Below are 230,686 nucleotides of genomic sequence, written 5' to 3' on the forward strand. Positions count from 1 at the left end.
TCTCGATGATCTCAACGTCCTTTTCCTCGATCATGCGACCGGCTTCGACGATGACTTCGCCGGTTGTCGGGTGCAGGATCGGATCGAGAGCCGTACGGCCCAGAACGCGCTGACCAATCGAAGCCACGATCTGGCCGGCATCGACGATCGGCTGCATGGTGAGACCGATTTCGGCGCCGCAATCGACTTCCGAAATGATCGCATCCTGTGCAACGTCAACGAGACGACGGGTCAGGTAGCCCGAGTTAGCCGTCTTCAAGGCGGTGTCTGCCAGACCCTTACGGGCACCGTGGGTCGAGTTGAAGTACTCGTTAACGGTCAGGCCTTCCTTGAAGTTCGAGATGATCGGGGTTTCGATGATTTCACCCGACGGCTTGGCCATCAGGCCGCGCATACCGCCAAGCTGGCGCATCTGGTTGACCGAACCACGGGCACCCGAATGCGACATCATGTAGACCGAGTTCATCTGCTTCTGGCGACCGGTCACCGGATCGAATTCGACGGCCTTCAGGCGCGCCATCATCTCTTCGGTGATCTTGTCGGTTGCCTTGCCCCAGGCGTCGACGACCTTGTTGTACTTTTCGCCCTGAGTGATCAGGCCATCATTGTACTGCTGTTCGTATTCGGTCGTGAGCGCTTCGGTGTCCGCAACGATCTTCGCCTTGGTGTCCGGAATGACCATGTCATCCTTACCGAACGAGATACCCGCGCGGCAGGCATGGGCAAAGCCGAGCTGCATGATGCGATCGCAGAAGATAACCGTCTCTTTCTGACCGCAATGGCGATAGACGTGGTCGATCATCTTGGAGATGTTCTTCTTGGTCATCTCCTGATTGCAGATGTCGAACGGCACCATGGCGTTCTTCGGCAGCAGTTCACCCGTGATCATGCGGCCAGGCGTCGTGTCGTAAATCTTCGACACAGGATTGCCTTCGGCATCGACCGTCTTGAAACGGCCCTTGATCTTGGTGTGCAGCGTGACGGTCTTGGTTTCCAGCGCGTGCTGAAGTTCACCCATATCGGCAAACATCATGCCCTCGCCCGGCTCCTTTTCTGCCACGATGGACAGATAATAGAGGCCAAGAACCATGTCCTGCGAAGGAACAATGATCGGTGCGCCGTTGGCCGGGTGCAGGATGTTGTTGGTCGACATCATCAGCACGCGTGCTTCAAGCTGGGCTTCAAGCGACAGCGGGACGTGGACAGCCATCTGGTCACCGTCGAAGTCGGCGTTGAACGCCGTACAAACGAGCGGATGCAGCTGGATTGCCTTGCCTTCGATCAGAGTGGGTTCGAAGGCCTGGATGCCAAGACGGTGCAGCGTCGGAGCGCGGTTCAGAAGAACCGGATGCTCGCGGATCACTTCGTCAAGGATATCCCAGACTTCCGGACGTTCCTTTTCAACCAGCTTCTTCGCCTGCTTGACGGTGGACGAATAGCCCTTCGCGTCAAGGCGAGCGTAGATGAACGGCTTGAACAGTTCGAGCGCCATCTTCTTCGGCAGACCGCACTGGTGCAGCTTCAGTTCCGGACCGGTCACGATAACCGAACGACCGGAATAGTCAACGCGCTTGCCGAGCAGGTTCTGACGGAAGCGGCCCTGCTTGCCCTTGAGCATGTCGGACAGCGACTTCAGCGGACGCTTGTTGGCGCCCGTGATCACGCGGCCACGGCGGCCGTTGTCGAACAGCGCGTCCACAGCTTCCTGCAGCATGCGCTTTTCGTTACGGATGATGATGCCCGGTGCGCGCAATTCGATCAGGCGCTTCAGACGGTTGTTACGGTTGATGACGCGGCGGTACAGATCGTTCAGATCCGACGTCGCGAAACGACCGCCATCCAGCGGCACGAGCGGACGCAGATCCGGCGGAATGACCGGCACGATCTTCATGATCATCCATTCCGGGCGGTTTCCCGACTCCAGGAAGTTTTCGACGATCTTCAGACGCTTCATCAGCTTCTTCTGCTTCAGGTCCGAGGTGGTCTCGGCCAGATCGACGCGAAGATCGGCGGCAATCTTTTCGAGTTCCATCGAAGCCAGAAGCTCGTAGATAGCTTCTGCACCAATAAGAGCCGTGAACTGATCTTCGCCGAATTCATCGACGGCGATCATGTATTCCTCTTCCGAAAGAAGCTGATGCTCCTTCAGCGAGGTCAGGCCCGGTTCGGTCACGATGTAGTTTTCGAAATACAGGACGCGCTCGATATCCTTGAGCGTCATATCCAGCAGCGTGCCGATACGGCTCGGCAGCGACTTCAAAAACCAGATGTGAGCAACCGGAGCTGCGAGCTCGATATGGCCCATACGCTCGCGACGAACGCGCGAGAGCGTGACTTCCACACCGCACTTTTCGCAGATGATGCCTTTGTATTTCATACGCTTGTACTTGCCGCACAAGCATTCATAGTCCTTGATCGGGCCGAAGATGCGCGCGCAGAAGAGACCATCGCGTTCTGGCTTGAACGTGCGGTAGTTGATCGTCTCCGGCTTCTTGATCTCGCCGTATGACCAGGACAGAATCTTCTCAGGGCTGGCAATCGAGATTCTGATGGAATCGAACGTCTGTGCCGGAGCCTGAGGATTGAAAAGATTCATGACCTCTTGGTTCATGCCGTTCTCCTTGAGGGCGATCCGTCGCCCTGTGTCGTCGATGACAAGCTGAAAATCCTTGCCATCCTGAAAAGAAATCGCGGTACTACGCAGTTATGAACTGGCTTGCCGTATTCTCGTTTCCGGTACGGGACCGTGTCCCGCTTTTCCTGAAAACGATTATAGAGGCGCGCCGCGGCAATACCGTGGCGCGCCCTTGAGCTTTATTCCGCTGCGTCAGGCAAAGCCTGCTGCTGTTCGTCGCGTGTATCATCCAGCTCGACATTGAGGCCGAGCGAACGCATTTCCTTGACGAGAACGTTGAAGCTCTCAGGAATACCCGCTTCGAACGTATCGTCGCCACGCACGATCGCTTCGTAGACCTTGGTACGGCCTGCCACGTCGTCCGACTTGACTGTCAGCATTTCCTGCAGCGTGTAAGCCGCACCATATGCTTCCAGAGCCCAGACCTCCATTTCGCCGAAGCGCTGGCCACCGAACTGGGCCTTACCGCCCAGAGGCTGCTGCGTAACGAGCGAGTAAGGTCCGATCGAACGGGCGTGGATCTTGTCGTCGACCAGGTGGTGGAGCTTCAACATGTAGATGTAGCCCATGGTCACCTGACGGTCGAACGGCTCACCCGTACGTCCATCATACAGCGTCGACTGACCCGAGGTCGCAAGACCGGCATCCGTCAGCATCGCATTGATGTCGGCTTCGACGGCACCGTCAAAGACCGGCGTTGCGATCGACACGCCGCGCTTCACCTGGTTGGCCAGCATGAGGACGGAATCGTCATCATAAGACCGGACCGGTTCATTGCGGTCGTTATCCGGATAGATGTGCTCCAGCGTTTCGCGCAGCGGCTCGATATTGGCCGTTTTGCGATAAACGTCGATGAGCTCACCGATCTTCTTACCCATGCCAGCACATGCCCAGCCGAGATGGGTTTCCAGAATCTGGCCCACATTCATACGGCTTGGAACGCCAAGCGGGTTCAACACGATGTCGGCATGCGTACCGTCTTCGAGGAACGGCATGTCCTCGACCGGCAGAATGCGGGAAACCACACCCTTGTTGCCGTGACGGCCAGCCATCTTGTCGCCTGGCTGGATCTTGCGCTTCACAGCGACAAAGACCTTGACCATCTTCATGACGCCTGGAGGCATCTCGTCGCCGCGCTGTACCTTTTCGACCTTGTCCATGAAGCGTGCTTCGAGCAGCTTCTTGGATTCGTCGTACTGGCCACGCAGAGCTTCCAGCTCACCCTGAAGCTTTTCGTCTTCACTGGCAAACTGCCACCATTGCGAACGCGGATACTCGGTCATGAGCTCGCGGCTGATCGTCGTGCCCTTCTTGAAGCCCTTCGGGCCGGCAGCGGCAATCTTGCCATCGATCATGTCGGCGAGACGACCATAGACGTTGCGGTCCAGGATAGCCTGTTCGTCGTCACGGTCCTTGGCCAGACGCTCGATTTCCTCGCGCTCGATAGCCATGGCACGTTCGTCCTTTTCAACGCCGTGGCGATTGAAAACGCGAACTTCCACAACCGTACCGTAGGTTCCGGGCGGCATGCGCATGGAGGTGTCACGAACGTCCGATGCCTTTTCACCGAAGATGGCGCGCAGAAGCTTTTCTTCCGGCGTCATCGGGCTTTCACCCTTCGGCGTGATCTTGCCGACAAGAATGTCACCAGGATGCACTTCAGCACCGATATAGACGATACCGGCTTCGTCGAGGTTCTTCAGCGCTTCTTCCGAAACGTTCGGAATGTCGCGGGTGATTTCCTCAGGTCCAAGCTTGGTGTCACGGGCGGCAACTTCGAATTCCTCGATATGGATCGAGGTGAACACGTCGTCCGAAACGATCTTCTCGGAAAGAAGGATCGAATCTTCGTAGTTGTAGCCGTTCCACGGCATGAACGCGACGAGCACGTTACGGCCGAGAGCCAGATCGCCCAGATCCGTCGACGGACCGTCAGCAATGATGTCACCCTTCTGGATGGGATCGCCAACGCGCACGAGCGGACGCTGATTGATGCAGGTGTTCTGGTTCGAACGCTGGAACTTCATCAGGCGATAGATATCGACGCCCGACTTGGACGGATCGAGATCCTCGGTCGCACGGATAACGATACGCGTTGCGTCGACCTGATCGACCACACCGCCACGGCGCGCTGCGATAGCGGCACCGGAGTCACGCGCAACGACTGCTTCCATACCCGTACCGACGAACGGCGCTTCAGCGCGAACGAGCGGCACAGCCTGACGCTGCATGTTCGAGCCCATGAGAGCACGGTTAGCATCGTCGTTTTCGAGGAACGGAATAAGAGCTGCAGCAACCGAAACGAGCTGCTTCGGCGAAACGTCCATCAGGTCCACGTTTTCACGTGGCGCCATCATCACTTCGCCTGCATGACGGCAGATGACGAACTCGTCAACGAAACCGCCCTGCTCGTCCAGCTCTACGTTTGCCTGTGCAACCGAGTGCTTAGCTTCTTCCATGGCCGACAGATAGACAACGTCGTTCGTTACCTTGCCGTCGACAACCTTGCGGTACGGGCTTTCGATGAAACCGTACTTGTTGACGCGGGCAAAGGTTGCAAGCGAGTTAATCAGACCGATATTCGGGCCTTCCGGCGTTTCAATCGGGCAGATACGGCCGTAGTGGGTCGGATGCACGTCGCGGACTTCGAAGCCAGCGCGCTCACGGGTAAGACCACCAGGTCCAAGAGCCGAAAGACGGCGCTTGTGGGTGATTTCCGAAAGCGGGTTCGTCTGATCCATGAACTGCGACAGCTGCGACGAACCGAAGAACTCACGAACGGCAGCCGCGGCGGGCTTCGCGTTGATCAGATCCTGCGGCATCACCGTGTCGATTTCGATCGAGGACATACGTTCCTTGATCGCGCGCTCCATGCGCAGCAGACCGACGCGGTACTGATTTTCCATCAGCTCGCCGACCGAACGGACACGACGGTTACCGAGATTGTCGATATCGTCGATTTCGCCACGGCCATCGCGCAGTTCCACCAGCATCTTGACCACAGCCAGGATGTCTTCCTTGCGCAGGACGCGCACGGTGTCTTCCGCATCAAGGTCCAGACGCATGTTCATCTTGACGCGACCGACGGCCGAAAGGTCGTAGCGCTCAGCATCGAAGAACAGCGAATTGAACATCGCTTCGGCGGAATCCATCGTAGGCGGCTCGCCCGGACGCATGACGCGATAGATGTCGAACAGAGCTTCCTGACGGCTTTCGTTCTTATCCGCAGCCAGCGTGTTACGAATGTAACCGCCGATGTTGATATGATCGATGTCGAGGACGTTGATCTCGGTTTCACCGGTGTCGATGAGCGTCTTGAGGACCTTCTCGTCGATTTCGTCACCGGCTTCGAGATAGATCTCGCCGGTTGCGTAATTGACGACGTCTTCCGCAAGATAAGAACCGAACAGGTCGTCTTCAGTCGCCTTGATGGCCTTGAGGCCCTTTTCAGCGAGCTGCTTGGCCGAACGGGCGGTCAGCTTCTTGCCAGCTTCGAGAACAACTTCGCCGGTATCAGCATCGACCAGCTCGGAGATGATCTTCATGCCCTTGAAGCGGTCAGCCGAATACGGAATGCGCCAGTTGTCGCCGTCGCGCGTATAGGTGACGGTCTTGTAGAAGGTCGACAGAATGTCTTCGCCGTCCATTCCAAGCGCCATCAGCAACGTCGTCGCCGGCAGTTTACGACGGCGGTCGATACGCGCAAAGACGATGTCCTTGGAATCGAACTCGATATCGAGCCACGAACCGCGATAAGGAATGACGCGAGCCGCGAACAGGAGCTTGCCCGAAGAATGGGTCTTGCCCTTGTCGTGATCGAAGAAGACGCCCGGCGAACGATGCATCTGCGAAACGATCACGCGCTCGGTGCCGTTGACGATGAAGGTGCCGTTGTCGGTCATGAGCGGCATATCGCCCATGTAGACATCCTGCTCCTTGATGTCCTTGATCGACTTCGCGCCGGTATCTTCGTCAATATCGAACACGATAAGACGTAGCGTCACCTTGAGTGGCGCCGAATACGTCAAGTCGCGCTGACGGCATTCGTCAACGTCGAATTTTGGTGCATCGAATTCGTAGCGAACGAATTCAAGCATAGAAGAGCCGGAGAAATCCTGAATTGGGAAAACAGACTTGAAAACCGCCTGCAAACCCTCGTCAGAACGCCCACCGGATGGTTCTTCAACCATAAGGAACTGGTCGTAAGATGCCTTTTGAACCTCGATAAGGTTCGGCATCTCGGCGACCTCTGGGATCTTGCCGAAAAATTTGCGTACGCGCTTGCGACCATTGAATGAATGGGTCTGAGCCATCGTCGCTCCTCGTTCTATAGCCTTACGGCTTGCTCACGCCTTGCGGCCTTTATCATGCGCCGCCTTTCGGCGGTCCTTCTAACGGGCTAAAACCCGTTTTCTGAAAGCCAATCCGGCGTTCAGAAAAAGGGTTCCAGTTATCCGATCCGCCGGAAACAGCGGCGGAAACTGGCGGATGGAAACCATCCGCCAGAAAAGTCCGAACTTACTTGAGTTCGACCTTGGCGCCAGCAGCTTCGAGCTGTGCCTTGATCTTCTCAGCTTCGTCCTTCGAAGCGGCTTCCTTGACAGCCTTCGGAGCGCCTTCGACGAGGTCCTTGGCTTCCTTGAGGCCGAGACCGGTGATTGCGCGCACTTCCTTGATCACGTTGATCTTGTTAGCGCCGCCATCGACGAGAACGACGTCGAATTCGGTCTTTTCTTCAACAGCAGCAGCCGGAGCAGCACCTGCAGCAGCAACTGCAACAGGAGCAGCAGCCGAAACGCCCCACTTCTCTTCGAGAAGCTTCGAAAGCTCTGCAGCTTCGAGAACGGTCAGAGCCGACAGGTCGTCAACGATCTTTGCGAGATCAGCCATTTTGGTATTTCCTTAGTTTCAAGGTTTGAACAATTGACAGCGAAAAACGGCCTTACGCCGCCTCGTTCTTCCGGGCGTGCGCGCCAATAACGCGAGCGATCTGGCCCGCTGGTGCGCTGGTAAGTACTGCAAGACGCTGAGCCGGGGTCTGGATCATTCCAACCAGCTTTGCGCGCAGTTCGTCGAGCGATGGGAGCGAAGCAAGCGACTTGACGCCATCGGCGTTAAGCGTCGTTGCACCCATTGCACCACCGAGGATAACGAGCTTGTCGTTAACCTTGGCGAATTCGACGGCTACTTTCGGAGCAGCAATCGGGTCGTTTGCATAAGCAACAACCGTCTGACCTGTAAACAGATCAGAAATGCCTTCCGATTCCGTGCCCTGAAGAGCGATTTTGGCAAGGCGGTTTTTCGCGACTTTAACGGACCCACCTGCATCACGCATCTTCGAGCGAAGATCGCTCATCTGCGCAACGGTGAGACCGGTATAGTGGGCCACGACGACCGAACCGGACTCTTTAAAAGCGCCGTTCAGCCACGAGACAAATTCGCGTTTTTCCGCTCTATCCACTGTCTCTCTCCAGTAGGCAGGACCACATGGCCCTGCCGGTTGCCTTTGCCGAACGAACTTCACAGTTGGTCCGGCGCTCGAGGATCCTGTCCCCTTCAGCTATCCTGGAAGCCAGGCATCACTCAAAGGCAACTACGGTTCAAACCTTGCATGCGTATTCACGCGAAACAGGGTTATTCCACGTCTCATGCAGGCTGAGTTTTAAGGCAAATCACCCGAAGATGATCGACCGCCTGCAATCTCGGACAGGATAACCGGACTTTCGTCCGGCTATCCGGATCTTGCGATCCGGAATTCTTGCACTTCGGTCTGCTTTCGCATCCCCGGCGTGCCGCCGATGCGCCCTCCCCTCAAAGGAAAGGCATAGGCTCCGGCGAACCGGAGCCCAGACAGATTAAGCGACGACCTTGACGGTAGCCGGATCGACCTTGACGCCAACGCCCATGGTCGAGGAAAGCGAAACGCGCTTGACGTATTCGCCCTTGGCAGCCGATGGCTTTGCCTTGATGACGGCGTCAGCGAAAGCCTTGATGTTTTCTTCGAGCTTCTGCGAGTCGAACGAAACCTTGCCGATACCGGCATGGATGATACCAGCCTTCTCGACGCGGAATTCAACTGCACCGCCCTTGGAAGCAGCAACAGCAGCCGCAACGTCGGTGGTGACGGTGCCAACCTTCGGGTTCGGCATCATGCCGCGCGGACCGAGAACCTTACCGAGACGACCGACGAGCGGCATCATGTCCGGGGTCGCAATGCAGCGATCGAACTCGATCTTGCCGCCATTGACGATTTCGAACAGTTCTTCCGCACCGACGATGTCGGCGCCAGCCTTCTTGGCTTCTTCGGCCTTGTCGCCGCGAGCGAAAACAGCAACGCGAACCGTACGGCCGGTGCCGTTCGGCAGATTGACAACGCCGCGAACCATCTGGTCAGCGTGACGCGGATCAACGCCGAGGTTCATCGCGATTTCGATGGTTTCATCGAACTTGGCGATTGCACGTTCCTTGACGAGACCGATAGCAGCCGACAGATCGTACAGCTTGTTACGATCGACGCCTTCACGGATCTTGTTAATGCGCTTGGAAATCTTCGCCATCGTCTCAGCCCACCACTTCCAGGCCCATCGAACGGGCAGAACCTTCGATCATGCGCATCGCTGCTTCAATGTCAGCGGCGTTCAGATCCTTCATCTTCGCTTCAGCGATCGTGCGAACCTTGTCGCGGGAGATCGTGCCGGCGCTTGCCTTGCCCGGGGTCTTCGAACCGGACTTCAGGTTAGCGGCCTTCTTGAGGAAGTAGGTCACCGGAGGCGTCTTCATCACAAAAGTGAAAGACTTATCCTGGTAATAGGTGATCACGACTGGAATCGGCGAACCCTTTTCCATTTCCTGCGAGGCAGCGTTGAACGCCTTGCAGAATTCCATGATGTTGATGCCGCGCTGACCCAGAGCCGGGCCGATCGGAGGCGACGGATTAGCCGCACCGGCTGCTACCTGCAGCTTGAGCTGGCCTGCAATTTTCTTAGCCATTACTTTCTGCCTTTTTTACAATGCCGGAAAACCGGCTTCTCGATTGACGCCGGGAAACCCGGCTTTCGACTGACGCCAGTTCGACTGGCGGGCAGTTCGGTGGTTCGGAGATTGACGACCGGCTAAGCCGCCTTCCCTTCCACCATTTTCACCCCACCCGAAATCCGGCTGGAGTGAATGCCCTCGCGGGCAAAACGATCAGAGCTTGTCGACCTGACCGTATTCCAGATCCACAGGCGTTGCGCGCCCGAAGATGGAAACCTCAACCTTGAGACGCGCGCGCTCTTCGTCGACTTCCTGAACGATACCGTTGAACGAAGCAAACGGACCGTCGGAAACACGAACATTTTCACCGATCTCAAAGGATACCGAAGTCTTCGGACGTTCGACACCATCCTGAACTTGACTCAGAATCTGGTCGACTTCCTTCTGGGAAACCGGAACCGGCTTGGAATCGCCAAGGAAACCAGTGACTTTCGGGGTATTCTTAATAAGCGAAAAGACAGCATCCGTGAGGGTTGCACGAACCAGCACGTAACCAGGGAAGAACTTGCGCTCTGCGTCGACCTTGCGGCCGCGGCGCACTTCAACGATCTTCTCGGTCGGCACAACGATCTGTTCGATCAGCTCGGACAGACCCTTCTGCTTCGCCTTGATCTCGATATCCTCGGCGACCTTCTTTTCGAAATTGGAATAGGCGTGAACGATGTACCAGCGCGCCGTCATCTAAAAACTCCCCAATCCTAACTTATCGACCAAGGCCGAGAATAAATTCTACGCCATAGGCCATAAGCTGGTCGGCAAGAAAAAAGAACGCGGCAGCCAGAAACGCCATGATCACCACCATGATGGTGGAGATGACCGTTTCACGCCGTGTAGGCCAGGTCACCTTCGCCGTTTCGGCGCGAACCTGCTGAAAAAAGGTGATCGGATTCGTTTTGGATGCCATCTGCCGCTCTGTCATTGATCCGGCGCTACCCCCAAACCCTACCTCGCCGAAACGAATCAGAAGCCTGAAGTCACGCGTATACGGCACGCAAAGCTGAAAATTCAGCCCCACGCGCCGCGTGTCTGTTGACGCTACATAGAATCGATTCCCGAAAAAAACAAGCCCAAAGGTTAAAAGAATACCATACAGGCTTATCGGAACTCCGATCCTTGCGAATATCACTCGACGCACCATCCAATCGTGCGGCGGCGATCCTTCCCTACCCGGCCAACAAATCCCGCAGGGAATTATCATTTCCAACCACGTCGCCATATCGAAACCAGCGCCGCCATCGAAAAAGCTAAGGCGACATAGATTGCCGCCTAACTTATCATATAGAAAACGGGCACCCATAGTCAAGCCATGAGCACCCGTTATGAAATGGCAGGGGCAGCAGGGCTCGAACCCGCGACCTACGGTTTTGGAGACCGTCGCTCTACCAACTGAGCTATACCCCTATCGGCGCCGAAGCGCCTTGAAAGACTCTCTAATCCCCTGCGGGATCAGCTTCAAGTCTTAATTGAAGCCTGAGAAATGACCGGCAGCGTAACTGCCGGTCGAAATCATTACTCGATGATCGAAGCGACGATGCCTGCACCGACGGTGCGGCCACCTTCACGGATAGCGAAGCGGAGCTTCTCTTCCATGGCGATCGGAACGATCAGGGTGACGTCAACGGTGACGTTGTCGCCAGGCATAACCATTTCCGTACCTTCAGGCAGCGTGACAACACCGGTCACGTCCGTCGTGCGGAAGTAGAACTGCGGACGGTAGTTCGTGAAGAACGGCGTATGACGGCCACCTTCGTCCTTGGTCAGAATATAGGCTTCTGCCTTGAACTTGGTGTGCGGCTTAACCGAACCCGGCTTGCAGAGAACCTGGCCGCGCTCAACGTCTTCACGGCCAACGCCGCGGATCAGCGCGCCAATGTTGTCGCCAGCCTGGCCCTGATCGAGCAGCTTGCGGAACATTTCAACGCCGGTCACCGTCGTCTTCGTCGTCGCCTTGATGCCGACGATTTCAACTTCTTCACCAACCTTGACGATACCGCGCTCAACGCGACCCGTCACAACCGTACCACGGCCCGAGATCGAGAAAACGTCTTCGATTGGCATCAGGAACGGCTGGTCGATCGGACGTTCCGGGGTCGGAATGTAATCGTCAACAGCGGCCATCAGCGAACGAACGGCGTCTTCGCCCAGTTCCTTCGAGGAATCTTCCAGTGCAGCAAGAGCCGAGCCCTTGATGATCGGAACTTCGTCGCCCGGGAAGTCGTACTTCGACAGAAGTTCGCGAACTTCCAGTTCAACCAGTTCGAGCAGTTCTGCATCGTCAACCTGGTCGCACTTGTTCAGGAACACCACGATTGCCGGAACGCCAACCTGACGAGCAAGCAGGATGTGCTCGCGGGTCTGTGGCATCGGGCCGTCAGCAGCCGAAACGACCAGGATCGCGCCGTCCATCTGCGCAGCACCGGTGATCATGTTCTTCACATAGTCAGCGTGACCTGGGCAGTCGACGTGTGCATAGTGACGGTTTGCGGTTTCGTACTCGACGTGTGCCGTCGAGATCGTGATGCCGCGAGCGCGTTCTTCTGGTGCAGCATCGATCTGGTCGTATGCCTTGAATTCACCGAAAAACTTCGTGATCGCTGCCGTCAGCGACGTCTTGCCATGGTCAACGTGACCAATCGTGCCGATGTTAACGTGGGGCTTATTACGTTCGAATTTGCTCTTTGCCATCGCCGTTGTTCTCTTCGTTCTAGAACCGCTCAAGCGCCAGCACAAAAGCCATTTGGCTTCCGGGCCAACATTTATGCCAAAACGGAACGGCGAACCGCCCGTCGATGATTCCTTACACGCCAAACCGCTCTGAAAAATTTGGAGCGGGTAGCGGGAATCGAACCCGCGTATTCAGCTTGGAAGGCTGCTGCTCTACCATTGAGCTATACCCGCGCACTCTTAACTCTGATCCGACAGTGGTGGAGGGAGTTGGATTTGAACCAACGTAGGCATAGCCAACGGATTTACAGTCCGTCCCCTTTAACCACTCGGGCATCCCTCCAGATATCACTATCAGCAGAGTCGAGCGACTAGGCATTTCCGCGGGGCTTCTGGCTGACTGTTGGGCCAGCCGTCGATCCGCGAGGGGCCTTATGACGATAAGCTTATCCCCTGTCAACAGGGTAAAAGCGAAAAGAATGCATGTCCGTCCACAACGTCGTGGAAACATCCTCTCACATAGCCCTCTTATATAGGTCCAAACGCCCGCATTTCTCATGATTTTTGCGCCTGCGCCGGTTATTTGGCAATCAGAACAGCCTGATAGCAATCACATAGCAATCACTGGCGAAGTCGCTTTCTTCCACTCACCTAAAGAGCTATAAGCACGCCATGACCGATGAAAACTCGCCCCGCACCCCAAAAGATTCTCATTATGCGCGCCTGCGCCGCCAGCATCGCGATCTGAAGACCGCGACTGAAAGCAAATCACAGCGCAAACCCCAGCGCCCCTCCATTTCGGCAAGCGCCGTGACTGAGGGAACCGTACGCCTTTATGGACTCCATACGGTCCGCGCTGCCGTGGAAAACCCCGAACGCAAGATATTGCGCATGCGCGCGACGCGAAACGGTTTCGCTCGCCTTGAGATCGGAGAAGCCGAATCTCTTTCCTTCCCCGTCGAAATCGTCGATCCGCGCGACATCGATAAGGAAACCGGTTCTGAAGCCGTCCACCAGGGCGTCATGATCGAAGCAGAACCGCTGCGTGCCAAAAAACTGTCAGAGTTGAAGGACAGCCCCCTGCTTCTCGTTCTCGATCAGGTGACAGATCCACACAATGTCGGTGCCATCATGCGTTCAGCCGTCGCCTTCGGTGCTGGCGCGCTGATTACGACAAGCCGTCATAGTCCACAGGAAACCGGCGTTCTGGCAAAGGCAGCTTCCGGCGCGCTTGAAATGATCTCGCATATCGAAGTGCGCAATCTGGCTGAAGCGATTGAAGAGCTCCATAGCCTTGGATTCCAGACCATCGGTCTTGATTCGGAAGGACCACAGGAAATGGAGGCCACCTTGTCTGGTGGACGAATCGCTCTTGTACTGGGCGCGGAAGGCAAAGGCCTCCGTCAAAAGACACGTGAAACCGTCACGACACTTGCGCGTCTCGATATGCCGGGCGAAATTAAGTCGCTCAATGTATCGAATGCAGCCGCAATCTCGCTCTACGCTGCAGAGCGATATCTGCGCGCGTTGATTCACACGTGATTCTCCGATGAAAATGTCTCCCGGCTGGTTTTTCTTCCGGGAGACAAGACGGAAAAACCGCCCCCCGGTTTACGCAGTAGCGATATAGGTGCGGATGTCCTCCGCTTCGCGCTCGACGTCTTCGATGCGCCGCTTCACAACGTCACCGATCGAGATGATTCCCACCAGCTTGCCGTGTTCTTCCACCGGCATATGGCGGAAACGGCTTCGCGTCATGATCTCCATCACCTGATTAATCGTGTGATGTTCGCGGCAGACCTGAACTTTTGCCGTCATGACTTCGGCAACCGGCATGCTCATCGCCTTGGTTTCTTGCGCAGCGACAGCGCGCACAACATCGCGTTCAGACAGAATACCCTTGATTCGACCGGTCTCGTCGCACACCACCAGCGCACCGATCTTGTGTTTGTTCAACATGGCGACAGCGTGGGATAGCGTATCAGCAGGCGCGATAACCACCACATCCCTGCCCTTGGTCTCGAGAATCGATCTGACTGTCATGCCAAAGTCCCTCCAAGAATTAGCACTTGCCGCTCCTTCTGGCGTTTAAACGCCCTATGAAGCAGAACGCAGCTCCTCCCACCACGTTCCATGATGGTGCGCTTTGATCGTCAGATTAGCAAGTGGCATCAAATGGGGGGCAGGCTTTGTCAAAGCCAAATAAGCATGGAACTCTATCGCCTTAGTACGGCATCATAGCTGCGTGGGCGATCCATCAGCGATATGCCGAAGAAGCCAGCAATGAAACCGCCTATATGCGCTTCCCATGCAATGCTGGAAAGATCTGCACCTCCGGTCGAGTAAAGACCGGTAATGATGTTGATCAGGAACCAAACCCCGACAAAGGTCAGAACAGGTTTGAGCGTCAGGGTAACCCCTACCGGAAGGACAGGTCCTGCGAATTCCGACTTCCGTCCATGGCCTATGCGGCGGAAACCGTAGCGCGCCGCAGCACCCATCATTCCAGAAATCGCTCCCGACGCGCCCACCAGCGGCGAAACGCTATCCGGATAGATCGCATAATGGGTCAATCCCGCAACTACCGACGTGAAAATCCAGAAAGCGATCATTCGTCCCGTACCGATGCGGCCCGCAAGCGGAGAACCGAAGGCTGCAAGCCAGATCATGTTGACGGCTATATGGGCAATGCCGCCATGCATGAAGGAATAGCTGATGAGCGTGAAAAGGGCGGCAGGATCGGTAAAGCCGTCGGCCAGCGAAAAACGTGCCGGAATGAGCGCAAAGTTCAGCATGAACTCATAGTTCTGCTGCTCGCTGATGAGGTAGTTTTGATAAACATACACCGCGACGCACAGACCTATCAGAGCAATCACGACGCCGGGAATATTGAACATCGGCTCGCTACTACCCGACCGGCGATTATTGCCATTCATTTCCGGCTGGGGAACGCTCATGAACTGCTGCTTTCTAATCTCAGACGCGCCAGCAACCGGACCGAAAGAACCGTTTGCATCGGGTCGATGCATGTTGATAGGGCACAATCTGTTAAAAATAAAGGCCGACGGACGTTCCCGGTCGGCCTTCACGCGAATAGAGTTCTTTCGCGAAATCAAATCTGGAGCTCAGAAAAAAGCCAACCAAGTCAAAGGCTTCGTCCGATGGCTTATCAAAGCGTGTCTTTCAAAGCCGCGCAACCATTACTTATTATTAACCTTAACGGACAAGCCCGGTGGATGAAGAAAGGGTTAAACTGGTATCCGCGTCGTTAATACTATTTTAATGCGTTCACCAGCGGAGCCAGCCTCCGCGTGCAATGGACAAACCAACGGCGCATGATGATACACCGCAGTACGATCGCGATTTTCAGCGAATGGCAGCGCTTGGCCCGCACAGAAAGCGGCTACTTTCGTGCGCCAACACGCGAACAGATCGAGCCGCGCAAGCTCGGACGCCATCTATCCGATCTCTTCTTCCTCGAAGCCGAAGAACGCGGCGATTTGTCGTTTCGACTGGCTGGAACGCGCATTTGCACCCTTTTCGGACGCGAATTGAAAAACACCCGGTTCCTCTCGCTCTGGTCCGAGCGGGATCGCGCAGCCCTTCGGGAACTGTCGCAAAATGTCAGCGCGCTTGAGGTCCCTGCCCTTGTTTCGCATGTCGGGATCAGTATGTCTGGACGAAGCCTTGGCCTGGAAATGTTCCTGGCCCCGCTTGAAGCGCCCAACGGACAGATCAATCTTCTCGGCAGCGTCGCTGTGCTTGATTCCGTCAACTGGGTTGGAGCCGATCCAATTGTCCTCGGCCATTTGAATTCCATCGAACCGGTCGCACCCGATCTGGTTCTGGCCGATGAGGTTCGAAAATCAGCAGCCATTACAGTGAACGCAGCCGGCATAGGCAGACAATGGACCAATGTTCGTCTGACAAAGCCACAGGAACATGCAGCTCCAAAACTGCGCGTTATTAAGGGCGGTAAAGCCTGATAGGCGCTCTAAATCGCGATTTCTCTTTATAGATACGTGCTGTAATGTGGCCCGCAGTGAGAGTGGGCAAAATTTTGAGATGGATCGGCTTCGATGAACAGATTTGCTGCGGCATCTACTGCGAGTAATGTGCGGCAGGAAAATTTCAACGCCGTGAATGTCGATCTTAATGGCCGTTACATGCTGGAGAATCGCAGTGAGTTTCCCTGCGTAATCAAACGTATGTCGCCCGGAACGGCCCTGATGAGCGGTATAGCCACACCGCGAAATGGCGAGCGTATCATCGCTTATGTCGATCATGTCGGGCGCATCGAGGGCGTAACAAACGAAGTCACATCCGAAGGCTTCCACATTCTCCTGTCGACATCCGAGCAGAAGAAAGACAAGCTTTCCGCACAGCTGACCTGGCTCGCCAACAAGCACGAGCTTGCCCTGCCCGAAGATCGCCGTCATGAACGCGTCGTGCCACGCAAGACCCAGCACAACATCACTTTTGCTGACGGCACCCAAAGACTATGCCGTATCGCCGACCTTTCCCTTTCTGGTGCAGCAATTGAAAGCGAGTTCAAGCCCGCAATCAAGAGCGGCATCATGCTGGGACCGATCCGGGGAACCGTCGTTCGTCATTTTCAGGATGGTTTCGCAGTGGAATTCGCCACCATCCAGACCAGCACAACACTGGACAATCTTTTCGGCTGAATGCGTCCGCCCAAAAGATAAACGCGCGTCAAGGTTACGGAATGGCAAACCTCAAAACACGCGCAATCACAAAAAAGCCGCAAAAACAGCCCGATTTGCCCTGAATTTGTCCGTTCGTTGACAAAAAGTTTCAGCGTTATTTGCAGTTTTAATCGAATTTGACTCGCATTTTCGCACGCAAATTTGCGCGCCTTCAAATTGTCCAAGTCATCTTAGTCCCCAACAGGGAGACAAAAGAATGACAAAACAAACCATCATTGCAGCCATCCTGATGCTGCTCGGAATCGGACTGGCAGAGGCCGCGAGCCCCGCCTCCAATTCACCGTGGATGACGACCGGCGAACGTACGTCCCAGCCGATCGGCCATTATGAATTCTGCGCGCGCTACCAGTCCGAATGCAACAATACCAGCCGCAACAGCAACATGTTGAAGCTGACGCCTGAAACCTGGAAGCAGATCATTGCAACCAATGCGAGCGTCAACGAAAAGATCGCGCCGATGACCGATATGGAAGCCTGGGGGCGCGAAGAGTATTGGGAATATCCGACAACAGTCGGTGACTGCGATGACTACATGCTTTTGAAGCGTCGCGAGCTGATGGCGCTCGGCATCCCGGCAAACACGCTGCTTTTCACGGTAGTTCGTCAGCCGAACGGTGAAGGCCATGCGGTTCTGACCGTTCGCACCGACCGCGGCGACTTCATCCTCGACAACCTCGATACCCGCGTCCTTGCGTGGAACAAGACCGACTATAGCTATCTGAAGCGCCAGTCGACCACGAACACCGGTAGCTGGGTCTCAATCAAGACCGACCGCGAACTTCTCGTCGGCAGCATCAAGAACTGATCCCGACAAACTAACAAACAAGGACGGGCCGTCAGTCTCCCTCTGGCCCCGTCCTTTTGTTTTCAGGCAGGCTCTAATCCACGCATGAAGGACCGGGCCTTCTCGACATAATGCTCTGCAGATAGTTTGAGTTTCTCGACCGCAGCATCGTCCAGTTCCCGGAGAATTCGTGCAGGCGAACCGACGACCAGCGAATTATCCGGTATTTCCTTGCCCTCGGTCACAAGCGCGCCTGCTCCGATCAGACAGTTCTTTCCGATCTTCGCACCATTGAGAACGATGGCGCCCATGCCAATCAACGTGTTGTCACCGACGGTACAACCATGAAGAATAGCCCGATGCCCGATCGTGCAACCTGCGCCAACCGTCAGCGGAAAGCCGATATCGGTATGCATGATGGTGTGTTCCTGAACATTGGTATCGTCGCCGATGGTGATCGGCTCGTTGTCGCCGCGCAAAACAGTACCAAACCAGAAACCGGCATTCTCACCGACAACGATCTTGCCGATCAGGGTCGCATCGGGCGCGATCCAATTGCTGCTGCGGTCCGCAAATAGCGGCTTGTGCCCGTTATAAGCATAGATCGGCATGTGCTTCCTCCATCAACAAACTCGATATTGAATCGCTAAGCCGTTTCAAGCTGTCATACAAGCACGACTTCACGCTCTGTTAACCATAAAAGACCGATATTCTTTTGCAATATCATCACCATGACGCCCAGATGGAAACCACACCAGATTACACCGCCTCGAAAATCGGAAGCCGCCTCTTCGGCTGGCTGCTATTGGCGGTTGTCGTTCTGATTCTGCTTTCAGTCGTCGTGAATGTTGGCGGGCGTCTACTCGGTCCTCTGATTGCGCGAGGCGGACACTCCGACAGCACGGACGCTTACGAGATCATCATCGGCAACAATGTCCTGTCGATTCCTGCCAATATGATCCGCTTTCCGAATCAGCGGCGCGACGGTGTGACGGGGCGCCTCGATCTCTATGCGCGCTGGCCGGGCATGACTGGCTATACGGAACGTGACCGCGCCATCTTCAACCTTCTCACTGCGAAGCGGCATCTCATTTTCATGTCCATCGAGCAGCGAACAATGTCGCGCGATATGAGCGGGCGTTACCTGCCAATATATGCCGAGCTGATAGACCCGGTCGGGGAAGTTGCCCCCGGAAACCTGACGGTACACCGCTTTCTCGAAAACAGCGGTTACAAGGGCGAGGAACTGGTCTTGTCCGACCCGAGCAGTGGCAAGCCGGAATTTGTTGCGCGATGCCTTGCGGATGGCGCAGCGGAAAGCTTCAATTCATGCGAGCGTGATGTCCAGTTTGGGCGCGACTTGCAGATTCTCTACAGATTCCCCCGCTCCATGCTGGGCGACTGGAAGTCACTGGACAAGGCGGTTGTCGAATTTGCCAATGCTCATCTCCTTGACGGCAAACCTGCCGACTGACGCCGCACGAAAATGAGCGGTGGAGCAGCCACGAGATAGATTGCCGGGCCAACCAGCCACACCCATCCGTTCCAACTTGCAGCAGTCCTCATATAAAGGGCCGTAAAAATAATCGGCCCGGCAACGGCACTGATATTCGTAAGACTTGCGAGCGTTCCCTGAAGTGCACCTTGCTTGTCTTGACTGGTCTTATTCGACAGGACGGACTGCAGAGCAGGCATCGCTATACCGCCAAACGCCAGCAAGACGAGAATTGGTGCTACCATCCAGCCTTCTTTAGCAATCGCGAGGGATGCCATGCCCAGCCCATCAGCTGCTATTCCGATGAATATCGTATATCCAGCTCCAATTGTTGCAACGAGACGACCCGTACCCATCCATTGAAACATGGCATGCAGCAGACCGAAGATCGCAAGCGACAAGCCCACATATGTCGTGTCCCAATGGAAACGATCTTCCGTGAATATCACCCACAAGGCAGCTGGTATCTGTCCTACCAGTTGCAGAAGAAAGAAAATCCATAGCAAGAGTTTCAGTCCCTTCTGCACACCTGATGGTACAATGGCGCCAAGAGATCCTTTTGCCTGTGGCGTTGGTTTGGCTGTCCGGCGAACCTCCGGCATCAACAGGAAAACCGACAGGGCCATGGAACCGCTGACCACGGCAGCGGCGGCGAATGGAGCCGTCGGCGACACATTGCCTAATGCGCCGCCTATAACTGGTCCAAGAATCATGCCGCCGCCATAACAGGCACCCAACCAGCCGAAGGCTTGGGCACGTGCGCCCTCCTCCACCGTATCTGCTATGCAGGCCCCTGCGACGGCCATCGTCGCTCCCATCATACCCGATAGGATGCGCCCCACATAGAGAACCCACAGATGGGGCGCAGCAGACATAATGGCATAATCGACCGTCGAGCCGATAAGCGAGCCAAGCAAGACCGGCTTCCGGCCAAACCGGTCGGACATTCGCCCTAGAATGGGAGCGAAGATAACCTGCATCAGCGCATAAAGAGACAGCAGAACTCCATAGTGACCTGCCACATCGTCGGAATGGACCACATCGCGCAGTAAGCTGGGCAGAACGGGCATCACCAGCCCGATGCCCATGGCATCCAAAGCTGTAACAGCCAGGACAATCATCAACGTGCGGTTCATGCCAGTTCCCATAATTTATCAATGATAAGGATCTGGATTTAAAATTTATCAATGATAAATTGTCAAGGCATAACTGATTTGGTGAGCGCATTGGCAAAACTACACCGTGATACCCTGATACGAACGGCACTCGAACTATTGAATGAGGTCGGAGAAGAAGGCCTGACGACGCGTCGCCTGGCGGAACGGCTGGGCGTGCAGCAGCCCGCGCTTTACTGGCATTTCAAAAACAAACGCGTGTTGCTGGATGCCCTGGCGGAAACGATTTTGGCGAAGCATCACGACCACGCCTTACCGCGCGCCGGGGAGCACTGGCGTCATTTCCTGATTGAAAATGCGCGTAGTTTCCGGCGGGCATTGCTAACTTATCGTGACGGTGCACGCATCCATGCCGGAACGCGCCCGAATAACAATCAGATAGGACAGGCGCAAGCCCAGATCGATTTTTTGACCCAGGCAGGCTTTACACCCGCAGATGCAGCGCGCGCGCTGATCACCATAAGCCATTATGTTGTCGGTTCTGCGCTGGAACAACAGGCTTACATCCACGAGAACAAACCGTCCGATATGACGAATATCGCAGCCGCATCGAATACCGCAGAAGCCATTGCAATTTTGGATGCAGAAGGCCCAGAAAGCCTGTTCGATTTTGGTTTGATGCTTCTGATCGAGGGGCTGGAGAGACATCAGTAGTCCTGAGCCGAGCCCTCTACTTCCCGCTCAATTCCTGAAAAGCGCTTTGCCCATCTTCCCTGAACTTGATCTTGCCCAGCGGAACCCCGCTCATGAGGCGTTCTTCAGTGGCAGTCAGCACGATTTCCAGCCGGAGCATTTCCGTCGAACCTAGAAGCTTCCAGCATCCTTTTCCCGCAAGAAGGGAAACGTTGTGATCCATAACATAAGCGGCGGCGGCATAGGCGCCGTCGCATTTCCCAACGCTTTGCGGTTCATCGAGGATCTCGATCACCGAAAGGGACCCATCGTCCTGCTCTGTTTCAATGGTACCCAGAATTTCAGCGCGCGCCGCAAAGGACAAGGCGACCAACAACATAGCCAAAGAAAAACCGAACTTCATAAAGACACCCAAGGGTCAGAAATTATTTGGCAGTCTTAGAGACTGAATCAAAAAGCGGCATGTGTGTGGGAAAATGGCGATTCTCGAGTACCGGAGCTGAGCGTGCTCAAGGAACGTGAGCAACCGACGGCAGCATGACGGACGGAGCCAGCGTGGCAGCGACGGTCTTCACGAATCCTCATTGTCCGGATAACAAGACGCCCTCTCCGTTATGGAAAGGGCGTCAAAGAACATTCCTACCGTGCATCAGCGTCGTTCGGGACGCGATTGCCGTGACAGATCAAAGATCGACGTCGAGAATAGCCATCGAGAAATTGTAGGAGAGTTCGCCCTCGTCCTCGTCCTTATAGACCAGGCCCAAGAATTCGTCGTTGAGATAAAGCTCGGCGGAGTCGTTTTTGCGCGGGCGCGCCTTCACCTGCAGGCCGGGATTGTTGAAGGTCCGTTTGAAATAGGCGTCAAGTTTTTTGAGTTCTTCGGGTTTCAACCGGCTTCTCCTGATATTGAATTGAGCCGGTTTTATTGCACCCGGCAATTTCCTATGTAAACCCCCGGCAAAGCCCTGCTCATGGGTTGTCGGCAGTTAATAGCTTCTTTTGACAGAATATAGGCCGCATACCGGAAAAAACCAGCATGCGGCCGTGTTCAGCCTACAGCGGTACAACGTATCGCTTAAATCCCTTCACCCAGCATCTGGTCCATGACGCGGGAAGGTTCGGCGCAGCCCGTATCTCCCATGATCCGGGCCGGCACACCGGCAACCGTGACATTGTTCGGAACGGGCTTCAGAACAACCGAACCGGCAGCGATTTTCGAGCAATGACCGACTTCGATATTGCCGAGAATTTTCGCGCCAGCACCGATCAGCACGCCATGGCGGATTTTCGGGTGACGGTCGCCGCTCGATTTCCCTGTTCCGCCAAGCGTGACACCGTGGAGGATCGAAACATTGTCTTCGATCAAGGCAGTCTCGCCGACGACAAGGCCGGTCGCATGATCGAGAAACAGCCCACTGCCAAGCCGGGCTGCCGGATGAATATCGGTCTGGAAGATCGAGGATGAACGGCTCTGCAGGTAATAAGCGAAATCCCTGCGGCCTTCATTGTAAAGCCAATGTGCCAGACGATGGGTCTGGATCGCATGGAAACCCTTCAGATAAAGGATCGGGTCCATGAAGCGGTTATAGGCCGGATCGCGATCATAAACCGCCTGAATATCAACCCGCACGGTCTGAGACCATTCAGGATTGGCATCCAGCATCGCATCGAAGGTCTGTCGAAGAATATCGGCACTCAGATCGGCATGACCGAGACGTTCGGCAATGCGGTGCATGACCGCATCTTCCAGGCTCGACTGATTAAGGATCGTGGCATAAAGGAACGTCCCCAGCACGGGATCGTTCTTGGCTGCTTCCTCCGCTTCGGCACGGATGGAATGCCAGATGGGATCGACTTGACCCAAACCGGGGGTCGCTTTCGCTGATGTGCGAACGGACATATGCATACTCCAGTTTTGCACCGTGCAAGGCGAGACGACAGCCGAACTTTTCGCTCGATCCCTGCACCGCAATACGAGTTCGGCGCGCAGCATAACTTAAAATGCTTTGCCTTGACACGGCTGAATTTGACGCGGCCCATCGGGGCGTTCTTTGTCTCAAATCAAATTCACTTCAGAGCGGATTTTCTTTCAGGAACTGCAATACCGCCTGCTTGTAAACCTTGTCACCGACAGCCAGCATATGGTCACGGCCCGGTATATCGACAGCCTGCCCATTTGGCAGAAGATCGGCTAGTTCCTGCGCGCTGCCTGCAATGTCGTCGGTCGTGCCGACAGCCACGAGAACGGGCTGCATGATGCGTGCAATCGCGACCGCTGGAACTAGCTCCTTGGAGGTGATCACGCAGGCTGCGAGGGCGATACGGTCGCTCTTGGTCTGATCGGCGAATTTACGGAACATCTGTCCGCGCGGATGCGTGATCGTCGCCGGATCTTCGGCAAGCAGCGCCTCGCCGATGGGCTCCCAGTCGCCCGCACCCGTCACCATACCAATGCCGAGACCGCCAAAAACAGCACTACGGACACGTTCTGCGTGCTCAATGGCCAGAAACGCCGTGATGCGCGCGCCCATGGAATACCCCATGACATGCGCCTTTTCGATCCCTAGGTGATCGAGCAGGGCCGCAGCATCAGCCGCCATCTTGGTCGGCGTATAATCGTCGGCGTCATGGCTTTTGGCCGAGAATCCGTGTCCACGATCATCAATGGCGATAACATGATATCCGGCTTCGGTCAGCGTCCGGAACCAGCCGGGCGAAACCCAGTTGACGAGGCTCGAAGAAGCAAAGCCGTGAATGAGCAGGATCGGATCGCCTTCTCCGTCCTGACGATATGCCAGACGCAAGCCGTCATGTTCGAAATATTCGATATCGAAGGCACTCACCTGATTATTCCTCTTGATTGCATTGTCTTGACGTCACGGCTTGCACGCACCGCAAATCACGCGATGAACGGCCTTGTCACCAAGCTTTATGCCGGTTCGTTTAACCGTACCGGCCAGAAGTTCCACGACATACGCTGCCGGAACCTCGGATGAAATGATATTTTCGGAGAATGGCACCGCATTTTCGTGAATGGCCGATACACGCCCCTTGTCGTCTAGGAAGACCATATCGAGCGGCGATGGCGTGTTCTGCATCCACATCATGACGCGTCGCATCTCGCCAAACACGAAGATCATCGCCCGATCTTTGGGAAAATCCGTTCGCCACATCAGGCCGCGCACACGCGCGTCGTCGCTATCTGCCACTTCCAGCGCAAAGTTCACCTTGTTGCCATTGGAGGTGATGAATGTCAGCGGCTCCTTGTCGACCGGCAACCGCATCGGCTGTGTTTCATCGGCCTGAGCAGCGAACGCAAAGAAAACAAATGCAAAAACAAGAAAAATGCGACCCATACCCTGCCCATTCTGACAAATAATTAGGGCCGTGAACCTATCAACGGGACAGGATGGCGACAAGACCGCGCAAGGTAGTAACAAGCGTCTTTCACCCGCTTGTTACTACAATAGGGAGTTTCGGCACGCTCTGAACCATGCGCTTGATTGGCGCACAATCCAACTGGAGTACATCGACGGCCTATAAGCTTATGCTTTAAATAGAAAAGGTAGAGCTCAGGTCTGAATGATTCAGATCGAAACGTACTCTAATGAGAAACCGGGATCGCCGTGCCGATATCCGGATGGATTTCAGCGGCCATCAAGCCCTTGTCGCCTTCGCCGAAGCGAATGAGTACGACCTGACCGGGACGCAATTCCATCATGCCGAAACGACGCAGCGTCTCCATATGGATGAAAATATCTTCCGTCCCCTCACCGCGCGTCAGAAAGCCGAAGCCCTTGGTACGGTTGAACCACTTGACGATCACACGCTCAAGACCGCTCGATGGCGTGACAATTACATGGGTGCGCTGCGGCGGCATCTGCGCCGGATGAACAGCGGTCGACGTATCCATCGACAGAACACGGAAACATTGCAGGCCGCGATCGCCATGGCGCACTTCACAAACGATGCGTGCACCTTCCAAAGCGGTCTGGAAGCCGTCGCGGCGCAATGAAGTCACATGAAGAAGAATGTCATTAAGGCCCGGCTGGTCTGGAACAATGAAGCCGTAGCCCTTGGCTACGTCGAACCATTTGATATGGCCCGAAATTTCGATGATATCGCCCAGCTCTTCCGAGGCGTGCTGGCTGTGAAACTGGTCATTTGACACAGACTTGTCCGCCATGCGTTCGCCCCTCCTCTGTTCTTCCGTTGCGATTCCGACCTGATTCTTGTCCAAAGAATAACACTTCCTTAACCGGAGGCGGCAAGCCCAAACTTGCGTCCGTCCCCATGAAGACCACAGACTTCACAGTTTCATGGTTACTTTTTCCAGCGCAGCAGCATTTTGAAACTGACCCACCACCTGAAATATGGCCGGTCGTCAATTTGGCAATGATGTTTCCGAGACAATTCCGGTCACATCTGCCGCTCAAAATTTTTGAACGTCATTTTCTCCGTGATAACTTGACGTTCGGCCTCCGGCATTGGATTCGATGTCCTTGGCGAACCGATCGGTCTTCCATACGTTTCCCGAACTTCAACAACCAAGCAGCCGAGGAAAAGACTATGCGCTATCTGCACACGATGGTCCGAATTCGCGACATCGACGAATCTCTTGATTTTTACGTCAACAAACTCGGTCTTGAAGAAATCCGCCGCACTGAAAATGAAAAAGGTCGCTTCACGCTGATCTTTCTCGCAGCGCCTGCGGATACGGATCGGGCCAGGGCGGAGCGGGCACCGGAGCTGGAATTGACCTACAACTGGGATCCGGAAACCTATACGGGCGGTCGCAATTTCGGCCATCTCGCCTATCTGGTCGACGACATCTATGCCAGCTGCCAGAAGCTGCAGGATAAGGGCGTCACCATCAATCGTCCGCCGCGTGACGGGCACATGGCCTTCATCAAGTCGCCCGATGGCATTTCCATCGAGCTGATCCAGAAAGGCGACCGTCTGGCGCCGAAGGAACCTTGGGCTTCAGCCGAAAACATCGGCAGCTGGTAACAAAAAAGCCCCGGATAATGAACTGACCCCCGAAAGTTGGACACCCAACTTCGGGGGTTTTGCATGTCGAAATACAGCAGCACGTTCAAGCAGGAGATCGTCGCGTACTACGGCGACGGCGGGCACAGCTACCGAGAGGTAGGTCTTCGTTTCGGGCTCGACTATTCCATGGTCCGCCGGTGGGTCGCCAGTCACGCGGCACATGGCGTGGCTGGCTTATCTCGCAAGCACAGCCATTATGATGCACAGTTCAGGCTGTCGGTCCTTGAGCGGATGTGGAAGGATGGATTGTCCCGTCGGCAGGTGGCTGCGCTTTTTAATATTCGCAGCGCAGCTTGCGTGTCAGTCTGGGAGGATCGATATGAGCGCGGCGGCCTTGAGGCCTTGGCTCCGCGCCGAAAAGGGAGGCCGCGATCTATGCCGAAGCCACCTGTCGCCGCACCGCCGAGCCTGGTTGCCGACGGGGATGGATTGCCAAGTGATGAAGCCAGGACCCGCGAGGAATTGCTGGCAGAACTGGCCTATCTGCGCATGGAGAACGACTATCTAAAAAAACTGGAGGCCTTAACGCAGGCGCGTCAAACGCCGAACGGGCGCAAGCCGTCCAGGCGTTAAGGCCGCTCCATCCGCTTGAAGGGCTGCTTGCGCTTTCGGGTCTGGCGCGCAGCACGTTCTATTATCAGCTCAAGGTGCTGTCGTCAGGCGACCGGCATGAGGCCTTGAAATCGACGATCCGCTCCATCTTCGATGAGCACAAGGGCCGCTACGGCTATCGCCGGGTGACGGCGGCGATCCGTGGGCGTGGGGACGCAGTCAATCACAAGACCGTCCAGCGGCTGATGGTCGAGATGGGGCTGAAGTCTCTGGTTCGACCCAAGAAGTACCGTTCCTACAAGGGTGGGGCTGGCCGTGTGGCACCCGATCTACTGCAACGTCAGTTCTCGGCCAGACGGATGCATCAGAAGTGGGTCACAGATGTCACCGAGTTCAATGTCGCCGGGGAGAAGCTGTTCCTGTCACCCATCATGGACCTTCACAACGGCGAGATCATCGCCTTCGAGACAGCCAGACGACCCGTCTTCAAGCTGGTCAAGGACATGCTCGGCAGGGCATTGAGCCTGCTCGATGACGAGAACAGGCCAATCCTGCATTCCGATCAGGGTTGGCAGTATCAGACGCCAGAATGGCGCCGGATGCTCGAAAGCAGCAATATCGCAGCAAGCATGTCACGCAAGGGAAACTGCCTCGACAATGCCGCCATGGAAAGCTTCTTCGCGACGCTCAAGTCCGAGTTCTTCTATCCCAACCGCTTCGACAGCATTGACAGTCTGCGCGATGGCGTTGAGGACTACATTCACTACTACAACAACGATCGCATTCGCATGAAACTAAAAGGGCTGAGCCCTGTGCAATACAGGACCCAGCCCTTAAATAATCCCAGCCTATGAACCGTCCAACTTTATGGGGTCAGTCCATCGCGACCGGGCTTTTTTAATCCTGAACGGCTATTCCGTTCCTTGAATGGCTGCAAGAAGCCACTCACCGCCATCGGCGCGGGTAAAGGTCCAGACTTCGGTGCTTTCGACCGGCTCGTTCGGGTTGCCTTCAACGACAGCGCCGGTGTTGCGATCCAGCATGACGTCGATTGCGGAGTAGCGGATCGCCACAGTGGCATAGTCGACGTTGCCTTCACGCCAGGCTTCGGAAACGTCGCCCTGAAGCAGCTTCACGTCCTTCACTTCATTGCGCATGCCGCTGGAAGCGATTTCGCCCAGTTCTTCGGCGAGATATGACATGGCTTCCGGGGTGGTCAGCTTGCGCAGTGCAGCGTAATCCTCGCGGCCATAGGCGCTCTGGATTTCCGACAGCATCTGCTCGAAACGGTCAAGCTCTTCCTGTCCGACATCCATCGGCTCGTCTTCGACCGCCTGGGTTATCGGCTCTTCAGCCTGCTTGGCACCGGCACCGAACGGATTGACCGAAGGCGTACGACCGCCAAAGCTGCCAGCCTGTTGCGGTGCAGCACTCTTGGCCGCTCCGAAAGGCTGTGCGGAGCCAAAAGGCTGCGCATTTGCATTGCCAGCACCCGCCGTTGCCGTCGCGCCCTGACGGCGATTGGCAAACATGCGCATGACGAACATCGCAATCAGCGCGATCACAGCCACCTGCAACAGAAGACCGAACATACCGGCAAGACCGCCGAGGCCGTTGCCAAGCAACATGCCGATCAGGCCGCCCACAAGAAGACCGCCCAGCATGGAGCGACCGAAATTACCGAACATGCCGCCAGCACGGGCCGGCGCCGCGTTCTGCGCACCAGCCGCGGCAGGACGGGTCGTCTGCGTTGTGCCGGTATTCGGCGTCATCGAACGTTCGATCGGTGCAGCATTATTCGGTGCGGTACGCGTCGGCGCAGGCGCCTGATAGGTACGCGCGCCACGGCTGCCGAAACCGCCACCGCCTGCGCGGCGAGCCTCGGCGAAATCGACCGCAGCAAAAGAGGCAATCAGCCCCAATACCATTGCAGCGGTCAGTTTGGTCAGGCGGCTTCCGGAACCCGGCATCGTTTACTCCCATTTAGAGACATGAGTGAATGTTTAAATCATTTCTCATATGGGAATTCGCCCCCGCCCCTCACAAGGGTGTGAAGACAAAAAAGTCCAGAAATTTCAAATGGACCCAGAAACATTAAACAGGCAAAGCCGCATCCAGAATCTGGATCTGAGGTGTGACCGAGCCGTTCCAGTGATTGAGCGACAGATTGCCTGCCACATGCACGCTCTGGCCGATATTGTTGAACAGAAAGCGCCCCAGATCGCCCTCAGCCGCCCGGAAGGCTATCGCATTGACGCGCTTTCCGTCGGCACCGCGCAAACTCACACGCACATGATCGCGCCCGACGCCGCGCGCATCGGCCAGTATATGATGTGGCAGTGCCAGAATGGGTTGTGGGTGCGCTGAACCGTAGGGTCCAGCTTTCTGCAAGGCTTCGTAAAGCGATACCGTTGCGCCCGATGCTGCCAGTGCACCGTCGATGGACAGGCTCTGGTTTTCGCGCAGGCGCGAGACGATATGGGCCGATTCCTCTTCAAGATAAGCGCGCAATGCCCCAAGATTGCTGCGCTCTATCGTGATGCCAGCCGCCATAGCATGGCCGCCGCCCTTGACGAGCAGGCCCCGTTCCATTGCGCCGCGCACCAGCTTGCCAAGATCAAGTCCCATGATTGAGCGACCGGACCCCGAACCCACACCATTGGCGTTGAAAGCAATGGCAAAGGCCGGTCGCCGGGCCTTTTCCTTGAGCCGCGAGGCAAGCAACCCGACAATACCCGGATGCCAGCGATCACTCGCCGTCACGATCACCGAAGCGCCCGCACCGCCGGAAATTTCAAGCGACGCCTCCGCTTCCGCTTCCAGAAGCATTTCCGCTTCCATCGCCTGACGTTCCTGATTGAGCCGGTCGAGTTCGACGGCAATACGGTCCGCCGTTGCTGGGTCGTCCAGCGTCAGCAGCCGAGCGCCAAGCCCCGCATCGCCAATGCGCCCACCAGCATTGATGCGCGGCCCGATCAGATAGCCAAGATGGAAGACATTGATCGGTTCGCCGATGCGCGCCACACGCGCCAAAGCCGCAAGGCCGACATTGCTCTGCGACCGCGCAACAACCAATCCTTTGACGACGAAAGCCCGATTGACACCAGTCAACGGCACCACATCGCAAACCGTTGCCAGTGCCACCAGATCGAGCAGGGAGAGAAGATCGGGACCTGCCCCTTTTCTACGTTCTCTCAAAATCTTGGCGACCTGCACCAAAGTCAGAAAGACCACGCCCGCCGCGCAAAGATGCCCTTGCTGGGAAATATCGTCTTCACGGTTCGGATTGACAATAGCTACGGCATCTTCCGGCAAGTCGCCGCCAACCTGATGGTGATCGAGCACGACGACATCCGCGCCCGCCTGCTTGGCAGCAGTGATGGAAGGCGCACTGTTGGTGCCGCAATCGACGGTAACGATCAAGCTCGCGCCCTTGGCGACCAGATCGCGCATGGCATCGGGGTTGGGACCGTAACCTTCGAAAATCCGGTCCGGAATGTAGATGGAATGCTGAATGCCGTAATGTTTGAGAAAACGCGCCATCAAAGCGGAGGAACACGCTCCATCGACATCGTAATCACCAAAAATAGCCACGGTTTCGCGGCGTTGAATGGCATCGGCAATACGGCTCGCTGCATTCTCCATATCGGTGAGCGTTGCCGGGTCGGGCATGAGATTGCGCAGGGTCGGATCGACAAATTCCGGCGCGCCTTCCACGGACACACCCCGCCCGGCAAGCACACGGGCAACCAGATCGGAAATGCCGTGATGCTGCGCAATGGCAAGCGCCGTATTGGCCTCGCGCAGGCCAAGCCGGTCTACCCATTTCTGCCCGGTTGCGGATTGTCTTATTCCGAGAAAAAAGCGCTCTGTCGTCATAAGTTTCTAAAGACACAAAAGGCGGCATTTTTGCAATGCCGCCTTTGACTATTCTACGCTCAATCCTGCCAAGGTTTAGGCTAAACCGTTCTAGCGCAATCCCCTAAAACTTGGACAGATCCTGGTGGCGAGCCTTGATCTCGCGTACGGTCTGCGAGCTGGAGCGCATCACGATGGTATGCGTCTGGATATAGTCGCGGGCGAACTTAACGCCGGAGAGCATGTTGCCGTCCGTCACGCCGGTAGCGGCAAAAAGCACGTCGCCCTTGGCCATTTCTTCCAGCGAATAGACCTTCTTCGGGTCTGCAATGCCCATCTTCGCAGCGCGAGCAATCTTTTCATCAGTATTGAGCTGAAGGCGACCCTGCATCTGGCCTCCGATGCAGCGCAGAGCTGCCGCAGCCAGAACGCCTTCAGGCGCTCCACCAATGCCGATATAGATGTCGATGCCCGTTTCATCCGGGCTTGTCGTGTGCATGACGCCGGCCACATCGCCATCTCCGATAAGGCGGATAGCAGCACCGGTTGCCCGCACTTCCTCGATCAGGCGCGCGTGGCGCGGGCGATCCATGATGCAGGCGGTGATTTCATTCGGCTTTACACCCTTTGCCTTGGCGACAGACATGATGTTGTCTGTCGGGCTGGCATCGAGGTCCACAACGCCCTTCGAATAGCCCGGACCAACGGCGATCTTTTCCATGTAGACGTCAGGCGCGTAAAGCAGATTGCCCTTCTCGGCGATCGCGATGACGGCGAGCGAGTTCGGCAGGTTCTTGGCGCAGATCGTCGTGCCTTCCAGTGGGTCGAGCGCGATATCGACGTCCGGTCCCTGCTTGGTGCCGACTTCTTCGCCGATATAGAGCATTGGCGCTTCGTCGCGTTCGCCTTCACCGATAACAACAGTTCCGGCAATGGGAAGACGGTTCAGTTCCTGACGCATGGCATCGACGGCGGCCTGATCGGCAGCCATTTCGTCGCCACGGCCACGCAGCCTCGCCGCCGCCACCGCTGCACGCTCGGCCACGCGGACCAGTTCGAGTGTGAGAATGCGATCCAGTCCGTGGGGGTGCTGCTCTGCGGTCTTGGCCATTTGAACAAAGTCCTGAATTCGAATTGCGTGGACGCGGCGCACGAAGCCCGCGATTGCCGCCTCTTATAGCGACACTGTGCAAACCTTTTGTCAAAGTCCCCCGCCCCCTGCAAGGGTGAGAGACCTAAAAACATTGCGCGCTCAAACTCTTAATCGATTTAAGCTATACACGCTTCGTTTCATGTCCGGGCCGGATGTGAACGCTCGCACCCGGCCAGAAGTTACAGAAATTGTTAAACAACCAGAAGATGTTGCAGGCAATCAGCTTCCGATTCCGTCAAAGAAAAACTCCGGACTTTCCACCTCGACCAGCTTTTTCCTTTCGATCATCCAGAAACGGTTGCCGACATTGCGAACAAAACTGCGGTCATGCGAGACGATCAGGCTCGCCGCCTCATTGCACAGCAGTTCCACTTCCAGCGCTTCCTGACCTTCGATATCGAGATGGTTGGTTGGTTCATCGAGAATATAGAAATTCGGATTGGTCAGCCGCAAAACCAGCATGGCAAGACGCGCCTTCTGCCCTCCCGACAAGCGTTCAAGCGGTTTGGCCTGCATTTCAAGTGTCATGCCTGCGCCCGCCAGCAACGATCGCGTCCGCTGGTCGCCAATATCGAAACGCCTTGCAATCGTCTCGAACGGTGTGTGGTCAGGGCGAAGCTCCGACAAGGCCTGATCGCTATAACCGAGCACAAGCGATGGCGTCGCCTTGATCCCCGCCTGCGCTTGATCGGGTGCAAGAATGGCCTCACGCACCAGCGTAAGCAACCGGGTCTTGCCCAGGCCGTTGGCGCCCAAGAGGACAATACGGTCACCGGGATTGATCCAGAGCTGTCCTGTCTTGAAAAGAAGTCGTTCATCAGGTGTGGCAATATCGGCCTGATCGAGGATAACCAGAGCCTTGGCGTGGCTGCCCCGGCTATTCAGCATGATCTTGCCGGCTGAGCGCTCCACATGCGCCGCCTTGGCGCTTTCCTCGATCTTGTCGGCCCGCGCTTTCAACTGCTTGGTCTTGATCACCAGCAGATCGCTGCCTGAGTTGATACCGATATTGTTGAGCTTCGCCGCCTGCCTGCGCAACTGCTGGACCGTTTTCATATCCTTTTCGAACTGCCGGGCATCGGCTGCATCGATTTCATCAAGTGCAACGCGCGCCTGACTATATGGCAGAGCGAAAACCGGCGATTTTTCCGCACGCAGAAACAATGTTCGCTTCGTCACTGCGTCCAGAAAGGCGCGATCATGACTGCTGACCACGACCGCGACCGAGCGTGGCAACGCGTTCAGCCAGTCTTCCAGCAGCCGTACTTTTTCGAGGTCCAGATGATTGGTCGGCTCATCGAGCAGCAGGACATCGGGTTCCGTAACCCATGCCCGAGCCAAAAGTGCGAGCCGCTGCCAGCCGCCGCTAAGCTGCCCTATGGAGCGCTGCCGCAATTCTTCGGCAACATTCAGATCGTCCAACACGATATCCGCACGCCAGCTTTCATAATCGCGCGCTTCGTCATCCAGCCCATCTAGCACCACCTCGTAAAAAGTGCGCTCGAACAGGTTTTCTGGAACATATTGGCTGACATGGCCGATCTTCAAGCCGCGCGACCGCGTAATCGTACCAAGCGTTGGATCGCCCTCCCCAACGAGGAGACGCAGAAGACTGGTCTTGCCGCGCCCGTTGGCAGCGACGATGCCCAGCCGCTCGCCCTCGCCGATGACAAGATCGAGATTGGCAAACAGAGGTTCATGAAGGGTCAGAGAAAGATTCTGGATAGAAACAAGAGACATGGCAATCAGCCCAATTCTGCCACGCACGAATGTCCGGTTTCCAAACCGTGACACAGATAGATGTGCTGGCGAATGTCCGGCAGCGGTTCTATGACCGCGCCTTCAGGAAAAGGCAGAATAAGACAGTGATTTCAGTCTTTTTCCGCCCTGCACAAATTACTTATGCAGGGCAAAATCGGGGCCGTGCTGACGGTGATAATCATGACGCGTCACATACATCCTACAGCCCTCCTTTTCCTGTTTTGTCTCTTGAAACGAATAAAGCCGGGTCAATTCCGACCCGGCTTTCATAACAAAGGTGGCTTCAACCTGCAAGGGACGCCAGTTCCCGGTTTTCACCCAGCGCGCTCGATGCGGATCATCTGTGGCTTATCGACCAGATGATCATCCTTGAGAATCGCCTCCAGCGCCTTTTTGACGGCAGATTCGGTCGTCTCATGCGTGACGAGAATAACCGTCTTGATGCCTTCTTTGGCCGCGCCGTTCATTGGCGGACGTTGGACAATCGATTCCAGCGAGATATCGTTTTCAGCCATGCGCTTGGCAATGGCTGCAAAGGCACCGATGCGATCAAGAACTGTCAGGCGAATGAAGTAACCGCCCGCATGTTTGCGCATCTTGGCGCGTTTGTAAGGCTGCAACGCCTTGGCAGGTGTGCCGAACACCGGACCATGCTGGAAGCCCGGACGGCTCTTGGCAATATCAGCGACATCGCCGATCACGGCGGATGCTGTCGCATTACCGCCCGCGCCGGGGCCAGAAAGCAGGAGCTCGCCCAGAAGATCGGTTTCGATTGCCACGGCGTTGGTCACGCCATGAACCTGCGCGATGACCGACGAGGTGGGCACCATGGTCGGATGCACGCGCTGTTCAATGCCGGTGTCCGTTTTCTGCGCAACACCCAGAAGCTTGATGCGATAACCGAGCTCATCGGCCGCGCGAATATCGGCCAGCGAAATATTGCTGATGCCTTCCAGATAGATGTCATCGGCTGCAATCTGCGTGCCGAAGGCAAGGCTGGTCAGGAGCGCCAGCTTATGCGCCGTATCGTTTCCTTCGATATCGAAAGTCGGATCAGCTTCGGCATAACCGAGACGCTGGGCATCCTTGAGACAATCCTCGAACGAAATGCCTTCTTCCCACATCCGGGTCAGGATGTAGTTGCAGGTGCCGTTCATGATGCCATAGACGCGCGAAACCGTATTGCCGGTCAGCGACTCACGCATCGCCTTGATGACCGGAATGCCACCGGCGACCGCCGCTTCGAAATTGAGAAGAACGCCCTTGTCCTCGGCGATCTTGGCGAGCGCAACACCGTGGCGCGCAAGCAAGGCCTTGTTGGCTGTGACCACATGGCGACCAGCACGCAGGGCCGCTTCCACGGAAGCTCTGGCCGGGCCGTCCTCACCGCCGATCAACTCCACAAAGACATCGATTTGCGCGGTTTTCGCCAGTTCGACCGGATCGTCGAACCAGTCGATACCGGAAAGATCGATGCCACGGTCCCTTGTGCGGTCCCGGGCGCTGACCGCCGTAACCATCACAGGCTTGCCGCACTGGCGCGTGAGCATTTCGGACTTGTCACGCAGGATACGCAACACCGAAGCACCAACGGTGCCGAGGCCGGCAACGCCGATCCGTAATGCATCACTCATTATATCGACCTTCTGTATGGAGTGGCTTATCGGGTGGGAAGTTGCGGGCCGAACCAGCCGGCCCGCAAGCATGAAGAACGCTCTTAACGGCGGCCTTCGAGCGGGATCACATTCTGCAGGTTCTCGTCTCTGGTAGACAGAAACCGCTTGATGTTACGTGCGGCCTGACGGATGCGATGCTCGTTTTCGACCAAAGCGATACGCACATATTCGTCGCCGTGTTCGCCAAAACCGATACCCGGCGCGACGGCCACATCAGCTTGTTCGACCAACAGCTTGGAAAATTCGAGCGAACCCAGCGAACGGAAACGTTCCGGGATCGGAACCCATGCGAACATGGTTGCGGCTGGCGGCGGAACGTCCCAGCCCGCACGACCGAAGCTTTCAACCAGCACATCGCGACGCTGCTTATAGACATTGCGCACGTAGGCAATGTCCGAGCCGTCCCCATTCAACGCTGCCGTCGCGGCAACCTGAATAGGCGTAAACGCGCCATAATCGAGATAGGATTTGACGCGGGTGAGAGCTGCGATCAGGCGTTCATTGCCAACCGCAAAGCCCATGCGCCATCCCGGCATGGAGAATGTCTTCGACATCGAGGTAAACTCGACCGCCACGTCCATGGCGCCGGGCACTTCCAGCACCGATGGCGGAGGATTGCCATCAAAATAGATTTCCGAATAGGCAAGGTCAGACAGGATGACGATGTCATGCTTGCGTGCAAACGCAACGACGTCCTTATAGAAATCGAGCGTCGCCACATAGGCAGTCGGATTGGATGGGAAATTCAGGATCAGCGCAATCGGCTTCGGAATCGAATGCTTTACGCCACGTTCCAAGGCCGGGATGAAGCTGTCATCCGGCTTGGCCTGAATCGAACGGACCACGCCGCCCGACATGATGAAGCCGAACGAATGGATCGGATAGGTCGGGTCCGGGCAAAGCACCACATCGCCCGGCGCGGTGATGGCCTGCGCCATATTGGCGAAACCTTCCTTGGAACCAAGTGTGGCGACGACCTGCGTATCGGGATTGAGCTTCACACCAAAGCGGCGCGCATAATATTGCGCCTGCGCACGACGCAGTCCCGGTATTCCCTTCGATGAGGAATAACGATGCGCACGCGGGTCCTGCACGGCCTCGCACAGCTTGTCGACAATATTCTGCGGGGTCGGCAGATCCGGATTACCCATGCCAAGATCGATAATGTCGGCACCCGCCGCTCGCGCCGATGCCTTCAGACGGTTGACCTGTTCAAAGACATAAGGGGGCAGACGACGGATTTTATGGAATTCTTCCGACATGATCCTGTGTTCCAGTGGAGGGTTGAACGTAATGGCGCGTATGCGCCGCAATGGAGCTATACACCTGTTCTCGAATCGGGTCGAGACGTGTTGCCGCGTCAAACGACGCAGTTTTCGTCTTTATGGAAGAGGATTTACTCTTCCCCGCTTTCGATCTGTTTCAGGGTAGCGTCCGTTTCCTGCTGCGCCTGCTGACGCAGAGTTGCAGCCTCGGCTGGCGTGAAGCCTGCACCGCCGGTTCTAGACGCCGCCAGACGCGTGCGGTCGGCATCGAGCTTAGTTGTAAGCTGCTGCTTTTCTTCGGCGGTAATCTGCGTGGTCGCAGCCTTTGGCATATGGCCGAATGTCGGGAATACGCCGGTACGGGAAGCGCCTTCCTGCGGTGTGCCCTGAAACTCTTTTCCGCCCGCGCATGCCGTGAGCATCGCCGCCGCTGTTGCTGCCAGCAAAAGATTGGCGATCTGCCGCGTGCGCTTGGTCATGTTTCTGTTCCCGGTTAATGCCGCATAAGATGCTGTTGGCCACAACACCAGACAAAGATAAAGCAATTGCCAAGGGATAGCACCAAGTCGAGGCGTCCTGTCAACAAGTGAGTGATGCAAATCGGAAATTCGCCTCGTACCGAAGGCCGACGGCTCCTCGCAGACTATCGCGACTGCTGAAGCGGAACAGAAAATGTAACCAATGGTTACATAAAGTAATATTTCGTTATTACCCAGTATCCGCACTGAACCCGAAGTCTTTTAACACTAAATGCGCATCAATAGTTGCACTCGGCGATTAAAAAACTTAAAAATTGGTAACCAATTGCCCGATGGGTGATTTGTCTAATACAGCAGAATGATAGTCATAGTTCTGAAGTGACCATCATAAGATGCTGATATTTCTGAATTTATTTCCCGGCATAAACAGTCGGGAGTTGTGGGAACGATCGCCATCAGCATGGCGTCAAACTCGCACGGGAGAGCCGATCTCCCGAAACCAGGTCAGTTCGAATGCGTTCGAGCCGCCAATCTGGTCAGGGAAATCGAGCTGGAGCAGACTGTTGAAATTTGCACATTCTACACACCGGACCACCGGCAGGTTTCTTTCAGGTAGCGTGGCTTTGCTTGCGCTTCTTGTCACGTCCTGTACGTCGACCGGCACAGGTCTTGACGGAAAGCCGCTTCAGATGACCTCCACAACGGGCGGCTCCATGATTGCGGACACATTGCAAAGTGCCGCCGATCAGACTGCCACCGCCGAGGCGACGGCAACTGCTACTCCTTCGACAGAAGAAAAAAAGACCGAGGCCAAGCCGGGCCAAACAAAACCGGTGACCGTAGCCGAAGCCACGAACACCAATACAAAAGAACAGACAAAACCGGTCGAGACTGCAACAGCCGCTGAACAACAGCCGACAGAAGTAGCCGCCGTCGCGTCCCCGCAGCCAAAGAGCTCGTCGCTTTTCGGTATGTTCGGCGGCAACAAGTCCGCTGAACCTGAACCCGCAAAAGCAGCAGAACAGCCAGCGGCAGTCGCTCCAACCGAAACCGCGAAAAAGCAGCAGGAACCGGCAAAGGAAGAAAAAACTGCCGAATCCGCAGAGCCGCAACAAACCGCGGCAGCAAAGCCTGCCGAAGCAGAAAAGCCGGTTCAGGTTGCTTCACTGTTCGGCTCAACAAAAAGCGCATATGCCTCACCGCAGCGCCCGACGGCCACGCAAGGCAGCATTGCCCGGCTTTTCTCCGACGAATCGGCAGGAACGCGCTCAGACAGAACCGAAAACAAGAAGCTTGCAGTTGCCAAGCCCGTTTCACCATCCGCGAAACATGATTACAATTATTCGCTGCCCGGTGTGCGCCCCAATGGCGGCGTGGAAATCAAGCATCGCAACAGCCTTTACGACGATAGCGATATCGACGCGAATGAAGATGATGAGTTTGCAAATGTCACGCTTGCATCGGCTCCGGGCCTTGCCCGGCTCGCACCCAATGGCCTGAAAGTCCAAAGACAAACCGTAGACGTTGCCTGCCTCAAGCCACAGCTCGTTTCCATGCTGAAAAGCATGGAGCGGCATTTCCGCCGCCCGGTAATGGTGACTTCGGGCTATCGCAGTCCCTCATATAACCGCAAGGTCAACGGCGCACGCAAATCGCTGCATATGATCTGCGCGGCCGCAGATATTCAGATCGATGGCGTTTCCAAGTGGGAAGTCGCCCGCTTTGCCCGCTCCATGTCCGGGCGTGGCGGTGTCGGCACCTACTGCCACACGACCTCGGTTCACGTCGATGTCGGCCCGGAACGCGACTGGAACTGGCGCTGCAAGGGCTAGAGCATATCTCCCGAAAGCCGGATCGCGTGATCCGGCTTTTTCTTTTGCTTTTATTTTCAACGGAATAACACGGCCATCCGCACGAGTTTCCCCCACTCCTGCAGCACATTCGTTTTTTTTCAGAAAAGTGTTTTTTGGGGCTTGCGAGTCAGAACCTTCCTGAATATAAGCCCACTCACACCAGCAGGCGCCCATCGTCTAGCGGTTAGGACAGCGCCCTTTCACGGCGCAGACAGGGGTTCGATTCCCCTTGGGCGTACCACTTTCTGGATTTTCATTTTCCCCTACAATTCAGTTAATTAGCGCTTTTTGCGAGCTGTTTAGTGCTGTCTAAACTTATTCACAGATAGGTGAAAAAGGGGCTTGCATGTCGGAAATTTCCTGACTATAAGCGCCCCACACCAGCAGGCGCCCATCGTCTAGCGGTTAGGACAGCGCCCTTTCACGGCGCAGACAGGGGTTCGATTCCCCTTGGGCGTACCATTGCTGGGTTTTCTTTTCCCTTGGATTTGACGGAATTATTACTGGCCGAATTGCCAGGATGCTGTTACGCGCCGACCTGCAACCTTTTCGGAAGGACAGCAAGATGTCGAAAGCAACAGCAATCGTTCCCACCGCCCATGCCAGCCGCTACCTGCAGCAGCTTTGCAAACACTGGGCCCACAAATTCGCGGTCGAATTCACGCCGGAACATGGCACCATCGATTTGGGCGAGAACCGTCTTGTGATTCTCGATGCCGATGCGGAAAAACTGACCACAACGGTTGAAACCTCGGAAGAAAATCTCGCCCGCCTAGAAGAAGTGGTGGCAAGTCACGTCGTCCGCTTCGCTTTCCGCGAGGAACTCGTTTTCAACTGGGCGCAGCAGTAACAGAAGCGGGCGCGTTTACCCTATCTGTAAAAAGCCCGCAAATTGCCCGGAATAGCCATTATCGCATCACATTCCGGGCAAATTTTCCCGTGAAATTCTTCCCAACTTCGAACACGTGATTTGATGGGGAAGAATAATGACAAGCGAAACGAGAACCACCCTTACCTTTCTCGGCGCCGGTCTCGTTGCAGCAGCAATGGTCCTCGGTGCGGATATGAGCTGGGCTGACGTCATCAAGGCCTTGTTCTAAGCGCCCCCGCCGGTTTCACTATTTTCGTGGAACCGTCAGAAAAACCTTTCACGGGCTCGCCGAACTGCTCTAAATCGGCGCATGATTTTTCAAACACCTCTGGTTACCGGCAAGCTGGAACGCCGCTACAAAAGATTTCTTGCCGACGTCACGCTCGATGACGGGCGCTTTATTACTGCTTCCGTGCCCAATACCGGCTCGATGCTCGGATTGACCGCTACAGGTTCTCGCGTCTGGCTTAGTGTTTCGGATGCCCCTCACCGCAAATACGCCCATACGCTGCAGATTGTCGAAGCGGATAACACGCTGGTCGGCGTAAACACCGGCTTGCCGAACCGGATCGCTGAGGAAACAATCCTTAAGGGCCTCATTCCGGACCTCGCGGGATATGCCAGCCTCAAGCGCGAGCAGAAATATGGCAGGAACTCACGCATCGACCTGTTGCTGGACGATGGCCCTCGCCAGCGAGCTTATGTCGAGGTCAAGAATGTGCATTTCATTCGTACGCTCGGATTGGCGGAATTCCCCGATACGGTGACGACGCGCGGTGCAAAACATCTCGATGAACTCGTCGACGTTGTTGCCGCTGGTCATCGGGGCGTGATGCTGTTTATTATCCAGCGAAGTGATTGCAGCAGATTCAGCATCTCCGGTGATCTCGACCCCACCTACGCACGTGCTTTTGAGCGCGCACGCGCAAACGGGGTTGAGGCTTGGGCCGTTCGGTGCCACATAACGGATGAACGCATTGACGCCACTACGCTGGTGCCGATTGAATAGACTAAGACGGATCGAGTGATGGTAACCTATATCGAAGCAACAAACGCACCCATGAAATATACGGGCCAGATCAGGCTTTATGGTCCGGACGCTTTCGAAGGTATGCGCACCGTCTGCAACCTGACGGCACGCTGTCTTGATGCCCTCAACGATGTTGTCAAGCCGGGCGTAACAACCAATGAAATCGATCGTTTCGTGTTCGAGTTCGGCATGGATCACGGCGCATTTCCCGCCACGCTGAACTATCGCGGCTATACGAAGTCGACCTGCACATCGATCAATCATGTCGTCTGCCATGGCATCCCGAACGAAAAGCCGTTGCGCGAAGGCGATATCGTCAACATCGACGTGACCTATCTCCTTGACGGCTGGCACGGCGATTCAAGCCGCATGTATGCAGTGGGTGAAATTAAGCGCGCCGCCGAACGGCTGCTTGAAGTCACCTATGAAAGCCTGTTGCTTGGAATCGCGGCCGTAGCGCCAGGTACAAAAACGGGTGCAATCGGTGCGGCCATCCAGACCTATGCCGAAGCAGAGCGCTGCTCCGTCGTGCGAGACTTCTGCGGTCACGGTGTCGGACAGCTATTCCACGATGCGCCGAACATCCTCCATTACGGCACGCCGAATGAAGGGGTTGAAATCAAGGAAGGCATGATCTTCACGATCGAGCCCATGATCAATCTCGGCAAACCGCACGTGAAAGTCCTTGCCGATGGCTGGACGGCGGTTACCAGAGATCGTTCGCTGACAGCGCAATATGAGCATACGGTAGGTGTCACGAAGGACGGCTGCGAGATATTCACGCTCTCCCCAGCCAATGTCTTCGGACCACCTTCCATGAGATAAAAACAAAGAGATATAGTCTCGGTAATTGTCTGGTCTGTTTTTGCGGGGGTTTAAACAGGATGGCAAAGAACAAGAATGAGCCGGACAACACGCAGTTTCCCGGCTTCAACGATACACTGCAACTAACACCGAAGATCGACCAGCCGCATTATGCCGGGCATCGTGACCGTCTCAAACAGCGTTTCAGGGATACTCCCGATGCGCTGGCGGATTATGAATTGCTCGAAATGCTGCTGTTTCGCGCTATTCGCCGTTCAGACACCAAACCGCTCGCCAAAGCTTTGTTGGCCCGGTTCGGCTCTATCGCAGAAGTGCTGGCTGCTCCCGAAAAGCTGATTGCTGAAGTTCCCGGTGCCGGCCCCACCGTCGCGCACGAACTCAAGCTTGTGGAAGCTGTCGCCAAACGAAGCGCCCGCAGTGCGGTCATGGAACGCGAAGTGCTTGGTTCATGGAACAAGGTGATCGAATATTGCACCACTGCCATGGCCTACGAGACCCGCGAACAGTTCCGAATTTTGTTCCTCGACAAGAAGAACAAAATGATTGCAGACGAAGTTCAGCAGACGGGCACAGTGGACCACACGCCTGTTTACCCGCGCGAGGTCGTCAAGCGGGCATTGGAACTATCCGCAACTGCCATCATTCTGGTCCACAATCATCCATCTGGTGATCCGACCCCTTCTCGGGCAGACATCGACATGACCAAGCAACTCGTCAGTGCAGCCAAGGCACTCAACATTACGGTGCATGACCATGTCATCGTCGGAAAGAACGGCCATGCCAGCTTCCGCGGACTGGGATTGATCTAGCAAGACTTTCGGAAACAAGCAGTTACCAATTATTAAGCATAGCGCGAAGAATGGTCGCGCAATGCATGGAAATCGCTCGAATTTTCTTAAATTTGGTCACAATCAGGGGCGAGACGGAAGCCAGTTCGAAGGCGCTGCCTTCCAATGGTTATAATAAGTTCAGGCATGTTTCCCGCCAGCGTTTCCAGACGGGAAAATCGGAGTAAAAAATGTTGAAGCGTTCTATCACCGCAGCGGCGCTCGGCGCCACAATCGTTGCTTTCACAGGTTCGGCTTTCGCTGCCGACGTGATGGGAGCAACGGATTATTCCTATAACGATCCGGTTGCCAGCGGCCCGCATGACTGGTCCGGAAACTATATCGGCGCACAGATCGGCGCTTCTTCATCCAAGTTTCCAAGCCCCTTCACCAACCGCACCGGCGCTCTTGGCGGTGTTGTCGTCGGCAAGAACATGCAAAACGGCAATGTAGTGTTCGGTGCAGAGCTCGAAGGCAACTTCGCCGAAGCCGAACATCGCATCGGCCATGGCGGCAGCCTTCAGCAATCATGGAACGGTAATGCCAAGGGCAAGGTCGGCTATGCTTTCGACAAGACGCTCGTTTACGGTACTGCCGGTTACGGTGTGACCCGCTTCAAGGCCAAGGACAACACCACTGCGGCTCCAGGCTGGGAAGGCGGCGCGCTGGTTGGCGCTGGTGTCGAACAGGCCCTAAGTGGCCCGCTTTCCGTCAAGGCTGAATATGACTTCCAGCGCTTCAGCGACGTGAAGTCACGCGTCAACGGCGTGGAACAACGCAACAATTTGAAGAACCATTCGATCAAAGCCGGTCTGAACTACAAGTTCTAGACCTCTTGATCCGACGCGAAACTTCATTCTGTTTTCGCATCAAGCAATTCTGCTTTTGCACAAAGGGCTGCGTTTCATAGCGCAGCCCTTTCGCTTTGCATAAATTTATCTTCATTTCGCAGTCTGACTACGTCATTCGATGGCTTGACTCCGACAGGCACTAACCGATTATAAATTGGGAGTGGAAGCGCGGGGAACAATAAGAGCGAAAAGCTCAACCACCATATCGGGAGGTTATCTTACCTTGCCGTGTTGTCTCCTTGCGCCTGAACACTTGGATATGTGGCTCTGCTCTCGCAGGCCATGCAGTCAGGAATGAAAGAATGCAGCGCGTTTTTGACGGACATAACGATGTCCTTCTGCGGCTTTGGGAAAATGCCCGCAAGGGCGAAGACCCGATCAAGGAATTTATCGGCGGGACGGATATCGGCCATATCGATCTACCCCGTTCGCGCAAAGGCGGTCTCGCCGGCGGAGTATGCGCCATCTACATACCTTCGGGCGAGCATATCGAGCTTGGGAAGCCCGATGCCAACGGGCATTACGAAACGCCGCTTTCTCTCCCGCTGGAACGCAGCCCCTCCCTCGACGTCGCTCTCGAAATTGCCGCTATAGCACTGAGACTGGAAGCCGCCGGAGGCTGGAAGCTCTGCCGCAATGGCCGAGAACTTGATGAAACACTGAACAGCGACACATTCGCCGCCGTGCTGCACATGGAAGGCTGCGAAGCCATTGATGAAGATCTGGCAGCACTTGAAGTCTTCTATGCCATTGGCTTGCGTTCGCTTGGCCCTGTCTGGAGCCGAAACAATATTTTTGCCCACGGTGTTCCATTCGCCTACCCGATGAGCCCCGATACCGGCCCCGGCCTGACCGATGCGGGCAAGCGTCTGGTCAAGGCATGCAACACCAAGGGCATTCTGATCGACCTGGCTCACATCACCGAAAAAGGGTTCTGGGATGTGGCCGAACTGAGCGATCAGCCGCTGGTCGCCAGCCATTCGAACGCGCACGCCCTCACCCCGGTCGCCCGCAATCTGACGGACAAGCAGATGGATGCCATCCGCGAGAGCAAGGGCCTTGCGGGACTGAACTTCGCCACCACCATGCTACGCGCCGATGGCAAGGAGGATGCCAATACGCCGATGTCCGATATGGTCCGCCATATCGATTACATGGTTGAGCGCATGGGGATCGACTGCGTGGCGCTCGGCTCCGATTATGACGGCGCGACCATCCCAGCCGAAATTTCCGATGCCGCCGGAACCCAGAACCTAGTCGGGGCCTTGCAGAAGGCCGGATATAGCGATGAGGAACTTGCAAAGCTTTGCCGGGGCAACTGGATCAGGGTCCTGAAACAGGCATGGCACGAAGCCTGACATACCGATACAATCCAACAAAATCCCAACAAAAATACAGGAAGGGAACTCAAACATGATGCATTTCGGACGTTTTCGTATTCTGGCCGCAGGTGCGGCACTCGCCGCCGTGCTGGCTGCAAATCCGGCCTTGTCGGCCACGCCAGCCGACACGCTCGTCCAGGCATGGGCCATTGATGACACCATCACACTGGACCCTGCAGAGTCCTTCGAACTCAGCCCGGCTGAATTCATCGGTAACGCCTATGACATGCTCGTTCGCCTCGACATCAACGACACGTCGAAAGTCGTGCCGGCCGTTGCGGAAAGCTGGACCGTTTCCGACGACGGCCTCACCTATACGTTCAAGCTGAAGAAGGACATCAAGTTCGCTTCGGGCAATCCGATTACCTCGGCCGACGTGGCTTATTCTTTCGAACGCGCTGTGCGTCTCGACAAGAGCCCGGCCTTCATCCTGACCCAGTTCGGTCTGACCAAGGATAACGTCAACGAAAAGGCGAAAACCGTAGATGACAACACCTTCGTCTTCACCGTGGACAAGCCATATGCACCAAGCTTCGTGCTAAACTGCCTGACCGCGACGGTTGCTGCAATCGTTGACAAGAAGCTTCTCGAAGAACATGCCGTAAAGGTCACGCCGACCGACGATTACAAATACGACACCGACTATGCCAATGCATGGCTGAAGACCAAGTCGGCAGGCTCTGGTCCATTCACGATCCGCGAATGGCGCGCAAATGAAGTCGTCATTCTGGAGCGCAACGACAATTTCTACGGCGAAAAGGCCAAGCTTAAGCGCGTCTTCTATCGCCACGTCAAGGAAAGTGCGACGCAGCGCCTGATGCTTGAATCCGGCGACGTCGATGTGGCACGCAATCTGGAGCCGGGCGACTATGAAGCCGTTCTGAAGAACGACAAACTGACCACCGCCAGCGCTGCCAAGGGCACGGTCTATTACATCAGCCTCAACCAGAAGAACGAGAACCTGGCCAAGCCCGAAGTTCGCGAAGCGTTCAAATATCTGGTCGATTATGATGCAATCGGTTCGACCCTCATCAAGGGCATTGGTGAAATCCGCCAGACCTATCAGGCCAAGGGTGTTCTCGGTTCTCTCGATGCTGCGCCGTACAAGCTCGACGTGGCAAAGGCGAAGGAACTTCTCGCCAAGGCGGGTCTGAAGGACGGTCTCTCGGTCACCTTCGACGTCCGTAACGGCCAGCCGGTCACCGGCATTGCCGAATCCTTCCAGCAGACCGCTGCTCAGGCTGGTGTGAAGATCGAGATCATCCCCGGCGACGGCAAGCAGACGCTGACCAAGTATCGTGCCCGTAACCACGATATGTATATCGGCCAGTGGGGCATGGACTATTGGGATCCGAATTCCAATGCCGAAGCTTTCACCAGCAATCCTGACAACAGCGATGACGCATCGACCAAGACGCTTGCATGGCGCAACGCCTGGGACATTCCGGAGCTGACGAAGCAGACACAGGCTGCGCTTCTGGAACGCGACTCCGAAAAACGTGCGGACATCTACAAGAAGCTTCAGCAGGAAGCTCTCGACCAGAGCCCGTTCGTCATGCTGTTCCAGCAGGTTGAAGTTGCCGGTATTGGCGGCAACGTGAAGGGTTACAAGCTCGGCCCGACATTCGACTCGAACTTCCTTGCGGTCGTCAGCAAGGAATAGCCGGCCATGCCTTGGCGCATGAGAGGCTTTCATGCGCCAAACCGGCTTTAAAACAAGGAGATGGAACGGTTCTGCATCGGAACAGCTCTAGAGCTATACAAGCAAAAGACAACTGAGCCCCTCGGATCGGAACCCGTTCTGAAACGCTCTCATTGTCGAAAGCGGTCAAAACATTGAGTAATATTGAAACCACCAAAAAGGTAAGGCGAGCGCCGCGACGCTCATCAGCCATTGCCGCGTCGATAGCCAGTTTTCTGGTTATCGTCATCACGACCTATCTGGGCCTTCTGGCCGTCACATTCTTTATCGGCCGTGTGGTGCCGATCGACCCCGTGCTGGCTATTGTCGGCGACCGCGCGCCTGCGCATGTCGTCGCGCGTGTGCGGGAAGAAATGGGCTTCAACCTGCCCTATTACCAGCAGTTCTATCTTTACGTGAAAGGCGTATTGCAAGGCGATTTCGGCACTTCGGTGCTCACGACCAATCCGGTCATGACCGACATACGCCGCGTTTTCCCCGCTACGATGGAACTTGCCACCGTCGGCACGATCATCGGCGCATTGTTCGGTATTCCGCTCGGCGTGCTCGCCGCCGTGAAGCGCGGCAGCCTTGTCGACCAGATTGTGCGCGTGATCGGCCTTGTCGGCTATTCGGTGCCGATCTTCTGGCTCGGCATGCTTGCACTGTTGATTTTCTATGCGCGGCTGGGCTGGACATCGGGGCCCGGACGTATCGACATCACATTCGAATACACCTTCACGCCGATCACCGGCTTCTATCTGATCGACGCTATCCTCCAGCGCGACTGGCCGGCCCTCAAGGATATTGTCTCCCACCTTATCCTGCCATCGGCTCTGCTCGGCTATTTCTCGCTTGCCTATATAAGCCGCATGACCCGTTCCTTCATGCTCAACGAGCTGGAACAGGAATATATTGTCGCGGCGCGCGCCAAAGGCATTTCGGAAACCCGCATCATCTGGGGCCACGCGTTGCGCAACGCCGCCGTCCCGCTCGTGACCGTGATTGCGCTTTCCTATGCGGGACTTCTGGAAGGTTCGGTTCTGACCGAAACCATCTTCTCCTGGCCTGGCCTCGGACTCTACATCACTAATTCACTGCAAAACGCTGATATGAATGCCGTTCTCGGTGGCACCATCGTTATCGGATCGGTCTTTATCGCGCTCAACCTCGTGTCCGATCTTCTCTATCGGCTTCTCGATCCAAGGACGCGCGCACGATGAGCCAAATGACAGATACTACCAACCTCTCATGGCGTGAATGGCTGCTTACCGAACGGCCGCAGTCACGCACCCAAGCCCGTCTCGGTCGCGCCTATATGGTCTGGCGGCGCTTCACCGCCAATAAGCTGGCCGTTCTCGGCCTTCTGATTATCATCGGGCTGCTCGTCGTTGCGGCTCTGGCCGATGTGCTGGCTCCGCATTCTCCTGTTATCGGCGATCTGGCCAATGCACGTCTTCTGCCGCCCGGAACGCCCGGTTATCTGCTTGGCACCGACGATCAGGGACGCGATATTCTTTCACGTCTGATCTACGGCTCCCGCCTCACCCTTTACGTGGTGCTGCTGGTTGCCATCATCGCGGCACCCGTCGGCCTTCTTGTCGGTACGGTTGCGGGCTATGCCGGTGGCTGGGTCGATGCGGTATTGATGCGCATCACCGACATCTTCCTCGCCTTCCCGAAGCTCATTCTGGCACTCGCCTTTGTTGCAGCTCTCGGGCCAGGTATCGAGAACGCCATTATAGCCATCGCAATCACCTCATGGCCGCCTTATGCGCGTATTGCGCGTGCGGAAACGCTCACAGTGCGCAACTCGGATTATATCTCCGCCGTCCGCCTGATGGGCGCTTCGCCGATCCGCATCGTCGTGCGTCACATCATGCCGCTCTGCACATCTTCGCTGATCGTACGTGTGACACTTGACATGGCAGGTATCATCCTCACCGCCGCGGGTCTCGGTTTCCTCGGCCTCGGCGCTCAGCCGCCATTGCCTGAATGGGGCGCGATGATCGCATCCGGTCGCCGCTTCATTCTCGACCAGTGGTGGGTTGCCGCTATGCCGGGTATCGCGATCCTCATCGTCAGCCTGGGCTTCAATCTTCTGGGCGATGGTCTGCGCGATGCGCTCGATCCGCGGGGTAACAACCAATGAAGCCTCTTCTGACTGTTGAAGACCTGCGCGTCACCTTCCCGACGCGCACGGGAGCCATCGAAGCCGTCCGCGGCGTCAGCTTTGAATTGGGCCGTGAACGTCTTGGTATTGTTGGCGAATCCGGTTCTGGAAAATCCCAGACCGGGCGCGCCATCATGGGGCTCACACCACTGCATGCACAGATCACCGCCAAGAAACTAGAGTTCGACGGCATCGATCTTCTCAAGATATCGGCTCGCGAACGCCGCGCCTTGCGTGGTGGCCGCATAGCCATGGTGTTGCAGGATCCGAAATATTCGCTCAACCCAGTCATGACGATCGGCAAGCAGATTGCCGAAACGCTGAAGGCCCATGGCAAGTTCAGCGGTGCGGAAATCCGCAGACGCTCCATCGCCATGCTTGAAGCTGTGCAGATCCGTGACGCCGAACGCGTCATGAGCCTCTATCCGCACGAAGTTTCGGGCGGCATGGGACAACGCGTCATGATCGCCATGATGCTGGTCGCCGAGCCGAAAATGCTGATCGCCGACGAACCGACTTCGGCCCTCGACGTGACCGTTCAGCTCGAAGTGCTGGGCATTCTCGACAAGCTGGTGGCCGAACGTGGCATGGGGCTGATCTTCGTCAGCCATGACCTGCGCCTTGTTTCGTCCTTCTGCGACCGTGTCATCGTGATGTATGCAGGCAAGATCGTGGAGGAAATCGCGGCGAAGGATCTCGCCAATGCGAAACATCCCTATACGCAAGGATTGCTGAACTGCATGCCTAAAATCGGAGCCGATCGCCATCCCCTGCCAACCTTGCAGCGTGAGGAGGCATGGAAGCTATGAGCACGGCATCTGCACTGAGCGTCGACAATATTGACGTCTATTTCGATCATTTCCATGCGCTGAAATCGGTGAGCATCGACGTAGCACGCGGTGAATCATACGGCCTCGTGGGTGAATCCGGTTCTGGCAAATCGACCTTGCTGCGGGCGGTTGCCGGACTGGCACCCGTCGAAGACGGCGAAATCCGTATCGATGGGCAATTGCTGAAGACGCCGCGTGACAAAGCGTTCTATCGCAATGTCCAGATGGTGTTTCAGGACCCTTATGGCTCGCTGCATCCCCGGCAAACGGTGGATCGGCTGTTACTTGAACCGCTTGCCATCCACGGCGTCGGCGACACGGAACAGCGCATCGTAAGAGCGCTGGATGAAGTCGGTCTCGGCTCAGGCTTCCGCTTTCGCTATCCACACCAGCTTTCAGGTGGCCAGCGCCAGCGTATTGCCATTGCCCGTGCCCTGATCGTTGAGCCCAGCATATTGCTGCTTGATGAGCCAACCTCGGCGCTAGACGCATCGGTTCAGGCGGAAGTGCTGAACCTGTTGGAACAGGTTCGACGTGATCGCAACCTGACCTTCATCATGGTCAGCCATGATCTTGGCGTTGTCACCCATATGTGCAACCGGCTCGCGGTCATGCGCAATGGGGAGGTCGTGGAACAGCTGCAGGCAAACGATCTTGTCAGCGGCAATATCCATGCCGACTATACGAAGAACCTGATGCAGGCGAGTGAAGGCTTTAGCAGGTAAACAAAAGGGGACCTACCGGTCCCCTTTTTCATTGCATCACTCGTCGGATGCCTTGCGCGGCGTGTCGCCGTCCTGCCCGCGCCGCCAGTAGGCGACAATAAGCTGGCGATCCTTCGGAATATTACGTTCCTTGCGCATATAGGTGCGGATTGACCGGAACGCGTTGAACTCGCAACCGGCCCAGACGTAAATGTCGTCTTCGCCTTCCGGCAATTCGACCGCGCGTACGGCATCCTGCAACATTGTCGTCGTTCCAGCTTCCGCGCCATTGCGGTTCAGCCACTGTAAGTCGATGTTCGCGCGAGAAACGAGCGCCTGTTCTTCCGATGCGTTACCAATCTCGATACGCACGACCGCTTTGGTACCTTCCGGCAATCGCTCCAGAATGCGTCCGATGGCGGGCAGCGCGGTTTCATCGCCCGCGAGCAGATACCACTTCGCATCACCCGCATCCCCGCCGCCAGGACCGGTCATACCGACAATATCGCCCGGCTTGGCGCTGATAGCCCAGCCGGAACCCGGAGCGTCGCAATCATCGCCATGAACGACCATATCGATATCTACCCAGCCGGCTGAGGTATCGATATTCCGGATCGTGTAAACACGTGTCGCAAGCTTGGCTTCACCATCCGGCCAGACGGGACGGCCATCTTCGCCAGTTGTTGGCCATTGCGGCTTCGCAAGACCTTCTGGAGGAAACAGCAGACGAATATGAAGGCCCAACTGGGAGAAGCGAAACAGGTTATCGCCCTTCAGACGAACACGACGCATGTGCGGCGTTACATTCGACACCGCAACGACCTGCATCTCGCGGAAATAGGGCAGCGGTAGCCCAGCGGCCCCGTCACCTTCCCAGATAATCTTTGGTTTGGCGCTGCCCTTGTCGAGAAATTCCAGCACATGTTCGGCAATGGAGTATTTCATATAGGCAAGACCGGTTTCGTCCCCGCTCGTGACGTCGACGCTGACCGTTTCCTCATCCCATTCCACATCTGCCTGACCGAAGCTCAATACCAGCTTGGCCGTACTGCCCTGACGGTGCACATCGGCATGCTCGACAAAATGATCAAGAAGCTGATTGACCACATGACCAGCGTTCGTGAGCGCAAAGCGGGTATTAGCGTTGAGTTCGGACATGCCCCGTCCTCCTTTGGGAAACAATTTCCCCAGCCTTACCTGAATATAACATGACTATTCAAGTCATCATTTCGGTTTGAACCCGCAATAAATCGTGACGGGCAGCGCCTGTCGCCAGACATCGAACGAGCCAAGTGTCCCGGCTTGAGCAACACCAATGCGCGTCAATTCTCCGCCTGATTTTTCACGCCAGTTGAAAAGCAGCATCTCGCTTTGCAAGGTCACGGCATTGGCGACAAGTCTGCCGCCCGGTTTCAGAGCATCCCAGCAGATTTCAATCACCTTGTTGTCGGTAACACCACCGCCGATAAAGATTGCATCCGGCGCTTCCAGTCCTTCCAGCGCAAACGGTGCCTCGCCCCTGACCAACTGCAATCCGGGAACGCCCAATGCCGCGCGATTTCGCTCGATCATCGCCTGCCGCTGTGCATTCCCTTCGATGGCAATCGCGCGACATGAAGGATGAATACGCATCCATTCAATACCAATGGATCCGCAACCGGCACCAACATCCCAAAGCAGTTGGCGCGGCAATGGCTGCAATCGCGACAGCGTGACCGCACGAATATCGCGCTTGGTCAGTTGTCCATCATTTTCGAAAGCCTCATCGGGCAGCCCCGTGACAGGAGAAGATACCTTTGCCTCCGACGCAGTGACACATTCAATTGCCAGAATATTCAGATCGGCGCATCGCTCGTGCGACCAGTTATCCGCAATATCCTGAACCCGACGTTCTTTCGTCCCGCCAATATGCTCAAGCACGGTTAAGGAGCTTTGGCCAAATCCCTTCTCCTTGAGCATTGCCGCCGCCTTTGCTGGCGTCGAACCGTCATTACTCAACACAAGAAGCTTCTCGCCCGGCAGAATATACGGGAGCAACAATTCGAACGGACGACCATGCACACTCACTGTCCGCACGTCCTGAAGCGGCCAGCCCATGCGCGCCGCAGCCAATGAGAAAGAGGACGGATACGACAGAACAAGCATTTCGTCCGACGAGAAATGGCGAGCCAAAGTTGCACCCACGCCAAAAAACATCGGATCGCCGCTCGCCAGTACAACGACCGGCTGGCCGCGATATGCCTCAATCATCGCAAAAGCTTCGTCGAATGGAGACGGCCAGGCCACGCGCTCGGCTGTGATATCGCCGCTCAGAAAATCCAGATGGCGCTTGCCACCGAAAATGACCGCAGCGGAGTTGAGCGCCACGAGTGACGTTTTCCCAAGCCCGTCAAGCCCATCTTCACCGATCCCGATCACCGTTAGCCAGCGTGCCATGCGCGATGCTCCTTTTCCCTGTTCGTATGGCGGGCCAGTAGCAAGTGCAAGCGGCAAGGCGTATAAGGCCAATATGTTGAGCCGGAAAGACAGCCAGACCGAAGCAGTAAGACCCGACAGGCGTAACGCCTGTCCCGGACTTTCGCGTATGGTCATGGCTAAGGATGGGGCTATTGCCCGCATCAAACTGAGGCTCGGTCGCCTGTCAGCCGATCAGGCACGTTCGATTGCCACAATTGCCCAACGTTTCGAAGCAGGCGCGATAGAGTTGTCGATTCGCTCCAATATCCAGTTGCGCGGTATTGCGCCCAAGCATTGGGAAAATGTCGTCGCAGCGCTGCACGAAGCTGACCTCGGCGCTGATAGTCCCGGTGCAGACGATATACGCAATGTGATGGTTAGTCCCACGGCAGCCATTGATCGCGGCCAGATATGCGACATCACGGAATTGGCCGCATCCCTGCTCGACATGCTGCAGGCGAATGAGGTTTTCTATGCCCTGTCGCCGAAGTTTTCTTTACAGATAGACGGTGGCGAAGACTGCGCGATGATTTCTCATCCGGGCGACATCTGGCTTTCGGCGATAGACGGCAAAACCTTTGCTTTTGGCCTTGCTTCGTCTCCAGACAAGCCAGCGCTCGGGGCTATCGAAGCCCAATACGCCCTGCCCTTTATCGAAGCATTGCTGCATCGCTTTTTAGGCCATGGTGGCTTTGCGCGGATGAAGCATCTGTTCGAAATCATTTCGCAATCGGAGTTTCTGGCGGACCTGAACCGGGAGTTGTCATTCCCGTTTCACCCAGCCACCGATTGGAAGCGCAAAGCACCGACTCCATTTTCACATCTCGGCAGCAACCAGCAATCTGACGGTTCATTTTATGTCGGCGCCATGCCGCTCATGGGACGATTGACGCCGCAGCAGCTCGCGGGTCTGGCAGATCTCTCCGAGAGCGGAAAGTGTGAACTGCGCCTGACACCATGGCAGGGCGCTATCCTGCCCCATATGAGCGAGGCACAGACAACCGAAACTACCGAAAAACTTCGTTCGCTTGACCTCGAAACCACAGCCGAAGCCCCATATGCGCGACTTCGTACCTGTTCCGGTTCGAACGGCTGCGCTTCCGCGCTCGCAGACACCCAGACGGATGGCAAGGAACTTGCTTCCCATTTGACATATGGAACGACATCCATCCACATCACAGGATGCACCAAATCATGCGCGGCGCTCGCACCTCTGCCCCACACGCTTCTGGCGCGCGCGGCGGGTCGTTACGATCTATATGCTCAAGACACGTTTCCAAAAGACGGGGCTGGACCATCGCGCTTCGGACGGCTATTGGCGACAGATATCACCATTGATGAAGCGGCGCGCCTTCTGAACGCCCGACACTGATTAGAGTGGCCACCATGACAGACTATATTCGCGACGGACAGGCGATCTACGACCGGTCTTTCGCCATCATCCGTGCCGAGGCCGATCTAAGCCGCATACCTGCCGATCTGGAAAAGCTTGCGGTCCGTGTCATTCACGCCTGCGGCATGGTGGATGTGGTCAACGACCTCGCTTTCTCGGGAGGTGCGGGCCAAGCCGGGCGCGATGCCTTGCATGCGGGCGCTCCCATTCTCTGCGATGCACGCATGGTAGCCGAAGGCATTACCCGCTCTCGTCTGCCTGCCAATAATGAAGTTATCTGCACGCTTGGCGACCCATCGGTTCCTGAGCTCGCAACAAAAATCGGCAATACACGCTCGGCCGCAGCACTCGACCTCTGGCTCCCGCATCTTGGCAACAGTATTGTTGCAATCGGCAATGCACCGACGGCCCTCTTCCGCCTGTTCGAATTGCTGGACGCTGGCGCGCCAAAACCCGCACTCATTATCGGTATGCCGGTCGGCTTTGTCGGTGCTGCGGAATCCAAAGAGGAGCTTGCCGCCAACAGCCGTGGTGTCCCCTATGTGATCGTACGCGGTCGACGTGGTGGCAGTGCCATGACGGCAGCAGCGGTCAACGCGCTCGCGTCGGAGCGCGAATAATGGCAGCAAAAGGCAGACTATTGGGGCTGGGCGTCGGTCCCGGCGATCCTGAGCTGATAACGCTGAAAGCCCTTCGCCTTCTCAAAAGTGCACCGGTCGTGGCCTACCACGCCGCCAAGGGAAAGAAGGGAAATGCCCTCACCATAGTCGAGGAATATCTTTCGCCAGAACAGGTTCTGGTGCCGCTCATCTATCCGGTAACGACCGAAAAGCTCCCGGCGCATTTGGATTACGAGCAGATCGTCAGTGATTTTTATGGCGAGATAACGAGCACAATCGCGAGCCACCTCGATCGCGGTCAGGATGTAGCTGTAATCGCGGAAGGCGACCCATTTTTCTACGGTTCGTTCATGTATATTCATGACCGACTTGCTGACCGGTATGAAACGGAAGTCGTGCCCGGCGTCTGCTCTGTCCTCGGCGCTTCGGCTGTGCTGGGGGCACCGCTCGTCTATCGCAATCAGACATTGTCGGTTCTTTCCGGCGTCATGAGCGCCGAAGAACTAAAGCGACGGCTCACGGATACCGGAGCGGCGGCAATTATGAAGCTTGGCAAGAACCTCGAAAAGGTTCGCACCGTTCTCGGTGATCTTGGCCTGATGGACCGAGCGCTCTATGTCGAGCGCGCCACCATGTCCAATCAGCGCATTGTGCCGCTTGCCGAAGTCGATGGCGGCGATTGCCCTTATTTTTCGATCATTCTGGTGCCGGGGCAAAAATGGAACAGCGCTTGATCCCTGCGATTCTGGTTCTTGGAGAAGCAGCCGTTCCGACCGCGCAACGGATCGCAACCACACTGGAACGCGCTGAGATATTCGGGCTACAGAACCGGGTTGCATCGCTGGACAACACTTTCGTGCATTTCGGCAATGCGGTCAGGTCGCTGTATGAAGAAGGCCGCCCCGTCATTGCGCTTTGCGCAGCCGGTATCGTCATCCGGGCACTCGCACCACTTTTGCAGAACAAGCGCGTCGAACCGCCGGTTCTGGCCATAGCCGAAGACGGAAGCGCAGTCGTGCCGCTTCTGGGCGGTCTCTCCGGTGTCAATGATCTGGCCCGGCAGATTGCAGCAGCACTTGAGGTCGTACCAGCCATAACCACGTCCGGCGAACTGCGGTTCGGGATCAACCTTCTGCACCCGCCTGCCGAACTGACCCTTGCCAATCCCGACGACGCGAAAAACTTCATGTCGAACCTGCTCGCGGGGCAGAAGCTACGGCTCAATGGAAAATCGCGTTGGCTTACGGAATCAAAATTACCTTTTGCCGACGATGGCGCGCTGACCATCACTATAAGCCCGCACATCCGTCCATCTCGGTCGAACGAGCTGACTTATTATCCGCAGGCTGTCGCAATTGCTGTCGATGCGATCAGCGATAGCGTTCAGAACGATATTGAAGATGCGCTTGCCAAAGCGGGGATAGCCCGGCCATCTCTCGCATTGCTTCTCGCCCACGAGAAGGACTGCACCTCTTCGCTGCTTCAGACAGCAGCGACAAAGCTCCACGTTCCACTACGTTACGTGGAGAATGCGGCCGATGCTCGTGCGCTGGTTCTTCGTTCAGTGGAACAGCCCGTCGAGCTGACAGAGAGCAACGGGCTCGCCATCGCCGTAGCCGCCACACCGGAAGATGTGCTGTTTGTCGGTCGAAAACGCGGGAAACTGGTCGTTATCGGCCTTGGACCCGGATCACGCGAATTGATGACACCCGCCGTTCAGCTTGAACTGGAACAGGCCGAAGACATTCTCGGCTATGAGACCTATGTGCGGATGGCTGAAGAGAACCTTCGCCCTTTCCGAGCCGACCAAACCGTTCACATGACCGATAATCGCGAAGAAATGCAGCGCGCGCGTCATGCATTCAAACTTGCGGCTTCCGGACGACATGTCGCCATGGTTTCTTCGGGCGACCCCGGTGTCTTTGCCATGGCTGCTGCCGTTGTCGAGGCGCTTCACGAAACAGATAATGCGGCATGGCAAGGCGTGGAGCTCGTCATCCAGCCCGGCATTTCAGCCGCGATGGCCGCCGCATCGCGTATCGGGGCGCCGCTGGGGCACGACTTCTGCACCATTTCACTATCGGACAATCTGAAACCATGGGAAATCATCGAGAAGCGCCTCGCGCTTGCCGCAGAAGCCGATCTCGCCATGGCATTCTACAATCCCATCTCCAAGGCGCGTCCGCATCAGCTTGGTCGCGCCCTTGAAATCCTACGCCAGTATCGGTCACCCGAAACACCAGTCGTCCTTGGGCGTGACATAGGCAGACCGGCGGAGACAACACGGACAACCATGCTCGGTACGCTGACACCGGATGATGTCGACATGCGAACCGTTGTGATCGTCGGTTCGTCCCACACACAACGTTTTACAAAGCCTAACGGCAGGGAATGGGTTTATACGCCACGCTGGTACGGCGAAAAGCCGGATAAATGACAAACAAAAAGGCAGGGAAAACCCTGCCTTTTTCGCGTGTTAGCTCTGTTTGTTGAATCAGTTCTTCTTTGCCTTGGCCTTCTTCGGCTGGGTAGCAGCGGCTGCATCGGCCTTGGCAGCCGCGGCTTCGGCAGCAACCTGATCGGCGCTCTTCGGCGAAGTGTCGATAACCGCACGCACACCGCCCTTGGCGCTCACCTGGCAGACAGCCGTACGCAGATCGACCTTGAGATCGACATCAGTGCCGCCTGCTGCGCCCGGACGGGAGTTAACGGCGGAAATAGCATGTTCCGGCAGGAAATACTTGTTGGCAGCGGCGGTGATGCACGGCTGCGCGAGCGCCGGATCGACATAAGCGGTCGGCGTAAAGCGTGGCATCGAAATCGTCGGCGCGCTGATCGGGGCGTCGGTTTTACCCGGCGTCGCCGTTGTCGTCGGTACAGTCGTCGTGCAGGCAGCGGCAAGCGGGGCCAACATGGCAATAGCTAGAAAACGGGCTCCGGTGCGGGCGCGTCCGTACATGATCTACCTCATAGGGTCTGCTGAGTAGGTAAAATTTTAAGTTCGATAACTATTCGGTTTTGCTCGATTGTCGAGTGGCAGGAAGGTCACATTGCCAGAATTTCGATTCGCATCCACAGTCTGACGTCACTGTTTCGCGAGAATCCAGTTCAACATTTCACGCCAGTCGGACATGCGGATGGGAGTACCGTGATTGCCGCTCTCGAAACGCCTGAACTGAACCGGGTAGCCAGGCGTCCGCTTGCGTATCTCGCGATAGAAGGCTTCCTGCTTGTCGACGGCAAAAACAGGGTCGCGACTACCATGACCGAAAAAGACCGGTACGCGCTTTTTGAATGCGGGTGACTTGAAGAAACCGTCATCCCAAAGCGAGCCGAGCAGAATGAGTCCGGCAAGCTGGTTACCCGCCTTCTCATTGGCCGCTATGCGCCAGCACAGCGTTCCGCCTTGCGAGCCGCAGGACAGGATCAAGGGAGCGTTTGGCGACGATGCCTTTGCAGCTTCAATCAGCCCGGCAATCTGCGCCTCACCTGTATCGGCGAAATCCTTGAAATCCGGTGTAATATAGAGGCCGCCATTGAGTGCCGCGAGATTTTTCACACGGTTGAAATTGCCGCCAAAGGTAAAATCATTCATGCCCTGCAGGCGATTACCGCCCCTGCCATGCAGGTAGATGACGATAAAGGATGCGCCTTCGCGTTTGCCCGCCGTCACGGCTTTCACTGGCCCGGCCGCAGTCTGAAAGGTGACATCCTTCTGATAAGCACGCGCTTTCAACGAAACATAGGCATCTTTCACGCGTTTCTCAGGCACCGCATCGCGCCCATTGATATCGCGCATTTCGTTATAGTCGATGACCTTGTAATCGCCGTTGTCAGCACTGCTGATAATGCCGGGATAGGCGAAGTAATCGTCCTTATAGGACGGCAGCGACGCCGCTCCGGAAGCAGTTACTGTCGAAAACAGAAACAACGCCCCCAGCAAGCCGCCTGTTCCATGTTTCGACATTATCCGGCTCATCGAATTACAGCTCCAGCGTATGGTAGCGCCGATTCAGATAGACCAGCGCTTCATCTTCGGCTCTGGACCGCAGACCCACAACTTCCCCGAAAAGAACGTGATGCGTCGAATGATCCTGCACGCTGACCACCCGGCAGTCGAAAGCGGCAAGCGCACCTTGCAAAACGGGTGCCCCGGTCACCTGCACGTCCCAGCGCGCCAGTTCGAACCGTTCATCCTGGGTCAGACCAATACGGCCGGAAAATGCATCGGCAAGCTGCTGATGCGAACCTGCGAGCGTGTTGACGGCGAAAACACCGTTTTCGATGAACAGCCGGTTTTCTTCGTGAATTTTCTGCAGGCAGATCAGGATCGTCGGCGGATTGTCCGACACGGAACAGGCTGCAGTGAGCGTAAGACCGCGTCTTCCCGCACTACCTGCAGTCGTGACAATCTGCACTGCACCGGCATAATGGCTCATAGCATCGCGGTAGGACTTGGATTCCACCGAAGCTGCACTTGAAATGATGTTCTTAATCGTTTGCACGTCAAACAGAATCCGTCTTGCCCAAAGGCGTGTTACCTGAAGCCAGCTACCTTGCTGACAAGCCCGCAACAACGGCCCATATACCGGGCCCACTAAACGGGCATTGCACAAAGGCGAGGAAACAGCTACCCACTTTTCGTTGAAAATGCCACGAATTGTTTAATGAAGACGGATCACGTGATCGAGCTAGGGAAACGTTCGGCTGCAGCGCTGACAAGCATCATCCTTACACTGCTGGCCAGTTCAGTACTGGCCCAGGCAGCGGATACGCGCGTTGGACTTGCGGCACCTCTGTCCGGAACCTTCGCTCCATTAGGCAATCAGTTGGCTGAAGGTGCCCGCGTCGCAGCGGCGGCGAAGGGTGCGGAACTCATCATTTCCGATGATCGCTGCGATGCCGAAGGCGGCAAAGAAGCTGCAGAACGGTTCGTGAAGGAAAATGTTCGAGTCGCAACCGGCTTTCTATGCCCGGAAGCGCTGGAGGCAGCACTTCCCATTCTCGCTGCGGGAAACATTCCCATTGTAGCATCAGGGGTCAGTGAGCCCACACTGACCGAACGGCGCGCATCCGCGCCAATGGCGGTATTTCGTCTTGCAACCGGGCTCGATAAGGAAACGCAAGCGACGGGAAGCTTTCTGGGTAGCCTCTGGCGCGCGCAAGCTTTCGCAATTATTGATGACGGCACGATTGAAGGGCGCGAACGCGCAGCGCGCGTTCTGGCCAGTCTCAAGGAACAACAGCTACAGCCGGTATTCACCGACACCTATCGGCCAGGGCTTGATAATCAGAACGCGCTGGTCGCCCGTTTGCGGCGCGCAGGCGCTACCCACGTTTACGTCGGCGGTGAGCGTGACGATATTGCCGCTATAGGCACAAGCGCCGCCGCGCTCAACTATCCACTGACGATTGCAGGTGGCAGCCTTCTGGAGGCCACCTCCGGCGCTCAGCCCTTAAGTCAGGGTACGTTGATGATCGCACCGCTCCGGCCACAGGATCTGTCGACGGCGAAGCCCGCAGTCGATGCATTGCGTCAGGCCGGGAAACTTGCAGATGCCTATGCAGTCATCGGCTATGCCAGCATCGAAATCGCAGCGGATGTGATCGGATCCACCGACGAGCAGAAGCAGCCAGTTATCGACACGCTTCGCAACGGCTCCTTTGAAACCGTTCTTGGCACGATCAAGTTCGATGGCAACGGCATCCGAACGGATAACCCCAATCGACTGCAGCGTTTTGACGGCAAACGGTTCGTGCTAGCCGACAAGTAAGCCGATCAAGCTTGCAGCGATCACCAGTCCGGTCATCAGGCTCATTGTCGACCAGAAAAGATGAAGCGCAGCATCGATATCATCGGCGTCGGCATCGCGTTTGCCGGACGCATTCAGCATAGGCCCCTCGACTTTTTCCTCCCCATATTGGCGCGGGCCAGCCAGCGCCAGCCCCAACCCACCCGCAAAGGCCGATTCCGGCCATCCTGCATTGGGTGAGCGATGCAGGCGTGCATCGCGCCACATGACGGAGAAAGCCTCCCTTCCCGAAACCCTGTCTTTCGAGATTGCGGTGGCAAGAGAAGCAAGCGCCCCTGTCAGCCGGGCGGGGATATAATTGGCCACATCGTCCAGCTTTGCCGCAAAGCGGCCGAAATGACGATAGCGGTCATTCAGATGACCGATCATCGAGTCAGCCGTATTGATCAGCTTATAGGCGAACAAACCCGGCAATCCGCCGACCAGAAACCAGAAAGCGGGCGCGATAATGCCATCCGAAGCGTTCTCGGCGAGACTTTCAATCGCCGCACGGCTGACGCCGCCTTCATCAAGATGTTCCGGATTACGCCCGACGATCATCGACACAGCCCGGCGGCCACCCTCGATCCCCTCCTCACGCAGCGCCAGCGCGACCGCCTGCACATGATCGGCAAGGCTCTTTTGGGCAAGCAATACCGTGACGATCAGGATTTCAGCAATCGCGCCTGCGGTTCCGGCAAAAGGCAACAAGCTTTCGATGACAAGCCCCACAGCCGCGCAAGCCGCCACAAGCCCCATCGTCAGCCACATGCCGTTTCGACGAAGATTCGCAGCAGAGAAATTGCGATTGTTCCAGCGCTTTTCACCCCATGAAATTGCTTTCCCAAACAGGACAACAGGATGCGGCATCCTTTGCCACAGCCATGGCGGATCCCCGACAAAGCGATCGAGAAGCAGCGCCAGAGAAAGAATAATGAGCTTTATTTCCATGAGCTTGACCAGGAAAACTGAATCAATTTTTCAACGCCTCTTCGAACCGTGCAAGCGCCAAATCATCCAAAGGCAGACCAATACGCAACCAGCGCGGGGCGTAATCGAATTTGCGGACCAGAATGTGTTTCTCACACAGTTTGAGATGAAGCTCGCGAGCTTTAGCCTGCTCGACAAGTGAAAACAGCGCCGTGCCGCCAATTTCCTTCAGTCCGGATTTTTCAAGAACAGCCGACAGTTCCAGTCGCCGTAGATCGATACGCGCGCGGTATTTGGCAAGAGCTTCGGTATCACCGAAGGCGTGGCTGGCGATTGCAAGCGCTGGCCCGGAAACCGCCCATGGGCCAAGCCGCCGCTCCAGGGCCTCAACGAAACGGCCACCCGCAATTGCAAAGCCCAGACGCACGCCAGCCAACCCGAAGAACTTGCCGAAGGATTTCAGCACGATCATCGGTGCATCTTCCACATTTACCGCGACGCTGACGGCCTCATGCGCATCGGCGAATGCCTCGTCAACAACCAGAAATCCGCCGCGAGCACCGAGCTTTTGCGAAAGATGCAGGAGAGCGTCTTTCGAAATCACACGGCCGTCGGGATTGTTCGGGTTAACGATGACTGCCGCCGTCGCGTCGTCAGGAATTTCATCAAGCGTCGCGCATTGCACGACCTTCCAGCCAGAAGCTGCAAATGACGCAGCGTGCTCCTGATAGGTTGGTCCGATGACCGCAACTGTTGACGGCGCAACCAGCGTTGGAACGAGCTGGATCAGAGCCTGCGTGCCTGGAGCTGCGACGATTGGTGTTTTCTCGTTTAGCCGATAATAGCGGCGCGCCAGCCGTAGAGTCTCTTGAAACAGCCCCTCATCCGGCAAACGGTTCCAGATTTCCGGTTTCAATTCGGGAAGGGGAAAATGTTCGGGATTGATGCCCGTCGAAAGGTCGAGCCAATCTTGCGGCCTGCCGCCAAAACGCGCGATGGCTTTGTCGAGCGCACCGCCATGCTCGATTTCTGCAATCAAACTTTCTCTCCGCAAAAATCGATGACATGCATGAACGAGCCGGAAACGGAGCCAACTCTCAGGCCCGCCTCGCCCAGATCGTCACCGACAGCATCACGCACACGGAAAAGACGATCAGCCTTTCCTTCGCGCACGATGCTTGCATAGTGAAACTCATGCGCCTTCAAAGGTTCCGCCCAGGGCGAACCTTCAAGTGGTTCCAGCACACGGTAGCCAAGATGCAGCTTTCTTTTCGCAAAACTCGTCTCAAGCGGCAGAAGACCCAGCATCAAGTGAGCGACACCTTCCGCATCCTGCAAGCTTTCTCCAAGAACCATATAGCCGCCGCATTCGCCATAGATCGTCGCGCCGCGCGTGGCTACCTCACGGATACCGCTCTGAAAATGCACAGCCTGCGACAAACGTCCGGCATGAAGCTCCGGGTAACCGCCTGGCAGATAGATTGCGTCAGCGTCCTTTCGTGGAGACTCATCTGCAAGTGGTGAGAAGAACGAAATCTCTACCCCTCGCCTGCGCCAGCCTTCAAACAAATGCGCATAGGAAAAGGCGAATGCATCGTCGCGAGCAACAGCAATATGATTGCCAAGCGGCTTTAGCCGCGGAACATTGGCCATCGCATCGTACCGCTTCGGTCGCGACCAGATGCTTTGAAGCGCACCCAGGTCGATATGCGCTTCCATGACATCGGCGGCGTGCTCAAGAAAGCTTTCAAGATCGGAATGCTCGCGAGCCTGCACCAGCCCCAGATGCCTTTCGGGCAGCGAAAGAGCCGCATCCCGAGGCAAGGCGCCGAGAACCGGAATACCGAGCGGTTCCAATGCGCCGCGCAACATCGCCTCATGCCGTGGGCTGCCAACGCGATTGAGGATAATTCCCGCGATCAGCACATCCTTGCGAAACTGGCTGAAACCCCAGACCAGTGCGGCAATGGAATGTGACTGCCGGGCGCAATCCACCACCAGCACCACCGGCAGATCGAGAAGCCGGGCCAGATCAGCAGAAGAACCCTTCCCGTCCATCGCTCCGTCAAAAAGGCCCATCATTCCCTCGGCAACCAATAGTTTGGCGCCGCTTTCGGTCATACGGGAGGAAAGCGCGCTGATGAGTTCGGGGCGCATCGCCCAAGGGTCAAGATTGAAGCAATCCGCACCGCTTGCAGCCTTGTGATAAGCAGGGTCGATATAATCTGGACCGACCTTAACCGGCGCAAGCACTTCTCCCCGCCGTTTCAAGGCACGCAACAGACCCAACGTTACCGTCGTTTTGCCAGACCCAGAAGCTGGCGCTGCTATCATGAAACCCTTCATGCGCTTTGCGCTCCCTCATTTTGCTTTTGTCTGGCAAGCGGATCGCTAGTCAGAACTTTTCCAGACAAAGCACCCATCCAGTCCAGTCCGGCACGCAGACGAACCACATCGCCCACAACTACGATTGCAGGCGGGTTCAGACCGGCCGCTTCAACATCTTTCGCAGCCCGTGCCAATGTCGTTTCAAGCACGGTCTGGTTAGGCAGGCTGGCATTGCATACAAACGCAACTGGCTCATCCGGCGAACGTCCCGCCTCGATCAGTCGCCCGGCGATAAGGTCTATATGCTTCATTGCCATATACATGACGATAACCGGCGCAGACGTGGCGATGCCGGTCCAGTTGATCCCATCAGGCATTGATCCGCTGGCATCGTGGCCAGTCAGAAAGGTCACCGATTGATTGATATCGCGATGGGTGGCAGCAATGCCTGCATAGGCAAGACCACCAATTCCGGCAGTCACTCCAGGAACGATGCGAAACGGAACGCCGTGCTCCACAAGCGTCAGCGCCTCTTCTGCTCCACGGCCGAAGACAAACGGATCGCCCCCCTTCAGGCGCAATACCTTCTTGCCCTGTTTTGCAAGTTCGACAAGCCGTAGGGAAATATCGCGCTGTTTCGGCGACGACTTGCCGCCACGTTTCCCTGCATATTCCAGAACAGCATCCGCATTCTTGAGAGAAAGGCAGGCATCATCGACCAGCGCGTCATAGACGATAACATCCGCCTGCTGCAGAGCGTTGACAGCATGAAGGGTTAATAGACCGGGATCCCCCGGTCCGGCTCCCACGAGCCAGACATGGCCGGGTTCCATCACAGGCAGGGTCACTTTGCTCTTTGCAATGACACATGCTGCCAATTCTTCAGCCTTGTTCATTTTCATCAACCACTATTCTATCTGGCGGCACAGCTATCAGATACATTATAAGGCGTCCATGAATGACGAAACCGCTCCAACGAATAAAAGTCAGGAAAAAGCCGAGCTTCGCCGCGGCTGGACGACTGGCGCCTGCGCGACCGCAGCCACAAAGGCTGCATTGACGGCACTTATTACCGGGGAATTTCCCGATCCTGTCGGTATAATTTTGCCCAAAGGGGAAGTGCCCTATTTCCTGCTTGCCTATGAAGGGCTGGGCGACGGCTATGCAATGGCAGGCATCGTCAAAGATGCGGGCGACGATCCCGACGTAACCCATGGCGCCACGATCATCTCGACAGTGTTTCCAGCTCCCCCCGGAAGCGGCATCCTTTTTCGCGCTGGTGAAGGTGTTGGCACGGTTACGCGACCCGGCCTGCAAATCCCTCCAGGCGAAGCGGCAATCAATCCGGTTCCGCGCCGCATGATGACGGAAATCTGCGAACAGATTTGCGCTGAATATGGTCTGCCCGCCGATCTCGTGATTACGATATCGGTGCCGAACGGCGAAGAAATTGCCAAAAAGACATGGAACCCACGCCTCGGAATCGTTGGCGGCATTTCCATTCTCGGCACCACCGGTGTGGTTCACCCGTTTTCCTGCTCGGCATGGATTCATTCGATTCATCGCGGCATCGACGTTGCACGTGCCGCCCGGCAGAAACATGTACTCGGCGCAACCGGCTCGACGTCCGAGGATGCCGCGCAAGCACTCTATGATCTGCCGGATTTTGCCATTCTCGATATGGGCGATTTCGCAGGCGGTGTGCTCAAATATCTGCGTGACCACCCCATCGAAAAGCTCACAATCGCAGGCGGTTTCGCCAAGCTGACAAAGCTGGCGCAAGGCGCGCTCGATCTCCATTCTTCACGCTCGCAAGTGGACAAGAATTTCCTCTGGAGCGTTGCCGAAAGGGCTGGCGCACCCGCAAGCATGAAGGATCAGATTCTCTTTGCGAACACTGCCCTCGAAGTGCTTGAACTGACTCAATCAATTGGCATCGACATGGCCACACCAATTGCGCTCAAGGCGAAGGAAACAGCGCTCGAAACCCTTCGCGGCGCGCCCGTCGAAGTCGAGATCATCGTGACTGATCGCAGTGGAAATATTCTTGCGCGCGTCTGACCACACGATACTCATTCTGGGCGGAACTGCCGAGGCTGCGGCGCTTGCAACGGCCTTTGCGAAGTTGCCCGTCACTGCCATTAGCTCGCTCGCCGGGCGCACCAGCAATCCAGCCAAACTGACCGGAACCGTTCGCAGCGGCGGCTTCGGAGGCGCTGAAGGTCTTGCCGCCTATCTCGATAGCGAGGCAATAGACCTCGTGGTCGATGCAACCCATCCTTACGCTACACGCATCTCGCAAAATGCAGTCCAGGCAGCAAGCAAACACGGCATACCGTTGGTGAGACTGGAGCGCCCTGCCTGGGAGGAAAAGCCCGGAGACGCCTGGATCGATATTTCCGATGAAGCCGAAGCTGCGAATGCTATCCCATCCGGTGAGCGTGTGTTTCTGGCGCTCGGTCGTCAGCACATCGCGCCTTTCGCGAAGCGTGCCGACGTTCATTTCATCATACGCATGATCGATCCGCCGGAAATGCCGCTTCCACAACATTGCGAGATCGTTCTGGCAAGACCCGGCGATTACACTGCGGAAAAGCATTTTCTGGAGGATCGCAGGATCGGGCTGATCGTCAGCCGTAATTCAGGCGGCGCCATTTCTTATGCAAAGATCGAAGCTGCGCGAGCGCTTGGACTTCCCGTCATGATGATCGCCCGCCCGTCGGTTGCGGCCCGAGACATCGTCGCCTCGCCAGAAGATGCGATCGCATTCGCCCGTGCGGCGCTAGGTTTTTGAACGCGCCGCGTGGCTATGCGCTTCATGATAGAGCGCTGAATCGCGAAAGCTTGTAGGGTCCAGCCCGCGTCCGACAAAAATCATCGCCGTGCGTTTCAGCTCGGATGCAACCACCTTCTCCGCTATATCCGACAATGTACCACGCAAAATCTGTTCGTCCGGCCATCCAATGCGATAGGCAATGACGACCGGGCAATCAGCACCATAAAGAGGTGTCAGCTCGGCCTCGATTTTGGCGAGGTTCCGGATGGAAAGATGAATGACCAGCGTCGCACCGGACCGCCCGAGCGTGGCGAGCTCTTCGCCTTTGGGCATCGCCGATGATTTCATGGACGTTCGGGTCAGGATGATTGTCTGGTTGACCTCAGGAATGGTCAATTCCTGCTTCATGGCAGCGGCGGCGGCGGCAAAGGCCGGCACTCCCGGCGTCACGTCATAAGGAATGCCGAGACTGTCCAGCCGGCGCATCTGTTCAGCCATAGCGCCATAAATCGACGGATCACCTGAATGCACCCGCGCAATGTCGAGGCCTTGGGCGTGTGCAGCTTGCATCTCGGCGACGATCTCATCCAGCGTCAGCGATGAACTGTCGATCAGACGCGCATCTTTCGGCGCACCGGCAACAACTTCCTTCGGCACCAGCGATCCCGCATAGATGCAGACAGGACATTGCTCGATCAGGCGCAGACCGCGCACGGTGATAAGATCCGCTGCACCGGGACCGGCGCCAATGAAATGAACTGTCACGATCTTCCCTTCCTGAACCGCGGACATGACTTTCCACGGCGCCGAAAGTCAATCCGTTTCCGGCAGCAACTCTTCAATATCGTTGAAGATCGATTGCCACTCTTCGTCCGTCAGTTCGAAAAAATTGAAGCTGCGCAACAGGAATGCGCCTTCATTGGCTATGAAAGCGAGGCGGGTCCTGCGTCCCTCCGGAGTGGAGACATCAAGCCCATCCCATTGCTTGCGATACCAGAGGCGGGTTTCGTCCAGATATTCGGTATTTGGAATGAGACTGGTCATCATGGCCGCAAAGCGCGAATCGTCTTCGGCATCGCTTTCGCGCGTCACCCGAATATGAGCGGCGATGTGAGACAGCGCGTCCATGCGACCACGCTTTTTCTTGTCGACCTGCACATCGAAACGGTCGCCCCAGCGCCCGATCATCGCTTTCAAAAGCCCATCCTTATTGCCGAAGCAATATTGAACGCCCCCTTTGGTCACGCCTGAAGCCTGCGCGACGGCGTCCATGGTCAGGGCGGCCAGCCCGCCTTCAGCGACAAGCTTTTCCGCCATATCGAGCACATGGTCGCGGTCGATAGAACGCGGCCTGCCCGTTTTGTGCAAATTTTTACTTTCCATACAGACGGATTTATATTAAGTGAGCCCTCCCCGCAAGTTTGAATACAAGCGTATTGAAAAGGTACTACCCAATGTTGCCGAAAAATCGCTGGCTGGTTCTGACTATTGTTTCCAGCGCGTTATTCCTGATCGTCGTCGACATGACGGTGCTTTACACGGCACTGCCCCGCCTTACTCACGATCTGGCGGCCAGCGCTTCGGAAAAGCTCTGGATCATGAACATTTATCCGCTGGTCGTTGCAGGCCTCTTGCCGGGCCTCGGCACGCTCGGCGACAAGGTCGGCCACAAGCGTATGTTCATGTCGGGATTAGCGATCTTCGGGCTTGCCTCCCTTTGCGCGGCCTACTCACCAACGCCGGAGTTTCTCATTGCCGCCCGCGCATTTCTGGCTTGCGGTGCCGCCATGATGATGCCTGCGACGCTTTCCATCATTCGGCTGACATTCACCGATGACAAAGAGCGTTCGCTTGCGATCGGCATCTGGGCGGCCATTGCGTCAGGCGGCGCAGCTATCGGCCCTGTGGCGGGCGGCGTTCTGCTTGAATATTTCTGGTGGGGATCGGTCTTCCTTATCAATGTGCCCGTTGTGCTGGTCGCACTGGCATTCTCCGTCTTCACACTTGAAAACCGTCCGCTCGGATCGAAGCGCAAATGGGATTTGATCGGTTCTATCCAGATCATGGTCGGACTGATTGCACTCACCTATGCCGTGAAGGAACTTGCAAAACGCGATGCGTCGATGATGGTGTTCGGCGCTGCGCTGGCAATAGGGCTGGTCGCATCGACCATTTTTGTTCGCAGACAATTCGCAAGCGACGAACCACTGATCGACTTCTCCCTGTTTAACAACAGGCTGTTTTCGATGGGCGTTTTCGCGGCCCTTGTAGCCTCCGGATCGATGACGGGAATGGAACTCGTCTTCAGCCAGCGCATGCAACTGATTGAAGGCATGACACCCTTGCACGCCGGATTGTCGATCTTGCCGATTCCTCTGGCCGCCTTCGTTGCAGGTCCGCTTGCCGGTATAATGCTGCCGCGCCTCGGCACAGGCAGGCTCTTATGGTCGTCACTGGGGATCACTGCGCTTGGCGTTATTGTCTATATTCTGACCTACAAAACTTCGGCGTCGTTTTATCTGGTCGGGCTTGCAATTCTCGGCTTCGGGGTCGGTGCGACCATGACGGGTGCATCGTCGGCAATCATGACGAATGCACCGGTCGAAAAGGCAGGCATGGCAGCTTCCGTTGAAGAAGTTTCCTTTGAACTCGGCAATGCGCTCGGTGTCACGGTTTTCGGAAGCATTTTGTCGGTATTCTACACGGCCAGCCTTGTGATTCCCGAAGGTGCAGGCATCCCAGCAATTGTGCGCGACAGTCTGGACGAAGCGCTTCTGGCGGCTCAATCCCTACCGCCAGCAAATGCACAAACTCTGATAGCACTGGCATCGACTGCCTTTGAAAATGCTTACGTCGCCGTCATCACAGCGACCGCAGCTCTGCTGTCGGTTGCGACGCTCGTGGCTTACATTATTCAGCGGCGTAAAACGGTTACCGCATGATGCAGGCTCAGGACCGGGTAACCGCCAAGGCGGCAGTTGCTCGGTCGAGTGCAATTTTCTCGACAGCAAGAAAACCAGCCGGACCGATAGCGGCGAGCGCAGCGGCTTCCGCAACACCATGACATCCAACAGAGCGAAAAACCGCTTCCGATGGATTTTTAAGACGTGGTGTTTCCTGCTCCAGCTCCTTAGCATCGAAGAAAAGAAGCGCGCACTCATAATGTGCTGCAAGGCGGGGCCATACTGGGTCGTCGCGCTTGGTGCTCAAGGTAGCTATGGCATCCGTTCGCGAACACGCACCTTGTGACAACACGTGATCGGCTAAGGCCAAAAGCTCGTCGAATGTCACATCCGACGAGCCACCCATACCAAGGACCGTGTTGTAGTTCCTAGAACCCACAGGGCGACGACTGGCGTGCTTTGTGCAGCTCTTCCGGCTTGACGCCGAGCGTATCGGCAATGCGCTGGATCATCGTTGCCTCGGAACGATCAAGCCGATGATCGGAACAGGCAATCTTCACGAGGTCACTGAGCAATGCCAGACGGCGCTCCGGTGCCATCTCGGCCAGCATGTTCGCTGCCTGCTTGGTTGTCGTCTCATAGGCAAAATCCTTGAGATATTCCGCCACCTCTGGAAGCTCTTCCGGCGGGATGCCGAAATTCTTTTCGGCAATTTCCTTGAAGGCAGCTATTTCAGCGGGATGCTGATCACCGTCGGCAAACACCACGTGCAACAGCAAAAGCAGTTCAGACGCGAGCGCCGGATCGTCGGCCACGCGCTGCACAGCGCTCTTCTTGCTGAGAAAAGCAGTAATTCGCTCAAAGATGCTCTCGCTCATGGAACCTCTCAAAACTATCAGTCAACGCACAATGAATAACGCTGGATGCATTGGAAAACAATCTCGCTCAACGCACTGGCTTTCTTCAGAGATTATCCTTGTTCGACTGGCGTTCGCGGAACACCTGCTCTATGTTGCGCCAACCTCTCTCTTGGGCTCCCCCGATGCTTGAATTCTTCGACACGCTTACCCTGCTCCTGACGGCGGCGGCATTCATTGCCGGGATCATCGATTCCATTGCCGGCGGCGGCGGAATGATCACGATCCCCGCTTTGCTGCTGGCCGGAATTCCACCCGTTGAAGCGCTGGGCACGAACAAGCTGCAAGGCCTGTTTGGTTCATCATCAGCAACCATCGCCTATGCGCGCAAAGGGCACGTCAATATCAAGGAACAGTGGCCCGAAGCGCTTGCATCGCTCGTCGGCTCAGTGTTCGGTGCATTACTCGCAACGGTTCTTCCGGTCGACATCATGCGCGCAGCGTTGCCGATCCTCCTCATCGCGATTGCGGTCTATTTTGCCATCAAACCGAGCCTCGGCGATGTCGACCGCGCACGACGCATTGGCCCGTTTCTTTTCGGCGTAACGCTTGTTCCGCTGATCGGTTTTTACGACGGCCTCTTCGGTCCCGGAACCGGATCATTCTTCATGCTCGCTTTCGTGGCACTTGCAGGCTTCGGTGTGCTGAAAGCCACAGCGCACACAAAGCTGCTCAACTGCGCATCCAATGTCGGCGGCTTCGCAACCTTTGCCGCGGTCGGTGTCATCAACTGGAAGATCGGCATCTGCATGGGCGTCGCCCAGTTCATCGGTGCACAGATAGGCGCAAGCCTCGCCATGAAGGTCGGCTCACGCATCATCAAACCGCTTTTGATCGTTGTCAGCCTGGCACTGGCAGTTCGTCTCCTGATGGACGGAACCAATCCGCTGCGCCAGTGGGTGGGAATCTAGAGCGGTTCCGATTAAAAAAGAGCCGCTGGAACCGCTCTATCCATTTGTTTTTACGCATGTCTTTATCCCGAAACCGGTTCCCACTTTCGGGAGACATGCTCTAGACCCGAAGCGCTACCAGCACCACCCCACAGCCGATCAACACAATACCGAACCAGTTGATGGTCGACATGCGCTCGCCAAGAAATACCGCACCGAACAGTGCCACCAACACGACCGACAATTTGTCGACCGGCGCGACGCGCGATGCGTCACCGATCTGCAAGGCCCGGAAATAGGCAAGCCAGGACGCACCGGTCGCCAAACCTGAAAGCACCAGAAACAGCCACGACTTTCCGGAAATCTCGCCCGGTTTCTGCCATTGACCAGTGACGGTCAGGAACAGGCACAGCGCACCAATGATGACCAGCGTGCGCACCAGTGTGGCAAAATCCGAGTTGATACCTTGAATACCGATCTTGGCGAAGATTGCGGTCAACGCGGCAAATACTGCCGACATCAGCGCCCAGAACTGCCAGCTTGCCATCATGATCAGAATTCTATCCCCTTCTGGGCTTTCACGCCCGACCGGAATGGATGCTTGATCATCTCCATCTCGGTCACAAGGTCCGCCGCTTCGATCAGCTCGTCCTTGGCATTGCGACCGGTAATAATAACATGCTTCATCTCCGGCTTGGCTTTGAGAACTTCAATCACTTCCTCGACCGGCAGATAATCATAGCGAAGCACGATATTCAGCTCGTCACAAAGCACCATATCGTAGCTCTCATCCAATATCATGGCCTTGGCTTGTTCCCACGCTCCACGTGCCATCGCGATATCTCGCGTGCGATCCTGTGTCTCCCAGGTAAAGCCTTCGCCCAGCGCCGAAATCGTTACCTGCTCAGGAAATTTTTCGAGTACCCAGCGCTCACCTGTGTCCCACGAACCCTTGACGAACTGTACGACACCGATCTTCATTCCGTGACCCAGTGCACGGAAAACCATCCCGAAACCGGCAGTCGACTTACCCTTGCCCTTACCAGTATGGACGATTACCAGCCCCTTTTCCTCGGTCTTGGTCGCCTGAATCTTGTCGCGGGCGACTTTCTTCTTGCGCATCTTGTCCGCATGGCGTGCATTCAGCTCCTCTTCCGTCATCGAAAGAAGTTTTTCCGATTTCTCAGCCATTTACCGCCCTTTCCGGATTCAATTTTTGAAGATGTGAACTCAATGTTTCCAGCTCGAACCGCGCGGAGTTAGAGCGAGGTATCCAGAAACCACGCACGATGGCATCGTTGAGTTTAGCTGCCGTTTCGGCAAGTGCCGCCGGGTTTTTCTCGGCCATGAAGTCATGAACCATCTTGTCGGCGATATAAGCCTGATAGACCGCCTCAAAGTGATGATTTCCAACCTTGCCTGTGGTCGCCGCAAACGCAAACAGATAGTCGACTGTTGCCGCGATCTCCGCCGCACCTTTGTAGCCGTGTCGCATGACGCCTGCGATCCATTTCGGGTTGGCTGCGCGTCCGCGAACGACGCGCGAAAGCTCTTCCTCCAATGCCCGGATTACCGGCTTTTCCGGTCGGGAATGATCGTTGTGATAGACTGCAGGCATTGCGCCACTCAGTTTTTCAACGGTGGCAGCCATCCCACCTTCGAACTGGTAGTAATCATCGCTATCGAGAAGGTCATGTTCGCGATTGTCCTGATTTTGCACGACAGCCTGAACCGAACGAAGCCTTTCCTCAAGAAGACCGCGCTCGGCCTGCCCTTCTTCGCCTGCTCCGTAGGCGTAGCCGCCCCAGACAAGCCACGCTTCCGCCAGATCATTGCGTCCAGCCCAGCCGTTCTCGTCGATCAAGGCCTGCAGGCCCGCTCCATAAGCACCGGGTTTGGATCCGAATACGCGATAGCCTGCGCGGCGCTCCGCAGTCTTTTCATCTATCCCGTCTGCAACGAGGCGCGTCTTCTCTGCCGCCATTCGCGCCGCAATCGGATTGTCCTCGGTATCCTCATCCAGAGCCCCTACCGCCCGCGCAGCCTTATCGAATAGTGCAATCTGTTCCGGAAACGCGTCGCGGAAGAAGCCGGAAATGCGCAATGTCACATCGACGCGTGGACGGCCAAGCTTTGCAAGCGGAGTGATTTCGTACCCGGTTACCCGGCGTGAGGCCATATCCCATACCGGCTTGACGCCGATCAACGCTAAGGCCTGCGCAATGTCATCGCCGCCCGTGCGCATATTCGACGTGCCCCACGCGGTCAGGCCAAACGACGTCGGCCACTCGCCATGATCCTGCGTATAACGGGTAATCAGGAGTTCCGCCGATTTGCGTCCAAGTTCCCATGCTGCCGGAGTGGGAACGGCGCGACTATCGGTAGAGAAGAAATTGCGACCGGTCGGCAATACATCGGGTCGGCCCCGCGTCGGTGCACCAGATGGTCCTGGCGGCACAAAACGCCCGCCAAGGGCGGCAAGAAATCCATCTATCTCCGAAGGTCCGCAGGCAATCACACCGGGGCGCAGATGCTCCTCTATGGATCGCAGAACCGCCCGCGTCTGTGGCCAGTCTGCGGGGCACTCCGTTTCGCCTGCAACGAAACTGGCTGCCAACAGCTCTATACGCTCCACCGTATCGCCCGAGATACGCCACGTTGCAGGGCTCGCAACGCGCAAGAGTTCCGGTTTGGCACCTGTCCACACCTCGGCCATATTACAGTCGAGCGGGTCGAATGCCTCGCCAAGTCCCGAATCCACAGCGATTGCACGCTGAAGACTTTGATCTCCGGGCGCTCCGCCAAGCGATACAGGAATACCACGCGGCACACGGGCCAGAGCAACCAGAAGATCGGTGAGCAACCTGCCCTCCGGCGCGAGCCCGAAAATATGCAACCCGTCTCGTATCTGCATTTCCTTGAGGTCACAGAGATAGGCGTCAAGCTTTTGCAGCGCCATGTCTTCATCGTCATGGTCGTGAATGCCTGCATCACGATCAAGCCCGATGTCACGCACAAGATCGAGTATCTGCCCTTTCAATCTGAACAGGCGGCGCGGATCGACACCGGAAGCCTCGTAATACTCGTCCACCAGCGCTTCCAGATCTTTCAGCGGCCCATAACTTTCGGCCCGCGTCAGTGGTGGCGTCAGATGATCGATGATGACAGCACTGGCGCGACGCTTGGCCTGCGTGCCTTCACCCGGATCATTCACGATGAATGGGTAGATGTGCGGTGTCGGACCGAACACAGCTTCTGGATAGCAGTTTTCGGACAGTGCCAGCGCCTTGCCCGGAAGCCATTCCAGATTTCCATGTTTGCCCATATGCACAATGGCATCAATGCCTGCGACCTCACGCAGAAAAGCGTAGAAAGCAATATAGCCGTGCGGCGGCACCAGATCGGGCGAGTGATAGGTCTCTTTCGGATCGATATTGTAGCCGCGTGCAGGCTGTATGCCGACAAAGGTTTCGCCCAACCGCATCAATGGCAATGCAAAAGCCAAGAGTTCGGACGCAAAATAAGGGTCATTTTCAGGCACACCCCATCGCTCTTCAATTTCCTTCTGAATCACAACGGGAAGTCTTTTGAAGAACGCCTTGTATTGATTCAGTGAAATCATCTCACGGATTTCACGCCCGTCACGCGCAGCATTGGTCGGGCCCGCCGTCAAAGCACGCATCAATGCATCGCCATCCATTGGCAAGTCCGCGACGGGATATCCATCCATCGCCATGGCGTGCAGCACTTCGACCGTTCCGGCTGGCGTATCGAGCCCCACCCCATTTCCAAGCCGCCCATCGCGGTTTGGATAATTGGCGAGGATAAGCGCGACACGCCTTTCCTCGGGTGATTTCCGCTTCAACCGCACCCAGTTTGCAGCGAGTTTCACCACAAAGTCCACACGGTTTTCATGCGGTTCGTGGGTCACGATATTCGCTTCCACTGCCGGGTCGAACTGTTTTGCCGACTTGAAGGACACCGCACGCGACAGCACACGCCCGTCCACCTCCGGCAAGGCGACATTCATTGCAAGATCGCGCGCCAGCAACCCCTGCTGTGAGGTTTCCCAGACAGTTTTCGGTGTCCCGGAAAAAATGACCTGCAGCACCATATTTCCGCGCTTGTCGAGGATAGTCGGCTTGCGCTCGGCGCCCGGTGAAGAAATTGCAAACCCAGTGGCATTCAACACAATATCCGGCGGACAATCCTCGAACAGACCGTCGACAACCGCAGCGGACAATCGATCCTTGAGGCTCGAAACGAATATCGGAAGCGGATTGAGGCCTTTTGCCTGCAGAGAAGCGATCAAGGCATCGACGGGCTGCGTCTGTCCGCTTTGCACCAACGCCCGATAAAAGATGATGCCAGCCACAGGTGCAGCGGCGTCGCCCCAATGAGCACGAATACTGTCCGGCGAGGAAACATGCTCTCCCGGCCACCACAGGCCAGCCTTGAGCAGAGGCGCTGCACTCTCCGGCTTTTCGGAGCCTGCAATCAGTGCAGCGCAATATTGAAGGAATGCGCCGGTATTCGCCGCGCCACCTTCGATCAGATACTGCCAGAGATCATTCCGCTCACGAGCGGAGACCGTCGAAAACCGCTCCAGTCCAAGATCCGGCTTGTCGTCTCCCGGCAACACAACAATCTTGATGTCGTGATTGGCGGCACATGCATGCAGCGCTTCCAGCCCGTAAGGCCAGTATGTCTCACCGCCAATGATACGCACCACGATAAGCCTGGCATATCTGGCAGTGCGCTCAACATAGGCGTCCACCGACATGGGATGGGTAAGGCTCAGGAAATTGGCCAACCGTAGACCCGGCAGGTCTGGCGCAAGCTTATGCGCCTGCGCCACACTGGCCAGTTCGGTATCAGCGGCGGAAAGGAACAATATCTCTCCCGGCGTCTGGCCGAGATCGACGGCCTCGTTGCCGTCACTGATTGTTCCTTTCTGGGCGAGTAGAAGATGCATTACACAACTGCGTCTTTCACGGCCTTGGTGATCGCGTCTTCATCGATCTCATGCAGACCGATAACAACAAGACGCGTCGAGCGCGTTTCATCCTTGTTCCACGGGCGGTCGAAATAATGCTCGATACGTGGGCCGACAGCCTGCACCACCAGACGCATCGGCTTACCCGGCACATCGACAAAGCCCTTAAGACGCAGAACATCATGGTCAGCGATAACGGTCTTCAGCTTTTCGGCAAAGGCTTTCGGGTCCGAAACGGAGCCGGCTTCGACGACAAAGCTCTCGAACTCATCGTGATCATGCTCGTGCCCATCGGCATGATGGATTTCATGGTGAGACTTGCGATTGGCAATGTCATCTTCGGTACCGACACCGAGACCAAGCAGAACATCGGCTCCGAGCTTGCCAAAGCTTGCAGGCACCATATTGACGCGGCGCGAGGAGCGCTCCGCAACATCGGCCTTCACGCCGTCAAGGCTCGTAGCGTCGATCAGATCGGCCTTGTTGAGAACAATAAGGTCGGCTGCGTGAATCTGATCCTCAAAAAGTTCTTCCAAGGGGCTTTCATGATCAAGAGATTCGTCCGCTGCCCGCTGCGCATCAACCTTGTCGTGATCATCGGCAAAACGCCCCTCAGCAACGGCGGCGGCATCGATAACCGTGACCACCCCGTCGACGGTTACCTGCGTCTTGATTTCCGGCCAATTGAATGCCGCGACCAGCGGCTGTGGCAGGGCAAGACCGGAGGTTTCGATCACGATATGATCGGGACGATCAGCCCGATCCAGAAGCTTGGTCATGGTCGGGATGAAATCATCGGCAACGGTGCAGCAGATGCAGCCGTTGTTGAGTTCAATCACATCTTCCTCGCGGCAAGCCTCAATGCCACAACCTTTCAGAATACCGCCATCAACACCGAGATCACCGAACTCATTGATGATCAACGCAATGCGTTTTCCATTGGCGTTTTCCAGCAGGTTGCGGATCAACGTCGTTTTGCCCGATCCTAGAAAACCCGTGATGACGGTTGCGGGAATTTTCTGTCCCTGCATCGATTTATCCCTTCATCTTGAGCGGCAATCCCGCCGCCATGAAATAAACTTCATCCGCAACCGCAGCCACTGCCTGATGCAGAAAGCCCGCGTGATCGCGAAATTCCCGTGCCATGCGATTCTCTGGCACGATCCCAAGCCCAACTTCGTTCGAAACAAAAACCACAGGTCCGGCAAGTTCCGGCAATATGGCGACAAGATTTGCGGTCTCGGTCGTTACATCTCGTTCGGCCATCATCAGATTGGTCAGCCACAAGGTCAGGCAATCGACCAGAACGAACCGATCCTCGGCAGTGTGCAATCTGAGTACACTGACCAGATCAAGCGGCTCCTCCACCGTCCGCCATTCGGAACCACGTCGGTCGCGGTGAATGGCAATACGGCTTTCCATTTCCTTGTCGAAGGCGCGTCCGGTTGCCAGATAAAGCGGCTGAAGCCTCGAGGACTCAACTATTTTCTCTGCATAGGACGACTTGCCCGAGCGGGCTCCGCCAAGAACCAGAACCGATTTTCCCGGCAAAGCCATTTTCATCAGCCCTTGATCTCGGATGATGCGTAGTGCTGGATGAACCAGCCAAGTGCGAGACCGATCACCGCCCACATGAACAGGTTCGTCGCCAGCGAAGCAACTGCATATTGCGAGGCAAGAAGTGATGGAATCGGCGACGAAATATCTTCCGGATGCGGAGCACCATAGAGATGCGGCGCCATAATCAACACCAGCCCGAGGATCTTTGCCCAAATCTCTTGCCGCAACACGATGAGATAGAGGCCCAAACCGCTCAGCACCACGGTAGCAATCCACCATAGCTGACGTTCGGCCAGATCAGCCGCAGGCATTGCCGGCAGTTCCGGCGACAGGCCGAGCGCTGGCAGAAACGCGACCGCAAAGAAGCCCGCAACACCCCAATAAGCACCATTCTGCACCGTGATACGGCGACCGAGAAGCAAGGCCACACCACCCAGCAAGAGGGCAAAACCGGCTCCTGCAACAAGATTGGCAAGAATGGTATTGCCCAACCGCCCAAATGGCAGTTCGGCCCCTTCTTCTTCCGCATCTGCGGCAGCGGCACCATGATCGTGTGGTGCGGCTTCCGCCTCACCATGGCTGTGGCCACCGCCAGCCTCTTCGTAGGTTTCGGCCTGCAAGATCAAAGGCACAGTCTTCAAATACATGGCGGGAGTGACCAGCAACCCGGCCAGAAGACCGGCGGCAAGTGTCGCCAACAAATAACGGATCAACATTTCTGTCCCTCAATAGCAATTTCGCGCCGATGGCGTCCACCATCGAGCCTTGCTCAACTTCAATTCCGAAAGACGGCCGTCTGCTCAGTGGCAGGGAAAACCATAGGAATGACGCGTATCATGTGCCGAATCGTGCAGCGCATCGGAATGGGCAAGCCCCACGCCATAAATCAGGAACGCGCCAAGAAGCAGTGAAACGACGGCCGTGCCCAGACGGGCAGCAAGCGGCATTGCGAGTATGCTGGAAACAGAATTCTGAGTACGTGCAGCCATGACAACCTCCGTGCAGGCAGCAGGGAAAAACCTCCCATGGGGCTCGGGCTCAATGCCCTCACGCAACAGGCAGGTCTCCTGGCTCACGGGTCGTAAGGATTGAAGCTACCTTCCCAGAAGTTTCAAACTTCCAGTGGCCACCGGTTGCCCGGTTTGCCTCATCCCTCTCCGCTCTACAGTCGCGGGGTCGGCTGCGATAAAGACGCCCGGCATGGGTCCGTCCGTCGCATTCCCTTTTGGTATTACCGGGATTCGTCCCGGCAAAACCTGTTGCATGGGTCCAACACTAGGCTTTCGCCCCATCGGCGTCAATCGCAGCCGACACGTATCGAGCGTGGAACTGATTTTCACCTCAAGTTAAACAACGCATCAGTATCGAGACAAGCTTCCAGCTCCCCGGCGAGTTCATCCAGTGCGACCTCGACACCAGCGCGGTAGTTCACCGAGCTGGTGCGTACGCCAAGGCTCTCCAGAAATCTCCGGCGGAATTCGTCTGTGTTGAAAACACCATGAAGATAGGTTCCCATGATGCGCCCATCCGTAGATATCGCTCCGTCGTCGTGTTCAGCGATGCGTGCAAAGGGGCGTACCAGGTCCGGGCCAGTCGTACGCCCGATATGAATCTCATAGCCTTCCAACGGTGTATTATGGATAAGCGAGGTTGCCCGCACATTGCGGACCACTTTTTCAGGCTCCATCAGTGTTTTTATATCCAGAAGTCCAAGCCCATCGATATCACGCACGTTTCCCTCGATACCGGCAGGGTCGCTGATATGACGACCTAGCATCTGGAACCCGCCACAGATGCCCAGCACATGGCCACCCCTTCTTACGTGAGCAGCCAGTTCTCGATCCCAGCCATTGTCGCGAAATGCCAGCAAGTCAGCGATCGTTGATTTGGTTCCGGGCAGAACGACAAGACCTGCATCATCAGGAATGCTGGAACCCGGCGGCACCATCACCACCTCGACATCAGGTTCGGCCTTCAACGGATCCAGATCATCGAAATTGGCGATACGTGGCAACATCGGCACCGCAACCACGAGCGACTTCTTGTCCCCGCGCGCGGCCCGCTCAAGAACGACCGAATCCTCGGCAGGCAGTCGCGATACCGCTTTCAGCCACGGAACAACACCAAACGAGCGCCAGCCGGTAAATTGGGTAATGGCAGCTAGCCCTTCATCAAAAAGAGAAATATCACCCCGGAACTTATTAATGAGAAAACCACGAACCATGGCGCGGTCTTGCTTGGACAGAATGGTGTGGGTGCCGACAAGGGAAGCGATCACTCCACCCCTGTCTATGTCACCGACCAGAACGACCGGAACATTGGCCTGCGTGGCAAATCCCATATTGGCGATATCGCCAGCACGCAGATTGATTTCCGCCGGCGACCCCGCACCTTCCACCAGCACAAGGTCCACACCTTCGCTAACTTTGGCGAAAGATTCCATGACTGCCGCCATGAGCTGCGGTTTCAGTTCCTGATAATAACGCCCGCGCGCTTCGCCCCGTACTTGCCCCTGCACGACGACCTGGCTGCCCATGTCCGTCTGCGGCTTCAAGAGCACCGGGTTCATGTGGACGGAAGACGACACTCCGCAAGCCAGCGCCTGCAGCCACTGAGCCCGACCTATTTCCCCGCCATCGTCGCTAACCGCGGCATTGTTGGACATGTTCTGCGGCTTGAAAGGGCGAACATTGAGACCGCGATTACGTGCAGCACGGCATAATCCGGCAACAAGAACACTTTTGCCGACGTCCGAACCCGTTCCCTGAAACATGATTGCGCGTGTCATGGACTGCTGCGTAGCTTAAACTGAACTCGCTGGCAACGGCACCTCACCCAGCCACCGTCTATGCAAAATTGCGCATCAGTTTATTACAAATGTGAGCAACATTATTCCAATGGAGCGTTGGCAGTCTCACAGGGTTATGATCTAGTCCGGTGACGAAGTGCAGTACTACGGGGAGGAAACCATGGATGCTGCCGGCCAGAACCAGTTCGAACTGAACGAAGATCAGCTTGCTATTCAGGATATGGCGCGAGCCTTCGCCAGCGACCGTGTCGCCCCGCAGGCTTTGCAATGGGATCGTGACAAGCACTTCCCGATTGACGTCCTGCGCGAGACCGGACCACTCGGCATGGGTGGCATCTATGTGCGTGAAGATGTCGGCGGATCGGCGTTGAACCGGCTGGATGCGGTACTCATTTTTGAAGCTCTGGCAACTGCATGCCCTTCATTTTCGGCTTTCGTTTCCATTCACAACATGGCCGCATGGATGATCGATACATACGGCAATGAGGAGCAACGTCAGCGCCTTCTGCCAAAACTCGCATCTATGGAATCGCTTGCCAGCTATTGTCTGACCGAACCTGGATCCGGCTCGGATGCAGCGGCACTCAGGACGCGCGCCACACGCGATGGCGACCACTATGTCCTCAACGGTTCCAAACAGTTCATTTCCGGTGCAGGCGCTACAGATATCTATGTGACCATGGTGCGTACCGGTGAGGACGGCCCCAATGGGATTTCCACCATCGTTGTGCCAAAAGATGCACCCGGCCTTTCCTTTGGCGCCAATGAATTCAAGATGGGCTGGAACGCGCAACCGACGAGAACCGTCAATTTCGACAATTGCCGCGTTCCGGTTGAAAACCTTCTCGGCGAGGAAGGAACAGGCTTTCGTATAGCGATGGCAGGTCTTGATGGCGGCCGCCTCAATATTGCCGCCTGCTCGCTTGGCGGCGCGCAATCGGCACTCGACAAGTCGCTGGAATATTGCAGCCAGCGCAAGGCCTTCGGCCAGACAATTGATCGTTTTCAGGTATTGCAGTTCCGCCTCGCCGACATGGAAACGGAACTCTCGGCATCGCGTCTTCTGCTTTATACCGCTGCCAGCAAGCTGGATCGTAAGACCCACGATGCTGGTAAATGGTCGGCCATGGCCAAACGCTTCGTCACCGATACAGGTTTCGACGTGGCGAATGAAGCACTGCAGCTCTTTGGCGGCTATGGCTATCTGCATGAGTATGGAATCGAAAAAATCGTCCGCGATCTGCGAGTTCACCAGATCCTCGAAGGTACGAACGAGATCATGCGTGTGATCATTGCGCGCCAGATGATCGGGCGTTGATTCTAAATTAACAACCGCCAAGGGAGGAATTCACTATGGCCACAATAGCATTTATCGGCCTTGGCAATATGGGCGGCCCGATGGCTGCAAATCTCGTGAAAGCCGGTCATACCGTCCGCGGCTTCGACCTTTTGCCACAGCACCTCGAAGAGGCAAAAGCAAACGGTCTCTCGATCGCTTCGACCGCACAGGATGCGGTCGCGGATGTCGACGTGGTAATCACCATGCTACCGGCGGGGAAGCACGTCATCTCCGTCTACGAAGACATTGCGCCAAAAGCCCGAAAAGATTCACTTTTCATCGACTGCTCGACAATCGACGTGGACTCAGCGCGCAAAGCTCATGAATTAGCCGCAGATCATGGACACCTTTCCATAGATGCACCTGTTTCAGGCGGCACTGGAGGTGCTTCTGCGGGCACACTGACCTTCATGGCCGGTGGCAGCGACGATGCTTTCAAACGCGGAGAACCGGTCCTGCAGCCCATGGCCGGAAAAATCGTTCATTGCGGCGGCGACGGCGCAGGGCAGGCTGCAAAGATATGCAACAATATGATTCTCGGCATATCGATGATCGGCGTCAGCGAGGCTTTCGTTCTGGCGGAGAAGCTTGGCCTGTCACATCAGGCGCTCTTTGATGTGGCTTCGACATCGTCGGGGCAATGCTGGTCGTTGACGACCTACTGCCCAGTTCCAGGCCCCGTTCCAACATCACCAGCGAATCGGGACTATAAACCCGGCTTTGCTGCTGCTTTGATGCTAAAAGATCTCAAACTCTCACAAGAGGCGGCCCAAAGCGCCGGTGCTGAAACACCACTCGGAGCGCACGCACAGGAACTTTACAGTCTTTTTGATAGCGAGGGGCATGGCGGCGAAGACTTCTCCGGCATCATCAACTACCTGCGCTCCAAATCCGGGACCTAGCAAACAATTACCCATGCAAAAAACTTGCATTGTTTAGATTTGCTTAAGTCTCTGATAACCGTACGGTAACGATGTTGAGCTAGAAAGGAGCACGAGACGGGTTTACCCGGCTCGACGCTCCGGATCTGGTACTGCGTACCGGAGCTCAGTATATCCCGCCAGTGTATTGTTCGGCGGAGATGCCATGCGTAATTGGCAAAACCGTGCACCTCATGGCAGCGCGGTTTTTGCCATTGCAGCCTGCAAATAGTTGCCTGAATTTGGCCCGATGCCCTTGATCTCAAGGGAATACACAATTACACGCCTTTGTTACAAAGCTTTTAGAGTAGTCCGATTGAAATCCGGACATAATCCTGTGAAATGCAGAGTGCTTCTAATGAAGCCTGCTGCACAGATGATTTTTTATTCAGGGCCATCAGTTTGACCGCACAACGATCAGCCACCGCTGCTTCCACTGCCGACAGGAAGCTTTTCGGCCTGCCTTTGGCTGTAATTTTCGTGCTGTGCTATTTCGCGTTTCAGACCATTCTTGTCACCGTGGTTTCCAACGGCGCCGGTCTCGATGACGCCGAACAATTGGCCAATATCGGTTATCTGGACTGGGGCTATGGCGGATCACAACCCCCTCTTTATACATGGGTTACCAATCTGGCGGCATCGGTGCTGGGCACGTCGATGCTTACACTCCAGATCGTAAAGTTCAGCATCCTCGCAAGCCTGTTCCTGAGCGTTTATGGCGCGATGAGGCTGCTTGGCTTCTCGCGCATCGTCGCATCGGCCAGCATGCTCGGGCTGTTTCTCATTCCGCAAATCGGGTGGGAATCGCAGCGAGCCCTGACGCATTCCGTTGCTGGCACCGCAGGCTGCGGCTGGGCGTTTCTCGCTTTCGCCTGGCATATGCGTTCGCGCAACATCGCTTCGGCCGCCGCGCTGGGCGTTGCTATGGCTGCAGCCATTCTCGGCAAATTCAATGCCTCATTCTTCCTGATTATGCTGATCGTAACGGGACTTCTCATTCCCGAATATCGCCGGATCCTGCTCACCAAACTGAGCTTCGTCACGGTCCTGGCATTTGCGGTCTGCTTCGGACCGACCGCGCTTTGGATGTTTGCGCACAAGTCAAGCGTTATGGCGCGCGCGAACAAATTTGAGATTGGCGCTTCCGGCAATGTTCTCTTCGATCGGCTGATGGGTGTCGAAAGCCTGATAGAAGCAGCGTTTCTATTCTCGATCCTCGCTCTCGCGATCGCGGGTATTATCGCAATCATTCACTGGAAGAAGAAAACTGCACCGTCAGCGCCCCTTACCACCGGCGAGAAGTTTCTACGCCTTCTGATCCTCGTCGGGCTGGTTATTGTTCTGGTTGGCGTTGTCGCGACTGGCGCGAATAACGTGAAGGACCGCTGGTTGCAGCCTGTCCTGTTCCTCACTCCGGCACTGATGGCCAGCCTTATGGCTCGTTATCGGATCGGAAACAGGACATTGATCGACTATGCCGTCGTCAGCGCAGTCGTTGCACTCATCGTCCCGCCAGTATTGAGCTATTATCTGACCTACGGCTCCAGTTCGCCGCCCTACGGCCAGCTCGACTATCGGCATCTTTACGAAGAAGTGCAGGCGAAAGGTCCGTTCAAGACGATCCTGACAGACAATGCCCAGATACCGGGCAATTTCAGACTGTTTGATGCGTCCTTACATGTAGTGCATCCCGAAACGCCGGATGTCAGAGCGCATTTGACGCCACCAATACTCGTCTTGTGGTTTGGCGGAGCTACACCTAATGAGCGCATTACAAGGCTGTTGCAAAATGCGAACATAGCAATACCTCATGACGGCATCACAACCACCGATATCGGATACAAAACGCGACCAGACAAGCACATCACCGTCAGCTATTTTCTGATACCGTAATGGGAAAGGCCCGGGAAAACCCGGGCCGCCTGTTCTCTTATTCGACGGTTTCCTGTACCGCATGGGCAGTACCCTTTACGTCGCGGCCAACGCCACGAACAGTATTCGCGCAGGACGCAAGCGTAAATGCGCAGAGAACAATAGCAACTGGGACAAGTCGGGTCAGCTTCATGACAGTCTCTCCAATGGGATTCGCGGCTCTGCTCCTATAAAAGAGCAGACGCATAGAGTTCCAAGTCTATTCAAACCAGTTATGCCTCCCGCCACATACGAAGCCCCTGCCCGGCATCTGGCGGTGAAGCCGATTCACTCGGCTGTCACAAAGGAAATCTAGCGCAGCGTTTTTCACTGGCAAGAGAATGCTCAGTTACCACCCCAATAAACTGTGATCTGCCATTAGCAGGAGCGAAACGTCTCGAAGCGACCGGAACGGCGGTAGCCTTCGAAAACACTCCGCAGATGATCGGCAACGACCTGAATGTGCGGTCTGGCTTCCGGCTTCACAACCATGCCAAGCTGATAACGGCCCAAAGGAGGCAAACCATGTTCCGGCCCCAGAGCCACAATCCCGTCGCTCAAAAGCGTTTTACCGAACGGTGCTATCGCAAGATCGGCCATGATCGCAGCTCTCTGTCCTGTGGAATGTGAACTCATATAGGCAATACGGTAAGGGCGACCGCTGTTTTCAAGCGCTTCAAGTGCACTACCGCGCCAGGCGCACCCTTCTTCCCAAATGGAAAGCGGCAGAGGTTCGCGACGATAAGCTGTGCCGCACTTGGCGCCAGCCCAGACGAGCTCCTCATCCAGAAGAACTTCCACGTCGCCTTTGTTCAGTATCGTATGAGACATGTTGATCAGCGTAACGTCAAGGCGTCGCTCATCGAGCCGCTTGCGCAAATTACTACTCTGGTCGATCACCACATCAACCGTGACGCCGGGATGGCTTTCCGCAAAACGCTTCAACACGAGCGGCAGCACACATTCGCCGATATCGTCTGGCGACCCCAGGCGAACAACGCCTGTCACCGTGGGCGCAACGAATTTCGATACGGCCTCCCGGTTGAGAGCCAGAAGACGTCGTGCATATCCGAGCAGGACCTCACCGTCACTTGTAAGTGTAACCGAGCGTGCGTCGCGATCGAAAACCGTAACACCAAGCTGTTCTTCCAGTTTCTTGATCTGCATCGACACGGCCGACGGCGTACGGAACACAGCATTCGCCGCAGAAGAAAAACTTCCCGTATCGGCAATCGCCACAAATGTGCGGAGCACATCAATATCGAGCATTGGAAGGGGATGTTGAACGGGCGCTGTCATGACGGACTCCGTTTCTCTGCTCTTTGTTCAAATTTTCTGATCTTAAACCTTTCTATATTTCGTTTGATTGATCGTCAAGTGGGATGCACATTAAAACACGAACAAGCAAAGCTGCAGCGAGCGCATCAACTGAACTTTCCAAATGAGGAGAAAGAAAATGACCGTTCAATGCCAATCCGCCCCCAATGGCCGGGCAACAGTCATTCACTTTACGTCAACTTCATCCGTTCCGAATGCACCGTCATGGCTGCAGGAAATTTACTCCAAAGTGCAAAAACAGGTTGAAGCCTGGTCTTACCAACGCCGCGTGAGACGCAGCCGTCGTGTTCTGGAATCGCTACCCGAGCACATACTACATGATATCGGTTGGCCGAACGTGGATGATCGTCTGCCGGGCATTTCCAGAAATACATCAGGGCTTAAGCATGGGAACTAAAATCGGTTGAGGGCGATCATGCGGTCCGCCCTCAATTTCCCGACATTAAAATACCTTTTCGCGGCAGGCATTTAGCCGCACTTTGCAACCTACCCGTTCTGTGTCTCAATAGAACACTATCTTGTTTGCGCCATTGCCCTCCCCCTGTGAAACCGGGCCAACGCGACGAGACTGCCGGTCTGAAAGCGACCGGGCAAAACCGGGCCCAGAATGCCCCGGTGTCGTGACGGAGACACAAGGCTTTAGCTGCGTCGGGAACCGCAGCCGAGGCTTTCGAAAATGGGAACGGTCGGGCTATGATCCAGGCTTCATCGGTTAAGCGGTCTATTGTCTTTTTTCTGGTTCCAAACTTTTCGATGATTGCATTTGCAACGGCCATCGAGCCATTGCGCATAGCAAATCGGATGCTGGGTTATGACGCCTATCGATGGCGATTGACATCGGTAGATGGAAAACCGGTCACCGCATCCAATGGCGTGGAGTGCGCAGTCAACGCATCACTGGAAGACGAGCGACGCTATCTGCAGCGCGAACAGCGGCCGTCGATGGTATTCGTCTGTTCAGGCGTTTACGTGGAAGAATTCAGAAACAAGTCGGTCTTTGCATGGCTGCGCGAAGAATATAACCGCGGCGTGGCAGTCGGTGGCCTATGCACCGGCGCGCATATTCTTGCGGCAGCCGGTCTTCTTTCCGGCAAGCGTTGCGCCATTCATTGGGAAAATCTGCCGGGCTTTGCCGAGGCGTTTCCAAAGGCGGAAGTCTATGCCGACCTGTTCGAGTTCGACAGCAATATCTACACCTGTGCAGGCGGAACGGCCTCGCTCGACATGATGCTGAAGCTGATCGGCGATGATTTCGACGCCAATCTGGTCAATAAGATCTGCGAGCAGGCATTGACCGACCGGGTCCGCAGCCCGCAAGACCGGCAGCGTTTGCCGCTGCGCGCCCGCCTTGGCATCCAGAACTCGAAAGTTCTGACCATCATCGAGATGATGGAGGCCAACTTGTCCGAGCCGCAGGCGCTGATCAATGTCGCCCATACGATCGGCCTGTCACGCCGTCAGGTCGAACGCCTGTTCCGGCAGGAAATGGGACGTTCTCCCGCCCGCTATTATCTGGAAATCCGCCTCGACCGGGCACGGCACCTCCTTTTGCAATCATCGATGCCGGTGGTGGAAGTGGCGGTGGCCTGTGGCTTCGTTTCTGCGTCGCATTTTTCCAAATGCTATCGCGAACTCTATGGACGCTCGCCGCAGCAGGAACGCGCAGATCGCAAAATGCTCATCGCGGCTTAGGCTGGATCATTGCGACGGATCGAATGCCCGTCGGATGAAGCAGCCCGGCCTTCCTGTAAAAAACCAAGAAAATCAGCACCGTAAAGCGTCTTTCGGAATCAGTTTCGCAAGATCGGGTGACGCTCATTCCGGCATGTCGCTCGCAGAACAGGCTTGTTGCGAAAAACCCCGGCTTTGCCCGGTGATAGACGCAGTCGTGTCAGGCGGCGAATATGTCGTATAAAGGCAAATATCCTGCCCCATCAGCGATTATGGTTCTGTCAAATACCAACCAGGGTCACATAAAATGGCAGAGTTTCCTAAGAAGGCGAAGGTCGTAATCGTCGGGCTCGGCGGCATCGTCGGCGCATCCGTCGTGCACCACCTGATCGAACGGGGCTGGGACGACATCGTCGGCATCGACAAGTCAGGCATCCCGACCGATATCGGTTCGACCGCGCATGCGTCGGATTTCTGCTATGCGACCAGCCACGATTTTCTCTCCTGCTGGACCACGCTTTATTCCATCGATTTCTACGAGAAGATGGGGCACTACGCCCGCGTCGGCGGCATTGAAGTTGCGCGAGTGGGCGACGATGGCCGCATGGATGAAATCAAGCGCAAGGTCGCATCGGGCAAGGCGTTCGGCACCCGCGCCCGCCTGATGGAACCGGCAGAGATCAAGGAAAAATTCCCGCTGATCGAGGAAAGCATGGTTCAGGGCGGCCTTTGGGACCCGGATGCCGGTCTAGTCATCCCGCGTTCGCAGACGGTTGCTGGCAAACTGATCGATCAGGCGGAAGCGGCAGGCAAGTTGCAGAGCTTTGCCAATACGCCCGCCCAGTCGCTGCTGGTTGAGAACGGTCGCATCAAGGGCGTCGTCACCCATCGCGGCACGATTGAAGCCGATTATGTGGTGATCTGCGCTGGTCTTTGGGGACGTTTGATTGCCGAAATGGTGGGTGAAGACCTCCCCGTCATGCCGATTGACCATCCGCTGACTTTCTTCGGCCCCTATAATGAGTTCGAAGGCACCGGCAAGGAAATCGGCTGGCCGCTCATGCGCGATCAGGGCAATTCGGCCTATATGCGCGACACCGGCGATCCGAAGACCGCCGAAGGTGGCCAGATCGAATGGGGCTATTACGAAGAGACCAATCCGCGCCTCTGCCATCCGCGTGATCTTTTGGAAAAGCACGAAGCGCGCCTGTCGCCATCGCAGCGCGACCTCGATATGGAACAGGTTCTGGAACCCCTCGAGCGCGCCATCGAACTGACCCCGATCCTCGGCGAGCTTGGCTATAATGAAAGCCATTCCTTCAACGGCTTCCTGCAAGTCACCACCGATGGCGGCCCGTCCATGGGCGAAAGCCAGAAGGTGCGCGGCCTCTGGTATGCAGTCGCCATCTGGGTCAAGGACGGTCCCGGCATGGGCAAGCTCATTGCCGACTGGATGACCGATGGGCGCACATCGATCGACCATCACGCCATCGACTATTCCCGTTTCTATCCGCACCAGATGACCGAACAGTTCATCTGGGATCGCTGCACTGAAACGGCAATGAAGGTCTATAATCCGGCAGTGCATCCCCGTGAGCCTTTCTCCAAGGGGCGCAATATCCGGCGTTCACCGTTTTATGAGCGCGAAGTGGAGCTTGGCGGCCATTTCATGGAGCTCGGCGGTTGGGAGCGTGCGCATGGCTATGCCGCCAATGAGCATCTGCTGGAAAAATACGGCAACCGTGTTCCGGTGCGCGAAAACGAATGGGACAATCGCCATTTCTGGCGCGTTTCCAATGCCGAGCATCTCGAACTGACCGAAAATTGCGGCATCATCAATCTCTCGCATTTCGCGATGGTTGACATTGAAGGCCCGGACCATGTCGAGCTGATGGAATGGCTTTGCGCGGCCAAGATTGGCGGCGATGCCAATATCGGCAAGGGCATCTATACCCACTTCCTCGATGATGAAGGCATGGTGCGCGCCGACTTCACGGCGATCCGCATGGCCGACCGCATCCGCATGATCAACGGTGCCGATGCTGGCCCCCGCGATTTCCATTACATGCGCCGCGTGGCCGAAGATAAGGGCTTTGACGTCACCATTACCGATGTGACGGAGAAATATGTCACCATCGGCATCTGGGGCCCGAATGCCCGCGAAAACCTCAAAAAGGTGGTCGATAATCCGGAAGGTCTGGACCCGGAAAACTTTTCATTTGCGGCGATCAAGCCGATCAGGATTGCGGGCAAGGACGTGACCGCATTCCGCATTTCCTATGTCGGTGAACAGGGCTGGGAATTGCATATGCGCTATGAAGACGGCCTCGCCGTCTGGGATGCGCTGCGCTCGACCGGCACGATTGCCGTGGGCGTCGAAACCTATGCCAATACCCGCCGCATGGAAAAAAGCCTGCGCCTTCAGAATGCCGATCTGCTGACAGAGTATAATCTCCTTGAAGCCGATCTTGCACGCCCGAAGGTCAAGGAAGCCGATTTCTGCGGCAAGGCCAGGCATGTCGAGTATCGCGCCCGCGAGCATCAGCCCGCCATGCTCTGCACTCTGGTCATGACCGATAATATCGATTCGAAAGGCGTGGCTCGTTATCCCGTCGGCATCATGCCGGTCATGGAGCCCGAAACCGGCGAAACACTGGTCGACGAACTGGGCCGCCGCTCATTCACCTCATCGGTGGCTTTCGGTCCGACCATCGGAAAGAACATCGCGCTTGCCTATCTGCCATGGAGCCATTGTCAGGAAGGGCGCAAACTCGCTGTCGAGTATTTCGGCGAAACCTATCCGGTGGAAGTGGCGTCCGTTGGCTACAAGCCGCTTTACGACCCGGAAAACCTCAAGCCTCGCAGCTGATCCAACGGTGAGACCAATAAAAAGCCGGGCATAGCGCCCGGCTTTTTCAATTCTACAGTTTTGGCGAGCTTATTTCAGCGTCGCTTTGCCGCCACTAAGCGTAATCGTCTCGTCGCCGGTTAACGCTTCGCGGTCGCCGTTTGGAAAAGTCACGAAACAGCCAGACGCGCAGAATTCAACATTCTCGCCCGGCGCGACGATCATTTCCCGCTTGGAAGCGCCTTCGGTCACCACGATCGTCTGGGGAGCGCTTTCTTTGTTGGAAATTTGAGCGGCATAAGCGCTGCCGACCGTGGTTGCAAAACCGATTGCCGCACCAAGAAAAAGCTTACCCAGACTATTGACCTGATTTCTGTTCATACCGTCCCGACCTTTCCATCGCTCCCGCCGCGATATGTCCGATGTCGCATGAGCTCTATTGCCCTCTGTCATCCCATTTATAAGCAGACAAAACTGAACTGCAACTGAACGAAATGTTCATCAAGCCCGGTCGTCGGCATCCTCCTTGGCTTCCGGCGTTTCCGTAGCTGCCTTGTTCTTCCTGGCAGTAGACGAATGCTCTTTTTCCCTCTGCATCACGCTAGAGAGCTTTTCGATTTCCGGAACGCTGAGTACCAAATCGGTCGTAGACGACGACAAATGCAACCCTTCCTCATGGAAACGTTCGACGATCTGGAACCTCAACTCGTTCTTGATACCGCCGGTCGATGTGATGTCGGCCACATAGGCGTAAATATCAAACACCATCAGTGAATCGTTCATGCTTTGAAATGCGACGAACGGCTCCGGGTTCTTCAATATTGACGGGTGTCCGCGAACGATCTCAAGGAGCAGCCCGTGTACTCTGCGCGGTTCCTCGGTATACGACGCCTGCACATTGATATCGATGCGTCCAAGCTTGTTACGATGGGTCCAGTTGCCGACATTACCGTTGATGAGCGTCGAATTCGGCACGATGATCGACTGCTTCTGGAAGGTTTCTACTTCTGTCGCGCGCACGCTGATCTTCTTGACGATACCGCTGACCGTACCGGCTTCCACCCAGTCGCCAACTTTGAACGGGCGTTCGGCGAGAAGAATAAGACCGGAAACAAAATTCTGGACGATGTTCTGGAGACCAAAACCGATACCGAGAGACAGACCACCGGCGATCAGTGCCAGATTGGACATGTTGAACCCGGCTGCCGATACGCCCATCAGCGCCGCAAGACAGAGCCCCACATAACCTATGACCGTACGGATCGAATTACGAACGCCGGAATCGACACGGCCGCGTGCCATGACACTGTTGTCGAGCCAGTTCTGGAACCAGCGCGTCAGCAGATAGCCGATAACGAACAGCAATACGCCGGTCAGCAGCCCCATGAGAGAGATCGAAATATTGCCGATCTGGAAGCCGGTCATCAACTGATAGAAAGTGCTTTTCAGCTCAGCCCACTGAAAGCCGAGCTGCATGAGAACCAGCGGAATACCAATCAGCGCCACAACGAGATTGATCAAAATGCCGGCCACAAGACCAAGCTGATCGAGAGTTGCGTCGTCGAAATGAAAACGCTCCCGCATTGCTTTGCCAATCGGACTGGATGCGAATGCTTGTTCTTCGGAAATCGCTCGCCCCGTCAGGAAACCCATGTACATGGTAACGAGAAATGCGCCTGTGACCACGATCTGCTGCGATATGAAACGCGCCATGCCGATATAGCCGAAAACCGCGGCCAGAATGGGCAAAAGACCTAATATGATCAGGAACGTTCTGAATGCGCGCGGCCATGATCGGACAACGCCATCCTTTTCACGCTCAACGGGCTTCAGAAACGCAATCGCCAGAATGAGGACACCGACCATTACGGTAGCCAGCAAGCTTTTCGCCATAGTCAGCGACAAAGGCGACGACAAAATCTGATTGACTTTCCCGAAGAAGGAATCGAGACCGCTAGTCAGTGCGGTTCCCGTTATCAGCCAGTTCAACACACGTCCCGGACGCGGTGCAACCGGAACCAACCGCCACTGCGGCATATCCGAACTGATACACGCAGACGCCAGTCTGTGAATGAAGAAAACAAGCCCGAGCACAAGAAACAACGACTGGAACAAAGCCGCAATATCTGTTCTCAACACATTGAAATAATTCATAAAGAAGTAGGTTGTCGCCAGAAAAACACCAACCGCTGCCGACGGTATCACCGTAGACCAGAACGCGACCGAAAGACGGCTTAGATAGGATGGCGACTCGACCAAAGGATCGCGCTGATAGAGCGTTCCGAGAAACCGCCGTGCGCCCAGTTGGATAACCAATGCGGCAACGAACGCAAAGAAGGCGGCGGCAAGAAATGAATTGAGCTTGAACGTGCTTACAAAGCGCCACCAAGACTGGACAATGCGCCAGAGCGAAACCATTTGGGAACTCGCCGCCGACGCAACTTCCGTGCCAAGCGTCGTGTCAATGTTCACGCGCTGGGACAGCGTCCTTGTAAAGAGGTCCCGGCGCATGTCGCCGATTTTTGCGGACATCTGATTGACGGAAAGCGACGTGTCTTCGGTCTCGCCTACAACGGCATTTATTTCTGCCTTTTCAGCGGTAAGACGGGTGCGTTCTTCACTGACGATTGCAGGTTCCGGTGGCTGGTCGCCGGAGGGCGCGGACCCCAGTTGCTCCAGCCGCGTGTTGATTTCACTGAGGCGCGGACGAAATGCTACACCTGTCTCCAGAAGCTTCTTCGAAAGAGAATCTAGCTGAAGCTTGAGATTGGCCAGCGTTTCATCATTCGAAGCTGCCTTCGGGAGCTGATCGCTGATCCGCTTCGTCTGCTGCTTCAGATCATTGATGATCGGCTTTTGCTGTTGAACGATACTGGAAACGGGCGCAGATGCCTGTTGCTGATCAGCAGCCTGCGTCTGCTGCGATGAGTCGCTCCGCGGTGCCGCGGCTGGTGCCGATTGTGACGCTGACGGCGTCGATGGTTTGTCGTTCTGCGCGAAGACAGGCGCAATGCTGCCCAGCGACAGGGCGCTTATCAGAAGAGAAAATGCAAGAACACGAAACGTCGATGAATATGCCAATTCAATTCTGCCGTTAAACAAGACATGGTTTCAACATAAAGCGCCCTAAAACGGATGCAAGGCGTGGCTCTTACAAGATTTCATAATGCGCGGGAAGCGGATCCATAACGTATAAGACAGGCCTTGATGCCAGTATTTCCTTGTTCGCGTGAACACAAATGATTAATGAGGATTCGCAATGAGTGTGAAAAGCTGGCTCAACTCCACGGATAGACTCTAAAGAAAGTCTCAGCGATTTGATGAAGGGCATGAAAAACACGGAACAGCACAAACAGCATGGATTCATGCTGTTTGTTACGTGCGTTCTGTCGTTTACGGCCTTTCTGTTTGCCGTGGACTTTTCGACGCTTGGCGGCGACGTGGCTCGCGGTCAGTCCGGCGGCATCGTGGCAAGACAGATTGAGGGCAGCCCAGCGACACCCGTTCGCCAGCAGTCCTCCCCCTCGCCGCAGCCCATGCGGGCAATTCTGATCGAAGCCATGGCTGCCAAGATCAAGGCCGCATATCTCAATGGCACCGGAGCAGCACTGCCTGTTGCAGTGGTCGCTATTGTTTTTCCAAATGCAAATTTACCTGAATCGGCGCAGATTCCCCAGCGCCTTGCAGTTTTGCAGAGACATTTTGGCTCTGCCCGTGCGCCTCCGAAAAGCGCATAATACGCCATTCTTGAAGATTGGCCCTTACCGATCCCGAACACCAATACAAACAATGCCCGTACCGCCACTGATCGAGTGGCAATTGGGGCGTATCAACCGGAACCTTAATCCATGCGTACTTCGAAATGGGTGGTTGTGCTTTATAGCCTGATCGTCGCGATCGGCATAATCATCGCCTTGCCCAATTTTTTTACCCAGAAGCAACTTGAGGCGATGCCATCCTGGTTCCCGAAGCGTCAGGTTACGCTCGGGCTTGACCTGCGCGGTGGCTCCTATCTCGTGCTTGAAGTCGATGCAGCGAGCCTGAAAAAGGACCGTTTGCGAACTTTGCTTGACGATGCCCGCAGCAAGCTGCGCGCCGAGCGTATCCAGCCGCAGTCGATCCGGGCTGTCGGCGATGCCGTTGTCGTGACCATTCCTGACGCCGACCAGCGCTCCAAAGCGGAAACTGCACTGCGTACTTTGATCTCGCAGGTCAATACCAGCGGCTTCGGCACAGCAATTAACGACATTGACGTCGCATCGAATGACAATCAGGTGCGTCTGACCCTGACTGAGGCTGGCTTCAATTATCGTCTTGATGCCGCTCTCCAGCAGAGCCTTGAAATTATCCGTCAGCGCGTCGACCAGGTCGGTGTCGCAGAGCCTTCCATCCAGCGTGTTGGCTCGGATCGTATCGTCGTTCAGCTTCCAGGTCTTCAGGACCCGGCACAGCTTCGCCAGCTTCTCGGAAGCACGGCGAAAATGAGCTTCCATATGGTCGCCGATGCCAATCCGAACGATGCTCCGCCTCCCGGCGTAAGCATTATGCCAGATTCCAAGGATCCGAATATCAAGTACCCGATTGAGGATCAGATCGCTCTTTCCGGCGAGCGTCTCACCGATGCGCGCGCTGGCTTTGACCAGCGCACCAATGAGCCGATCGTGTCCTTCCGTTTCGATAGCCTCGGTGCACGCCAGTTCGCGGACATTACGACGAAGAATGTCAATCGTCCGTTCGCCATCGTGCTTGACGGCAAGGTGCTAAGTGCACCAGTCATCCGTGAACCGATCACTGGCGGTTCTGGGCAAATTTCCGGCAGCTTCACCGTTCAGGATACAGTCGTTCTTTCGGCATTGCTGCGCGCTGGCGCCCTGCCTGCTCCACTGACCGTTATCGAAGAACGCACCGTTGGTCCGGATCTTGGCGGCGATGCCATCAAGATGGGCCTGATCACCGGTATCGTCGGTTTCGTGCTTGTCGCAGTTTTCATCCAGCTCCTTTATGGCGTCTGGGGTACGATTGCCAATGTGGCGCTGCTGCTCCACACCCTGCTCACTTTCTCCGCCTTGAGCCTTATCGGCGCAACGCTGACATTGCCCGGTATCGCCGGTATTATTCTCGGTATCGGTATTGCGGTTGACGCCAATATTCTCATCAACGAACGTATTCGCGAAGAAACGCGGCGAGGCCTCGGCGCCATGGCCGCGCTGGACAAGGGCTTCCACAGCGCCTTCTCCACTATTGTGGATGCGAACGTTACATCCCTTATCTCCACCTTGCTGCTGTTCACCTTCGGCACGGGCCCGGTTCGCGGCTTTGCAATCACCATGATGCTCGGTATCGCGATCTCCATGTTCACCGATGTGACACTGGTTCGCATGGTGATGGCCTGGTACGTTCGCAAGCGTAAGCTGAAAGTGCTCGTCATCGAGCCATTCCTGAAATTCGTCCCGGAAAAGACGAATATCAGCTTCATGAACGCCCGCTTTGTTGGCATTGGCGTCTCAATCGTGCTGTCTATTCTGTCGATCGGCCTATTCTTCAAGCCAGGGCTAAATTACGGCATCGACTTCAAGGGCGGCATTCAGGCGGAAATCGTCACGTCACAACCAGCCGACCTGGCGCAACTGCGCGCACAGCTGGGGTCGCTGGGACTTGGTGAGGTTGCACTTCAGTCCGCCGGTGGTCCGAATGATGTTCTGATACGCGTCCAGCGTCAGGACGGTGGCGAAGAAGCACAAACGGTCGCCGTCAACAAGATGCGCGAAGCCGTAACCGAGCTGGATCCCGGTGTGAAAATCGAGCGGACGGAAGTCGTCGGTCCGAAAGTGTCCGGTGAACTGGCCCGCTCAGGCTTCATCGCCGTCATCCTGTCGGCACTCGGCATGCTCATCTATCTCTGGTGGCGTTTTGAATGGTTCTTCGCGATGGGCGCGATCATCACGCTTATCCTGGACACCACAAAGATGGTCGGCTTCTTCGCGCTGTTCCAGCTCGACTTCAACCTGACCGCCATCGCAGCACTTCTGACCGCTATCGGCTACTCGGTAAACGATAAGGTCGTGGTTTATGACCGCATGCGTGAGAACATGCGCCTTTATAAATCAAAGCCGCTCCGTGAAATCATCGATATGAGTATCAATCAGGTGCTCGTCCGCTGTATTTACACATCGATGACGACGTTCCTGTGTATGCTCCCGATGGCTATCTGGGGCGGCAGCGCGGTTCATAATTTTGCCGTGCCGATGCTGTTCGGTATCTTTATCGCAACATCGTCGTCGATCTTCATCGCAGCTCCGATCCTGCTTCTGCTGGGCAACTGGTGGCAGCACCGCAAGGAAGCGCATCAGGCTATTGAAGATAGCGCCGCAGCGCAGAAATAACCCGTTCGCCGGGCAAGGTTCAGTCCTTGCCCGGCTCCCACCTTACAGAACTGAGAATCCATAGGGGGAAGGCACCTGATGCCCCATGACACGCCTTTGATAGCGACAATCGTCATCGGGTTATGCCTGGCCTTCATCTTCGGTGCGATAGCCACCCGTCTGAAAATCTCTCCCCTCGTCGGTTATCTTCTGGCTGGCGTCATCGCCGGTCCCCATACGCCCGGTTTTGTTGCTGATCAGGACCTTATTCTCCAGCTTGCCGAGATTGGCGTCATCCTGCTGATGTTCGGGGTTGGCCTGCATTTTTCACTCAAAGATCTTCTTTCCGTCAAAGCCATCGCGGTTCCGGGTGCACTTGCACAGATTGCCGCCGCCGCTGCACTCGGCACCGGCCTTGGCCTCGCTCTTGGCTGGGACGTACAGGCAGGTCTGGTTTTCGGCTTGGCTCTTTCGACAGCCAGTACTGTCGTTCTGCTGCGCGCCATGCAGGAGCGCCGCCTGATCGATACCGAACGCGGGCGTATTGCCATCGGCTGGCTGATCGTTGAAGACCTTGCCATGGTCATGGCGCTGGTGCTGCTTCCAGCCGTCGCCAGCGTAACCGGCCGTGCAGAAGGTTCGGCAGCGAGCGATCCTATCATTTCATGGCTTGGCCTTGGCATTGGCGGCATCATTCTTCTCACCATTGCCAAGGTTGTTCTATTCATCGCCCTGATGCTCATCGTGGGGCGCAAGGTCATACCGTGGCTTCTGAACGTTGTAGCCCAGACCGGTTCCCGAGAATTGTTTCGCCTTGGTGTCCTAGCCATAGCGCTGGGCGTCGCTTTCGGCGCGGCACATCTGTTTGGAGTTTCCTTCGCGCTGGGGGCTTTCTTTGCCGGCATGGTGATGAGCGAATCCGAACTCAGCCATCGGGCAGCGGAAGAGTCTCTCCCCTTGCGCGACGCCTTCGCGGTACTGTTCTTCATCTCGGTCGGCATGTTGTTCGACCCGATGAGTCTTGTTCGTGATCCTCTCCCCCTCCTCGGAACGCTCGCGATCATTCTTATCGGCAAATCGGTCGCAGCATTCTTCATCGTGCGCGCTTTCCGTCGCCCCGTCAGCACGGCGCTCACCATTTCGGCAAGCCTTGCGCAAATCGGCGAGTTTTCCTTCATTCTTGCGGGGTTGGGCGTCAGTCTTAATCTACTCCCGCCAGCGGGTCGCGATCTCATTCTCGCAGGTGCAATCCTCTCGATCTTCCTCAATCCGCTCGTGTTCATCGTAGCGGAACGGATGCGACCGTGGATCGAAAAGCGAAACAAAAGCGAGACGTCAACCGGTGAAGACGCAGGTGTCGAACTCAGCATTTCCGAACCTGAGCCCCTGCCCCAAACTCTGCTGACCGGACACACCATTCTCGTTGGCTATGGCCAGATCGGCGAAAGGATCGCAGCAGGATTGCTGGCAGAGACCACGCCTTTTCTCGTCATCGAAGATTCATCGAAAATTAGCGCATCGCTGAAGGATAAAGGCATTGAAGTCATTGCCGGCAACGCCTCAGATTCAGAAATACTGAAAGCGGCCAATCCGGCGGCAGCTCGACATCTGGTCATCGCAATACCCAATGCTTTCGAAGCTGGACGGGTGACCGCATTGGCCAAAGCGGCAAACCCTGAAATCAGCATCATCGTGCGCGCCTGTTCGAAAGCCGAAGCGCAATATTTGCAGGACCTTGGCGCAGACTTTGTTATTCTGGGAGAAGAAGAAATCGCAGCCGCCATGGCTAAGGCGATTGGGACTGAGATTACAAAGAAAAACACGGAAAACGAATCTCGGACCAACATATCAGGGATAATATCGGAAGACAGATCGACCGATATCGTGGGCAAAAAAGGGGACGACATGAAGCATGAAGGCATGGTGACCGGTTGATGAAAGCAAAGGATTACATCTGGCCGGTCGTGGGTATTTGCGCAGTCGGTATTTCGGCATGGCTCCTCTATCGTGAACTTCGCAGCATTTCACTCGATGATGTTCTGGACAGCCTTTATGCTATTCGCGCCCATCACTGGGCACTGGCGGCAGCGTCGGCGCTTCTGGCCTACAGTTCACTTGCGGGTTATGATCGTATTGCGCTCCTGCACCTCAAGCGCAAAATTTCCTGGCTCTTTATCGCGCTTTGTTCCTTCACCACCTACGCTTTGTCACACAATATCGGCGCCTCGGTCGTCTCTGGTGCGGTCGTGCGCTACAGGGCCTATTCCTCACAAGGTATGCCCGGCAGTGAAATCGCTGTGCTCATCGCCTTCTGTTCTTTCACATTCATTCTCGGCGTCATCATGACATCCAGCGTCGTTCTCTTGCTGGAGCCGCATATTCTCATGCGCTTCAACGAAGAACTGACACCGACCGTCTCTATCGTCATCGCACTTTTGATGCTGGCATTCGTGCTGCTTTATGTCTTTGGCAGCTGGCTGCGCCTGCGCCCGCTTCAGATCGGCAGTTTTCGTCTGGAATATCCGCGCATGTCGGTTGTTGTGCAGCAGCTCGTCGTTGCGCCGCTGGAACTGATCGGTGCCGCCGGTATCATTTATTTCGCCTTGCCAGAGGCCGGCAATCCCGGTTTCCTCATTATTCTCGGCATCTTTCTTGTCTCGTTCTCGGCCGCCCTGATCTCACACGCTCCGGGCGGTCTTGGTGTTCTGGAACTCGTTTTCCTCACCGGTTTGCCGGATATGAATCAGGCTGATGTGCTGGCAGCGCTGATCGTCTTTCGCCTCCTCTATCTTCTCATCCCATTCGCGATGTCGCTCGTGGTGGTACTGGTCTTCGAGAAGTCGCAGTTTCTCCTGCGGTGGAACGAAAAACAGCGAAAATAGAAGCGGGTCGATGGCGGAGCATAACTTTCACAAAAGCCGCCATAAATTGAATTTATTTTCCTTAAAACGGCGGCTTAAGCCGCCTATCTTGGAACCAGTTTCGCAAAGACTGCAAACTGCGAAATTGAACGCCCTCCCAAGGCTTTATTCAAGAGGAACAACGCATGCCTGCGACATTGATCATCCCTGGTTACAAGGGATCGGAAGCAGGCCACTGGCAGCGCCAATGGTTGCATGACGATCCGTCAGCATTACTCGTCGAACAGGACGACTGGCACTATCCGGTGCTATCCGACTGGATGTACGCGCTTGAAGCCAAACTCGCCGAAAATCCAGGCGCAGTTCTGGTCGCCCATAGCCTCGGCTGCGTGCTCGTCGCACATCTGGCAAGCCGCCCATCGGCAGCTCACGTGGCAGGCGCCCTTCTCGTTGCACCGGCCGATGCTGAAACCATGGCCCGCAAGGACAGCCGTTTCGAGAGCTTTGCTCCACTCCCACGCCACGAGCTGGGTTTCCCGTCCGTCGTCGTTGCGAGCCGCAATGATGAGTATATGAGCTTTGCCAAGGCTGAAGCGCTTTCGGATGTGTGGGGATCGGGTTTCGTCGATCTCGGCCATGCCGGTCACATCAACGTAGCAAGCGGCTTCAGTCGCTGGCCGGAGGGAGTTATTCTCGCATCTTCTCTTCACAGAGAACCGATAAATAACACGTTTTCCCAAGCAGCGTGACCGCAAGCCGTCCATTCTTCGAATGGGCGGCTTTCCTGTTTAGAGCATAATCCGACCCGAGTGAAACGAGGATCGATAAGATTATGCTTCAAATAAAAGAGGTTAGAGCGCCGATCTGATCCAATCAGATCGAAACGCGCTCTAAGCGCCTTGCCTGCGTTCGAGCAGAACCTTCAAAACAAGAGTTAGAAGAGCGATCAACGCAAGTGTCGAAGCCGCAGCGAAAGCACCAGCGACATTATAGTCATTGAACAGCAATTCCACCTGAAGCGGCAGCGTGTTGGTCTTGCCGCGGATTGCACCCGAGACGACCGAAGTTGCTCCAAACTCTCCCATGACACGCGCATTGCAAAGCACAGCGCCGTAGAGCAACGCCCATTTGATATTAGGCAAAGTGACATAGAAGAAGGTCTGCCAGCCATTAGCGCCAAGTGTCAGCGCCGCTTCTTCTTCATCGCTCCCCTGCACTTCCATAAGCGGGATCAGTTCACGCGCCACGAAGGGTGAAGTTACGAAAAGGCTGACAAGAAAAATCGCCGGAACCGTGAACATGATCTTGATGTCGTAGGCTTCCAGCAACGGCCCCAGCAGACCTTGTGATCCATAGAGGAAAAGATAGGTCACACCGGCCACGATAGGCGATACGGAGAACGGTATCTCTACGAAGGTAATCAGCAGCCGCCGACCCGGAAAACGGAACTTGGTTACAAGCCAGGCAACACAGACACCGAAGGCCATATTGATCGGCACCACGACGATAGCCGTGAGAATGCTCAACCAGACCGCATGCAATGTGTCGGGTTTCAATATTTCGCTCAAGAAAACACCGACACCTTTGCTGAACGCGTAGGAGAAGATGATTGCAAGCGGTGCTCCGATGCAAATCACCGACAAACCAGCCGCCAACCAGATCAACAGATTGCGCGCCGGTCCGGAGTTTCGCGCCTGTAGGCTTGCGCTAGCGTTCTGCATAACGAAGCTGCCTCGCTTGAATGAGGTTTGTCACGAGAAGCATGACGAAAGCCGTAACAAGCATCACAAATGCAAGTGCAGCAGCGGCGGGGTAGTCATATTCATCAAGCCGAATGAAAACGAGCAGCGATGTCACTTCGGTCTCGAAGGGAAGATTGCCCGAGATAAAGACAATCGAACCAAACTCGCCGAGGCTGCGCGCGAAGGAAAGCGACGAGCCTGCAAGAAAAGCCGGAAAAATGGTCGGCCAGATAATATGGGAGAATATCTGCCAGGAACTGGCCCCAAGGCTACGCGCGGCCTCTTCCACATCGGCGCTCATATCTTCCAGCACCGGTTGAACCGTACGGACCACAAATGGGATACTGGTAAAGAACATCGCAATCATGATGCCAAGCGGTGCGTAGGCAACCTTTATTCCGATTGGTTCAAGAAACCGTCCGAACCAGCCATTCTGGGCAAACAAGGTTACGAGTGCCAAACCAGCTATGGCGGTAGGCAGAGCGAAGGGAAGATCGACAGCAGCATCAATCAGACGTTTGCCCGGAAATTCATATCGCGTCAGCACCCAAGCCAGCAGAAGGCCGAACAAGCCATTGAACACGGTTGCCACCGCAGCGGCGCTCAAGGTGATCTTATAGGTTGCCAGCGCCCGGTCCGAAGTCACAATGCTCCAGAAGTCACTCCAGCCCAGACTTGCGGTCTTCAGGATCATGGCCAGAAGCGGCAGGGCTACGATCACCGCCAGATAAAGCAAAGTGCAGCCGAGGGTCAGTCCGAACCCCGGCAGCACAGAATTACGTTTCATGCTTAGAAGCGCCACTGGATTTTTCCGAAAAGCAGGCGATCCCGTCGGGGATCGCCAATTGGCTCTGTTTATTTGCCGGTGAAGAGCTGATCGAGCACTCCGCCCTCGGCGAAATGTTCTTTCTGCACCTTCTCCCAGCCACCGAAAGCATCTTCAACCGTCACGAGACGCACATCAGGATAGATATCCTTGTGCTTTGCGATGACGTCCTTGTCATGCACGCGATTGAAATTTTGAGCCAGAATCTCCTGGCCTTCCGGGGAATAGAGATAATTCAGATAAGCTTCAGCAATCTTACGCGATCCACGCTTGTCTACGACCTTGTCGACGACCGTAACTGGAAACTCCGCCAAAAGACTGACTTCGGGGACAACGACATCATACTTGTCCGGGCCTAGAACCTTCTCGGTTCCGCGTGTTTCAGCCTCGAAGGTCACCAATACGTCGCCAATGCCACGTTCGGCAAAAGTGGTCGTTGCGCCACGGCCGCCTGTATCGAACACAGGGACGTTCTTGAAAATCTTCCCGATGAATTCGTGTACCTTCGCCTGATCGCCCTTGAACGCTTCGTTCGCATAGGCAGTAGCAGCGAGATAGGTATAACGCGCATTGCCCGAGGTCTTCGGGTTCGGGAAGATCACCTTCACATCGTCACGCGCCAGATCGTCCCAATTCTTGATGTTCTTCGGATTGCCCTCACGGACAAGGAATGCAGGAAGCGAATAATAAGGCGACGAGTTGTTTGGCAGCCGCTGCTGCCAGTCCGCAGGAATCAGGTTACCCTTGTCGTGCAGGACCTGCACGTCGGTCACCTGATTGAACGTAACGACGTCCGCCTCAAGCCCTTCCAGAATCGAACGCGCCTGTTTCGAGGAACCGGCATGGGATTGATTAACGGTCAAATCTTCGCCGGTTTTCGTCTTCCAATCGGCGATGAACGCTTTGTTGACCTGCTCGTAAAGTTCCCGCGCAATATCATAGGAAACATTCAAAATTTCCGTCGGCTCCTGCGCGTGAACCGGGGCAGAGCCAAGACCAAGGGCCACCGCCGCGTATAGAATAATTTTTCTCATTAGACCCATCCCCACCGCGCTGTTTGCGAAAAGCGCTCTAATATGGATTGTTTTCAGAAAACAAATCTAACGAGAGAAGAAACAAAATCAATCTAAATCATTGATTTAAATATATAAACTACATTTCAGACCGATCGTGGAACCTGCATCCAAACCATATACCGGCATGAGAAAATAATTCTCATCCGGAGCAAAACCTTAAAAAGCATACAAAAAGGCAGGAGATTTCCACCTCCTGCCTTCGATAATTTTTCGCCTGTCTGGGCTTACCAGAAACCGCGATGCTGCCAGCACCAAAGAAAGTTATGCTCGCCACGATCCAACCGGCTGCGGCGGCGGGCTGCAATCTCTTCTGCATTCAACTTCATCTCGCGCCAAGGCTGTTCCAGAAAGGCAGGGACACGCAAAAACGCATTCTTCATTCTCGTTGCGAGCAGTTGAACAGTTCGCCTCATGCCAAGCCTCCTCATTGCATCACGCTCAAATTTGTCGCGCTTTCGCCGCAACAATGAACGATGCGTTAATTTTGAAGGCTTCCGGACTTTTGTCAATAACCTACTTATTTTATCGGAGTTAACGGTGTGAAATAATTTGCGAGCCAGCCCGGCCAGCTCGCAAATTTATTCCTGCTAAACCTCGTAGTCGTTTGAAGGCGTGATACGGACCTTGCCGATGTGGCGTCCGTTCATCGACTCGATCTTGAACTCCAAGCCGTCAGCCGCGAAGTTTTCGCCCCCCAGCGGCAAATGTCCCAGGTGCCAGAGAACGTAGCCTGCAAGGGTTGTATAACGGTCACCATCATCCACAAGGTCGCGCTCCAATAGACCGCTCAACCTGCGGATATCGGTAAACCCGTCCACAAGATAACCACCCTGCCCGTCCGACTGAGCGACAGCCGCCACTTCATCTTCGTCCGGGAATTCGCCAGCGATAGCTTCGAGAACGTCAGTCGGCGTCACGACCCCCTCGAAAGAGCCATGCTCGTCAACAACCACTGCAATCTGTACAGGAGAGTTGCGTAGCTGCTCCATGACGCGCAACACGTTCGCATTCTCGTGCACGACAAGCGGCTGTTTTACCGTTTTATCCCAGTCGATAGGCTTCCTATCGCCGATATCGAGTAGCAGATCTCTGACCAGCGCCACACCAACGAACTCATCGACCTGACGGCGCGCAACAATGACGCGCGAATGCGACAGCTTGCGAATGGCCGCATCAAGCTCCGCCTCGTCTTCATCGAGGTCAAGCCATTCGATCTCATTGCGCGGAGACATGATGGAACGCACCGGCCGATCAGCCAGATCGAGAACGCCACGGATCATCTCTTTTTCTTCTGGGAGAAAAATATCGCTGGCCGCCGTCTGCTGGGCAATAACGTCAACCGTGTCGGAGAGCGGATTCTCCCCGCGACTGCCACCGAGCAGACGCAGGACCGCACCGGCCGTGCGCTCCCGCAGATCGTTGGTAGTTACAAGCTTCTCACGGTTGCGTCGCGACATCTGGTTGGCCGCTTCGATCAACACCGAGAAGCCGATAGCCGCATACAGATAGCCCTTTGGAATATGGAAGCCGAAACCTTCCACCACCAGGCTGAAGCCGATCATCATCAGGAAGCCGAGACAAAGGATGACGACGGTGGGGTGCTTGTTGACAAAATCCATCAGCGGCTTGGAAGCAAGCATCATCACGCCAATGGCAATAACGACAGCGATCATCATGACCGGCAGATGCTGAACCATGCCTACAGCAGTGATTACGCTATCCAGCGAGAACACAGCGTCAAGGACAACAATCTGAACGATCACCTGCCAGAACACGGCATGCACGACCTTGGAACTTTTAGGCCCATGATCACCCTCTAGCCGCTCGTGGAGCTCCATGGTGCCCTTGGCAAGCAGAAACAGACCACCGATCAGCATGATGATGTCTCGGCCCGAGAACGACATCCCCATCAACGAGACCAATGGCTCGCGCAGGGTAACAATCCAGGAAATCGAAGCGAGCAGCACCAAGCGCATCAAAAGAGCCAGAGTAAGACCGATCAGCCGCGCGCGATTGCGTTGGTGCGGGGGCAGCTTGTCAGCCAGAATGGCAATGAAGACGAGATTGTCGATACCGAGAACGATCTCGAGTACCACCAATGTCACCAAACCTATCCAGGCATTGGGGTCGGCAATCCAGTCCATGGACCAGTCCATGATATGTCGGCTCCTTTAAAGATCAGCAGAAACAGAAATTGGAAAATTCAGCGCAAGCAGTTTGTGGCCGGGCCGCTATTGTGCGGGCCAGCCTGATGCAGACGAAGATTATCGGGAATTGTTCAATACGCGCGAAGTCCGAACACCCCTCCGGGGAACTCGGACTTCGAGAAGACGAATCGTCAGAACTGTCGTCGGGCATTAAGCGCGATGAACCTTACATGGGGCGCTTGCGAGGCATGAAGCCTCAGCGACACCGGTTGCCATATGGAACATATGGTTCTGCTATTAAGCAGACCGAAGCCTGCGGCACAAGAGGCCGATCATTCAGCCGGTGAGACGTGAACGCGGCGCTTGCGCTCCCGGCGCGGGCGAGCTTTGAAAAAACGTACACCGATGACCGTCGCGATAATGGTGAGAATAGTGATTCCGATCACAAACCAGAACATGTGATCGCCGTCCATCCTGGCAAAAATGCCAGCGCCACGTCCTGCCAGCCAGCCGGGAAGGAACATCAGCGGAGCCCATACCAACGCAGAGAGAACGTTGGCTGTCTGGAAGCGCGTCTGATCCATGGACATCATACCTGCCACCATCGGCACCGTGCAACGTACGGGACCGAAGAAACGCCCCAGAAACACCGCCGAAAAGCCATAGCGACGGAAAAGAAGGCGTGCGCGCGCCACGCCGCTACGATGCTTGTTGAGCGGCCACTTGTGAATGATATTGCGGCCAAGCCACCAGCCAAGAAAATAGGAAATGATGTCGCCAATCACAGCGCCGATGATTGCGCCAATGATGACGGGAATGGGTTCGATGATTCCGGCACCCACGAGGCCGCCGATGGCGATCATTATCGGCGTAGCTGGAATGAACATTCCTATAATGGCGAGAGATTCGCCGAAGGCGATAATCCCCACGATAGGCCCAGCCCATGCCCGATGATCGGAAATAAACTGTCCGAGATCGCCTATTATACTTTCCATTCCGTCCTCAAATGTCGCGAACCGGATTTTGAAACGATGTGAGCCGTTCCTATTTTCTTCGGCAAGGGCAACCCGGTGCATAAAGCGCCTTGCTCTGATAAGTTTTTGGGGCGGTGTCGGTATCCATGGATTCAGGACAACTACCAACCGATCAAGTCTTTTATATGCCGTAGCTTCTCAGACAAGCATCAAAAATTGATGACATGGCTGCGACATTTGCAGCGTAGTCCTACTCCCTGAACAAAACCTCCCCGCCGGACGGTATAAGTCCAGCATTGCCGAATATGGAGTCCTCTGGTTCCGCTTACAACGCTGCAAACGTGAAAAAGTGAATCAAATCAAGAATCTCTTATTCTTGATTCTCTAAAACGCCTCCAAACAGATGCAACCAGAATAAGTAACCTTAAAAAAGACACGCCTTGCGGGCAAAGATGGAAATCGAAAACGTCCGCATTTCTGGGCTTTCTGCGCAAGCTGTCATTTTTTTCAGAAAATTTGCGACTGGAGGCTAGACAGGTTGAAAAGAGGCCGTTATAGAACCGCTCACTTCACCGGGGCCGCTGCCTCGGCAAAGCGAGTGGGTGATTAGCTCAGTTGGTAGAGCAGCTGACTCTTAATCAGCGGGTCGTAGGTTCGATCCCTACATCACCCACCATTTTCTCTTTTGAAAACAAACGCTTCCGCTGATAACAGACCCTGATGGGTCGGACGTACTTTGTCGTAATCCGATCAAGTACACGCCGTATCGGCTGCAGGTCTGCTTTCATTTTCAAGCACATCGGCTTTGGTTTTCTAACTCCCCTCCCAATACATTACCGATAATTAATTGGCATATTCATATGCGGTTCATCTAAAAAGACAGACATTACTCGTACGCCATTTAGCGGCGCGCCTGTAAAAGAGTAACGGAGTCAAATAGCCATGAAATCGAAGACCGCATTTATCGCTGTAATTGCAACATCTTTGCTTGCTGTTCCCGCACTTGCACAAGAAAATAGCAGTGCAAATACTGATAAACCGGCAGCAGAGACGGCCGTTTCCCCGAAAAAAGATATGAAGGGCCAGCGCGGCCCCATCGATCTTGAGAAATTCTCGCGTATGGATGACCTTAAGGCCGCCGACACCAACGGCGATGGCGTACTTTCTCGAGACGAGATCGAAGCATTGGCGCTTAAGCGCGTCGTGAGCCGTGCGGCCGATCGCATGGAACGTCGTCTTGACGTCAATGGCGATGGCAAGGTCACGCTTGCGGAAGTTGAAAACCAACGCAAGAAGGAATTCGCTGCATTGGATCGGAACGAGGATGGCAAAATTGATCGCAGCGAAATGCGCACTGCGAAGATGAACCATCACGCAAAGGGCTCACACCATAAGGGTCCACACCAGATGGGCAATCACAAAGGCCCAATGAAGGGTCAGGCAGAGAAGCCACAGGAATAAATCTGAAATAAAAACCCGGGCTCAACTCCCGGGTTTTTTTATGCGTCAATATCTACGGCGCCAATCAGGAACGGATAACGCCCTTCTTGAAGATGATATTGCCATAAAGCCGCTTCTCACCAGTGCGAATAATCGCGAAGGCGTCACGAGCGCGGTGATAAAAAGCGAATCTTTCAACCGGATCGACGGAAATCTTCCGGCCCTCCGCCTTTTCTATGACCGTTTCGAATTCCTTGAAGATCGCCGGCGTTTCATTAGGCGCTTGCATGACAGCCGCTGGCTTGTCGACAAAATCGTCCAAAGGCAGCAGCGACAGCACGGCTTCGGCCATATCGGTTGCAGTGATCCCCGGAAAATCTAGCACGTGTACACCGGAGGACTGCGCCGGGTAATTAGCATCGACAATCACGAGATCGTCCCCGTGCCCCATATCTGCAAGGACCTCGAGCAGCGAACCGGTCAGCAGTGGATTGATATTCTTCAACATAAGAAGTCAGTTCCCATAAAATTCCGTCGCCTCACACTAGAGCATTTCCAGCAAAAGTGCGAAGCGGTTTTGCGTGGGATAATGCGTAAAAACAAAACGATAGAGCGCTTCCAAGATTCAGTTTCAACCGGAACCGCTCTGAGCAACTCACTTTCACAATCGCAAGGTTCAAGTGCCGCTTCGCGATAATGAGGGCATACGATCTTATTTGGTTGTCGGGTCCAGCTTGTCACGCAGCCAGTCACCGACAAAGCTGATCGACAGCGTCGTGAACATGATTACGAATGACGGCGCAAGCATGATCCACGGCGCACGGGTAAGATACTCACGGCCATAACCGACCATATTGCCAAGGCTGGTCATTGGCGGCTGCACGCCCAATCCCAGAAACGAAAGGCTGCTTTCGAGGAGAATAATTTCCGGAAATGTCAGCGTCATGGAAACAATCAGCGTCGAAGCAATATTCGGCAGGATATGCTTGAGATAAACACGTGACGGTGTTGCGCCGAGTTGGGTGACTGCTGCTGCATAGCCTTGCGCGTTCGCCGAAACAGCCAGTCCGCGTGCGATACGGGCATACCGTTCCCAGCCATAGAAGCCCATAAGGCAGGTCAAAAGCAGAAGTGAGCTACCGAAGAATGCAAGTACGGCAAGCGACAGGATCAGGAATGGCAGTGCTGCCTGAAAATCTGCCAGCATGACGACAACCTGCTCTACGGCACCTCGAAAATAGGCTGCCAGAAAGCCAAGCGTCGTGCCGAATACCGCCGAGATAATCGTTGCGCCGAAAGCAATGAGCAACGAAATGCGAATGGACTCGATCAGGCGTGAAAGCACATCACGTCCCAGCTCGTCGGTACCCAGCCAGTGCTGCGGATTTCCCGGCAGTGCGAGGCGGTTTTTCAAATCGAAAGCTGTGATGTTGTAGGGCTTTATCCAATCCCCAGTCATAGCAATCAGGATCATTGCCGCGATCCAGATAAAGCCGATGATGACCATAAGCGGAATGCGCGAACGACCCTTTTTCGGTTGCACTGAAACAGCGGCTGCATTGGCGGTTACATCCGTCATCGGTCCAACCTCACGCTTTGCCCTGCGTCTGACGCAGACGCGGATCGAGATAACCATAGAGAAGATCGACGATGAAATTGGAGATTACCATCGTCACTGCCACGAGCAGCAATATGCATTGCACGATAGCGAGATCGCGATTGGCGACGGAAACCACGAGCAATCTGCCCACCCCCGGCCAGGAAAAGAGTGATTCAACGACCACTGCACCTGCAATCAGCGACCCCACCATGAAACCCACGATGGTGACGATTGGAATAGCCGCGTTGGGTAGTGCGTGCCGCCAAACGACATTCCGCCAGGACACACCTTTTGCACTAGCTGTGCGAATATAAGGCTGCCCCAGAATCTCGATCATTGCGCTGCGGGAAAAACGCGCCAGTATCGCGGCGCCACCGAGCCCCATGGTGATTATGGGCAGAATGGCGTGCATCCAGCTATCCTGTCCGCCAGAGGGCAACCATCCCAGCGAAACCGAGAAGACCAGCACGAGAAGCAGCCCTAAAACGAAGCTTGGCAAAGTGAAGCCTATGACGGCGGTCGCCATGACTGCCCGGTCAATAGCGCTGTTGCGGTGCAGAGCAGCATAAATACCGGCGGGAATGCCCAGTCCAAGTTTGATCAGAAGTGCGGGTATCGTCAGTTGGAGGGTGGCCGGAATGCGTTCAACCACAAGTGCGATTGCCGATTGGCCGTCACGCATCGATATTCCAAGATCACCGCGTGCAATGGCTCCGAAATAACGCAGATATTGCTGCCAGAGTGGATCGTCGAGCCCCCAGTTCTTCCGGAAAGCGGCTATGGCTTCAGGTGGAGCGTCAGGTCCCATGATGATCTGGGCAGGGTCACCGGACATGCGCAAGACAACAAACGCGAATGTCACCACAAGAAGAATGGTCACAAACGCGCGAAACCCGCGAACCATCAAAAATCTAAGCATGAATGTCGTCCGTCTGCAGAGTTCCGGCAAAGTGGCAAGCCACTTTGCGTCCCGCTGGCATGTCGAGGAGTTCAGGTGTCTCGTTGCTGCAGCGCGGAGCGGCAAAACGACAGCGTGGATGAAAGGCACAGCCGTTGGGCCGTGCGGCAGGATTAGGCGGCTCCCCCTGCAGGATGATGCGGTCACTGAGAGGTATCCCCGCGACGGGGACACTGGACACGAGTGCCTGCGTATAGGGGTGAAACGGTCGGGCAAAAATTTCGTCCGAAGATGCCTCTTCTACGATACGGCCCAGATACATGACCGCGACACGATCCGCGATGTTACGCACCACCTTCAGATCATGGCTGATGAAAACCATGGCGATGCCTTCGCGCTCCTGCAAGTCCCGCAAGAGATTCACAACTTGCGCCTGAATGGAAACATCCAACGCCGACACAGGTTCGTCGCAGACAATGAGTTGCGGTTTACACGCGATGGCTCGAGCGATGACAACACGTTGACGCTGTCCGCCCGAAAGCTCGTGAGGGTAGCGCGAAGCCTGATCTGGACGAAGCCCGACCGCTCGCATCAGTTCCGCAACGCGCGCTTTCTGCTCAACTGGAGTTCCAATTCCATGAATCTCCAGCGGTTCGGCAATCTGGCGGCCAATCGGGAGTCGCCGGTCCAGAGCAGCCAGAGGATCCTGATAAACGAGCTGCATACGTGCTCGCAATGCGCGCCAGCTTGCAGTCTTTTGAGGCGGCAACGCCGAGCCTTCGAAAGTAACCTCTCCTTCGCTGGGATCTTCCAGACCGAGAAGCAAACGCCCCGTTGTGGACTTACCGGAACCGGATTCTCCAACAATTCCCAGAGTCGTCGCCGGAGCGACCGATATCGAGAGTCTGTCGACAGCGCGCACAGCAACCGGTTGTGCAAAAAAGCCCTTGCGCGACGTATAGGTTTTGACGAGGTCGCGAGCTTCGATGAGAGCGGCGGTCATTGTGCTATTGCCCTTGTGCCCGCCGGGATTGAAATATGACCGCCCATCGATGACGGCGAATGCGACGAGGCCGGATAGGGATGAAAACAGGCGACTGCACGTCCCTCACCGGCATCATCCTGCGGAACACCGAGCCTTGGGAGGCTACGCGCGCAGAGATCCGTTGCACTCAAACAGCGTGGAGAAAACGCACAGCCTGACGGAAGCTTGCCGGGCTCTGGCACCGTGCCATCGATAGGGATCAGACGACTGCGCCCACCGTTGAGACTGGGAATGGAGTCAAACAGGCCGTGCGTATAGGGATGGCGCGGAGCGGCAAAGAGCGCATCGGTCCGTGCCTGTTCGACAATGCAGCCGGCATACATGACGGAAACTCGTTCGCAAATTTGCGAAACAGCACCTAGATCATGGCTGATAAAGACCACGGCCATGCCGGTTTCGGCACGCAAGGCGGCCAGCAAATCGAGAATCTGAGCCTGAATCGTTGCATCAAGCGCCGTCGTGGGCTCGTCAGCGATAAGGATGTCGGGATTGCCTGCAAGCGCCATGGCGATCATCAAACGCTGGTTTTGACCACCGGAAAACTCGTGCGGATAATTATCAATACGGCGACGTGCATCGGGAATTCCAACCAGTTCCATCAACCGTAGGGCTTCTGCTCGGGCGGCCGCCCCCTTGATATGACGATGAAGCAGCACAGCCTCCTCGATCTGACGCCCAACCCGGATAACAGGGTTCAAGGAACTCGACGGATCCTGAAAGATCATCGCAATACGCCCACCGCGAATGTTTTCGAGCGTACCGCGCGACGCAGTCAGTAATTCTGTTCCCTCAAGGAGAGCGCTACCGGAGATCGACGCCTTCTTCGGCAGGAGGCCGAGCGCCGCAAGCCAGGTCACCGACTTGCCGCAGCCGGATTCACCGACAAGTCCCACGGCTTCGCCTCGTTCAATCGAGAGATCGATACCATGCAGAACCGGTACGCCATCAAAGGCTACCTTGAGATTGGAAATTTCGACCAGCGGCATCATGCAATCCTTCTGGTTCATTCACAGTCGCGGGGCTTGAAACCCCAAAGGAAAAGCGAGCCCGACTGAACCGGGCTCGCCTCTACGAATGGATCAGGCCCAGTTGTCTTTGCGGAAGTCCATTGCGAAAGCGGGCGCTGCCTTCCACTTCAGAGACTTCGGCTTGGCAGTGAAAGTCGCATTCTGATGCAGGACCGTGTAGGCAGGGTCTTCCCGTTCGCAGATTTCCAGCATCCGCTTGAATGCTTCCTTGCGCTTAGCATGATCGGTGCTGGTCTCCAGAATGACTGAGAGCTTGTTCGCTTCCTCATTCGTCCATTCGCCGACCTGCTGCTGCTGACCGTTCGGACCATGCTGGCTGACGATGGAAGAAACCGGATCATTGAACGGCGCGGAGTTGGACCAGTCACGCACGGCGCGGCCCGGGCTTTTTTCCAGAACCTGTTGCCAGTTTTCCTGCATCTGGATTTCGACGTTCAGGCCCACCTGGTTCCACATCTCCACGAGGACCTGCGCAGTCGGGGTCTGGTTGGTATAGTAATTGTTGAGCAGGCGGTAAGGGATTGCATCACCCTTGTAACCGGCTTCCTTCAGAAGCTGTTTGGCGAGATCCGGGTTATACTCCGGAACATTCCAGCCCTGAACGAACATATCGCCGTAGTAATCCCACTGAAGACCAGCCGGAACGACAGTACGACCGGCCCACAGCGAATCCACGATGGCCTGACGATCAATCGCATGGGTGAATGCGCGACGCACCAATGGATTTTCCAGCTGAGGATGGAACTTGTCGAACACGGTCAGACGATGGTTGAGGATCGTGCCGCCCTGAACTTCGAAAGCGTCATTCTTTTCGATGCCTTCGATCTGGTCTGGTGGAATATCGCAAGCAAACTGGTATTCGCCAGAGAGCAGACCATTGATGCGGGACGCAACTTCCGGCACTTCGATGAAGCGGATCTGCTTTAGCGGCGGACGCCCGCCCCAATATTCGTCGTGCGCTTCAAGCACCAGCATATTGTCCGGCTTGAACTCGACAACCTTGTAAGGTCCGGTGGTAACCGGCTTGCGCGCCCAGTCGAGATAGCTGGGGGATTCTTCCCAGCCGCGACGGCTCATGATCTGGCTGCCGTAACGCGAGATACGGCCTTCCATGGTTACGTCGGGTGTACCATTTTTGAAGCGCACCGTGTATTTGTCGACCACTTCGACACCCAGTAAGGCTGGCCACGAGCGGCGTGCAGTCGCGGGCACTTCAAGCGGCAACTCCTTGCTTTCACGACCGAGCGGGTTTTTCTCCGAGACGTAAATCGTCTTGCCTTCGGCTGGCTGCGTATCACCGAACATGCGTTCCTTGCCAAAAGTGAAGGCAACGTCTTCGGCGGTAATCTCGTCACCGTTGTGGAACTTCACACCCTGCCGGAGTTTCAGTTCAACGGTCTTGTCGTCGATGCGGGTCCATTCGGTCGCAAGACCTGGTACCGCTGAAAGACCACCCAGCCAGTCGCGGTCGATCAGTGCTTCCCAAAGGCTGGAGAAGAAAACACGTTCACCGACATTCGACTGTTCGCGAAGAACGTCGAGCGTATTGCTGTTCGCCACTTTCTGCACGGCAATGGTGATCGATGGGCGATTGTCAGCCTGTGCTATTGCAAAGCGCGGCAGGATGAGCGAGCCAGCGGCACCGGCTGAAAGGCCGAGCATCCCGCGTCGGGTCAGATTGATCATTTGGTTGCTCCTGAGATCAATGGTTGCGCGTTGTCAGCCCTTGCGGGCCAGATCTGTAATGGGTGAGTGTCCGGTCGGCATGAGACAGCCGCCACGACAGAGCCTTCTGGGCGTAGTCGCGAACGAGAGCCGCATAAGCGGGGTCTTCAGCCAGATTTTTGAATTCGTGCGGGTCTGTCTTCAGGTCGAAGAACAGCGGCGGCAGGGCCGCAAAATGCACATACTTGTAGTTTTCATCTTCGATCACACAGAGGCTGCAATCGTCCTGGGAAAGCTGGACCGAGTTCTGCGGCTGATCGTAGAATACGTCGCGAAAATCGAACTCGTAATGCAGTTCGGTACGCCAGTCGGTGGGTTTCCCCTCGCCCAGAAACGGCAGTAGCGAACGTCCGTCGCAGGCGCGTGGCGTTTCCCCGCCCAGCCATTCGAGGATGGTCGGCATAACATCGATGCTTTCGGAAAAGCTATCTTCGATCTGGCCAGCGTATCGGTTCTGTCCTGCATCCTTTATGACCAAAGGAATGCGGAAGCTCTCGTTATTATAACCGATCTTGCCGAGTAGATGATGATCGCCGAGCTGCTCGCCGTGGTCGCTGGTGAAGATGATTAGTGTGTCGTCCCACTGATCAGTTTCATCGAGATAAGCGAAGACCCGCCCCAGACAATCGTCGATTTCCGTGATCAGGCCACAATACGTGGCCCGCATCTGGCGAATCTCGCCCTCGTCCAGCGTTGCACCCGAACCTTCCGCTCCATGAAAGAACGAACCGCGCCTGATATGATCGATATAATGCTTCATAAGCGGATGCTGCGCCGCCTCGGCATCCGGATTGTCGGCGCGAACGGGCGCAGGCATATCTTCGGCCTTGTACATTGCATGATAAGGCGCGGAGGCGACAAACGGCGGATGCGGGCGATAATAGCCAAGATGCAGGAAGAAAGGCTTGCCGTCCCTTCCCTTCAAATATGTCAACGCGCGTTCCGTGAAGAATGTAGAATCCGAAAACTCCTTCGGGATCCTCGATGGCTTTTCGGTAGCACCGGGAACGGAATGCTCACCCTCCGGCAGCCAGATATCCTCGCGGTTCTCTGGCAGTTCAAAGCCGTTCTGTGCCACCCAGCCAAAATACCCATCCATATTGGGTTCAAATGCGCCAACCGAGCGAAACCCGTCCATGATATCACCAAGGACCGTAAAACGCGGATCTCTGGGAGAGGTCGCGCGTGGATCAGGCGTCGTCGTCGTGTAACCGATGAGTGCAGGATCATAGCCGATGGCGCGCAAGGCTTTGCCGAGGTTCAAATGGCGCTGATCGAGCGGAACCGTGTTCTGCACTGCCCGATGGTTCATCAGATAGAGGCCCGTAAGCAGGCTTGCCCTTGCAGGTCCACACGGCACACAGGTCGTGACGTGATTGCGGAAGGTCAGTCCTTCCCCGCAAATGCGATCAAGATTGGGAGTTTTGAGGAAGGGTTCGCGACCCTCCGCCCGCATCAGGTGGGGGATAAAATCTGCTCGCCATTGATCAACGACGATAAGCAGGACATTTTTTCTGGTCATGTTGGCCTCGTTATTTCCGAGGCTTACTAGGACCCTTATATATCAAGGGCATGACCCTTGTGTAATGTTTTGGTGAAGCTCTGATTACAGAAACGCCGGCCAGAGGCCGGCGTTTCACATAGATCAAAGGAATAGCCAATTATTCCGTCTTGGCTTCGATATCGACCTTGTCGAGCAGAGAGATCGGATCTTGCGATGCCGCTAACATCTCGAGAGCCCCAATGCCCTTTTCAGCTTTCGCCTTGACGGTGAGCTCGAAAATATTCGGCTTTGCGAAGAACGTAGAAAGCGTCGTCACAACATTCTGCAATTGTGGTTGATCCACTACCAGTTCCTGCAGAGCTGCCGCAGCAATCAGGGACATCGTGCTGCGCACTTCGTCTTCAGACATATTATTTTCTTCGGCATAAAGCTTAATGCCCTTGGCGATGAGACCTTTTTCCTCAACCTTCAGATTGACCTGCTGAGCCTTGAGCCCAAGCAGCGCTACCTGCATCATCACCTTGTCACCAGAGAAGAACTCCTTGGTGAAGCCACCCATCAAACCGGACATGGATACGGCACCCATATCTTTTCCGCTGATAGAAATGTCCTTGATAATCAGATTCTGGTTGGCTTCATCCCAGCTTGCCTCGAAGTTTGAGGACATGGTGAGACGATCATAGCCGAGCTTCCGAAGCTGCTGGTAGAATTCATCATCAGCTTGTGTCGGCACTTTGAGCGACATGTCCTCATAAGCGACGCGCACATCGGTCGGAATGCCGTTGTAAGGCTTGTTGAGAGCGACTTCATAGCTCTTCATGGCGAACTGAATGCGTTCAGGCAGCGAAGGAACCGACGATTCTTCGGCTGCGGCCTGATCTGTGTCGTCCGAGGTCTCCTCGTCTGCATCCACATCTTCAGACTTTTCATATGGCAGATCAGCGTCGATCCCCACGACCCGAAGCGTGCCGAATTCCGGAAGCATGGTCGTGAAAGGAAAGTTTTCAATTTCGTCGTCATTCAGCGACGCAAACTTTTTCAAAGCTTCAACGGAAGTCGCCCAGGAGAAGCCCTTCAAGGAAGCTTCCTCCATCTTCATGTAGTCCTGGCCTTCGGAGAACGCAAAACCTTTGATGGTGGCATCCATCTTCTGATTGTCGAAGGCAACTGCAATGCGTTCGATTCCGCCTTTGCCCTTCGATGCATCAGTCGGTTCTATCTTCATGCCAAGCATTTCGACATCGCCCTTGCCGATCGTGTCAAAGAGTGAACTCAACTGAAGAATAAGCTCACGCGTTTCTTCCGGTGAAAGTTCATTCGCTTTTTCGAGAGACTGGAGCTTTTCCAAGGTTTCGGTAAACGGTACGGCAGGCATACGAGCCGTGAAACCGTTGCTGCGAATTTCATCGTAGCTGAAGCTCGCATCCTTCGTCTTCATGACGATATTTTTCGCCGAAAACGGACCGTAGACCGGCTTTGCTTCCTTGTCGTCCGGGCCTGCCTTTTCGGTATAGAGACGGGCCAGGAAGACACCATCGATGTCTTTGCCTTCTGCGGCACCCATGGTGCCTGTCATCTTGTCCGTGACTTTTTCACCGTCTTCACCCGGCACTTCAATCGTGAAGTCGAATGCCGTGCCGCCGGCTGTATAACGAGTGACCTTACCGAGGTTGATATCTTCCAGTGCAACGTCCTTGTAGACGATGTTCTGTTCGTTATTCGCAACGGTCTGTACAACCTTGATTTCCTGAGCGGTCAGGCGCTTTGCCGAGAAACGACCAACGCGTTCCGGCAGCGTGAGGCCGCTATTGCCAAATGTGTCCTTCAGCATGGCGCCATCGAAATTAGCTTCTTCGATCGCTACGCTTGGAATGGAAATCTTGTAGTTTCCGATCTCCGTATCGATGCCAGACGCATTCAGCATACCTGTAAGGAACAGAAACTTGGGACGACCGTCAACCGAAGCAATACGGACGTTGGAACCATCCTTCAACGGCAACGTCACGTCGCGCAGATGAATACGTCCGAGAAAATCTGCCTCCACCGAAGAGGCCTTGCCGCCACGCTTTTCAAGCTGCGACGTAATGGTCTTCTCAAGTGTGATCTTGTATCCGGTCAAACCGGCGGCAGCGATAGCGATTACCGCAACAGCCGCCCACAGCGCCTTGCGTCCACCCTTGCGGGTTCCGTTCTTTGCCTGCTCCACGATGCTGGTCCTTTCAGCGCAAATTAAAACGGTGTCTGTGCAAGCCATTGCCTAGAACGAATTCGCAGACGAAAGGGAGGCTTCGACATTGCGTTAATACGACTAAAACAACTGCTTAAAACACACAGCCTGAATCGGTCAGGCAGACAAATGCTCTAACTACCTGAAATTGCAAGCGCAAGCAGGGCCGCAAAATTTTCTCACAATATTTTACAGTTTGCTCAAGCAATACTCGAACAAAGTAACGCGCAAAGCATTCATGATCTCGATGAAATATCTACGCAGCCATTTCACTACCGAACCGGTTACTGGTCAGCTCATTCAAACACACGGATACTACCAGCCGCTCAAAGTGGCTGATCGGGATGCGGAGATGAACCATAGGCTCCCAAAATGGATTGATCGAAGTTCACGATGGCGCCGGTCATCAAACCGGACTCTTCCGAGGCCAGAAATGCTATTGCGCGCGCGACTTCGGCTGGATCAATCAGCCTGCCGAAAGGCTGGCTCCGGGCCGCTTCATCGAGCCAGTTCTCCGGCGCATTGTGAAATTCGCGTTGGATGCGGTCTTCGCCGTCCGATGCCATCCAGCCGATATTCAGGCTATTGATGCGGATTCGATTACGCAGGACTGAATAGGCTACATTACGGGTCAGCGTGTCCAAGGCCCCTTTGGAAGCGCAATACGCTGCAATGAAGGGCTGACCGCCCATGGACGACATCGAAGAAATGTTGACGATCGTTCCCTCGACCTTCTCGCGACGAAACAGCTTTATCGCTTCTTGAATGAGGAAGAACGGCGCGCGCGTGTTCACCGCAAACAAACGGTCGAACAGTTCCGGACTTGTGTCCAGAATGGTGCCACGATCTGTCAAGCCAGCGGCGTTTACAAGAACATCAAGCTTTCCAAATGCACGGTCGGCTTCGATCATGATCTTGCGGCAGTCTTCCACCTTCTCAAGATCGGCCTGCACGAAAACGGCTTTGGTTCCAAAACTTGCCAACTGATCGACTTGCACCCGTCCTTTTTCAACGGAACGCCCGCATATCACGAGGCCTTCCACGCCCCTTTCTGCAAACAGTTTCGCGGTTGCTGCCCCAAGTCCCTGCGTGCTTCCGGTAATGACAGCAACTTTTCCGTTGAATTGTCCGTCCATTCTGCGCTCCGAAAATCCGGTCAAACCCTGCCGCCCAGTTCAGCGGTCAGGTCGGCAAGTTCCTGCCCACCCGCCATGAGGCTTTGTAATTCGTCCATGTCCACATCGTTTTTCGTACGCGTTCCAAGCGTCACACCGCGATTGAGAACCGTGAACTTGTCCCCGACCGCATGGGCGTGGCGAACATTGTGCGTGATGAAGATCACCCCCAACCCGCGCGAACGCACCAGATTGATGTATTTGAGAACCATCGCCGTTTGCCGCACACCCAGCGCAGAGGTCGGTTCATCGAGGATCAGTACTTTTGCGCCGAAATAAACGGCGCGGGCAATCGCCACACATTGGCGTTCACCACCGGAAAGCGTTCCGACAGCCTGCTGCGGATCACGGACATCGATCCCGATCTTGCGCATCTCTTCGCGCGTCACTTCTTCGGCCTGCTGTGTGTCGAACCAGCGGAACGGCCCGACACCTTTTGTCGGCTCGCGTCCGAGAAAGAAATTGCGCATGACCGACATCAGCGGGATCATCGCAAGATCCTGATAGACCGTAGCAATGCCATGATCGAGAGCATCGCGTGGGCTTTTGAAGGTGACCGGCTTTCCGTCGACCAGAAAGTCCCCGCTCGTCGGCCTGTGAACCCCGGAAAGCGTCTTGATCAGGGTCGATTTACCAGCGCCATTGTCGCCAAGCAGACAATGAACCTGTCCTGGTTCGACGCTCAATGAAACACCGTTCAGAGCAATGACCGGACCGAAATGTTTAACGAGATTGCGGACTTCGATGATGGGTGTCGTCATGGCAAACCTCCCTCTCAGCGCTCGCCCGTAGCGCGCTTGCGAATGAAATTGTTGAAGAGCACCGCGATGAGAAGCATCCCGCCAAGGAAGACCAGATACCAATCCTGGTCGATCTGGGTATAGGTCAGCCCAATCAGCACCATGCCAAAGATGATCGCGCCGAAGAATGCGCCAATTGCAGAACCATAGCCGCCGGTCAGCAGACAGCCGCCAATGACCGCAGCGATAATCGCCTCGAATTCCTTCTGGAAACCGCGACGCGCATCGGTTGAGCCGGCATCAAGAACGGTAAGGATAGCTACTAATGCCGCAGCCATGGCTGTGCACATGAACAACGTCGTCTTGACGCGACGCACGGGGACACCGGAATTGCGTGCAGCCAGAGCATCGCCGCCCGCTGCGAAAATCCAGTTGCCGAAGCGCGTGCGCACCAGCACATAGGTTGCAATAAGCGCGATGGCGATGAACCACAGAACTTCGACCGGCACGCCTTTTACCGAAGGCTCACCATTGGGGAATTTGTCAATCAGGTCATTTTCAGCCATCCAGGCGAAAAATCCCTGAAACGCATCGCCGGAAAAAAGCCCGGCAAGATAACTGCCTGCAACAGCTTCCTTGACACCGCGCAACTGTGTAGCGCCACCTGTCGCCCATTTCAGCCCGACCAGTGACAAGCCACGTAGAATGAACAGGAAAGCGAGCGTTACGATGAAGGATGGCAGCCCCGTCCGGATAACAATCTGGGCATTCACCACACCCACGAATGCAGCAAACAGCAAAGTGACGAGGATGGCGACACCGAGCGGCACCTGCCACACGACCAGAGCCGCAGCGAAGATTAGACCTGCAAAAGCCACCATCGACCCAATGGACAGATCGAACTCACCGCCGATCATGAGAAGCGCCGCAGCGACGGCCAGAATTCCAAGCTGCGAAGCGGGAGCCATGAAATTCATGATGCCGGCTGCGGTAAACATCGCGGGATTGGCAACTGAGACGAAAAAAATCGTAATAAGGATCAGGCCGGAAACCGCTCCCAATTCGGGCCTGCTCAGGAGCCGCTGCAATGGGCTTGCCGACTGCAATCGCTCATCCTTCGATAGCGCCGTCTTTTCGGTCTTTTGGTGGGGAAGTGGCTCACTCATGATCTTCTCCTGCTGCATTCTGGCAGCCTGCCCAAGGTTCAGGGCTGCTGGAGCGCATCTCGAAAAGTGTAAGCGGTCTTTCGGATCGGATGCGCATCAAAATCAATTCACTAGAGCATAAATACAGAGACCCGTTCCCGCCCATTTTCATGGGCGGGCTCAATGTCGTATGGTCGAAATTATGCTTAGCGGATACCCTTGGCCGAAAGTTCCACGACCTGCTTAGCCTTATCCTTGGTGATAAGGTTCGGGCCAGATGGAACATTGCCACCCGGCATCAGACCGTACTTCGCATTAAGCGCAAGGAACGATACCGGCAGATAGCCTTGCAGGAACTGCTGCTGGTCGATGGCGAAGTCTGCCTGTCCCTTTTCAACGGCCTCCAGGAAGCCAGCCGACATATCGAACGTCGCAACGTGGATTCCGCTGCGACCGCTCTCAGCAGCAGCTTTTACAGCAGGTTCACCTGCAAGTGTTGCATTGAGCGTCAGGATTGTGTCGACGCTAGCGTCAGATGCCAAGGCAGCACGAACCTTGGCTTCATTTTCGGCAGGATCGGTCGATGTCGGCAAAACCGTTACGTCACCGAAGCCTTCCTTGAAGCCTGCACAGCGTTGATCAAGCGAGACATTGCCGACTTCCTGATTGACGCAAATACCTTTCTTGCCGCCAGCATTCTTCAGCGCCTCACCAGCAACCTTACCAGCATCGAACTCGTCCTGACCGACATGCAGCAGAGCGCCGAGCTTCTTCGAGGCATCAGACCCGGAGTTCATGGAAATCACCGGAATACCGGCTGCTACAGCCCGCTGGATCGACGGTCCAAGCGCATCAGCATCTGGAATGGAAACCACAATGCCCTGCGGCTTCTGGTTGATCGCAGCGTCGATAAGCTGGGCCATCTGCACCATATCGAAGGTTTCCGGCGCGCGATAATCGACCTTCGCACCCGTATCCTTTGCCGCTTCGGCAACGCCATTCTTCACCACCGACCAGAACGGATCCGATGCCTGACCGTGGCTGACGACGACAATGTTAATATCGGCTGCATGGGCTGCGAAAGATGCAGCCAGCAACGCCACCCCGGCTACTGCCGACTTCAATAGAGATTGCATGTTCACTCCTCCCTGTCCGGCACTCCCCGCCGGTTTGCGTTAACGCTCTTACCTTCCGCCTGCAGCATCCCGGCGCTCCTCCAAGCGTATATTCCGTCACCGCATGCAGATCGTGATGCATTCAATAGAATGAAACATTCATAACAAAATATCGTGGAATTATAATTCCATTTCTGGTAGCTCATGTCAATCGCATAAGCTTTCGACGATATGCTTAATTCCCAAAGGAGTCGCGCGGCGCCAAACGCTTCGACCATCGTTTCTGGAGGAATAAACAATGGCTGATAACGCTGGGGTTGTGGTGGCAGGCTTGATCGGGTCCGGCTTCATGGGCAAGACGCACGCCCTTGCTCTTGCAAACGTCAACCGCGTCTTCGATTTACCGATCAACATCCAGCTTCACACATTGGCGGATGTGAATGCGGAAATAGCGACAAAAGCCGCAAAACAACTGGGATTTGCAAATGCCACCGGCGACTGGCGGGAATTGGCCACCAACCCAAACATCAATCTCGTAGACATCACCACGCCAAACCGTTTTCACAAGGAAATGGCACTCGCCGCCATTGAAGCAGGCAAACACGTGTATTGCGAAAAGCCACTTGCGCCGACCGCTGCCGAGTGCCTCGAAATGACGCTCGCGGCAGAAAAGAGGGGTATCCAAACAGCCGTCGGTTTCAACTATCTGAAGAACCCGATGATAAAACTGGCGAAGGAAATCATCGACAGCGGCGAGTTGGGCGAAATTCGCAATTTTCGCGGCATTCACGCCGAAGATTTCATGGCCGATGCCCGCATCCCTTGGACCTGGCGCCTCGACCCGGCAGGCGGTGGTGGAGCGCTAGCCGATATCGGCAGTCATATCATCGCCGCCGCGCGCTATCTCATTGGACCGATAGCAGCAGTTATGGGCGACTCCCTCACCATCATCAGCGAGCGCCCGGATAGTTTGAACCTTTCGCAGATGAAATACGTCGAAGTGGATGATGTCTGCCGTGCTTTCATACGTTTCGAAAATGGAGCGACCGGCACACTCGAGGCAAGCTGGATCGCCAGCGGCCGCAAAATGCAGCACGACTTTGAGATTTCAGGATCGAAAGGCTCTCTGTTCTTCTCGCAGGAGCGCTTCAATGAACTCGATCTGTTTCTCTTTTCCGACAAGAAGGGACAACAGGGCTTCCGCAAGATCTTCGCAGGTCCGGAACACGAACCCTATGGCGCATTCTGTGTGGCGGGTGGCCACCAGATTGGCTTCAACGATCTGAAGACGATTGAAGTCCGCGACTTCCTGCTTGCCATCGCCGGACAGAAAAACAAGCACGCCGATTTTCGCGAAGGTTACGAAGTTCAGAACACCGTGGAAACGATCTACGCCTCTTCCCGCGAGCGCCAGTGGAAAAATATCTAGCCTATACGTGAGGTCGGATGGACGATGAACTCGCCATCCACCATCATGATTTTCGCTCTTATGCCATAGACGTCGTGCAACAGTTGCGGCGTGAGCACTTCCGTCGGCTCACCATCCGCAACGATATGTCCCTTGTCGAGCAAAATAAGGCGTGTGCAATGCTGTGCCGCAAGACTTAACTCATGCAATGAGGCAACGACGGTCCTTCCCTCCTTTGCGAGTTCGGAGAAAATTTCCATCAATCCAAGCTGATGAGAAGGGTCAAGTCCGGCAACCGGCTCATCAGCGAGTATTACGGGCGTATCCTGCGCCAAGACGCGTGCAATCAGCACGCGCGCGCGTTCACCACCGGAAAGTTCTATCGCCGCCCTGTCCCGAAATCGCGCGACGTCCATACGCTGCATCGCAGTCTCGATAAGCGCTTCATCTTGCGCACTCAAGGTCGCAAAAACCGGCTTCAGAGCGGAGCGGCCCAACGAAACAAGTATTTCGACCGATACCGGCCAAGCAACATCGCGATCCTGCGGTAGATATGCGAGGTTCTGCGCTTTCGTCGAAGCGCTCATCTGGCGCAAATCATCCCCATCGAGGACAATTTCCCCTCTGGATGCTACAAGTCCCAGAATGGCGCGCAACAATGTCGTCTTCCCGGCGCCGTTAGGCCCGATCAGCCCGATGAATTCACCACCACTAATTTTGAAACTCGCACCGCCAAGCGCTGCCTTCCCGCCGAGCGTAACCGAAAGATCATGTGCCGAAAGCAATGTCATACGAGCTGCCTCCGATATTTGAACACCAGCCAAAGGAAGAATGGCGCGCCTATAATTGCCGTCAGGACCCCCAGTTTCAGCTCACGTCCCGGCATGACGATACGTACCAATACGTCAGCGGCCAGCAACAGGGCAGCTCCACCGAAACCACTAGCAACCAGCAATCGTGATGGACGCGCACCGACTAGCGGACGCAGAAGGTGAGGAACCACCAACCCTACGAAACCGATTGCACCCGCAACGGCGGTGGAGGCTCCCACACATGCCGCTGTACCAAGCACAGCAAAAAGCTGCACGCGAACCAGATTAACGCCCATAGTGGCCGCGGCATCCGCGCCGAGTGTCAAACTGTCGAGAGACCGTCCGAGTGCCAGAAGCATCGCCCAGCCAATCAGGATGAATGGTGCAGAGAGAGCCACATGCGTCATCGATCTGTCTGCCAATGATCCCAGCATCCAGAAGACGATCTCCATTGCGGCAAACGGGTTGGGCGACAGGTTGAGCGCCAGTGCCGTAAATGCGCCAGCGAGACTTGTCACCGCAACACCTGCCAGTATGACGGCGAGCGTGCCGGCATTGCGCCCTGCGAGAAGCTTGACGAGAAAAACCGACACGAAGGCTCCTGCCAGTGCGAGCAGCGGCAAAGCCAGAGGAAACAGAAGCGACAGACCGCTATAGATAGCAATGACAGCGCCGAATGACGCGGATGCGCTTACACCCAGCAGACCAGGTTCGGCGAGCGGGTTGCGCAGGTACCCCTGCAGAGCAGCACCAGACAATCCAAGTGAACCTCCGATGAGAAGCGCAAGCAATGCCCGAGGCAAACGGATTTCGCGCATGACCAGTACAATCATTTCGCTTTCATCGCCGAAAAGCGCCTTGAGGCTGTCGGCCATACTGATCGCAGCCGGTCCAGTCAGCAACGAAACAATGAAAAGCAAAGCCACAAGCATAGCCAGTCCGGCAAGCAGGAGATAGAAGCGCTTCCGTTCAGTCACGCGCGGCCTCCGCAAGTTCGGCCACAGCTTCGACGCTGAATGGACCGCCGCAAACCGTCAGATTATCCGCTATCGTCACTGGCCTCGCCTGTTTTTCAAGCGCCCGCAACGCCGGATGTTGAAAATTCTCGAAAGCCAGCGCGGGGGCACGATCTCTTGAACTGCGCACCAGAATATCCGGCTTTTCGAGCAGCAGCTTTTCCAAGGGTAACGGAGCGGAACCACTGACGCCCACCCTATCGGCCAGATTATCAAGTCCGGCAAGGCGTACAGCCTGATCGACCAGCGTTCCCCGGCCAGATGTGTAACTGTTGGCAAAATAAAGCGCGACCGTCTTGCGGCGGGACGGAGGCCGAATTGCCGCCAAAGCAGCTTTCATTTGATCGACTTCCCAGTTCGCTTCCGCCTGTCTTCCAAGCAACTCACCCATGCGCCGCAGATGGGCTTCTATATCGTTGAACGAACGGGCGGGTGCGAACTCTTCCACACGGACACCCAGTCTGCGCAACAGCCCCACCGTTGCCCTCGACGAGAATGTTCCCGCCAGCACAAGATCAGGTTTCATCAGAAAAACTTCCTCTGCCTGCACATGGTTGACCGGAACCTTACGGGCTTTAGCAGCCATGACGGACAGTTCCGGGTCCAGCGACAGATAGGAAACCGACTGCAACTGCCCCTTGTCTGCCAGTAGCAATGCGAGCTGATCGGTACATACATTGATGGAAACGACCCGTTGGGGGATTTCCGCTGCGTCTGCTGAATTTCGAACAAAAAGGGCCAGCCCAACCGCAAGGCAGAAGCTGGTGATCCATTGTACGGATGCCCTTTTCATTCTCTGTTCAGCCTCAGAAATTCCGGGTCAACCCGATATTGATGGTGCGTCCCGGTGCAATATAGCCAGAGCTGGTCTGATAATCCTTGTCAAAGATGTTCTCGACAGAGAACTTCAATTGCGATTGCTTGTCGATGGAATAGAGCGCGACGAAATCAGCCGTCACATAGTCGCCAAGTTTCTTTTTGTTAGCAGCATCAGCATAGCGCGAACCGCCATAGATCAATCTTGCGGTAAGATCGAGCTTCTCAATTGGTGTGAAATTGACCTCAGCTGCGGCCTTGAAACGTTCGCGATAGGGAAGATCGTTTCCTGTGGCTTCATCAATAGGCCGTTTAAGGTCCACTAAACCTTTGACACCCCACTGTTCGTTGAAGCGGTGATCAAGCGTCGCTTCAAACCCAGTTATGTGAGCTCGATCAACGTTTACTGGCAACCACAGATGTGTTTGCTCGTCCTCTCTCCAGCTAATACCCTGCCTTAACCGGGTGTCGTAGAATGCCATATCCAGACTGGTGCCGGAACTTATCCGCCAATTCAATCCCAGTTCATAAGAGCCCGATTTCTCGGGTTTCAGATCCGGATTTCCCGACAAGGGATAGTAGAGATCATTGAACGTAGGCGCGCGGAAACCGGTAGCGTAAGAAGACCGCAGCACCAGATCGGGCAGGATTTCATAGCTCACACCAAGATTATAGGTGGCGACATCGCCAAATTGGCTATTGTGGTCATAACGCAGCCCGCCATCGAAACGCAGCGCCTCGTATTCGAGCGAATACTGTCCGAATATGGCCGCCAGATCGCGGCTGTTTTCACCATACGAAACGGTGGTGTTGATCTCCTCGCGATAGGCTTCCACGCCAGCGGTCACGGTGTGACTGACCTTGCCCGTATCGAAACTCTTTTCGGTCGAGGCAAAGACACCATAACGCTTGGTTTCAAACCGATCGGATCTACTCACGCCCTTGCGGAAGTTACGGCTGCTGTCGATGCCGGCGCTGAACTCCAGCGTGGACGACCTATCCGCCGTATGATCGACGCGCGTTCCGATCTTGCCCGTAAATGCTGTGCTGTCAGCCTGATCCGGTGACGGCGCTTTGGCGTCATACTGGTTGCGCCCCCGGCTGAAGAGACCGTCCGCATAGATTTTACCCCAGTCGAAATCCTTCGACAGGGCAAAGTTGAAAGAGCCCTGCAAAAACCCGTCGCGATCCGGTTCATGCCCATAGGCTTCAGGCGTAGTGAAATCATACCCTTGCGTACCGGTTATAGCTGCGCCAAAAGCATAGTCGACACCGGCGTTGCTGCGTCCCTGAATGGACCCCGAAGCATATCCTCCCCAAGGATGGCTGACGCCAGTAGAGAGACTGCCGCACCAGGAACGCTCACCACAGGCTCCGCCCTGTTTCGTAATGATGTTGACCACCCCGCCCATGGCATCAGCCCCATATTGTGCAGAATGAGCCCCCTTGGCGATTTCAATGCGCTCGATAGAGGTTAGAGGAATATTGGAAAGCGCGGTCGAGCCATTCGTTGCCGACGCCGTACGCACGCCATTGACCAGAACGACTGTTTGATCAGAAGACATTCCACGAATAAAAATTCCGGCGGAAGAACCCTGCCCACCATTCGCCTTTATGGAAATACCGCTATAGGACTTCAGCAGCGACTGCAGATCGGAAGCAGCCGACCGCTCGATGTCCGCTGAATCGATGACAGTCACCGACGAGGTCGAGCGCTGCAGCGAAGATGCGCGACGCAATGGCGTGACCACGATTGTATCAAGGACCACGCTGCCATCGCCATCTGGCAGACTTTGAGCAACCGTCGTGGACGGCAGCGCAAGAACGCTGGCCGATACGAGCAGAACCGATGATTTTAAAAGGTGCATTTTCCCTCAACCCGCCGAACCGGAGACCGATAAACGGCATTTCCTCTCACCGCAGGTTGAAGCAATGGCGGCGTTAAACGCCCTTCTTCCCGACGGCAACATTGCAACAATGTCACCGCCACGGGCAGCCGCGCCTGAACACACCCCGTGTCCATGCATAGGTGACCGGATACGGCAGGTCTCCTGACTTCCGGGTCATCGCTTTCCCTCCGCCTTCCCGAGTGCATCGAATGCTCTCAGTGGCTTTCACCGCTCGCACGGTTATGGAAGATCGCTCTCCGGTTACAGTTGCGGGGGCAGTCGCGGCATCAGCCGGAATGGCTTCACCGTGTTCCCTTTTCATCCGCCTGAACAGCGGAACCGTTTCCTGATGAATGCGATAGCAACATGGTTAAGGATTCGCAACTCTACTAAAGCGCTATCCCGCAGAGAAAACTGAATCACATTCGCAAGGAATGGATTCAGCCTCATGATTTCAAAGGTTTTTCCTATCGCAGAAATGCACGGAAACGCTGCAGCGCGAAATAGAACAGCACAGAACCAATGACGATCAGTGCCATAAATTGCGGCCAGACGACGCCCAGCCCTGCTCCGCGAAACAGGATAGATTGCGCCAATATGACGAAATGCGTATTCGGTGCGGCCAGCATGATTGTCTGGATGATCTCGGGCATGCTTTCACGGGGCGTTGTTCCACCTGAAAGCACCTGCAACGGCAGAAGCACCAGCATCAGCAGCATTCCGAACTGCGGCATGGAACCAGCCGCCGTTGCCAGAAAGATACCAAGGCTAGTCGTTGCAAAAAGCTGGAGTGCTGCACCAACCAGAAACAGCGATACCGACCCATAGATCGGTACGGCAAGTAGCCCTTGCACCACGAAGACCAGCGCAAAAGCCGAAGCAACCAGCACGACGAGCCCCATGGACCATATCTTGCTGACCATGATTTCAACCGGCGTTACCGGCATCACCAGCAGATGTTCTATGGTTCCATGTTCGCGTTCTCGAATGAGGGCTGCACCTGTCAGGATGATCGACAGCATCGTAACCGATGAAATCACGTTATTGATTGCACCGAACCAGCCCTTGTTCAGATCCTGATTGAATCTCGCTCTGAGATTGAGTTCGACAGGCGCTTGTGCGCTACCGCGATAGCGATTGAGAAATTCGCTCACCTCACTCGACACAATCGACTGCACATAACCGCCCCCGGTAAAGGCCTGGCTCATCCGGGTTGCATCAACATTGAGCTGGATTGTCGGCGAACGGCCTGCCAGAAGATCACGCTGGAAATTCGGCGGTATGTTCAACGCAAACGTATCGAGCCCTTCATCCATCCGGGCATCCATTTCGTAGGACGAAATCAGCTTCGGAGGCACGAAATATGGCGGATAGAATGCCGTCGTTATCCGGCTGGAAACCGGCGATTGATCTTCGTCGACAATCGCTATTGCCGCATTGTTGAGAGTTTCAGGCATTGCCTTTGATGCCGTATAGATCGCAAGCGTAAAGGCATAAACGATCAGGATCAGCAGCATCGGATCACGCGCGAGACCGCGCAATTCCTTCACGCCAAGCTGGAATATGTTGGATATCCGCATCTTAGCTCGCCTGTTTCTTGAGAAGAGCAATCGCAAGCGCCATGAGCACCGGCACCGCGATCAGCAAGGGTAAAAACGAACTTGCAAGATCGGCAAACCCCAGCGCCTTGGAAAAAACTCCACGCGAGATCGTCACAAAATAGGTGGCGGGATAGATTTTGCCTATAAAGGCGCCCGCCCCTTGCAGCGACGACACAGGGTCAATGATACCGGAGTACTGTACAGCCGGAATGAGCGTTAGAAGTGCCGTTCCGAAGATTGCTGCGATCTGGCTGTTCATGAAAGTGGACAGAACCAGTCCCATGCCGGTCGCGATCGTCACATAGAGCAGCGCCGCCAGCGCATAAGTAGGAAAGCTTCCCGTAAACGGCACCCGGAAAATAAACACCGCAAAGGCTGTCAGCATCAGGAAATTAAGAAATGCCAGCCCGATATAGGGCAATTGCTTGCCGAACAGAAACTCGAATTTCGTCACCGGCGTCACGTAAAAATTGATGATCGATCCCAGCTCCTTTTCGCGAACCACGCTCAGCACCGCCAGCATTGCGGGAATCATGAGCAGCAGCAACGGAATGACAGCCGGCACCATAGCCACAAGGCTTTGCACGTCGGGGTTATAGCGGTAGCGTATCTCCAGATTGAAACTGCCGACATTCGCCGCACTGCCATAAAGCTCGCGGGCTTTCTGCGTCAGCCAGTTGGCATGCATGCCCTGAACATAGCCTTTGATCGTCTCTGCACGGGTGGGCATCGCGCCGTCAATCCAGGCAGCTACTTCTACCGGACGTCCACGCATAAGATCTGCGCCGAAATTCGGCGGTATCTCAATAGCCAGACTGATCTCGCCATCACGCATCCGTCTGTCAAGATCGTTGTAGTCGGTTATCGGAGCCTGTTCGGAAAAATAGCGCGAACCCGCAATCTGCTGCGTATAGTCACGGCTGATCGTCGTATCGTCACGATCGAGCACAGCAAATTTCAGATCCTCGACATCCATATTGATGCCATAGCCAATGACGAACATCAGGATGACACTACCGAGAATAGCGAGCGTTGCCCGGATCGGGTCACGCTTCAGTTCCAGAGCCTCGCGCCGGGTATAGGCCAGCATCCGCCGCAAGTCCGGCAACCAGCCTGGCGTTTTCTTTGTGTGTGTTTCGCTTGCCTCTGCCGTTTGTTCTGGGAGAACCGCAGGCGATGGCGCCGACCGTTCGGCCTCGCCGATTGCATCCTGAAGATAGGCGACGAAAGCCTCCTCGAGGGTTTCGGCGTGGCGACTTTCGGTAATCGCCTTCGGCGTATCGCTTATCAGCACCTTGCCGGCATGCATCAGCGAAATCCGGTCGCAAAGTTCCGCTTCATTCATGAAATGGGTAGAAACGAAGATCGTAACGTTATCTTTGCGGGACAGATCGGCGAGAATTTGCCAGAACGCATCCCGAGCGACCGGGTCGACACCCGATGTCGGCTCATCAAGAATGAGAATATCAGGCGAGTGAATCAGAGCCACGGCCAGCGACAGGCGCTGGCGAATACCAAGCGGCAAGGCGTCGGGCAAGGAGTCCACAACCTCTGTGAGATCAAAGCGTTCGGTCAGCTCCTTGATGCGGCGTTCGGTCAGATCCTGCGCCATATCGAACAGTTTGGCGTGAAGTTCCAGATTTTGGCGGACGGTCAATTCCGAATAGAGCGAAAATGCCTGTGACATGTATCCGACATGACGGCGTATATCGATATCCTTGGGATCCACCTCGCGCCCGAACAGCCGCGCCGTTCCCTCGCTGGCAGGCAACAACCCTGTCAGAACCTTCATGGTCGTGGTCTTGCCGCAACCGTTTGAACCAAGAAAACCGAAGATTTCGCCACGCGGGATACGAAAACTCACATCATTCACCGCAGTGAAATTGCCAAAACGGACGGTGACGTGTTCTGCCTCAATCGCGATTTCATAATTGGCGCCGAAATCGCGGTGCGGAATTTCGATCTCCTGATGACCCTTTCGTAATTCCTCTGGCAGGAGCGCGATAAAGGCAGCATCCAGATTTGGCGTGTCGGTTCGCTGCAGCAATTCCTGCGGTGTACCTGTCGCCAGAATCTGCCCGTCATTCATGGCGACCAGCCAGTCGAACCGCTCAGCTTCTTCCATATAGGCCGTGGCGACGATGACGCTCATTCCGGGACGGTCTTTGCGGATGTCGTCGATCAGCTCCCAGAACTGACGTCGAGACAGCGGATCGACGCCAGTTGTCGGCTCGTCGAGAATAAGCAGATCGGGATCATGGATCAGCGAGCAGCAGAGACTTGTCTTCTGTTTCATACCGCCGGAAAGTTTACCGGCCGGACGGTCCGCGAAGGACGACATGCCCGTGCGGGCCAGAAGATCGGCAATACGGCGCTCACGCTCTTTCCGGTTATGTCCGAACAACCGTCCGAAAAAATCAATATTTTCGAACACCGAAAGCGTCGGATAGAGATTCTTTCCGAGCCCCTGTGGCATATAGGCGATACGGGGATAAGCGGACTGAAGATGACGCTTATCAGAAATGTCGCCACCAAGGACCTCGATGCGGCCCTGCTGCATCGTCCGTGCCCCGGCCACCAACGACAAGAAACTTGATTTCCCGACCCCATCTGGCCCGATCAGACCCACCATGCAACCGGCGGGAATATCAAGGTTGACCTCCCGAAGAGCACGTGTTTTCCCGTAGGACAGCCCTACGCCTTGCGCCCGGACGACAAAGCTGTCGTCATTGGCGCCAGCTTTGACAGGAACATCATTCATTTCACGGTTTCCGCAAGATTCTTCGGCCATTCGGCATTGGGATCAAGCTTGACGTAGGCCATGCCCGGCAATCCCGTTTTCACTTGCTGGATATATTTTTGAAGCAGTTCCTGCGGAATCTTCGCCTTGACCCGGAACATCAGCTTCTGGCGTTCTTCCTCCGTTTCAACAGTCTTCGGCGTAAACTGGGCCACATCAGCCACAAAGCTGATCTTCGCAGGAATGACATATTGCGGCGCAGCATCAAGTACGATCCGGGCGTCCGCACCCATGGCCACCCGCCCGGCCTGTGCCGTCGGCAGGAAGAAGGCCATGTAAACGTCGCTGACATCTACGAGATTGAGCACCCGCCCACCTGCGGAAAGCACTTCGCCCGGTTGGGCAACACGATACTGAACGCGTCCCGGCTTGGGCGCCCTCAAGGTGGCGTCATTGATATCTGCTTCTATGCTTGCGATTGCCGCCTTGGCGGCTTCGACTGATGCTTCGGCATCCACGACCTGCGCCTTGGCGGCGCCTATGGCTGCCTCCGTGGCTGCAAGCTGTGCCTTGGCTGCACTGACAGCCGCTTCCGCCCCCTGCGCCGTTGCGCGGTCATCGTCCAGAACCTGTTGCGAAACGGTGCGCGATTGCGTCAACTGCTGGGATCGGGCCAGGCGACGCTGAGCAGCATCCAGTTGCGCTTCGCGCTGTGCCACAGTCGCGTCTGCAGCCGTGTGCTCGGCTTCCCGCTGCGTGACAAGGCTACGTGCGGTCTCGATACCGATCTCCGCCCGGCGCAATTGCGCTTCTGCCTGTTTACGCTGGCTTTCCAGCTGATCCGTATCCATACGCGCAAGGATGTCATTTTCCTGCACGAAATCGCCCTCATCCGCGAGAATTTCGCGAATGCGCCCCGGACTCTTCGTCGAAATGTCGATTTCAACCGCCTCTATACGCCCATTGCCTTTGGCAATACCGTCCGGCAATCCATCGCCGTTCAGCGTATTCCAGGCATAATATCCGCCTGCGGCAAGGACGATAATCGCTCCAGCCAGTATCCATTGTTTACGGTTGAAAGCCATAATGAAACACCCTCATTGCCATCATCGTCACAACGCCGTCTTCAAACGAAGCACCGGCAAGCGGTCGCTGCCTGCAAGGGTTTTGATTGTCCCCACCGCCCGCCTCCAGCGTCTGCCAGAACCTTCTCGGGAATGATATGGAACTACCTTTTCATTTAGCAACCGGTGAATTGGGGGAAGCGATCCAGAATCGCAAACTCCAGGTTAGATCTGCTCTAATCGCGGTCAACGTTGCCCGCCTTGATTAGAATCAAGAACTGCTAAATTGTTCCCATTCTTATGGAAATTGGACGCGGGTGCTGATTTGATGAAACAGAGGGGAGCAACGCCGACAGCACCCGCTGGCTGTCGACAGACGACGTTACGGAAAGATCGCGCTCATGCGCTCGACAGATTGATTTAGCCGGGGTGCCATTCGAGTAGGGCCTCGGCACCCCGGGTCACCGGCTCTGGTGGAAACCGGCAACGATGGTTGGTTAGCACCCGCTCAAACGAAGCTCTTTGATTTCAATCAAACAAGTAGCAATTCAGCAGTCCATCATCAATTTTTGCCGTCGGCTTTCTGCGGCCTGCATTTGCCCCATGTCTTCTTCAGATAATTCGACACACCTTTGACCTTCGGGTCGGAAAGGAAGCCCTGGCGAAAGAGAATGCTCCCTTTCACCTCTGGCAAAGATTCGTTGAGTTCAAGCTGGCGTTTAATTTCGGTCATGCCCTCACCCGCCTGCCAGCCGGGTTCAAGTGTGGTTCCAGAACCGGCTCGATACAGTGCCAAGCCGATATAGAGATCGGTCTTCGTCCCGCGAACCGTCTCGGCCCACCATTTGGCGATCGTTCCGTAAGCCACATCCTTGCGGCCAAAGGACCAGTAAATCTGCGGCGCAATATAATCTATCATGCCTTCTTTCACCCAGCGCCGGGTGTCGGCAAAATCTCCGTCATAGTTAGTTTTTCCGGCGCGGGTTTCAGAACCGCGCGGATCGTCTGCTGCGTTGCGCCATACACCGCTCGGACTGATACCGAAGCGAACAGTTGGCTTGATGGATTTTATCCTGTCCGAAATCTCCCGCACCAGCGTGTGAGTATTGTAGCGACGCCATTCATACTTGCTCGAAAAGCGCGTGCCAAACCGTGCATATGATTTGTCGTCATCAAGTTTCGACGATGCTGTTTCGTAGTAGAAATAGTCATCGAACTGGATGCCATCGACATCGTATTTCTGCACGACCTCTGCCGTCACATTCGTTATCCATTCGCGGACAGTCGGAATGCCGGGATCAAGGACATAACGATCTGCCGAGACACCGACCCAATCTGGATGAGACTTATAAACACTGACTGGAGATTCCTTCGACGAGTTCCGCAATTCCTTGCGGGTCGATGGCTTTGTGTCCATCGAGACACGATAAGGATTAAGCCATGCATGCAGTTCTATGCCGCGCTTATGTGCTTCCTGAATCGCGAATTTCAACGGATCAAAGCCTGGATCTTTGCCGAGGGTTCCAGTCAAATAGGATGACCATGGCAAATAGGAGGATTGGTAAAATGCATCACCGGTTGGCGAAACCTGAAAGATGACGGCATTGATACCATGCTCGGACGCCTCATCGAAAAGCCTGACCAATTCCTGTTTCTGGCGCTTGATACGTTCGGCATCGTCCTCAATACGGGACGAACTGCGCGACGGCCAGTCGAGATTAAGAACTGTCGCTATCCAGCTGGCATGAAATGCGTCGCAGTCGAGGGGCATGAAATCGTTCCATCTAAACAACTTGGAAGACAAGGGGTTTGATATGGCTCTTTAACGCATTAGCTTAAAGATGGAAAAGCAACAGCGAGGGCAGCATGTATAAGAATATTCTCGTAACGACCGATGGGTCAGAGTTTGCAGAGCGCGGGCTCATACACGCATTTGAGCTGGCGCATACAGTCGGCGCGAAGGTAACGGTCGTAACTGTCACCGCTCCATATTCCGTTTCCGGGCTTCCGGGTGGCTGGACCGACAGTCCTGCTTTCATTGAACGCTTTGAGCAGGAATGGAATGAATATGCCGACAAATCCCTCGCCCGCGCTCGTGAACTGGCGGCTGAAACGGAAGTCGAAGTTCATACGCTGCATGAGGTTGCCCAGCATCCGGCGACTTCCATCATCGAAACGGCCAAGGAACTGCGCAACGATCTTATCGTCATGGCTTCCCATGGTCGTCGCGGCCTGAAAGGCATGCTTCTCGGCAGCCAGACCTATGAAGTCCTGACCCGCAGCAACACACCGGTTCTGGTGGTAAAGTAAAACAGCAACGAAGAAGGTCGGAAATATCGGGCCTTCTTCGCTTTCAACCAGTCTGGTGACCCGTCGCGCTTTCAATATCAATACGGAAAAAGACCGGCTCAAGTTTGCGTTCGTGCCCGTCCTTCGCAATCGTCTTTATGTAAGCTGGTTCCCACCAAGTCGGCTCCGAGGCCATCAGCCCGACAATCGCACTTTTCTCGTCCTCACGTTCGATTTCCCGATAATGGCCGTTCAATACAACTGTGCGCCAGCTCGTTCGGGATTCGATGTGATCGAAAAGGATACAAACTGCATCGTTTTTGCGTAGCGCCTCGGTCTTCTGACCATCCGTTGTAAAAGAATAGAGCGAACCACCACTGAACCGGAAACTAAGCGGCACGATAAACGGACGGTTGTCGAGCACATAAGCCAACCGTCCCAGATGGGTGTGCTGTATCATGTCCCGGATATCGTACTCCGACATTTCCTTAATCATCATGGCCGCCTCCGCAGTTGCTTGTTTATCGACAAACTAACATAGGGCAGCGTTGCAGCTTTGACCGTAATCAAATCGCAGGATGAGATGTTCTTCTCAGACGAACAGGCGCCCTTCCGCGATCTTGACCGCAGTGCCTCCGATCCGCGCTCCTGTGAGCTGCTGCCTGGCAATATCCAGTTCAAGACGAATCCGCGAAGGTCGCCCCATCTCCATACCCTGCTCGATCCACCACTGCGAACTGCCGTCAACAGGCTTGTCGTTCTTCTGAATCATGCCTGCAAAGGCTGCAGCGGCCGAGCCCGTAGCCGGATCTTCATAGACATTGGCACCCGTTACAAACATGCGTGCATGGAAATTGCTGTCGAACAGAATTGTTTCGCGGCAATAGACATAGATTGGCAAAGGTCGGCCATCGACGTGCGGCAGGCTTTCGTTCACATAGACCGGATCAATGGACACTTTTGCCGCGGCAATCAGATTGTGAACCGGCACAAGAAGATAAGGCGTGCCCGCACTCCAGACGGCCGGCACGTGATTCTCAAATCCGATCTCATGCGTACCGAGGCCGATCGCGGCAGCGGCCTCCTCCTTCTCGACCTTGACATCAACTCGCTCCGGCAAGCGAGGCAGATCGAACTCGGCAAAAGCGCTGTTCTCGCCAAGTATGACACCGCAGCGAACAATGCCCACCTTCTCTTCCAAGGCCACCAGCCTGTCTGTCTCATTGCCCGTTTTGCGACGGCGGGCCAGCGACACAGCGGCCCCTACTGTTGGATGCCCGGCAAAGGGAAGTTCGTAATCAGGCGTGAAGATACGCACCGCTGCTTCATGCGCGGGATTGCTCGCCGGAAAAATGAAGACCGTTTCAGAAAGATTGAACTCGCGTGCGATGGCCTGCATACGCGTATCGTTCAAACCTTCGCTATCATGGACGACAGCCAGCGGATTTCCAGCCAGAGCCTTGTCGGCGAAAACGTCGAAAACCTCGTAGAATCTGCCGGAAACAGCGGCGTCATTCATCCCTTATCTCCCCACACATGCTTATAAAACCGACTGCAGAACGGATTTCACTCCAACGCTTCGTGCTTCGCATTATTTGCGAGCATAGCCAATTTCACGTCGCTGTCATCTGCAAGTCTGACTAAGCTTTAGAGATTGTTGAAATGCCAGTCGGCAAATGCTCGCACATATGACGGCGTGGCGTTTCCCATAGCGCCGGCGGCGTTCACTGGTATGATCTCTGACAATTCAGGCTCCGCCTCCGCAGACAGGTGTTGTTCAATCTGCGATACCAGCTCCGTCGATGGCACATCAAAATAATAGCGGCGGAAAAGCGCGACGCTGCGGTTGCCAGTCACCAGGTTGATCTGCCGTTCCGCACGCGCGTCGTGAAGATCCAGACCCGTTTCCTCCTGGACCTCGCGGCGCCGATTGGCGTCGTAATCGACATATCCGTGGACGATGTCATTATCATCGACTGAGCCTGCCGGAAAATAGACCCTTCCCGCTCCTGCATTTTGTACGCTCATACGCCCTGCAATCAAATGTCCTTCACTCGAGACAATCACACCAACACCGAAAATATGCCACGGACGTTCTTGTGATTCATCGTGTCGCCAGTGCATCAGCGTCGCAAAACTGGTGCGCTTAAAGCCGGCCCGAAATACGCCGCCCGTCAATGCAGCTTGTGGCGCCAGATAGAACTCACCATCAAACAGCGTTGGATTCGCGGCGCGCTCGCGCGCCCAATTCAAAGCAATCGCTTCGCTGTTTTGCTCAGTATATGGCAGAGGACCGGGCAGTACCCGCACATCAGCACTATCAATAACGTGGACGGTATTTTCCCTGACGTGTTGCATCATTCAAACCATATTCAGTGTCACGGCAACCGGACAATGATCGCTTGCTTTTGGGCGATCCCATCCGGTTCGAGGATAACGGTCGAGCTGCTGATCGGGCGGAAAGATCGTGCGCCAGGGCTGACCACGCCGGATGATGTTCGGAACCGCCTTCTCATTTTTCTTCGCGAATGAGGGTGAGGCCATAATGTAGTCGAGCTGGCACAGATGGCGCTCCTGTGGCCCACGTGTGTGATAAAGCGTCCAACGGTCCATGACGGGACGGCGCTCAACCAGATTGACCGCAAACCCATCACCGAGAAGCACGTCGAGTGCGCTTTCGTCTTCAACCATGGGCGTAAACTGATAACCATTCCATTCGTCACCGCCGATGATGATCCGCTCACGGTAGTCATTGAAATCACCACAGATCAGCCAGCGGCGATTCGGAGCGTTGGCTGCTCCGAACTTTTCCTCGATGATGCGGCGTATGGCGCGTGCCTCGGCCCGGCGCACCGGCAAAGATGCAGTTCGTCCATCAAAACCGTTACGAGCGCCTGTCATCGATTTCAGATGTGTCACGAAGAGCGATACGGGCTTTCCAGCAATCCGAATATCCAAATTCAGGCAATCCCGCTTGAAAATGCGGTCATGAGGTTCAAGCCCGAGTTCCCCTAGGACGGGCTCATAAAGGCCAAAATCATTATAGGTTACATAGGCGTAGCTTGTGACTTCGTCGACCTCGATGGGCTGTCCGTCCCGTGTCGTGTCACGCATCATAACGGCGACATCAATGCCACGGCTATCATTACCGTCTATGAGATATTTATGCCGGAAGCCATGGCCTATCATCTTGAAAAGATAGCCGTACTCAAAGGCGTTCAGGGCAGCCAGATTATCCACTTCCTGCAGGCACAGAATATCCGCCCTCGTTTCGGCGATCGCGAGCGCTGTCATCTGCCGCGTATCATCCGCATGCGCAACTGCACGAGCCTGTTCGAGAAGGCGATACTGCGCCTCATCGCTGATTTCGAACAATTGCAAAGCGCGATCCTGATGCAATTCATTGCGAAAGCCGGAAAAATCGAACCGGCGCATCAGATTTTCGACATTGAAGGTAGCTATAGTAAACATGTCTTCGCAATCTCTCTGCTTGCCGGGCGATTGGCAAGAGGATGAATTTCGAAACTAATAAATTTCTGCTGAAGCCGTGACTTGGGCATGGGATATACCCATATATCGGGAGAATAGAGATTGAAGCGAGCCGAGACGATGGGAACCATCCTGCGCCTGACGATACTGACCGGACTGTTCGTTGCGGGCATTGCAAGCGCTGGTTCAGCCGTCGAATTACGCAACAGCCAATATTTGCCCTCGCTGAAGCCGAGTGGTCCGTTGATTATTGGCGGTCAGGCAGGCGCCAATCGCACAGACCCGAGCGCCCGCAATTGCTACGGTTCAACGCAATGCCGGGAAAGTGGAACTTATGTCACCGAGCATGGCGTATTGAACTACAAGAACGGTGACGCTTTGCAATATCGGCGCACGATGCAGCCACCAACCGCGGGCGCGCGACCGACCAGCAACCATATTCAGTGGTGCTCGAACCGCTATCGCAGCTACCGGACATCCGACAACACGTACCAGCCATTGGCTGGACCGAGATCAGGTTGCAATTCGCCATTCCAGTAAGAAAAAGCCCGGAGCAATGCCCCGGGCTTTTCGTTTGTGCTGATCACGCTGCAGCGGATTTCGTATGAGCCCGTATCAAACGACCAAGTCGTTTGATACCTTCATCGATCATCTCGTCATTGGCACATGAATAGCTGAGGCGCAAAGTATTGGCACCGCTACCATCGGCAAAGAATGCCCGGCCCGGAACGAACGCGACTTTCTCACTGTCGATGGACGCTGCGAGGAGTGCCGCGCCGTCCATACCTTCCGGTAGTGTAACCCAGATGAACATACCGCCTTCAGGCTTCGTCCATCTGGTGGTTTCCGGCATATAATTCGCCAGTGCCTCAAGCATCTTGTCGCGACGGTGTCTATAAACACTGTGCAGCTTCGCCACCTGAACATCAAACCCACCGCTCGCAACGCGTTGAATAACGATTTGATTGATGGTGGATGAATGAAGGTCAGCAGCCTGCTTCATCAAAACAAGCTTGCGAATAACCGGCTTCGACGCAACCACATAGCCAACGCGCAAACCCGGAGCCAGTGTCTTGGAGAAAGAACCGCAATAGATGGTACGGGTTTTCTCAATGTCACCGCCGTTGCGGGCAATGTCGAGCGCCAGGATCGGCGACACCGCGTCACCATTGTAGCGAAGATACTGATAGGCCGCATCTTCGATCACAGGAATGTCGAGTTCATCCGCCTGCGCGAGCAGTTTTTCACGACCGGCAAGATCAACAGTTTCACCTGTCGGATTGCTGAAATCAGCGGAAAGATAAGCAAACTTGACCTGACCGCCAGTTTTCTTGGCGGCCTCGGCGTAGGATTCCGGCGTACGATTGCCGTTGATCGCCAGCATATCGTAATTGGGTTCGTAAGCGTTGAAAGCCTGCAGCGCACCGAGATAGGTCGGAGCGGTCACGAGTGCCGTATCGGCAGGCGACAGAAACAACTTGCCCAGATAATCGAGTGCCTGTTGCGAACCCGATGTAATGAACACATTGTCTTCCGTGCAGGGAATACCGATCTTGGCAAGTTCTCCGACCAGCCAAGTACGCAACGGCTTGTAGCCTTCCGAAACGGAATATTGCAGCGCTGCATTGGCTTCAGGGCCGGTAAGAATATCCTTATAGGCCGCCTGGAATTCATCGTGCGGAAAAAGCGCCGGGTCAGGAATTCCGCCCGCAAACGAAATGATATCGGGACGTTCCAGAAGCTTCAACAGTTCGCGGATTTCTGATGCGCGCATACGTTTCGAGCGCGTTGCAAATACATTTTCCCAGTCCAACACGGGAAATCTCCTCAATTAGACTATCCGTATATGTTACGGAACTTGTAATAGCTAAGTCTCCTCAAAACTTGGCTATTGGGTTTGAAGCTCTAGCGCACTTTTCGGCAGACGAGAACAGCTTTTCCCATGCTTCTATGGAATAAAGATATTCGGAATTGTTTTGGGCCTTAAAGTGCATGAAACGAAAAACCAGCGCTGAATTTGAGTTCTTTTCGTTCGCAATACGGTCACGAATGATCTCAACATAGAGCGTCAACTGTTAAGGGGGCGCACGAAACGCCCCCTCTTTTCAAACTTCTCAGAGCTTCGAAAATCAGATGATACTCTGGTTCTGGCGTTAATGTCATTTGCAGACGACCAGAACCTGAACCCACTGATTTTAGTTGCGCGCCTTGTCGACGAGCTTGTTCGCTGCAATCCATGGCATCATGCCGCGGAGCTTTTCGCCAACTTCTTCGATCTGGTGGCTGTCGTTGTTGCGACGGATACCCTTGAAGCGCGCTGCACCTGCACGATACTCCTGCATCCAATCGGAAGTGAACTTGCCGGTCTGAATGTCCTTCAGAACACGCTTCATTTCTTCCTTGGTTTCAGCAGTGATGATGCGCGGACCGGTGACGTATTCGCCCCACTCAGCGGTATTCGAGATCGAGTAGTTCATGTTGGCGATGCCGCCTTCGTAGATCAGATCCACGATCAGCTTCATTTCATGCAGGCACTCGAAGTAAGCCATTTCAGGCGCATAGCCAGCTTCAACCAGAACTTCGAAACCGGTGCGGATCAGTTCGACCACGCCGCCGCAAAGAACAGCCTGCTCGCCGAACAGATCGGTTTCGCACTCTTCCTTGAAGGTGGTTTCGATGACGCCCGAACGACCACCGCCAACGCCAGAAGCATAGGAGAGAGCCAGATCATGGGCATTGCCCGAGGCATCCTGATGAATGGCGATGAGGCAAGGGACGCCGCCACCCTTCTGGTATTCACCACGAACCGTGTGGCCTGGGCCCTTTGGCGCGATCATCACGACGTCAACGGACTTCTTTGGCTCAATCAGGCCGAAGTGAACATTGAGGCCGTGAGCGAAAGCAATCGCTGCGCCGTCACGGATGTTATCCTGAATGTGTTCTTTGTAGATGTCGGCCTGAAGTTCATCAGGGGTTGCCATCATGAGGAGATCGCCCCACTTGGCAGCATCAGCAACGTTCATCACTTCGAAGCCATCAGCTTCGGCCTTCTTGACCGTTGCCGAACCTTCACGAAGAGCGATGCGCACATTGGCAGCGCCGGAGTCCTTGAGGTTCAGCGCATGGGCGCGGCCCTGGCTGCCATAACCGACGATAACCACCTTCTTCGACTTGATCAGGTTAACGTCTGCATCCCGATCGTAGTAAACGCGCATTTCCTTATTCCCTTCGTTCGGATTGTTCTTCGGCTTTCTTGCGTCCGCCGATGTGATTAGGCCCCATAGAGGGCAAAAAACTGCTTAGTGGCGCGCCGGGCGTCCCGGATGACCACGTCGTCAGTCAGTTCCAATTGGTCACCAAGCAGCAACCGTATTTGCATGTCCCGGACGACAAGTCCGAAAAATGTGCGAAATGCCTCATCGATATCGTCGAAGGCGAGCAGGCCAACTTCCTTCCCCATATGGAGAATGGGCTTGAGACGCTTGGCCATGGCCACAGGTCCATTTGCCAAAACGATATCACCGAGCATCGATTTACCGGATGCAGCATGGCTCACCGCCAGCCGGTTCAGGGCAATCGAGGTTTTCCCCGAAAGCACAAGCAGCCAGTCGCGCGCGAAATGTTCCAGACTTGAGAAAAGAGATTCCGCATCCAGCTTTTCACGGGTCAGCGGTACGACACGAACTTTCGATGCCTGCCAGCGAACCATCGCCGTCAGCAGGCCGTCGCGGTCACCAAACCATTTGTAGAGGCTTTCCTTCGAGCAGTTGGCGGCACGGGCAATACTCGCCGTCGTCAAAGCGCGATCCCCGCCCTCCACCAAGAGGCGCAATGCCTGCTCCAGAACGTCGTTCTGACGCGGCGAAAGAGCTTGCTGCTTTTGAGCCTGCAATTCGTCGCTGATATCAGTCACGGGTCTTTTCCTCCACCTTGTACCGTACGGTACGGTTCCCAATTTATAATTATTGTTTCAACAGCGGTCAAGCATGTTTTCAAAAATTACGGCCATGTAATTCAGGATTGTTTATCATCGATATTAAATGCAAAAAGCGCCTTCCCAAGGCCGGAAAAGCGCTCTTTAAAACTATCAATTCAGGTGGGTTTACAGATTCACCTGCGTTCCAATTTCCACCACACGACCGGTCGGAATCTGGAAATATTCGGTCGCGTCCGATGCGGTTCGGGCAAGCAAGATAAACAACTTGTCCTGCCAAAGCGGCAAGCCGGAATGGGCCGATGCCTTGAGCGACCGGCGCGAAAGGAAAAACGATGTCGTCATGATGTCGAATTTCCAGCCAAGCTTGCGACAGATGCCGAGCGCTCGTGGAATATTTGGCTGCTGCATATAGCCGAAGGTAAGCGTCACCTGCATGAAGCGCTCGTTATATTGGGAAACACGCGCTCGATCGGCACTCGAAACCCATGGTTTCGAGGCGGTCACGACTGTCAGTATGACATTGTTTTCATGCAGGACTTTGTAATGTTTCAAGCTGTGCATGAGCGCCGTCGGAGCACTTTTGGGGTCGCCGGTCAGAAATACGGCCGTGCCCGGCACGATGGTCGGCGGACGCTTGGCCATCTGCTCCACGATGAGATCGAGTGGAACTTCAGCCTTGCGGGTCTTGTGAAACAGATGCCTCGTTCCCCGCACCCAGGTCCACATGATAAGGATGAGTACCACTGCGATACCAATCGAGGCCCAGCCCCCTTCATGAACCTTGATGATGTTCGCGCTGAAGAACATTATATCGATGATAAGGAAGCCCAGAATAATCGGCAGGGCACGGCTTACGCGCCAGTTCCAGATGCGGGTCATCACTATATAAAGCAGAACTGTCGTGACCAGCATGTTGCCGGTGACGGCAATGCCATACGCTGCAGCCAGATTGCTGGACTTTTCGAAACCAAGCACCAGAATGACCACTGCCAATCCCAGTAGCAAGTTGACGCGCGGAATATAGATCTGGCCGTGCAGTTTTTCAGAGGTGTGCTGGATTTCAAGGCGCGGCAAAATGTTGAGCTGAACGGCCTGACGCGCCACCGAATAAGCGCCTGTAATCACCGCCTGACTGGCGATAACGGTCGCCGCCGTTGCCAGCAGAACCATTGGCCAAAGCGCAAAGCTCGGCATCATCTGGAAGAACGGCAATGCTGCGGCTTCACCATGCGAAAGAATGAATGCAGCCTGTCCGAAATAGTTAAGCAGCAGGCATGGGAACACGACCCATAACCATGCACGCACGATTGGCTTGCGCCCAAAATGACCAAGGTCGGCGTAAAGCGCTTCGGCACCAGTCATTGCGAGGAACACGGCACCGACCGTGATAAACGCTATGCCGGGACTAACCACCAGAAAGCGCACCGCATAATAGGGATTGAGCGCCACCATCACCGTAGGATCGTCGAAAATATGCCAGAGGCCCGACGCGCCAATCGCCAGAAACCACAACGCCATGATAGGTCCGAAAACGATAGCAACCTTGCCGGTGCCCAATTTCTGTACCGAAAACAGCGTCACCAGAATAACGACAGTAATTGGAACGACGAACGGCGTGAGATCAGGAGCGACGATCTCAAGACCTTCCATTGCCGAAAGAACCGAAATTGCAGGCGTAATGACCGCGTCGCCGAAGAACAACGCCGCCCCGCAGATACCTACACCTAGGATCAGGTCAGGTCTGCCTTTCAACGCGCCCCTGACTAGAGCCATCAACGAAAGAATGCCGCCTTCGCCATTGTTGTCGGCGCGCAGCACAAACAACACGTATTTGATGGTAACAACCAGCGTCAGCGCCCAAAAAATCAGTGAAACAACGCCCAGAATATCGCTGCGGGCTAGAATGCCATCGCTCGCCGCCGCATGGAGAGCTTCGCGAAAAGCATAGATAGGGCTGGTGCCGATGTCCCCGTAAACGACACCCAGTGCTCCAAGCACAAGCGTCTTCATGCTTTCATTGTGCTGCTCGGCATCTTCAGCAAAAGCGACGCTTTCAGGAACACCCACGGCAGGCATAGCGGCCTGGACCGGCGTGTCATTGCCATTTAGCTCGCCGCTCATATGCAGGCACCTCGCAACTTCCTGAAACGATTCTGGCTGGAGTTACTGGGGATCGAATTGAGATAATGTGCACATTCGCGAAAAGTTGCGAATTTCAGCATTGTTGCCGCATCCTTGCCCAAATCAACTTCAATCATAGCTGCAGCGTCGATTGAACGAAGCGATCCGTCCGAATGCAAAAACAATAGAATTGCCTCGGCGCGGAAAGCAGACGACGGAAATTTGCTTCAATGCTTCCCTCATACAACCTCGCGCGCCCCCAACGCGTATGAATAGTGGCGGACGCCTAAAGCTTGTCTGACCCGAATGCAAATGCACTTTTTGCACAGCTCCAATCCGAGCCATGCATCAAATGCATCAACTGAGACGTTACGCCAAGGCCGCGATGTAGCGGCTGACCGTTACCGGTATCCCATACATCAGTGCATCGGCTGTCAATCCATGTCCAATGGAAACTTCGCTCAACTGCGGAACACGTTTCACCAGCGCAGGTAGATTTTCTACTGTCAGATCATGCCCAGCGTTGACATCGAGGCCTAACGCAGTCGCTGCATGTGCCGCCTTTTCCAGACGATCCAGTTCACGCCTGGCGGCAGCGGGGTCGTCATAAGTTGCGCCATAGGGGCCAGTATAGAGCTCGACACGATCGACACCGATAGCCTTGGCGCGTTCGTACCCCAACGGATCGGGATCGGCAAACAGTGATACCCGCATCCCGGCAACTTTAAGTCGAGCCACGATCGGACCCAGAAAATCGGCCTTCGACACGAAGTCCCAGCCATGGTCCGACGTTGCTTGTGTTGGGTCATCGGGCACAAGCGTTACCTGTTCCGGCTGATGCTTTTCCACCAGATCAAGAAATGCCTCGCTCGGAAAGCCTTCAATATTGAACTCTGCCTGCGGAAACTCGTCATCAATCAGCGCGCGGATATCACCGAGGTCGGAAAACCGGATGTGGCGCTGATCGGGACGCGGATGCACCGTCAATCCGGCAGCACCAGCGACGAGGGCCGCTCGCCCCAAGCCTGTAACACTTGGCCACGGCAAATCACGCCGGTTTCGAAGCATCGCAATGGCGTTGAGATTGACCGATAATTTCGCAGGCATTGAAGACTCCCGGATGAATATTCCGCTTTATAACGCCTGCAGCGAAAAAATGTGAGTGTTTTGCCGTCGCACTGTAACCGCAATCCCCAATCGCGAAATTCTGCTTGTAACAAACTGGGTTTGCAGTGCCTTTCCAATTCGCATCTATTTGTAGGTGACCGCAACCTTTGTCCCTACTTGGGCGTTTAACCCGATCAATAAATGGAGGTCTATGATGCGAAATGAGGACATACCCGTCATTCGCCGCATTCCAACAAACCGGGAAGACGTGTTCGCTTTTGCAATCGAAGGACATCTCGACGATGCGTCAATGGAGAACCTCTATGGCCTCCTCGACGCCGCCTATGAAACACATGAAGAAATCGATCTTCTGATCCGCCTTACCGGATATGAAGGGTTCGACTGGACGGCTGCGTTTTCAGAAAGCATGCTGTCCATGCGCGCCAAATCTCTGAAAAAGCTTCGCCATTATGCAATAGTCGGCGGCCCCTTGTGGATTCAGGCAAGCATCACTTTGATGCAGCCTTTTCTGTCCATTGAGCTTCGTGCATTCGAAGCTGACGAGGAAAACGAAGCCTGGGAATGGCTCAGTGCCCGGCCGGCAGATGAGTAGTTATTTTACAATAGTGAGACGTTCAGCCGCGCGCGTGATCGCCGTGTAAAGCCACCGTTCGCGCGTGTCGCGAAAGGCGAAACTCTCATCGAAAAGCACAACTTCATCCCACTGCGAACCCTGTGCTTTATGAACCGTCAAGGCATATCCATAATCGAAATCGTCGTAGCGCTTCTTGGTCTGCCACGGAATTTCACTGTCAGGGTCTTCAAACTGCGCCTTCAAAAGCTTGATCTTTGCAACGCCGCGATCATCATCCTCAGGTGTAACCAGCAGATTGATACCGGGTTTCACGGTTTCCTTGGACGATGTCATCACCTTCCATAGCGACCCGTTGAGGAGTCCCTTGGCAGGATCATTGCGCAGGCAAACCAGCTTGTCACCGGCCTGCGGGTAATCCGCGGTAAAGCCCTTTAACTCCCGCAGGCGCTGGTTATAGCGACGCCGGGTCCGGTTGGTCCCAACAAGCACCTGATCGGCAGCCAGCACCATCTCCTGATTGACATCGCCCTTTCCGATAACTCTTGCAGCGCCGTGGTCGCCATAGGGAAGTTCACGCCCCTCCCGCACGTCGAGCGCCATACGGATGATCGGATTGTCTTGCGCCTGACGATGAATCTCGGTCAGGAGATAATCCGGCTCGTGTTCTGTGAAAAAGCCACCGCCAGAAATCGGAGGCAACTGTCCGGGATCGCCAAGAACAAGGATAGGCGTGCCAAAGCTCATCAGATCCCGCCCCAGCGCTTCATCGACCATGGAACATTCATCCACGACAATCATCGCCGCTTTTGCAACAGGGCTCTGCCGGTTGAGTGAGAAGGTCGGCGCGATCGAAGTCTTGCCGGTCGTTTCGTCCTCAATCGCTTCTTCGCCACGTGGACGATAGATCAGCGAATGGAGCGTGCGGGCATTGCTGGCACCTTTCGACCGCAGCACCTGTGCTGCTTTTCCGGTAAAGGCAGCAAACTGCACATCGCCGTCCACGTGTTCAGCGAAATAGCGAGCGAGCGTCGTCTTGCCCGTGCCCGCATAGCCGAACAATCTGAAAATGGGGCTACGGCCGCCTTTGAGCCATTGCCCGACGGCCTTCAGCGCCTGATCCTGTTCCGGTGAAAACTGCATCGTCCCTTCAGACAGGATTCGCCGCCCGAAAACAAGATCAAACCGTGATCAAACGTTTTTAGTCACCAAGGCCGCGAATCTGTCGAGATCGACATTGCCACCGCTGACGATCACACCTACCCGCTTGCCTTGCAGCTTAGATGCGACCTGCCGCGCACCGGCAAAAGCGAGACATCCCGTCGGCTCTACCACCATCTTCATCCGGCTGGCAAAGAACTTCATGCCTTGCACCAACTCATCGTCGCTGACGGCCAGAACATCGCGCACAGTTTCGCGGATAATGGCAAAAGTCATGTCACCAAGGGCCTGTGTCTGGGCACCGTCCGCCAAGGTCTTCGGCACTTCGATTTGAACTATCTTGCCAGCACGGAACGATTGCTGACCATCATTTCCCGCTTCCGGTTCCACACCGTAGACATCGCACCCAGGCGACAAAGCGTTCGCGGCAAGCGCCGAACCGGCAAGCAGGCCACCACCGCCAAGACAAACGAACAGCGCATCAAGCGGTCCGGTTTCCTCAATCAATTCCTTGGCCGCAGTGCCCTGTCCGGCGATAATATCAGGATGATTGAACGGCGGAATGAGGGTTAGCCCCCCCTCCTCCGCCAGGCGTCTGGAGATCACATCGCGGTCTTCTTCATAACGGTTATAGGTAACAACCTTCGCGCCGTAGCCTCGCGTCGCCTCAAGCTTCGCGCGTGGCGCATCCTCGGGCATGATGATTGTCGCGCCGATGCCAAGCATTTTTGCTGCAAGCGCAATTGCCTGAGCGTGATTGCCGGATGAGAAAGCAAGTACGCCGCGAGCCTTTTGTTCATCCGTAAACCACGAAAGAGCATTGAACGCGCCGCGAAACTTGAAGGCACCGATCCGTTGAAAGTTCTCGCATTTGAAAAAGAACCGGGCACCGGTTTCACGGTCGATGGTAGACGATGTGAATACCGGCGTATGGTGGGCATAGCCTTCGATCTGCTTTGCAGCCGAGACCACATCATCATAAGTTGGAAGCTTGTTCATCATTTGCCCTTCACCTTTATTTCAGCATCGGCCACAGGCTCAAGATGAGCAGTAAGGCCATGATAAAATTGAAACATTTCAACCGAAAGGGATCAGAAAGCCAGTTGCGCAACAATGTGCCAAATCCGGCCCAGACGGACACGCTCGGCAAATTCACAATCGCGAAGGCGACGCTGACCAGAAGCACCGCGACATAATAGTTATCGTGGTTGGCATAGGTGGCAATTCCTGTAATCCCCATCACCCATGCTTTCGGATTGACCCATTGGAACGCCGCCGCCTGCAAGAAAGTCATTGGCTCGCTTTTATCCCCATGCTTTGCCTCTCCAATGGAACGCGACATCGCAATTTTCCAGGCGAGATAAAGCATATAGGCGCCACCGGCGAACTTCAGCGCCACATAGAATGACGGCACCGTCTCGATCAAAGCGCCGAGACCGAAACCAACCGCCAGCAGCAATACGAAGAAGCCTACGCCGATCCCCAACATATGCGGAACGGTACGGCGGAAACCGAAATTCACGCCCGAAGCCAGAAGCATCAGATTGTTTGGTCCCGGTGTAACGGACGAGACAAAAGCGAAGACGAGAAGTGCCAGAAAAATTTCAACAGACATGGGACAGCCTCAATTTATGGGGACAAATTAGCTCAATAAAAAACCGGCACAATCGAAACATTGTGCCGGTTTTCAACGATATTGTATCGGTCCTGATTGAAAGCTTCTACATACCTTCCGGCCCGCGATTCATGGCCGCAACACCCGTACGGCAGGTCTCAACCAGCCCGAGTGGTTTCATGATGGAGATAAACTGATCGATCTTGGCCGTCTTACCGGTGATTTCCAGAATGAAATGATCAGTCGTCGCGTCGACAACCTTGGCTTTGAACGCATCGGCCAGACGAAGTGTCTCTGCCCTCGCTTCACCTTTACCTGCGACCTTCACCAGTGCGAGTTCACGCTCGACAGGACGGTCGTGACCGAGCTCAGAAGCGCGATGGCTCAGATCCACAACACGATGAACCGGAACAATGCGAGCCAATTGGTGCCGGATCTGGTCGAGCACGTGTGGCGTGCCGCGCGTCACGATTGTAATGCGCGACAGATGCCTTTCATGCTCGGTTTCCGAAACCGTCAGGCTTTCGATATTGTAGCCGCGACCGGAGAAAAGACCGATCACGCGGGCAAGCACGCCTGGCTCATTGTCGACGAGTACTGCAAGCGTATGTGTTTCCGGTGTTTGTGTTTCGGCTGCGATGAAATAGGCCGATCCGGAAGCTAGATTCTGTGCATTCATGATTTGATTCCTCCGGATCAGACGAGCGCGCGGCCCTTTGCATCGATGGCGTTAGCGACGGCTTCGTCCGTAGCTTCATCGGGCAACAGCATTTCGTTATGTGCCTTGCCCGAGGGGATCATCGGGAAGCAGTTGGCGAGATTTGCCACGCGGCAATCGAAGATCACCGGCTTGTCGATGTCGATCATCTCCTGAATGGCGTCATCGAGTTTACCAGGCTTGTCGCAGCGGATCCCGTGCGCGCCATAGGCTTCCGCCAGCTTCACGAAATCCGGCATTGCCTCGGTATAGGAGTGCGACAGGCGGTTGCCATGCAAAAGCTGCTGCCACTGGCGCACCATGCCCATGTACTGGTTGTTCAGGATGAAGATCTTGATCGGTGCATTATGTTGAATTGCAGCAGACATTTCCTGAATACACATCTGGATCGAGGCATCCCCTGCAATATCGATAACCAGTGCGTCAGGATGCGCGATCTGCACACCGAGTGCTGCTGGGAGGCCGTATCCCATGGTGCCCAGACCACCCGAGGTCAACCAGCGATTTGGTTCCTCGAAGCCGTAGAACTGCGCAGCCCACATCTGGTGCTGACCAACTTCCGTGGTGATGTAGGTCTTCCGATCCTTGGTCAGTTCATAGAGCCGCTGAATTGCATATTGCGGCATGATGACGTCTTTATTCGGCGCATAGGCAAGTGAGTTGCGAGAGCGCCAGCGATCGATCTGCTGCCACCAGGCACCGATTGCCTGCTTTTCCGGCTTCTTATCAGAGGCACGGACCTGCCGAACAATGTCTTCCAAAACATGGGCTACATCACCAATGATCGGAACATCGACGCGAACGCTCTTATTGATCGAAGATGGATCGATATCGATATGGATTTTCTTCGAGTTCGGAGAAAATGCGTTGAGGCGTCCGGTGATACGGTCATCGAAACGCGCGCCGACGCACAACATGACATCGCAATCATGCATGGTCATGTTGGCTTCGTAGGTGCCATGCATACCGAGCATGCCAAGCCAGTTCTTGCCGGACGCCGGATAAGCGCCCAACCCCATCAGCGTGGACGTGATCGGGAAATTGCTGATCTCGACCAGCTCGCGCAGCAGACGGGAAGCTGCAGGGCCGGAATTGATCACGCCGCCGCCAGAATAGATGACGGGCTTCTTTGCATTGACGAGCAGACGTACAGCTTCGGAAATTGCCTGTGCATTGCCGTCGAGAACCGGACGGTAGCTGGTGCGCGGCGCAGTCTCCGGTGGCGTATAAATGCCCTTGGCGAACTGAATATCCTTCGGAATATCGACCACGACGGGACCGGGGCGACCGGTGGAGGCGACATGAAAGGCTTCGTGCAATATGCGCGCCAGATCGTTGACGTCCTTTACCAACCAGTTGTGCTTGGTGCAGGGGCGCGTGATACCGATAGTATCGCATTCCTGAAATGCATCAGAGCCGATCAGCGTCGTCGGAACCTGACCGGAAATGCAAACCAGTGGAATGGAATCCATCAGGGCATCCTGAAGCGGGGTAACCGCATTGGTAGCACCCGGACCGGACGTAACAAGCATCACGCCGACCTTGCCGGTCGACCGCGCATAGCCTTCCGCCGCATGTCCAGCGCCCTGCTCATGACGGACCAGGACATGCTGAACCTTATCCTGCTGGAAAAGCTCGTCGTAGATCGGAAGCACAGCACCGCCGGGATAGCCGAAAATGCTTTCCACGCCCTGATCGATCAAAGCCTGAATGACCATCTCGGCACCGGTCATTTCACGTGGATTGCTTGCTTCCTGCGTTTCTGCGGCATTTGCATCCGCCTCGTGTTTACCTGCAGTCATTGTTCTCTTCCCGTCGTCTGCACTTCATTTCTGATTTGGATAATAAAAAAGGCCCCCGAGGGAGCCTGTCTTTCGCGCATGGGAGCTTTCGCCGGATGGTTACACCATCCTGCCCATGCGCGCCCGTACCACAAGAATAATAATCGTGTTCATGGGGCGGACACTAATAGCCGGATTTGGCATCGTCAACGCATAAATACGTCGCCTGCGATATTTTCTTAGGCTCATCCGCCTCAAACGATAACTTTATTTCAACGGAAGCTTCTTATTCTGGTGCGAAACCTCTTGTTGAAAGTCGGGGCAGAGTTGGCGACATGAGCGAAATCGGGGACAGTTCTGACGCGCGAGGACAAGGCGAATATGTTCACCGCAACCGCACGGAAGGCTATGTCATCCAGTGCGATGGCGAAGGTGCCATCGTCTCGGCACTGTCAGGTCCTTCTTCGGCGGCATCCGATGATTATTGGGCCGTAGGCCAGCTCATATCCATTCAGGCAGGCGACAATCGCGTCGTCGGCCTCATCCGCAACGTGCTTGTTCCTGGGGATGTCTGGATACGTGGAGGTGACAACACCCTCCATGTCCATATCGAGTTTCTGGGCGAAGTTCGGGTACAGCCGAACGGACAGACCACATTCAATGGTGGCATTTCGCAGTTCCCCCATCCCGGCGCTATTGCTCACCGTATCCGGGCTACCGATCTCGCGACCATTTATGCACAGGCCGACCATAGCAGCGTTTCAATCGGGACGCTGACACAGGATGCAACGGTTCCTGCTTATATTTCGGTCGATGACCTTATCTCCCGACATTTCGCCATCGTCGGCACAACGGGTGTCGGCAAATCGAGCGCCGTCATGCTGCTCCTACGCCGCATCGTCGCCGAAAAAACCAATCTGCGTGTGCTCATTCTCGATCCACACAATGAGTTTGCAAGCGCATTTCCCGATTTGGCAGTAGCTGTCGATCAGACAAATATCGAGCTGCCATTCTGGATGCTGCGGCTTGATGAATTTGCAGATGTGATCTTTCGCGGTCGTACGCCGGACCCGATGGAGCTCGATATACTGCGCGATCTGGTCCAGCTTGCCCGCGAGAAAATGCACGACATCGAAACGGCGGCCACGAAGACATTGCGGCGGCAATTGGCCGATCGTCAGAGCGTCAGCGCGGACACGCCCGTCTCCTATCGCTTGGCTGACCTGATAGCCCTCATCGACGAGCGCATGGGGCTTCTCGACAGCAAAGCGGAGCGTCCCTATCTGCGCAGCCTCAAGGCTCGACTGGAATCGATCTCGTCCGATCCCCGCTTTCGCTTCATGTTCGCCGTCACTGGTGGCTCTGAAACAATGCGGCAAGCTATTGGCCGCATTTTCCGCATTCCGCAAAACGGAAAACCGATCTGCACATTCCAGCTTGCAGGATTGCCATCCGAGGTTGTCAACGCGGTTGCCTCGGTCTTGTGTCGCCTAGCATTCGATATAGCTCTTTCGAGCGAGGGCAATCTGCAGACACTCGTAATCTGCGAGGAAGCTCATCGCTATATTCCGACCGACCGCGATGCCGGTTTCTGGCCGACAAGACAAGCCATCGCGCGAATTGCCAAAGAAGGCCGAAAATACGGCTCCTATCTTGGGGTCATCAGCCAGCGTCCCGGCGAGCTTGACCCGACAATTCTGTCCCAGTGCAATTCGATTTTTGCAATGCGGCTCGGCAACGAACGTGATCAGGAAATTATCAGGGGCGCCATTCGCGGGGGTGCGCAAAGCATGGCAGGTTTCCTGTCATCAATCGCTAATCGCGAGGCCATAGCGTTTGGCGAAGCCTTCTCGACACCGATGCGCCTTACATTCGAAACCATCCCGCCTCATCAGCTTCCAGGGCGCAGCAAGAGCGAAAGCGCTCTTTCCAGCTGGCGCAGTGACGACAAAATATCGCTCGACCGTATCGTCGAAAAACTGCGTGCTTTTGAAAGCAGTTCCCAGCCAGAACCAATGGATCAGCTCGTAGATGAGAATAATCTGTGGGGCAGCCCGGTCTCTACCAACCACCGTGACCATGCGCCGGCGGATGATACTTTGCCTCGCTCGTCTGCTTCGCTGAAACCACAAACATCACTTAGCCTCGACACGAAACAAAGCATCGAGAAGATGGGCGAACTCGTACGTAGTTTTCGCAAGGACCGCGAGCGCTAGAGCGCATTTTATCCAGAAACTGTTTCACACTTTTCCAGATGCGCTCTAGCCGGTGCAGCTCATTCAAAAATAAGCAGCTTCAGGCACAGACGCGATTTCGCCCCATGTTCTTCGCAGCATAGAGCATCTTATCGGCGCGACGATAGAGGTCTTTCGATGTCTCCCGCCGGTCCCATATCGCAAGACCTATACTGACGGTGACGCCAAGCTTTTCATCACCAAGGTCGATTTCGAGCGTCGATATGGCTTTGCGGACACGATTGGCGAGCTTAATCATTAATTCTGCGTCCATGTTCGGCGCAAGAACTGCAAACTCCTCACCGCCAAGCCGGGCTACAACATCATGATAGCGCGTGTAGTCCTTGAGACACCGCGCCACCTCTTGCAGCACGATGTCGCCAATGTCGTGCCCATAGGTATCGTTGACGGCCTTGAAGTGATCGAGATCGATAATCATCAACCCGACAGGCCGCTGGATACGGTCAAACTGGACCAGATACTCCTTCAGCGCCTCATCGAAATAGCGCCTGTTCTGCATGCCGGTCAGGCTGTCAGTCAGTGCGGCATGTTCGAGGGTCTGCGATCGTTCGGAAAGATCCTGCGTGATGACCTGCAGCTTGCCGCGGTCCAGCGCATCGGTTCGTATCTGAGGGTAGATCAAAAACAGCCCGCACGCGATGGTCGCAATCAACACCCAGATCGTGACATAGCTCCACTGATCAAGCTTCGAAACCAGTTCAGAAGCGCTCACGTCAAGTGGCAAGGTCTGCAATTGTCCGATGTCGACACGAGCTTGGTAAAGTAACAGCCCAATACCGAACATCAGAACAATCAGAATAAAAAATGCCCGCTCCGATTTATGAAACCGCATAGTCCGTGCCCGCCTCTCCTGTTTGAGAGAGTGCCAGCGAGTTATTTCAGTGTCGTTAATTGAGCGAATGCATCATCAGAATTTGCGTGTACCATCCAGCGATCATCAAGCTGGTTTCGAAACCAGGTCGACTGACGCTTTGCATATTGTCGCGTGGCGATGACTGAACGTTCAATCGCTTCTTCCCGTGACATCGAACCTTGCAGAAAAGCTGTGATTTCACGCACGCCGATGGCTTTCATCGCAGGCAAGGCCGGATCGAGATCAAGCGCCAGCAACGCCTTGACCTCATCGATCGCGCCATTGTCCCACATCAGCGCAAATCGCCTTGCAATTCGTTCGGCAAGCCATGTCCGGTCCGGCAACAGCACGATTTTGCGTGCGCTATCGTCATCCACCAGCGCCCGCCCTTTCGTCCGCTGCCACGCAAGTAGCGACTTTCCAGTGGCTTCAAACACTTCCAGCGCCCGAACGATACGTTGACGGTCGAAGGGTTTGAGGGTTGCGGCCATATCCGGATCACGTTCACGAAGTATCCGGTGAAGAAGCTCCGGACCATCTGCCTCCATTCGGCCTCGCCAATAGGCGCGAGTATCGACCGGCACCCCCGGCATTTGTGACAGTCCGCCCAGCAGCGCCCTGAAATAGAGCCCAGTGCCACCAACAAAAATTGGCGTTCGGTTCTTCGTTGCAGGTTGCGACAACAGGTCGGTGACATCATCCAGCCATCGTCCGGTTGAATAGGATATCGACGGCGCGACATGTCCGTAGAGATGATGCTCTGCCGAAGCGAGATCGGCTTTGCCGGGCCGGGCAGTCAGAAGATCAAGAACATCATAAACCTGCATGGAATCGGTGTTTACAATGAAGCCGCCGGTCTCTTGAGCCATACGAATGGCAAGTGCCGACTTGCCGCTGGCCGTTGGGCCAGCTATCAGGATTGCATTCGTGACCGCATCCTCACTCATCGCCGGAATTGCTCTCCATGTCCCACCAGGTTTCTCTCGTCGCTACTTTGATCGCCAATCCGGCCAAGGCCTCGCTTGTATCAACGCTCGGGATTAAAGCCTCAGCGGCAGTGAATGCAACTGGACTTTATTGGCTGGCCGACGACATTGCCTGCGACATTGCGCTACCGTCGGGGATTGGCAGTGAAGAAGCCGAAACCCTGCTGCGTCGTTCAATCGACGGCGCTCCAATTGATGTGGTGGTGCAGGAACAGGAGCGTCGACGCAAGAAAATTCTGATTGCCGACATGGATTCCACGATGATCCAGCAGGAGTGCATCGACGAACTGGCAGAAGAAGCAGGTCTGCGCGAGCATGTGGCTGCAATCACCGCACGCGCCATGAACGGCGAGATCGAGTTCGAACCGGCTTTGCGTGAACGGGTGGCCCTGTTGAAAGGTCTGCCACTCAACGTAATTGACAAGGTCATTTCTACCCGCATCACATTAATGCCAGGCGGACCGGAGCTCGTTCGCACCATGCGTAAACATGGCGCTTACACCGCACTGGTATCCGGCGGCTTTACATCGTTTACTCGGCGCATCGCCGAGATGATCGGTTTCAACGAAGAGCGCGCAAACAAGTTGATCGATGATGGTCTGCATCTGACCGGTCTGGTCACGGAACCAATTCTTGGTCGGGAAGCCAAGGTCGAGAAGCTCTTGGAAATCGCCGAACGCCTTGGCCTTACGTCGGACGATGCAATTGCAGTAGGCGACGGGGCAAACGATCTCGGCATGATTCAACTCGCGGGAACCGGCGTTGCACTTCATGCAAAGCCAGCCGTGGCCGCACAGGCGCGAATGCGTGTTGACCATGGCGACTTGACCGCTCTCCTGTATATTCAGGGCTACCGAAAGACGGACTTCGTTCAATGATCATTCTGGAAACGCCGCGCCTCGTCATCCGCAACTGGGAGGATCGTGACCGCGATCTGTTCCACGTCATCAATTCCGATGAAGAGGTGATGCGTTTCTTTCCCTTTCGCAGAGACCGCTCGCAGTCAGACGAATTGTTCGACGTCGTTCAGAAGATGATTTCTGAAACGGGCCTCGGTTTCTATGCGCTTGAAGAAAAAGAAAGCGGTCAGTGCATCGGCTTTGCAGGCCTCGCCCGAACCGACCTCGAGCCTCATTTACCGGACGGCACCGTAGAAATCGGCTGGCGACTGGCAACACCTTTCTGGGGCAAGGGCTATGTAACCGAAGCAGGCAAAGCGCTGCTGGAATATGCTTTCGATACGCTGGGCCTCACCGAGATCGTTTCCTTCGCTGTTCATAATAACGACCGGTCTACAGCCGTCATGCAGCGTATCGGCATGACCCGGGATAGAGCGAGCGATTTCGATCATCCGCGCGTACCGGATGACGCTCCACATCTGAAACACCACACGGTCTATCGCATTCAGGCGGCCTGACCGGCCACCCAGCCGGAAGACCAGGCCCACTGGAAATTATAGCCGCCCAGCCAACCGGTTACATCAACCACCTCGCCGATGAAAAACAGGCCCGGAACAGATTTGGTTTCCATGGTTTTGGAATCGAGATCGCGCGTGTCGACGCCTCCGAGTGTAACCTCGGCCGTGCGATAACCTTCCGAACCGGCGGGCTTTATGCGCCAGTCATTTATCGCAACCTCGACACGACGAAACATCTTGTCGGGCATATCCGCCAGATGGCCTGTCGCGCCCATATCCTCGGCTATGGTCTGCGCAAGCTTCCGCGGGAGATAAATAGCCAATGCTGTTTGCAATGCCTGCTTGCCGTTTTGTTTGCGCTGCTCCCGCAGCGCCTCGAAAATATCCATATCCGGCAGCATCGCAATACGGATTTCTTCACCTTCCCGCCAGTAGGAAGATATCTGCAGGATCGAAGGTCCGCTGATGCCACGATGCGTAAAAAGCATTGCCTCAGAAAATTTCGTTTTGCCGCAGGCGACAACAGCATCGACGGCAACACCGGCCAACGGCTTCAGCCGTTCCAGTGTATTAGGTTCAAACGTCAGCGGCACGAGCGCCGGTCGTGTTTCGACAATCCGCAATCCGAACTGTGTCGCGATATCATAACCGAAGCCCGTTGCCCCCATTTTGGGGATCGACTTCCCTCCGCACGCCATCACCAGTGAACGACAGCGCACAGGACCATCCGACAACTGGAGAGAAAAACCGTGTGCGGATTTCTCGACTGAACTAACGCTGCAGCCAAGCTTCAGCCGCGCACCATAGCGTTTCATTTCCCCCAGCAGCATTTCGATTATCTGCAATGCCGAACCATCACAGAAGAGCTGGCCGAGTGTCTTTTCGTGATAGGCAATGCGGTGGCGCTCAACGAGCGCGATGAAATCGCGTTGCGTATAGCGGCTCAGAGCGGAAATGCAGAAATGCGGGTTCTGCGAGAGATAGTTCTTCGGGCTTGCATGAAAATTAGTGAAGTTGCAGCGACCACCACCCGATATGCGGATCTTCTCACCGGCTGATTTTGCATGGTCCAGGACCAGCACAGAACGCCCGCGTTTGGCGGCCTCGATGGCGCACATCATGCCCGCTGCACCGGCGCCTATGACCACGATATCGACTGTTTCCAAATCACCTTACTCCGAATGGCGCCGGTCAATAGCACACCGGAGGCGAATGAAACAGAAGGCTCTGCCATTTCGTACGGCATATGAAGGGTCACTCGAATCTCTTTGCACGGTTCCAGCGCCAAGTGATTAAAACCGCAAAACAAAACGGCATTGCAGATTTCTCCGCAATGCCGCTTCGACAGCAGGTTAATGAAGGATCAATTGATCCGGACAGTTACAAAACGCAGTTCTCCCGACCGGGAAGCCAGCATCAGAAGAGCATTCTTGCGCCCTTCGCGACGCAGCGCATCGATGCGCTTTTTCACATCGTCCGGTGACTTAACAGTTACCTGACCGATATCGACTATAACATCACCGGTTTCGATACGCTTCTCGCCGGCAGCGGAGCCAGGGGAGACGTAAAGAACCGCAACGCCCTCCACATCCTCGGCGATGCCAAACTCGCCACGAATATCGTCATTCAGTTCGCTGAGTTTCATTCCAAGCACGCTTGGGGCGGCGTCGCTCTTCTGTTCCTTTTTCGGTGTATCCGGTGTTTGCGTGCCTTCATCACCGCCCTCACCTTCGGGAACCGGCGCCTGATCCTCCGTCGCGGCCTCGGTACTCTTGTCGTCCTCGACCAGACGTCCGAGTTTCACTTTAATGGTCTTTTCCTCGCCCTGACGAACCACAACGATCTCGACGTCCTTGCCGACCGGGGTTTCCGCAACCAGTCGCGGCAGATCGCGAGCCTTGTCGACGGGCTTGCCTTCATAGCGGATCACGATGTCACCAGCTTCAATGGCCTTGTTGTCAACGCCGGAGTTTTCGATCAGCCCGGCAATCAGTGCGCCCTTGGCTTCCTTCAGTCCAAGGCTCTGGGCGATATCCTCGGTTACCGGCTGGATGCGTACGCCGAGCCAGCCACGGCGAACCTCGCCGAACTCCTTGAGCTGATCGATAACACCCACTGCCATTTCAGCAGGGATGGCAAAGCCGATACCGATAGAACCGCCCGATGGCGAAATGATCGCCGTGTTGATGCCGATCACCTTGCCGTCCATGTCAAACAGCGGGCCACCGGAATTACCCCGATTGATGGCCGCATCAGTCTGGATGAAGTCGTCATAGGGACCGGAATTGATGTCACGCTTGCGGGCCGAGATGATGCCAGCAGTTACGGTTCCACCGAGCCCGAAGGGATTGCCGATTGCAAGCACCCAATCGCCGATACGCGCTTTTTCCGAATTGCCGAACTGTACGGCCTTCAGCTTGTGCTTGGACGGGTCTACCTTGAGGATTGCCAGATCGGTCTTGATGTCTTTTCCAACCAGTTCGGCTTTCAGCTTGGAACCATCGTTGAAATTGACCTCGATCTCATCCGCATCCGCAATAACGTGATTGTTGGTGACGATGAAGCCCTTTTCGGCATCGATGACGAAGCCGGACCCCAACGACTGGACCTTGCGCGATTCGTCGCCCTGCGCACCTTCCTTGTCACCGAAGAAGTCTTTGAAGTATTCCTGGAATGGAGAGCCCTCAGGCACCTGCGGCATCGGAACCGCGCCTTCACCTTCTCCATCTTCCTTGACGGTTTGCGAGGTCGATATGTTCACGACCGCATCAAGCAGCCCTTCAGCCAGATCGGCAACTGAAGCCGGTCCCTGAGCTGCGATTGCCGGAGGCGTTCCTACCGAAAGAGTGCCAGCGACGGTCATCGCCCCCAATGCCACCGTTGCGAAAAGGGTGCGAACTAATCCCGCCTTTGGTGCAATTGCCATGAAGCCCTGCTCCGTTCCTGTCTGCTTGCAGTCGTTTGATTAGCGATAAGTCGCTGCAAAATACGGCCTGTTTACGGCCCCGCATAGACTACAAACAATAAATAACAGAAGGAAAGCGGCTTATCCCCTGACAAGCCAGACAATGCCAACGCCGATTGCAAGCGCCGCAATCCCGGCAATGCGTAACATGTTTTCGGGCGTCTCGCTTGCCTCGCGGGCAAGCTTCTTCGCCAAAAAAGGAAAGCCGCCGTAGAGCAGCCCTTCGAGAACGAAGAGAAGACCTACGGCGGCTAGAAAATCGCTCATGAGCGTTTGACCCGGTTTTACTGGGCAGGCGTTGCCAGCTTGCCGCCAGCATCACGGAAGAACTTGAAGAACTCCGAGTCCGGCGAAAGAACCAGCGTTGTATCCGGTGTTTCAAGCGCTTCACGGTAAGCGGACATCGAACGATAGAAGGCAAAGAAACCAGGGTCCTTGCCTGCAGACCCGGCGAAGATTTCACTGCGCTGGGCGTCGCCTTCACCGCGAAGGATTTCCGATTCCTTGCGCGCTTCAGCGATCGTTTCCACGACCTGACGATCGGCGACAGCACGAATACGCTGGGCGGCTTCACGGCCACGGGCGCGCAGGCGCTCCGCTTCGGCGAGGCGCTCTGCCTTCATGCGGTCATAGGTCTGCTGCGAAACTTCAGCCGTCAGATCAGTCCGACGGATACGCACATCGGCAATCGTAAGGCCGAGTGACGTCGCATCCGGGCGAAGCTGGTCCCGGACTTCGCGCATCATGTCGCCACGTTCTTCCGAAAGTGCCGCTTCAAAACCGCGCTGACCGTAAACGCTACGCAACGCAGCATCGAGACGGGTGCGCAGACGCTGTTCGGCAAGCAGTGTGCTGCCCGAAACGGTTTCACGGAACTTGCGGGCATCGGTGATACGATAGACGAGAAATGCATCGACGTCATAGAACTTGCCGCCCGAAACCTGAACGCGGATATCGTCCAGATCGAAGCGCAGCAGGCGATCATCGATCAACTGCACCGTGTCAGCATCAAGGAACCCGAAAGGCAGCTTGAAATAGATGCCCGGTTCCGTCTTCACATCAACGATCTGACCGAAGCGAAGCACGATGGCCTGCTGACGTTCGGAAACGATGAATGTCGCGGAATAGATCAGGAAAGCGATGACGGCGATGATACCGCCAATGATTGGAAGTCTGTTCTGAGCCATTACTGGGCACCTCCGCTCGGGGTCGTCGTGGTCGCATTCACACCGGGGCGTGGCTGCTGGCGCATGAGTTCGTTCAGCGGCAGGTAAGGCACGACATCCTTTCCAGGTTCGACAATAACTTTCTTGGTACCCTTCAGCACCTGTTCCATCGTTTCGAGGAACAGACGATTGCGCGTCACTTCCGGCGCCTTCTGGTATTCACCCAGAACGGAGCTGAAACGCTGCGCCTCACCTTCCGCGTCCTGAACGACACGGTTCTTGTAAGCGGCTGCTTCTTCACGAAGCTGGGCTGCTTCACCGCGGGCCTGACCGAGCTTCTGGTTCGAATACTGGTTCGATTCTTCTACGAAACGATCTTCGTCCTGTTCGGCACGCTGAACTTCGTCGAAGGCATCGGCCACTTCACGCGGCGGCGCTGCATCTTCGATGGATACGGCGTTGACCTGGATACCCGTCTTGTAGGTGTCAAGCGTCTGCTGAACGATATCGCGTACGCTCGCTGCAATGGCCGAACGGTTGTCGCGGAAAACGTCCTGAGCCGGGCGACGACCGACGATTTCGCGGATCGCGCTTTCGGAAACCTGCTGCACCATCGCATCGGGATTATCGACGTTAAACAGATACGCCTGCGGATCCGATACGCGGTAAAGAACCGAAAACTGAACGTTGACGATGTTCTGGTCGCCGGTCAGCATGAGGCCCTGCGTCGCGCTCCGGTTGCCCTGCCCGCCAATATTGATCTGCTTCTCGACAATCTGCGCCTTTTCATAGGTTTCGATCGGCCACCAATGGAAATGTAGGCCAGGACCGGACACTTCTGCCTTCGGCTTGCCAAAACGCAGTTCGACGGCGAGTTCATCAGGCTGCACGGTGTAGATGGACTGATAAAGCCAAAAACCCAAAACGGCCGCGCCGATGAGGAAAAGAACGCCGCGATTGCTGCCGCCCTTGCCACCACCACCGGGGAAGACCTGCTTCAGACGATCTTGTCCTTTACGCAGAATATCTTCGAGATCAGGTGGTGTGTTCTGGCCGCCGCCACGTGGGCCCTTGGGTCCTTGTCCCCAGGGGCCACCGTTATTGTTGTTATTGTTGTTATCGCCGCCGCCGCCCCATGGGCCGCCGCCACCATTCTGATTACTCCAGGGCATCCTCACCTCTCGTCCAGGTGACGGGAAAGCGAGCTGCCACTCCCGTCATCAACTAATGTTTCCGTTTTATAGGCATCGCGAGGTCCGCTTTCAACGCGAAGACGCCAAAATTCGTGAACTATGCTTTACACAGCACGTTTTTCGTACACGAAATAGCACGTTGGATGGCTATCCTTCTCTCCGGCGGGCACATCCTCCTGCGAAACGACGTGCCACAGTTTCGGATCGATTTCTGGAAAGTGTGTGTCTCCGTCGATCTTGGCTAGAACACGGGTCAGGTGAATTTGGTCCGCGAGAGGCAAAGCCTGCGCATAAATCTTCCCGCCGCCTATAATGCAAACTTCCCCTGCACCCATGTCAACAGCCAGCCTTCGCCCGAGCGCGATTGCATCCTCGAGAGAACCGGCAATGCTCGCACCTTCAATCTGAAATCCGCTGTCCCTTGTCACCACGATGTTGGGCCGTTCCGGCAGGGGCCGCCCGATGGATTCCCAGGTCCGTCGCCCCATGATAACCGGCTTGCCGAGCGTCAGCGCCTTGAAGCGCTTGAGATCGGTTGAAAGCCGCCACGGCATGTCATTATCACGCCCGATAACACCGTTTTCGGCGGCAGCAACAATGATCGAAACTATCGGTTCTTGTATGGACATTGGATGCCTCAGACAGCAATCGGCGCTTTGATCGTCGGATCGGCCTCATAGCCCTCAAGCTGGAAATCCTCAAAGCGGAAGCCAAAAAGATCCTTCACTTCAGGATTGATCCACATTTTCGGCAATTTCTTCGGTGTCCGGGTAAGTTGCAGACGCGCCTGGTCGAAATGATTGGCGTAAATATGCGCGTCACCAAGCGTGTGCACGAACTCTCCCGGCTTCAAACCGGCAACTTGTGCGATCATCATCGTCAGTAGAGCATAGGAGGCGATATTGAACGGCACGCCCAGAAATATATCCGCCGAGCGCTGATAGAGCTGGCAGGAGAGTTTACCGTTGGCAACATAGAACTGGAAAAGACAGTGGCATGGCGGCAACGCCATTTCATCGACCAATGCCGGATTCCACGCCGATACAATCAGACGCCGCGAATTGGGATTTCCATGCAACATCTTCAGGAGATTCGCGATCTGATCGATGTGACGGCCATCCGGCGCAGGCCATGAGCGCCACTGATAGCCATAGACCGGCCCGAGATCGCCATTGTCATCCGCCCATTCGTCCCAGATCGAGACGCCATTCTCCTTCAGATAGGCGATATTCGTATCGCCCTTCAGAAACCAGAGCAGCTCATGGATGATCGAGCGCAGGTGAAGCTTCTTGGTCGTCAGAACCGGGAAGCCCTCTTCGAGATTGAAGCGCATCTGATACCCGAAAACCGACCGCGTACCTGTGCCCGTACGGTCGCCACGGTCGACGCCGTTATCGAGCACATGTTGAAGAAGATTGAGATAGGTGCGCATGGGGGGATGATCCAGAACCGATTCGTTTCGAGTCCACTATAAAGAAAAACCCCGGTGTGAGGCACCGGGGCTTCGGATTCAGAAAATCGCTGTGGATCAGAGGCTGCCGAGTTTTCCGAGCTGCTTGGCGACCAGATAATAGAAGGTGACGCGATTCTTGTTGCGATCGCCCTTCATGACGTCAGCAACATGCGCAACCACTTCATCGCCCTTGGCTTCGTCGTCGATGCCGAGTTTCTTGGCAACCCAGTTGGTGCGAACGCGCTTCAATTCTTCCGGGTCCGTTGCCGAAACGAGCGAGGAATCGCGATTGCGCAGCGCAATGCCCAGATGCTTGACGATCTTATCGACTACAGCTTCATCGGCACCGGCATCGTAGCGACGGACATCCGCGAGATATTCACTCATATATCCACTCTCCTTCGAATGGGGCATCAGCACCCCGTTTCAGCCCACGGAACCCGGCTATATAAAAATTTGCTTGCCGACCCCGATATGTTGCGAGGATTGACCAGCAAAAGCGGGCTGTCAATGAAAAATGAACGCAGTGGTCGATCGTTAGGGTCCGTAAGCAAAACCCGTTAAAAACTGCGCCCCCTCTTCCAATCACATTCATCCGCGCCTATATACGGCGTGTCGGCGCAAGCTGACTATGGTGATAAACGGACGGTGTAATAAACCTATTGGACCCGGGGGCGGTACCCGGCGCCTCCACCAGAATACAGATCAATCAAACGGTTTGTGTTGTGGCGGGGGCGAAACAGGATCGACAAGGGTGTAAAGATCGCTCTTTTACTCGGCATGATACCACCGTTATCGGGTCAATTGAGTAGTTGCAAATGACAACAAAGCTCAGGGTTATGCTCTCGCTGCCTAATGGCGGTGCGGGAAACCCACTCTAAAGTCCTTAGGGTTAGCACCTTAAGGCGGGGTTCGGAGGCACCTGGCAACAGAAGCCTCCACTTTCCCTTTCAGATAATCTATGCAGCCGCAGCTTCCGTATCGAGCTCGCTTGCCTTGCGCGAAAGAACGATCTGCGTCAGCACAAAGGCCGTGAGCGCACAACCGGCAATCCCACCGGTCATCGGCAGAGCCGTTCCATCAAAGAACGAACCGGTCACGCCAATCGCCACCCCGCCAATCACGAAATGCAACGTACCCATCAGAGCAGATGCAGTTCCTGCAATCTCACCGTGATCTTCAAGAGCAAGCACCGCCGTTGTCGGGATGACGAGGCCTAAGAAGCCATAACCCACGAACAGGAAGCCAGCGATCAGCCATAGCGACTGATGCCCCATGAGTGCGGCTGCGAACATGGCGAGCATTGCCGCTGCAAATCCCGAAACCGCGAATCGCATGACACGACGAAGCCCAAAGCGCGATCCAAGCCATCCATTTAGCTGTGAAACACCGAAAAACGACACCGCATTGGCCGAAAAGGCCATCGCATACTGCGTCGGCGTCAGCCCGTAATGATCGATCAGCACGAACGAAGAATTGGCAAGATAGACAAAGAAGGAAGCAATGCCAAAGCCGCCGACGGAAACCAGCCCGAGGAAATAGCGATCCTTCAGCAGGCGACCATAACCGCGCAAAGCGGTACCGAGATTGCTTTCAAGGCGTGCTTCGGCCGTCCGCGTCTCCTTCTGCGCTGTTGCCACCAGAACGATTCCGATAGCAGCAGCGACCAGAACAGCCCAGAAAACACCCCGCCAGCCAAAGAAGCTGATGATGATCGAGCCGGTCAGCGGTGCCAGGATCGGTGAAATGGAGAAGACGAGCATCAAAAGCGACATAAGACGCGCTGCCTCGACACCTGTGTGAAGGTCGCGCACAACAGCGCGCGGAATAACCATGCCTGCAGCAGCCCCTAGCCCCTGCACGAAACGGAAAAGCACCAGCACATCTATATCCGTCGCCAGAGCAGAACCGATGCTGCCGATACCGAACAGCACCAGACCACCATAAAGCGGGAGTTTACGCCCGACCATGTCGGACAGCGGCCCGCAGAAAAGCTGCGCAACCGCGAGAGCAATGAAAAAGGCCAGAAGGCTCATCTGCACGGCACCTGTTTCCGCATGCAAATCGGCGGCAATGGTGGGCAGAGCTGGCAGATACATATCGATCGCAAATGGGCCAATGGCGGAAAGAAGGCCAAGAACAATGGCATTGCGCACAAGACTGGAAGCCATGGGGGACGCGCTTTCATCAATGTTTCGTGAGATTCCCGCACCGATTATCGGATCTCCGGTTTTGCTTGGGAGAATGGCACCATCGGGCTCGCAAAATCGGCACAGGACAGATAAATACTTGTATTCACTACAAGTTTTCTTTTCAGTTTGATGATATCGACCCGTTTTTCAATGTGGCCGACACTTGAAAAGTCAGTAGCGAAAGGCATTCTATACGCAACGTCAAAACAGTTTTGACACTGATGTCAAATTAGACACCATTGTCCAAAACGTCAAGCTATCTTATGTTGGAGTTATGAAGCCTACTGACATATTTGACATGGCCGTTCTGCCCGAGAAGCGCGCTGTATCCGACAAGGGCCTGAACTCCGCGGCAATCAAGCCCGGGCAATGCATGAAGCGCGACTTCATTTTGTGCTCTGCAGCGCGTGTTTTCAATCGCGACGGGTTTCAGGGTGCCAGCATCGACCTTATCGCCAATGAAGCAGGTGTTTCGCGCCAGACGATCTACAACCATTATCGCGACAAGGAAGCGTTGCTTTCCGCTGTCGTCGAAGATGCGCTTGCGCGGATGAATGCGAGCCTTTTCGCAGTCCTGGCCTCTTTTCCACAGACGGGAGAGAATCTGGAGCAGGATCTCGTGGCTTTTTCCATCCGCATGAGCCGGAACTGCATTTACGATTCGTCCGGCGCGTTCCTACGCAAGATCATGCAGGCCAACGAGACCAACCTGCCGCTTGCAGCGAGTATCTGCAATACGAAAGGCCCCGCACAGGCTATTCCCGCTATAGCAGCACGTCTGGCACGTCTGGCGATGGATGGACATCTGCGCGTTGACGATCCGGACCTCGCCGCCCGCCATTTCATGGCGCTGATCAATGCTGATACGCATTACCATATGCTGACCGGTCAAAGCATAGATGACGCAATCATCGAGAAGAGTGCCGTTAATGGGGTGCGCACGTTCCTGATGGCTTTCGGACGCGGATAGGATAACACCCTTTTATTGCGCTCAAAAGTTGCGTATTTTTCTGTCATAGATACCGCCTGTCGCTATTTCAGGTCATATATCATCAGTTCCTGCGAGAACGAACTTGACATCGACCTCCGAATCCGTGGGATAAGCAAACCATGGTACAGGACCTAATCCGTTACGATATTCTCGCTCAGGAAGCCCTACGCGGCGTCATTCGCAAGGTTCTTGCGGAAGTGGCTAAGGCTGGCTTGCCAGGTAACCATCATTTTTTCATCACGTTCCTGACCGGAGCGCCCGGGGTGCGAATTTCCTCGCGCCTGAAGGAAAAATATCCCGAGCAGATGACTATCGTTTTACAGCATCAGTTCTGGGACATGCTTGTCACAGACCAATTGTTCGAAGTTGGCCTGTCCTTCGGAGACATCCCAGAAAAGCTGACTGTTCCTTTTTCGGCAGTCCGCGGCTTTTATGATCCTTCGGTAAATTTCGAACTCGAGTTCGACGTCGCGGTTGCGCAACCGGAAAGCGACAATGACGAAGGCGGCAATGTTGCTCCTATTGAGATTGCCCCGACAGATGTGCCGGTCGAAAAGGCAGAAAAGCCCAAATCGAAGTCACGCAAGTCTGCTGCAGAAAAAGAAGCCGCAGCATCCAAGGACAGCAATGCAGATGACGATGCCGATAAGGACGCCAAGCCTACGGCTGATGTTGTTTCGCTGGATGCCTTCCGCAAGAAGTAATCCTGCACCTCCATCTCCGTCCGACGAACCTGCCAAATTTCCCGCTGGTTATGCTGTCCTGTTTGACTAGACAGTTATCTCGCTGTTGATCGCAATCAATGGTGAAAAATAAGCAGACGTTTTATACTCTGTCTTGACGGTAACCAGATCAGGATTGACTTTGATGATTCGTGCAATCGCTCAGGCAGTATTGTGGATCAGCGGCATTGTAGCTGCTTTCTTTGTGGCAAAAGACGAACCCAATTTTCCGCTTCTGCAGATGACGGTGGGACTTATACTTCTTATTCTGGTGTCCTTGGCTATATGGTGGTTCACCAATCCGAAAGACCCCCAGAAATAGGAGCAGCCTATTCCGAGCTTGCTAGACGTAACCGAAACGCGGTAATTTTTTCAAAAGCCGTCAACATTTCCATGTGGTGTCATGAGCGATATCGTCAATCTCAGGCAGTTCAAAAAACAGAAGGCCCGCACCGAAAAGGAAAAGCAGGCTGACCAGAATCGCTTACTTTTCGGTCGAACGAAGATTGAAAAAGCTTTTGTCCGCACGGAGATAGCAAAAGCGGAGGGCTTTCTGGATCAGCATCGTCTGGAGAAGCGTGACGGGCCGGACCAGGAAAAGTGAACACGCCAGGACGGCTACGCAAACATTCCGTCAGTATCCGCGGGCACGCGACCAGCTATACGCTTGAAGACCCATTCTTTGAATTAATCGAAGAAATCGCGACGACACGAGAGCTTTCCGTCGCGGCGCTGATTGCAGAAATCGACAGCAAGCGTGACAGATCGATCAACCTGTCTTCCGCGCTCAGACTTCATGCCTTGGACTGGCTTAAATCCAGAATTGCTCAAGGCTGAGGTGCAGGAACAGCAGGTGTTTGTTCCAGGCTTTTCAGGAACTCGTTCAGAGACTGCCCACCCTCCGGCGATGCCAGAGGAGAATTAGACCCACCAGCCGGTGCACTTTGCGGCTTTTCCGCTTCAAGCCGTTTGGCCTCCTCGGCCGTTTTCCGAGCCACTTCGCGCGCACTGGCTTCAGCACGGCGCCTCGCCTCTTCCTCACGTTGCGAACGGTCCCGTTCCGCTTCATCCGCCTCGAAAAGCCCAAGCTGGCGACGAAGACGCTGTTTCTCCATGAGATTCGCCTGCATGGATTCAACGCGTTCCTGTTCGCGTTCAAGCGCACGCTGGGTCAGGAACTGAACCAAAGGCTGCCGGTCGAATTTCACTTCGGGTGCGCTGTAGCTGCCACCGAGCGAAATGGCCACCTGCGGAGAGATGCCGGTGTCAGCACTGTCGATATTCTGGAACGTCAAAGTCCCGCTTCCGCCAATACCAAGCGTCGACAGATCGAATTGCAAATCACTGAGAAGCGCAGCATTTCCGTCGTTCAGATTGGCTGCCGCCATGCGTGCGACACCGCCACTAATTGCAAAGTCGAGCCGTGCGTTACCTGGCGCGAATACGCCTTGCCCCGTAGCCTTGTCGGCAATACCGACAAATTTCGTGGAAGCCAGCTTATCGGAACCGGAGGACTGATCCCCCATCGCATCGGCAGCTCCGATCATTGCAGGCAATGCCGTTCCATCCAGACCGTTGACGGTAAAATTCTCCACGTCAAAACTCGCCGTTCCCGCAAGCGAACCGATCAACGCTGCAACGCTCTCGCCACTGCCGTTCAAATTCACAGCAGCCTTCACTACGCCACCGAACGGAGCGGCACCGTTCTCCAGACGGTAAAAATCCTTGAGGTTCGCGCCGCTCCACTTGAGCTCTGTCGAGAGGAGAGCGTTTTTGTCGCTGTTGCTCAGAGAAACATTGCCGATAAGATATCCACCCGCCCAATTGCCGGTCAATTCGTTCAACTGGAGGCCGTCCATAGTCTTCTGGAGCTGTGTGGAAAACTCCGTGGCGGTCCCGAAGCCATCCATATGTGCCTGTGCCACGTTGAGTTTCATATCCAGCAGCAGTGGTAATGACGGTCGAACCGCGAATGCACCGCGTGGCCAGATTGTTTTTGCAGTGTGCTTCGCCGGCTCGAATGCATCCTGCCCCAGCATGATTGCTGCAAGGCTATCCACCTCAAGCGTGGCGAGCTTTGCTTCGCCCTTCAGCTGCGGCAGGCCGCTATCGGCGAAATTCGCTTCCAGTCGCGCCAAAACATCTTCTCCATCCAGCTTTCCGGCCAGATTGGGAAATCGCAAAATACCCTTCGCGAACTGAAAATCACTGGCAAGGTCTGCCGAAAGCCCTTCGCCGAAACCAGGCAGCGCGAAACCGGCTGTCGCGATGAACGGTTGCAGATCGGCAGACTTCAACTGCGCCTTGCCGCTGGCAGCGACATCGCCGCCGACCAGCGAAATCACGCCATCGGCGGCGGCCGAGCCATCAGGTGCCGTAAGCGTGAGTTGCGTCCGCATACCTGCACTCGGCGCGCCCTGCATGTTCAGATCGGCAGTAAGCTCGCCAGCAAGCCCCAGGGGCAATGTAGGCAAGCCTATCAGCGCAAGCACAGCTTCGCCTTGATCCGAGGTTGCGGTGCCATTCAATTGCATCTGCAACGGCTCGCTCTCGCCTTCGCCGCCGCTCGCCGTCCCGGACAGATCCAGCTTCATACCGCCTGCTTTTCCGGTAACACTGAACGAAAATTCACCAACTCCAGGAGCGTTCTTGGTATTGGCCTCGGCAGGTCGAGCGCTCTTGCCTTTAGCTGCAACACTTTTCGCAGGTGTCTTGTCGACCTTTGGCACAGACGGCGCTACTGCATTGGCAATGACATTGATTTCGCTGTCTTCGAACAGCCCAGGAAAATTCGCCGCGCGTATCGAAAGCGCATGAAACAGCGGTAGCTGGGGATAGCGATTAGCCATCAAGGATAGGAACCGCGAAAGATCACCGGACAGGATCGTCGCATCCAACGAACCGGAAGGCGTATTGGCGAAAGGTTCATAGGTGCCTGTTGCTGTCAACGTGGTGCCCGCAACGTCGCCGACCAGAAGCCGGTCGAAATCGAAGCGACCATCATGCAGCCTGAGCGCCATATCGACATTACCGGCCTCCATATCCTGGTATCGGACCGGACCGGCCTTGAACGCCAGATTCAACGACTGGCCATCGAGAAACCCTAGCCCCTCTCCGCTTGAGAAAAAGGTTATAAGGGCTTGCAGGGCCTCGCTTTCCACCGTGCCGCCATTGAGGGCGAGCGTGAGTGCAGGCTGGGCCAACCCCTTTGCCTCGCGAACAAACGATCCTTTGAGTGAGGTCTGTCCCAAGCCGATTTCGAGATTATCAATCCGCTGCATCCCGTCGCGAAGATCGACATGTCCGGAGAAACCCGCACCCTCGAGTTTGCGTACAGAATCATCGACCGTCTCGTTGAGCCAGCTTGCCAGACCGGATGGTTGGCGCGAGGCAACAAGCATATCACCTTTGAAGCCGAAGTCCTTTCCAACCGAAAGCGTGCCTTTGGCCTCGACCTTCGTCCGCCCCGGAAGATCGGCAGCGAACTGCCGGATTTTCCAATCGCTTCCGTCCGGTTCCGCGCTCACCGTGACCGAGCGTATCGTCGTGCCACCCGCGATCACTGCAGGCAGGCGCAAATCCACGTTACCGGGTATAGTTGGAATAGGCATCTGTTCGAGAACGCGACGCGCTATCGCGATACGATCCCCAACCGGCATGGCAGAACCGGATTGTTCTTCGCTTGCCGCTTCATTCGGTCCCCAGAACAACTGCTGTCCATCAGCGCTCACCTCGAACCGCGGCTTGTCGCCATAATCGATAAATGCCTTGCCATTCACCACATAAGGATTGTCGACCGGCCCCTGTTCCATGCGGAATTCACCGGCATCGAAGCGACTATGATCCGCCTTGAACTTTCCACTTACACGCACGCCACTGAAAAAGGGCGTTTCCGTCGGCGTCTTCTGATCTTTGCCCGTCTTGGCAACCATGTCGGAAGACCGAAGTGAAAAATTACCGGCATAGTCGAGCCGACCGTCGGTTACGGTCACATCGCCATCCGTCTCGAAAGTAGCCGGAATTGCATCCGGCGAAATGCGTGCACGCACGCGCAACGACCCATCCGGTTTCGCCTCACCACTTGCGAGGTCGATCGCCAGCTTTTCACCCTGCAGAACAAGACTTCCGTTTGCCTGCCATGGGCCTGCAAGACTATTTGCGGAGATCACAGCATTGAGTTCGGTTGCCGTATGACTGCGGCCGCTTGCCTCTTCACGAAGGGTAATTGTTCCGTCATTGACGGAAAGCTTCTCGAGTTTGATTTTCGTCGGATCAAGCGGCGTCGACGGACGGATCGCCCAATCGACCTTGCCGCTTTTATCCAGAGAAATTGTAGCCCGGGGACGATCCACGCGCATATCAAAAATCAGAAGCTGGCCGCGCAGAAACGGCATCAGTTCGGCATCCATCGAAAACGTATCGACGGTCATCGCCGGATGAGCCGCATCGGACCCAACGCGCACATCGGAGAATGCAACAGAAGGAAACGGCAAAAGCCGGGCGCTAACGTCACCGGCGACCTTCACAGGACGCCCCAGAACACGGCTAGCCTCACGCTCGAAATCGGCGCGATAGCCGCTCCAGTCAACAAAAGGCGGCACGACAAGTGCTGCCGTCAACAGCAGCACCAAAAGCCCGCCGACGATGACGAATATGCGGCCCAAGAAGCAGCTCCGATTAAACAGATTGCAAGTTAGCGCGAAACAAAGAGTGAATCACGCTGTCTTTATTTGCGCAACATAACGGCATCGATCCGGCGACAACAAGGCAAATTGCATCATGGCCGCACCGATATGCACGGCCGCCTGAATCAAACTCTCGGCAAACCTGTTCAAACGGCTGATTTGAATCACGAAATCAGTATTTTACCTGGGTTCATGATATTGTCTGGATCGAGCGCTTGCTTGATGGCACGCATGTAATCCGTGGCTTTACCCAGCTCCATGGCAAGATACTTCATTTTGCCCTGACCAATGCCATGTTCGCCGGTGCAGGTTCCCTCCATGGCAATGGCGCGTTTGGCCAGCCGATCCATGAAAGCTTCCGCACGCACCATCTCGCTGGCATCATCCGTATCGAGAAGCAGAAGAAGATGGAAATTTCCATCCCCCACATGTCCAACGATCGGTGCGATCAGGCCGGTTTCGGCCAGATCCTTTTCCGTTTCGCCAATGCAATCGGCCAGGCGCGAAATCGGTACGCAAACATCCGTGGAGACACCCTTGCAGCCGGGCCTTAGCAGGAAAGAGGCAAGATAGGCGTCGTGACGCGCCCGCCAGAGCCGGTCACGCTCCTCGGCATCGTGCGTCCACAGGAAATCGTCGCCGCCAGTGCCTGCTGCAATTTCTCCAAACAGTTCCGCCTGTTCGGCAACGCCACTTTCCGTGCCGTGGAACTCGACGAACAGATAAGGCTGCGCTTCGTAAGGCAGTTTGGAATGAAGGATCAGGGCCTGCATCTGAAGCGTGTTCACAAGCTCGATACGCGCAACAGGGATACCCATCTGGATGGTTTCGATCACCGCACGGCAAGCCGAATTCACATCCGGAAAAGGACAGATGCCGCCGGAAATCGCCTGCGGAATCCCCTGCAGTTTCAATGTCAGTTCGGTAATGATGCCAAGCGTTCCCTCGGCTCCGACAAGCAGCCTCGTGAGATCGTAACCCGCGGCCGTCTTCTTCACGCGCTTGGAAGTCTCGATCAGCCGTCCATCGGGCATCACGGCTTTCAGCGCCAGTACATTCTCGCGCATGGTACCATAGCGCACAGCGTTCGTGCCGGACGCACGCGTGGAAGCCATCCCGCCGAGCGTCGCATTGGCACCCGGATCAATCGGAAAGAACAGTCCGGTATCGCGCAGATACTCGTTCAATTCCCGGCGCGTAATGCCAGGCTCCACCACACAATCCAGATCTTCCGCATGCACGGCAATCACCCTGTTCATGCGGGTGAGGTCAAGAGACACACCACCAGCGGGAGCGTTAACCTGCCCTTCGAGTGATGAACCAGCGCCAAAAGCGATAACCGGCACCCGATATTCGGCACAGATGCAGACAACCTCCTGTACCTCTTGCGCGGTCTCGGCAAAGATGACGATATCTGGCGCCTGCGTCGGCACATAAGTTGTCGTGTGACCGTGCTGGTCCCGGATAGCCTGACCAGTCTGTGCACGCTCGCCGAAACGCTGTTTGAGAATAGCCACCGTTGCAGCAATACCCTGCTCATTGCGTGTGAGCGCAACAACATTTTCAAGCGACATCGTTCATTCTCCGAAATTCGATCTTCAAACGGCAGGCAACGCCAGCGCGACAGGATCCTGTCCAAGATGCTCTGCAACGGCCCGGATCACCAGATTATGGTCCTCGCGCTGCGGCAGACCTGATACGATTACGGCACCGATCACACCTGCCCCGGAAACGCGGATCGGAAATCCGCCGCCCGCCAGTGCGTAGTCCTCAACATTCAACGCTTTATGGGGAGCGAACATACGGTCGTCGCGATTCTGTTCCAGAACGAGACGATAAGTCGAAGCGTGAAAGCGGCGCACGACATTGAACTTGCGACGCAGCCATTCCTGATTATCCACCGTACTTCCAGCAGTCGTCGCGTAAAACAATTGCCGGTCCCATAGGGAAATTTCGATGGCGACACCGAGCTTTTCCTTCACGGCGATATCGCGAATGCGATGACCGAGCGCAAATGCTTCGTTCTCGTCAAACGACGGAAAAATAAGTGCCTGTTCCTGCCGAATAATTTGCCCGATCGCCTGCTTGTTGTCGTCGCCCTGTGCCATTTTCTGCGTTTCCCCGATGACTTGCACGAAATCTGTGTGTTCCTTGTGCGCTTTCGATCACGCGATTGCAATGAGGGTTATCCGCCATCAAACTTGATTGATCCGACGCAAGCGGCTAGTGGGAACCTTATGGTTCAGAACCCCAATATAGATGTGCCTCTGAAAGGCGATCAAATACCGGAATTTGTCGAGACCGCCGTGTTCAAGCGCGACGTGTTTTCAGAAACGCATGCTGGCTATTTCACGGGCGACCCCGATACCCGCATTATCCGTCGCGTCGTAAGCGCTGCTCCCTGGTGGTCGAGGCCACTCGCCTGGATACTGGCCCGGCGTGAAATCCGCGGCCTCAAGACGGTGCGTGGCATTGAAGGCGTTCCGCAATTGCTCGCCACCGACAAGGATGGACTGTACCGATCCTGGACAGAGGGAACGCCGCTGCATCTCGCACGGCCTTCCGATCCGAAATGGTATCGCACCGCGCACCGTATCCTGCGCGACATGCGCCGCCTTGGCGTTACTCACAACGATCTCGCCAAACCGCAGAACTGGCTGATGACGCCCGAGGGCGAAGCGGCAGTCATCGATTTCCAGCTTGCAAGCGTTCATCGCCGTCGCGGGGCCCTTTATCGACTGATGGCCTATGAGGATTTTCGCCACCTCATCAAGCAGAAGCGTGCTTTCGCAAAAGACCTGATGACGCCAACTGAAAAGCGCATTCTGGCGCGCCGCTCCCTGCCGTCGCGCATCTGGCTGGCCACAGGCAAGAAAGTCTACAACTTCGTCACTCGCGGCATTTTCAGCTGGTCGGATGGTGAAGGCACGGGTGACCGGATCGACAATGAAGGGCCCGCAATTCAGGCCGCGCTCAAATCCGATCCGCGTGTCACGGATATAGCGCTCGCGCTCTATTCCCTGCCGGCCAAGGGCGTCGGCATCTACGCTTTTGTGGAAACGCTCAACGCCGACGAAAAAAGCCTTCGCGCAAGACTCAAAGGGCAGAGAGTTGAACTAATCCAGCCGGTTGCGCATCTGCCACGGCGAGCCGACGGGACTATTCGCGACGACATTCTGCGACTGATTGCGATGAACCAGATGACGGAACTCGACGATCTCCTGCAGCGCGAACCGGAACTGCGCGGCCTTGTGGAAGCACTGGCTTCTCACCGCCTGAACTTCACAGATCGTCGCGTTACTCAATTAGAGTAGTTGAATATTTTAACCCTTTCGCTGGTCTTTCAGCCACGAATCATTACATTCGGGTCAAATGTCTGACTTTCCCGACGATATGCCGTTTTTCGGCGATGACGACGCTCCGGCAGGCCGCACACCTGCTCCCGGGGGCATTGCCGCACGTGCCATGGCGGCACGCAACCAGCAACGCGGCGAGCCCGATTATCTGAAAGGGCTGAATCCCGAACAGCGTCAGGCCGTCCTGACGACCGAAGGTCCCGTTCTTGTGCTCGCCGGTGCGGGAACCGGCAAGACGCGCGTTCTGACGACGCGTATCGCCCATATTCTGACGACCGGTCTTGCCTATCCAAGCCAGATTCTCGCCGTGACTTTTACGAACAAGGCCGCGCGCGAAATGAAAGAGCGTATCGGCCATCTGGTCGGCGGTGCCGTGGAAGGGATGCCGTGGCTTGGCACGTTCCATTCGATCGGCGTCAAGCTTTTGCGTCGACATGCGGAACTCGTAAATCTGACATCGGATTTCACAATCCTCGACACCGATGACGTGATCCGCCTTATCAAGCAACTTATCCAGGCTGAAGGCCTTGATGATAAGCGCTGGCCGGCGCGCACCTTCGCCAATATGATCGACGGGTGGAAGAATAAGGGCTTTGGTCCTTCCGATATTCCTGAAGGCGATGCGCGCTCGTTCGGCAACGGCAAAGGTCGCGAGCTTTATCAGGCCTATCAGGAGCGCCTGCGCACGCTGAACGCCTGCGATTTCGGCGATCTTCTGTTGCATCCGATCCGCATCTTCCGCAACCATCCGGATATCCTGCGCGAGTATCACGCGAAGTTCCGTTACATTCTCGTGGACGAGTATCAGGATACCAACACCGCGCAATATCTCTGGCTGCGCCTGCTCGCACAAAGACCGCAGGCAAAAGGTACGGCTCCCGCACCATTTTCGGCAGACGGCCAGCAGGCCCGAACCGGCGCGACCGAGAACAGACTGGCACAGGTTAATCTCTGCTGCGTTGGCGATGACGATCAGTCGATCTACGGCTGGCGTGGCGCCGAGGTGGACAACATCCTGCGCTTCGACAAGGACTTTCCGGGCGCCGTTGTCATCAAGCTTGAGCGCAACTACCGCTCGACCGCGCATATTCTGGGGACTGCGGCACATCTGATTGCACACAATGAAGGTCGCCTCGGCAAGACGCTTTTCACAGAAGCGCCAAACCCCGACGATCCGAAAGTCAAAATCCACGCCGCGTGGGATTCGGAAGAGGAGGCCCGTGCTGTCGGCGAGGCCATCGAGCAAGCCCAGCGTCAGGGGCACCTCCTCAACAACATGGCGATCCTCGTCCGCGCCTCCTTCCAGATGCGCGAGTTCGAAGATCGGTTTGTCACTCTCGGCCTCAATTATCGCGTCATCGGCGGCCCACGCTTCTACGAGCGTCTCGAAATCCGCGACGCGATGGCATATCTGCGCGTCGTCGCACAACCGGCCGACGATCTGGCACTGGAGCGCATCATCAACACGCCGAAGCGTGGTCTGGGTGAAGCGGCGATCCGGCAGATCCATGATTATGCGCGCGCGAGAGAGATTTCCATGTTCGCCGCTGCATGCGATCTCGTCGAAACGGAAGAACTGAAGCCGAAGCCACGCTCCGCCCTGCGCGAAGTGGTCGAGAATTTCCTGCGCTGGCAGTCTTTGATCGACAACACGCCGCATACGGAACTGGCTGAAACCATTCTGGATGAATCCGGCTATACGGCCATGTGGCAGAACGACAAATCGGCGGAAGCACCGGGCCGACTTGAAAACCTCAAGGAACTGATCCGGTCCATGGAGGAATATGAAAGCCTGCGTGGATTCCTCGAGCACGTCGCGCTCGTCATGGATGCCGAGAAGAACGAAGATATGGATGCCGTCAACATCATGACGCTGCATTCGGCCAAAGGTCTGGAATTTGAAACCGTCTTCCTTCCCGGATGGGAAGAAGGCTTGTTTCCGCACCAGCGCGCGCTCGATGAAGGCGGACGTTCCGGCCTTGAGGAAGAACGCCGCCTTGCTTATGTCGGCGTAACGCGCGCCAAGAAAAACCTGCATATCTGGTTCGTGTCCAACCGGCGCATTCACGGCATGTGGCAATCGACCATTCCCTCCCGTTTTCTGGAAGAACTGCCGGAAGCCCACGTGGAAGTGGCTGAACTGGAAGGCAATTACGGTGGTTATGGCGGCGGCTATGGACAGTCCCGCTTCGACAAGGCCGACCCGTTCCAGAATTCTTATTCAACGCCCGGCTGGCAGCGTGCGCAGCAGAACCGTTCCGACGCCACGCGCAACAATTGGGGCTCGCGCTCCGGTAGCCGTGTTGAGCGTATCGGTTATGGCGAGACCGATTCCGGTTTCGGCGCCGGACGAGGTTCTGTGAAGGGACGCACAATAGACGGTGAACTGGTAGCGAAATCGGTGGCCGACAAGCCATCAGCCTTCAAGATCGGCGACCGTGTGTTCCATCTGAAGTTCGGCAACGGCAAAATCTCCGCCATCGACGGTAACAAGCTGACAATAGATTTCGACAAGGCCGGACAGAAGCGCGTTCTCGATAGCTTCGTCCAACCAATCTAGATTATCGTCCCAATGAAGGATCGGGGCAGCCGGATTATTCCGGCTTGCCCTTCGCCCACGTAACATCACCCTTATAAAGCGGCACGGTTGAAAGCGACGTCTTCGCTGAACCGTCCTGGACCTGTGTTGCATGTGCGAGATAAAGCAGCGTGTTGTTTGTCTTGTCGTATATGCGCGTGATGACAAGCTTCTTCCAGATCAGACTGGTACGTTCGGAGAAAACCCGCTCTCCACCCTTGCCGAGATTGATATCACTAATTGTGACCGGCCCCGTCTGTTCGCATGAAATGGAAGCATTGGACGGGTCCTCGAACCAGTTGCCCTTTTGCAGCCGGTCGATCATGCCGCGCGAGAACGACGCCAGATGACAGGTTACGCCCTGCACTTTAGGGTCTTGGACCGCATCAATGACAATATCATTTCCAAGCCAATCGACGCCAACCTTGCCAACTTCTTCTGCAGGGGCCGCCGAAGCAGCAACGACCAGCATGGGAGCAAGCAAACAACCGGCAAAGCGCTTCATTCCGACCATATCTTCCAGCCTCCAGAACTACTGTGATGCGAAGGTGGGCAACCAATTGCGACTTTGCAAGAGCCGGATTTAGCACGCATCTTGTCCGAGAACCGTTTCACATTTTTCGGGATGCGCTTTTAGCCGCCCCACTTTTCAAGAAACGTTTCAATTTCCAGCGTCTGGATATCGGGAACGGCTTCATAGAGCTTTTCCACCGACCAATTCCACCAAGCCAGCTCCAATAGCCGATCTATGATGGCGTTATCGAAACGCTTGCGAATGAAACGGGCGGGAACGCCGCCGACCACATGATAGGGTGGCACGTCCTTCGTTACGACCGCATTCGCGCCAATCACAGCACCATGACCAATCTGAACGCCCGGTGTGATGACCGCGCCGTGGCCGATCCATACATCGTTGCCGATGACCACACGCTGTTCCTGACGCCTTGCCCGGAACTCTCCATCAACGCCCAGATAACGAAAATACTCATTCGGCCGATAGCTGACCTTATGCGTCGTCAGTCGCTCCATCGGATGTTCGAGCGCGTTGATGCGGGCATTCGCGGCGATGGAACAAAACTTGCCGATTTCGGCATAGATTCCCTCACCGTTACGCTCGAAATAAGTGAAATCACCGACTATGACCTCACGAAGAATCACCCGCTCGCCGATGTCGGCATACCGCCCCAGTTTGACGGATTTCAGCTGCGCCGTAGAATGAATGCGCGGTTCGCTGTTCTGGAAACGAAGATCATCGGACGACGCCATTGAAAACTCACCTCAAGCATTCCCTGCTACACGACGAAGCCCGGAACGCCCGAGCTACGCCGCCGCCTGCGAACCATTTTCCCCATGGGAAAGGTATGCCTTGATAACATCCGGCAGAACATCGTCAAACTTCGCAATCAGAGTCTGGTGAACCTGTGCACGGAACACAGGATCGAAACGCTCAAAACCTTGCACGCAACCGAAAGGGGCTGCACCAGTTTTAATCGCCTCCAGTTCTTCTACCCAATGCCTGGACTGAACAAAATCCAGATAAGCCAATTCCCGCGCAGGTCGCACAGAGGCCTTGTGCCGCAAAATCTCGAGATGATTGGCAAGAGCGACGGTATTGAACTGTTCAATATCCCGATACCGGAAACTGACCTGTCGATTCAGGACATCGGGTCTTTCAGCAAAGAAAGCTGCCAGCGTGCTGCGCCGCAATGGATGCGGATGATGATGGATCGACATGAAGCGGTCTTTCATGCCGGCGGTTGAGGCGCCTTTCCATTGAGCCAAGCGGAATTTCGGGAACGTATATTCGTACCGCGATATCTTCCCGAGCAGACGACGCAGCTTGTATTTCCAACGAGTATTCTCAGGCCGCACCCAATCGCCGTGCAGGACAGGACACTCATTCTCATAAAGATCGGATATTGTCAGCGGTGCATTCACGAAGAAATCGTCGTTGGAATAGATAAAATGCTCCGACAATCCGGGTATCCGCCACATGGCGCCTTCGATTGCCCGCGCATTGAACGACGGGCGGGCAGCCGGCAAACCTTCAAAAATGTCATCATGCGATACAATCTGGATGAAGGAAGAATCGCATTTCCCCTCATTTTTGAAGGCATCGAGAAAGCGCGGCTTCTGATGATCGGTGATGATGAAAATGCGCCTGATGAACGGCGCGAATTTGAGGACGGAAGCGATGTTATAGTAGATCTCGCCATTATCGAGATAGCGTTCGCTCGTTACGGCTTCGAAATGCGTACGATCGGAATCAGGCGCGAATTTTTTTCTGGCAGCCATATGCGCAGGGTCCTGCCCATCGACCCATGCGATTACGTAATCGACGTCCACTATAAATCTCACAAGAAATTGCAGTTTTATGATGGAAATATATCAGTTCAACTGACCATGCAAAATGAAAGAATGGGGAATTCGTTCAACTTTGGTCATGCATGAGCGGCATAAGCCCTGTACTCAATGATAGGTCAGCTCACCACGCGACAAATAGTCAAAAGTTTCAGAAATTATTGAAAACTGAGCAAATGGTCGTACATTAAAGCGCATCCTGAAAACTGTGAAACGGATTTCGGACAAGATGTATGTGAAAACAAACAGTTAGAGCGGAAATCTGATTGAATCAGACCCGTGCGCTAACACCACGCTCTTCATGGTGGCAGGATGCGGCTATATCGACGGTTCTGCAGGGCATAAAGAAAAGATAGGTTGTTGAGCAGCGCTTTAAACGCGCGTTCGGAAATTCAAGGCTGACTGGACATGAAAAAATTTCTGCCCATCTTCATCATCGCCTTTATCGTCGTCATCGTCGGCGCTGCTGGGCTCAACCTTTTCCGCGACAAGCAGGCGGCGAAAGAACCCTTCGGCGGGCCGCTTAACCTCGTGACCATGGATGGAACACCCTTCACAGAGAAGGATCTGCGCGCCGCGCCGGCAGCTATCTTCTTCGGCTTTACGCACTGTCCAGACGTCTGTCCCACCACGCTCTACGAGCTGGATGGCTGGCTGAAGCAGCTTGGGCCGGAAGGCAGTGACATCAAAGCTTATTTCATCACCGTCGACCCGGAACGAGACACCCAAGAAGTCATGAAGACCTATGTCGGCAATGTTTCTGACCGCATCATCGGTGTTACCGGCACACCGCAGAATATCGCCGATATGGTCAAGTCCTACCACGTCTATGCCAAGAAGGTTCCGGGCGAAGATGGCGAATATACGATGGACCATACGGCATCGGTATTTCTGCTCGACAAGGGCGGTCGTTTCCGCAGCACCATCGCCTATCAGGAGAACCCGGATACGGCTCTGGAAAAGTTGAAGAATCTGGCCAAAGGCGCTGCAAACGGTTAAGTAAGGCCTCCGAAGCATTTCCAACGGGAATGCGTCAAAGATAGAGAGCTTTTTACTTCATGGCCCAGTCACGACTTTTCTTTTCGGCGGATAAGGCGGAAGCCGAGCGCGTCTACAACATTCTCGAACAATCTTTCGAGGAAGACGGCTTCCCCATCGCTATCACCGAGATCGATGAAGACCGGCAGATTTTCGAAGTTTCGGTCTATGTTGAGAACGATGCCGATGACGTCGCCAGGCGGATCGATGCGCTGGTAGGGCCGAATATTTTCGCCGTTGAGGAACTGCCAGACATCGATTGGGTCACGCATTCACTAGAAGGGCTGAAACCAGTGAGAGCTGGACATTTCTTTGTCCATGGCTCGCACGACCGCGACAAGATTGAAGCCGGCGACATCCCCATTGAAATCGATGCCGGTCTTGCCTTCGGTACCGGCCATCACGGAACGACGGCAGGATGCCTCGAGCTGATCGAGGAAACCGTCACCAACGAACATCCGACCAATGCGCTTGATCTTGGCACCGGCAGCGCAGTTCTCGCCATCGCCATCGCCAAGCTTGCTCCGATTCCGGTATTGGCTACCGATATCGATCCCATTGCCGTCACGGTCGCTGCCGAAAACGCCGCCAAGAACGGTGTGGCAGAACATGTCGTCACCGCAACGGCAGAAGGTTTCGGCCACTCAATCTTCCGTTCGTATTCGCCATTCGACCTGATCGTCGCCAACATTCTTGCCAATCCGCTTATCGAGCTTGCGCCTTCCCTCAAGGAGCATCTGGCATCCGGCGGTTCCATCATTCTTTCGGGAATACTTGACAGTCAGCACGATGCGGTGCTCGCTGCCTATCAGGCACAGGGACTCACCCATCAAAAGACGTTGCATCGCGAAGGTTGGGTGGCCATTCACCTGAAATAGAGCATTTCCAGCAAAAGTGCGAAGCGGTTTTGCGTCGGGTAATGCGTAAGATAATGAGATAGAGCGGTTTACGATTCCGTTTTAACCAAAACCGCTCTAGCAGGCCGTATAGACCACGGCATATTCCTGTTTTGAGCGAGTTACATCTATGGCTTTTCAGAATTTCGACGTCACCACAAATCCGGCCAACGGCGGCCCACGTGTTGCAAAGCTACGTGCGAAGATGGCCGAACTTGGCCTCGACGGCTTTCTGGTTCCCAGGGCGGACGAACATCAGGGCGAATATGTTCCGCCCCATGCACAGCGTCTCGCCTGGCTGACCGGTTTCACCGGATCGGCCGGTGCCGCGCTCATTCTCAAGAACAGTGCCTATATCTTCGTTGACGGACGCTATGAACTGCAGGTTCGAGCCCAGACCGATCCAAAGATCTTTTCCTATGAAAGTCTGGTCACAAATCCCCCGGCTTCCTGGCTGGCAGAAAACGGCAAGGGCCTGAATATCGGCTTCGATCCTTGGCTCCATACCATTTCGGAAGCCCGCAGCTTACGCGAAGTGCTCGAAACTCTTGGCGGTCAGCTAGTTCCGGTCGAAATCAATCTCGTTGACACCGTATGGGACGACCAGCCCGAAGTACCGACGGCAGAGGTCACTATCCAGCCCGCCCGCTTCTCAGGCCATGAAGCGGAAGACAAAATCAAGGAAATGCAGGCGACAGTTGCAGCAAGCGGTGCCAGCGCGACTGTCCTGACCGATCCGTCTTCAGTCGCATGGGTATTCAATATCCGCGGCAAGGACGTGTCCAACACGCCGCTTCCGCTCAGCTTTGCCATCATTCCTGCAAAGGGCGAACCAGAGCTTTTCATTGATGAACGCAAGCTCGCCATCGAACCGCGTGCTTATCTGACCCAACTTGCCAGTCTCTCGGCGCCTGCCGATCTGGAAGGGCACCTTAGTGCTCGGGCAGCCCAAAGTGCAGCCAAGGGCGAGAGCATTCTTCTCGACCCGATTCTCGCGGCTGAAAAACTTCGCCTCATTGTCATCAGCGCAGGCGGCAGCGTGATCGACGGCAAAGACCCTGCCCGTATTCCACGCGCAATCAAGAACAAGGCAGAGCTCGACGGCTCACGTGCGGCCCATGAGCGCGACGGCGTGGCGATGGTCAATTTCCTCTCATGGATCGACGCCCAAAAGCCAGGCGCTATCGATGAAATCAGTGCAGCGCAGAAGCTGGAAGAAGCGCGCACAGATGCCGGGCGCGACTTCCAGATGCCACTGGAGGATATATCCTTCGACACGATCTCCGGTGCAGGGCCAAATGGCGCGATCATCCATTATCGCGTCAATACCGACACCAACAGAACGCTTGAAGATGGCGAGCTCTATCTGGTCGATTCCGGTGCACAGTATCGCGATGGTACGACTGACATCACCCGTACCGTGCCTATCGGCAAAGCCACAGCGGAGACGATCAAGGCATTCACGCTCGTACTGAAAGGTGTGATCGCGATCACAACGGCCCGCTTCCCGAAAGGCACACGCGGGCAGGATATCGACGTTCTGGCGCGTATCGCGCTATGGAAACATGGTTTCGACTATGCGCACGGAACCGGCCATGGCGTCGGTTCCTACCTTTCGGTGCACGAAGGCCCGCAGAGCATTTCGAAGAAGGGTGCGCAGGAGCTGCTGCCGGGTATGATTCTTTCCAATGAACCGGGCTATTACAAACCCGATTCATTCGGCATCCGTATCGAAAACCTCATCATCGTCACCGAACCGGAAGTGCCGGAAGGCGGCGACATTCCGATGATGGGTTTCGAAACACTGACTTTCTGCCCTATCGACCGGCGCTTGATCGACAAGTCGCTTTTCACTCAAGAGGAAATCGACTGGTTGAATAGCTACCATCTCAGTGTGCGCGAGAAGCTGTCAGGCCATCTCAAGAACACTGAACGCCATTGGCTCGAAGCGGCAACCGCGCCGCTTTGATAAATGCCTTCATACCGTGAAATGGCGTAGCGTAATCAAAAGCGCTACGCCCGCAAAGAACATAGTCATCATGCTGAGCCGCAGCGAAAGCAGGATGCAGACCGCGAGCACAAGCAGCTCGCGCCAGCCGTGATCGGAAGCGGGCGCAGCCACAATGGCCGTCAGAACGGCCGCGGGCACGGCGTTGAGCACCGCTTCCACCCGATAATGCACGTGGTTGAAGCGTGACAGGACCAGATGTCCACCAATACGGGTGAGATAAGTGCAGAGCGCGCCTGCGAGAATGATCCAGATCGTCGTGGACATTTACGCCTCCCCTTCCCGTGGCTTGGCGATGATAGCCGCAAGCACAATGCCGCCAAGTGCGCCCAGTGAAACATGCCAGGGAGAACCCACGAGCTTATAGGCCGCCACGGCTGAAATCGTACTGACGATGACGACAGGCAGCCAGTTCTGTCGATGACGGAAGCTCATAACCATACCGAGAAAATAGATCGGCAGCAGGAAATCGATGCCAAAAGCATACGGGTTTGTAATGAGATTGCCGAATAGCCCGCCGATCAGCGCTTCAAGAACCCAGGTCAGGTAGAATGTCAGTCCGATGGACATATACCAGACGAAAGTAACTGGCTTGCCGGCTTCCGCACGCTGTTCGACTTCCGCATACTGGATATCCACCAGAACGAAAAAGGCCAATGCCTTCTGCCATAGCTTGAAGTGACGGATACGCCGACCCGTGGTCGCCGAATAAAGCACGTGCCGGAAATTAACGGCAAAGATCGACATGACGATCATCCACGGCGCGATGTTCTGGCCGAAGAGATCGAGCCCGACCATCTGGCTGGCACCGGCATAGATGATGGAACTCATGAATACCGCTTCGGCGAGCGACAATCCGTTATCGACAGCAAGCGCGCCGAATAACAAGCCAAAGGGCGCTCCGGCAACGACAAGCGGAAGTCCGCGCCGGACACCGTCAATAATATCGGCGCGCGCTGAAGCCCTTACGGGCCGAAAAGTCTGATCCACGAATATTCACTCCTCCGAATGAAGAGTAGTTAGGAAATTCTGCGGCCTGTTGGAATATGATTTCCCAAAAAATCATACTATTAGACAGGATTGCCGCATTTGCGCATCACTCATAAATCCGGCTGATGCGTTCATGAACGATCACGATTGTTGCGGAACGATCTTTTCGATTTCGTGCATCCAGTCCACAAGCGGGCGAGTCCGTTCTGTAAAGTCGACAAGACGATCTGCCAGATCAGCTCTGGTAATCGTTTCAGGATCGATTTCAATTCGTACTGAGAAGTGCCGATTGCGAATTGCTTCCAGCAGATCGTCGTCGGTCACGGCCTCGAAACCACGTGGCGTGCGTTTCAACCGGTCGTAATCACTAATCTTCAAACCACTTTTCTTGAGTTTCGCAACCATGGCGCGAAACTCTTCCGGCTTCTCGGCAATAGAAGTGCGTATGGCCAGAAGCAGTTCTTTCTTCGGCCCCCACCACGCAACACAAGCGTAGCAATCGCGGACACCCGGTAGGCCGATGCAAACATAGAAGCACCCGCTCTCGTCCCATTTCGTACCCGATTGCGACAGCAGTGCAGACAGGTGGCGGTTATAGGGTGCCTTGTCCTTGGAAAACCGCGTATCGCGTTTGATGCGGAACTGCGATTTCACCCGGTCGCCCTTGAACGGCAGACCGGCCTTTTCGAAACGACCCGTCAGTTCTTCGACAAGATCACCAAGCGGCTCCTTCAATTGCTGCTCGAAAAGATCTTTGTTCTCAACGAACCATTCGCGATTCTGGTGAAAATCCAGAGCTTTCAGAAACGGGATCGCTTTCTCACCAAATCCGCTGAACGGGGCCATTATTCTTCTCCGACCAGAGTAAACCAGGCGTCTTCATCAATGACTTCGATGCCCAGCTCCGACGCCTTGGCGAGTTTGGAGCCCGCTCCCGGTCCGGCCACCACCAGATCGGTCTTCTTCGATACCGACCCGGCTGTCTTTGCCCCATACCGCTCGGCCATGGCCTTTGCCTCATCGCGTGACATTCGCTCCAGACTGCCGGTAAACACCACCGTCTTGCCTTCGACCGGCGAACCGGTGGCGACACGCGCCTCCTCATCGAGCGGCGTTACTTCGGCGAGAAGAGCTGCCAGTACTTCGCGATTATGCGGCTCCGCATAAAAATCAACGACCGCTTCAGCAACGATGGAACCGATGCCTTCAACCGCAATCAGTTCCTGCCAGGCGTCGTTGCCCTTGTCGGTACGGTCCCCTTCTGTTGGCGGCACGGCCTCCAGAGCAGCTTTTTCAAACGCCACGTAAGACAGATAGGCGCGCGCAAAACGCTTGGCATTCACCTCGCCAACATGGCGGATACCAAGGCCAAACAGAAAGCGATGCAGGGCAATCTCGCGCCGATCATTGATCGCATCATAAAGCTTCTTCACGGAAGTCGTGCCGAAGCCTTCGATGTTCTCCAATTTCTTCAGGGGCGATTCAGCCTGTCGTTTTTGAAGTGTGAAGATATCTGCAGGGGATTTGATCTTCAGGCTGTCATCTTCGGCATGGAAGAAGAACTCAACCTGCTTTTCGCCAAGACCTTCAATATCGAACGCATTGCGCGATACGAAATGACGAATGCGCTCAACCGCCTGCGCGGCGCAGGTCAGACCGCCGGTGCAGCGATAGACCGCCTCCCCCTCTTCGCGCACCGCGTGGCTACCACAGACAGGGCATTCATGCGGGAAATGGAACGACACGGCATCAGTCGGGCGCTTCTCCAGCACGACATCGACAATTTGCGGGATCACATCGCCTGCGCGTTGCACAATCACCGTATCGCCGATGCGAATGTCATGCTCATCCGCGCGAATACGTTCTCCCTTGAGACCAATACCCTTGATATAGTCCTCGTTGTGCAGCGTCGCATTGGTCACGACCACACCACCGACAGTGATCGGCTCCAGTCGCGCTACCGGCGTCAGAGCGCCAGTCCGTCCAACCTGAATGTCGATGCCCCGCAAAATCGTCAGCGCCTGTTCTGCCGGAAACTTGTGCGCAATTGCCCATCGCGGGCTGCGGGATCGGAAGCCGAGGCGCGTCTGCAGATCAAGCCGATCAACCTTATAAACGACGCCGTCAATGTCATAATCGAGCTTGGCGCGCTCAAGACCAATGGCGCGGTAATGCGCAAGCAGTTCGTCTGCACCGTGAAGTCGCTTCGTCAGCGGATTGACCGGGAACCCCCATTCTCGGAAAATCTCGACCATGCCCATCTGTGTGTCGGCAGGCATGTCCGACATTTCACCCCAGGCATAGGCGAAGAATTTTAGCTTGCGGCTCGCCGTCACCTTGGCGTCGAGCTGGCGCAGGGAGCCCGCTGCCGTGTTGCGCGGGTTGACATAAGTCTGCTTGCCGTCGGCGGCCATCTGCTCGTTGAGTGCGAGGAAGTCGCTCTTGGCCATATAGACCTCGCCACGTACTTCCACAACAGAAGGTGCGCCCGCCGGAAGCCGGTTCGGAATTTCGGCGATGGTGCGGATATTCGCCGTCACATTTTCACCGGTCGTACCGTCTCCACGCGTCGCGCCGCTAACCAGAATTCCGTTCTCATAACGGATCGACATGGAAAGCCCATCGATCTTCGGTTCGGCGGTAAAAGCGATGGAATTATCCGGCAACTGCCCGAGGAAGCGATAGACACTACCGACGAAATCGCGCACGTCCTGGTCTGAAAACGCATTGCCGAGCGAAAGCATCGGGCGGGCGTGGACAATCTGAGCAAATTTGGAAACCGGCGCGGTGCCGACCCGCAAGGACGGACTGTCTGCTCGCACCAGATGCGGAAAGCGCGCTTCAATCGCATCGTTGCGCCGCTTCAGCGCATCATACTCGGCATCCGAAATCTCTGGCCGGTCATTGGCATGATAAAGCTCATCATGATGAGCAATTTCGCGCGCCAGCCGTTCCAGTTCGGAAGCGGCTTCAAGTTCGGTCAGTTTTTCAACGGGAGTATCGGTCATAAGCGGAGCAAAACCTGCTGATTCAATTTTGCTCAACATAACCAAGAAATGGCATCGCGCCTACACCGGCCCGACATTACGAACATGCAAATCCCCTGACAGCGTCGTGTCAGGAGACGAGCGCACTGTTCTCGGCAAGCAGCCGTTCCGCTGCCGCACGTGCTTCATCGGTGATACTGGCACCGGCCAGCATGCGGGCAATTTCTTCCTGCCGTTCTCCCACCCCGATGGATCGGATGGAGGTCGCCATCCGGTCTTCATTGGTTGCCGATTTGGCAATCAGGAAATGTGTCGAGGCACGGGCTGCCACCTGCGGCGCATGCGTGACCGAAAGAACCTGCACGCGGCCGGAAAGCCGTGCAAGGCGCTGTCCGATGGCATCAGCTACTGCACCACCTACGCCGGTGTCGATTTCATCGAATACGAGCGTCGGAGCAGAACCGCGATCCGCAAGCGCCACCTTCAGCGCCAACAGGAAACGCGAAAGCTCACCACCCGAAGCGACCTTCATCATTGGCCCGGCACGAGTGCCCGGATTGGTTCGCACCCAATATTCAACCGTATCGATGCCTTCAGCCGCCCGCGCTTGCGCGTCGGTTGTCATTTCAACGATGAATTCCGCACGCTCCAGCTTCAGTGCCGGCAGTTCGGCCATTACTGCAGCCTTCAGATGCTCCGCCGTCTCCTTGCGCGAACCGGAAAGCTTTGCCGCAACCGTGTCATAAGCCGCCCGCATTTCAGTTGCCTGACTTTCGAGCTGGATGAGCTTTTCCGCTCCGGCATCGAGATCGGCAAGATCGGCATCCATCTTGTCACGCAGTGCAGGCAATCCTTCCACCGGGACAGAATATTTGCGCGCGGCGGCACGCAGAGCAAAAAGCCGCTCCTCGACCTGTTCCAGCACGTGCGGATCGAAATCGATTTCGCGCATCGCATGATCAATGCCGTCTTGTGCAAGAGCCAGGCTGTTGAGCGCTTCATCGATCGCCTTGCAAACCGGTTCCAGCAGATGCGGTGCTTCCGGAATCTTGCGCTCAAGACGGCGCACAAGGCTCGCCAGCGACGGCACAGGCGACCCCTGCCCTGAAAGTAGTTCACCGGCTTCATTCACGTCACCGGCGATCTTTTCGGATTTCATCATGATCGCACGGCGTTCGGCGAGTTCTTCTTCCTCGCCGGGCTGCGGATCGAGCTTGGTCAGCTCCTCCACCGAAGAACGCAGATAATCCCCCTCGCGCTCTGCCTGTTCGACGCGCGCACGATGCTTGGCGAGTGCGGTTTCCGCATCGCGCCAGGCCTTATGCCGCTCGCGAACCAACGCGGCCTCTGGCTCGAGACCACCGAAAGCGTCCAGCAATGTACGATGAAGATCAGTATCGATCAGCGCACGGTCGTCATGCTGGCCGTGAATTTCCACCAGCCTGCGACCCAGATCGCGCAGCAGCGCAACGCTTGCCGCCTGATCGTTGATGAAAACACGGGTACGCCCGTCGCCCATCTGCAAACGACGCAGGATAACGTCGCCATCATCATCAAAACCATTATCGCGAAGGAAAAGTCGGGCCGGATGACCACCCGGCACATCGAATACCGCCGTTACCTGCCCTTGATCGGCGCCATGACGCACGAGAGAGGCATCGCCGCGTGCACCAAGCGCCAGCGAAAGCGAATCAAGCAGGATAGACTTGCCCGCTCCGGTTTCACCGGTAAGCACGGACAAGCCTGTCTTGAACTCGATGTCGAGCCTTTCAATCAGAACAATATCGCGGATCGACAGGTGCGACAGCATGTGAGATTCGGCTTATGAGCCGCCGCCGGTGATCAGCGACGAAGCCTTGGCCAGCCACGAATTGCCATTCTCGCGCGGCTGGAGACCACCGCTCTGCAGAAGCTTGTAGCTGTCCTTGTACCACTGGCTGTCCGGATAGTTCTTACCGAGAACCGAAGCAGCCATCTGGGCTTCCGACGTCAGACCAAGCGCATAATAGGCTTCGACGAGACGAGCGAGCGCTTCTTCCACCTGACGGGTATTGGAATATTCCTCCACAACGCCACGGAAGCGCTTGATAGCCGCCAGATATTCCTTGCGTTCCAGATAGTAGCGGCCAACCTGCATTTCCTTGCCTGCGAGCTGGTCGCGGGCAAAGCGGATCTTGGCTTTGGCATCATCCGTATATTCGGAGTCCGGGAAGCGGTCGACCACTTCCTGCATCGCAGCGATTGCGCGGCGGCTCGCGGCCTGATCGCGAGTCACGTCCGGGATCTGGCGGAAATAGGAAAGACCGATGATGTAATAGGCATAAGCGGATTCAGGCGAAGTCGGGTAAAGCGTGTTGTAACGCTTCGCCATCGAGATCGCTTCTTCGTAATTGCCCTTGCGGTAGTTGGTGAAAGCAGCCATCACAAGCGCCTTGCGTGCCCACTCCGTGTAAGGGTGCTGGCGGTCAACGGCAGCGAACTTCTTCGCGGCTTCATCGAGGCGACCTGCGTCCAGATTGGCGAGGCCTTCATTGTAGAGTTTGTCGGCAGGATCGATCGTCTCGACATATTTGGTGAGATCGATGTCGTCGTCCTTGCTGGCACAACCGGCGAGCGGGATAAGAACGGCGATAACGCCAGTCAGCAGCGCGGTTTTCGTCACACCCTTGAATTTGAAACTCGTCATGCGGTCTCCGGCCTTCTGGCAGCGTCATTCCTGTTTGGAGCTGCGTGCTTCTAACACTGCACGGCGGCTCCATCCATACAAATCATTCAGCTTCAGCGAATGTACGAACATAGCTGACGCCGTTTTGGCCGTCCATAAACCACATGCAGGCGAAATCGGCAATCGCCTAGTGGTCTGAATCCGCCGGGCGGCGCATCGAAACGCGTAACCAGTGTGAATTGTCCCCGGTATTGACCACCCGCTTGGGTAGATACTCCCCGATCAATCCACCGCAGAACGGCGCACCGACTCAGTCGCGAGGTGAACCGGCGAACACGGCTCAATTAAGGCCGTACGCCGATACGCACTCATTTCTTGCGTGATACCAGAGTATTTCCAGTAAAATGCGAAGCGGTTTTGCGTAGGATAATGGGACAAAACAAATAGTTAGAGCGCCCATGGAGCGGCGATATTCGGCTTCACCGCAACGAAGTCAGACGCCCTGGAATTCCGGCGGACACCGGAAGCCTCAACAATATCGAAGGCCGTCTTGTCCGATAGCAGCGCCTTCACCGTTTCGGCGTTCAGTCTATGACCGCTGCGATAAGAGCGGAAACAGCCGATGAACGGCAGACCAGCAAGAGCCAGATCACCGACAGCATCAAGCGTCTTGTGACGAACGAATTCGTCCTTGAAACGCAGGCCACCCGGATTGATCACTGAATTATCGTCACCGATGACAAGCGAATTGTCGAGCGAAGAGCCAAGCGCATGGCCCGAAGCCCAGAGGCGTTCCACATCCTTCATGAAACCGAACGTGCGCGCGGTGGAAAGCTCCTTGCGGAAGGTCGCCTCATCCACGTCGTCGGCAAATTTCTGCCGCCCGATCAGCGGGCATTCGAAGTCGATTTCGACCTCAAATCGTGTACCGGCGAAAGGACGGAACTCCCCCCAGGAGCCGCCAGCTTCGACGCGGACCGTTTTCAGAATGCGTATAAAACGGCGCTTTGCTTCCTGCGTGACGATACCCGCCTCATCGAAAGCTTCGATAAAACGCGCAGAAGTACCATCAAGAATAGGGACTTCAGGACCATCGACTTCCACGACGAGGTTATCAATGCCCATTGCGGCAATCGCTGCCATCAGGTGCTCAACCGTGTCGATCTTGGACTCTTTAGGCCCAAGCGACGTGCAGAGGTCCGTTGCACCAATCTGCGAAACATGGGCGCGTACTTCCGGGGCGCTGCCCTTCATATCTGAACGCTGGAAAACGATTCCCGTATCGGCATCGGCTGGAAAAAACGTCGCCGAAGCAGGAGCCCCACCATGAACACCGACACCTGAAAGCGTGACCGCACGACCAATTGTCTTTTGATAAGCGCTCAAGACAGTTCCAATCTGCTGAATAAAATGAATGCAGGCCATCCAAACGGATTTTCAACACAGCCCGATTTCGCAATTCTTCGCGTCTATATGGATAGATATAGCTAAAATTGCGACAGGGAATACAAGGGTTTCACAAACTTGTGCTGCCCGAACCATACCCCGTTTCAATTAAAATAATAATTTGCGTGACTTGAACAAAATCACGCTTTCTTACGAATGTTCTGAATTCGTTTACAGTTAGCTATATTCCATCAGGAAATGAAAAAGCCGCGGGAGTTACCCGCGGCTTTCTTAATTGCTTTCCGAAATCACTCAGTTCGACTGGCGGCGCAGAAAGGCCGGGATTTCGAGCTGATCTTCTTCAGAGGCGGCACGTGGCTGCGGACGGCCCTGATCATCAAGCTGGCCGCGACGCGGTGCATAGATCGACGAGTCCTGCTGCGGAGCACGGCGTTCAGCCGGGCGCATGCCGGGCTCACGATGCTGTGCCGGTTCCAGACGGGCTGCAGGCTGATCTTCCTCGCGACGCGACAGACCATGGGTCAGACGCTTCAGGAGGCTCATCGGGCCACGCGGCTCTTCCTGTGCAGGCTGCTGCGGAGCGCGACGGGCATTGATTTCAGCCTGGGCAACCGGCGGGAAGTCCGAAACGGCGGGCATGCGCGGAGCCGGGCGTGGCTCGCGTACCGGCTGTTCATGCATCTGCGGCTGCTGGTAGGCCTGTGGCTGTGCAGCCTGAGCCTGCGGCATCGGTGCACGGGCAGCCGGAGCGCGTTCGAAGGATTCCGGTGCCGGAGCCTGGAAAATGCGGCTCTGCGGACGGAATTCCGGTTCAGCAGAAGCAGCAGGGGCTACCGGTGCGGCTGGCATTTCAGCTTCAGCAGACTGGATCGCCTGGGCAATCGGATCGACCTGACGCGGCTGTTCAACGACCGGAGGACGAAGGGCGCCATGCGGAGCCATAGGCTTCGCCTGAGCGGTCTGCTTTACTGGCTGGCGAAATTCCAGCGGCGCAGGCGCCGCGTCTCCTAACTGCTTGTCGATACCGGTTGCGACAACAGACACGCGGATGACGCCTTCGAGGCCTTCATCGAAGGTCGCGCCAAGGATGATGTTCGCATCCGGATCGACTTCTTCGCGAATACGCGTCGCAGCTTCGTCGACTTCGAACAGGGTCATGTCGCGACCACCGGTGATCGAGATCAGGAGGCCCTTCGCGCCGCGCATCGACGTTTCATCAAGCAGCGGGTTGGCGATTGCAGCTTCGGCAGCAGCCATTGCGCGACCTTCGCCGGAAGCTTCGCCCGTACCCATCATGGCCTTGCCCATTTCGCGCATCACCGAACGAACGTCAGCGAAGTCGAGATTGATGAGGCCTTCCTTGACCATCAGGTCGGTGATGCAGGCAACGCCCGAATAGAGCACCTGGTCAGCCATTGCGAAAGCATCGGCGAAGGTGGTCTTGTCGTTGGCAATGCGGAAGAGGTTCTGGTTCGGAATGACGATGAGCGTGTCGACATTCTTCTGCAGCTCTTCAATGCCAAGATCGGCAGTCTTCATGCGGCGGGCGCCTTCGAAGTGGAAAGGCTTGGTCACGACGCCGACGGTGAGGATACCGCGTTCACGCGCTGCACGCGCCACAACGGGAGCAGCACCAGTGCCGGTACCGCCGCCCATGCCTGCAGTCACGAAGCACATATGCGTACCGTTCAGATGATCGACGATTTCGTCGATGCATTCTTCAGCAGCCGCGCGGCCAACCTCTGGCTGGGAACCAGCACCAAGACCCTCTGTGACGGCAGCGCCAAGCTGGATCATGCGTTCCGACTTCGACATCGTCAAAGCCTGAGCGTCGGTGTTGGCTACGACAAAATCCACGCCGCGCAGACCGGCATTGATCATGTTGTTGACCGCATTGCCGCCGCCGCCGCCGACACCGAATACGGTGATGCGGGGCTTCAGCTCGGTGATATCCGGCTTTTGCAGATTGATAGTCATAGGTCCTTGTTCCTCTTAAGCCTTACCACCGCTTCGCCGCCGCGGTGTGGATTGGTTGTTACCCAGATGGTCACGCCCCAAAAAGTCGACATGCTAATGCAACACGCTGATTCAACTGTTCACTCAATGCTTACTCAAAAACTCTCTCTCAGCCATTGGCTGACACGTTGAATGCGCCCACCCGTACCAGTCATCAGACCGGAGGAAGCTGCTTTCACCGACCGCTCTTCTATCCCGGCCACCTGCGGGTAAATCAGAAGTCCAACGGTCGCGGCAAAAGCTGCCCCCTTAGCCGCCTCAGGCAATCCCGCTATTCCTAGAGGACGCCCGATTCGTACATTTCTTGCAAGGATTCGCCTGGCAGCCTCTGGCATTCCTGGCAGCTGGCTTGCGCCGCCGGTCAGAACCACACGCTTGCCGACAATATGTCCAAGACCTGACTGGTTGAGCCTGTCGCGCACCAGTTCCAGCGTCTCTTCCACTCTTGCACGGATAATCCGCGTCAGTACCGAGCGCGGATATTGATTGGGTACATCACGCTCATCGTCACCGATGGGCGGAACAGAAATGAGGTCGCGGTCATCGGCAGCGCTCGGCAGAGCGGAGCCGTACATGACCTTCAGGCGTTCAGCGTCTTCCATCCGGGTGGAAAAACCGCGCGCCACGTCCATCGTCACGTGATTGCCGCCGATCGCAACGGCATCGGCGTGAATGAACTTGCCTTCGGAGAAGACGGAAATCGTCGTCGTACCACCGCCCATATCGATACAGGCAGCGCCCATTTCGGCTTCATCGCCGACCAGAGCAGCAAGACCGCTGGCATAAGGCGTAGCAACGATGGCTTCCACCGACAGATGACAGCGATTGATGCAAAGCTCGAGATTGCGCAGGGGTGCCGCATCGGCGGTCAGCACATGCATATCGACGCCAAGGCTGTCGCCCAGCATTCCGAGCGGATCGCGAATTCCACGCTCACCGTCGAGCGTATAACCGACGGGGAGCGAATGAACGAGATGACGCTCGGCTGCGAGCGCCTGCTTCGCGCCAGCGGCCAGAACGCGGCGAATATCGGTCTGCTCGACTTCGTGGCCGCCGAGATTGACGCTCGCCGTGAAGGTCTCGCTCTTGAGGCGACCCGCCGAAATATTCACGATGAGGCTATCGACGGTCAGTCCGGCCATGCGCTCTGCTGCATCGACTGCAAGACGGATCGACTGCTCAGCCGCATCGAGATCGATAATGACGCCCGACTTGACGCCGCGCGAACGCTGGTGACCGATGCCGAGCACTTCCATACGGTGCGTGCGACCTGGCAGCAGTGCGCCGCCTTCATGCGGACGCAACCTTGCGATGACGCAGGAAACCTTGCTTGATCCGACATCCAGAACCGTTAACAGGCGCACCTTGCGCCCTGCAGTTCCGCCTTGTGATGATCCCTTGCCGCCCAGAATACTCATACGCGCTTCCCCGTGCGGGATAGTTCTTTTTTACGCTCTGCCAGAAACTTCTGGCGCTGCTCCATGCCACTTGCAGTCAATTGAACCGTCACACGATCATCGAGCCGCAGATCAACCGCCGCGATATCACGCGACAGAAGGCGGCTTTCCTGATCGAGCTTCTCGACATGGGCCAGCGCTTTCAACGGATCGGTTTCCGGCAGCATGATTCGCACGCCATTATCCAGAAGCAGGTCCCAGCGACGATCGCCGACGCGGATGTAGGCACGAACCTTTCCGGCCAATCCCGGATAGGCGGCAATCTCGTCAACGAAGCCCTTGACCTTTTTTTCAGCACCCTCGCCCACGACGAGTGGCAGAGAATTGTACCGGCCCGGACGGAACGGAACGATGGTATCGCCAGCGGCGTCGATCAGAGCCAGATCCTTGTCGTTCTGCCAGATCGCAAACGCCTTACGCTCATGCAGCGAAACGAGAACCGTGCCAGGATAAACCTTGCGCACTTCTGCACTTTCCACCCAGGGCAGCTTGTCGATGGACTGACGTGCCTCTTCCGCGCTCAAACCAACAAGCGAGGTCTCGCCGTCGAGATCGAGTTGACCCAGAATATCGATATCGGAAGTCTCGTTGTTGCCAACGACCTTCACATCCTCGATTGCAAAACCAAAAGTGGAAGCAGTCGCCTTGACGACCTCGGGCGTATGATTACCAACCACCATGCCGTAAAGGCCGGTAGCACCAAGGAAACCCAGCATGCCAACAGTACCGGCATGGCGCGGGATATTAATATTGCCCTGGAAAAGACGGACTGCAAAGCGGAACGGCTTGCGCAGGAAGCGCGGCAGGACGAAAGCAGCGCCCATCGCTCCCGATGCATCCCGCATCGAGCCCGAGCGCCCGTATCCGTCCGATTTTCCGTTCAACGCAAACAAGACGCGTCCTCCACCATCCAACTCAACAATTCACCGAAAGAGATACCTGCCGCTCTGGCGATATCAGGCACGAGCGAGGTAGAAGTCATCCCCGGTTGGGTATTGATTTCCAGCCAGATAACTTCACCATCTTCGGAGAAACGATCATCGAAACGGAAGTCCGACCGGCTTACGCCCCGACACCCGATTGCCCGATGCGCCGTAAGGGCCATTGTTTGTATTTTTTGGTAAATATTTGGTAAAATTTTTGCCGGACACACGTGAGTTGATGCGCCTGCAACATATTTTGAATCATAGTCGTAGAACTGATGCCCTACCGGAATGATCTCGCACACGTCCATGGCGCGATCGCCCATCACAGCGCAAGTCAGCTCGCGCCCGGCAATATAGCCCTCGACCATGACCTCATCGCCGTATTTCCACTCAGCAGAACCGATAACCTGCGGTGGATGCGCCTGATCTTCCTTGACGATGACAACGCCGAAGCTCGACCCTTCACGAACCGGCTTCACCACGTAAGGCGGCTCCATCGGATGCTGCATAACGATGTCGAAACGATTCATGAGCCTTGAGGGAGCCACAGCAACGCCAGCAGCGGCAGCCACCTTCTTGGCGCGCTCTTTGTCCATGGCGAGCGCGGAAGCAAGCACACCCGAATGCGTGTAGGGAATCTGGAGATATTCGAGAACACCCTGGATAGCGCCATCTTCACCGAAAGGGCCGTGCAGCGCATTGAACGCAACATCAGGCTTAAGCTCAGCAAGAACAGTGGCAACGTCGCGACCAACATCGACACGCGTCACGCGATAGCCACACTCTTCAAGAGTCTGCGCGCACGCCGCCCCAGATGACAAACTGACAGGACGCTCCGAAGAGAAACCGCCCATCAAAACGGCAACGTGCTTTCCCGTCATGTTAGCATCCCCTCTGCGCAATCCCCTGCGCATCAATTAAACAGAATCCGAGCAACCCAGCAGCACAGGCCGCAGGTACCCGCGACAGGAAAATCCTGCCGAATCAAATCACTGTGTGGTTAACCCTAAAGAATCAGAGGATTGATTCCGTGACAAGACCCTATAGGAAGGGACGAAGCTTACGCGTCGCTTGCGAAGGCAAAAAAGCCCGGAATATCAGGTAGAAAATCCGGGCAACTTTTTTATCAGAATTTGCCGAGAAACTCTTCAACCGACTCACCATCGCGGAACAAACCGAGACGTTTGATTTCCCAATGAAGGCGAATACCCGAATTTTCGAAAACTTTTGCGCGAACCGTTTCGCCCAAAGTCTCCAGATCGTGCCCCGTTGCAGTGCCTGTATTGATCATAAAATTGCAGTGCATTTCGGACATCTGCGCACCACCGACGCGCAAACCGCGACAGCCTGCTTTGTCGATCTCTTTCCAAGCCGATGTACCTTCCGGATTCTTGAAGGTCGAGCCGCCTGTCTTTTCGCGCACCGGCTGCACCGTCTCGCGATGATGCTGCACCTCGTCCATGGCCTGCCTGATTGCAGCAGGCTCACCCGGAATTCCTTCGAACAATACGGAAGTGAAGATCAGATCCGACGAGGCTGAGGAATGACGATAGGCGTAGCCCATATCCGCGTTGGAAAGCAGATGCACCTCGCCCTGGCGATCAAGTGCACGAACTTCCACGACGCGCTCACGCGTTTCCACACCGTTGGCGCCCGCATTCATGCGCAATGCCCCGCCAACGCCACCAGGAATGCCGTGGTAGAAATGGAAGCCCGAAAGCTCGGCCTCAAGCGCCGCCGCCGCCACGCGCTTGTCTGGCGTCGCTGTGCCCGCTCTGAGCTGCGTGTCGGAGACACGCTCCACCTCGCCAAAGCCTTTCGCCGAGAGCCGAATCACAAAACCGGGCACACCGCCATCGCGCACAAGCAGGTTGGAGCCGATACCGACGACGAGGATCGGTATTTCTTCCGGTACAGCCTTCAGAAATGTGGCAAGGTCTTCTTCGTCAGCGGGCTGAAACAGGACCTGTGCCGGCCCACCGGCCCGGAACCAGGTGATCTTGTCCATGCCCGTATCGGGCGTCAGACGCCCGCGCAGGCCCGACAGCTTGCCGTCGAGCTTCTTCAGAAGCGTCTCGCCGCTTTCCATCATTACTTTTTACCCTGTTCGGCGAGTTCCTTGGGCAGCGCGTAGGCCCATTGCGTGATATTGCCCGCGCCGAGGCAAACGACGAAGTCGCCCGGTTCCGCAATCGAAGCGACCAATGGTGCCAGGGCTTCAGGGCCGCTGACATAACGTGCATCGCGATGACCTGCGGTCTTGATACGCGATACCAGCGTCTCGGAATTGACGCCTTCAATCGGGTCTTCGCCCGCCGTATAAACCGGCGTCACGATGACCGTGTCAGCATCGTTGAAACATGCAGCGAATTCATCGAACAGGCTCGCCAGACGTGTGAAGCGGTGCGGCTGCACAATGGCGACCACACGGCCACCAGGGGCTTGGCTTGTGGCTTCACGCGCCGCTTTCAGCACAGCGCGAATTTCAACCGGGTGATGGCCGTAGTCGTCGAATATCTCGACGCCATTCCACGAACCCGTATGCGTAAAGCGGCGCTTCACACCACCGAACGAGCCGAGACCGCGACGAATATCGTCGGCGGATATGCCCAGCTCATGCGCAACCGCAATTGCCGCCGTGGCGTTGGAAACATTGTGCTGGCCCGGCATCGGCAGGCGCAAATCCTTGATTTCGGTCGCCTCACCCTTGCGGGAACGGATCACGACATCGAACAGGCTGACAGCACCTTCCATACGATGATTGACGAAGCGCACTTCCGCCTGCGGGTTCTGACCGTAAGTAATGATGCGACGATCCTCGATGCGGCTTACCAGAGCCTGCACTTCCGGATGATCGAGGCACATGACACCGAAACCGTAAAACGGCACGTTCTCGACGAACTGGGCAAAGGCAGCGCGCACATTGTCGAAATTGCCGTAATGGTCGAGATGTTCGGGATCGATATTGGTCACCACCGCAATGTCGGCAGGCAGTTTCAGGAATGTACCGTCGCTTTCATCAGCCTCCACCACCATCCAGTCACCATCACCCATGCGGGCATTGGTGCCGTAGGCATTGATGATGCCGCCGTTAATGACGGTCGGATCGAGATGCCCGGCATCAAGCAATGCAGCAACCATGGACGTCGTGGTCGTCTTGCCATGCGTGCCACCAATGGCAACTGCACGGCGGAAGCGCATCAGCTCTGCCAGCATTTCGGCCCGGCGTACGATGGGCAGCAGTTTTTCGCGCGCAGCAACCAATTCGGGATTGTTCTTCTTGATCGCCGTCGAAACGACAACCACTTCGGCATCTCCGATATTTTCCGCCTTGTGACCGACAAAGACTTCGATGCCCTTCTCACGCAGGCGCTGCACATTGGCGCTGTCGGATTGGTCCGAGCCCTGCACCTTGTAACCGAGATTGTGCAGCACTTCGGCAATACCGCTCATGCCGATGCCGCCAATTCCGATGAAATGGACAAGCCCGATATTCAGCGGCATTTTCATGGCCGAGTTCCTTCTTTGAATTCCTGAACAGATTTACCCGCTGCAATAGCCTCTGCCAGATCAGCAAGCAACCGCGCTGCATCCGGCTTACCAACGCTTTTTGCAGCTTTTGCCATAGTTTCGAGGCGCTCCGGCTCATTCATTGCTGCCTGGAGTATTTCGGCAAGGCGTTCTGGCAACAATTCCGACTGGCGAACAACCTCGCCACCACCGACCGCCGCAAGTGCCGCTGCATTCGCCGCCTGATCGTGATCCAGTGCATGCGGGAACGGCACCAGCATCGCCGGACGACCAATCACCGTGATTTCGGAAACAGTCGAAGCACCGGAACGCGAAATCACAAACTGGGCATCAGCCATACGCGCTGGCATATCGTTGAAAAACGGCGCAACATCGGCGGGAATACCTAGCTTCTTGTAGGTCTCGCGAACAGCGGCCTCATCTTCCTTGCGGGCCTGCTGGGTGACCAGCAGCCGCGCCCGATCCTTTTCCGGCAACAAAGCCACGGCAGCAGGAATGGCGGTCGAAAAGAACTGCGCGCCCTGGCTGCCGCCAAAAACCAGCAGACGAAACCGTTCATCCGCCCTGACCGGTTTATAGGGTGTTCCGGCTGCGGCCAGAACGGGCGGACGAACCGGATTGCCGGTCGTGACTGTCTTCTCAGCAAAAGTACCGCCCGTTTCGGGCAGGAAGCCGCCCGCAATAGCCTTTACGCGACCCGCAAGCCCTTTATTGGCGCGCCCCATCACGGCATTCTGCTCGTGCACCATTGTCGGAATGTCCATGTTGCTCGCAGCATAGAGCGGCGGCAGCGTCGGATAACCACCAAAGCCCGCAACGAGTTTCGGTTTCAGCCGACGAAACAATTTGCGGGAATCGAGATTGCCCTGCCACAGCGACCAGAACGTCCTCAAAAGCGCTATCGGGTTGCGACCGGCAATGGTCGCCGAGCGAATGACATGAACATGGTCCTCCGCAAAGGCACCGGCAAAACGCTGCGCGCGCGCATCGGTGGCCAGATGGACATCCCAGCCGCGCGCTTTCAACTCGTGCGCCAGCGCTTCCGCCGGAAACAGGTGACCGCCTGTTCCACCGGCGGCCAGTACAATTACGCCCCGATTAGCAAGACTACCCATCAAGCCCTCACAGCGCAGGAATGCGTTTACCCATGTCGACACCACTGCCGACCGTATGGGTCATGCGCGCTTCCGGACGACGGCGCGTCAGAGCCAGAAGAATGCCCATCGTGATAGCGATGGCGATGAGCGAGGAACCGCCATAGGAAATGAACGGCAAGGTCATGCCCTTTGCAGGCATGAGATGCAGGTTTACGGCCATGTTGATGATCGACTGGAAGCCGAACAAAATGACAATCCCCGAAACGGCCAGACGCGTAAACGGATCACGCTCACGCAGTGCAATCGAAAGACCGCGCACGACGATGAATGCAAACAGCAGCATGATGATCATGCATAAAATGATGCCGTATTCTTCCGCCGCGACCGAGAAAATGAAATCGGTGTGGCTGTCCGGGATGATCCGCTTCACGGTGCCTTCGCCTGGCCCCTGTCCGAACCAGCCCCCGCGCAGGATCGCTTCACGACCGGCATCGACCTGAAACGTGTCGCCCTCGCCCGTCATGAACCGATTGATACGCCCAGCGACGTGATCGAACATGAAATAGGCTGAAACACCACCGCAAACGGCAAGGCCACCGAGAACCAGAATCCAGAACATCGGCAGACCGGCGAGGAAAAACATTGCCCCCCACGTGCCTGTGGTCAGCATTGTCTGGCCAAGGTCAGGCTGGAGAACGAGCAGCGCCGCAACGGTACCGAACAGCAGCATGGCAAGAAAATTGCCGGGCATTTCGCCGCCGCGTTCCCGCTCCGAGAACAGCCAGGCGCAAACCACCACGAATGCAGGCTTCATGAATTCCGACGGCTGGATGGAGATACCCGCCAGATTGACCCAGCGTCGCGCGCCCTTCACTTCGATGCCGAAAAACAGTGCGGCGACCATCAGCACGAGCGAAATGCCAAGCAGGATCAATGCAAATCGCCTGATCTGACGCGGCGAGAGAAACGAAACGCCGATCATGACACCCACTGCCGGAAGCATGAAGAAAATCTGGCGCTCGACAAAATGAAACCCATCGAGGCCGATACGCTGGGCCACGGCAGGACTTGCGGCGAATGACAGCAGAATGCCAAGCCCCATCAGGGCCAGACATGCAGCGAGGAAGAAGCGGTCTATTGTCCACCACCAATTGGCGACAGGACCGCGATCGACACGGCTTACCATCAGCTTTTTCCTCCTATCGGCTCAACACCTGGAAGCGCCAGAACAGCGCTGCGGAATGCATCACCGCGTTTCTCGAAATTCTGGAACTGGTCGAAGCTCGCGCAAGCGGGTGACAGCAGCACAACCGGCTCAGGAGCAGCATCGTTACCGGCATCGCGGGCCGCGTGTTCGACGGCGACTGCAAGCGTGTCGGAAATCTCGTACGGCGCTGCATCGCCGAGCGTTGCAGCAAACTGCGCTGCGGCTTCGCCGATCAGATAGGCTTTGGCGATCCGTGGGAAGAAACCCGCCAGCGAAGAAATCCCGCCAGCTTTCGGCACACCACCCGCAATCCAGTAGATGTTGTGCGGGAAAGAAGACAATGCCGGAGCAGTTGCTTCCGCATTGGTCGCTTTTGAATCGTTGACGAACAGGACTTTCCCGCGATGCCCGACCTGTTCCATACGATGAGCAAGGCCGGGGAAGCTCCTCAATCCGGCATGTATCTCTTCGATGCTCAAACCGACCGACAGGCAGGCGACGATAGCTGCAAGTGCATTTTGCGCATTGTGTGCGCCACGCAGCGAACCAATGCCTTCCAGCGAAGCGATTTCGTCGATTTCTCCATCCTGCGCCCAGAACAGCTTTGCACTATCAGCGAAATAGCCTTTACCGAGGCGTTTTTCCTTGGAAATCCGCACGACGTGCACACCGTCACGATATAGCCGATCTGCAATGGCTTCGCAGTACGGATCGTCGACGCCAACGATTGCTGTATCGCTCGCTGCCACCAGACGTTCCTTGATAGCGGCGTAGTTTTCCATCGAGCCATGACGGTCGAGATGATCCGGAGTCAGATTGAGCAGGATACCCGCCGTCGGATTCAGCGATGGTGCCAGATCGATCTGGTAGGATGAGCACTCGACCACATAAAAGCGATTGGCCTGCGGTGGCTCCAGCGTCAGGATTGCAGTGCCGATATTACCGCCAAGCTGCATGTCCCGGCCAGACGCCTTGATGATATGAGCGATCAAAGCGGTCGTCGTCGATTTGCCGTTGGTGCCGGTAATGGCGATGAACGGGCAATCGGGAGCGATATGATTACGCTCGCGGACAAAAAGCTCCACGTCACCGATGATTTCAACACCCGCAGCATGAGCCAGATCGACAGTCCAGTGCGGCTTTGGATGGGTCAGCGGAACGCCGGGCGAAAGTACAAAACCCGCGAATTGCGACCAGTCAGCCTGCCGCAGATCGCCTGTGGCAATGCCCGCGCTTTGGGCGCGGGCAACGCTGTCGGGATTATCGTCCCAGGCAATGATCTTTGCCCCGCCCGCAAGAATAGCCTTGGCGGTGGCAATGCCCGACCCGCCCAGTCCGAAAAGGGCGACTGTCTTATCCTTGAGGGCGGTGATCGGGATCATTCGATATGCCTGTTATCTGAGCTTCAAGGTGGAAAGGCCAATCATCGCGAGAATGATCGCAACGATCCAGAACCGGATCACGACCTGGCTCTCGGTCCAGCCCTTCTTTTCAAAATGGTGGTGAATAGGTGCCATCAGGAAGACGCGCTTGCCAGTCAGCTTGAAGGAGCCGACCTGAATGATGACAGAAAGCGCTTCAACGACGAACAGACCGCCGATGATGGCGAGAACGATTTCATGCTTCGTCGCAACTGCGACCGTGCCGAGCATGCCGCCCAGCGCCAGCGAACCTGTATCACCCATGAAGATAGCGGCGGGAGGCGCGTTGAACCAGAGAAAGCCGAGCCCCGCGCCGATAACAGCACCGAGAACCACTGCAAGCTCACCCGTGCCCGGCACGAAATGGATCTGCAGATAATCCGCGAAGATCGCGTTACCGGAAAGATAGGCGATGAAACCGAAAGAGGCTGCGGCGACCATAACCGGCACGATTGCAAGCCCGTCGAGACCGTCGGTCAGGTTCACGGCATTGCCTGCACCGACCATAACGAAGGCGGCAAACGGAATAAAGAACCAGCTCAGATTGATGACGAACTGCTTGGCGAACGGGAATGTCAGCGATGACGAGAACGGCTCCTGCCCTGCCCGCATGATGATGAAAGCGGCAACAGCGGCAATCAGAAACTCGATGCCGAGACGCGCCTTGCCGGAAAAGCCCTTGTCGGACTGCTTCGTCACCTTCAGATAGTCATCGTAGAAACCGATGGCTCCGAAGCCCACCGTGACCGTCAGCACCACCCAGACATAGACGCTGGTGAGATTGGCCCAGAGCAGGCATGACACAAGAATGCCCGTCATGATCATGAGACCGCCCATAGTGGGCGTACCGGCCTTCTTGAAATGGGTCTGCGGACCGTCAGCGCGGATCGGCTGGCCTTTCCCCTGACGCACCCTGAGCGACTTGATGATCGACGGGCCGAACAGAAACACGATCAGCGCCGATGTAATCATCGCGCCGCCGGTGCGGAAGGTAATGTAGCGGAACACATTGAGCGGTGTCATATGTTCGGCGAAGAAGGTGAGAAGCATCAACATGTAGAGAAAAATCCCTCAAATACCGCTTACTCCGCGGGTTCCACCGGCGGAAACTGGCTGATCAATGCCTTGACGATTTTGGAAAAGCCGATCCCCTTCGACGATTTCACCATAATGACATCGCCCGGACGGACCGCCTTGATCACCAGCGGCAACAATTCGTCGGTGCTTTGCCTGTACTCGGTCTGAATTTCAACCGGCAAGGCATTTTTAAGCGCCGACATGTCCGGTCCACCGATAAAAAGCGAGTTCACTTCAGCGTCCACGATCGGCCGTGCCAGATCGGCGTGGAGTTTGCCCGATTGACGGCCAAGCTCCAGCATATCACCCAGAACAGCTATGCGGCGGCCACGCGAACCTTCCGGTGTCGTCGAATGCAGCAGCGATAGAGCCGCGCGCATCGAGGTCGGATTGGCGTTGTAGCTCTCGTCGATCAGCGTGAAAGTTCCTTCGGGATGCTGAAGCACATGGCGCGCTCCGCGTCCGCCCTCGGCAGAAAGCGTGGCCATCGCCATCATGACTTTCGCAATATCGGCACCGGAAAGATCCGCAGCACCCAGAACGGCAAGCATGTTCTGCACGATGTGACGCCCCGGCATGCCGACCTTGACTGCCGCTTCATGCGTGCCGATCTTCACCGTCATGCACGAGCAGGTCGGATGAAGCTTCACTTCGCGCAGGCGGTAGTCGGAACGGGCATTTTCTCCGAATGTGGCAATATGTTCGACACCGGCCTTTTCGGCCAGTTCTTCCAACTGCTTGAAGCGTTTGTCGTCCCGATTGAGAAGCGCGTAGCCACCTGGAACGATGCCTTCGAAAATTTCGCCCTTGGCGACAGCGATTTCTTCCAGATTGGCGAAATGGCCGAGATGCGCAGGCGCAATCAGAGTGATCAGAGCCACATGCGGGCGCACCATCTTCACCAGCGGACGGATTTCGTCATGATGGTTCATGCCGATTTCGAAAACGCCGTAATCCGTATCGGCAGGCATGCGCGCAAGCGTCAGCGGCACGCCCCAGTGATTGTTGAACGACGCCACTGAAGCATGAACCTTGCCGACTTCCGAAAGCACATGACGCAAGGCTTCCTTGGTCGTCGTCTTGCCGACGGAACCTGTCACCGCAATGATCTGCGCTTTTGAGCGTGCCCGCGAAGCAATGCCGAGCTTGGTGAGAGCTTCAAGCACGTCCTCAACGACGATCATCGGCACTTTTGAATTGCCGAATGCGGGCAGACGATGCTCGGCGACCACAAGAAGACCCGCGCCGGCGGCCATTGCAGACGTTACAAAATCATGCCCGTCGAACTGTTCACCCTTGATGGCGAAAAATGCCTCGCCAGGCTTCAGCGAGCGGCTATCGATAGAGATACCGGTTATACCCGCAGGAAGGTTGCCGAAGGGCCTGCCTTCCATGGCCTCGACCATATCATTGGACGTCCAGAGCCAGTCACTCATTCCGAGCGCTCCTCAAGACGGGCAGCAAGCGCGGCTGCGACTTCCGAATGATCCGAGAATGGCAAGGTAATGTTGCCGACGACCTGCCCTTCCTCGTGCCCCTTGCCCGCAACGACCAGTGTATCGCCCGGCTGCATCATTGATACGGCGGTGAAGATTGCCTCACGACGATCCCCGATTTCGGTCGCGCCTGGCGCCGCAGCCATGATTTCGGAGCGGATCTGGGCAGGAACTTCCGAACGCGGATTATCATCGGTAACAATTGCCACATCAGCCAGTCGCGAAGCGATTTCGCCCATGATCGGACGCTTGCCCTTGTCACGGTCGCCACCGCAACCGAAGACGACGATCACCCGCCCGGTCGTGAACGGGCGTACCGAAGTGAGCACATTTTCCAGCGCCTCCGGCTTATGGGCGTAATCGACATAGGCCGGTGCACCGTCTTCCGTCGCACCGACAAGATCAAGGCGTCCCGGAGCACCTTTCAGACGCTCCAGCGCGCGCATCGCAGCAGCAGCCGGAACGCCTGTAACCATCGCAAGTCCTGCCGCTACCAGCGCATTTGCAACCTGAAAATCTCCCGCGAGCGGCAGTTCGATCTCGAAAATATCGTCGCCGATGCGCACTTCGACGTGCTGGCGGAAACGCTCGTGCTCCACGCGCTTGAGGGCAATGAAATTGCCTTTCCGCCCGACCGTCTTCACGTCACAGCCGGCGAGCGTTGCGGCTTCAATAGCCTGCGCCGAAAAATGGTCGTCGGAGAAGATGATGGCTGGCGCGCCCTTCGGCAAAAGCGTGGTGAAGAGACGCATCTTTGCGCCCAGATATTCTTCTATGGTGGCGTGATAATCCATATGGTCGCGACCGAGATTGGTGAAGGCACCGGCGGCGAGCTTGACGCCATCCAGACGGCGCTGATCGAGGCCATGCGACGAGGCTTCCATGGCCGCATGGGTCACGCCTTCGTCGGCAAGTTCGGCGAGAACGCGATGCAGTTCCACGGGATCGGGCGTCGTCAGTGAATTATAGTCGCTACGGGTCGGCGAGAACACGCCGGTCGTACCGATATTCGCCGCCGGAAAACCGGCATAAGCCCATATCTGGCGAGCAAAGGACGCGACCGAAGTCTTGCCGCTGGTGCCTGTGACGGCAACCATAACTTGCGGCTGCTTACCATAGAACTGTGCTGCCGCGACTGCGAGCGCAAGGCGTGGGTCGTCAACATGAAGGACCGGCACGCCTGCGTCGGCGATAGCCGTCTCCTTGCCTGCGATGATGGCGCTGGCGCCGCGCTTGAGGGCATCGGCGACGAAAGCCGCGCCGTCCGCTTTCACGCCCTTCAGCGCTGCGAAAAGAAAACCGCGTTCGACCTTGCGGGAGTCCGACGTGACGCCGGTGATCTCCACCTCACCGGCATTGCCGGAGGCCAGTTCCTTAAAGAGAGCGATTTCCTTCAGTTTCATGGTCATACCAAATCCAGATTCAGTTGTGCGCGTTTCGCTGCAAAGGCTGCTTGATGCGAATCAGTCGTATTCGTTGGACACCATTGCTGGCGGCACTTCCTGTTGAAAATCAGGCTTGCCGCTTAAATTGCTAACCATTGCTGGCTGGGCTTCGAGTTGGAAATCGGGCTTCACACCGAGGAACGAAGCAGACCGACGGATGATCTCCGAAACCATCGGCGCTGCATTGAGACCTGCGGTTGCACTGAACTTGCCTTCTTCCGGCTTCGGTTCGTCGATGATGGTCAGGACGACATAGGTTGGATCATCCATTGGAAATGAAGCAAGAAATGCGTTGAAGCGCACGTCCTTCGAGTAGCGCCCGTGCACCACCTTTTCGGCAGTGCCGGTCTTGCCGCCGACGCGGTAGCCCGGAACTGTGGCCCGCTTGCCGGAGCCGCCCTGGGCCGTTGCATTGAGGCGATAGAGGTAGCGCATATCCGCAGAAACCTGTGGATGAACCACCTGCTTGGCCACCTGATCAGCCTGAGCCTGCGAACGCATCAGGAAAGTCGGCTCCATCAGCTTGCCACCATTCATCAGAGCGGCAGCACCAACAGCCGTCTGCAACGGCGTCGTCATCATGCCGTGGCCGAACGAGATGGTCATCGAGTGAACCTTCTTCCACACGCGCGGCTCGACGGGACGTGCCACTTCCGGCAATTCAGTCTGCATGCGGTTGAGAAGACCGATCTTCTTCAGGAATGCGCGATGCCCTTCAATGCCAACGGCATCCGCCTCACGGCCCGAACCGATATTGGACGAGAAGATGAAAACTTCCGGCAGTGTCAGCCAGCGGCCCTTGCCGTGGAAGTCGCGGATCGTCTGGCGGCCGAAAACCAGCGGACGGCTGGCATCAAGTTTCGACTGCAGGTTGAATTTGCCAGAATCGAGCGCCATCGCCGTGGTAAAGCTCTTGATGGTCGAGCCCATTTCATAGGTGCCAGCCGACATGCGGTTCAGGCGGTCCTTGTCCAGCGCATGGACCGGATTGTTCGGATCGAAATCCGGCACCGATGCCATGGCGATCACTTCGCCAGTTTTGACGTTCAGCACCACCGCACCAGCAGCAATTGCCCGGTAGCGTTCCATGGCCTTGACCAGCACGTCGCGCATGATGTGCTGCACGCGAATATCGATCGACAGGCGCACCGGCTCCAGCGACTGTCCGGTAGCAAGACCTACAGAACGCAGGTCCGTCAGCCCCTGGCTGTCGATATATTTTTCCATGCCTGCAATGCCCTGATTATCGACATTGACCAAACCCAGAATATGAGATGCGGTCGGCCCGCCCGGATAGAAGCGACGCTTTTCCGTACGGAAACCGATGCCCGGCACGCCGAGCGCCATAATCTGGCTCTGCTGTCTCGGGGTCAGCCCACGCTTGATCCAGACGAAGCCAGCACCACTTTTCAGACGTTTGTACGTCGCTTCCCAATCGAGATCGGGCAGCACCGTCGACAGCATTTCGATGGTTTCATCGGGATCGACGATCTTGCGCGGCTCTGCATAAAGCGAAGCAGTCTTGATGTCGGTGGCGAGAATTTCACCGTTGCGGTCAAGAATATCCGGGCGCGATGCAAGCTGGTGAACAGCCGGACCTGCATTGTCTTCGTTTTCGCCACCAATGACGCCGAAATAGACGAGCTTCCCGCCCATGACACCATAGATGCCGACAAAACAGGCAATGGCCATCCAGAGGCGATTGCGTGCACGGTTGCCATGCTTCTTGCGCGAACCGACAAAAGCCATGTTGCCGGACAGCTTTTCATCGCCGACCGGCCCAACACCGTCATCTACTTGCGTATTCTTTTTTCTGGAGAGTCTCAGCCGCATGATCAGTGCCTCGCCCCACTCTTCTTGACGCTGCCGGTGGTGATCGCGTCCTTTTCGAGCACACCGCTTGCGAGCAGTTCATCGCTGCCGGAGATGATCTTCTGTATATCGTCGACCGGACGTTCCGGAATTTCGTTGACGCCCAGCACAAGCTGTTCGGCTTCGATCGGCTGGATATTGAGTTCCTTTTCATAGACACCAACAAGGCTCTGCAGGCGACCTGGCTGGGTCATCAATGCCCAATCGGCGCGCAGGAGCGTGATCGTGTCCTTCTCGGAGTCGATCTGTCGCTTCAGCTTGGCGATGACCGCGATCTGCTTTTCCGCGTCATATTTGATCGTATAGGTGACGGTCGCCGCCACCAGCATCGCCGCTATCATGATGATGTCGAAAGTACGTAGCACTCGTTTAACTCCGGGCCAGTTCGTTCGTCTCGGGCAGTTTGGGCAGCCCGAAAAGCGATAGATCGTCTTCCAGTGGCGGATTATCCGTCCTGATCCCGGCGCGCAGCTTCGCCGAGCGCGCACGCGGGTTTCGTTCTTCTTCTTCCGCTGTCGGGCCGACAGCGCCCTTGACCGCAGGCGTGAAGCTTGGCAGACGGACATGCGTTTCCGGCAGATGACGCGATCCTGCACTGCCGCCCGCGCGGTCAGCGAAATAGCGTTTCACCATGCGGTCTTCGAGCGAATGGAACGTCACGACAACCAGTCGACCGCCCGGCTTCAAGATACGCTCGGCGGCAAGCAATGCCCGCGCCAGTTCACCCAATTCGTCATTCACATAAATACGCAATGCCTGAAACACACGCGTTGCAGGGTGGATAGGCACTTTCGGATTGCGACCGACGAGCGATTCAATGGCATTCGCCAGATCAAGCGTACGCGAAAAAGGCTGCGCTTCGCGGCGCTTTTCAATCATACGCGCAATACGCCCTGCATGACGCTCTTCGCCGAGGAAATTAAAGATACGTGCGAGATCGCCCATCTTGAGACGATTCACAACATCAGCAGCGGTCGGCCCCTTGTTGGACATGCGCATGTCGAGCGGACCGTCCTTCTGGAAGGAAAAGCCGCGCTCAGCCTCGTCGATCTGCATCGACGACACGCCAATATCGAGCACAACACCGTCCACTTTGCTGCCCGCCCCCTTCACATGCGAAACCGCGTCATCAAGAGCAGAGAACCGGGACTCGACCAGATTGAGCCTGCCTGGAAACTGCGTCTCCATCGCTCGCCCGGCCTCAATTGCGGTCGGATCGCGGTCAATCGCGATCACATCCGCACCCGTTTCCAGTATGCGACGCGTATAGCCACCGGCACCGAATGTCCCGTCGACAATCACTGTGCCAGGTACAGGCTTCAGGGCGTCGATCACTTCGGCGATCAGCACCGGAACGTGACGGACTTCAGCCCCACCGGCTTGAGAATTGTCTCCGCCGAGGCTAGCCATCATTCCGATCCTTTCCCGGGTACGCGGCCCGTTATCTTAAGCGCCTCGCGCTTTAACCGTTTGTTCTCATGCATGTCTTTTTCCTATCGTAGCGGGATCAGAAATCAGACCAATTCACTGATTTCCCCGCGAAGATCGTTCCCACTTTTGGGAGACATGCTCGAGTGCTTTGCTTGCGGATTCCGACCATTTGCCGTCAACTTGGCGCCATGGCGGATTCGTTCGTCAGTTATCGGATATTAAGCTTAATGAAGCGTTATCCTTTGGATCAGGTCTGCTGCAGAACTCTGCCAGTTTCAGAATTTTCAACAGAGTTTTTTGCAGAACATACGCACCGGTGCTTGCTGAAAACCCAGCACCTGCTTTCATTTTTGTCCGATGCCAAGCCCACCTACACACGAGACGACGCAGCACCGAGACACAGTATGCATCACAGGCTTATGATTTGTGATGACCTACCCCCGGTTGACGCCTTCCCATCATTGGCTTATTTAATGCAAATAGTTTGCAACTGCATAAAGCAATCAAGGCATTTATCATGGCACCTCATGGAGCAGGTCCCTCCGGCGCTGGTGAAGTTACATTTGAAGGCTGGCGGCGGGATCGCGGCGAAGCATCCATGTCCGACGTCCACCGCTCTATCAGGGTTAATCGGTCCGGTTCGAAGTTCCGCCGCGCGCTGTCCTTCTTCGGTCCCGGCTATCTGGTCGCTGTCGGCTATATGGACCCTGGCAATTGGGCCACCTCCCTCGCTGGCGGTTCCCGCTTCGGCTATACGCTGTTATCGGTTGTTCTGCTGTCCAATCTGATGGCCGTTCTCCTGCAGGCACTCTGTGCTCGTCTTGCCGTCGCGACCGGTCGCGATCTGGCGCAGGCCTGTCGCGATGCCTATCCGCGTTTGCTTGCGTGGCCACTCTGGCTTCTGGCCGAACTTGCGATTTGCGCTACCGACCTTGCAGAAGTCATCGGCACGGCAATCGGTCTCAACCTGCTTTTCGGCATTCCACTTGAAATCGGCGTCATCATCACCGCTGCCGACGTGCTTCTGGTTCTCTATCTGCAGAACAAAGGATTCCGCCGTGTCGAGGCGCTCATCATCACGCTTCTGGCTGTGATCGCGCTCTGCTTCCTCATCCAGATTCTGATGGCGCAACCGCATTGGGCTGAGGTTATCAAAGGTTTCGCACCAACGACCGAGATCATCCGCAATCCGGACATGCTCTATATTGCGCTCGGCATCATTGGCGCCACGGTCATGCCGCATAATCTATATCTGCATTCCGGCATCATCCAGACACGCGATTATGGCCATACTACCGCTGAAAAGCGCGAGGCCATACGCTTTGCGACGCTCGATTCCACCGTTGCGCTGACATTCGCTCTTCTGGTCAATGCATCGATCCTGATCCTGGCTGCGGCAAGCTTCAACGCCACCGGCCATACTACGGTCGAAGACCTCGACAAGGCCCATACCTTGTTGAACCCGCTGCTGGGATCAGCCCTCGCCCCGACACTCTTCGCTGTTGCACTTCTGTGCTGCGGTTTGAATTCGACCATTACCGCGACCATGGCCGGTCAGATCGTCATGGAAGGTTTTATCGACATCCGTCTGAAGCCCTGGCTGCGCCGTGCAATCACGCGCTTCGTGGCCATTGTTCCGGCTGCTGTCGTGACGATCATGTATGGATCGCAAGGAACGACTGAACTTCTGATCCTATCTCAGGTCGTGTTGAGCCTTCAGCTTCCCTTTGCCATCATTCCGCTCGTCATGTTCACAGCGGAGAAAAAGAAGATGGGATCACTGGTCGCTCCGCGCTGGGTGACGATCCTTGCCGCGATCACCGCTGCGATCATCGTCGTGCTAAACATGAAGCTCATCTACGATTTCCTAACCGGCGTACCAGTTTAAGCCCCTCCCGAGGCGTTCGAATGGGCGGCTTCGCATTGCGAAGCCGCCCATCTCTTTATTTCACTGCGGCATTGCCACCATCAGCATAAAGTGCCGAACCCGCCACGAAACTCGACATCGGACCTGCCAGAAACAGTGCGGCCTGTGCGATTTCTTCAGGCTGGGAGATCCGCTTCATCGCATGCAGGCCTGCGGCCCATTCCTTATGCTTTTCATCTCCACCCATCGGCGTATCAACAGCACCGGGCAAAAGTGCATTCGCCCGGATGCCAAGAGCGCCATAATCGGCCGTTATGCCCTTCACCATCCCCATGAGAGCTGCCTTCGAGGTTCCGTAAACCGACATGCCGGGAATGCCGACACTCGTACCGACAAATGTTGACGTGAATATAATGGAGCCGCCGCCCCGTTCGAGCATCAGTGAAATTTGCGATCTGGCTCCCAGAAACGCAGAAGTCAGGTTTCCCGAGAGGACGGCCTGCCAGTCATCGGGCGCGATTTCAGCGAGCGGAGCTATAGGCCCGACCGTGCCTGCATTGTTCAATGCAATATCGAGCCCACCGAATTTATCCTTCGCTGCGGTAGCCAGCGTCTTATGGGTTTGGACTTCAGAAACGTCGCCGGCAACGCAATGCGCTTTCCCGCCAAACGCTGCAATCTCTTCGGCTACACGTTCGAGACCCGCAAGTCCGCGAGCGTTCAACACAATTGAAGCGCCTTCTCTGGCAAAGAGCAATGCAGCAGCACGCCCTATTCCAGACGATGCACCGGTGATGATTGCAACCTTGTCTTTCAAGCTGGACATATTGACCTCCATGATTTCGTGGAGGTCCCAATTAGAATCCTTGCTGCAACGCAACTATCCGTTTCTTGCGTTCGAATGCCGAAACGGCTTCTTGGGAAAAAATGTCAGTCGGTCTGTAAGCCGGGTTCTGTATGGCCGGACTTGCGCCCGGCGCGGCAGCCATTCATCTGGGACGGATGTCGCCACCCGCCTCTTGCAACCCACCCGGACGGCTGATCCGGAAACTGATTACCAGTCCTTGCGAACCGGTGCGCCGTCCCTATTCGGTTTTGCTCCCAATGGGGTTTACCGTGCCGTCTGCATTGCTGCAGACGCGGTGGGCTCTTACCCCACCCTTTCACCCTTACCCCGTCATCCCTGCCGCTTTGCCAAGCGGTACGGAAGACGGGGCGGTCTACTCTCTGTGGCACTTTCCCTGGGGTCGCCCCCGCCGGGCGTTACCCGGCATCGTGTTTCCATGGAGCCCGGACTTTCCTCACCTGCCGCCTTTCGGCACATGACAGGCGCGGCTGCCCGACCGACTGACAGCGCGCATATAGCAACGATAGCGAAACAGTGAAACCGAATTTCTCAAAAAATCTGAATGAACTCGAAACAGAAAAGCCGACAGTGTTGCCACTGTCGGCTTTCCGTTCACATCAGGCGGCCTGTACTCTACGCGACCGCCGACGCAAATCTGTAATCGCATCCTGAAAATGAATCAGAGAGCGCTCATATAGGCCTTAACCGAGCTGCAATACTTTGCAGAGGTCGGGTTCATGCGCTTGGCACCATGACCGGCATTGTACTTCAGGATTGTGCCGCAGGTGCTTCCACCGCCGAGCTTCTGCGCCATGGCAAGATATTTCATGCCGAACTGGATGTTCGTGGAAGGCTCGTAGAGGCCCTTGGCGGAACCCGTATAGCCGAGACCACGTGCAGTCGAGAGCTTGATCTGCATCAGGCCGATTTCACCAGCCTTGCCGCGCACGTTCGGCTGGAAGTTGCTTTCGTGACGCACAACTGCATGAGCAAGCGCTGAGGGCACACCATAGGTCGATGCATAACGGTTGATGATGGTGGAATAGTTACCGCCACTCTTGGCGCTCCGGGCAGTCTTGTCTTTCGACTGCGAACGCTTGCCGGTGGAACCTTTGGTGGCAGGTGCCGCACGGCGGCTGACGATCGATGCCTTCTTCGGCGCTGTGGTTGGCTTTTCCGCCTCGGCAGTCTTGTTCTGCTGGCGTGCCTTGAGGAGAGCTGCGAGGTTGGTCGGTTCAGATGAAGGGGCACTCAGTGCTGGATTCAGGCCAAACGAACTCATCGCGCCAACAAGGGCGCAAACAACAACAAAATTTATTTTCATAACCTACCGTCTTGGAACGTTTCTTGTGTCAGACCGCCCGTCTTGGGAGAGACGGCCCTGTTTTTTGATCCCGCCCGATATGAGTTTTGAAGCCCGTATCCGCTGGGATTGAGCGATGAAGTGGAGGGCAAATGCAGCTGAAGATTGGTTGCAAAAGTAAAATAGTCTTACAGGTTGTAACATTTGTGATTCACACAAGGGCAACCGAAACCCTTATAAAAATTCCCTGGTAACCGAGGTAGGTCGGCTTATTTTTTTGAAATCATTACAGAAATACGAATCAACGCTGAATAGAAAAATTGCCCGCACACACTTGGTCAGGCGGTAACATTTTGCAGCGAAAAAATTAGCTTGTAGAGGGTATCTATAGTAGATACGTCGGCCACCCCGTCCACATTTTGTGTCCGAAAATGACGCTGAAAGGCCTTAATCACGGTTTCAGTACCTTCATCGAAGACACCCGTGACGGCGATTTCATAGCCATAAAGTGCCAGCATGGATTGCAAGGCTTCCACCGGTTGGCCTTGTTCGCCACGTGCCAGAAAGCGTCCGCCCCGGACCGGCGTCGGGGCGATATAATGCCCGACACCTGCATCGTGGAGCTGTTTCCAGGGGAAGTTATGACCGGGATCGGTCTTGCGCGCCGGTGCGATATCCGAATGGGCCAGAACATTTTCCGGTTTGATGGCGTGGCGCTCGCATATATCGCGACTGAGGCGGATAACCGCATCGATCTGCGCATCCTTGAAGGCCGGGTAATTTTCAAGATTACCCGGATTGACAATCTCAATGCCGATGGAAGCGGAATTGATGTCCGTTTCGCCCTTCCAGAAGCTCTTGCCCGCATGCCATGCGCGCGCATTCTCCGAAACCATCTGCACGACCCGTCCGTCTTCATGAACAAGGTAGTGCGCGGAAACTTCCATATCCGGCGACTTCAGAACCTGCACTGCCTCTTCTGCAGTCGATAACCCGGTATAATGGAGAATGAGAAAGGCAGGCGTCTTGCCGTCACGGCGCGTGCCGAAATTGGGTGAAGGATCAAGCGTCGCACCGGCGAAGTCAGGCCGGTCTAGAGCCAGTTCCTGCAACAATTCGCTCTCGATTTCGCGCACGCTGCTCATGCAGTCTCCAGATTCTTCTCAATACTTGCCCAAGCCGCGTTTATCGCTGCCAGACGCCTGTTGGCAATGGTTATGAATTCGAGTGGCAAACCTTCTGCGACCAGCCGGTCAGGATGATGCTCCTTGACGAGCGCAAGATAGCGCTTACGGGCCAGTTCAAAGGAAACGCCGCGCTCCAGCCCCAGAATGGCGTAAGGATCGTCAGCACCGCGCTGGACGTGGCGGATCGCGATACGATCGAAGGCAATCTCATCATATCCGAAAATATCCGCTACGCCTGCGAGAAAGGTCATTTCCTTTTCGTGTACATAGCCATCGGCGGTGGCGATATGGAAAAGACCGTCGAGAATATCCTCAAGCAGATGACAATTGGTCTGTCCTTCGCTGCACAATCCGGCGAGCTGACGCGCATAGGATTCATAGCCTGCAACATCCTGCCTGGCGAGATCGTAAAGTCGCGCGACATGCGCCGTTTCCTCTTTCGGCACGGCGAAAATATCCTGAAAGGCGCGGATTTCGTCCTGGGTGACAACCCCGTCCGCCTTCGCCATCTTGGCCGAAAGCGCGATCATCGCGATAGAGAAAGCCACTTGGCGGCGCGTATCGGCATCACCTTCGAAAACGGTGCGCACGGCTTCGATAACGCCAGAAATGGCATTCGACGCCACGTAAGTGACAAACTCACCAATGCGAACCCAAATCGACATGGGTCTTTTCTATAGAATTCCGAATGAACTGAAAACCGTCCGCGCCGGCGAAAGTCGAAAAAACAACTATTTAGAGCATTTACAGCAAAAGTGCGAAGCGGTTTGGCGTAGGATAATGCGTAAAAATAAACAGATGGAAGGCTGCGGTGCTGGCTTGCAATATTACCCGGCTTCGCAGTGCAATCCTATTGTTGAGGCTCGCGTTCATCGAAGGAACGTTGTGCAGCCGTGGCCGCAGCGGCTCCCGCTGCCTGTGCCTGCTGATCCGTCTGCCCCACGGATTTTGCCGCAGCAACGGCATTTGTGCGCGCCCGTTCGATGGCTGCAGCCTTGTCCTCAGGACTCACCACGCCGGAACTGTCACGAAGCGACTTGACCAGATCGGGGCCTTTTGCAGCGTTTCCACTTTCTGCGGGCTTAACAGGCTGCGACACGGCAGCCGCCCCCTGCTCGCCGCCATTGGTTGTTGCAGCGGTCTCTTCGTCTCCCTTGCCGCAGGCGGCAAGTGCAACGAGAACAATAGCAGATATGACGAACAGGAAGTTACGGCTCATGACAAAAGCCATAACCGAACCAAGCCTGCGTTGAAACACGGAAAACGCAGAATGCCCGTCTTTTCCCATTGTGGTTGCTTTAGCGTTCATCTCAAAACCAATTGGCAAGAATGGCGACCCGGAGACCGGATCGCCACCCAAATGCAGACGCATCATGCGTCACGACTTCGCACCGTTATATCAAGGCGCTAAGATGCTCACGCATCACGCCTTGAAAAAGTTCAATCGCCACTCGGGCTTAACCAAAACCCTATGAGCCATACTCATAGGGTTTTGGTATTAGTTGGCCGGTGCCGTCCCTGTACCCGGCGTCGATGGTGCCGGAGTTGTCGGGGCCGCTGGGGCTGGCGTCGTCGTTGTATCATTATTCGAAGGCGCTGCCGGCGCGGATGGTGCCGGTGCGTTGCTCGTGTCGTCCTTCTTGTCGTTGCAAGCTGCAAGGCCGAGAAGTGATACGGCGGCGACAGAAGCAATCAGAAACTTCTTCACGTTGGCTCTCCTTCCTAGGTTAGGCTCGTTGGCCTAGTTTCAGGCATCAAATGGCAATATTGCCAAACGCCTCTCTCTGTTTCTCCGTGCCTGACCGGTTTGTCCGGTCAATCACCTTTTTACGGTCGTTCATCGACACAGAAATCCCGTCGATTGGGACCGTCACACAAAAAAACGGCAGCAGCGCGAAAAAGTTCTCTCAAATAGTCTTACCGAGCGTAATAAAGCGACAGTATTACAGGCGTATAGCCGCCTCCACAGGGTTTAAAAACCCGCAATTAATTCGTCACGCCCCTGTCATTGGACGATGTTTAACTTTGCAAAAGCGAAGTCGGGATTCGAGCATCAGGGGAGCTTTTGATGACAGACAGCCCAGCCGGCGACACAATTCTCAAACGTGCAGTGACCCAAAACAGCGCCCTCTCACGCGCAGGCTTTTCCGAAAGATTGTTCGCCTGGTTGTTCAAAGGGCTGGTTTATCCGCAGATATGGGAAGACCCCGAGGTTGATATGGCGGCCCTGGCTATTGAGCCAGGACATCGCATCGTCACCATCGCTTCCGGTGGATGTAACGCCATGTCCTATCTGACCGCTGATCCGGCACGTGTAGAGGCCGTTGATCTCAATCAGGCACATGTCGCCTTCAACCGGCTGAAACTTGCCGCCATCAAGAACCTGCCCGATTACGATACGTTCTACCGGTTCTATGGAAAAGCCGACGACAAGACCAATCTTGCCGCCTACAAGCATTTCATCCGCCCGCATTTGGACGGCGAAAGTCGCGCTTATTGGGAAAAGCGCAAATGGAATGGCCGCCAGCGTATTTCCATTTTCTGGCGTGACCTCTATCGCCACGGCTTGCTCGGAGTCTTCATCGGCATGGGCCATCGTGTGGCGCGGCTCTACGGGATCGATCCGCGCGACATATTGAAGGCGCGCACGATGGAAGAACAACGCAGCTTCTTCGATACAGCGCTTGCGCCGCTCTTCGAAAAACGCATGGTGCGCTGGGCCACGGCCCGCAAATCATCCCTTTTCGGACTAGGCATACCACCCCAGCAATATGATGCCCTTGCCACCGCCGGAAACGGCGACATGGCGCTTGTTCTGCGCAGCCGTCTTGAGAAGCTGGCTTGCGGCTTCCCCCTCACCGATAATTATTTCGCCTGGCAGGCATTCGGACGTGGCTATAGCGGCAATGAGGAAACAGGCCCCCTTCCGCCCTATCTGTCGCGCTCCAATTTCGAAACAGTGCGGGTACGCGCCGATCGAATGACCGTACAGAACGCGAGCTATACCGACTTTCTCGCTGCCAAGCCTGCCGCTTGCGTAGACCGCTACATTCTGCTGGATGCGCAGGACTGGATGAATGACGAGCAGCTCAATGCGTTGTGGAGCGAGATCACGCGTACGGCAGCACCAAATGCACGTGTCATCTTCCGTACCGCCGCAGAAGCGAGCCTGCTTCCGGGACGAGTGGCGCCGCAAATTCTGGATCGCTGGGAGTATCAAGCAGCTGAATCCCGCACCCTGCACGACCGCGACCGCTCGTCGATTTATGGCGGGTTCCACCTTTATACCCTGAAGGATGCCTGATATGTCGCGCAGCCCATGGAGCGTTCAGGGCGTAGACCATGCCAACCTCATGGATCGGGTCTATCGCCGTCAGCGGCACTTCTACGACGCCACGCGCAAATACTACCTTCTGGGTCGCGACCCCATGATCGCAGGGCTGGCCGTCCCCAAGGATGGCACAGTTCTGGAGATCGGCTGCGGCACCGGTCGCAATCTGGTGAAAGCAGCAGAACACTATCCCGATGCAAAATTCTTCGGCATCGATATCTCCGCTGAAATGCTGGATACGGCGCGCCGGGCGGCAGAGCGTGCAGGCATCGAAAATCGCATCCGGCTTGATCGTGCGGATGCAGCCCAGTTCGACCCGGAGCAGCTGTTCGGGCAAACCGGCTTCGATCGGATTTTCATCTCCTATGCCGTATCGATGATCCCGCAATGGCAGTCGGTCATTCGTGAAAGCATCCGGCATCTCAATGCTGGCGGAGAGTTGCACATTGTCGATTTCGGCGATCAGGCACGCCTGCCGCGCTGGTTTGGGAACGCCCTCTTCAAGTGGCTTGAATGGTTCCATGTCACACCGCGTCGTGACCTGTTCCCAGTTTGCGAACAACTCGCACATGAACGCAGCGCAATCACTGAGAAGCGCATTCTTTATCGCGGTTTTGCCTGGATAGCGGTCATTCGTTCGACAACGTCGCCCCTGGCCGTAGATTAAACACCAATCTTGCCCGCCAGACTGGTGACGTTCACCTCCGGATCGCGTAACCGTTAGAGGACTGATTCGCGACACGGAACCACTATATGAACCGTCTGGCCAGCTACAGCCTTCTCGCCCTTGGCGCTTTATTTCTCTCCGCCTGCACGACGGTGGATTACGACTTTTCCGACGTAAAGAAATCAGGCAGTTCGGTAGCTCGGATCGCACCGCCGTCCGGCTCGGTTAAGGCCCCGCGTTTTGGTGATCGTGACCCGCACGACTGGACCGGCAAAACGCCATGGCACTATCCGATCCACGGAACAGACGTTTCCAAATATCAGACCAACATTGACTGGAGCGCAGCGCGCGCCAGCGGCATTTCCTTCGCCTTCATCAAGGCGACCGAGGGCGGCGACCGCGTCGACGATCGCTTTCAGGAACACTGGAACGGTGCGCGTCAGGCGGGTATCGCCCGGAGCGCCTATCATTTCTATTATTTCTGCCGTCCGGCCATCGAACAGGCGCGCTGGTATATCCAGAACGTGCCGCGTGACCCCAGCGCGCTTCCACCTGTCCTCGACATGGAATGGAACCCGCAATCACCGACCTGCAAGCTACGCCCCAATGCAGCGGTTGTACGCAAGGAAATGCGCATCTTCCTGCAAGCACTGGAAAAACATTACGGCAAGCGCCCGATCGTTTACACGACGGTCGATTTCTTCGACGACAACGACTTGCGGCAGATGGCGGATTACCCGTTCTGGCTACGCTCCGTTGCGGGTCATCCAGACGAGAAATACGGTCCGCATCCGTGGACGTTCTGGCAATATACCGGCACGGGCTCCATTCCCGGCATCAAGGGCGACGCCGATATCAATGTCTTCGCCGGCGATGCCAATTCGTGGAAAAAGTGGCTGGAAAGCAACAAGGTCCGCTAACACGGCACAGTTTGGCAGTTCACACCAAGTTTTGCTTCATTTCCGGGGCTTGTTGGGGCAATAGCTAGAACAATCCCCGAAAGGGAGCCATCTGCTCCCAATCTATTAGTGTGAGTTACCAATGAAGTTTTTTGCTTCAGTTATCGCAGCCGCCTTGCTTGCATCGACAACCATGTCCGGTGCACAGGCCGCCGCGTCTCCGGCGCCTGCTGCGACGCCAACTGAAAACACCGTCAGTCTTCCAAAGCCGGAATGCGAGATCGACTACGGTCAGTGGATGGATAATCTGACCAAGGAAGCCCGCGACGCCGGTGTCGGTGAAAAAGGCATCGCCGAGTTGCACAAGGCCGTGCTTGAGCAAAAGGTGCTCGACCGCGACCGCAAGCAGACTGTTTTCAACCTGACCTTCACCGAGTTTTCCAAGCGCCTCATTTCAGAAGCGCGCCTGAAGAAGGGCCGTGAAAATCTGGTAAAATATGCCGACGTCTTCAAGAAAGTTGAAGATACTTATGGTGTTCCAGGTCCAGTCCTTGCCGCCTTCTGGGGGCTCGAAACCGATTATGGCGCCATTCAGGGCGATTTCGACACGCTGAATGCCCTCGTCACTCTTTCCTATGACTGCCGCCGCCCAGATCTGTTCCGGCCACAGCTGATCGCGCTTCTCAAGCTTTTCGACCAGGGCGTCGTCGATGCAGCGACGACCGGCGCATGGGCTGGTGAAATCGGCATGATGCAGCTCCTGCCGAAGGATTATCTTGAACGCGGCGTCGATGGCGATGGCGACGGCAAGGTCGATCTGAAGAACAGCGTTCCCGACGCTATGATGACAGCAGGGCGCATGATTTCAGAGCTCGGCTGGAAGCGCGGGCAGCCCTGGCTCGAGGAAGTTCGCCTGACCAAGGACCTGCCTTGGGAGGAAGCGATCCGTACCAACCGCAAGCCGCATTCCTGGTGGGCGCAACAGGGCGTTGTGGGGCTCAATGGTCCGCTCGGCCCGGATGATGGCGATGCGTCTCTTCTGCTGCCACTGGGCCGCAAGGGACCGGCTTTCCTGTCCTATCCGAACTTCGACGTGTTCGTGGAATGGAACAAATCCATCGTCTACGCCACGACGGCTGCTTATTTTGCAACCCGTCTGGCTGGTGCTCCAGCCTTCGATCCGGGCAACCCGGTTCCAGGTCTGACGCAGGACCAACTGAAGGATTTGCAGACGAAGCTCCAGGCCCGCGGTTACGACATGGGTGGAAAGATCGACGGTGTCTTCGGACTCCTGACCCGCGATGCCGTACGCGCTGAGCAGATGCGCCTTGGAATGCCGGCCGATTCCTGGCCAACTCAGGAGCTGCTGGACAAGCTCTGAGTAACAATGAGGGCGCGGGCTAATCCCCGCGCCTTTTCCTTTCCGATACACTGACTGCGAATGCCTGCCTCATGCTCACCACCCTGATCGTCGTTCTGCCCGTATTTGCGCTGATTTTCTCCGGATGGGGCGCATTCAAGCTGAAAATACTGGGACCGCATGCCATCGCAGAGCTGAACCGCTTCGTGGTTTATCTGGCGCTGCCCGCGCTGCTGTTCGACATCATGGCCAATACCCACGGCAGCGAGCTGTGGCAGCCGGGTTTCATCGCAGTGTTTCTGCTTTCGAGCGCGATTGCATTCGCATTGCCCTTTTTGGTGCGGCTTCGCGGAAAACTGCCTCTGGCGGACACCGCGCTTGACGGCCTGAATGCCGCCTATCCGAATACCGGCTATATGGGCATTCCGCTTTCGATGATCGCCTTCGGGTCCGGCGTTCTGGCAGCAACCACCATTTCGATCATCATCACCGTCTGCGTCACCTTTGCTTTTGCGATTGTGCTGATTGAAATCGGCTTGCAAACCGAGAAGAAGCCACTTCATCTCATCTGGAAGGTCATGCGGTCGCTGATCCGCAATCCGTTGCTTGTCGCTCCGGCACTTGGCGCGATGGTATCCTTTCTGGGCCTCGCCATCCCCGCTCCGGCGGAAACCTTCCTGAAGATGCTCGGCGGCGCGGCCTCCCCTTGCGCGCTGGTCGCGCTTGGCCTGTTCCTCGCCCAACCGCGCAAGATCGAACGCGAAAGCGTCAATGCCATCGCTTTCCTCGTTTCGGTCAAACTCATCGTCCAGCCGCTCGCAACCTGGCTGCTGGCCGTCTATGTGTTCGGACTGCCACCGCTGCTTGCACAGAGCGCAGCCCTCCTTGCCGCTCTTCCGACCGGCACCGGTCCCTTCATGCTGGCCGAACATTATCGTCGCGAAGCGGCGATAACCTCAAACGTCATCCTCTATTCGACGGTGATATCTATCCTCACCTTGTCGGCATATCTGGCGCTAATTCGCTAAAACCCGCAAAAAACATATCAAAAAGCCTGAGGCAACTACGGCGAAAACAGTACCAAACGTGGCAGTTCGGTGTCTTTTTCATGAAATGTGAACAAATTTTTCTAGTCAAATATTTCAATAGTTTAGGTGGTAAACGATAGGTTTATTTCTCCATCACGGCAGATTGCAGCACGAAATCTTCTTTTGTTCGAGGCGTTTTGCGCTTAGATTCCAGCTTCCTACCAGCGCGCGTCCGGTCGCCCGGGCGCATATGAAGGAGACAGACCAATGGGACTTACGCGATCTTTGAATGTCCTCATGATCTGTGCGGCATTTGCATTTGTTGCAGCGTTGATAGCAGGCGTCATCCCCTAGGGGAATTTGCCTAAACCATTACGGCGGCTTCGGTTTTGAGGATAGGCCGACCCCCGCTCGAAAACTAAAAAGCCCGGCGTCACCGCCGGGCTTTTTATGTTTATGCAACTTCCAGAGCCGCTTCCGTCTTCGGCCTTATGCCGATCATGTGACAGATCGCAAATGGCAGATCGGCGCGATTCATCGTGTAGAAATGGAAATCCTGCACACCGCGTTCGATCAGATCCATCACTTGTTCGGCGGCGATAGCGGCAGCAACGAGTTGATGCGTCTGCGGATCGTTGTCCAGTCCTTCGAAACGCTCCGCCAGCCAGGCCGGAATATGTGTCGCGGACCGCGCGCAGAAATTCTTGACCTGCTTGAAATTATGCACCGGCAGGACACCGGGAACGATCGGGATGTAGATGCCAGCACGGCGAACGCGCTCGACATAACGTTCGTACAGATCGTTTTCGAAGAAGAACTGCGTGATGGCACGCGTCGCACCATTATCGACCTTGCGCTTCAGCATATCGATATCGGTTGCGAAATCCGGGCTTTCCGGATGCTTTTCCGGATAGGCGGAAACCGAAACGTCGAAATCCGCAATATTGCGCAAACCGGAGACCAGTTCGGCGCCATTCTGGTAGCCGCCCGGCGTCGGCACATATTTTTCGCCGATACCGGCTGCCGGATCGCCGCGCAGCGCCACGAAACGATTGACGCCGAGAGCTGCGAATTCACGCACGACACGGTCAACCTCCTCGCGTGTCGCATCCACACAGGTCAGATGGGCTGCTGGCTTGACGTCAGTTTCCTGGAGGATGCGCGCCACAGTGCGTGCCGTGCGTTCACGTGTGGAACCTCCGGCACCGTAAGTCACAGAAACGAATTCGGGTTGCAGCGGCGCAAGCCGCGTCACCGTATCCCAGAGACGCTGTTCCATTTCCTCCGACTTGGGTGGGAAGAATTCGAACGATACCCGGGTGGTCTGGCCAACATCCGGTCGGCGGGAAAGACCGTAAAAACCCATCAAACTGTCTCCGTCATGCTTATTGTTCTCGACACCGGATCGGCAATGAGAAGGCGTGGATCGCGGGCGAGCCACAGCTTCACTGTCAGCCCCTCATCTCCATTGGCCGCCTTCGGCTCCAGTTCCAGTGTCTTTTCCGGCTCTAGACCGGCATCTCTCATCCAGCCCAGCATCTGTTCATCGCTGAAGCCAAGCCGCAAATGTGCATGTTCCTCACGCAGAAACTCGAGCTTGTGCGGCGCGAAATCAACAATCAGCAGCCGCCCGTTGGGGCGTAAGGCCCGCGCCGCTTCGCGAATGGCGGCAAGTGGATCGTCAAGGAAGTGCAGAACCTGATGAATGGTCACCAGATCGAAGCTTTCACGCTCCACTGGCAGCGCATAGACATCGCCCTGGCGAACCTGCGCATTGCCAACGGCTGCGAGATCGAGATTGGCGCGCGCCATAGCCAGCATATCGCGATTGATGTCGATACCGACGCCGCGAAGGTAAAGCGGCGCAAAAAGCTCCAGCAACCGGCCCGTGCCGGTGCCGACGTCCAGCATGGCCTGAAACGGCTTGTCGCCGATAACTTTCTTGAGCGCAACTTCGACCGCATTCTCAGAAACATGCAGCCTGCGGATCTGATCCCAACTACCGGCATTGGCGCTGAAATAAGCGGCAGCCTTTTCCTGACGGCTGGACTTCACTTGCGACAGCCGTTCCATGTCGCGTTCAACCAATGCATCCGTATTGTCGAGACGTGCCAGAAGCCCGCGCGCAAGATCGCCGCTGATCGCATTGTCGGCAAGGCGAAAATAGGCCCATGCGCCTTCCTGATAGCGATCGATGAGATCGGCTTCCCCGAGCAGCTTCAGATGGCGCGAAACACGCGGCTGGGATTGCCCCAATATCGTCGTGAGGTCGGAGACGGTGAGATCACCGCGCGACAGAAGCGCTAGAATGCGCAAGCGGCTGGGCTCAGCCACCGCCTTCAGCACATCTACCATCAGATCGAGTTGCAGTTGCAGTTGCAAACCGGCCATGCCTTCCGCTCTTTGTTGACTCATCTTCCCATTCACGGCCCATCACGGCTATCCGTAAAAGATATAAAGATATGTTTATATGGAAAGCAATTCCTGCGCAAGCGATTTTCGTGGCAGAATGGGCGAGAGCACAATTCGACCAGAGTGAAACAAGGGTCGATAAGATTATGCTTCAGATAGGAGACTTTAGAGCGACGATCTGATTGAATCAGATCGAAACGCGCTCCAAGCGAAGGATTCGCATACAACAACTGACTGCAAGGATGAGCCATGCGTGCAGGCACAACGCGCCAAAAGGCAATCGCCAAATCGCTGACGCTTCTGCTTCCGGCGGTTCCCTATTCGGATTCCGAGCCGATCCGCGCTGCAGCGCTCAGCCCCCATATGAAAACACTGCCGCCTTCCACTGCGGTCTGGCTTGCGGCAGTCGCGCATGTGCGTCACACGCACACCGATTACGATGCGCTGCGTGACGATGGATATGACAAGGATTCAGCGCGTTTCTTCGTGCTCGACGCAATCAATGCCAAGCTGACCGAATGGCGCGCGACACGGCTTTTGTCGCCGGAAGACGACGAAGCGGTAGAGATGTGAAAACGCCGCCCGGAGGCGGCGTTTTAGCGGACAATAGCTGTCCGATTATTCAGTACCATGCCCCTGCAGATAACCGTGTTCACGCGGGTTCGGCATGAAGATGCTGACCGCAAACACGATGACCATCATGATGGTCACGTACCAGAAAAAGCCGCTTTCCATGCCCTGCTGCTTGAACCACAGCGCAACATATTCTGCGGTGCCCCCGAAGATTGCATTGGCAATGGCGTAAGAAAATCCGACACCCAGCGCCCGCACTTCCGCCGGAAACAGCTCGGCTTTCACGATACCGCTAATGGATGTGTACATGCTGACAACAGCAAGTGCGATCACGATATAGATGAACGCCATGGTCGAGCTCTGCACCGAACCGATCAGCGTCATGAGTGGGATCGTGGTCAGGATCGAAATACCGCCAAAACCGATCATCATCGTCTTGCGTCCTATCCTGTCAGACAACGCGCCGAAAAGCGGCTGCATCAACATGTAGGCCAACAGCACGAAGGTCATGGTTTCGCTGGCCGTTTCCTTGCTCATACCAGCAGTGTTGACCAGATATTTCTGCATATAGGTGGTGAAGGTATAAAAGGCGAGCGAGCCGCCAGCCGTGAAACCGACGACCACAAGGAAGGCCTTGCGGTGGTTCTTCCAGATATTGGCGAAACTGCCTGCCGCCTTGTTGTTGCGGGTTTCTTCCGTCGAGGTCTCATGAAGGGTCCGCCGCAGGAAAAGGGCGACAATGGCCGCAACGCCGCCAATAGCAAACGGTATGCGCCAGCCCCAGGCGTGAAGCTCATCCGACGTGAGAAGGAATTGCAGCACCACAATTACCAGCACAGCAAGCAGCTGCCCGCCGATCAGCGTGACATATTGGAACGAGGAGAAGAAACCGCGGCGTCCGGCCAGCGCCACTTCGCTCATATAAGTAGCGGTCGTGCCGTACTCGCCGCCGACCGAAAGGCCTTGCAGCAACCGCACGATCAGCAGCAGGAACGGCGCCAGAATACCGATGCTCTGATAAGTCGGCAGGATGGCGATTGCGAAAGAGCCAAGGCACATCATCGTGACAGAAATCAGCATGGATTTGCGGCGACCGAGCTTGTCGGCAATACGACCGAAGAGCCAGCCACCGATTGGCCGCATCAGGAAGCCTGCTGCAAAAATTGCAGCCGCATTCAGCAACTGGCTGGTCTGGTCTTCCGCAGGAAAAAACTGCGATGCGAAATAAAGCGCACCGAAGGAATAGACGTAAAAATCGTACCACTCGACCAGATTGCCGGATGCGCTGGCCACGATAGCAAAGACGCGACGGCGCGTGTCATGGGCATCGTGTAGCGCTTCGACCTCGCCATTGGCGTCAGCATGCATTTCTGCATTGTTCATTCTGAAAACTCCCGATAGCAGGCAGTTATGGAACAGCCTGCAAGCAGCCGATCCCATGCGGGGATTACCGAAATCGGCGATTGTTTCACTTCACAAACAAAAAGTACGAACCGCATTTCAATCGGAAAGCAGCCTCGCATTTGAAATGTCCTCCCGGTCAAAATCATGCTGTTTCAGCCCATTTGCGAAGAAGCAATGACGCCTGAAACAGTCCTTGAACCGGCAGCCTCGGTGTTCATTCCCATTGAAAAATAAAACGGAGCAAGAGCATCGAAACCGGCCTCCTGAACGAAATCGCAGCGGGGATGACGCGCATCGCGGCGTTGCGATCATGACGGCTCCATATCTAGAGCGGTTTCAGGATGCGGCCAGACCATAGGAACAAAATCATTTGCATGCAATCTATTGTAATATAAGAATTTGCTAAAATACGTGATTGGCATTGCCACACAATGATGCGGAAACATAATCTATTGATATAATTACATAATAATCAATTCTCTCTACACAGGCAATCGATCAATTCCCCGTGTAGAGTAGTCTGCCGAACGACTATTTCTTCTGAACAACCAGAAAAATACGCGGGAAGCGCAGCAGAACTTTACCATCGGCGGTCGTGGGATAATGTTCAGCTATCCGCGCCTTGTAAGCCTTCAGATAATCTGCCTGCTCCTGTTCATCGAGCGGATCGAGAAACGGTCGCAATCCGGTCCCCTTTACCCATTCCACGATGGCATCCACGCCGGCGAGCGGATGATTGTAGATCGTATGCCAGATGTCGATCCGCGCCGCATCGCCTGCGAAAGCGTTGTAGTAGGTCGCGACCGGCGGCAAAGCCCCCCTGCCCTTGGTGCCGATTTTTGCTGCAAAAGGCGCGGTCTTCGCAACATCGCGCATCCCGACATGGGTCTGCTCCCCCATATTGTCGGGCATCTGGATCGCCAGAAACGCGCCGGGCCGAAGCAGGGACAACAGCCGCTGCAATTGCTCGATATGATCCGGCAGCCACTGGAAGACGGCGTTGGAGAACAGCACGTCCGTTTCGGCGTCCGGCGTAAAACTGGCAACATCGCCGACGAAGAACTCCACATCCGGCAGGCGTGCCTTGGCCTTTCCGATCATGTCAGGCGACGTGTCGAAGCCGGAAACCTCCGCATCAGGCCAGCGGTCGACCAGAAGCTCTGTAGAGTTGCCCGGTCCGCAGCCGATATCCACCACCTTGCGCGGTGCCGTCAGGGGTATCTGCGCCAGAAGATCGCGCGCCGGGCGGCTGCGTTCATCTTCAAACTTCAGATACTGTTTTGCGGACCAGTCTTTCATCGTCTTTCCTTTCATCACGTGAAAAGGGCCTGAAATAAAAAGGCCGGTGCGATGCACCGGCCTTTAAATTATTACCTTGTCAGCGGCTTGTAGGTCACCCGCTTCGGGTTGACGCTTTCCGGTCCGAGACGACGGACCTTGTCCGCTTCATAATCTTCGAAGTTGCCTTCAAACCATTCGACATGGCTGTCGCCTTCAAAAGCGAGAATATGCG

205 protein-coding genes, 6 tRNA genes, 2 other RNA genes and 2 riboswitches (2 of these 215 running past the window's edge) are annotated in these 230,686 nt (G+C 55.7%); of the genes, 68 read left to right on the plus strand and 145 right to left on the minus strand.

What is annotated here, in order from left to right; translation table 11 throughout:
* The 12 genes from rpoC to CQZ93_RS07990 all read right to left on the minus strand — a co-directional run.
* Positions 1-2,611: the 5' portion of a DNA-directed RNA polymerase subunit beta' gene (gene rpoC / locus CQZ93_RS07930; protein ID WP_105542093.1), read on the minus strand. The gene continues 1,592 nt to the left of window position 1, outside the view; 2,611 of the gene's 4,203 nt are visible here — the first part of the coding sequence; the start codon lies at positions 2,609-2,611; its stop codon lies off the left edge, out of view.
* A gap of 203 nt (positions 2,612-2,814) precedes the next feature.
* Entirely contained in the window at positions 2,815-6,948 is a 4,134-nt protein-coding gene (rpoB, locus tag CQZ93_RS07935; protein ID WP_105542094.1) for a DNA-directed RNA polymerase subunit beta, read from the minus strand.
* Between the two features lie 205 nt (positions 6,949-7,153).
* Positions 7,154-7,525 (minus strand): 50S ribosomal protein L7/L12, encoded by a 372-nt coding sequence (gene rplL / locus CQZ93_RS07940; protein WP_105542095.1) that lies wholly within the window; start codon positions 7,523-7,525, stop codon positions 7,154-7,156.
* Positions 7,526-7,577: 52 nt separating this feature from the next.
* On the minus strand, positions 7,578-8,096 hold the full coding sequence (gene rplJ / locus CQZ93_RS07945) for a 50S ribosomal protein L10 (protein ID WP_105542096.1): 519 nt from the start codon (positions 8,094-8,096) through the stop codon (positions 7,578-7,580).
* A 394-nt stretch (positions 8,097-8,490) separates the two neighbouring features.
* Complete coding sequence (gene rplA / locus CQZ93_RS07950) at positions 8,491-9,192, minus strand: 50S ribosomal protein L1 (RefSeq protein ID WP_078341274.1); 702 nt, start codon at positions 9,190-9,192, stop codon at positions 8,491-8,493.
* Positions 9,193-9,196: 4 nt separating this feature from the next.
* Positions 9,197-9,625: a 50S ribosomal protein L11 gene (rplK, locus tag CQZ93_RS07955; RefSeq protein WP_010659903.1), complete on the minus strand. Its 429-nt coding sequence runs from the start codon at positions 9,623-9,625 to the stop codon at positions 9,197-9,199.
* 198 nt (positions 9,626-9,823) lie between these two features.
* Positions 9,824-10,351 carry a transcription termination/antitermination protein NusG gene (nusG, locus tag CQZ93_RS07960; protein ID WP_105542097.1) on the minus strand — a complete coding sequence of 176 codons (528 nt, stop codon included), beginning with the start codon at positions 10,349-10,351 and terminating at the stop codon, positions 9,824-9,826.
* 22 nt (positions 10,352-10,373) lie between these two features.
* The gene (gene secE, locus CQZ93_RS26605) at positions 10,374-10,574 is read right to left on the minus strand and encodes a preprotein translocase subunit SecE (RefSeq protein WP_002964376.1); all 201 of its coding nucleotides are present in this window, start codon (positions 10,572-10,574) and stop codon (positions 10,374-10,376) included.
* Positions 10,575-10,995: 421 nt separating this feature from the next.
* Positions 10,996-11,071 (minus strand) — tRNA-Trp (locus CQZ93_RS07970).
* A 108-nt stretch (positions 11,072-11,179) separates the two neighbouring features.
* Positions 11,180-12,355, minus strand: coding sequence for an elongation factor Tu (tuf, locus tag CQZ93_RS07975; RefSeq protein ID WP_105542088.1), 1,176 nt, complete (start codon positions 12,353-12,355; stop codon positions 11,180-11,182).
* Positions 12,356-12,494: 139 nt separating this feature from the next.
* Positions 12,495-12,568, minus strand: a tRNA-Gly gene (locus CQZ93_RS07985).
* A gap of 24 nt (positions 12,569-12,592) precedes the next feature.
* Positions 12,593-12,677, minus strand: a tRNA-Tyr gene (locus tag CQZ93_RS07990).
* 329 nt (positions 12,678-13,006) lie between these two features.
* Between CQZ93_RS07990 and rlmB the strand changes: the two genes are divergently transcribed.
* Positions 13,007-13,876: a 23S rRNA (guanosine(2251)-2'-O)-methyltransferase RlmB gene (gene rlmB, locus CQZ93_RS07995; RefSeq protein WP_105542100.1), complete on the plus strand. Its 870-nt coding sequence runs from the start codon at positions 13,007-13,009 to the stop codon at positions 13,874-13,876.
* 69 nt (positions 13,877-13,945) lie between these two features.
* Here the strand turns inward: rlmB and CQZ93_RS08000 are convergent, their stop codons facing one another.
* The gene (locus CQZ93_RS08000) at positions 13,946-14,377 is read right to left on the minus strand and encodes a CBS domain-containing protein (RefSeq protein ID WP_105542101.1); all 432 of its coding nucleotides are present in this window, start codon (positions 14,375-14,377) and stop codon (positions 13,946-13,948) included.
* A gap of 173 nt (positions 14,378-14,550) precedes the next feature.
* On the minus strand, positions 14,551-15,291 hold the full coding sequence (locus CQZ93_RS08005; protein ID WP_105542102.1) for a rhomboid family intramembrane serine protease: 741 nt from the start codon (positions 15,289-15,291) through the stop codon (positions 14,551-14,553).
* 381 nt (positions 15,292-15,672) lie between these two features.
* Between CQZ93_RS08005 and CQZ93_RS08010 the strand changes: the two genes are divergently transcribed.
* The 3 genes from CQZ93_RS08010 to CQZ93_RS08020 all read left to right on the plus strand — a co-directional run bounded on the left by CQZ93_RS08010 (position 15,673) and on the right by CQZ93_RS08020 (position 17,866).
* On the plus strand, positions 15,673-16,320 hold the full coding sequence (locus CQZ93_RS08010) for a PAS domain-containing protein (RefSeq protein ID WP_105543221.1): 648 nt from the start codon (positions 15,673-15,675) through the stop codon (positions 16,318-16,320).
* Between the two features lie 93 nt (positions 16,321-16,413).
* Entirely contained in the window at positions 16,414-17,019 is a 606-nt protein-coding gene (locus tag CQZ93_RS08015) for a PilZ domain-containing protein (RefSeq protein WP_105542103.1), read from the plus strand.
* A 238-nt stretch (positions 17,020-17,257) separates the two neighbouring features.
* Positions 17,258-17,866: a transglutaminase-like cysteine peptidase gene (locus tag CQZ93_RS08020; protein WP_105542104.1), complete on the plus strand. Its 609-nt coding sequence runs from the start codon at positions 17,258-17,260 to the stop codon at positions 17,864-17,866.
* A 62-nt stretch (positions 17,867-17,928) separates the two neighbouring features.
* Here CQZ93_RS08020 and CQZ93_RS08025 read toward each other — a convergent pair whose 3' ends face one another.
* Positions 17,929-18,456: a gamma carbonic anhydrase family protein gene (locus tag CQZ93_RS08025; protein WP_105542105.1), complete on the minus strand. Its 528-nt coding sequence runs from the start codon at positions 18,454-18,456 to the stop codon at positions 17,929-17,931.
* Positions 18,457-18,587: 131 nt separating this feature from the next.
* Here CQZ93_RS08025 and CQZ93_RS08030 point away from each other — a divergent pair, with 131 nt between their 5' ends.
* A complete protein-coding gene (locus CQZ93_RS08030; RefSeq protein ID WP_105542106.1) occupies positions 18,588-19,319 on the plus strand; it encodes a hypothetical protein in 732 nt (243 codons plus the stop codon).
* Here CQZ93_RS08030 and tet read toward each other — a convergent pair.
* Positions 19,289-20,476 carry a Tet(A)/Tet(B)/Tet(C) family tetracycline efflux MFS transporter gene (gene tet, locus CQZ93_RS08035; RefSeq protein ID WP_105542107.1) on the minus strand — a complete coding sequence of 396 codons (1,188 nt, stop codon included), beginning with the start codon at positions 20,474-20,476 and terminating at the stop codon, positions 19,289-19,291. The genes CQZ93_RS08030 and tet overlap by 31 nt on opposite strands.
* Positions 20,477-20,557: 81 nt before the next feature.
* Between tet and tetR the strand changes: the two genes are divergently transcribed.
* On the plus strand, positions 20,558-21,169 hold the full coding sequence (gene tetR, locus CQZ93_RS08040; RefSeq protein ID WP_286152752.1) for a tetracycline resistance transcriptional repressor TetR: 612 nt from the start codon (positions 20,558-20,560) through the stop codon (positions 21,167-21,169).
* A gap of 16 nt (positions 21,170-21,185) precedes the next feature.
* Here tetR and CQZ93_RS08045 read toward each other — a convergent pair whose 3' ends face one another.
* From CQZ93_RS08045 to CQZ93_RS08070, 6 genes are all read right to left on the minus strand, one after another.
* Positions 21,186-21,551 (minus strand): hypothetical protein, encoded by a 366-nt coding sequence (locus CQZ93_RS08045; protein WP_105542108.1) that lies wholly within the window; start codon positions 21,549-21,551, stop codon positions 21,186-21,188.
* Positions 21,552-21,831: 280 nt separating this feature from the next.
* Positions 21,832-22,038, minus strand: a complete 207-nt coding sequence (locus CQZ93_RS08050) for a DUF3126 family protein (RefSeq protein WP_010659890.1) — start codon at positions 22,036-22,038, stop codon at positions 21,832-21,834.
* 185 nt (positions 22,039-22,223) lie between these two features.
* A complete protein-coding gene (cysE, locus tag CQZ93_RS08055; RefSeq protein WP_105542109.1) occupies positions 22,224-23,048 on the minus strand; it encodes a serine O-acetyltransferase in 825 nt (274 codons plus the stop codon).
* Positions 23,049-23,220: 172 nt separating this feature from the next.
* Positions 23,221-23,991 carry an alpha/beta fold hydrolase gene (locus CQZ93_RS08060; protein WP_105542110.1) on the minus strand — a complete coding sequence of 257 codons (771 nt, stop codon included), beginning with the start codon at positions 23,989-23,991 and terminating at the stop codon, positions 23,221-23,223.
* 33 nt (positions 23,992-24,024) lie between these two features.
* Positions 24,025-24,504, minus strand: a complete 480-nt coding sequence (locus CQZ93_RS08065) for a DUF192 domain-containing protein (RefSeq protein ID WP_105542111.1) — start codon at positions 24,502-24,504, stop codon at positions 24,025-24,027.
* 248 nt (positions 24,505-24,752) lie between these two features.
* Entirely contained in the window at positions 24,753-25,334 is a 582-nt protein-coding gene (locus tag CQZ93_RS08070) for a cold-shock protein (protein WP_105543223.1), read from the minus strand.
* A gap of 383 nt (positions 25,335-25,717) precedes the next feature.
* On the opposite strand from CQZ93_RS08070, the gene gloA reads away from it, so the two are divergent.
* Both gloA and CQZ93_RS08085 read left to right on the plus strand, forming a co-directional pair.
* Positions 25,718-26,158: a lactoylglutathione lyase gene (gene gloA / locus CQZ93_RS08075; RefSeq protein WP_105543224.1), complete on the plus strand. Its 441-nt coding sequence runs from the start codon at positions 25,718-25,720 to the stop codon at positions 26,156-26,158.
* 63 nt (positions 26,159-26,221) lie between these two features.
* Positions 26,222-27,606 (plus strand): IS3 family transposase gene (locus CQZ93_RS08085; RefSeq protein WP_422616076.1). Its coding sequence is split into 2 segments (ribosomal slippage): positions 26,222-26,714 and positions 26,714-27,606, totalling 1,386 coding nucleotides; the frame shifts between segments, so codons are not numbered across the junction.
* Between the two features lie 57 nt (positions 27,607-27,663).
* Here the strand turns inward: CQZ93_RS08085 and CQZ93_RS08090 are convergent.
* The 7 genes from CQZ93_RS08090 to CQZ93_RS08120 form a co-directional block, all read right to left on the minus strand.
* A complete protein-coding gene (locus CQZ93_RS08090) occupies positions 27,664-28,722 on the minus strand; it encodes a Tim44 domain-containing protein (protein WP_105542112.1) in 1,059 nt (352 codons plus the stop codon).
* Positions 28,723-28,846: 124 nt separating this feature from the next.
* The gene (gene recJ, locus CQZ93_RS08095) at positions 28,847-30,631 is read right to left on the minus strand and encodes a single-stranded-DNA-specific exonuclease RecJ (RefSeq protein ID WP_105542113.1); all 1,785 of its coding nucleotides are present in this window, start codon (positions 30,629-30,631) and stop codon (positions 28,847-28,849) included.
* A 103-nt stretch (positions 30,632-30,734) separates the two neighbouring features.
* On the minus strand, positions 30,735-31,721 hold the full coding sequence (gene glpX / locus CQZ93_RS08100) for a class II fructose-bisphosphatase (RefSeq protein ID WP_105542114.1): 987 nt from the start codon (positions 31,719-31,721) through the stop codon (positions 30,735-30,737).
* A gap of 261 nt (positions 31,722-31,982) precedes the next feature.
* Positions 31,983-33,503 (minus strand): ABC-F family ATP-binding cassette domain-containing protein, encoded by a 1,521-nt coding sequence (locus tag CQZ93_RS08105; protein ID WP_105543225.1) that lies wholly within the window; start codon positions 33,501-33,503, stop codon positions 31,983-31,985.
* A 335-nt stretch (positions 33,504-33,838) separates the two neighbouring features.
* Complete coding sequence (locus tag CQZ93_RS08110) at positions 33,839-35,158, minus strand: homoserine dehydrogenase (protein ID WP_105542115.1); 1,320 nt, start codon at positions 35,156-35,158, stop codon at positions 33,839-33,841.
* Between the two features lie 83 nt (positions 35,159-35,241).
* Complete coding sequence (locus CQZ93_RS08115) at positions 35,242-36,462, minus strand: LL-diaminopimelate aminotransferase (protein ID WP_105542116.1); 1,221 nt, start codon at positions 36,460-36,462, stop codon at positions 35,242-35,244.
* A gap of 134 nt (positions 36,463-36,596) precedes the next feature.
* Positions 36,597-36,944: a hypothetical protein gene (locus tag CQZ93_RS08120; RefSeq protein ID WP_105542117.1), complete on the minus strand. Its 348-nt coding sequence runs from the start codon at positions 36,942-36,944 to the stop codon at positions 36,597-36,599.
* A gap of 563 nt (positions 36,945-37,507) precedes the next feature.
* On the opposite strand from CQZ93_RS08120, the gene CQZ93_RS08125 reads away from it, so the two are divergent.
* From CQZ93_RS08125 to CQZ93_RS08190, 14 genes are all read left to right on the plus strand, one after another.
* On the plus strand, positions 37,508-38,776 hold the full coding sequence (locus CQZ93_RS08125; protein ID WP_105542118.1) for a YcbK family protein: 1,269 nt from the start codon (positions 37,508-37,510) through the stop codon (positions 38,774-38,776).
* A 187-nt stretch (positions 38,777-38,963) separates the two neighbouring features.
* Positions 38,964-39,038 (plus strand) — tRNA-Glu (locus CQZ93_RS08130).
* Between the two features lie 146 nt (positions 39,039-39,184).
* Positions 39,185-39,259, plus strand: a tRNA-Glu gene (locus CQZ93_RS08135).
* Positions 39,260-39,362: 103 nt separating this feature from the next.
* Positions 39,363-39,647 (plus strand): DUF2218 domain-containing protein, encoded by a 285-nt coding sequence (locus CQZ93_RS08140; protein WP_105543226.1) that lies wholly within the window; start codon positions 39,363-39,365, stop codon positions 39,645-39,647.
* 331 nt (positions 39,648-39,978) lie between these two features.
* Positions 39,979-40,677 carry a DNA/RNA nuclease SfsA gene (sfsA, locus tag CQZ93_RS08145; RefSeq protein WP_105542119.1) on the plus strand — a complete coding sequence of 233 codons (699 nt, stop codon included), beginning with the start codon at positions 39,979-39,981 and terminating at the stop codon, positions 40,675-40,677.
* 18 nt (positions 40,678-40,695) lie between these two features.
* Positions 40,696-41,523, plus strand: a complete 828-nt coding sequence (gene map, locus CQZ93_RS08150; protein ID WP_105542120.1) for a type I methionyl aminopeptidase — start codon at positions 40,696-40,698, stop codon at positions 41,521-41,523.
* A gap of 59 nt (positions 41,524-41,582) precedes the next feature.
* Positions 41,583-42,332 (plus strand): RadC family protein, encoded by a 750-nt coding sequence (gene radC / locus CQZ93_RS08155; RefSeq protein ID WP_105542121.1) that lies wholly within the window; start codon positions 41,583-41,585, stop codon positions 42,330-42,332.
* A 209-nt stretch (positions 42,333-42,541) separates the two neighbouring features.
* Positions 42,542-43,180, plus strand: coding sequence for an outer membrane protein (locus CQZ93_RS08160; protein WP_105542122.1), 639 nt, complete (start codon positions 42,542-42,544; stop codon positions 43,178-43,180).
* 323 nt (positions 43,181-43,503) lie between these two features.
* Positions 43,504-44,559, plus strand: coding sequence for a dipeptidase (locus tag CQZ93_RS08165; RefSeq protein WP_105542123.1), 1,056 nt, complete (start codon positions 43,504-43,506; stop codon positions 44,557-44,559).
* A 55-nt stretch (positions 44,560-44,614) separates the two neighbouring features.
* A complete protein-coding gene (locus CQZ93_RS08170) occupies positions 44,615-46,246 on the plus strand; it encodes an ABC transporter substrate-binding protein (RefSeq protein ID WP_105542124.1) in 1,632 nt (543 codons plus the stop codon).
* Between the two features lie 173 nt (positions 46,247-46,419).
* On the plus strand, positions 46,420-47,487 hold the full coding sequence (locus CQZ93_RS08175) for an ABC transporter permease (RefSeq protein WP_105543227.1): 1,068 nt from the start codon (positions 46,420-46,422) through the stop codon (positions 47,485-47,487).
* The gene (locus CQZ93_RS08180) at positions 47,484-48,416 is read left to right on the plus strand and encodes an ABC transporter permease (protein ID WP_105542125.1); all 933 of its coding nucleotides are present in this window, start codon (positions 47,484-47,486) and stop codon (positions 48,414-48,416) included. The genes CQZ93_RS08175 and CQZ93_RS08180 overlap by 4 nt, the downstream gene beginning before the upstream one ends.
* On the plus strand, positions 48,413-49,246 hold the full coding sequence (locus tag CQZ93_RS08185; RefSeq protein WP_105542126.1) for an ABC transporter ATP-binding protein: 834 nt from the start codon (positions 48,413-48,415) through the stop codon (positions 49,244-49,246). The genes CQZ93_RS08180 and CQZ93_RS08185 overlap by 4 nt, the downstream gene beginning before the upstream one ends.
* Positions 49,243-49,992 (plus strand): ABC transporter ATP-binding protein, encoded by a 750-nt coding sequence (locus CQZ93_RS08190; protein WP_105543228.1) that lies wholly within the window; start codon positions 49,243-49,245, stop codon positions 49,990-49,992. Before CQZ93_RS08185 ends, CQZ93_RS08190 begins: the two co-directional genes overlap by 4 nt.
* A 36-nt stretch (positions 49,993-50,028) precedes the next feature.
* On the opposite strand, the gene CQZ93_RS08195 is transcribed toward CQZ93_RS08190, so the two are convergent.
* Together CQZ93_RS08195 and cbiE are read right to left on the minus strand one after the other, a co-directional pair.
* Positions 50,029-51,129: a siderophore-interacting protein gene (locus CQZ93_RS08195; protein ID WP_105542127.1), complete on the minus strand. Its 1,101-nt coding sequence runs from the start codon at positions 51,127-51,129 to the stop codon at positions 50,029-50,031.
* A gap of 66 nt (positions 51,130-51,195) precedes the next feature.
* A complete protein-coding gene (cbiE, locus tag CQZ93_RS08200) occupies positions 51,196-52,407 on the minus strand; it encodes a precorrin-6y C5,15-methyltransferase (decarboxylating) subunit CbiE (RefSeq protein WP_105542128.1) in 1,212 nt (403 codons plus the stop codon).
* A 73-nt stretch (positions 52,408-52,480) separates the two neighbouring features.
* Here cbiE and cobG point away from each other — a divergent pair, with 73 nt between their 5' ends.
* The 4 genes from cobG to cobJ are packed head-to-tail and all read left to right on the plus strand — an operon-like array spanning position 52,481 to position 56,878.
* Positions 52,481-53,800 carry a precorrin-3B synthase gene (gene cobG / locus CQZ93_RS08205; protein WP_105542129.1) on the plus strand — a complete coding sequence of 440 codons (1,320 nt, stop codon included), beginning with the start codon at positions 52,481-52,483 and terminating at the stop codon, positions 53,798-53,800.
* 14 nt (positions 53,801-53,814) lie between these two features.
* Positions 53,815-54,441 (plus strand): precorrin-8X methylmutase, encoded by a 627-nt coding sequence (locus tag CQZ93_RS08210; RefSeq protein ID WP_105542130.1) that lies wholly within the window; start codon positions 53,815-53,817, stop codon positions 54,439-54,441.
* Complete coding sequence (locus CQZ93_RS08215) at positions 54,441-55,175, plus strand: precorrin-2 C(20)-methyltransferase (RefSeq protein WP_105542131.1); 735 nt, start codon at positions 54,441-54,443, stop codon at positions 55,173-55,175. The genes CQZ93_RS08210 and CQZ93_RS08215 overlap by 1 nt, the downstream gene beginning before the upstream one ends.
* Complete coding sequence (gene cobJ / locus CQZ93_RS08220) at positions 55,160-56,878, plus strand: precorrin-3B C(17)-methyltransferase (RefSeq protein WP_105542132.1); 1,719 nt, start codon at positions 55,160-55,162, stop codon at positions 56,876-56,878. The genes CQZ93_RS08215 and cobJ overlap by 16 nt, the downstream gene beginning before the upstream one ends.
* Positions 56,879-56,935: 57 nt before the next feature.
* Here cobJ and CQZ93_RS08225 read toward each other — a convergent pair whose 3' ends face one another.
* The 3 genes from CQZ93_RS08225 to CQZ93_RS08235 form a co-directional block, all read right to left on the minus strand.
* On the minus strand, positions 56,936-57,400 hold the full coding sequence (locus tag CQZ93_RS08225; protein WP_105542133.1) for a hypothetical protein: 465 nt from the start codon (positions 57,398-57,400) through the stop codon (positions 56,936-56,938).
* A gap of 126 nt (positions 57,401-57,526) precedes the next feature.
* Positions 57,527-58,408 carry an alpha/beta hydrolase gene (locus CQZ93_RS08230; protein WP_105542134.1) on the minus strand — a complete coding sequence of 294 codons (882 nt, stop codon included), beginning with the start codon at positions 58,406-58,408 and terminating at the stop codon, positions 57,527-57,529.
* 16 nt (positions 58,409-58,424) lie between these two features.
* Positions 58,425-58,946 (minus strand): flavin reductase, encoded by a 522-nt coding sequence (locus CQZ93_RS08235; RefSeq protein WP_105542135.1) that lies wholly within the window; start codon positions 58,944-58,946, stop codon positions 58,425-58,427.
* Between the two features lie 177 nt (positions 58,947-59,123).
* Here CQZ93_RS08235 and CQZ93_RS08240 point away from each other — a divergent pair, with 177 nt between their 5' ends.
* Entirely contained in the window at positions 59,124-60,215 is a 1,092-nt protein-coding gene (locus CQZ93_RS08240) for a branched-chain amino acid ABC transporter substrate-binding protein (RefSeq protein WP_422616093.1), read from the plus strand.
* Here the strand turns inward: CQZ93_RS08240 and cbiB are convergent.
* Genes cbiB through cobA form a run of 4 tightly spaced genes read right to left on the minus strand, consistent with a single transcriptional unit; the run spans position 60,201 to position 64,387 of the window.
* Positions 60,201-61,184: an adenosylcobinamide-phosphate synthase CbiB gene (gene cbiB / locus CQZ93_RS08245; RefSeq protein ID WP_105542137.1), complete on the minus strand. Its 984-nt coding sequence runs from the start codon at positions 61,182-61,184 to the stop codon at positions 60,201-60,203. The genes CQZ93_RS08240 and cbiB overlap by 15 nt on opposite strands.
* A 22-nt stretch (positions 61,185-61,206) precedes the next feature.
* Complete coding sequence (gene cobD / locus CQZ93_RS08250) at positions 61,207-62,202, minus strand: threonine-phosphate decarboxylase CobD (protein WP_105542138.1); 996 nt, start codon at positions 62,200-62,202, stop codon at positions 61,207-61,209.
* On the minus strand, positions 62,199-63,509 hold the full coding sequence (locus tag CQZ93_RS08255) for a cobyrinic acid a,c-diamide synthase CobB (protein ID WP_105542139.1): 1,311 nt from the start codon (positions 63,507-63,509) through the stop codon (positions 62,199-62,201). Before CQZ93_RS08255 ends, cobD begins: the two co-directional genes overlap by 4 nt.
* Entirely contained in the window at positions 63,506-64,387 is an 882-nt protein-coding gene (cobA, locus tag CQZ93_RS08260) for a uroporphyrinogen-III C-methyltransferase (protein WP_105543230.1), read from the minus strand. The genes CQZ93_RS08255 and cobA overlap by 4 nt, the downstream gene beginning before the upstream one ends.
* A gap of 58 nt (positions 64,388-64,445) precedes the next feature.
* Here cobA and CQZ93_RS08265 point away from each other — a divergent pair, with 58 nt between their 5' ends.
* Together CQZ93_RS08265 and CQZ93_RS08270 are read left to right on the plus strand one after the other, a co-directional pair.
* Positions 64,446-65,552 carry a cobalt-precorrin-5B (C(1))-methyltransferase gene (locus CQZ93_RS08265; protein ID WP_105542140.1) on the plus strand — a complete coding sequence of 369 codons (1,107 nt, stop codon included), beginning with the start codon at positions 64,446-64,448 and terminating at the stop codon, positions 65,550-65,552.
* Positions 65,539-66,285, plus strand: coding sequence for a cobalt-precorrin-6A reductase (locus CQZ93_RS08270; protein ID WP_105542141.1), 747 nt, complete (start codon positions 65,539-65,541; stop codon positions 66,283-66,285). Before CQZ93_RS08265 ends, CQZ93_RS08270 begins: the two co-directional genes overlap by 14 nt.
* On the opposite strand, the gene cobM is transcribed toward CQZ93_RS08270, so the two are convergent.
* Complete coding sequence (gene cobM / locus CQZ93_RS08275) at positions 66,274-67,032, minus strand: precorrin-4 C(11)-methyltransferase (protein ID WP_105543229.1); 759 nt, start codon at positions 67,030-67,032, stop codon at positions 66,274-66,276. The two genes, CQZ93_RS08270 and cobM, sit on opposite strands and share 12 nt — an antisense overlap.
* Positions 67,033-67,080: 48 nt before the next feature.
* Entirely contained in the window at positions 67,081-67,635 is a 555-nt protein-coding gene (locus tag CQZ93_RS08280) for a TetR/AcrR family transcriptional regulator (protein ID WP_286152779.1), read from the minus strand.
* A gap of 86 nt (positions 67,636-67,721) precedes the next feature.
* Between CQZ93_RS08280 and CQZ93_RS08285 the strand changes: the two genes are divergently transcribed.
* A complete protein-coding gene (locus CQZ93_RS08285) occupies positions 67,722-69,209 on the plus strand; it encodes an MFS transporter (RefSeq protein WP_105542143.1) in 1,488 nt (495 codons plus the stop codon).
* Positions 69,210-69,216: 7 nt separating this feature from the next.
* Here CQZ93_RS08285 and CQZ93_RS08290 read toward each other — a convergent pair whose 3' ends face one another.
* Positions 69,217-69,576 (minus strand): cobalamin biosynthesis protein, encoded by a 360-nt coding sequence (locus CQZ93_RS08290; RefSeq protein WP_105542144.1) that lies wholly within the window; start codon positions 69,574-69,576, stop codon positions 69,217-69,219.
* Between the two features lie 22 nt (positions 69,577-69,598).
* Entirely contained in the window at positions 69,599-70,048 is a 450-nt protein-coding gene (locus tag CQZ93_RS08295) for a tellurite resistance TerB family protein (protein ID WP_105542145.1), read from the minus strand.
* A 164-nt stretch (positions 70,049-70,212) separates the two neighbouring features.
* Here CQZ93_RS08295 and CQZ93_RS08300 point away from each other — a divergent pair, with 164 nt between their 5' ends.
* A complete protein-coding gene (locus tag CQZ93_RS08300; RefSeq protein ID WP_105543231.1) occupies positions 70,213-70,998 on the plus strand; it encodes a TSUP family transporter in 786 nt (261 codons plus the stop codon).
* A 100-nt stretch (positions 70,999-71,098) separates the two neighbouring features.
* Here the strand turns inward: CQZ93_RS08300 and CQZ93_RS08305 are convergent, their stop codons facing one another.
* From CQZ93_RS08305 to CQZ93_RS08340, 8 genes are all read right to left on the minus strand, one after another.
* Entirely contained in the window at positions 71,099-71,527 is a 429-nt protein-coding gene (locus CQZ93_RS08305) for an EamA family transporter (protein WP_105542146.1), read from the minus strand.
* A 2-nt stretch (positions 71,528-71,529) separates the two neighbouring features.
* Positions 71,530-72,168: a cob(I)yrinic acid a,c-diamide adenosyltransferase gene (gene cobO, locus CQZ93_RS08310; protein WP_105542147.1), complete on the minus strand. Its 639-nt coding sequence runs from the start codon at positions 72,166-72,168 to the stop codon at positions 71,530-71,532.
* Positions 72,161-75,952, minus strand: coding sequence for a cobaltochelatase subunit CobN (gene cobN / locus CQZ93_RS08315; RefSeq protein WP_105542148.1), 3,792 nt, complete (start codon positions 75,950-75,952; stop codon positions 72,161-72,163). The genes cobO and cobN overlap by 8 nt, the downstream gene beginning before the upstream one ends.
* Positions 75,952-77,004 carry a cobalamin biosynthesis protein CobW gene (gene cobW, locus CQZ93_RS08320; protein ID WP_105542149.1) on the minus strand — a complete coding sequence of 351 codons (1,053 nt, stop codon included), beginning with the start codon at positions 77,002-77,004 and terminating at the stop codon, positions 75,952-75,954. The genes cobN and cobW overlap by 1 nt, the downstream gene beginning before the upstream one ends.
* A gap of 4 nt (positions 77,005-77,008) precedes the next feature.
* Positions 77,009-77,530: a bifunctional adenosylcobinamide kinase/adenosylcobinamide-phosphate guanylyltransferase gene (gene cobU, locus CQZ93_RS08325; RefSeq protein WP_105543232.1), complete on the minus strand. Its 522-nt coding sequence runs from the start codon at positions 77,528-77,530 to the stop codon at positions 77,009-77,011.
* A gap of 5 nt (positions 77,531-77,535) precedes the next feature.
* Positions 77,536-78,249, minus strand: coding sequence for a CbtA family protein (locus CQZ93_RS08330; RefSeq protein ID WP_105542150.1), 714 nt, complete (start codon positions 78,247-78,249; stop codon positions 77,536-77,538).
* 84 nt (positions 78,250-78,333) lie between these two features.
* Complete coding sequence (locus CQZ93_RS08335; protein ID WP_105542151.1) at positions 78,334-78,522, minus strand: CbtB domain-containing protein; 189 nt, start codon at positions 78,520-78,522, stop codon at positions 78,334-78,336.
* 51 nt (positions 78,523-78,573) lie between these two features.
* Positions 78,574-78,808, minus strand: a riboswitch (cobalamin riboswitch).
* Between the two features lie 61 nt (positions 78,809-78,869).
* Positions 78,870-80,321, minus strand: a complete 1,452-nt coding sequence (locus CQZ93_RS08340; RefSeq protein ID WP_105542152.1) for a cobyric acid synthase — start codon at positions 80,319-80,321, stop codon at positions 78,870-78,872.
* 181 nt (positions 80,322-80,502) lie between these two features.
* Between CQZ93_RS08340 and CQZ93_RS08345 the strand changes: the two genes are divergently transcribed.
* The 3 genes from CQZ93_RS08345 to CQZ93_RS08355 all read left to right on the plus strand — a co-directional run bounded on the left by CQZ93_RS08345 (position 80,503) and on the right by CQZ93_RS08355 (position 84,494).
* The gene (locus CQZ93_RS08345; protein ID WP_105542153.1) at positions 80,503-81,660 is read left to right on the plus strand and encodes an isobutyryl-CoA dehydrogenase; all 1,158 of its coding nucleotides are present in this window, start codon (positions 80,503-80,505) and stop codon (positions 81,658-81,660) included.
* Positions 81,661-81,695: 35 nt separating this feature from the next.
* The gene (mmsB, locus tag CQZ93_RS08350) at positions 81,696-82,583 is read left to right on the plus strand and encodes a 3-hydroxyisobutyrate dehydrogenase (RefSeq protein ID WP_105542154.1); all 888 of its coding nucleotides are present in this window, start codon (positions 81,696-81,698) and stop codon (positions 82,581-82,583) included.
* A 420-nt stretch (positions 82,584-83,003) separates the two neighbouring features.
* On the plus strand, positions 83,004-84,494 hold the full coding sequence (locus tag CQZ93_RS08355; RefSeq protein WP_286152795.1) for an ArnT family glycosyltransferase: 1,491 nt from the start codon (positions 83,004-83,006) through the stop codon (positions 84,492-84,494).
* A gap of 37 nt (positions 84,495-84,531) precedes the next feature.
* On the opposite strand, the gene CQZ93_RS08360 is transcribed toward CQZ93_RS08355, so the two are convergent.
* A complete protein-coding gene (locus CQZ93_RS08360) occupies positions 84,532-84,666 on the minus strand; it encodes an entericidin A/B family lipoprotein (protein ID WP_012091850.1) in 135 nt (44 codons plus the stop codon).
* 224 nt (positions 84,667-84,890) lie between these two features.
* Positions 84,891-85,811, minus strand: coding sequence for a LysR family transcriptional regulator (locus CQZ93_RS08365; RefSeq protein WP_105542155.1), 921 nt, complete (start codon positions 85,809-85,811; stop codon positions 84,891-84,893).
* A gap of 732 nt (positions 85,812-86,543) precedes the next feature.
* Here CQZ93_RS08365 and CQZ93_RS08375 point away from each other — a divergent pair.
* Complete coding sequence (locus CQZ93_RS08375; protein WP_105542157.1) at positions 86,544-87,542, plus strand: GlxA family transcriptional regulator; 999 nt, start codon at positions 86,544-86,546, stop codon at positions 87,540-87,542.
* A 286-nt stretch (positions 87,543-87,828) separates the two neighbouring features.
* Positions 87,829-90,390, plus strand: coding sequence for a GcvT family protein (locus tag CQZ93_RS08380; RefSeq protein WP_105542158.1), 2,562 nt, complete (start codon positions 87,829-87,831; stop codon positions 90,388-90,390).
* Positions 90,391-90,459: 69 nt separating this feature from the next.
* Here the strand turns inward: CQZ93_RS08380 and CQZ93_RS08385 are convergent, their stop codons facing one another.
* A complete protein-coding gene (locus CQZ93_RS08385) occupies positions 90,460-90,750 on the minus strand; it encodes a hypothetical protein (protein ID WP_105542159.1) in 291 nt (96 codons plus the stop codon).
* Between the two features lie 120 nt (positions 90,751-90,870).
* A complete protein-coding gene (locus CQZ93_RS08390; protein ID WP_105543234.1) occupies positions 90,871-93,450 on the minus strand; it encodes a mechanosensitive ion channel family protein in 2,580 nt (859 codons plus the stop codon).
* A gap of 239 nt (positions 93,451-93,689) precedes the next feature.
* On the opposite strand from CQZ93_RS08390, the gene CQZ93_RS08395 reads away from it, so the two are divergent.
* From CQZ93_RS08395 to CQZ93_RS08415, 5 genes are all read left to right on the plus strand, one after another.
* Positions 93,690-94,106, plus strand: coding sequence for a hypothetical protein (locus CQZ93_RS08395; RefSeq protein WP_105542160.1), 417 nt, complete (start codon positions 93,690-93,692; stop codon positions 94,104-94,106).
* Between the two features lie 111 nt (positions 94,107-94,217).
* A complete protein-coding gene (secD, locus tag CQZ93_RS08400; protein ID WP_105542161.1) occupies positions 94,218-96,752 on the plus strand; it encodes a protein translocase subunit SecD in 2,535 nt (844 codons plus the stop codon).
* 78 nt (positions 96,753-96,830) lie between these two features.
* On the plus strand, positions 96,831-98,666 hold the full coding sequence (ybaL, locus tag CQZ93_RS08405) for a YbaL family putative K(+) efflux transporter (protein ID WP_105542162.1): 1,836 nt from the start codon (positions 96,831-96,833) through the stop codon (positions 98,664-98,666).
* On the plus strand, positions 98,666-99,613 hold the full coding sequence (locus tag CQZ93_RS08410; RefSeq protein ID WP_105542163.1) for a lysylphosphatidylglycerol synthase domain-containing protein: 948 nt from the start codon (positions 98,666-98,668) through the stop codon (positions 99,611-99,613). Before ybaL ends, CQZ93_RS08410 begins: the two co-directional genes overlap by 1 nt.
* Positions 99,614-99,777: 164 nt before the next feature.
* The gene (locus tag CQZ93_RS08415; RefSeq protein WP_105542164.1) at positions 99,778-100,341 is read left to right on the plus strand and encodes an alpha/beta hydrolase; all 564 of its coding nucleotides are present in this window, start codon (positions 99,778-99,780) and stop codon (positions 100,339-100,341) included.
* A 141-nt stretch (positions 100,342-100,482) separates the two neighbouring features.
* Here the strand turns inward: CQZ93_RS08415 and cysW are convergent, their stop codons facing one another.
* The 6 genes from cysW to CQZ93_RS08440 all read right to left on the minus strand — a co-directional run bounded on the left by cysW (position 100,483) and on the right by CQZ93_RS08440 (position 106,378).
* On the minus strand, positions 100,483-101,313 hold the full coding sequence (gene cysW / locus CQZ93_RS08420) for a sulfate ABC transporter permease subunit CysW (RefSeq protein ID WP_105542165.1): 831 nt from the start codon (positions 101,311-101,313) through the stop codon (positions 100,483-100,485).
* Positions 101,300-102,121: a sulfate ABC transporter permease subunit CysT gene (cysT, locus tag CQZ93_RS08425; protein ID WP_105542166.1), complete on the minus strand. Its 822-nt coding sequence runs from the start codon at positions 102,119-102,121 to the stop codon at positions 101,300-101,302. The genes cysW and cysT overlap by 14 nt, the downstream gene beginning before the upstream one ends.
* Positions 102,122-102,189: 68 nt before the next feature.
* The gene (locus CQZ93_RS08430; protein WP_105542167.1) at positions 102,190-103,194 is read right to left on the minus strand and encodes a sulfate ABC transporter substrate-binding protein; all 1,005 of its coding nucleotides are present in this window, start codon (positions 103,192-103,194) and stop codon (positions 102,190-102,192) included.
* Positions 103,195-103,460: 266 nt separating this feature from the next.
* On the minus strand, positions 103,461-103,649 hold the full coding sequence (locus CQZ93_RS26345; RefSeq protein ID WP_146114435.1) for a hypothetical protein: 189 nt from the start codon (positions 103,647-103,649) through the stop codon (positions 103,461-103,463).
* A 174-nt stretch (positions 103,650-103,823) separates the two neighbouring features.
* Positions 103,824-105,392, minus strand: a complete 1,569-nt coding sequence (locus tag CQZ93_RS08435; RefSeq protein ID WP_105542168.1) for a TerC family protein — start codon at positions 105,390-105,392, stop codon at positions 103,824-103,826.
* A gap of 323 nt (positions 105,393-105,715) precedes the next feature.
* Entirely contained in the window at positions 105,716-106,378 is a 663-nt protein-coding gene (locus tag CQZ93_RS08440; protein WP_105543235.1) for a DedA family protein, read from the minus strand.
* A 579-nt stretch (positions 106,379-106,957) separates the two neighbouring features.
* On the opposite strand from CQZ93_RS08440, the gene CQZ93_RS08450 reads away from it, so the two are divergent.
* A tRNA-Lys gene (locus tag CQZ93_RS08450) sits at positions 106,958-107,033 on the plus strand.
* Between the two features lie 266 nt (positions 107,034-107,299).
* A complete protein-coding gene (locus CQZ93_RS08455; RefSeq protein ID WP_105542169.1) occupies positions 107,300-107,818 on the plus strand; it encodes an EF-hand domain-containing protein in 519 nt (172 codons plus the stop codon).
* Positions 107,819-107,882: 64 nt separating this feature from the next.
* On the opposite strand, the gene CQZ93_RS08460 is transcribed toward CQZ93_RS08455, so the two are convergent.
* The 12 genes from CQZ93_RS08460 to CQZ93_RS08515 form a co-directional block, all read right to left on the minus strand.
* Positions 107,883-108,305 carry an RbsD/FucU family protein gene (locus CQZ93_RS08460; protein WP_105542170.1) on the minus strand — a complete coding sequence of 141 codons (423 nt, stop codon included), beginning with the start codon at positions 108,303-108,305 and terminating at the stop codon, positions 107,883-107,885.
* Between the two features lie 204 nt (positions 108,306-108,509).
* Positions 108,510-109,376, minus strand: coding sequence for an ABC transporter permease (locus CQZ93_RS08465; protein ID WP_105542171.1), 867 nt, complete (start codon positions 109,374-109,376; stop codon positions 108,510-108,512).
* Between the two features lie 10 nt (positions 109,377-109,386).
* Positions 109,387-110,316: an ABC transporter permease gene (locus CQZ93_RS08470; RefSeq protein WP_105542172.1), complete on the minus strand. Its 930-nt coding sequence runs from the start codon at positions 110,314-110,316 to the stop codon at positions 109,387-109,389.
* Positions 110,309-111,298, minus strand: a complete 990-nt coding sequence (locus CQZ93_RS08475) for an ABC transporter ATP-binding protein (RefSeq protein WP_105542173.1) — start codon at positions 111,296-111,298, stop codon at positions 110,309-110,311. The genes CQZ93_RS08470 and CQZ93_RS08475 overlap by 8 nt, the downstream gene beginning before the upstream one ends.
* Positions 111,295-112,329: an ABC transporter ATP-binding protein gene (locus tag CQZ93_RS08480; RefSeq protein WP_105543236.1), complete on the minus strand. Its 1,035-nt coding sequence runs from the start codon at positions 112,327-112,329 to the stop codon at positions 111,295-111,297. Before CQZ93_RS08480 ends, CQZ93_RS08475 begins: the two co-directional genes overlap by 4 nt.
* A gap of 90 nt (positions 112,330-112,419) precedes the next feature.
* The gene (locus CQZ93_RS08485; protein WP_105542174.1) at positions 112,420-114,054 is read right to left on the minus strand and encodes an ABC transporter substrate-binding protein; all 1,635 of its coding nucleotides are present in this window, start codon (positions 114,052-114,054) and stop codon (positions 112,420-112,422) included.
* Between the two features lie 16 nt (positions 114,055-114,070).
* Positions 114,071-115,615, minus strand: coding sequence for a phosphoric/sulfuric ester hydrolase PehA (pehA, locus tag CQZ93_RS08490; protein WP_105542175.1), 1,545 nt, complete (start codon positions 115,613-115,615; stop codon positions 114,071-114,073).
* A 139-nt stretch (positions 115,616-115,754) separates the two neighbouring features.
* Positions 115,755-117,803, minus strand: a complete 2,049-nt coding sequence (locus CQZ93_RS08495) for an aq_1923 C-terminal domain (protein ID WP_105542176.1) — start codon at positions 117,801-117,803, stop codon at positions 115,755-115,757.
* A gap of 347 nt (positions 117,804-118,150) precedes the next feature.
* Positions 118,151-118,960, minus strand: coding sequence for an SDR family oxidoreductase (locus tag CQZ93_RS08500; protein ID WP_105542177.1), 810 nt, complete (start codon positions 118,958-118,960; stop codon positions 118,151-118,153).
* Between the two features lie 20 nt (positions 118,961-118,980).
* Positions 118,981-119,760, minus strand: coding sequence for an ATP-binding cassette domain-containing protein (locus tag CQZ93_RS08505; RefSeq protein ID WP_105542178.1), 780 nt, complete (start codon positions 119,758-119,760; stop codon positions 118,981-118,983).
* 14 nt (positions 119,761-119,774) lie between these two features.
* Complete coding sequence (locus tag CQZ93_RS08510; RefSeq protein ID WP_105542179.1) at positions 119,775-120,905, minus strand: ABC transporter permease; 1,131 nt, start codon at positions 120,903-120,905, stop codon at positions 119,775-119,777.
* Between the two features lie 185 nt (positions 120,906-121,090).
* On the minus strand, positions 121,091-122,020 hold the full coding sequence (locus CQZ93_RS08515) for a sugar ABC transporter substrate-binding protein (RefSeq protein ID WP_105542180.1): 930 nt from the start codon (positions 122,018-122,020) through the stop codon (positions 121,091-121,093).
* Between the two features lie 277 nt (positions 122,021-122,297).
* On the opposite strand from CQZ93_RS08515, the gene CQZ93_RS08525 reads away from it, so the two are divergent.
* Positions 122,298-123,428: a Gfo/Idh/MocA family protein gene (locus tag CQZ93_RS08525; protein ID WP_105542182.1), complete on the plus strand. Its 1,131-nt coding sequence runs from the start codon at positions 122,298-122,300 to the stop codon at positions 123,426-123,428.
* Here CQZ93_RS08525 and CQZ93_RS08530 read toward each other — a convergent pair.
* From CQZ93_RS08530 to CQZ93_RS08565, 8 genes are all read right to left on the minus strand, one after another.
* The gene (locus CQZ93_RS08530) at positions 123,425-124,198 is read right to left on the minus strand and encodes an ABC transporter ATP-binding protein (RefSeq protein ID WP_105542183.1); all 774 of its coding nucleotides are present in this window, start codon (positions 124,196-124,198) and stop codon (positions 123,425-123,427) included. The genes CQZ93_RS08525 and CQZ93_RS08530 overlap by 4 nt on opposite strands.
* Positions 124,195-125,196: a FecCD family ABC transporter permease gene (locus CQZ93_RS08535; RefSeq protein ID WP_105542184.1), complete on the minus strand. Its 1,002-nt coding sequence runs from the start codon at positions 125,194-125,196 to the stop codon at positions 124,195-124,197. The genes CQZ93_RS08530 and CQZ93_RS08535 overlap by 4 nt, the downstream gene beginning before the upstream one ends.
* Positions 125,189-126,028 (minus strand): ABC transporter substrate-binding protein, encoded by an 840-nt coding sequence (locus CQZ93_RS08540; RefSeq protein ID WP_105542185.1) that lies wholly within the window; start codon positions 126,026-126,028, stop codon positions 125,189-125,191. The genes CQZ93_RS08535 and CQZ93_RS08540 overlap by 8 nt, the downstream gene beginning before the upstream one ends.
* Before the next feature lie 13 nt (positions 126,029-126,041).
* On the minus strand, positions 126,042-127,919 hold the full coding sequence (locus tag CQZ93_RS08545; RefSeq protein ID WP_105542186.1) for a TonB-dependent receptor domain-containing protein: 1,878 nt from the start codon (positions 127,917-127,919) through the stop codon (positions 126,042-126,044).
* 156 nt (positions 127,920-128,075) lie between these two features.
* Positions 128,076-128,299, minus strand: a riboswitch (cobalamin riboswitch).
* A gap of 108 nt (positions 128,300-128,407) precedes the next feature.
* On the minus strand, positions 128,408-129,520 hold the full coding sequence (locus CQZ93_RS08550; protein WP_105542187.1) for an ABC transporter permease: 1,113 nt from the start codon (positions 129,518-129,520) through the stop codon (positions 128,408-128,410).
* A gap of 1 nt (position 129,521) precedes the next feature.
* Positions 129,522-132,302, minus strand: a complete 2,781-nt coding sequence (rbbA, locus tag CQZ93_RS08555) for a ribosome-associated ATPase/putative transporter RbbA (RefSeq protein WP_105542188.1) — start codon at positions 132,300-132,302, stop codon at positions 129,522-129,524.
* On the minus strand, positions 132,299-133,366 hold the full coding sequence (locus tag CQZ93_RS08560) for an HlyD family secretion protein (RefSeq protein ID WP_105542189.1): 1,068 nt from the start codon (positions 133,364-133,366) through the stop codon (positions 132,299-132,301). The genes rbbA and CQZ93_RS08560 overlap by 4 nt, the downstream gene beginning before the upstream one ends.
* 541 nt (positions 133,367-133,907) lie before the next feature.
* On the minus strand, positions 133,908-135,116 hold the full coding sequence (locus tag CQZ93_RS08565) for a glycoside hydrolase family 10-like protein (protein WP_105542190.1): 1,209 nt from the start codon (positions 135,114-135,116) through the stop codon (positions 133,908-133,910).
* Between the two features lie 95 nt (positions 135,117-135,211).
* Between CQZ93_RS08565 and CQZ93_RS08570 the strand changes: the two genes are divergently transcribed.
* Positions 135,212-135,655 (plus strand): universal stress protein, encoded by a 444-nt coding sequence (locus CQZ93_RS08570; RefSeq protein WP_105542191.1) that lies wholly within the window; start codon positions 135,212-135,214, stop codon positions 135,653-135,655.
* A 43-nt stretch (positions 135,656-135,698) separates the two neighbouring features.
* On the opposite strand, the gene CQZ93_RS08575 is transcribed toward CQZ93_RS08570, so the two are convergent.
* The 4 genes from CQZ93_RS08575 to CQZ93_RS08590 form a co-directional block, all read right to left on the minus strand.
* A complete protein-coding gene (locus CQZ93_RS08575; RefSeq protein ID WP_105542192.1) occupies positions 135,699-136,133 on the minus strand; it encodes a pyridoxamine 5'-phosphate oxidase family protein in 435 nt (144 codons plus the stop codon).
* Between the two features lie 93 nt (positions 136,134-136,226).
* The gene (locus CQZ93_RS08580) at positions 136,227-137,153 is read right to left on the minus strand and encodes a PhzF family phenazine biosynthesis protein (RefSeq protein WP_105542193.1); all 927 of its coding nucleotides are present in this window, start codon (positions 137,151-137,153) and stop codon (positions 136,227-136,229) included.
* 128 nt (positions 137,154-137,281) lie between these two features.
* Positions 137,282-137,992 (minus strand): NUDIX hydrolase, encoded by a 711-nt coding sequence (locus tag CQZ93_RS08585; RefSeq protein ID WP_105543237.1) that lies wholly within the window; start codon positions 137,990-137,992, stop codon positions 137,282-137,284.
* Between the two features lie 3 nt (positions 137,993-137,995).
* Entirely contained in the window at positions 137,996-139,105 is a 1,110-nt protein-coding gene (locus tag CQZ93_RS08590; protein WP_105542194.1) for an endonuclease/exonuclease/phosphatase family protein, read from the minus strand.
* A gap of 138 nt (positions 139,106-139,243) precedes the next feature.
* On the opposite strand from CQZ93_RS08590, the gene CQZ93_RS08595 reads away from it, so the two are divergent.
* Entirely contained in the window at positions 139,244-139,663 is a 420-nt protein-coding gene (locus CQZ93_RS08595; RefSeq protein WP_105542195.1) for a BA14K family protein, read from the plus strand.
* A gap of 43 nt (positions 139,664-139,706) precedes the next feature.
* Here the strand turns inward: CQZ93_RS08595 and CQZ93_RS08600 are convergent, their stop codons facing one another.
* The 5 genes from CQZ93_RS08600 to CQZ93_RS08630 form a co-directional block, all read right to left on the minus strand.
* On the minus strand, positions 139,707-140,939 hold the full coding sequence (locus CQZ93_RS08600; protein ID WP_105542196.1) for an aminotransferase-like domain-containing protein: 1,233 nt from the start codon (positions 140,937-140,939) through the stop codon (positions 139,707-139,709).
* A gap of 379 nt (positions 140,940-141,318) precedes the next feature.
* Positions 141,319-142,338 carry a ketol-acid reductoisomerase gene (gene ilvC, locus CQZ93_RS08610; RefSeq protein ID WP_105542198.1) on the minus strand — a complete coding sequence of 340 codons (1,020 nt, stop codon included), beginning with the start codon at positions 142,336-142,338 and terminating at the stop codon, positions 141,319-141,321.
* A gap of 56 nt (positions 142,339-142,394) precedes the next feature.
* Entirely contained in the window at positions 142,395-143,036 is a 642-nt protein-coding gene (locus tag CQZ93_RS08615) for a TetR/AcrR family transcriptional regulator (RefSeq protein WP_105542199.1), read from the minus strand.
* Between the two features lie 189 nt (positions 143,037-143,225).
* Positions 143,226-145,181, minus strand: coding sequence for a potassium transporter Kup (locus CQZ93_RS08620; protein WP_105542200.1), 1,956 nt, complete (start codon positions 145,179-145,181; stop codon positions 143,226-143,228).
* A 369-nt stretch (positions 145,182-145,550) separates the two neighbouring features.
* Positions 145,551-146,288: a pyridoxine 5'-phosphate synthase gene (locus tag CQZ93_RS08630; RefSeq protein WP_105542202.1), complete on the minus strand. Its 738-nt coding sequence runs from the start codon at positions 146,286-146,288 to the stop codon at positions 145,551-145,553.
* 214 nt (positions 146,289-146,502) lie between these two features.
* Here CQZ93_RS08630 and CQZ93_RS08635 point away from each other — a divergent pair, with 214 nt between their 5' ends.
* Positions 146,503-146,901, plus strand: a complete 399-nt coding sequence (locus tag CQZ93_RS08635; protein WP_181153374.1) for a SpoIIAA family protein — start codon at positions 146,503-146,505, stop codon at positions 146,899-146,901.
* Here CQZ93_RS08635 and CQZ93_RS08640 read toward each other — a convergent pair whose 3' ends face one another.
* The 5 genes from CQZ93_RS08640 to CQZ93_RS08660 form a co-directional block, all read right to left on the minus strand.
* Positions 146,902-148,023 carry an ATP-dependent DNA helicase gene (locus CQZ93_RS08640; protein ID WP_105542204.1) on the minus strand — a complete coding sequence of 374 codons (1,122 nt, stop codon included), beginning with the start codon at positions 148,021-148,023 and terminating at the stop codon, positions 146,902-146,904.
* Positions 148,024-148,071: 48 nt separating this feature from the next.
* Positions 148,072-149,040, minus strand: coding sequence for a threo-3-hydroxy-L-aspartate ammonia-lyase (locus CQZ93_RS08645; protein ID WP_105543238.1), 969 nt, complete (start codon positions 149,038-149,040; stop codon positions 148,072-148,074).
* Positions 149,041-149,056: 16 nt separating this feature from the next.
* Positions 149,057-149,656: a LysE family translocator gene (locus CQZ93_RS08650; RefSeq protein ID WP_105542205.1), complete on the minus strand. Its 600-nt coding sequence runs from the start codon at positions 149,654-149,656 to the stop codon at positions 149,057-149,059.
* Positions 149,657-149,762: 106 nt separating this feature from the next.
* Complete coding sequence (gene ilvN / locus CQZ93_RS08655; protein WP_105542206.1) at positions 149,763-150,335, minus strand: acetolactate synthase small subunit; 573 nt, start codon at positions 150,333-150,335, stop codon at positions 149,763-149,765.
* 17 nt (positions 150,336-150,352) lie between these two features.
* Positions 150,353-152,176 (minus strand): acetolactate synthase 3 large subunit, encoded by a 1,824-nt coding sequence (locus CQZ93_RS08660; RefSeq protein WP_105542207.1) that lies wholly within the window; start codon positions 152,174-152,176, stop codon positions 150,353-150,355.
* 314 nt (positions 152,177-152,490) lie between these two features.
* Here CQZ93_RS08660 and CQZ93_RS08670 point away from each other — a divergent pair, with 314 nt between their 5' ends.
* The gene (locus CQZ93_RS08670; protein ID WP_105542208.1) at positions 152,491-154,371 is read left to right on the plus strand and encodes an ATP-binding protein; all 1,881 of its coding nucleotides are present in this window, start codon (positions 152,491-152,493) and stop codon (positions 154,369-154,371) included.
* Positions 154,372-154,450: 79 nt separating this feature from the next.
* Here the strand turns inward: CQZ93_RS08670 and CQZ93_RS08675 are convergent, their stop codons facing one another.
* Both CQZ93_RS08675 and miaA read right to left on the minus strand, forming a co-directional pair.
* Positions 154,451-155,242, minus strand: a complete 792-nt coding sequence (locus CQZ93_RS08675) for a GGDEF domain-containing protein (RefSeq protein ID WP_105542209.1) — start codon at positions 155,240-155,242, stop codon at positions 154,451-154,453.
* Between the two features lie 41 nt (positions 155,243-155,283).
* On the minus strand, positions 155,284-156,210 hold the full coding sequence (gene miaA / locus CQZ93_RS08680) for a tRNA (adenosine(37)-N6)-dimethylallyltransferase MiaA (protein WP_105542210.1): 927 nt from the start codon (positions 156,208-156,210) through the stop codon (positions 155,284-155,286).
* A gap of 17 nt (positions 156,211-156,227) precedes the next feature.
* Between miaA and serB the strand changes: the two genes are divergently transcribed.
* Both serB and CQZ93_RS08690 read left to right on the plus strand, forming a co-directional pair.
* Positions 156,228-157,127, plus strand: coding sequence for a phosphoserine phosphatase SerB (gene serB, locus CQZ93_RS08685; protein ID WP_105542211.1), 900 nt, complete (start codon positions 156,228-156,230; stop codon positions 157,125-157,127).
* Positions 157,124-157,666 carry a GNAT family N-acetyltransferase gene (locus tag CQZ93_RS08690; protein ID WP_105542212.1) on the plus strand — a complete coding sequence of 181 codons (543 nt, stop codon included), beginning with the start codon at positions 157,124-157,126 and terminating at the stop codon, positions 157,664-157,666. The genes serB and CQZ93_RS08690 overlap by 4 nt, the downstream gene beginning before the upstream one ends.
* On the opposite strand, the gene CQZ93_RS08695 is transcribed toward CQZ93_RS08690, so the two are convergent.
* The 8 genes from CQZ93_RS08695 to CQZ93_RS08730 all read right to left on the minus strand — a co-directional run bounded on the left by CQZ93_RS08695 (position 157,654) and on the right by CQZ93_RS08730 (position 164,830).
* A complete protein-coding gene (locus CQZ93_RS08695; protein ID WP_105542213.1) occupies positions 157,654-158,832 on the minus strand; it encodes a BaiN/RdsA family NAD(P)/FAD-dependent oxidoreductase in 1,179 nt (392 codons plus the stop codon). The two genes, CQZ93_RS08690 and CQZ93_RS08695, sit on opposite strands and share 13 nt — an antisense overlap.
* A gap of 197 nt (positions 158,833-159,029) precedes the next feature.
* Positions 159,030-160,592, minus strand: coding sequence for a Do family serine endopeptidase (locus CQZ93_RS08700; protein ID WP_105542214.1), 1,563 nt, complete (start codon positions 160,590-160,592; stop codon positions 159,030-159,032).
* A 120-nt stretch (positions 160,593-160,712) separates the two neighbouring features.
* Positions 160,713-160,898, minus strand: coding sequence for a DUF2065 domain-containing protein (locus tag CQZ93_RS08705; RefSeq protein ID WP_105542215.1), 186 nt, complete (start codon positions 160,896-160,898; stop codon positions 160,713-160,715).
* Positions 160,899-160,915: 17 nt separating this feature from the next.
* On the minus strand, positions 160,916-161,818 hold the full coding sequence (hflC, locus tag CQZ93_RS08710; protein WP_010659764.1) for a protease modulator HflC: 903 nt from the start codon (positions 161,816-161,818) through the stop codon (positions 160,916-160,918).
* Positions 161,818-162,969, minus strand: a complete 1,152-nt coding sequence (hflK, locus tag CQZ93_RS08715; RefSeq protein WP_105542216.1) for an FtsH protease activity modulator HflK — start codon at positions 162,967-162,969, stop codon at positions 161,818-161,820. The genes hflC and hflK overlap by 1 nt, the downstream gene beginning before the upstream one ends.
* 125 nt (positions 162,970-163,094) lie before the next feature.
* Complete coding sequence (locus CQZ93_RS08720) at positions 163,095-163,613, minus strand: dihydrofolate reductase (protein ID WP_181153375.1); 519 nt, start codon at positions 163,611-163,613, stop codon at positions 163,095-163,097.
* Positions 163,614-163,627: 14 nt separating this feature from the next.
* Positions 163,628-164,422, minus strand: a complete 795-nt coding sequence (locus CQZ93_RS08725; RefSeq protein ID WP_105542218.1) for a thymidylate synthase — start codon at positions 164,420-164,422, stop codon at positions 163,628-163,630.
* A gap of 96 nt (positions 164,423-164,518) precedes the next feature.
* Entirely contained in the window at positions 164,519-164,830 is a 312-nt protein-coding gene (locus CQZ93_RS08730) for a DUF2853 family protein (protein ID WP_105542219.1), read from the minus strand.
* A 188-nt stretch (positions 164,831-165,018) separates the two neighbouring features.
* Between CQZ93_RS08730 and ssrA the strand changes: the two genes are divergently transcribed.
* Positions 165,019-165,386, plus strand: a transfer-messenger RNA (tmRNA) gene (ssrA, locus tag CQZ93_RS08735).
* A gap of 16 nt (positions 165,387-165,402) precedes the next feature.
* Here ssrA and CQZ93_RS08740 read toward each other — a convergent pair.
* The gene (locus CQZ93_RS08740) at positions 165,403-166,614 is read right to left on the minus strand and encodes a multidrug effflux MFS transporter (protein ID WP_105542220.1); all 1,212 of its coding nucleotides are present in this window, start codon (positions 166,612-166,614) and stop codon (positions 165,403-165,405) included.
* Positions 166,615-166,909: 295 nt separating this feature from the next.
* Between CQZ93_RS08740 and CQZ93_RS08745 the strand changes: the two genes are divergently transcribed.
* The 5 genes from CQZ93_RS08745 (at position 166,910) to CQZ93_RS08760 (ending at position 169,185) form a co-directional block, all read left to right on the plus strand.
* Positions 166,910-167,605 carry a TetR/AcrR family transcriptional regulator gene (locus CQZ93_RS08745; RefSeq protein WP_105542221.1) on the plus strand — a complete coding sequence of 232 codons (696 nt, stop codon included), beginning with the start codon at positions 166,910-166,912 and terminating at the stop codon, positions 167,603-167,605.
* Between the two features lie 140 nt (positions 167,606-167,745).
* Positions 167,746-168,330, plus strand: coding sequence for an SspB family protein (locus CQZ93_RS08750; protein WP_105542222.1), 585 nt, complete (start codon positions 167,746-167,748; stop codon positions 168,328-168,330).
* A gap of 163 nt (positions 168,331-168,493) precedes the next feature.
* The gene (locus CQZ93_RS26610) at positions 168,494-168,670 is read left to right on the plus strand and encodes a hypothetical protein (RefSeq protein WP_174977453.1); all 177 of its coding nucleotides are present in this window, start codon (positions 168,494-168,496) and stop codon (positions 168,668-168,670) included.
* 81 nt (positions 168,671-168,751) lie between these two features.
* Entirely contained in the window at positions 168,752-168,952 is a 201-nt protein-coding gene (locus CQZ93_RS08755; RefSeq protein ID WP_105542223.1) for a DUF4169 family protein, read from the plus strand.
* Positions 168,949-169,185 (plus strand): ribbon-helix-helix domain-containing protein, encoded by a 237-nt coding sequence (locus CQZ93_RS08760; protein ID WP_105542224.1) that lies wholly within the window; start codon positions 168,949-168,951, stop codon positions 169,183-169,185. Before CQZ93_RS08755 ends, CQZ93_RS08760 begins: the two co-directional genes overlap by 4 nt.
* Here the strand turns inward: CQZ93_RS08760 and CQZ93_RS08765 are convergent.
* The 3 genes from CQZ93_RS08765 to CQZ93_RS08775 form a co-directional block, all read right to left on the minus strand.
* Entirely contained in the window at positions 169,176-173,012 is a 3,837-nt protein-coding gene (locus CQZ93_RS08765; RefSeq protein WP_105542225.1) for an AsmA family protein, read from the minus strand. The two genes, CQZ93_RS08760 and CQZ93_RS08765, sit on opposite strands and share 10 nt — an antisense overlap.
* Before the next feature lie 185 nt (positions 173,013-173,197).
* Positions 173,198-174,607 (minus strand): FAD-binding oxidoreductase, encoded by a 1,410-nt coding sequence (locus CQZ93_RS08770; RefSeq protein ID WP_105542226.1) that lies wholly within the window; start codon positions 174,605-174,607, stop codon positions 173,198-173,200.
* Between the two features lie 24 nt (positions 174,608-174,631).
* Positions 174,632-175,141 carry a heme-degrading domain-containing protein gene (locus CQZ93_RS08775; protein WP_105542227.1) on the minus strand — a complete coding sequence of 170 codons (510 nt, stop codon included), beginning with the start codon at positions 175,139-175,141 and terminating at the stop codon, positions 174,632-174,634.
* Between the two features lie 129 nt (positions 175,142-175,270).
* On the opposite strand from CQZ93_RS08775, the gene CQZ93_RS08780 reads away from it, so the two are divergent.
* Both CQZ93_RS08780 and CQZ93_RS08785 read left to right on the plus strand, forming a co-directional pair.
* Positions 175,271-176,347 (plus strand): serine/threonine protein kinase, encoded by a 1,077-nt coding sequence (locus CQZ93_RS08780; RefSeq protein WP_105542228.1) that lies wholly within the window; start codon positions 175,271-175,273, stop codon positions 176,345-176,347.
* Positions 176,348-176,405: 58 nt separating this feature from the next.
* Positions 176,406-178,949 (plus strand): ATP-dependent helicase, encoded by a 2,544-nt coding sequence (locus tag CQZ93_RS08785; RefSeq protein WP_105542229.1) that lies wholly within the window; start codon positions 176,406-176,408, stop codon positions 178,947-178,949.
* A gap of 34 nt (positions 178,950-178,983) precedes the next feature.
* On the opposite strand, the gene CQZ93_RS08790 is transcribed toward CQZ93_RS08785, so the two are convergent.
* From CQZ93_RS08790 to CQZ93_RS08800, 3 genes are all read right to left on the minus strand, one after another.
* Complete coding sequence (locus tag CQZ93_RS08790; RefSeq protein ID WP_105542230.1) at positions 178,984-179,481, minus strand: CreA family protein; 498 nt, start codon at positions 179,479-179,481, stop codon at positions 178,984-178,986.
* A gap of 119 nt (positions 179,482-179,600) precedes the next feature.
* Entirely contained in the window at positions 179,601-180,233 is a 633-nt protein-coding gene (locus CQZ93_RS08795; protein ID WP_105542231.1) for a DapH/DapD/GlmU-related protein, read from the minus strand.
* A 54-nt stretch (positions 180,234-180,287) separates the two neighbouring features.
* Positions 180,288-181,262 (minus strand): hypothetical protein, encoded by a 975-nt coding sequence (locus tag CQZ93_RS08800; protein ID WP_181153376.1) that lies wholly within the window; start codon positions 181,260-181,262, stop codon positions 180,288-180,290.
* Positions 181,263-181,736: 474 nt separating this feature from the next.
* Here CQZ93_RS08800 and CQZ93_RS08805 point away from each other — a divergent pair, with 474 nt between their 5' ends.
* From CQZ93_RS08805 to CQZ93_RS08815, 3 genes are all read left to right on the plus strand, one after another.
* A complete protein-coding gene (locus tag CQZ93_RS08805; protein WP_105542233.1) occupies positions 181,737-182,327 on the plus strand; it encodes an SCO family protein in 591 nt (196 codons plus the stop codon).
* A 59-nt stretch (positions 182,328-182,386) separates the two neighbouring features.
* Complete coding sequence (locus tag CQZ93_RS08810) at positions 182,387-183,244, plus strand: 50S ribosomal protein L11 methyltransferase (RefSeq protein ID WP_105542234.1); 858 nt, start codon at positions 182,387-182,389, stop codon at positions 183,242-183,244.
* A 148-nt stretch (positions 183,245-183,392) separates the two neighbouring features.
* Positions 183,393-185,231 (plus strand): aminopeptidase P family protein, encoded by a 1,839-nt coding sequence (locus tag CQZ93_RS08815; RefSeq protein WP_105542235.1) that lies wholly within the window; start codon positions 183,393-183,395, stop codon positions 185,229-185,231.
* A gap of 9 nt (positions 185,232-185,240) precedes the next feature.
* On the opposite strand, the gene CQZ93_RS08820 is transcribed toward CQZ93_RS08815, so the two are convergent.
* The 22 genes from CQZ93_RS08820 to rsmH all read right to left on the minus strand — a co-directional run bounded on the left by CQZ93_RS08820 (position 185,241) and on the right by rsmH (position 212,277).
* A complete protein-coding gene (locus CQZ93_RS08820; RefSeq protein ID WP_105542236.1) occupies positions 185,241-185,537 on the minus strand; it encodes an AzlD family protein in 297 nt (98 codons plus the stop codon).
* Entirely contained in the window at positions 185,538-186,260 is a 723-nt protein-coding gene (locus tag CQZ93_RS08825) for an AzlC family ABC transporter permease (RefSeq protein WP_105542237.1), read from the minus strand.
* Between the two features lie 141 nt (positions 186,261-186,401).
* Positions 186,402-187,106, minus strand: coding sequence for a DUF2461 domain-containing protein (locus CQZ93_RS08830; protein ID WP_105542238.1), 705 nt, complete (start codon positions 187,104-187,106; stop codon positions 186,402-186,404).
* Complete coding sequence (gene ligA, locus CQZ93_RS08835; protein WP_105543239.1) at positions 187,106-189,268, minus strand: NAD-dependent DNA ligase LigA; 2,163 nt, start codon at positions 189,266-189,268, stop codon at positions 187,106-187,108. The genes CQZ93_RS08830 and ligA overlap by 1 nt, the downstream gene beginning before the upstream one ends.
* Positions 189,269-189,377: 109 nt before the next feature.
* Positions 189,378-191,057, minus strand: coding sequence for a DNA repair protein RecN (recN, locus tag CQZ93_RS08840; RefSeq protein ID WP_105542239.1), 1,680 nt, complete (start codon positions 191,055-191,057; stop codon positions 189,378-189,380).
* A 12-nt stretch (positions 191,058-191,069) separates the two neighbouring features.
* Complete coding sequence (locus tag CQZ93_RS08845) at positions 191,070-191,933, minus strand: outer membrane protein assembly factor BamD (RefSeq protein WP_105542240.1); 864 nt, start codon at positions 191,931-191,933, stop codon at positions 191,070-191,072.
* A 426-nt stretch (positions 191,934-192,359) separates the two neighbouring features.
* On the minus strand, positions 192,360-193,298 hold the full coding sequence (gene lpxC, locus CQZ93_RS08855) for a UDP-3-O-acyl-N-acetylglucosamine deacetylase (RefSeq protein WP_105543240.1): 939 nt from the start codon (positions 193,296-193,298) through the stop codon (positions 192,360-192,362).
* A gap of 312 nt (positions 193,299-193,610) precedes the next feature.
* Complete coding sequence (gene ftsZ, locus CQZ93_RS08860; RefSeq protein WP_105542241.1) at positions 193,611-195,296, minus strand: cell division protein FtsZ; 1,686 nt, start codon at positions 195,294-195,296, stop codon at positions 193,611-193,613.
* A 134-nt stretch (positions 195,297-195,430) separates the two neighbouring features.
* Positions 195,431-196,753, minus strand: coding sequence for a cell division protein FtsA (gene ftsA / locus CQZ93_RS08865; RefSeq protein ID WP_104755970.1), 1,323 nt, complete (start codon positions 196,751-196,753; stop codon positions 195,431-195,433).
* Positions 196,750-197,685 (minus strand): cell division protein FtsQ/DivIB, encoded by a 936-nt coding sequence (locus tag CQZ93_RS08870; protein WP_105542242.1) that lies wholly within the window; start codon positions 197,683-197,685, stop codon positions 196,750-196,752. The genes ftsA and CQZ93_RS08870 overlap by 4 nt, the downstream gene beginning before the upstream one ends.
* Positions 197,673-198,599, minus strand: coding sequence for a D-alanine--D-alanine ligase (locus CQZ93_RS08875; RefSeq protein ID WP_105542243.1), 927 nt, complete (start codon positions 198,597-198,599; stop codon positions 197,673-197,675). The genes CQZ93_RS08870 and CQZ93_RS08875 overlap by 13 nt, the downstream gene beginning before the upstream one ends.
* 245 nt (positions 198,600-198,844) lie before the next feature.
* Positions 198,845-199,810, minus strand: coding sequence for a UDP-N-acetylmuramate dehydrogenase (murB, locus tag CQZ93_RS08880; RefSeq protein ID WP_105542244.1), 966 nt, complete (start codon positions 199,808-199,810; stop codon positions 198,845-198,847).
* On the minus strand, positions 199,810-201,228 hold the full coding sequence (gene murC / locus CQZ93_RS08885) for a UDP-N-acetylmuramate--L-alanine ligase (RefSeq protein ID WP_105542245.1): 1,419 nt from the start codon (positions 201,226-201,228) through the stop codon (positions 199,810-199,812). The genes murB and murC overlap by 1 nt, the downstream gene beginning before the upstream one ends.
* On the minus strand, positions 201,225-202,364 hold the full coding sequence (gene murG / locus CQZ93_RS08890) for an undecaprenyldiphospho-muramoylpentapeptide beta-N-acetylglucosaminyltransferase (protein ID WP_105542246.1): 1,140 nt from the start codon (positions 202,362-202,364) through the stop codon (positions 201,225-201,227). The genes murC and murG overlap by 4 nt, the downstream gene beginning before the upstream one ends.
* A 7-nt stretch (positions 202,365-202,371) precedes the next feature.
* The gene (gene ftsW, locus CQZ93_RS08895) at positions 202,372-203,532 is read right to left on the minus strand and encodes a putative lipid II flippase FtsW (protein WP_105542247.1); all 1,161 of its coding nucleotides are present in this window, start codon (positions 203,530-203,532) and stop codon (positions 202,372-202,374) included.
* On the minus strand, positions 203,532-204,935 hold the full coding sequence (gene murD, locus CQZ93_RS08900; protein WP_105542248.1) for a UDP-N-acetylmuramoyl-L-alanine--D-glutamate ligase: 1,404 nt from the start codon (positions 204,933-204,935) through the stop codon (positions 203,532-203,534). Before murD ends, ftsW begins: the two co-directional genes overlap by 1 nt.
* A 12-nt stretch (positions 204,936-204,947) precedes the next feature.
* Positions 204,948-206,030 carry a phospho-N-acetylmuramoyl-pentapeptide-transferase gene (mraY, locus tag CQZ93_RS08905; protein ID WP_105542249.1) on the minus strand — a complete coding sequence of 361 codons (1,083 nt, stop codon included), beginning with the start codon at positions 206,028-206,030 and terminating at the stop codon, positions 204,948-204,950.
* Between the two features lie 26 nt (positions 206,031-206,056).
* Positions 206,057-207,487 (minus strand): UDP-N-acetylmuramoylalanyl-D-glutamyl-2,6-diaminopimelate--D-alanyl-D-alanine ligase, encoded by a 1,431-nt coding sequence (locus tag CQZ93_RS08910; RefSeq protein ID WP_105542250.1) that lies wholly within the window; start codon positions 207,485-207,487, stop codon positions 206,057-206,059.
* Positions 207,484-208,956, minus strand: coding sequence for a UDP-N-acetylmuramoyl-L-alanyl-D-glutamate--2,6-diaminopimelate ligase (locus CQZ93_RS08915; RefSeq protein WP_105542251.1), 1,473 nt, complete (start codon positions 208,954-208,956; stop codon positions 207,484-207,486). The genes CQZ93_RS08910 and CQZ93_RS08915 overlap by 4 nt, the downstream gene beginning before the upstream one ends.
* A gap of 54 nt (positions 208,957-209,010) precedes the next feature.
* Positions 209,011-210,825 carry a peptidoglycan D,D-transpeptidase FtsI family protein gene (locus CQZ93_RS08920; protein ID WP_105542252.1) on the minus strand — a complete coding sequence of 605 codons (1,815 nt, stop codon included), beginning with the start codon at positions 210,823-210,825 and terminating at the stop codon, positions 209,011-209,013.
* A 2-nt stretch (positions 210,826-210,827) separates the two neighbouring features.
* Positions 210,828-211,229 carry a cell division protein FtsL gene (gene ftsL, locus CQZ93_RS08925; RefSeq protein WP_105542253.1) on the minus strand — a complete coding sequence of 134 codons (402 nt, stop codon included), beginning with the start codon at positions 211,227-211,229 and terminating at the stop codon, positions 210,828-210,830.
* A 4-nt stretch (positions 211,230-211,233) separates the two neighbouring features.
* Positions 211,234-212,277 carry a 16S rRNA (cytosine(1402)-N(4))-methyltransferase RsmH gene (rsmH, locus tag CQZ93_RS08930; RefSeq protein WP_181153329.1) on the minus strand — a complete coding sequence of 348 codons (1,044 nt, stop codon included), beginning with the start codon at positions 212,275-212,277 and terminating at the stop codon, positions 211,234-211,236.
* Between the two features lie 535 nt (positions 212,278-212,812).
* Between rsmH and CQZ93_RS08940 the strand changes: the two genes are divergently transcribed.
* Positions 212,813-214,183, plus strand: coding sequence for an Nramp family divalent metal transporter (locus CQZ93_RS08940; RefSeq protein ID WP_105543242.1), 1,371 nt, complete (start codon positions 212,813-212,815; stop codon positions 214,181-214,183).
* Positions 214,184-214,238: 55 nt separating this feature from the next.
* Here the strand turns inward: CQZ93_RS08940 and CQZ93_RS08945 are convergent, their stop codons facing one another.
* The 7 genes from CQZ93_RS08945 to CQZ93_RS08975 all read right to left on the minus strand — a co-directional run bounded on the left by CQZ93_RS08945 (position 214,239) and on the right by CQZ93_RS08975 (position 219,207).
* Positions 214,239-214,988 carry an SDR family oxidoreductase gene (locus CQZ93_RS08945; protein WP_105542254.1) on the minus strand — a complete coding sequence of 250 codons (750 nt, stop codon included), beginning with the start codon at positions 214,986-214,988 and terminating at the stop codon, positions 214,239-214,241.
* Positions 214,989-215,088: 100 nt separating this feature from the next.
* Positions 215,089-215,513: RNase P RNA component class A (rnpB, locus tag CQZ93_RS08950), an RNA gene on the minus strand.
* A 175-nt stretch (positions 215,514-215,688) separates the two neighbouring features.
* Positions 215,689-216,333 (minus strand): lytic transglycosylase domain-containing protein, encoded by a 645-nt coding sequence (locus CQZ93_RS08955; RefSeq protein ID WP_105542255.1) that lies wholly within the window; start codon positions 216,331-216,333, stop codon positions 215,689-215,691.
* Between the two features lie 317 nt (positions 216,334-216,650).
* Entirely contained in the window at positions 216,651-217,457 is an 807-nt protein-coding gene (locus tag CQZ93_RS08960) for an N-acetylmuramoyl-L-alanine amidase (RefSeq protein ID WP_105542256.1), read from the minus strand.
* Positions 217,454-218,164 (minus strand): J domain-containing protein, encoded by a 711-nt coding sequence (locus CQZ93_RS08965; protein ID WP_105542257.1) that lies wholly within the window; start codon positions 218,162-218,164, stop codon positions 217,454-217,456. The genes CQZ93_RS08960 and CQZ93_RS08965 overlap by 4 nt, the downstream gene beginning before the upstream one ends.
* Before the next feature lie 185 nt (positions 218,165-218,349).
* Positions 218,350-218,874: a hypothetical protein gene (locus CQZ93_RS08970; RefSeq protein WP_286152853.1), complete on the minus strand. Its 525-nt coding sequence runs from the start codon at positions 218,872-218,874 to the stop codon at positions 218,350-218,352.
* A 123-nt stretch (positions 218,875-218,997) separates the two neighbouring features.
* A complete protein-coding gene (locus CQZ93_RS08975; protein WP_105542258.1) occupies positions 218,998-219,207 on the minus strand; it encodes a hypothetical protein in 210 nt (69 codons plus the stop codon).
* A gap of 360 nt (positions 219,208-219,567) precedes the next feature.
* Here CQZ93_RS08975 and CQZ93_RS08980 point away from each other — a divergent pair, with 360 nt between their 5' ends.
* From CQZ93_RS08980 to CQZ93_RS09000, 5 genes are all read left to right on the plus strand, one after another.
* On the plus strand, positions 219,568-220,803 hold the full coding sequence (locus CQZ93_RS08980; protein WP_105542259.1) for a BtaA family protein: 1,236 nt from the start codon (positions 219,568-219,570) through the stop codon (positions 220,801-220,803).
* Between the two features lies 1 nt (position 220,804).
* Positions 220,805-221,497: a class I SAM-dependent methyltransferase gene (locus tag CQZ93_RS08985; protein WP_105542260.1), complete on the plus strand. Its 693-nt coding sequence runs from the start codon at positions 220,805-220,807 to the stop codon at positions 221,495-221,497.
* Positions 221,498-221,583: 86 nt separating this feature from the next.
* Positions 221,584-222,417, plus strand: a complete 834-nt coding sequence (locus CQZ93_RS08990; protein WP_105542261.1) for a glycoside hydrolase family 25 protein — start codon at positions 221,584-221,586, stop codon at positions 222,415-222,417.
* A gap of 121 nt (positions 222,418-222,538) precedes the next feature.
* Positions 222,539-223,777, plus strand: a complete 1,239-nt coding sequence (locus tag CQZ93_RS08995) for a lytic murein transglycosylase (RefSeq protein ID WP_105542262.1) — start codon at positions 222,539-222,541, stop codon at positions 223,775-223,777.
* Positions 223,778-223,848: 71 nt separating this feature from the next.
* Positions 223,849-224,784, plus strand: a complete 936-nt coding sequence (locus tag CQZ93_RS09000; RefSeq protein WP_105542263.1) for an AEC family transporter — start codon at positions 223,849-223,851, stop codon at positions 224,782-224,784.
* 454 nt (positions 224,785-225,238) lie between these two features.
* Here the strand turns inward: CQZ93_RS09000 and metF are convergent, their stop codons facing one another.
* Both metF and CQZ93_RS09010 read right to left on the minus strand, forming a co-directional pair.
* Positions 225,239-226,150 carry a methylenetetrahydrofolate reductase [NAD(P)H] gene (gene metF / locus CQZ93_RS09005; RefSeq protein ID WP_105542264.1) on the minus strand — a complete coding sequence of 304 codons (912 nt, stop codon included), beginning with the start codon at positions 226,148-226,150 and terminating at the stop codon, positions 225,239-225,241.
* Positions 226,150-227,175 carry an ArsR/SmtB family transcription factor gene (locus tag CQZ93_RS09010; protein WP_105542265.1) on the minus strand — a complete coding sequence of 342 codons (1,026 nt, stop codon included), beginning with the start codon at positions 227,173-227,175 and terminating at the stop codon, positions 226,150-226,152. Before CQZ93_RS09010 ends, metF begins: the two co-directional genes overlap by 1 nt.
* 270 nt (positions 227,176-227,445) lie before the next feature.
* On the opposite strand from CQZ93_RS09010, the gene CQZ93_RS09015 reads away from it, so the two are divergent.
* A complete protein-coding gene (locus CQZ93_RS09015; protein ID WP_105542266.1) occupies positions 227,446-227,769 on the plus strand; it encodes a DUF2293 domain-containing protein in 324 nt (107 codons plus the stop codon).
* A 45-nt stretch (positions 227,770-227,814) separates the two neighbouring features.
* On the opposite strand, the gene CQZ93_RS09020 is transcribed toward CQZ93_RS09015, so the two are convergent.
* From CQZ93_RS09020 to ettA, 3 genes are all read right to left on the minus strand, one after another.
* Entirely contained in the window at positions 227,815-229,152 is a 1,338-nt protein-coding gene (locus tag CQZ93_RS09020; protein ID WP_105542267.1) for an MFS family transporter, read from the minus strand.
* Positions 229,153-229,704: 552 nt separating this feature from the next.
* A complete protein-coding gene (gene tam / locus CQZ93_RS09030) occupies positions 229,705-230,472 on the minus strand; it encodes a trans-aconitate 2-methyltransferase (RefSeq protein ID WP_105542268.1) in 768 nt (255 codons plus the stop codon).
* Positions 230,473-230,543: 71 nt separating this feature from the next.
* Positions 230,544-230,686, minus strand: the final stretch of a protein-coding gene (gene ettA, locus CQZ93_RS09035; RefSeq protein ID WP_105542269.1) for an energy-dependent translational throttle protein EttA. 1,507 nt of this gene lie beyond the right edge of the window; 143 of the gene's 1,650 nt are visible here — the last part of the coding sequence; its start codon lies off the right edge, out of view; it ends in the stop codon at positions 230,544-230,546.

Origin of the sequence: Ochrobactrum vermis (assembly GCF_002975205.1) — a bacterium.
Classification (GTDB): Bacteria; Pseudomonadota; Alphaproteobacteria; order Rhizobiales; family Rhizobiaceae; genus Brucella; species Brucella vermis.

Coding starts and splice junctions, on each gene's coding strand:
- rpoB (WP_105542094.1), bottom strand. CDS start 6,948: ATGGCTCAGACCCATTCATTCAATGGTCGCAAGCGCGTACGCAAATTT.
- rplL (WP_105542095.1), bottom strand. CDS start 7,525: ATGGCTGATCTCGCAAAGATCGTTGACGACCTGTCGGCTCTGACCGTT.
- rplA (WP_078341274.1), bottom strand. CDS start 9,192: ATGGCGAAGATTTCCAAGCGCATTAACAAGATCCGTGAAGGCGTCGAT.
- rplK (WP_010659903.1), bottom strand. CDS start 9,625: ATGGCTAAGAAAATTGCAGGCCAGCTCAAGCTGCAGGTAGCAGCCGGT.
- nusG (WP_105542097.1), bottom strand. CDS start 10,351: ATGACGGCGCGCTGGTACATCGTTCACGCCTATTCCAATTTCGAAAAG.
- secE (WP_002964376.1), bottom strand. CDS start 10,574: ATGGCATCCAAAACGAATCCGATCACCTTTTTTCAGCAGGTTCGCGCC.
- tuf (WP_105542088.1), bottom strand. CDS start 12,355: ATGGCAAAGAGCAAATTCGAACGTAATAAGCCCCACGTTAACATCGGC.
- rlmB (WP_105542100.1), top strand. CDS start 13,007: ATGACCGATGAAAACTCGCCCCGCACCCCAAAAGATTCTCATTATGCG.
- CQZ93_RS08000 (WP_105542101.1), bottom strand. CDS start 14,377: ATGACAGTCAGATCGATTCTCGAGACCAAGGGCAGGGATGTGGTGGTT.
- CQZ93_RS08005 (WP_105542102.1), bottom strand. CDS start 15,291: ATGAGCGTTCCCCAGCCGGAAATGAATGGCAATAATCGCCGGTCGGGT.
- CQZ93_RS08010 (WP_105543221.1), top strand. CDS start 15,673: ATGATACACCGCAGTACGATCGCGATTTTCAGCGAATGGCAGCGCTTG.
- CQZ93_RS08015 (WP_105542103.1), top strand. CDS start 16,414: ATGAACAGATTTGCTGCGGCATCTACTGCGAGTAATGTGCGGCAGGAA.
- CQZ93_RS08020 (WP_105542104.1), top strand. CDS start 17,258: ATGACAAAACAAACCATCATTGCAGCCATCCTGATGCTGCTCGGAATC.
- CQZ93_RS08025 (WP_105542105.1), bottom strand. CDS start 18,456: ATGCCGATCTATGCTTATAACGGGCACAAGCCGCTATTTGCGGACCGC.
- CQZ93_RS08030 (WP_105542106.1), top strand. CDS start 18,588: ATGGAAACCACACCAGATTACACCGCCTCGAAAATCGGAAGCCGCCTC.
- tet (WP_105542107.1), bottom strand. CDS start 20,476: ATGAACCGCACGTTGATGATTGTCCTGGCTGTTACAGCTTTGGATGCC.
- CQZ93_RS08045 (WP_105542108.1), bottom strand. CDS start 21,551: ATGAAGTTCGGTTTTTCTTTGGCTATGTTGTTGGTCGCCTTGTCCTTT.
- cysE (WP_105542109.1), bottom strand. CDS start 23,048: ATGTCCGTTCGCACATCAGCGAAAGCGACCCCCGGTTTGGGTCAAGTC.
- CQZ93_RS08065 (WP_105542111.1), bottom strand. CDS start 24,504: ATGGGTCGCATTTTTCTTGTTTTTGCATTTGTTTTCTTTGCGTTCGCT.
- CQZ93_RS08070 (WP_105543223.1), bottom strand. CDS start 25,334: ATGGCGGACAAGTCTGTGTCAAATGACCAGTTTCACAGCCAGCACGCC.
- gloA (WP_105543224.1), top strand. CDS start 25,718: ATGCGCTATCTGCACACGATGGTCCGAATTCGCGACATCGACGAATCT.
- CQZ93_RS08090 (WP_105542112.1), bottom strand. CDS start 28,722: ATGCCGGGTTCCGGAAGCCGCCTGACCAAACTGACCGCTGCAATGGTA.
- recJ (WP_105542113.1), bottom strand. CDS start 30,631: ATGACGACAGAGCGCTTTTTTCTCGGAATAAGACAATCCGCAACCGGG.
- glpX (WP_105542114.1), bottom strand. CDS start 31,721: ATGGCCAAGACCGCAGAGCAGCACCCCCACGGACTGGATCGCATTCTC.
- CQZ93_RS08105 (WP_105543225.1), bottom strand. CDS start 33,503: ATGTCTCTTGTTTCTATCCAGAATCTTTCTCTGACCCTTCATGAACCT.
- CQZ93_RS08110 (WP_105542115.1), bottom strand. CDS start 35,158: ATGAGTGATGCATTACGGATCGGCGTTGCCGGCCTCGGCACCGTTGGT.
- CQZ93_RS08115 (WP_105542116.1), bottom strand. CDS start 36,462: ATGTCGGAAGAATTCCATAAAATCCGTCGTCTGCCCCCTTATGTCTTT.
- CQZ93_RS08120 (WP_105542117.1), bottom strand. CDS start 36,944: ATGACCAAGCGCACGCGGCAGATCGCCAATCTTTTGCTGGCAGCAACA.
- CQZ93_RS08140 (WP_105543226.1), top strand. CDS start 39,363: ATGTCGAAAGCAACAGCAATCGTTCCCACCGCCCATGCCAGCCGCTAC.
- sfsA (WP_105542119.1), top strand. CDS start 39,979: ATGATTTTTCAAACACCTCTGGTTACCGGCAAGCTGGAACGCCGCTAC.
- map (WP_105542120.1), top strand. CDS start 40,696: ATGGTAACCTATATCGAAGCAACAAACGCACCCATGAAATATACGGGC.
- radC (WP_105542121.1), top strand. CDS start 41,583: ATGGCAAAGAACAAGAATGAGCCGGACAACACGCAGTTTCCCGGCTTC.
- CQZ93_RS08160 (WP_105542122.1), top strand. CDS start 42,542: ATGTTGAAGCGTTCTATCACCGCAGCGGCGCTCGGCGCCACAATCGTT.
- CQZ93_RS08165 (WP_105542123.1), top strand. CDS start 43,504: ATGCAGCGCGTTTTTGACGGACATAACGATGTCCTTCTGCGGCTTTGG.
- CQZ93_RS08170 (WP_105542124.1), top strand. CDS start 44,615: ATGATGCATTTCGGACGTTTTCGTATTCTGGCCGCAGGTGCGGCACTC.
- CQZ93_RS08180 (WP_105542125.1), top strand. CDS start 47,484: ATGAGCCAAATGACAGATACTACCAACCTCTCATGGCGTGAATGGCTG.
- CQZ93_RS08185 (WP_105542126.1), top strand. CDS start 48,413: ATGAAGCCTCTTCTGACTGTTGAAGACCTGCGCGTCACCTTCCCGACG.
- CQZ93_RS08190 (WP_105543228.1), top strand. CDS start 49,243: ATGAGCACGGCATCTGCACTGAGCGTCGACAATATTGACGTCTATTTC.
- CQZ93_RS08195 (WP_105542127.1), bottom strand. CDS start 51,129: ATGTCCGAACTCAACGCTAATACCCGCTTTGCGCTCACGAACGCTGGT.
- cbiE (WP_105542128.1), bottom strand. CDS start 52,407: ATGGCACGCTGGCTAACGGTGATCGGGATCGGTGAAGATGGGCTTGAC.
- cobG (WP_105542129.1), top strand. CDS start 52,481: ATGTTGAGCCGGAAAGACAGCCAGACCGAAGCAGTAAGACCCGACAGG.
- CQZ93_RS08210 (WP_105542130.1), top strand. CDS start 53,815: ATGACAGACTATATTCGCGACGGACAGGCGATCTACGACCGGTCTTTC.
- CQZ93_RS08215 (WP_105542131.1), top strand. CDS start 54,441: ATGGCAGCAAAAGGCAGACTATTGGGGCTGGGCGTCGGTCCCGGCGAT.
- cobJ (WP_105542132.1), top strand. CDS start 55,160: ATGGAACAGCGCTTGATCCCTGCGATTCTGGTTCTTGGAGAAGCAGCC.
- CQZ93_RS08225 (WP_105542133.1), bottom strand. CDS start 57,400: ATGTACGGACGCGCCCGCACCGGAGCCCGTTTTCTAGCTATTGCCATG.
- CQZ93_RS08230 (WP_105542134.1), bottom strand. CDS start 58,408: ATGTCGAAACATGGAACAGGCGGCTTGCTGGGGGCGTTGTTTCTGTTT.
- cbiB (WP_105542137.1), bottom strand. CDS start 61,184: ATGGAAATAAAGCTCATTATTCTTTCTCTGGCGCTGCTTCTCGATCGC.
- CQZ93_RS08255 (WP_105542139.1), bottom strand. CDS start 63,509: ATGAAGGGTTTCATGATAGCAGCGCCAGCTTCTGGGTCTGGCAAAACG.
- cobA (WP_105543230.1), bottom strand. CDS start 64,387: ATGAACAAGGCTGAAGAATTGGCAGCATGTGTCATTGCAAAGAGCAAA.
- CQZ93_RS08265 (WP_105542140.1), top strand. CDS start 64,446: ATGAATGACGAAACCGCTCCAACGAATAAAAGTCAGGAAAAAGCCGAG.
- CQZ93_RS08285 (WP_105542143.1), top strand. CDS start 67,722: ATGTTGCCGAAAAATCGCTGGCTGGTTCTGACTATTGTTTCCAGCGCG.
- CQZ93_RS08290 (WP_105542144.1), bottom strand. CDS start 69,576: ATGGGTGGCTCGTCGGATGTGACATTCGACGAGCTTTTGGCCTTAGCC.
- CQZ93_RS08295 (WP_105542145.1), bottom strand. CDS start 70,048: ATGAGCGAGAGCATCTTTGAGCGAATTACTGCTTTTCTCAGCAAGAAG.
- CQZ93_RS08300 (WP_105543231.1), top strand. CDS start 70,213: ATGCTTGAATTCTTCGACACGCTTACCCTGCTCCTGACGGCGGCGGCA.
- CQZ93_RS08305 (WP_105542146.1), bottom strand. CDS start 71,527: ATGATGGCAAGCTGGCAGTTCTGGGCGCTGATGTCGGCAGTATTTGCC.
- cobO (WP_105542147.1), bottom strand. CDS start 72,168: ATGGCTGAGAAATCGGAAAAACTTCTTTCGATGACGGAAGAGGAGCTG.
- cobN (WP_105542148.1), bottom strand. CDS start 75,952: ATGCATCTTCTACTCGCCCAGAAAGGAACAATCAGTGACGGCAACGAG.
- cobW (WP_105542149.1), bottom strand. CDS start 77,004: ATGCAGGGACAGAAAATTCCCGCAACCGTCATCACGGGTTTTCTAGGA.
- cobU (WP_105543232.1), bottom strand. CDS start 77,530: ATGGCTTTGCCGGGAAAATCGGTTCTGGTTCTTGGCGGAGCCCGCTCG.
- CQZ93_RS08330 (WP_105542150.1), bottom strand. CDS start 78,249: ATGTTGATCCGTTATTTGTTGGCGACACTTGCCGCCGGTCTTCTGGCC.
- CQZ93_RS08335 (WP_105542151.1), bottom strand. CDS start 78,522: ATGGCTGCACGTACTCAGAATTCTGTTTCCAGCATACTCGCAATGCCG.
- CQZ93_RS08340 (WP_105542152.1), bottom strand. CDS start 80,321: ATGACACGCGCAATCATGTTTCAGGGAACGGGTTCGGACGTCGGCAAA.
- CQZ93_RS08345 (WP_105542153.1), top strand. CDS start 80,503: ATGGATGCTGCCGGCCAGAACCAGTTCGAACTGAACGAAGATCAGCTT.
- mmsB (WP_105542154.1), top strand. CDS start 81,696: ATGGCCACAATAGCATTTATCGGCCTTGGCAATATGGGCGGCCCGATG.
- CQZ93_RS08360 (WP_012091850.1), bottom strand. CDS start 84,666: ATGAAGCTGACCCGACTTGTCCCAGTTGCTATTGTTCTCTGCGCATTT.
- CQZ93_RS08365 (WP_105542155.1), bottom strand. CDS start 85,811: ATGACAGCGCCCGTTCAACATCCCCTTCCAATGCTCGATATTGATGTG.
- CQZ93_RS08375 (WP_105542157.1), top strand. CDS start 86,544: ATGATCCAGGCTTCATCGGTTAAGCGGTCTATTGTCTTTTTTCTGGTT.
- CQZ93_RS08380 (WP_105542158.1), top strand. CDS start 87,829: ATGGCAGAGTTTCCTAAGAAGGCGAAGGTCGTAATCGTCGGGCTCGGC.
- CQZ93_RS08385 (WP_105542159.1), bottom strand. CDS start 90,750: ATGAACAGAAATCAGGTCAATAGTCTGGGTAAGCTTTTTCTTGGTGCG.
- CQZ93_RS08395 (WP_105542160.1), top strand. CDS start 93,690: ATGAAGGGCATGAAAAACACGGAACAGCACAAACAGCATGGATTCATG.
- secD (WP_105542161.1), top strand. CDS start 94,218: ATGCGTACTTCGAAATGGGTGGTTGTGCTTTATAGCCTGATCGTCGCG.
- ybaL (WP_105542162.1), top strand. CDS start 96,831: ATGCCCCATGACACGCCTTTGATAGCGACAATCGTCATCGGGTTATGC.
- CQZ93_RS08410 (WP_105542163.1), top strand. CDS start 98,666: ATGAAAGCAAAGGATTACATCTGGCCGGTCGTGGGTATTTGCGCAGTC.
- CQZ93_RS08415 (WP_105542164.1), top strand. CDS start 99,778: ATGCCTGCGACATTGATCATCCCTGGTTACAAGGGATCGGAAGCAGGC.
- cysW (WP_105542165.1), bottom strand. CDS start 101,313: ATGCAGAACGCTAGCGCAAGCCTACAGGCGCGAAACTCCGGACCGGCG.
- cysT (WP_105542166.1), bottom strand. CDS start 102,121: ATGAAACGTAATTCTGTGCTGCCGGGGTTCGGACTGACCCTCGGCTGC.
- CQZ93_RS08430 (WP_105542167.1), bottom strand. CDS start 103,194: ATGAGAAAAATTATTCTATACGCGGCGGTGGCCCTTGGTCTTGGCTCT.
- CQZ93_RS26345 (WP_146114435.1), bottom strand. CDS start 103,649: ATGAGGCGAACTGTTCAACTGCTCGCAACGAGAATGAAGAATGCGTTT.
- CQZ93_RS08435 (WP_105542168.1), bottom strand. CDS start 105,392: ATGGACTGGTCCATGGACTGGATTGCCGACCCCAATGCCTGGATAGGT.
- CQZ93_RS08440 (WP_105543235.1), bottom strand. CDS start 106,378: ATGGAAAGTATAATAGGCGATCTCGGACAGTTTATTTCCGATCATCGG.
- CQZ93_RS08455 (WP_105542169.1), top strand. CDS start 107,300: ATGAAATCGAAGACCGCATTTATCGCTGTAATTGCAACATCTTTGCTT.
- CQZ93_RS08460 (WP_105542170.1), bottom strand. CDS start 108,305: ATGTTGAAGAATATCAATCCACTGCTGACCGGTTCGCTGCTCGAGGTC.
- CQZ93_RS08465 (WP_105542171.1), bottom strand. CDS start 109,376: ATGACGGATGTAACCGCCAATGCAGCCGCTGTTTCAGTGCAACCGAAA.
- CQZ93_RS08470 (WP_105542172.1), bottom strand. CDS start 110,316: ATGCTTAGATTTTTGATGGTTCGCGGGTTTCGCGCGTTTGTGACCATT.
- CQZ93_RS08475 (WP_105542173.1), bottom strand. CDS start 111,298: ATGACCGCCGCTCTCATCGAAGCTCGCGACCTCGTCAAAACCTATACG.
- CQZ93_RS08480 (WP_105543236.1), bottom strand. CDS start 112,329: ATGATGCCGCTGGTCGAAATTTCCAATCTCAAGGTAGCCTTTGATGGC.
- CQZ93_RS08485 (WP_105542174.1), bottom strand. CDS start 114,054: ATGATCAATCTGACCCGACGCGGGATGCTCGGCCTTTCAGCCGGTGCC.
- pehA (WP_105542175.1), bottom strand. CDS start 115,615: ATGACCAGAAAAAATGTCCTGCTTATCGTCGTTGATCAATGGCGAGCA.
- CQZ93_RS08500 (WP_105542177.1), bottom strand. CDS start 118,960: ATGGACGGACAATTCAACGGAAAAGTTGCTGTCATTACCGGAAGCACG.
- CQZ93_RS08505 (WP_105542178.1), bottom strand. CDS start 119,760: ATGACGACACCCATCATCGAAGTCCGCAATCTCGTTAAACATTTCGGT.
- CQZ93_RS08510 (WP_105542179.1), bottom strand. CDS start 120,905: ATGAGTGAGCCACTTCCCCACCAAAAGACCGAAAAGACGGCGCTATCG.
- CQZ93_RS08515 (WP_105542180.1), bottom strand. CDS start 122,020: ATGCAATCTCTATTGAAGTCGGCAGTAGCCGGGGTGGCGTTGCTGGCT.
- CQZ93_RS08525 (WP_105542182.1), top strand. CDS start 122,298: ATGGCTGATAACGCTGGGGTTGTGGTGGCAGGCTTGATCGGGTCCGGC.
- CQZ93_RS08530 (WP_105542183.1), bottom strand. CDS start 124,198: ATGACATTGCTTTCGGCACATGATCTTTCGGTTACGCTCGGCGGGAAG.
- CQZ93_RS08540 (WP_105542185.1), bottom strand. CDS start 126,028: ATGAAAAGGGCATCCGTACAATGGATCACCAGCTTCTGCCTTGCGGTT.
- CQZ93_RS08545 (WP_105542186.1), bottom strand. CDS start 127,919: ATGCACCTTTTAAAATCATCGGTTCTGCTCGTATCGGCCAGCGTTCTT.
- CQZ93_RS08550 (WP_105542187.1), bottom strand. CDS start 129,520: ATGCGGATATCCAACATATTCCAGCTTGGCGTGAAGGAATTGCGCGGT.
- rbbA (WP_105542188.1), bottom strand. CDS start 132,302: ATGAATGATGTTCCTGTCAAAGCTGGCGCCAATGACGACAGCTTTGTC.
- CQZ93_RS08560 (WP_105542189.1), bottom strand. CDS start 133,366: ATGGCTTTCAACCGTAAACAATGGATACTGGCTGGAGCGATTATCGTC.
- CQZ93_RS08565 (WP_105542190.1), bottom strand. CDS start 135,116: ATGCCCCTCGACTGCGACGCATTTCATGCCAGCTGGATAGCGACAGTT.
- CQZ93_RS08570 (WP_105542191.1), top strand. CDS start 135,212: ATGTATAAGAATATTCTCGTAACGACCGATGGGTCAGAGTTTGCAGAG.
- CQZ93_RS08575 (WP_105542192.1), bottom strand. CDS start 136,133: ATGATGATTAAGGAAATGTCGGAGTACGATATCCGGGACATGATACAG.
- CQZ93_RS08580 (WP_105542193.1), bottom strand. CDS start 137,153: ATGAATGACGCCGCTGTTTCCGGCAGATTCTACGAGGTTTTCGACGTT.
- CQZ93_RS08585 (WP_105543237.1), bottom strand. CDS start 137,992: ATGCAACACGTCAGGGAAAATACCGTCCACGTTATTGATAGTGCTGAT.
- CQZ93_RS08590 (WP_105542194.1), bottom strand. CDS start 139,105: ATGTTTACTATAGCTACCTTCAATGTCGAAAATCTGATGCGCCGGTTC.
- CQZ93_RS08595 (WP_105542195.1), top strand. CDS start 139,244: ATGGGAACCATCCTGCGCCTGACGATACTGACCGGACTGTTCGTTGCG.
- ilvC (WP_105542198.1), bottom strand. CDS start 142,338: ATGCGCGTTTACTACGATCGGGATGCAGACGTTAACCTGATCAAGTCG.
- CQZ93_RS08620 (WP_105542200.1), bottom strand. CDS start 145,181: ATGAGCGGCGAGCTAAATGGCAATGACACGCCGGTCCAGGCCGCTATG.
- CQZ93_RS08630 (WP_105542202.1), bottom strand. CDS start 146,288: ATGCCTGCGAAATTATCGGTCAATCTCAACGCCATTGCGATGCTTCGA.
- CQZ93_RS08635 (WP_181153374.1), top strand. CDS start 146,503: ATGCGAAATGAGGACATACCCGTCATTCGCCGCATTCCAACAAACCGG.
- CQZ93_RS08640 (WP_105542204.1), bottom strand. CDS start 148,023: ATGCAGTTTTCACCGGAACAGGATCAGGCGCTGAAGGCCGTCGGGCAA.
- CQZ93_RS08645 (WP_105543238.1), bottom strand. CDS start 149,040: ATGAACAAGCTTCCAACTTATGATGATGTGGTCTCGGCTGCAAAGCAG.
- CQZ93_RS08650 (WP_105542205.1), bottom strand. CDS start 149,656: ATGTCTGTTGAAATTTTTCTGGCACTTCTCGTCTTCGCTTTTGTCTCG.
- ilvN (WP_105542206.1), bottom strand. CDS start 150,335: ATGAATGCACAGAATCTAGCTTCCGGATCGGCCTATTTCATCGCAGCC.
- CQZ93_RS08660 (WP_105542207.1), bottom strand. CDS start 152,176: ATGACTGCAGGTAAACACGAGGCGGATGCAAATGCCGCAGAAACGCAG.
- CQZ93_RS08670 (WP_105542208.1), top strand. CDS start 152,491: ATGAGCGAAATCGGGGACAGTTCTGACGCGCGAGGACAAGGCGAATAT.
- CQZ93_RS08675 (WP_105542209.1), bottom strand. CDS start 155,242: ATGCGGTTTCATAAATCGGAGCGGGCATTTTTTATTCTGATTGTTCTG.
- miaA (WP_105542210.1), bottom strand. CDS start 156,210: ATGAGTGAGGATGCGGTCACGAATGCAATCCTGATAGCTGGCCCAACG.
- serB (WP_105542211.1), top strand. CDS start 156,228: ATGTCCCACCAGGTTTCTCTCGTCGCTACTTTGATCGCCAATCCGGCC.
- CQZ93_RS08690 (WP_105542212.1), top strand. CDS start 157,124: ATGATCATTCTGGAAACGCCGCGCCTCGTCATCCGCAACTGGGAGGAT.
- CQZ93_RS08700 (WP_105542214.1), bottom strand. CDS start 160,592: ATGGCAATTGCACCAAAGGCGGGATTAGTTCGCACCCTTTTCGCAACG.
- CQZ93_RS08705 (WP_105542215.1), bottom strand. CDS start 160,898: ATGAGCGATTTTCTAGCCGCCGTAGGTCTTCTCTTCGTTCTCGAAGGG.
- hflC (WP_010659764.1), bottom strand. CDS start 161,818: ATGGCTCAGAACAGACTTCCAATCATTGGCGGTATCATCGCCGTCATC.
- hflK (WP_105542216.1), bottom strand. CDS start 162,969: ATGCCCTGGAGTAATCAGAATGGTGGCGGCGGCCCATGGGGCGGCGGC.
- CQZ93_RS08725 (WP_105542218.1), bottom strand. CDS start 164,422: ATGCGCACCTATCTCAATCTTCTTCAACATGTGCTCGATAACGGCGTC.
- CQZ93_RS08730 (WP_105542219.1), bottom strand. CDS start 164,830: ATGAGTGAATATCTCGCGGATGTCCGTCGCTACGATGCCGGTGCCGAT.
- CQZ93_RS08740 (WP_105542220.1), bottom strand. CDS start 166,614: ATGGCTTCCAGTCTTGTGCGCAATGCCATTGTTCTTGGCCTTCTTTCC.
- CQZ93_RS08745 (WP_105542221.1), top strand. CDS start 166,910: ATGAAGCCTACTGACATATTTGACATGGCCGTTCTGCCCGAGAAGCGC.
- CQZ93_RS08750 (WP_105542222.1), top strand. CDS start 167,746: ATGGTACAGGACCTAATCCGTTACGATATTCTCGCTCAGGAAGCCCTA.
- CQZ93_RS26610 (WP_174977453.1), top strand. CDS start 168,494: ATGATTCGTGCAATCGCTCAGGCAGTATTGTGGATCAGCGGCATTGTA.
- CQZ93_RS08755 (WP_105542223.1), top strand. CDS start 168,752: ATGAGCGATATCGTCAATCTCAGGCAGTTCAAAAAACAGAAGGCCCGC.
- CQZ93_RS08770 (WP_105542226.1), bottom strand. CDS start 174,607: ATGTCGCTTGAAAATGTTGTTGCGCTCACACGCAATGAGCAGGGTATT.
- CQZ93_RS08775 (WP_105542227.1), bottom strand. CDS start 175,141: ATGGCACAGGGCGACGACAACAAGCAGGCGATCGGGCAAATTATTCGG.
- CQZ93_RS08780 (WP_105542228.1), top strand. CDS start 175,271: ATGGTTCAGAACCCCAATATAGATGTGCCTCTGAAAGGCGATCAAATA.
- CQZ93_RS08785 (WP_105542229.1), top strand. CDS start 176,406: ATGTCTGACTTTCCCGACGATATGCCGTTTTTCGGCGATGACGACGCT.
- CQZ93_RS08790 (WP_105542230.1), bottom strand. CDS start 179,481: ATGGTCGGAATGAAGCGCTTTGCCGGTTGTTTGCTTGCTCCCATGCTG.
- CQZ93_RS08795 (WP_105542231.1), bottom strand. CDS start 180,233: ATGGCGTCGTCCGATGATCTTCGTTTCCAGAACAGCGAACCGCGCATT.
- CQZ93_RS08800 (WP_181153376.1), bottom strand. CDS start 181,262: ATGGCTGCCAGAAAAAAATTCGCGCCTGATTCCGATCGTACGCATTTC.
- CQZ93_RS08805 (WP_105542233.1), top strand. CDS start 181,737: ATGAAAAAATTTCTGCCCATCTTCATCATCGCCTTTATCGTCGTCATC.
- CQZ93_RS08810 (WP_105542234.1), top strand. CDS start 182,387: ATGGCCCAGTCACGACTTTTCTTTTCGGCGGATAAGGCGGAAGCCGAG.
- CQZ93_RS08815 (WP_105542235.1), top strand. CDS start 183,393: ATGGCTTTTCAGAATTTCGACGTCACCACAAATCCGGCCAACGGCGGC.
- CQZ93_RS08820 (WP_105542236.1), bottom strand. CDS start 185,537: ATGTCCACGACGATCTGGATCATTCTCGCAGGCGCGCTCTGCACTTAT.
- CQZ93_RS08830 (WP_105542238.1), bottom strand. CDS start 187,106: ATGGCCCCGTTCAGCGGATTTGGTGAGAAAGCGATCCCGTTTCTGAAA.
- ligA (WP_105543239.1), bottom strand. CDS start 189,268: ATGACCGATACTCCCGTTGAAAAACTGACCGAACTTGAAGCCGCTTCC.
- recN (WP_105542239.1), bottom strand. CDS start 191,057: ATGCTGTCGCACCTGTCGATCCGCGATATTGTTCTGATTGAAAGGCTC.
- CQZ93_RS08845 (WP_105542240.1), bottom strand. CDS start 191,933: ATGACGAGTTTCAAATTCAAGGGTGTGACGAAAACCGCGCTGCTGACT.
- ftsZ (WP_105542241.1), bottom strand. CDS start 195,296: ATGACTATCAATCTGCAAAAGCCGGATATCACCGAGCTGAAGCCCCGC.
- ftsA (WP_104755970.1), bottom strand. CDS start 196,753: ATGAGTATTCTGGGCGGCAAGGGATCATCACAAGGCGGAACTGCAGGG.
- CQZ93_RS08875 (WP_105542243.1), bottom strand. CDS start 198,599: ATGACGGGAAAGCACGTTGCCGTTTTGATGGGCGGTTTCTCTTCGGAG.
- murB (WP_105542244.1), bottom strand. CDS start 199,810: ATGATGGAAAGCGGCGAGACGCTTCTGAAGAAGCTCGACGGCAAGCTG.
- murC (WP_105542245.1), bottom strand. CDS start 201,228: ATGAAAATGCCGCTGAATATCGGGCTTGTCCATTTCATCGGAATTGGC.
- murG (WP_105542246.1), bottom strand. CDS start 202,364: ATGGGTAGTCTTGCTAATCGGGGCGTAATTGTACTGGCCGCCGGTGGA.
- ftsW (WP_105542247.1), bottom strand. CDS start 203,532: ATGGTAAGCCGTGTCGATCGCGGTCCTGTCGCCAATTGGTGGTGGACA.
- murD (WP_105542248.1), bottom strand. CDS start 204,935: ATGATCCCGATCACCGCCCTCAAGGATAAGACAGTCGCCCTTTTCGGA.
- mraY (WP_105542249.1), bottom strand. CDS start 206,030: ATGTTGATGCTTCTCACCTTCTTCGCCGAACATATGACACCGCTCAAT.
- CQZ93_RS08910 (WP_105542250.1), bottom strand. CDS start 207,487: ATGAGTGACTGGCTCTGGACGTCCAATGATATGGTCGAGGCCATGGAA.
- CQZ93_RS08915 (WP_105542251.1), bottom strand. CDS start 208,956: ATGACCATGAAACTGAAGGAAATCGCTCTCTTTAAGGAACTGGCCTCC.
- CQZ93_RS08920 (WP_105542252.1), bottom strand. CDS start 210,825: ATGCGGCTGAGACTCTCCAGAAAAAAGAATACGCAAGTAGATGACGGT.
- rsmH (WP_181153329.1), bottom strand. CDS start 212,277: ATGATGGCTAGCCTCGGCGGAGACAATTCTCAAGCCGGTGGGGCTGAA.
- CQZ93_RS08940 (WP_105543242.1), top strand. CDS start 212,813: ATGGCACCTCATGGAGCAGGTCCCTCCGGCGCTGGTGAAGTTACATTT.
- CQZ93_RS08945 (WP_105542254.1), bottom strand. CDS start 214,988: ATGTCCAGCTTGAAAGACAAGGTTGCAATCATCACCGGTGCATCGTCT.
- CQZ93_RS08955 (WP_105542255.1), bottom strand. CDS start 216,333: ATGAAAATAAATTTTGTTGTTGTTTGCGCCCTTGTTGGCGCGATGAGT.
- CQZ93_RS08960 (WP_105542256.1), bottom strand. CDS start 217,457: ATGAGCAGCGTGCGCGAAATCGAGAGCGAATTGTTGCAGGAACTGGCT.
- CQZ93_RS08965 (WP_105542257.1), bottom strand. CDS start 218,164: ATGTCGATTTGGGTTCGCATTGGTGAGTTTGTCACTTACGTGGCGTCG.
- CQZ93_RS08970 (WP_286152853.1), bottom strand. CDS start 218,874: ATGATGCGTCTGCATTTGGGTGGCGATCCGGTCTCCGGGTCGCCATTC.
- CQZ93_RS08980 (WP_105542259.1), top strand. CDS start 219,568: ATGACAGACAGCCCAGCCGGCGACACAATTCTCAAACGTGCAGTGACC.
- CQZ93_RS08985 (WP_105542260.1), top strand. CDS start 220,805: ATGTCGCGCAGCCCATGGAGCGTTCAGGGCGTAGACCATGCCAACCTC.
- CQZ93_RS08990 (WP_105542261.1), top strand. CDS start 221,584: ATGAACCGTCTGGCCAGCTACAGCCTTCTCGCCCTTGGCGCTTTATTT.
- CQZ93_RS08995 (WP_105542262.1), top strand. CDS start 222,539: ATGAAGTTTTTTGCTTCAGTTATCGCAGCCGCCTTGCTTGCATCGACA.
- CQZ93_RS09000 (WP_105542263.1), top strand. CDS start 223,849: ATGCTCACCACCCTGATCGTCGTTCTGCCCGTATTTGCGCTGATTTTC.
- metF (WP_105542264.1), bottom strand. CDS start 226,150: ATGGGTTTTTACGGTCTTTCCCGCCGACCGGATGTTGGCCAGACCACC.
- CQZ93_RS09010 (WP_105542265.1), bottom strand. CDS start 227,175: ATGGCCGGTTTGCAACTGCAACTGCAACTCGATCTGATGGTAGATGTG.
- CQZ93_RS09015 (WP_105542266.1), top strand. CDS start 227,446: ATGCGTGCAGGCACAACGCGCCAAAAGGCAATCGCCAAATCGCTGACG.
- CQZ93_RS09020 (WP_105542267.1), bottom strand. CDS start 229,152: ATGAACAATGCAGAAATGCATGCTGACGCCAATGGCGAGGTCGAAGCG.
- tam (WP_105542268.1), bottom strand. CDS start 230,472: ATGAAAGACTGGTCCGCAAAACAGTATCTGAAGTTTGAAGATGAACGC.